The sequence below is a fragment of the Paraburkholderia caffeinilytica genome (assembly GCF_046030355.1).
Lineage (GTDB): Bacteria > Pseudomonadota > Gammaproteobacteria > Burkholderiales > Burkholderiaceae > Paraburkholderia > Paraburkholderia caffeinilytica_B.
Window position 1 is genome coordinate 57672 of record NZ_JAQQCQ010000006.1, and the last position, 229415, is coordinate 287086.

208 protein-coding genes, 2 tRNA genes, 1 other RNA gene, 2 pseudogenes and 1 riboswitch (2 of these 214 cut by a window edge) are annotated in these 229415 nt (G+C 62.5%); of the genes and pseudogenes, 121 read left to right on the forward strand and 92 right to left on the reverse strand.

Annotated features, from left to right (window positions below):
- The 8 genes from tssF to PQQ95_RS11525 all read right to left on the reverse strand — a co-directional run.
- Positions 1–1285, reverse strand: the 5' portion of a protein-coding gene (gene tssF / locus PQQ95_RS11490) for a type VI secretion system baseplate subunit TssF (RefSeq protein WP_408437516.1). It extends 587 nt beyond the left edge of the window; only the first 1285 of its 1872 coding nucleotides appear in the window; the start codon lies at positions 1283–1285; the stop codon falls past the left edge of the window.
- Positions 1285–1842, reverse strand: a complete 558-nt coding sequence (tssE, locus tag PQQ95_RS11495) for a type VI secretion system baseplate subunit TssE (protein WP_408437517.1) — start codon at positions 1840–1842, stop codon at positions 1285–1287. Before tssE ends, tssF begins: the two co-directional genes overlap by 1 nt.
- Positions 1843–1919: 77 nt before the next feature.
- A complete protein-coding gene (locus PQQ95_RS11500) occupies positions 1920–2402 on the reverse strand; it encodes an Hcp family type VI secretion system effector (RefSeq protein WP_408437518.1) in 483 nt (160 codons plus the stop codon).
- 35 nt (positions 2403–2437) lie between these two features.
- Positions 2438–3952: a type VI secretion system contractile sheath large subunit gene (tssC, locus tag PQQ95_RS11505; RefSeq protein WP_408437519.1), complete on the reverse strand. Its 1515-nt coding sequence runs from the start codon at positions 3950–3952 to the stop codon at positions 2438–2440.
- A gap of 48 nt (positions 3953–4000) precedes the next feature.
- A complete protein-coding gene (gene tssB, locus PQQ95_RS11510) occupies positions 4001–4564 on the reverse strand; it encodes a type VI secretion system contractile sheath small subunit (RefSeq protein WP_408437520.1) in 564 nt (187 codons plus the stop codon).
- Between the two features lie 50 nt (positions 4565–4614).
- The gene (gene tssA / locus PQQ95_RS11515; RefSeq protein ID WP_408437521.1) at positions 4615–5682 is read right to left on the reverse strand and encodes a type VI secretion system protein TssA; all 1068 of its coding nucleotides are present in this window, start codon (positions 5680–5682) and stop codon (positions 4615–4617) included.
- Positions 5683–6319: 637 nt separating this feature from the next.
- A tRNA-Pro gene (locus PQQ95_RS11520) sits at positions 6320–6396 on the reverse strand.
- 38 nt (positions 6397–6434) lie between these two features.
- A complete protein-coding gene (locus tag PQQ95_RS11525) occupies positions 6435–7427 on the reverse strand; it encodes a polyprenyl synthetase family protein (protein ID WP_408437522.1) in 993 nt (330 codons plus the stop codon).
- Positions 7428–7665: 238 nt separating this feature from the next.
- Between PQQ95_RS11525 and rplU the strand changes: the two genes are divergently transcribed.
- From rplU to proB, 4 genes are all read left to right on the forward strand, one after another.
- Positions 7666–7977 (forward strand): 50S ribosomal protein L21, encoded by a 312-nt coding sequence (gene rplU, locus PQQ95_RS11530; RefSeq protein ID WP_007180329.1) that lies wholly within the window; start codon positions 7666–7668, stop codon positions 7975–7977.
- 25 nt (positions 7978–8002) lie between these two features.
- Complete coding sequence (gene rpmA, locus PQQ95_RS11535; RefSeq protein WP_007180330.1) at positions 8003–8266, forward strand: 50S ribosomal protein L27; 264 nt, start codon at positions 8003–8005, stop codon at positions 8264–8266.
- Positions 8267–8494: 228 nt separating this feature from the next.
- The gene (cgtA, locus tag PQQ95_RS11540) at positions 8495–9628 is read left to right on the forward strand and encodes an Obg family GTPase CgtA (RefSeq protein WP_408437523.1); all 1134 of its coding nucleotides are present in this window, start codon (positions 8495–8497) and stop codon (positions 9626–9628) included.
- A 73-nt stretch (positions 9629–9701) separates the two neighbouring features.
- A complete protein-coding gene (gene proB, locus PQQ95_RS11545) occupies positions 9702–10820 on the forward strand; it encodes a glutamate 5-kinase (RefSeq protein ID WP_408437524.1) in 1119 nt (372 codons plus the stop codon).
- A gap of 149 nt (positions 10821–10969) precedes the next feature.
- On the opposite strand, the gene PQQ95_RS11550 is transcribed toward proB, so the two are convergent.
- Positions 10970–11521 (reverse strand): CNP1-like family protein, encoded by a 552-nt coding sequence (locus PQQ95_RS11550; RefSeq protein ID WP_408437525.1) that lies wholly within the window; start codon positions 11519–11521, stop codon positions 10970–10972.
- Positions 11522–11597: 76 nt separating this feature from the next.
- Positions 11598–12341 carry an RNA pyrophosphohydrolase gene (locus PQQ95_RS11555; protein ID WP_408437758.1) on the reverse strand — a complete coding sequence of 248 codons (744 nt, stop codon included), beginning with the start codon at positions 12339–12341 and terminating at the stop codon, positions 11598–11600.
- Between the two features lie 372 nt (positions 12342–12713).
- Between PQQ95_RS11555 and PQQ95_RS11560 the strand changes: the two genes are divergently transcribed.
- Together PQQ95_RS11560 and PQQ95_RS11565 are read left to right on the forward strand one after the other, a co-directional pair.
- Complete coding sequence (locus PQQ95_RS11560) at positions 12714–14450, forward strand: proline--tRNA ligase (protein ID WP_408437526.1); 1737 nt, start codon at positions 12714–12716, stop codon at positions 14448–14450.
- Between the two features lie 12 nt (positions 14451–14462).
- Positions 14463–15062, forward strand: a complete 600-nt coding sequence (locus PQQ95_RS11565) for a MarC family protein (RefSeq protein ID WP_408437527.1) — start codon at positions 14463–14465, stop codon at positions 15060–15062.
- Between the two features lie 139 nt (positions 15063–15201).
- Here PQQ95_RS11565 and PQQ95_RS11570 read toward each other — a convergent pair whose 3' ends face one another.
- Positions 15202–15753 (reverse strand): hypoxanthine-guanine phosphoribosyltransferase, encoded by a 552-nt coding sequence (locus PQQ95_RS11570; RefSeq protein WP_408437528.1) that lies wholly within the window; start codon positions 15751–15753, stop codon positions 15202–15204.
- 143 nt (positions 15754–15896) lie between these two features.
- The gene (gene ffh, locus PQQ95_RS11575; RefSeq protein WP_408437529.1) at positions 15897–17264 is read right to left on the reverse strand and encodes a signal recognition particle protein; all 1368 of its coding nucleotides are present in this window, start codon (positions 17262–17264) and stop codon (positions 15897–15899) included.
- 81 nt (positions 17265–17345) lie between these two features.
- On the opposite strand from ffh, the gene PQQ95_RS11580 reads away from it, so the two are divergent.
- The 8 genes from PQQ95_RS11580 (at position 17346) to PQQ95_RS11615 (ending at position 25723) form a co-directional block, all read left to right on the forward strand.
- Complete coding sequence (locus PQQ95_RS11580; RefSeq protein WP_408437530.1) at positions 17346–18272, forward strand: cytochrome C assembly family protein; 927 nt, start codon at positions 17346–17348, stop codon at positions 18270–18272.
- A gap of 10 nt (positions 18273–18282) precedes the next feature.
- Positions 18283–18633, forward strand: coding sequence for a PP0621 family protein (locus tag PQQ95_RS11585; RefSeq protein ID WP_408437531.1), 351 nt, complete (start codon positions 18283–18285; stop codon positions 18631–18633).
- Positions 18630–19226, forward strand: a complete 597-nt coding sequence (gene ampD, locus PQQ95_RS11590) for a 1,6-anhydro-N-acetylmuramyl-L-alanine amidase AmpD (protein ID WP_408437532.1) — start codon at positions 18630–18632, stop codon at positions 19224–19226. The genes PQQ95_RS11585 and ampD overlap by 4 nt, the downstream gene beginning before the upstream one ends.
- Before the next feature lie 526 nt (positions 19227–19752).
- The gene (locus tag PQQ95_RS11595) at positions 19753–22749 is read left to right on the forward strand and encodes a ribonucleoside-diphosphate reductase subunit alpha (RefSeq protein WP_408437533.1); all 2997 of its coding nucleotides are present in this window, start codon (positions 19753–19755) and stop codon (positions 22747–22749) included.
- 226 nt (positions 22750–22975) lie between these two features.
- A complete protein-coding gene (locus PQQ95_RS11600; RefSeq protein WP_408437534.1) occupies positions 22976–23293 on the forward strand; it encodes a hypothetical protein in 318 nt (105 codons plus the stop codon).
- Between the two features lie 137 nt (positions 23294–23430).
- Complete coding sequence (locus PQQ95_RS11605) at positions 23431–24666, forward strand: ribonucleotide-diphosphate reductase subunit beta (protein WP_408437535.1); 1236 nt, start codon at positions 23431–23433, stop codon at positions 24664–24666.
- Positions 24667–24751: 85 nt separating this feature from the next.
- Positions 24752–25066, forward strand: a complete 315-nt coding sequence (locus PQQ95_RS11610) for a hypothetical protein (RefSeq protein ID WP_408437536.1) — start codon at positions 24752–24754, stop codon at positions 25064–25066.
- Between the two features lie 42 nt (positions 25067–25108).
- Entirely contained in the window at positions 25109–25723 is a 615-nt protein-coding gene (locus tag PQQ95_RS11615; RefSeq protein ID WP_408437759.1) for a histone H1-like DNA-binding protein, read from the forward strand.
- A gap of 270 nt (positions 25724–25993) precedes the next feature.
- Here the strand turns inward: PQQ95_RS11615 and PQQ95_RS11620 are convergent, their stop codons facing one another.
- From PQQ95_RS11620 to PQQ95_RS11665, 10 genes are all read right to left on the reverse strand, one after another.
- Positions 25994–26470, reverse strand: coding sequence for an outer membrane lipoprotein (locus tag PQQ95_RS11620; protein WP_408437537.1), 477 nt, complete (start codon positions 26468–26470; stop codon positions 25994–25996).
- 25 nt (positions 26471–26495) lie between these two features.
- Positions 26496–27434 (reverse strand): carbohydrate kinase family protein, encoded by a 939-nt coding sequence (locus tag PQQ95_RS11625; RefSeq protein ID WP_408437538.1) that lies wholly within the window; start codon positions 27432–27434, stop codon positions 26496–26498.
- 96 nt (positions 27435–27530) lie between these two features.
- The gene (gene tpx, locus PQQ95_RS11630) at positions 27531–28031 is read right to left on the reverse strand and encodes a thiol peroxidase (RefSeq protein WP_408437539.1); all 501 of its coding nucleotides are present in this window, start codon (positions 28029–28031) and stop codon (positions 27531–27533) included.
- Positions 28032–28104: 73 nt separating this feature from the next.
- The gene (locus PQQ95_RS11635; RefSeq protein WP_408437540.1) at positions 28105–29427 is read right to left on the reverse strand and encodes a zinc-ribbon and DUF3426 domain-containing protein; all 1323 of its coding nucleotides are present in this window, start codon (positions 29425–29427) and stop codon (positions 28105–28107) included.
- A gap of 48 nt (positions 29428–29475) precedes the next feature.
- Positions 29476–30378 carry a 50S ribosomal protein L11 methyltransferase gene (gene prmA, locus PQQ95_RS11640; RefSeq protein ID WP_408437541.1) on the reverse strand — a complete coding sequence of 301 codons (903 nt, stop codon included), beginning with the start codon at positions 30376–30378 and terminating at the stop codon, positions 29476–29478.
- A 3-nt stretch (positions 30379–30381) separates the two neighbouring features.
- Complete coding sequence (gene accC / locus PQQ95_RS11645; RefSeq protein WP_408437542.1) at positions 30382–31749, reverse strand: acetyl-CoA carboxylase biotin carboxylase subunit; 1368 nt, start codon at positions 31747–31749, stop codon at positions 30382–30384.
- Between the two features lie 129 nt (positions 31750–31878).
- A complete protein-coding gene (gene accB, locus PQQ95_RS11650; protein ID WP_408437543.1) occupies positions 31879–32349 on the reverse strand; it encodes an acetyl-CoA carboxylase biotin carboxyl carrier protein in 471 nt (156 codons plus the stop codon).
- 69 nt (positions 32350–32418) lie between these two features.
- Positions 32419–32874: a type II 3-dehydroquinate dehydratase gene (gene aroQ, locus PQQ95_RS11655; RefSeq protein ID WP_408437544.1), complete on the reverse strand. Its 456-nt coding sequence runs from the start codon at positions 32872–32874 to the stop codon at positions 32419–32421.
- A gap of 194 nt (positions 32875–33068) precedes the next feature.
- Entirely contained in the window at positions 33069–33620 is a 552-nt protein-coding gene (locus PQQ95_RS11660) for a TlpA family protein disulfide reductase (RefSeq protein ID WP_408437545.1), read from the reverse strand.
- An 11-nt stretch (positions 33621–33631) separates the two neighbouring features.
- A complete protein-coding gene (locus PQQ95_RS11665) occupies positions 33632–34285 on the reverse strand; it encodes a UDP-N-acetylmuramate--alanine ligase (RefSeq protein ID WP_408437546.1) in 654 nt (217 codons plus the stop codon).
- Positions 34286–34494: 209 nt separating this feature from the next.
- Here PQQ95_RS11665 and mpl point away from each other — a divergent pair, with 209 nt between their 5' ends.
- From mpl to pyrF, 16 genes are all read left to right on the forward strand, one after another.
- On the forward strand, positions 34495–35901 hold the full coding sequence (gene mpl / locus PQQ95_RS11670; RefSeq protein ID WP_408437547.1) for a UDP-N-acetylmuramate:L-alanyl-gamma-D-glutamyl-meso-diaminopimelate ligase: 1407 nt from the start codon (positions 34495–34497) through the stop codon (positions 35899–35901).
- The gene (locus PQQ95_RS11675; protein ID WP_408437548.1) at positions 35898–36500 is read left to right on the forward strand and encodes a YqiA/YcfP family alpha/beta fold hydrolase; all 603 of its coding nucleotides are present in this window, start codon (positions 35898–35900) and stop codon (positions 36498–36500) included. The genes mpl and PQQ95_RS11675 overlap by 4 nt, the downstream gene beginning before the upstream one ends.
- Before the next feature lie 177 nt (positions 36501–36677).
- The gene (locus tag PQQ95_RS11680) at positions 36678–38792 is read left to right on the forward strand and encodes a ribonuclease catalytic domain-containing protein (RefSeq protein ID WP_408437549.1); all 2115 of its coding nucleotides are present in this window, start codon (positions 36678–36680) and stop codon (positions 38790–38792) included.
- Positions 38789–39652, forward strand: a complete 864-nt coding sequence (gene aroE / locus PQQ95_RS11685; RefSeq protein WP_408437550.1) for a shikimate dehydrogenase — start codon at positions 38789–38791, stop codon at positions 39650–39652. The genes PQQ95_RS11680 and aroE overlap by 4 nt, the downstream gene beginning before the upstream one ends.
- Positions 39653–39706: 54 nt before the next feature.
- Complete coding sequence (gene mtgA / locus PQQ95_RS11690) at positions 39707–40429, forward strand: monofunctional biosynthetic peptidoglycan transglycosylase (protein ID WP_408437551.1); 723 nt, start codon at positions 39707–39709, stop codon at positions 40427–40429.
- A 1645-nt stretch (positions 40430–42074) separates the two neighbouring features.
- Positions 42075–43055: an IclR family transcriptional regulator gene (locus PQQ95_RS11695; protein ID WP_408437552.1), complete on the forward strand. Its 981-nt coding sequence runs from the start codon at positions 42075–42077 to the stop codon at positions 43053–43055.
- Positions 43052–44113, forward strand: coding sequence for a 2-dehydro-3-deoxygalactonokinase (locus PQQ95_RS11700; protein WP_408437553.1), 1062 nt, complete (start codon positions 43052–43054; stop codon positions 44111–44113). Before PQQ95_RS11695 ends, PQQ95_RS11700 begins: the two co-directional genes overlap by 4 nt.
- 36 nt (positions 44114–44149) lie before the next feature.
- Positions 44150–44830: a 2-dehydro-3-deoxy-6-phosphogalactonate aldolase gene (locus PQQ95_RS11705; protein WP_408437554.1), complete on the forward strand. Its 681-nt coding sequence runs from the start codon at positions 44150–44152 to the stop codon at positions 44828–44830.
- Positions 44827–45603 carry an SDR family oxidoreductase gene (locus tag PQQ95_RS11710; protein WP_408437555.1) on the forward strand — a complete coding sequence of 259 codons (777 nt, stop codon included), beginning with the start codon at positions 44827–44829 and terminating at the stop codon, positions 45601–45603. The genes PQQ95_RS11705 and PQQ95_RS11710 overlap by 4 nt, the downstream gene beginning before the upstream one ends.
- Before the next feature lie 229 nt (positions 45604–45832).
- A complete protein-coding gene (locus tag PQQ95_RS11715) occupies positions 45833–46831 on the forward strand; it encodes an arabinose ABC transporter substrate-binding protein (RefSeq protein ID WP_408437556.1) in 999 nt (332 codons plus the stop codon).
- A gap of 267 nt (positions 46832–47098) precedes the next feature.
- Positions 47099–48640, forward strand: coding sequence for an L-arabinose ABC transporter ATP-binding protein AraG (araG, locus tag PQQ95_RS11720; RefSeq protein ID WP_408437557.1), 1542 nt, complete (start codon positions 47099–47101; stop codon positions 48638–48640).
- 54 nt (positions 48641–48694) lie between these two features.
- Positions 48695–49711: an L-arabinose ABC transporter permease AraH gene (gene araH, locus PQQ95_RS11725; protein WP_408437558.1), complete on the forward strand. Its 1017-nt coding sequence runs from the start codon at positions 48695–48697 to the stop codon at positions 49709–49711.
- A gap of 52 nt (positions 49712–49763) precedes the next feature.
- Positions 49764–50564, forward strand: coding sequence for an SDR family NAD(P)-dependent oxidoreductase (locus tag PQQ95_RS11730; RefSeq protein WP_408437559.1), 801 nt, complete (start codon positions 49764–49766; stop codon positions 50562–50564).
- Positions 50561–51490 carry an SMP-30/gluconolactonase/LRE family protein gene (locus PQQ95_RS11735; protein ID WP_408437560.1) on the forward strand — a complete coding sequence of 310 codons (930 nt, stop codon included), beginning with the start codon at positions 50561–50563 and terminating at the stop codon, positions 51488–51490. The genes PQQ95_RS11730 and PQQ95_RS11735 overlap by 4 nt, the downstream gene beginning before the upstream one ends.
- Before the next feature lie 209 nt (positions 51491–51699).
- A complete protein-coding gene (locus tag PQQ95_RS11740; RefSeq protein WP_408437561.1) occupies positions 51700–52752 on the forward strand; it encodes an aldose 1-epimerase in 1053 nt (350 codons plus the stop codon).
- Between the two features lie 137 nt (positions 52753–52889).
- Complete coding sequence (pyrF, locus tag PQQ95_RS11745) at positions 52890–53705, forward strand: orotidine-5'-phosphate decarboxylase (RefSeq protein WP_408437562.1); 816 nt, start codon at positions 52890–52892, stop codon at positions 53703–53705.
- A 218-nt stretch (positions 53706–53923) separates the two neighbouring features.
- Here pyrF and PQQ95_RS11750 read toward each other — a convergent pair whose 3' ends face one another.
- From PQQ95_RS11750 to thiL, 4 genes are all read right to left on the reverse strand, one after another.
- Positions 53924–54445 carry a cupin domain-containing protein gene (locus PQQ95_RS11750; RefSeq protein ID WP_408437563.1) on the reverse strand — a complete coding sequence of 174 codons (522 nt, stop codon included), beginning with the start codon at positions 54443–54445 and terminating at the stop codon, positions 53924–53926.
- 35 nt (positions 54446–54480) lie between these two features.
- Positions 54481–54981, reverse strand: coding sequence for a CinA family protein (locus PQQ95_RS11755; protein ID WP_408437564.1), 501 nt, complete (start codon positions 54979–54981; stop codon positions 54481–54483).
- Between the two features lie 103 nt (positions 54982–55084).
- On the reverse strand, positions 55085–55657 hold the full coding sequence (locus PQQ95_RS11760) for a phosphatidylglycerophosphatase A family protein (protein ID WP_408437565.1): 573 nt from the start codon (positions 55655–55657) through the stop codon (positions 55085–55087).
- On the reverse strand, positions 55647–56645 hold the full coding sequence (thiL, locus tag PQQ95_RS11765; protein ID WP_408437566.1) for a thiamine-phosphate kinase: 999 nt from the start codon (positions 56643–56645) through the stop codon (positions 55647–55649). Before thiL ends, PQQ95_RS11760 begins: the two co-directional genes overlap by 11 nt.
- Positions 56646–56852: 207 nt before the next feature.
- Between thiL and PQQ95_RS11770 the strand changes: the two genes are divergently transcribed.
- The 3 genes from PQQ95_RS11770 to PQQ95_RS11780 all read left to right on the forward strand — a co-directional run bounded on the left by PQQ95_RS11770 (position 56853) and on the right by PQQ95_RS11780 (position 60602).
- Positions 56853–59192: an NADP-dependent malic enzyme gene (locus tag PQQ95_RS11770; protein WP_408437567.1), complete on the forward strand. Its 2340-nt coding sequence runs from the start codon at positions 56853–56855 to the stop codon at positions 59190–59192.
- Positions 59193–59608: 416 nt separating this feature from the next.
- A complete protein-coding gene (locus PQQ95_RS11775; RefSeq protein ID WP_408437568.1) occupies positions 59609–60025 on the forward strand; it encodes a ribonuclease in 417 nt (138 codons plus the stop codon).
- Between the two features lie 16 nt (positions 60026–60041).
- Positions 60042–60602: a barstar family protein gene (locus tag PQQ95_RS11780; protein ID WP_408437569.1), complete on the forward strand. Its 561-nt coding sequence runs from the start codon at positions 60042–60044 to the stop codon at positions 60600–60602.
- A 101-nt stretch (positions 60603–60703) separates the two neighbouring features.
- On the opposite strand, the gene PQQ95_RS11785 is transcribed toward PQQ95_RS11780, so the two are convergent.
- The 3 genes from PQQ95_RS11785 to speE form a co-directional block, all read right to left on the reverse strand.
- Positions 60704–61444: a 16S rRNA (uracil(1498)-N(3))-methyltransferase gene (locus tag PQQ95_RS11785; RefSeq protein WP_408437570.1), complete on the reverse strand. Its 741-nt coding sequence runs from the start codon at positions 61442–61444 to the stop codon at positions 60704–60706.
- 19 nt (positions 61445–61463) lie between these two features.
- Positions 61464–61877, reverse strand: a complete 414-nt coding sequence (locus PQQ95_RS11790) for a VOC family protein (RefSeq protein WP_054034519.1) — start codon at positions 61875–61877, stop codon at positions 61464–61466.
- Positions 61878–61991: 114 nt separating this feature from the next.
- On the reverse strand, positions 61992–63002 hold the full coding sequence (gene speE, locus PQQ95_RS11795; protein ID WP_408437571.1) for a spermidine synthase: 1011 nt from the start codon (positions 63000–63002) through the stop codon (positions 61992–61994).
- 380 nt (positions 63003–63382) lie between these two features.
- On the opposite strand from speE, the gene tkt reads away from it, so the two are divergent.
- Positions 63383–65404: a transketolase gene (gene tkt / locus PQQ95_RS11800; RefSeq protein ID WP_408437572.1), complete on the forward strand. Its 2022-nt coding sequence runs from the start codon at positions 63383–63385 to the stop codon at positions 65402–65404.
- Positions 65405–65499: 95 nt separating this feature from the next.
- On the forward strand, positions 65500–66510 hold the full coding sequence (gene gap / locus PQQ95_RS11805; protein ID WP_169485299.1) for a type I glyceraldehyde-3-phosphate dehydrogenase: 1011 nt from the start codon (positions 65500–65502) through the stop codon (positions 66508–66510).
- A gap of 89 nt (positions 66511–66599) precedes the next feature.
- Here gap and PQQ95_RS11810 read toward each other — a convergent pair whose 3' ends face one another.
- On the reverse strand, positions 66600–67292 hold the full coding sequence (locus tag PQQ95_RS11810) for a FadR/GntR family transcriptional regulator (RefSeq protein ID WP_408437573.1): 693 nt from the start codon (positions 67290–67292) through the stop codon (positions 66600–66602).
- A 227-nt stretch (positions 67293–67519) separates the two neighbouring features.
- Here PQQ95_RS11810 and PQQ95_RS11815 point away from each other — a divergent pair, with 227 nt between their 5' ends.
- The 3 genes from PQQ95_RS11815 (at position 67520) to PQQ95_RS11825 (ending at position 70528) form a co-directional block, all read left to right on the forward strand.
- Entirely contained in the window at positions 67520–68848 is a 1329-nt protein-coding gene (locus PQQ95_RS11815; protein ID WP_408437574.1) for a C4-dicarboxylate transporter DctA, read from the forward strand.
- A 143-nt stretch (positions 68849–68991) separates the two neighbouring features.
- Positions 68992–70002, forward strand: a complete 1011-nt coding sequence (gene alc / locus PQQ95_RS11820; protein WP_408437575.1) for an allantoicase — start codon at positions 68992–68994, stop codon at positions 70000–70002.
- Between the two features lie 13 nt (positions 70003–70015).
- Positions 70016–70528 carry an ureidoglycolate lyase gene (locus tag PQQ95_RS11825; RefSeq protein WP_408437576.1) on the forward strand — a complete coding sequence of 171 codons (513 nt, stop codon included), beginning with the start codon at positions 70016–70018 and terminating at the stop codon, positions 70526–70528.
- A gap of 203 nt (positions 70529–70731) precedes the next feature.
- Here the strand turns inward: PQQ95_RS11825 and fur are convergent, their stop codons facing one another.
- Positions 70732–71160, reverse strand: coding sequence for a ferric iron uptake transcriptional regulator (gene fur / locus PQQ95_RS11830; RefSeq protein WP_408437577.1), 429 nt, complete (start codon positions 71158–71160; stop codon positions 70732–70734).
- A gap of 158 nt (positions 71161–71318) precedes the next feature.
- Between fur and PQQ95_RS11835 the strand changes: the two genes are divergently transcribed.
- The 10 genes from PQQ95_RS11835 to PQQ95_RS11880 all read left to right on the forward strand — a co-directional run bounded on the left by PQQ95_RS11835 (position 71319) and on the right by PQQ95_RS11880 (position 81933).
- Positions 71319–72143, forward strand: a complete 825-nt coding sequence (locus PQQ95_RS11835; RefSeq protein WP_408437760.1) for an outer membrane protein assembly factor BamE domain-containing protein — start codon at positions 71319–71321, stop codon at positions 72141–72143.
- A gap of 201 nt (positions 72144–72344) precedes the next feature.
- Positions 72345–73142: a 4-hydroxy-tetrahydrodipicolinate reductase gene (gene dapB, locus PQQ95_RS11840; protein WP_408437578.1), complete on the forward strand. Its 798-nt coding sequence runs from the start codon at positions 72345–72347 to the stop codon at positions 73140–73142.
- 66 nt (positions 73143–73208) lie between these two features.
- On the forward strand, positions 73209–73931 hold the full coding sequence (locus PQQ95_RS11845; RefSeq protein WP_408437579.1) for a MotA/TolQ/ExbB proton channel family protein: 723 nt from the start codon (positions 73209–73211) through the stop codon (positions 73929–73931).
- Positions 73932–73961: 30 nt separating this feature from the next.
- The gene (locus tag PQQ95_RS11850; protein WP_408437580.1) at positions 73962–74399 is read left to right on the forward strand and encodes an ExbD/TolR family protein; all 438 of its coding nucleotides are present in this window, start codon (positions 73962–73964) and stop codon (positions 74397–74399) included.
- A 277-nt stretch (positions 74400–74676) separates the two neighbouring features.
- Positions 74677–77268, forward strand: a complete 2592-nt coding sequence (gene leuS / locus PQQ95_RS11855; RefSeq protein ID WP_408437581.1) for a leucine--tRNA ligase — start codon at positions 74677–74679, stop codon at positions 77266–77268.
- A gap of 115 nt (positions 77269–77383) precedes the next feature.
- Positions 77384–77935: an LPS-assembly lipoprotein LptE gene (locus tag PQQ95_RS11860; RefSeq protein ID WP_408437582.1), complete on the forward strand. Its 552-nt coding sequence runs from the start codon at positions 77384–77386 to the stop codon at positions 77933–77935.
- Between the two features lie 84 nt (positions 77936–78019).
- Positions 78020–79141: a DNA polymerase III subunit delta gene (holA, locus tag PQQ95_RS11865; RefSeq protein ID WP_408437583.1), complete on the forward strand. Its 1122-nt coding sequence runs from the start codon at positions 78020–78022 to the stop codon at positions 79139–79141.
- A 144-nt stretch (positions 79142–79285) separates the two neighbouring features.
- Entirely contained in the window at positions 79286–80557 is a 1272-nt protein-coding gene (locus PQQ95_RS11870) for a glutamate-5-semialdehyde dehydrogenase (protein ID WP_408437584.1), read from the forward strand.
- Positions 80558–80671: 114 nt separating this feature from the next.
- A complete protein-coding gene (locus PQQ95_RS11875; protein WP_408437585.1) occupies positions 80672–81094 on the forward strand; it encodes a CopD family protein in 423 nt (140 codons plus the stop codon).
- A gap of 434 nt (positions 81095–81528) precedes the next feature.
- Positions 81529–81933, forward strand: coding sequence for a hypothetical protein (locus PQQ95_RS11880; RefSeq protein ID WP_408437586.1), 405 nt, complete (start codon positions 81529–81531; stop codon positions 81931–81933).
- A 145-nt stretch (positions 81934–82078) separates the two neighbouring features.
- Here the strand turns inward: PQQ95_RS11880 and PQQ95_RS11885 are convergent, their stop codons facing one another.
- Positions 82079–82510 carry a nuclear transport factor 2 family protein gene (locus PQQ95_RS11885; protein ID WP_408437587.1) on the reverse strand — a complete coding sequence of 144 codons (432 nt, stop codon included), beginning with the start codon at positions 82508–82510 and terminating at the stop codon, positions 82079–82081.
- A gap of 681 nt (positions 82511–83191) precedes the next feature.
- Between PQQ95_RS11885 and PQQ95_RS36605 the strand changes: the two are divergent.
- From PQQ95_RS36605 to PQQ95_RS11900, 3 genes and pseudogenes are all read left to right on the forward strand, one after another.
- A pseudogene (locus PQQ95_RS36605) lies at positions 83192–83326 on the forward strand (ESPR domain-containing protein); the annotation flags it as partial.
- Positions 83327–83443: 117 nt separating this feature from the next.
- Positions 83444–88534, forward strand: a pseudogene (locus PQQ95_RS11895) (YadA-like family protein); the annotation flags it as partial.
- 124 nt (positions 88535–88658) lie between these two features.
- Positions 88659–89399: an OmpA family protein gene (locus PQQ95_RS11900; RefSeq protein ID WP_494471477.1), complete on the forward strand. Its 741-nt coding sequence runs from the start codon at positions 88659–88661 to the stop codon at positions 89397–89399.
- Between the two features lie 61 nt (positions 89400–89460).
- Here the strand turns inward: PQQ95_RS11900 and PQQ95_RS11905 are convergent, their stop codons facing one another.
- Positions 89461–90306: a MurR/RpiR family transcriptional regulator gene (locus PQQ95_RS11905; protein WP_408437589.1), complete on the reverse strand. Its 846-nt coding sequence runs from the start codon at positions 90304–90306 to the stop codon at positions 89461–89463.
- A gap of 305 nt (positions 90307–90611) precedes the next feature.
- Here PQQ95_RS11905 and edd point away from each other — a divergent pair, with 305 nt between their 5' ends.
- The 5 genes from edd to PQQ95_RS11930 all read left to right on the forward strand — a co-directional run bounded on the left by edd (position 90612) and on the right by PQQ95_RS11930 (position 96279).
- Positions 90612–92516, forward strand: a complete 1905-nt coding sequence (gene edd, locus PQQ95_RS11910; RefSeq protein WP_408437590.1) for a phosphogluconate dehydratase — start codon at positions 90612–90614, stop codon at positions 92514–92516.
- A 26-nt stretch (positions 92517–92542) separates the two neighbouring features.
- Positions 92543–93184, forward strand: coding sequence for a bifunctional 4-hydroxy-2-oxoglutarate aldolase/2-dehydro-3-deoxy-phosphogluconate aldolase (gene eda / locus PQQ95_RS11915; RefSeq protein WP_408437591.1), 642 nt, complete (start codon positions 92543–92545; stop codon positions 93182–93184).
- A 253-nt stretch (positions 93185–93437) separates the two neighbouring features.
- On the forward strand, positions 93438–94802 hold the full coding sequence (locus PQQ95_RS11920; RefSeq protein WP_408437592.1) for a GntP family permease: 1365 nt from the start codon (positions 93438–93440) through the stop codon (positions 94800–94802).
- A gap of 10 nt (positions 94803–94812) precedes the next feature.
- Positions 94813–95322: a gluconokinase gene (locus PQQ95_RS11925; protein ID WP_408437593.1), complete on the forward strand. Its 510-nt coding sequence runs from the start codon at positions 94813–94815 to the stop codon at positions 95320–95322.
- 198 nt (positions 95323–95520) lie between these two features.
- Positions 95521–96279 (forward strand): class I SAM-dependent methyltransferase, encoded by a 759-nt coding sequence (locus PQQ95_RS11930; protein ID WP_408437594.1) that lies wholly within the window; start codon positions 95521–95523, stop codon positions 96277–96279.
- 91 nt (positions 96280–96370) lie between these two features.
- Here PQQ95_RS11930 and purB read toward each other — a convergent pair whose 3' ends face one another.
- Positions 96371–97759 (reverse strand): adenylosuccinate lyase, encoded by a 1389-nt coding sequence (gene purB, locus PQQ95_RS11935; protein WP_408437595.1) that lies wholly within the window; start codon positions 97757–97759, stop codon positions 96371–96373.
- Positions 97760–98072: 313 nt separating this feature from the next.
- Here purB and PQQ95_RS11940 point away from each other — a divergent pair, with 313 nt between their 5' ends.
- The 6 genes from PQQ95_RS11940 to PQQ95_RS11965 all read left to right on the forward strand — a co-directional run bounded on the left by PQQ95_RS11940 (position 98073) and on the right by PQQ95_RS11965 (position 103868).
- Positions 98073–99035, forward strand: coding sequence for a LysR family transcriptional regulator (locus tag PQQ95_RS11940; RefSeq protein ID WP_408437596.1), 963 nt, complete (start codon positions 98073–98075; stop codon positions 99033–99035).
- 139 nt (positions 99036–99174) lie between these two features.
- Complete coding sequence (locus tag PQQ95_RS11945) at positions 99175–100488, forward strand: Glu/Leu/Phe/Val family dehydrogenase (protein ID WP_408437597.1); 1314 nt, start codon at positions 99175–99177, stop codon at positions 100486–100488.
- A 264-nt stretch (positions 100489–100752) separates the two neighbouring features.
- Complete coding sequence (locus PQQ95_RS11950) at positions 100753–101646, forward strand: glutamate/aspartate ABC transporter substrate-binding protein (protein ID WP_408437598.1); 894 nt, start codon at positions 100753–100755, stop codon at positions 101644–101646.
- A gap of 82 nt (positions 101647–101728) precedes the next feature.
- Complete coding sequence (locus PQQ95_RS11955; RefSeq protein ID WP_408437599.1) at positions 101729–102469, forward strand: amino acid ABC transporter permease; 741 nt, start codon at positions 101729–101731, stop codon at positions 102467–102469.
- Entirely contained in the window at positions 102469–103146 is a 678-nt protein-coding gene (gene gltK, locus PQQ95_RS11960) for a glutamate/aspartate ABC transporter permease GltK (RefSeq protein WP_408437600.1), read from the forward strand. The genes PQQ95_RS11955 and gltK overlap by 1 nt, the downstream gene beginning before the upstream one ends.
- Positions 103143–103868 carry an amino acid ABC transporter ATP-binding protein gene (locus tag PQQ95_RS11965; RefSeq protein WP_408437601.1) on the forward strand — a complete coding sequence of 242 codons (726 nt, stop codon included), beginning with the start codon at positions 103143–103145 and terminating at the stop codon, positions 103866–103868. The genes gltK and PQQ95_RS11965 overlap by 4 nt, the downstream gene beginning before the upstream one ends.
- Before the next feature lie 221 nt (positions 103869–104089).
- Here the strand turns inward: PQQ95_RS11965 and PQQ95_RS11970 are convergent, their stop codons facing one another.
- Positions 104090–105019, reverse strand: coding sequence for a class II glutamine amidotransferase (locus tag PQQ95_RS11970; protein WP_408437602.1), 930 nt, complete (start codon positions 105017–105019; stop codon positions 104090–104092).
- Positions 105020–105051: 32 nt separating this feature from the next.
- On the reverse strand, positions 105052–105210 hold the full coding sequence (locus PQQ95_RS11975) for a hypothetical protein (protein WP_408437603.1): 159 nt from the start codon (positions 105208–105210) through the stop codon (positions 105052–105054).
- Between PQQ95_RS11975 and pyrC the strand changes: the two genes are divergently transcribed.
- From pyrC to rnpB, 3 genes are all read left to right on the forward strand, one after another.
- On the forward strand, positions 105209–106279 hold the full coding sequence (gene pyrC / locus PQQ95_RS11980) for a dihydroorotase (protein WP_408437604.1): 1071 nt from the start codon (positions 105209–105211) through the stop codon (positions 106277–106279). The two genes, PQQ95_RS11975 and pyrC, sit on opposite strands and share 2 nt — an antisense overlap.
- Positions 106280–106290: 11 nt before the next feature.
- Positions 106291–107124: a DUF3025 domain-containing protein gene (locus tag PQQ95_RS11985; RefSeq protein WP_408437605.1), complete on the forward strand. Its 834-nt coding sequence runs from the start codon at positions 106291–106293 to the stop codon at positions 107122–107124.
- Between the two features lie 251 nt (positions 107125–107375).
- Positions 107376–107789, forward strand: an RNA gene (gene rnpB / locus PQQ95_RS11990) — RNase P RNA component class A.
- Between the two features lie 107 nt (positions 107790–107896).
- On the opposite strand, the gene PQQ95_RS11995 is transcribed toward rnpB, so the two are convergent.
- The gene (locus tag PQQ95_RS11995) at positions 107897–108319 is read right to left on the reverse strand and encodes an OsmC family protein (protein WP_105509556.1); all 423 of its coding nucleotides are present in this window, start codon (positions 108317–108319) and stop codon (positions 107897–107899) included.
- Positions 108320–109001: 682 nt separating this feature from the next.
- Between PQQ95_RS11995 and rplM the strand changes: the two genes are divergently transcribed.
- From rplM to erpA, 3 genes are all read left to right on the forward strand, one after another.
- On the forward strand, positions 109002–109430 hold the full coding sequence (gene rplM / locus PQQ95_RS12000) for a 50S ribosomal protein L13 (protein ID WP_090686673.1): 429 nt from the start codon (positions 109002–109004) through the stop codon (positions 109428–109430).
- 11 nt (positions 109431–109441) lie between these two features.
- The gene (gene rpsI, locus PQQ95_RS12005; RefSeq protein ID WP_007180423.1) at positions 109442–109834 is read left to right on the forward strand and encodes a 30S ribosomal protein S9; all 393 of its coding nucleotides are present in this window, start codon (positions 109442–109444) and stop codon (positions 109832–109834) included.
- A 278-nt stretch (positions 109835–110112) separates the two neighbouring features.
- Entirely contained in the window at positions 110113–110478 is a 366-nt protein-coding gene (erpA, locus tag PQQ95_RS12010) for an iron-sulfur cluster insertion protein ErpA (RefSeq protein WP_007180424.1), read from the forward strand.
- An 86-nt stretch (positions 110479–110564) separates the two neighbouring features.
- Here erpA and PQQ95_RS12015 read toward each other — a convergent pair whose 3' ends face one another.
- Positions 110565–111695 carry an anhydro-N-acetylmuramic acid kinase gene (locus PQQ95_RS12015; protein ID WP_408437606.1) on the reverse strand — a complete coding sequence of 377 codons (1131 nt, stop codon included), beginning with the start codon at positions 111693–111695 and terminating at the stop codon, positions 110565–110567.
- Positions 111696–111922: 227 nt separating this feature from the next.
- Between PQQ95_RS12015 and tyrS the strand changes: the two genes are divergently transcribed.
- From tyrS to PQQ95_RS12030, 3 genes are all read left to right on the forward strand, one after another.
- Positions 111923–113167, forward strand: coding sequence for a tyrosine--tRNA ligase (gene tyrS / locus PQQ95_RS12020; protein ID WP_408437607.1), 1245 nt, complete (start codon positions 111923–111925; stop codon positions 113165–113167).
- A gap of 53 nt (positions 113168–113220) precedes the next feature.
- The gene (gene dtd / locus PQQ95_RS12025; protein WP_172160035.1) at positions 113221–113679 is read left to right on the forward strand and encodes a D-aminoacyl-tRNA deacylase; all 459 of its coding nucleotides are present in this window, start codon (positions 113221–113223) and stop codon (positions 113677–113679) included.
- 122 nt (positions 113680–113801) lie between these two features.
- Positions 113802–114482: a histidine phosphatase family protein gene (locus tag PQQ95_RS12030; protein WP_408437608.1), complete on the forward strand. Its 681-nt coding sequence runs from the start codon at positions 113802–113804 to the stop codon at positions 114480–114482.
- 61 nt (positions 114483–114543) lie between these two features.
- Here PQQ95_RS12030 and ruvB read toward each other — a convergent pair whose 3' ends face one another.
- The 3 genes from ruvB to ruvC all read right to left on the reverse strand — a co-directional run bounded on the left by ruvB (position 114544) and on the right by ruvC (position 117008).
- The gene (gene ruvB, locus PQQ95_RS12035; protein WP_408437609.1) at positions 114544–115608 is read right to left on the reverse strand and encodes a Holliday junction branch migration DNA helicase RuvB; all 1065 of its coding nucleotides are present in this window, start codon (positions 115606–115608) and stop codon (positions 114544–114546) included.
- A 121-nt stretch (positions 115609–115729) separates the two neighbouring features.
- The gene (ruvA, locus tag PQQ95_RS12040) at positions 115730–116311 is read right to left on the reverse strand and encodes a Holliday junction branch migration protein RuvA (RefSeq protein ID WP_408437610.1); all 582 of its coding nucleotides are present in this window, start codon (positions 116309–116311) and stop codon (positions 115730–115732) included.
- Between the two features lie 154 nt (positions 116312–116465).
- Positions 116466–117008, reverse strand: coding sequence for a crossover junction endodeoxyribonuclease RuvC (gene ruvC, locus PQQ95_RS12045; protein ID WP_408437611.1), 543 nt, complete (start codon positions 117006–117008; stop codon positions 116466–116468).
- Positions 117009–117157: 149 nt separating this feature from the next.
- Between ruvC and PQQ95_RS12050 the strand changes: the two genes are divergently transcribed.
- Entirely contained in the window at positions 117158–117397 is a 240-nt protein-coding gene (locus tag PQQ95_RS12050) for a hypothetical protein (RefSeq protein ID WP_408437612.1), read from the forward strand.
- A 280-nt stretch (positions 117398–117677) separates the two neighbouring features.
- Here PQQ95_RS12050 and purH read toward each other — a convergent pair whose 3' ends face one another.
- From purH to PQQ95_RS12075, 5 genes are all read right to left on the reverse strand, one after another.
- Complete coding sequence (gene purH, locus PQQ95_RS12055; RefSeq protein ID WP_408437613.1) at positions 117678–119243, reverse strand: bifunctional phosphoribosylaminoimidazolecarboxamide formyltransferase/IMP cyclohydrolase; 1566 nt, start codon at positions 119241–119243, stop codon at positions 117678–117680.
- A gap of 55 nt (positions 119244–119298) precedes the next feature.
- Entirely contained in the window at positions 119299–119532 is a 234-nt protein-coding gene (locus PQQ95_RS12060; RefSeq protein ID WP_007180440.1) for a Fis family transcriptional regulator, read from the reverse strand.
- Positions 119529–120596, reverse strand: coding sequence for a tRNA dihydrouridine synthase DusB (gene dusB, locus PQQ95_RS12065; protein ID WP_408437614.1), 1068 nt, complete (start codon positions 120594–120596; stop codon positions 119529–119531). The genes PQQ95_RS12060 and dusB overlap by 4 nt, the downstream gene beginning before the upstream one ends.
- Positions 120597–120845: 249 nt before the next feature.
- A complete protein-coding gene (locus PQQ95_RS12070; RefSeq protein WP_408437615.1) occupies positions 120846–122117 on the reverse strand; it encodes a UbiH/UbiF/VisC/COQ6 family ubiquinone biosynthesis hydroxylase in 1272 nt (423 codons plus the stop codon).
- 79 nt (positions 122118–122196) lie between these two features.
- Positions 122197–123603, reverse strand: coding sequence for an aminopeptidase P N-terminal domain-containing protein (locus PQQ95_RS12075; protein WP_408437616.1), 1407 nt, complete (start codon positions 123601–123603; stop codon positions 122197–122199).
- A 243-nt stretch (positions 123604–123846) separates the two neighbouring features.
- Between PQQ95_RS12075 and PQQ95_RS12080 the strand changes: the two genes are divergently transcribed.
- Positions 123847–124461, forward strand: a complete 615-nt coding sequence (locus PQQ95_RS12080) for a glutathione S-transferase C-terminal domain-containing protein (protein WP_408437617.1) — start codon at positions 123847–123849, stop codon at positions 124459–124461.
- 150 nt (positions 124462–124611) lie between these two features.
- Here PQQ95_RS12080 and lnt read toward each other — a convergent pair whose 3' ends face one another.
- From lnt to PQQ95_RS12115, 7 genes are all read right to left on the reverse strand, one after another.
- Positions 124612–126330, reverse strand: a complete 1719-nt coding sequence (gene lnt, locus PQQ95_RS12085; RefSeq protein WP_408437618.1) for an apolipoprotein N-acyltransferase — start codon at positions 126328–126330, stop codon at positions 124612–124614.
- A gap of 49 nt (positions 126331–126379) precedes the next feature.
- Positions 126380–127273 (reverse strand): CorC family transporter, encoded by an 894-nt coding sequence (locus PQQ95_RS12090; RefSeq protein ID WP_408437619.1) that lies wholly within the window; start codon positions 127271–127273, stop codon positions 126380–126382.
- A gap of 216 nt (positions 127274–127489) precedes the next feature.
- Positions 127490–128137: a gamma-glutamylcyclotransferase gene (locus tag PQQ95_RS12095; protein ID WP_408437762.1), complete on the reverse strand. Its 648-nt coding sequence runs from the start codon at positions 128135–128137 to the stop codon at positions 127490–127492.
- Between the two features lie 66 nt (positions 128138–128203).
- Positions 128204–128665 (reverse strand): rRNA maturation RNase YbeY, encoded by a 462-nt coding sequence (gene ybeY / locus PQQ95_RS12100; RefSeq protein ID WP_106354199.1) that lies wholly within the window; start codon positions 128663–128665, stop codon positions 128204–128206.
- A 97-nt stretch (positions 128666–128762) separates the two neighbouring features.
- Positions 128763–129836: a PhoH family protein gene (locus tag PQQ95_RS12105; RefSeq protein ID WP_408437620.1), complete on the reverse strand. Its 1074-nt coding sequence runs from the start codon at positions 129834–129836 to the stop codon at positions 128763–128765.
- A 46-nt stretch (positions 129837–129882) separates the two neighbouring features.
- Complete coding sequence (miaB, locus tag PQQ95_RS12110) at positions 129883–131256, reverse strand: tRNA (N6-isopentenyl adenosine(37)-C2)-methylthiotransferase MiaB (protein ID WP_408437621.1); 1374 nt, start codon at positions 131254–131256, stop codon at positions 129883–129885.
- A gap of 161 nt (positions 131257–131417) precedes the next feature.
- Positions 131418–132401 carry a LysR family transcriptional regulator gene (locus PQQ95_RS12115; RefSeq protein WP_408437622.1) on the reverse strand — a complete coding sequence of 328 codons (984 nt, stop codon included), beginning with the start codon at positions 132399–132401 and terminating at the stop codon, positions 131418–131420.
- A 114-nt stretch (positions 132402–132515) separates the two neighbouring features.
- Here PQQ95_RS12115 and PQQ95_RS12120 point away from each other — a divergent pair, with 114 nt between their 5' ends.
- The 4 genes from PQQ95_RS12120 (at position 132516) to ribB (ending at position 136262) form a co-directional block, all read left to right on the forward strand.
- Positions 132516–132917 (forward strand): VOC family protein, encoded by a 402-nt coding sequence (locus tag PQQ95_RS12120; protein WP_408437623.1) that lies wholly within the window; start codon positions 132516–132518, stop codon positions 132915–132917.
- 31 nt (positions 132918–132948) lie between these two features.
- Positions 132949–134115 (forward strand): MFS transporter, encoded by a 1167-nt coding sequence (locus PQQ95_RS12125; protein ID WP_408437624.1) that lies wholly within the window; start codon positions 132949–132951, stop codon positions 134113–134115.
- Between the two features lie 233 nt (positions 134116–134348).
- Positions 134349–135038, forward strand: coding sequence for a helix-turn-helix domain-containing protein (locus PQQ95_RS12130; protein WP_408437625.1), 690 nt, complete (start codon positions 134349–134351; stop codon positions 135036–135038).
- 134 nt (positions 135039–135172) lie between these two features.
- Positions 135173–135342, forward strand: a riboswitch (FMN riboswitch).
- Positions 135343–135488: 146 nt separating this feature from the next.
- Positions 135489–136262: a 3,4-dihydroxy-2-butanone-4-phosphate synthase gene (gene ribB, locus PQQ95_RS12135; protein WP_408437626.1), complete on the forward strand. Its 774-nt coding sequence runs from the start codon at positions 135489–135491 to the stop codon at positions 136260–136262.
- Between the two features lie 203 nt (positions 136263–136465).
- Here ribB and PQQ95_RS12140 read toward each other — a convergent pair whose 3' ends face one another.
- The 4 genes from PQQ95_RS12140 to glpD all read right to left on the reverse strand — a co-directional run bounded on the left by PQQ95_RS12140 (position 136466) and on the right by glpD (position 141477).
- On the reverse strand, positions 136466–137152 hold the full coding sequence (locus PQQ95_RS12140; RefSeq protein ID WP_408437627.1) for an HAD family hydrolase: 687 nt from the start codon (positions 137150–137152) through the stop codon (positions 136466–136468).
- A gap of 195 nt (positions 137153–137347) precedes the next feature.
- Entirely contained in the window at positions 137348–138061 is a 714-nt protein-coding gene (locus PQQ95_RS12145) for an MIP/aquaporin family protein (RefSeq protein WP_408437628.1), read from the reverse strand.
- A gap of 92 nt (positions 138062–138153) precedes the next feature.
- Positions 138154–139653 carry a glycerol kinase GlpK gene (gene glpK / locus PQQ95_RS12150; RefSeq protein ID WP_408437629.1) on the reverse strand — a complete coding sequence of 500 codons (1500 nt, stop codon included), beginning with the start codon at positions 139651–139653 and terminating at the stop codon, positions 138154–138156.
- Between the two features lie 294 nt (positions 139654–139947).
- The gene (glpD, locus tag PQQ95_RS12155) at positions 139948–141477 is read right to left on the reverse strand and encodes a glycerol-3-phosphate dehydrogenase (RefSeq protein WP_408437630.1); all 1530 of its coding nucleotides are present in this window, start codon (positions 141475–141477) and stop codon (positions 139948–139950) included.
- Between the two features lie 202 nt (positions 141478–141679).
- Here glpD and PQQ95_RS12160 point away from each other — a divergent pair, with 202 nt between their 5' ends.
- Entirely contained in the window at positions 141680–142054 is a 375-nt protein-coding gene (locus tag PQQ95_RS12160; protein ID WP_408437631.1) for a hypothetical protein, read from the forward strand.
- Between the two features lie 39 nt (positions 142055–142093).
- Here the strand turns inward: PQQ95_RS12160 and PQQ95_RS12165 are convergent, their stop codons facing one another.
- The 3 genes from PQQ95_RS12165 to PQQ95_RS12175 all read right to left on the reverse strand — a co-directional run bounded on the left by PQQ95_RS12165 (position 142094) and on the right by PQQ95_RS12175 (position 144152).
- The gene (locus PQQ95_RS12165; RefSeq protein WP_408437632.1) at positions 142094–142765 is read right to left on the reverse strand and encodes a TetR/AcrR family transcriptional regulator; all 672 of its coding nucleotides are present in this window, start codon (positions 142763–142765) and stop codon (positions 142094–142096) included.
- A gap of 101 nt (positions 142766–142866) precedes the next feature.
- Positions 142867–143064, reverse strand: coding sequence for a hypothetical protein (locus PQQ95_RS12170; RefSeq protein WP_054034465.1), 198 nt, complete (start codon positions 143062–143064; stop codon positions 142867–142869).
- Between the two features lie 308 nt (positions 143065–143372).
- Positions 143373–144152: a DeoR/GlpR family DNA-binding transcription regulator gene (locus tag PQQ95_RS12175; RefSeq protein ID WP_408437633.1), complete on the reverse strand. Its 780-nt coding sequence runs from the start codon at positions 144150–144152 to the stop codon at positions 143373–143375.
- 335 nt (positions 144153–144487) lie between these two features.
- Here PQQ95_RS12175 and PQQ95_RS12180 point away from each other — a divergent pair, with 335 nt between their 5' ends.
- The 4 genes from PQQ95_RS12180 (at position 144488) to PQQ95_RS12195 (ending at position 149316) form a co-directional block, all read left to right on the forward strand.
- Positions 144488–146125: a gamma-glutamyltransferase family protein gene (locus PQQ95_RS12180; RefSeq protein WP_408437634.1), complete on the forward strand. Its 1638-nt coding sequence runs from the start codon at positions 144488–144490 to the stop codon at positions 146123–146125.
- The gene (locus PQQ95_RS12185; RefSeq protein WP_408437635.1) at positions 146126–147490 is read left to right on the forward strand and encodes an MFS transporter; all 1365 of its coding nucleotides are present in this window, start codon (positions 146126–146128) and stop codon (positions 147488–147490) included.
- A 339-nt stretch (positions 147491–147829) separates the two neighbouring features.
- The gene (locus tag PQQ95_RS12190; protein WP_093635532.1) at positions 147830–148657 is read left to right on the forward strand and encodes a ferritin-like domain-containing protein; all 828 of its coding nucleotides are present in this window, start codon (positions 147830–147832) and stop codon (positions 148655–148657) included.
- Between the two features lie 134 nt (positions 148658–148791).
- Positions 148792–149316, forward strand: coding sequence for a hypothetical protein (locus tag PQQ95_RS12195; RefSeq protein ID WP_408437636.1), 525 nt, complete (start codon positions 148792–148794; stop codon positions 149314–149316).
- Between the two features lie 44 nt (positions 149317–149360).
- Here the strand turns inward: PQQ95_RS12195 and PQQ95_RS12200 are convergent, their stop codons facing one another.
- The 4 genes from PQQ95_RS12200 to PQQ95_RS12215 form a co-directional block, all read right to left on the reverse strand.
- Positions 149361–150935 carry a DEAD/DEAH box helicase gene (locus tag PQQ95_RS12200; protein WP_408437637.1) on the reverse strand — a complete coding sequence of 525 codons (1575 nt, stop codon included), beginning with the start codon at positions 150933–150935 and terminating at the stop codon, positions 149361–149363.
- Positions 150936–151168: 233 nt separating this feature from the next.
- The gene (trhA, locus tag PQQ95_RS12205) at positions 151169–151789 is read right to left on the reverse strand and encodes a PAQR family membrane homeostasis protein TrhA (protein ID WP_074282261.1); all 621 of its coding nucleotides are present in this window, start codon (positions 151787–151789) and stop codon (positions 151169–151171) included.
- 121 nt (positions 151790–151910) lie between these two features.
- Positions 151911–153209, reverse strand: coding sequence for a c-type cytochrome (locus tag PQQ95_RS12210; protein ID WP_201076519.1), 1299 nt, complete (start codon positions 153207–153209; stop codon positions 151911–151913).
- A 21-nt stretch (positions 153210–153230) separates the two neighbouring features.
- The gene (locus PQQ95_RS12215; RefSeq protein ID WP_408192714.1) at positions 153231–153962 is read right to left on the reverse strand and encodes a c-type cytochrome; all 732 of its coding nucleotides are present in this window, start codon (positions 153960–153962) and stop codon (positions 153231–153233) included.
- A 368-nt stretch (positions 153963–154330) separates the two neighbouring features.
- Here PQQ95_RS12215 and copC point away from each other — a divergent pair, with 368 nt between their 5' ends.
- Positions 154331–154708: a copper homeostasis periplasmic binding protein CopC gene (gene copC / locus PQQ95_RS12220; RefSeq protein WP_408437638.1), complete on the forward strand. Its 378-nt coding sequence runs from the start codon at positions 154331–154333 to the stop codon at positions 154706–154708.
- Positions 154705–155634, forward strand: coding sequence for a CopD family protein (locus PQQ95_RS12225; RefSeq protein ID WP_408437639.1), 930 nt, complete (start codon positions 154705–154707; stop codon positions 155632–155634). The genes copC and PQQ95_RS12225 overlap by 4 nt, the downstream gene beginning before the upstream one ends.
- Positions 155635–155719: 85 nt before the next feature.
- Here the strand turns inward: PQQ95_RS12225 and PQQ95_RS12230 are convergent, their stop codons facing one another.
- The 3 genes from PQQ95_RS12230 to dgoD form a co-directional block, all read right to left on the reverse strand.
- Complete coding sequence (locus tag PQQ95_RS12230) at positions 155720–155968, reverse strand: YodC family protein (RefSeq protein ID WP_408437640.1); 249 nt, start codon at positions 155966–155968, stop codon at positions 155720–155722.
- 17 nt (positions 155969–155985) lie between these two features.
- Complete coding sequence (locus tag PQQ95_RS12235) at positions 155986–156288, reverse strand: hypothetical protein (protein ID WP_408306042.1); 303 nt, start codon at positions 156286–156288, stop codon at positions 155986–155988.
- Positions 156289–156705: 417 nt separating this feature from the next.
- Positions 156706–157854 (reverse strand): galactonate dehydratase, encoded by a 1149-nt coding sequence (gene dgoD / locus PQQ95_RS12240; RefSeq protein ID WP_028196341.1) that lies wholly within the window; start codon positions 157852–157854, stop codon positions 156706–156708.
- Positions 157855–158182: 328 nt separating this feature from the next.
- On the opposite strand from dgoD, the gene PQQ95_RS12245 reads away from it, so the two are divergent.
- Positions 158183–158848, forward strand: a complete 666-nt coding sequence (locus tag PQQ95_RS12245) for a FadR/GntR family transcriptional regulator (protein WP_408437641.1) — start codon at positions 158183–158185, stop codon at positions 158846–158848.
- Between the two features lie 28 nt (positions 158849–158876).
- Here PQQ95_RS12245 and PQQ95_RS12250 read toward each other — a convergent pair whose 3' ends face one another.
- A complete protein-coding gene (locus PQQ95_RS12250; RefSeq protein ID WP_408437642.1) occupies positions 158877–160127 on the reverse strand; it encodes an NADH:flavin oxidoreductase in 1251 nt (416 codons plus the stop codon).
- A 99-nt stretch (positions 160128–160226) separates the two neighbouring features.
- Positions 160227–161765, reverse strand: coding sequence for a DHA2 family efflux MFS transporter permease subunit (locus PQQ95_RS12255; RefSeq protein WP_408437643.1), 1539 nt, complete (start codon positions 161763–161765; stop codon positions 160227–160229).
- A gap of 147 nt (positions 161766–161912) precedes the next feature.
- Here PQQ95_RS12255 and PQQ95_RS12260 point away from each other — a divergent pair, with 147 nt between their 5' ends.
- From PQQ95_RS12260 to PQQ95_RS12280, 5 genes are all read left to right on the forward strand, one after another.
- Positions 161913–162356 (forward strand): MarR family winged helix-turn-helix transcriptional regulator, encoded by a 444-nt coding sequence (locus PQQ95_RS12260; RefSeq protein WP_054034675.1) that lies wholly within the window; start codon positions 161913–161915, stop codon positions 162354–162356.
- 152 nt (positions 162357–162508) lie between these two features.
- Positions 162509–163372 (forward strand): LysR substrate-binding domain-containing protein, encoded by an 864-nt coding sequence (locus PQQ95_RS12265; RefSeq protein WP_408437644.1) that lies wholly within the window; start codon positions 162509–162511, stop codon positions 163370–163372.
- 134 nt (positions 163373–163506) lie between these two features.
- Positions 163507–165615, forward strand: a complete 2109-nt coding sequence (locus tag PQQ95_RS12270; RefSeq protein ID WP_408437645.1) for a LamG-like jellyroll fold domain-containing protein — start codon at positions 163507–163509, stop codon at positions 165613–165615.
- Between the two features lie 13 nt (positions 165616–165628).
- Positions 165629–165985: a hypothetical protein gene (locus tag PQQ95_RS12275; protein ID WP_408437646.1), complete on the forward strand. Its 357-nt coding sequence runs from the start codon at positions 165629–165631 to the stop codon at positions 165983–165985.
- Between the two features lie 98 nt (positions 165986–166083).
- Positions 166084–168222 (forward strand): phosphocholine-specific phospholipase C, encoded by a 2139-nt coding sequence (locus tag PQQ95_RS12280; RefSeq protein WP_408437647.1) that lies wholly within the window; start codon positions 166084–166086, stop codon positions 168220–168222.
- Positions 168223–168486: 264 nt separating this feature from the next.
- Here the strand turns inward: PQQ95_RS12280 and PQQ95_RS12285 are convergent, their stop codons facing one another.
- From PQQ95_RS12285 to PQQ95_RS12305, 5 genes are all read right to left on the reverse strand, one after another.
- Positions 168487–168837, reverse strand: a complete 351-nt coding sequence (locus tag PQQ95_RS12285) for a hypothetical protein (protein ID WP_408437648.1) — start codon at positions 168835–168837, stop codon at positions 168487–168489.
- An 84-nt stretch (positions 168838–168921) separates the two neighbouring features.
- Positions 168922–168998, reverse strand: a tRNA-Met gene (locus tag PQQ95_RS12290).
- Between the two features lie 86 nt (positions 168999–169084).
- Positions 169085–170743 (reverse strand): MFS transporter, encoded by a 1659-nt coding sequence (locus PQQ95_RS12295; protein WP_408437649.1) that lies wholly within the window; start codon positions 170741–170743, stop codon positions 169085–169087.
- A 230-nt stretch (positions 170744–170973) separates the two neighbouring features.
- On the reverse strand, positions 170974–172512 hold the full coding sequence (locus tag PQQ95_RS12300) for a sensor histidine kinase (protein ID WP_408437650.1): 1539 nt from the start codon (positions 172510–172512) through the stop codon (positions 170974–170976).
- Positions 172513–172521: 9 nt separating this feature from the next.
- Positions 172522–173295 carry a response regulator gene (locus tag PQQ95_RS12305; protein WP_408437651.1) on the reverse strand — a complete coding sequence of 258 codons (774 nt, stop codon included), beginning with the start codon at positions 173293–173295 and terminating at the stop codon, positions 172522–172524.
- A 244-nt stretch (positions 173296–173539) separates the two neighbouring features.
- Here PQQ95_RS12305 and recA point away from each other — a divergent pair, with 244 nt between their 5' ends.
- The 8 genes from recA (at position 173540) to PQQ95_RS12345 (ending at position 182125) form a co-directional block, all read left to right on the forward strand.
- Positions 173540–174616, forward strand: a complete 1077-nt coding sequence (recA, locus tag PQQ95_RS12310; protein ID WP_054034441.1) for a recombinase RecA — start codon at positions 173540–173542, stop codon at positions 174614–174616.
- A complete protein-coding gene (gene recX, locus PQQ95_RS12315; protein ID WP_408437652.1) occupies positions 174558–175322 on the forward strand; it encodes a recombination regulator RecX in 765 nt (254 codons plus the stop codon). The genes recA and recX overlap by 59 nt, the downstream gene beginning before the upstream one ends.
- Before the next feature lie 185 nt (positions 175323–175507).
- On the forward strand, positions 175508–176257 hold the full coding sequence (locus tag PQQ95_RS12320; RefSeq protein WP_408437653.1) for a DUF2889 domain-containing protein: 750 nt from the start codon (positions 175508–175510) through the stop codon (positions 176255–176257).
- Positions 176254–177423 carry an ADP-forming succinate--CoA ligase subunit beta gene (gene sucC / locus PQQ95_RS12325; protein ID WP_097390343.1) on the forward strand — a complete coding sequence of 390 codons (1170 nt, stop codon included), beginning with the start codon at positions 176254–176256 and terminating at the stop codon, positions 177421–177423. Before PQQ95_RS12320 ends, sucC begins: the two co-directional genes overlap by 4 nt.
- Positions 177424–177590: 167 nt before the next feature.
- Positions 177591–178472 carry a succinate--CoA ligase subunit alpha gene (gene sucD / locus PQQ95_RS12330; RefSeq protein WP_111929475.1) on the forward strand — a complete coding sequence of 294 codons (882 nt, stop codon included), beginning with the start codon at positions 177591–177593 and terminating at the stop codon, positions 178470–178472.
- 145 nt (positions 178473–178617) lie between these two features.
- Positions 178618–179322 (forward strand): TerC family protein, encoded by a 705-nt coding sequence (locus PQQ95_RS12335; RefSeq protein ID WP_408437654.1) that lies wholly within the window; start codon positions 178618–178620, stop codon positions 179320–179322.
- Between the two features lie 252 nt (positions 179323–179574).
- Positions 179575–180204 carry a pilin gene (locus PQQ95_RS12340; protein WP_408437655.1) on the forward strand — a complete coding sequence of 210 codons (630 nt, stop codon included), beginning with the start codon at positions 179575–179577 and terminating at the stop codon, positions 180202–180204.
- A 136-nt stretch (positions 180205–180340) separates the two neighbouring features.
- Positions 180341–182125: a PglL family O-oligosaccharyltransferase gene (locus PQQ95_RS12345; RefSeq protein WP_408437656.1), complete on the forward strand. Its 1785-nt coding sequence runs from the start codon at positions 180341–180343 to the stop codon at positions 182123–182125.
- Between the two features lie 21 nt (positions 182126–182146).
- Here the strand turns inward: PQQ95_RS12345 and PQQ95_RS12350 are convergent, their stop codons facing one another.
- From PQQ95_RS12350 to moaC, 3 genes are all read right to left on the reverse strand, one after another.
- Entirely contained in the window at positions 182147–182287 is a 141-nt protein-coding gene (locus tag PQQ95_RS12350; protein WP_408437657.1) for a hypothetical protein, read from the reverse strand.
- Between the two features lie 203 nt (positions 182288–182490).
- Positions 182491–183360, reverse strand: a complete 870-nt coding sequence (locus tag PQQ95_RS12355; protein ID WP_408437658.1) for a hypothetical protein — start codon at positions 183358–183360, stop codon at positions 182491–182493.
- Between the two features lie 305 nt (positions 183361–183665).
- The gene (gene moaC, locus PQQ95_RS12360; RefSeq protein WP_408437659.1) at positions 183666–184145 is read right to left on the reverse strand and encodes a cyclic pyranopterin monophosphate synthase MoaC; all 480 of its coding nucleotides are present in this window, start codon (positions 184143–184145) and stop codon (positions 183666–183668) included.
- A 134-nt stretch (positions 184146–184279) separates the two neighbouring features.
- Between moaC and PQQ95_RS12365 the strand changes: the two genes are divergently transcribed.
- Positions 184280–186019, forward strand: a complete 1740-nt coding sequence (locus PQQ95_RS12365) for a M48 family metalloprotease (protein WP_408437660.1) — start codon at positions 184280–184282, stop codon at positions 186017–186019.
- Between the two features lie 75 nt (positions 186020–186094).
- On the opposite strand, the gene PQQ95_RS12370 is transcribed toward PQQ95_RS12365, so the two are convergent.
- The 6 genes from PQQ95_RS12370 to PQQ95_RS12395 form a co-directional block, all read right to left on the reverse strand.
- Entirely contained in the window at positions 186095–186667 is a 573-nt protein-coding gene (locus PQQ95_RS12370; RefSeq protein ID WP_408437661.1) for a DUF2946 family protein, read from the reverse strand.
- Positions 186660–187826, reverse strand: a complete 1167-nt coding sequence (locus tag PQQ95_RS12375; RefSeq protein ID WP_408437662.1) for a YheT family hydrolase — start codon at positions 187824–187826, stop codon at positions 186660–186662. Before PQQ95_RS12375 ends, PQQ95_RS12370 begins: the two co-directional genes overlap by 8 nt.
- A gap of 75 nt (positions 187827–187901) precedes the next feature.
- A complete protein-coding gene (locus tag PQQ95_RS12380; protein WP_408437663.1) occupies positions 187902–188348 on the reverse strand; it encodes a nuclear transport factor 2 family protein in 447 nt (148 codons plus the stop codon).
- A 177-nt stretch (positions 188349–188525) separates the two neighbouring features.
- Positions 188526–189551 carry a lipopolysaccharide heptosyltransferase II gene (gene waaF / locus PQQ95_RS12385; RefSeq protein WP_408437664.1) on the reverse strand — a complete coding sequence of 342 codons (1026 nt, stop codon included), beginning with the start codon at positions 189549–189551 and terminating at the stop codon, positions 188526–188528.
- 259 nt (positions 189552–189810) lie between these two features.
- Positions 189811–190005, reverse strand: a complete 195-nt coding sequence (locus tag PQQ95_RS12390) for a zinc-finger domain-containing protein (RefSeq protein ID WP_007180502.1) — start codon at positions 190003–190005, stop codon at positions 189811–189813.
- A 78-nt stretch (positions 190006–190083) separates the two neighbouring features.
- Positions 190084–191007, reverse strand: coding sequence for a branched-chain amino acid transaminase (locus PQQ95_RS12395; protein WP_408332320.1), 924 nt, complete (start codon positions 191005–191007; stop codon positions 190084–190086).
- A 192-nt stretch (positions 191008–191199) separates the two neighbouring features.
- Here PQQ95_RS12395 and PQQ95_RS12400 point away from each other — a divergent pair, with 192 nt between their 5' ends.
- The 9 genes from PQQ95_RS12400 (at position 191200) to PQQ95_RS12440 (ending at position 201066) form a co-directional block, all read left to right on the forward strand.
- Positions 191200–191946 carry an AzlC family ABC transporter permease gene (locus PQQ95_RS12400; protein WP_408437763.1) on the forward strand — a complete coding sequence of 249 codons (747 nt, stop codon included), beginning with the start codon at positions 191200–191202 and terminating at the stop codon, positions 191944–191946.
- Positions 191943–192266, forward strand: coding sequence for an AzlD domain-containing protein (locus tag PQQ95_RS12405; protein ID WP_408437665.1), 324 nt, complete (start codon positions 191943–191945; stop codon positions 192264–192266). Before PQQ95_RS12400 ends, PQQ95_RS12405 begins: the two co-directional genes overlap by 4 nt.
- Before the next feature lie 274 nt (positions 192267–192540).
- Entirely contained in the window at positions 192541–193734 is a 1194-nt protein-coding gene (locus PQQ95_RS12410; RefSeq protein ID WP_408437666.1) for a phosphoglycerate kinase, read from the forward strand.
- A 439-nt stretch (positions 193735–194173) separates the two neighbouring features.
- Complete coding sequence (gene pyk / locus PQQ95_RS12415; protein ID WP_408437667.1) at positions 194174–195610, forward strand: pyruvate kinase; 1437 nt, start codon at positions 194174–194176, stop codon at positions 195608–195610.
- 242 nt (positions 195611–195852) lie between these two features.
- Entirely contained in the window at positions 195853–196917 is a 1065-nt protein-coding gene (fba, locus tag PQQ95_RS12420; RefSeq protein ID WP_408437668.1) for a class II fructose-bisphosphate aldolase, read from the forward strand.
- 132 nt (positions 196918–197049) lie between these two features.
- The gene (locus PQQ95_RS12425) at positions 197050–197940 is read left to right on the forward strand and encodes a phosphoribosylaminoimidazolesuccinocarboxamide synthase (RefSeq protein ID WP_028196245.1); all 891 of its coding nucleotides are present in this window, start codon (positions 197050–197052) and stop codon (positions 197938–197940) included.
- Positions 197941–198186: 246 nt separating this feature from the next.
- Complete coding sequence (gene purE / locus PQQ95_RS12430; RefSeq protein ID WP_408437669.1) at positions 198187–198705, forward strand: 5-(carboxyamino)imidazole ribonucleotide mutase; 519 nt, start codon at positions 198187–198189, stop codon at positions 198703–198705.
- Between the two features lie 104 nt (positions 198706–198809).
- On the forward strand, positions 198810–200006 hold the full coding sequence (locus tag PQQ95_RS12435; protein WP_408437670.1) for a 5-(carboxyamino)imidazole ribonucleotide synthase: 1197 nt from the start codon (positions 198810–198812) through the stop codon (positions 200004–200006).
- A gap of 10 nt (positions 200007–200016) precedes the next feature.
- Positions 200017–201066, forward strand: coding sequence for an L-threonylcarbamoyladenylate synthase (locus PQQ95_RS12440; protein ID WP_408437671.1), 1050 nt, complete (start codon positions 200017–200019; stop codon positions 201064–201066).
- Between the two features lie 210 nt (positions 201067–201276).
- Here the strand turns inward: PQQ95_RS12440 and PQQ95_RS12445 are convergent, their stop codons facing one another.
- The 3 genes from PQQ95_RS12445 to dacB all read right to left on the reverse strand — a co-directional run bounded on the left by PQQ95_RS12445 (position 201277) and on the right by dacB (position 205431).
- Entirely contained in the window at positions 201277–202530 is a 1254-nt protein-coding gene (locus PQQ95_RS12445) for an SGNH/GDSL hydrolase family protein (protein ID WP_408437672.1), read from the reverse strand.
- A 93-nt stretch (positions 202531–202623) separates the two neighbouring features.
- Positions 202624–203580 carry a sterol desaturase family protein gene (locus tag PQQ95_RS12450; protein ID WP_408437673.1) on the reverse strand — a complete coding sequence of 319 codons (957 nt, stop codon included), beginning with the start codon at positions 203578–203580 and terminating at the stop codon, positions 202624–202626.
- 195 nt (positions 203581–203775) lie between these two features.
- A complete protein-coding gene (gene dacB, locus PQQ95_RS12455) occupies positions 203776–205431 on the reverse strand; it encodes a D-alanyl-D-alanine carboxypeptidase/D-alanyl-D-alanine endopeptidase (protein WP_408437674.1) in 1656 nt (551 codons plus the stop codon).
- Positions 205432–205646: 215 nt separating this feature from the next.
- On the opposite strand from dacB, the gene PQQ95_RS12460 reads away from it, so the two are divergent.
- From PQQ95_RS12460 to PQQ95_RS12485, 6 genes are all read left to right on the forward strand, one after another.
- A complete protein-coding gene (locus PQQ95_RS12460) occupies positions 205647–206309 on the forward strand; it encodes a response regulator (protein WP_408437675.1) in 663 nt (220 codons plus the stop codon).
- A gap of 4 nt (positions 206310–206313) precedes the next feature.
- On the forward strand, positions 206314–207615 hold the full coding sequence (locus PQQ95_RS12465) for an ATP-binding protein (protein WP_408437676.1): 1302 nt from the start codon (positions 206314–206316) through the stop codon (positions 207613–207615).
- 168 nt (positions 207616–207783) lie between these two features.
- The gene (locus PQQ95_RS12470) at positions 207784–209301 is read left to right on the forward strand and encodes a DegQ family serine endoprotease (RefSeq protein WP_408437677.1); all 1518 of its coding nucleotides are present in this window, start codon (positions 207784–207786) and stop codon (positions 209299–209301) included.
- Between the two features lie 311 nt (positions 209302–209612).
- On the forward strand, positions 209613–210107 hold the full coding sequence (locus PQQ95_RS12475) for a carboxypeptidase regulatory-like domain-containing protein (protein ID WP_408437678.1): 495 nt from the start codon (positions 209613–209615) through the stop codon (positions 210105–210107).
- Between the two features lie 199 nt (positions 210108–210306).
- The gene (locus PQQ95_RS12480; protein WP_408437679.1) at positions 210307–210693 is read left to right on the forward strand and encodes a DUF427 domain-containing protein; all 387 of its coding nucleotides are present in this window, start codon (positions 210307–210309) and stop codon (positions 210691–210693) included.
- A 32-nt stretch (positions 210694–210725) separates the two neighbouring features.
- Complete coding sequence (locus PQQ95_RS12485; protein WP_408437680.1) at positions 210726–211487, forward strand: SRPBCC family protein; 762 nt, start codon at positions 210726–210728, stop codon at positions 211485–211487.
- A 152-nt stretch (positions 211488–211639) separates the two neighbouring features.
- On the opposite strand, the gene PQQ95_RS12490 is transcribed toward PQQ95_RS12485, so the two are convergent.
- Entirely contained in the window at positions 211640–212635 is a 996-nt protein-coding gene (locus tag PQQ95_RS12490; RefSeq protein ID WP_408437681.1) for a helix-turn-helix domain-containing protein, read from the reverse strand.
- Positions 212636–212815: 180 nt separating this feature from the next.
- On the opposite strand from PQQ95_RS12490, the gene PQQ95_RS12495 reads away from it, so the two are divergent.
- Positions 212816–213448 (forward strand): cysteine hydrolase family protein, encoded by a 633-nt coding sequence (locus PQQ95_RS12495; RefSeq protein WP_408437682.1) that lies wholly within the window; start codon positions 212816–212818, stop codon positions 213446–213448.
- Positions 213449–213466: 18 nt separating this feature from the next.
- Here PQQ95_RS12495 and PQQ95_RS12500 read toward each other — a convergent pair whose 3' ends face one another.
- Positions 213467–214144 (reverse strand): TetR family transcriptional regulator, encoded by a 678-nt coding sequence (locus PQQ95_RS12500; protein ID WP_408437683.1) that lies wholly within the window; start codon positions 214142–214144, stop codon positions 213467–213469.
- A 430-nt stretch (positions 214145–214574) separates the two neighbouring features.
- Here PQQ95_RS12500 and PQQ95_RS12505 point away from each other — a divergent pair, with 430 nt between their 5' ends.
- Genes PQQ95_RS12505 through PQQ95_RS12515 form a run of 3 tightly spaced genes read left to right on the forward strand, consistent with a single transcriptional unit; the run spans position 214575 to position 220584 of the window.
- On the forward strand, positions 214575–215807 hold the full coding sequence (locus PQQ95_RS12505) for an efflux RND transporter periplasmic adaptor subunit (RefSeq protein WP_408437684.1): 1233 nt from the start codon (positions 214575–214577) through the stop codon (positions 215805–215807).
- 18 nt (positions 215808–215825) lie between these two features.
- Positions 215826–219035 carry an efflux RND transporter permease subunit gene (locus tag PQQ95_RS12510; RefSeq protein WP_408437685.1) on the forward strand — a complete coding sequence of 1070 codons (3210 nt, stop codon included), beginning with the start codon at positions 215826–215828 and terminating at the stop codon, positions 219033–219035.
- A gap of 1 nt (position 219036) precedes the next feature.
- Positions 219037–220584 (forward strand): efflux transporter outer membrane subunit, encoded by a 1548-nt coding sequence (locus PQQ95_RS12515; RefSeq protein ID WP_408437686.1) that lies wholly within the window; start codon positions 219037–219039, stop codon positions 220582–220584.
- Between the two features lie 216 nt (positions 220585–220800).
- On the opposite strand, the gene PQQ95_RS12520 is transcribed toward PQQ95_RS12515, so the two are convergent.
- Positions 220801–222213: a nucleobase:cation symporter-2 family protein gene (locus tag PQQ95_RS12520; protein ID WP_408437687.1), complete on the reverse strand. Its 1413-nt coding sequence runs from the start codon at positions 222211–222213 to the stop codon at positions 220801–220803.
- Between the two features lie 425 nt (positions 222214–222638).
- Here PQQ95_RS12520 and PQQ95_RS12525 point away from each other — a divergent pair, with 425 nt between their 5' ends.
- The 3 genes from PQQ95_RS12525 (at position 222639) to fghA (ending at position 226550) form a co-directional block, all read left to right on the forward strand.
- On the forward strand, positions 222639–224192 hold the full coding sequence (locus PQQ95_RS12525) for a xylulokinase (protein ID WP_408437688.1): 1554 nt from the start codon (positions 222639–222641) through the stop codon (positions 224190–224192).
- 319 nt (positions 224193–224511) lie between these two features.
- On the forward strand, positions 224512–225618 hold the full coding sequence (locus tag PQQ95_RS12530; protein WP_408192492.1) for an S-(hydroxymethyl)glutathione dehydrogenase/class III alcohol dehydrogenase: 1107 nt from the start codon (positions 224512–224514) through the stop codon (positions 225616–225618).
- Between the two features lie 80 nt (positions 225619–225698).
- Positions 225699–226550 (forward strand): S-formylglutathione hydrolase, encoded by an 852-nt coding sequence (gene fghA / locus PQQ95_RS12535; protein WP_408437689.1) that lies wholly within the window; start codon positions 225699–225701, stop codon positions 226548–226550.
- 164 nt (positions 226551–226714) lie between these two features.
- On the opposite strand, the gene PQQ95_RS12540 is transcribed toward fghA, so the two are convergent.
- The 3 genes in view from PQQ95_RS12540 to PQQ95_RS12550 are tightly spaced (each overlapping or abutting the next) and all read right to left on the reverse strand, a layout consistent with a single transcriptional unit that may run on beyond the window.
- Entirely contained in the window at positions 226715–227497 is a 783-nt protein-coding gene (locus PQQ95_RS12540; RefSeq protein WP_408437690.1) for a metal ABC transporter permease, read from the reverse strand.
- The gene (locus tag PQQ95_RS12545; protein WP_408437691.1) at positions 227490–228455 is read right to left on the reverse strand and encodes an ABC transporter ATP-binding protein; all 966 of its coding nucleotides are present in this window, start codon (positions 228453–228455) and stop codon (positions 227490–227492) included. Before PQQ95_RS12545 ends, PQQ95_RS12540 begins: the two co-directional genes overlap by 8 nt.
- On the reverse strand, positions 228452–229415 hold the 3' portion of the coding sequence (locus tag PQQ95_RS12550; RefSeq protein ID WP_408437692.1) for a metal ABC transporter solute-binding protein. The gene runs 11 nt beyond the window's last position; only the last 964 of its 975 coding nucleotides appear in the window; the start codon falls outside the window, past its right edge; the stop codon is at positions 228452–228454. The genes PQQ95_RS12545 and PQQ95_RS12550 overlap by 4 nt, the downstream gene beginning before the upstream one ends.

Sequence of the window (229415 nt, forward strand, 5' to 3'; positions counted from 1 at the left end):
ACGGGGCTTCGTGCTGGTCGACCAGCGACAGGAACACTTCGCCCCCGCTATAGCCCTTCGGCAGATCTTTGCGCTCGCGCGCGGTGCTGACGAGGCGCGGTTCCCGACGGAGTGAGAAGTAGCGGCCGTAGCGATCGGGGTCATCGGCGGTCATGCCGTAGAACGGTTGAAACTCGCAAGACCTGCCGTCGGCTTGCAAATGACCGGTGACCTTTTCAATGCTATGGATCTCGTAGTCGCGCGGCCGCGTGCGGTCCACTACGACGTGATGCTCATAGTGTCGCGTGGACACCGCGACGCGGTCCGTATGTTTCGGAAACAGATTGATAGCCGGCGTGCAGAAGAGTGCGAGGCTGCGGGCGTCGACCGAACGTTCGAGGTCGGGCACCGTCTGGTCGAGCAGGATGGTTAGTGAGAAGGCATGACCCTCCATCGTGCGCAGGGCCTGTTGCAAATGGCCGATACTGAAAAACAGAAAGCGCGCCGGGAAGGCGAAATACTCGTGCAGCAGCCGGTGGCCATGGAATGAGCGCATGCTGTGCGGCAACAGGGCTTGTGCCGCATCGAATCCTTCGTGGCGGATTGCCTTGGCGTCGAGGAAAAAGCAGTCGCGCTCGGGATTCGACACGGAGTGGCATACCACGCCGATGCTATGTGCCAGCACCAGTTCCAGTAGTTGCAGCGCCTGGCTTTCAGGGCCGCTCAGGAAAAACGTCAGCGCGTCGAGCGGCAGATTCTTCAAGCTCGCGGCGCCGCAGACTTCCAGTTGCAAGCGCAATGCGCCGCGTACCGTCATACCAGGTCTCAGCCGTGACAGCGGCAGATCGCCGGGCTCTCCGCTCATCTTTACGTCAGCGAGCCGCAGCGGCCAAAGCGTCACGGCATGTGCAGTGCGGAATTCGCACGCTGTCTGTTCGCCGGGCGCAAGATGGGCGCGCAATGGTGTGCCGGCTGCCAGCGTGTAGCCCTCGTGCAAGCTTCCCTCGCGCAGATTCGGCTGCACGGCTGCGATCGTCATGGACGGCAGCGGAGCCAGATAATTCGGGTAGACGACATCTAGCAACCGCTGTGCGAAGCGTGGAAACTCGGCGTCCATCTTTAGCTGGATGCGAGCGGTCAGAAAGCTGAAGCCCTCGAGGAGCCGCTCCACATAGGGGTCCTTCACCTCCGTGCCGTGCATGCCAAGGTGACCGGCTGTCTTCGGAAAAGCCGCGGCAAACTCGGCGCCAAGCTCACGCAGATAGGCGAGTTCACGGTTGTAGTAGTCGAGCAGGCGCGGATCCATCACGCTTTCCCGTGCGAGCGCAGCGCGATATGGCCGGTTTCGAGGTCGATCTCGGCATGGAGCAGGAAAACCTGCTGCGCCTGATTCGCGCATAGTTGCCCGCGGATCTCGAGCGACAGCATGCTGCGTTGGCCCTGCGCAGAAGAATTGGCAATGCAGCGCACTTCGACACTTTCCGCGAGAATGCGCGGCTCGAACTGGACAATCGCCTCGCGAATCGTATCTTCGATGCTGATCCAGTCCAGCGCCGACGCTCGCGCACCCGCCAACGCGCCCACGCCGAAATTGACGACCGAGCGCCGCACGTGCGGATAGGCGGCAAGGTCTTCGGTAGCTTCCAGGTTGGTACTGTTCAGGAGCCAGTTCAGATCCCGCAACAGCGATTCGCGCCACAGTACTCGCGACGGCGCGAACATGCCGTCGGCCCCGGCTCCGGCCTCTGCTTGCGGACGTTCGTGGGTCAGGCGGTCAAGCAAGAACGGCTGGACGTCCGGACGGGCGTCGCGCCGCAGCGGCGCATGAGTTCGTTGCGGGCGCAGGGAAGGGAGCTTGGTCACAGTATTCCTTTGGCTTCAGGCAATGCGGACGATGCCGGCTGCGTGCCCGCGCAGCTCACGCCGGGCTGAAACAGCGCTTAAACTTCGCGGTTTTCCTTGATGTCCCAGGCGAGTACGCTTTCGCCTCCGCGGGTACCCTGGTCGGTCTGCTCCCAGTATTGTTTTCTCACCTTGGCAGCCTGGAACGCGTAGGTCACCTTGACCGCCTCCGAACCTTTCGCGGCGCCCTGCTGGACCGAGGTAACAAGGACCTCGGACAGCGTGATGCGCAGATACTCGATTTGCGAGCCGCCTGCCTTGCAAACGGAAATTTCCACCTTCGGCAAGTGCTTGCCATTGGCGCAAAATTTGAGGACTGCGGGCGCTGCCTTATCGATGTAGGTTTCGACCAGCAGATCGTTGAAACTGACTTTGCCGATGCCGCCGCCACTGCCCGTGGCCATACTGCCAGGCTGCGCCGCGCCCCACGCGTAGGATTGAATGTCGGTCCAGCCTTTGTGATTGGCATCTTTGGATTCGCCCGTCACACCGTCTACTCGCATATACATATCAACTGACATTTTCCGGCCTCCTATTGATGAATTGAACACGATGGTTAAGACTGGTGTGCAGGGACGTCACCGTCTTTCAGCGCAGGCAGTCTTGAAACCAGCCTCAGCGATACGGTTAGCCCTTCTAATTGATAATGTGGGCGCAAAAAGAATTTCGCGCTGTAATACCCGGGATTGTCTTCAATGTCTTCCACGACAACGTGAGCGGCCGCCAGCGGTTTCCTCGCCTTGGTATCTTGCGAGGAGTTGACCGGATCGCCGTCGACGTAAGTCATGATCCAGTTGTTCAGCCACGCTTCCATGTCGCCGCGCTCCTTGAACGAACCGACTTTGTCACGCACGATGCACTTGAGGTAATGCGCGAAGCGGCAGCATGCAAACAGATACGGTAGACGGGCGGCGAGTTTTGCGTTGTCGGTAGCCGTTGAGTCGTGGTATTCAGCGGGTTTTTGCAGCGATTGCGCGCCGATGAAGGCAGCGAAGTCCGAGTTTTTTCGATGCACGAACGGCATGAAGCCATTTTTTGCCAGCTCGGCTTCGCGCCGGTCGCTGATGGCGATTTCGGTCGGGCACTTCATGTCGACGCCGCCGTCATCGGTCGGAAAAGCATGGGTAGGCAAATCCTGCACGGCGCCGCCGGATTCGACGCCGCGAATCGAGGTACACCAGCCGTAGTGCCTGAACGAACGATTGATGTTGGTGGCCATTGCGTACGCCGAGTTGATCCATGCGTAACGCCGGTGGTTGGCGCCATCCGTGTCTTCCTCAAAATTGAATGCATCCACCGGATTGGCGCGTGCGCTGTAGGGCAGACGCGCAAGAAAGCGCGGCATGGTGAGGCCGAGGTAGCGGGAATCGTCTGACTCGCGAAGATGGCGCCACGCGGCATACTCGCTGTTCTGAAAGATCCTGGTGAGATCGCGCGGGTTCGACAGTTCCTGCCACGATTCCATTTGCATGACCGCTGGCGACGCACCGGTGATAAACGGGCAGTGCGCGGCGGCGGCGATCTTTGCTATTTCGCCGAGCGTTTCGACGTCGGGTGGACTATGGTCGAAATAGTAGTCACCGACCAGACAACCGAGTGGCTCACCGCCGAACTGGCCGTATTCTTCCTCATATACTTTCTTGAAGATCGGACTTTGATCCCACGCGACGCCTTTATAGCGCTTGAGCACGCGGCTCAGTTCCGTCTTCGTGACCGGCATGAAGCGAATCTTCAGCAGTTCATCCGTCTCGGTGTTGTTCACCAGATAGTGGAGCCCGCGCCACGACGATTCGAGTTGCTGGAAATCCTCGTTGTGAATGATGGTGTTGATCTGATCAGACAGCTTGCGGTCGATCTCGGCAATGATGGTCTGAATAGTCTGGTAGGCGTCGTTCGAGATGACTACTGCGCTTTCCAGTGCCTGCAGCGCGAGCGTTCTGACTGCACCGTCGATGGCTTCCTGAGTTTGCTCGGTGCGTGGGTTGAATTGCTTCATCAGTAATACTGAAAAAGCGTCAGCCGACGAAGCCGTAACGGGTGATGGGTGCTCGATGGACTCTGCGTAGTTCATGGGGATCCTCGGAACATTCATGGATGAATGGCGTTCGCACCAGCCGGACTACTGCGTGTCAGCCGTTTTATCGATGGCTTTCGGCCCGACGGGCTCGGACGGACCCGCGAGCGCTTTGAGCAGCGTCGGATTCTTAAGCGCCTGGGTGATCAGCTCTTCTGCGCCGCTCTTACCATCCATATAAGAAAGCAGGTTCGACAATTGCGACCGCGCTTGCAGCAGTTGATCGAGTGCCGGAACCTGCTTTGCAATGCTGGCAGGGGAGAAGTCATCCATGCTCTGGAAGGTGAGGTCGACGGCTAGCATGCCTTCTCCAGAGATGTCGTTCGCCACGCGAAGCGCCACGCGTGGCTGGATCGACTTCAGCCGGTCATCGAAGTTATCGATATCGATCTCCATGAATTTGCGCGCTTCCAGGTCCGGTAAAAGCCTGCTGGATTGACCGGCGAGATCGGCGACGACACCCATCACAAACGGGATTTCGACTTTGCGCTCGCTGCCATAGATTTCGACGTCGTACTCGATCTGCACGCGGGGCGCGCGGTTGCGGGCAATGAACTTCTGCCCCGTTGCGTTTGTTACGGTTGCTTTCGATCCGTTCGAGTTGGCCATTCTGAAGCTCCACGGTTTTCACTGGCTGTTGTACGCCGCACGGGCGCGGCTCAATGGGTCGCAATAGCGGATGGTTGTTCCGGCTGACCTGCCAGAACATCAAGTTGTGACAACGCGGCCGGCGCCATGTCGCGTACGATTTCGTAGAAGTTCATATGCATCAAGCGTTGAGCCCGGCGCAGCAGAAGCGGTGCAGGATGGCCGGGTTCCGCGCGCTCCAGATACACGCATGCGTTTTCCAGCGCAAGCAGGACGTCATTACGCGTTCGTATCGACATCGTTCCTGCAGATGCTTCGTGAGCGCCGGCAATATGTTCGGGCGCTGTTGACGTGGCGATCGCTGACGCCGGCGGCGGCGATTCACCTCCGCAAGCGGACGGCGTGATGAGCGGGTGTTCGCGGATCTCCTGATAGACCACGCGCAGCGGACCTTCCACTGCGATTGGGTCGGGTACCCATGAAGAACTGAGGTTGACCGCGATTCGCTGGTGAATGCGATCGATCGCGTCGAGCAGTTGTTGAACCACCGTACACGCCTCGTGCGCGCTTTTGAGCGTAGTCTGCAACTCCGCGTGCAGGCTGGCGCCGCCGGCGGGAAATCCGTTCACGATCGCCGACTGCTTTCGGTCGAGAATTGCGGCGGCGTCGCGCAGGGAGAGTGGGCCGAACCGCCAGTGCAGCAGCGTAGCGCTGCGGGCATTGCGTCCGAGAGCCTGCTGGTCAGTCAGCGCAGCAATCGCATTGAGCCGCGGCAAAGGATCAAACTCGCCCCCCGACTCGAGCTGCGGGTGGACGTGCTCCCAGTATTGGTCAAGGACGCAGGCAACCAGCGAGAGGCCTTTTGCATATCCGGCGAGACCGCTCATTTCCGTCCAGGCAAGTGTCAGTAGTGCGATGACACGTAAATCAACGGTGCGGTTGAGCAATTCGACGGCCAATGCTTCGACGTGCTGCCAGTCCGGCGCAACTGCGGGAATCAGGTTGTCGCCAAATTGCTGTTCGCGGCGGCCGGTTGCAGCCTGCTGAAGCGCGGTAAACGCGGTGTCATATTCCAGGTCGGCGCCACATGGCTGTTCAGGACTAATAGGCCAGATTTGATCGGTCAGTACTATATTCATAGTGTCGTCTCGAATCCGAATCATGATTAATCAGGATTCGATTTTTATATTGAAATTCAACCTGAATTCTTAATTTGATAGTCGTGTACTCAGCGAGATTCTTAATCTTTCTTAGTTAAACAGATTCATCTTAAGAAGAAGGAGGAATTCTCAAAGTCTGGCTGGCAGCCCTGAATACGGCCAGCAACGTGGCGTTGCGCTGTACGTGCAACATGTAGATCGCAACGGGAAGTTGCATGTTCATCAGGATGCCGAAATTTATCGTTCGATTGATTACCGTCAGGAAGATGTTATTTCGGGTTCGCTAATATGGCAAGCGGATTCTAATTATTTGATAAGACGATTTTTGTAACTTTATTAAGATGGATAAAAGATAGCTTGGTAAGGTTTAAACGTCTCTGGATTAAATTGGACGAAATGCGGCTTTCGGCTGAAGATTTTTGGGAGGAGGATGTCGTGCGCCAACGAATTCTTTGCGCTGTATCGAGCCAGTGCTGACCCGTGCGAAGAGAGGGCGGCTCCAGTTGTTGGAGGACCTGCGGACCAAAGTGGAATGAACTCGAAAATCGCGACCCAAAACAAAAAACCGCCCAGCTTGCTGGGCGGTTTTTCAGGCCTTGAGCGAACAAGGCAAATCTGGTCGGGGTGAGAGGATTCGAACCTCCGGCCTCTACGTCCCGAACGTAGCGCTCTACCAGGCTAAGCTACACCCCGATTCGTACTGCTGGACTCCTACGGTGTTTCAGTCCCGTTCAAGACTGTCTTGCCGTCGAGTAAGAACATAATTCTAGCAGGCTATCTTTGAAAATGGAATCGGGAAATGAAGAAATTGCTGAAGCTGCGGCGAGCGCTTCCTGCTTTGCGCACTCGAGCGTGTGATCCAGCGCGCCGGAACGCGTGATCGCTTCGAAAATCGTGTCGAAACGGTCCGTGCCGCCTTGCTCGATGGCTTCCCGGGCGAGCGCCGACTGTTCTGGCGTGCCGCGTTCGATCAGGTAGATCAGAGGAAGCGTGGGTTTGCCCTCACGCAGATCGTCGCCGGCATTCTTGCCCATCGATTCAGCGGTGCCCGTGTAGTCGAGCCAGTCGTCCATGATCTGGAACGCAGTGCCGATGCGGCGGCCGAATTCCGCCGCGGCGGCTTCGGTTTTCGCGTCCGAACCGGCCAGCACGGCGCCGAGTTGGGCCGCGGCTTCGAACAATTTGGCGGTTTTGTAGCGGATCACCTGCATGTAGCGCGCTTCGTCCACGTCGGCGTCGTGCATATTCAGCAGCTGCAGCACTTCGCCCTCGGAGATGATGTTGGTCGCCTCCGACAGGATTTCCATCACGCGCATCTTGCCCACGCCGACCATCATCTGGAACGAGCGTGAGTACAGGAAGTCGCCGACCAGCACGCTCGCGGCGTTGCCGAACAGCGCGTTGGCCGTCTGGCGGCCGCGCCGCAGATCGGATTCGTCGACCACGTCGTCGTGCAGCAGCGTGGCCGTGTGGATGAATTCCACCACCGCGGCCAGTTCGTGCCGATGCCCGGTGGTTTCGCCCAGTGCGCCCGCCACCAGCAGCAGCAGGGCGGGCCGCAGCCGTTTGCCCCCGGCGCTGATGATGTACTCGGAGATCTGATTGATCAGCATCACGTCGGACGCCAGACGGTGCCGTATGACGCGATTGACCTGCTGCATGTCTTCGGCGATCGGAGCGAGCAGGCTGGCGGCGTTGGAGGAGGGGGTGGCAGTCGACGACATGATGGCTGAATTGGGTAGTGCCGCGAATTATAAGGCGAATCGCGACAGTTCCGGGTCGCAGGCTGCGGCACGGTGCGATGGAGGCCGCGGCTGGGCCGTTGCCGGGGCTGGACGGCAACGCGCCGGGCGGTGCGCGCGGCGACTCTCAATGAGTTTTGACCGCGCAGCTAACTCTATGTATAATCACGGGTTTCCGCGCGCGGTGCGTGGGAAAAATGAACACAGAGTGAGGTTCTCAATGTACGCGGTCATAAAAACCGGTGGCAAGCAGTATAAAGTTGCCGTCGGCGAAAAACTTAAAGTAGAACAGATACCGGCAGACATTGACGCTGAAATCACGCTCGACCAGGTTCTCGCAGTGGGCGAAGGCGAATCGATTAAGTTCGGTACGCCGCTGGTCAGTGGGGCTTCCGTCAAGGCTACCGTCGTGTCGCAAGGTCGTCACGCAAAAGTGACCATCTTCAAGATGCGTCGCCGGAAGCACTACCAGAAGCATGGCGGCCACCGCCAGAACTATACCGAACTGCGCATCGACGCGATCAACGCGTAAGCGCAACGGTTAAGGAGCAAATCAAATGGCACACAAAAAGGCAGGCGGATCATCCCGCAACGGCCGCGACTCTGAATCGAAGCGTCTCGGCGTCAAGGTCTACGGCGGTCAAGCCATCAACGCTGGCGGCATTATCGTTCGCCAACGTGGCACGCGTATGCACCCGGGCGAAAACGTCGGTATCGGCAAGGATCACACCTTGTTCGCGCTGACGGACGGCCACGTCAATTTTTCGACGAAGGGCGCAGCGAAGAAGCACATGGTCAACGTCGTCCCGGCAGCAGTCTGAGTTTAATCAGGCACGGGCTTCAGGACCGGAAAAAGGCCCCGCGAAGTTCGCGGGGCTTTTTTTATTGCAGCGCTTTTGTCCGAAGAATGGGCGGATTGCACGGCCAAATCGGCGTGGTTAGCCGATCGGCTGATTGCCCACCGTACGGCGAGCGCGGCAAAATAGCACCATCTGAAAGCATCAACCCAGCAGCACCATCTAGCAGTACACCACGGGACGGAGTTACGCATGAAGTTCATTGACGAAGCGAGGATTGAAGTCATCGCCGGCGACGGAGGGGATGGCAGCGCGTCGATGCGCCGCGAGAAGTTCGTTCCGTTCGGCGGCCCGGATGGCGGCGACGGCGGCCGGGGCGGCAGCGTGATTGCGGTGGCAGACCGCAACATCAACACGCTGATCGACTACCGCTACGCGAAAAAACACCTGGCGCGCAACGGCGAAAACGGTCGCGGCGCGGACTGTTACGGCAAGGGCGGCGACGACATCACGCTGCGCATGCCGGTCGGCACGACCATCACCGATATGGAAACCGGCGAGCTGATCGCCGATCTGACCGAGCACAACCAGAGCGTGCAAATCGCGCAAGGCGGTGCGGGCGGTCTCGGTAACCTGCATTTCAAATCCAGTACGAACCGCGCGCCGCGTCAGAAAACCGACGGCAAGCCCGGCGAGCGCCGCATGGTGCGCCTCGAATTGAAGGTGCTGGCCGACGTCGGTCTGCTCGGCATGCCGAACGCCGGCAAGTCGACCTTTATTTCGTCGGTGTCGAACGCGCGGCCGAAGATCGCCGATTACCCGTTCACCACGCTTGCGCCGAATCTCGGCGTGGTGCGAGTCGGGCCGAGCCGCAGCTTCGTGATCGCCGACATTCCTGGTTTGATCGAAGGTGCGGCGGAAGGCGCGGGTCTCGGCCATCAGTTCCTGCGCCACCTGCAACGCACCGGGTTGCTGCTGCATATCGTCGACCTTGCGCCGTTCGATGAATCTGTTGATCCGGTCGCGGAAGCCAAGGCGATCGTCAACGAACTGCGCAAGTACGACGAGCTGCTCTATGAGAAGCCGCGTTGGCTGGTGCTCAACAAGCTCGACATGGTGCCCGAAGACGAGCGTGAAGCACGCGTGTCGGCCTTCCTCGAAGGCTATGGTTGGGACGGCCCGGTGTTCGAAATCTCGGCGCTGACCGGCCAGGGCTGCGAGAGTCTTTGCTACGCGGTGTATGACCACATCGCCGCGCATTCGGACGCGCAGCGCGCGGCTGAAGCCGAAGATCTCGCCGCGGACGTGCGTTTCCGCGAGAAGCCGGAAGAGAAGCCGGAAGCACCGACCGCAGCTTCGGACGATTCCAGCGTCGACCCGCAGTAATAACAAGCCTGAGCGCCGGCGCCTGCACGGGCCGCCGGCATGCATCACGCGTCATCTTGGGAGACCGCGCACAATGCGTTCCGTCATCGCAGATTCACGGCGATTGGTAGTGAAAGTGGGCTCGAGCCTCGTTACGAATGACGGGCGCGGCCTCGATCATGCTGCGATCGGCCGCTGGGCCGCGCAGATTGCCGCACTGCGCGCGCAGGGCAAGGAAGTGGTGCTGGTCAGTTCGGGTGCGATTGCCGAAGGCATGCAGCGGCTCGGCTGGACGAAACGGCCACGTGAAATCGACGAATTGCAGGCGGCTGCGGCTGTCGGTCAAATGGGTCTCGCGCAAGTCTACGAAAGCCGCTTTGCCGAGCATTCGATCCAGACCGCGCAGATTCTGCTGACCCACGCCGATCTGGCCGACCGCGAACGCTATCTGAACGCGCGTTCCACGTTGCTGACGCTGCTGCGGCTGGGCGTCGTGCCGATCATCAACGAAAACGACACGGTCGTCACCGACGAAATCAAGTTCGGCGACAACGACACGCTGGGCGCCCTGGTCGCGAATCTGATCGAAGGCGATGCACTCGTGATCCTCACCGATCAGCAAGGGCTTTTCACTGCCGACCCGCGTAAAGATCCGAACGCAACGCTCGTCCGGCAGGCCGATGCCGGTGCGCCGGAGCTCGAAGCGATGGCGGGCGGCGCGGGTTCGAGCCTGGGTCGCGGCGGCATGCTCACCAAGATTCTTGCCGCCAAACGTGCGGCACACAGCGGCGCGAATACGGTGATCGCGAGTGGGCGCGAGGCGGACGTGTTGTCGCGGCTGGCCTCGGGCGAGGCGATCGGTACGCAGTTGATCGCGCGCACTGCGCGCATGGCGGCGCGCAAGCAATGGATGGCCGATCACCTGCAGGTGCGAGGTCACGTGGTGATCGATGATGGCGCCGTCGAAAAGCTGACCGAAGGCGGCAAAAGCTTGCTGCCGATCGGCATCGTCGGTGTGCAGGGCGCATTTGCGCGCGGCGAGGTGATCGCATGCCTGAGCGCGGCAGGGCGTGAAGTTGCGCGCGGCCTGACGAACTACAGCAGCGCGGAAACCAAGCTGATCCAGCGGCGTCCGAGCGGTGAAATTGAATCGGTGCTCGGCTACATGCTGGAGCCTGAACTGATTCACCGCGACAATCTAGTGCTGGTCTGATTTCTCGGTAACGTACGCGCCGCAGCACCGCAGCGGTAACGTTCACACGGCAGCACTGCAGATAAAAAAGCCGTTCCAGCGTGAGCTGGAACGGCTTTTTCACGTCCGCAGCGGCACTCCCGATTCAAAGTGCCTTCGCGAAAACCACCTTAGTGAACGAGCGAACTCTGTGTGCGCTTATAGCGGATGTTCTCGACAATCTGCTTCGCGTTGCCGATGGGCATCTTGTTCGCGCACATATAGTCCTGATACAGCGTTGCCTGATAAGCGTTCAGCGCGCCGTTCTCAATGCGCCGGAAGTCGTTGGCGACGGTCTGGTCCCAGCCGTCGTGATCAGCGTTCAGGCCTGCGTACTGGCGCCATTCGTACGTATCGCAGCGAATCCCTTCGTAGTTCACGTTGCGCGCGCCGCTCGGGCTGGTGACGACGACGGTGTAGCGCACCACTCCGTCGGTGCCGACGGTAAGCGAATTTCTATCGATCGCGAACTGCAGCGGCGTGTTGCCGGAAACCTCGAAAGGCAGAAGATTCGAGTCTTGCGGCAGCGGCGGCAAGGTATCCACCTTGTTTTCAACCCAGTTGCTCGGCCGGTCCAGCAGGTAGGCAAACGCACTGTCGTCTTTATTTGATGGTTTGCTGGCGCAACCAGCCAGCATGGCGCCAGTGGCGACGCACGCCACGACGAGAGCAAGTGCTTTCAATATGGTTTCCTCGAAACACTGGCGCGGCTCATTGAGCCGCGCCAGCAGAGGCGGCGTGGACAGCCGCACAGAGTTGTTAATTGCGCACGCCAGGGCGGAACAGCGAGCCGGCGGTTTCGCGCTCCGATTCGTCTTCGTGTTCCGAGGCGGAGCCGACCTCGGCTACCGACCCGGAACCCGGACCGCAATCAGACACGATCGTCGTGTGAATCGACGTTTCGATGCTGAGTGTGGTCACCGAGGCGGTGACCGTCATCATCGTCGAATCCGGCGGACTTTCCATTGACGACGCTATCCGGGGATAACGCGGCCCATGGTGCCCGCCAGGTTTTTCCGCACGCGGCGCAGCCCGGCGCATGAAACGGGATAGCTCCGTCAGCGCCAACTGATACACATCCCGCTTGAACTCGATCACACAGTCGAGCGGCACCCAGTACTCGTTCCAGCGCCACGCATCGAACTCAGGGTGGTCGGTGGCGCGCAAGCAAATGTCGCAATCGCGTCCAACCATCCGGAGCAAAAACCAGATTTGTTTCTGGCCGCGGTAATGACCGCGTACTTCGCGCTTGATGAACTTGTCAGGCACCTCGTAACGCAACCAGTCGCGCGTGCGACCAATCACCTTGACGTGCTCAGGAAGCAGCCCGGTTTCTTCGTGTAACTCCCGATACATCGCTTGCACGGGGGTCTCTCCGTACTTGATGCCCCCTTGCGGAAACTGCCAGGAATGTTCACGGAGCCGTTTGCCCCAAAACACCTCGTTGTGCGCGTTCAAGAGGATGATGCCGACGTTCGGGCGAAAGCCTTCACGATCCAGCATACAACCACCTTCGAATCCTTTAAAATTGCTTTGATTATAAACAGATAACGGACCCGACGCACCGATTCGCACCAGATTGGAACGATTCGCCGCAAAAGGCCCACGTTTGCGGTAGCCTGTCAGTCTTTCCGTGCCTTATCCCTTGCTGCAAAGGCTTTGCGCGGCAGCTTCAGCGCCGCGATTGGGCCGTTTTTGCCGGGGTTTTGCCTGGTATGCGCAGGGCGTCTGCCGGGTCTGAGCCGGGCTTCTGGCCCGACTTTGACCGGGTATGCGGCGAGTCCGTGCCGGCGCGAGGCCGGGTCTGGGTCGGTTTCCCCACCGTTTTCACCTTTCGGGCGGTCCCTCCGGAGCCGCCGCTTTTGGAAAATCTGAATGAAAGCTTCCCGTTTCTTTATCGGCACGCTGAAAGAAGCGCCCGCCGACGCCGAGATCGTCAGCCACAAGCTTATGGTGCGCGCCGGCATGATCCGCCGCGTTGCCGGCGGCATCTATAACTACCTGCCGATCGGCCTGCGTTCGATCCGCAAGGTGGAAGCCATCGTGCGCGAAGAGATGAACCGGGCAGGCGCAATTGAACTGTTGATGCCGGCAGTGCAGCCGGCCGAACTGTGGCAGGAATCGGGCCGTTGGGAAAAATACGGCCCCGAACTGCTGCGCTTCAAGGATCGCAAGCAATCCGATTTTGTGCTCGGACCGACCCATGAAGAAGTGGTCACGGATATCGCGCGCGGCCAGATCAAGAGCTACCGCCAGTTGCCGGTGAATTTCTACCAGGTCCAGACGAAGTTCCGCGACGAAATCCGTCCGCGTTTCGGCGTGATGCGCGGCCGCGAATTCATCATGAAAGACGCGTACTCGTTCGACAAGGACGCGGAAGGCCTGCGCGAGTCGTATCGCAAGATGTACGAGGCGTACGTGCGTATCTTCACGCGCCTCGGTCTGGATTTCCGTGCCGTGGCCGCAGATAACGGTTCGATCGGCGGCAGCGGTTCGCATGAATTCCACGTGATCGCCGAGACCGGCGAAGACGCGATCGCCTATTGCCCGACCTCGGATTTCGCGGCGAACGTCGAAGCGGCTGAAGCGTTGCCGCTTTACACGGAACGCGCCGCGCCGACCGAAGAGATGAAGAAGACCGCAACGCCGGGCAAAGCGAAGTGCGAAGCCGTGGCCGAGCTGCTCAACATTCCGCTCGAGCGCACGATCAAGTCGATCATCCTCGCCACGGAAAACGAAGGCGCCGAACCGACCATCTGGTTGCTGATGCTGCGCGGCGATCACGAGCTGAACGAGATCAAGGCAAGCAAGCTGCCGGGTCTGGCGGACTTCCGCATGGCGACCGAAGCCGAAATCATCGAGACCTTCGGCACGCCGCCGGGCTACCTCGGCCCGATCAACACGAAGAAGCCGGTCAAGGTCGTTGCGGATCGCACGGTCGCGAACATGAGCGACTTCGTGGTGGGCACGAACGAAGTGGATTACCACACCACCGGCGTGAACTGGGGGCGCGATTTGCCGGAGCCGGTCGTTGCCGACATCCGCAATGTGAAGAAGGGCGATCCGTCGCCGGACGGCAAGGGCGTGATCGACATCTGCCGCGGCATTGAAGTCGGCCACGTGTTCCAGCTCGGCACGAAATACTCGGAAGCGATGAACGCGACCTGTCTCGACGAGACCGGCAAGCCGCAGCCGATGGAAATGGGCTGCTACGGCATTGGCGTCACGCGTATCCTGGGTGCGGCGATCGAACAGAATTTCGACGAGAAGGGCATCATCTGGCCGGAATCGATCGCGCCGTTCGAGGTCGTGCTGTGTCCGATGGGTTACGACCGCAGCGAGGCCGTGCGCGAGCAGGCCGACAAGCTGTACGCGGAGTTGGTCGAAGCCGGTGTCGACGTGATCCTCGACGATCGCGGCGAACGCCCGGGCGTGATGTTCGCCGACTGGGAACTGATCGGTGTGCCGCATCGTCTGGTGATCGGCGATCGTGGTCTCAAGGACGGCAAGCTCGAGTACCAGGGCCGCCGCGACGCTGAAGCGACGCTGCTGCCGGTCGAAGACGCCGCCCAGACGGTGATCGGCAAGGTTCGCGCCGCGTTGGCGCGCTAAGCGGAGCGGACGGTGGAGTACACCTTCGTCTCTGCGACCGTCCTGCTGATTCTGATCACCGATCCGCTCGGCAACATTCCGCTCTTTGTCAGTTGCCTGCGGAGCGTATCGCCGAAGCGGCGCACGATCGTCATTCTCCGTGAGGTGGCGATCGCCTTTGCGATCCTGCTGGTTTTCATGGTGGTCGGCGACCGCTTCCTGCGCATGATGAGTCTGACCGACCAGTCATTGCGTATCGGCGGCGGGATCGTGCTGTTTCTGATCGCGCTCAGGATGGTGTTTCCGCACCCGGACGGTCCGTTCGGCGGCGACACGCGCGGTGGCGAGCCGCTCATCGTGCCACTGGCCATTCCTGCGCTAGCGGGTCCGTCGGCGCTGGCCACGGTGATGCTGTTGACGTCGCAGGCGCCCGGCAAAATGTTTGAGTGGATAGGTGCGCTGACCGTCACGATGGTGGTCTGCGCGATCGTGCTGATGCTGGCGGAGCGCATTCAGGCGTGGCTCGGCGAGCGCGCGATGATGGCCTTCGAACGGTTGATGGGCTTGGTGCTGGTGGCGATCTCGGTCGAAATGATGCTCGGCGGGATCCGCTCTTTTGTGCATCAACTTTGAATGAGATCGGGTGCGGGACTCGGCACGCCTACGCAGTAATGCGAGCAATAACCTGATAAACAAAAAGCGGCCCGCGGGCCGCTTTTTGTTTATGCCGATGCGCGCTGCAAACGGCGCCGCCAGAACATCCTGGCCTCAATCAAGCCCCCTCGGTCAGCGCCCGAATGGTCGGCAGGTTGCGCCAGTAACCCTTGGCGTCCATTCCGCAGCCGAACACGTAGCGGTCCGGCACTTCGAAGCCACAGTAATCCGGGCGCAGCGGCTTGGCCTTCGGAATGATCTTCTCGCACAGCACCGCGCTCAGGAAGCGCTTCGCGCCCATCGCGAGGATACGATCGCGGATCGCGGCCATCGTTTCGCCTTCGTCGAGGATGTCGTCGAGCACCAGCACGACGCGATCCTTCACCGACTCAGCGGGCGCCACGCGCCACTGCATCTCATTGCCGCCCTTGGTGGTGTTGCGATAGCGGGTCAGGTGGATGTAGTCGAACTCGAGCGGGAAATCGAGGTGCGGCAGCAGCATGCCGGTGAACACCGCGGCGCCGCCCATCACCGACAGCACGAGCGGGAAGTCCTCGCTTATCTCGTTGCGGATGGCGGTCGCCATGCCGCTGATCGACGCGTTGACGTCGTCTGCCGAAACGATTTCTTCGGAGTGGCTAAAAATGTGGAGAGCTTCTTCGCGGTTCATGACGTCTGACGGGCGGTAACTGTATACATAGTGTGGGTGAGAACGGCGGCGTGCGGTACAGAATAAACCCGCACAAATCCGGAGTCAGCCGCGCGTGCCATTGTTCGTGCACGCGGGCACGCGCGCCGCCGTCTTGCTAAAGCTTAGCGCATGCCGGGCATCATGCCCTTCATGCCGCGCATCATCTTTTGCAGATTGCCGCCCTTCAGCTTTTTCATCATCGTGCGCATCTGGTCGTACTGATTCAGCATGCGGTTGACTTCCTGGACCTGCACGCCCGCGCCGGCGGCAATGCGGCGCTTGCGGGTGGCCTTGATCAGCTCGGGCTTGGCGCGTTCCAAAGGTGTCATCGAATTGATGATGCCTTCCATGCGGCGCATCTGCGACTCGGCCATGCCCATGTTGGCGCCGGCAGCGGCCTGCTGGAACTGCGCAGGCAGCTTGTCCATCAGCGACGACAGGCCGCCCATGCTCTTCATTTGCGTAAGCTGCGCGCGGAAATCGTTGAGGTCGAAGTCGCCGCCTTTCTTGACCTTGTCAGCGAGCTTCTGCGCGGCCTGAACGTCCACGCCGCGTTGCGCTTCTTCGACGAGGGCGAGAATGTCGCCCATGCCGAGAATCCGGTTCGCCATGCGATCCGGGTAGAAAATTTCGAGGCCGTCGAGCTTTTCGGCGACGCCGACGAACTTGATCGGCTTGCCGGTTACGTGACGCACGGAGAGTGCCGCGCCACCGCGCGAATCGCCGTCGAGCTTGGTGAGGACCACGCCGGTAAGCGGCAATGCGTCGCTAAAGGCCTTCGCGGTGTTGACCGCGTCCTGACCCAGCATCGCGTCGACAACGAACAGCGTTTCCGCCGGTTTCAGTTCGCTGTGCAGCGCGGCGATTTCGGCCATCATCGCTTCGTCGATACCCAGGCGGCCGGCCGTGTCGACCAGCAGCACGTCGTGGTAGTGGCGCTTGGCCCAATCCACCGCGGCGCGCGCGATATCCACCGGCTTCTGATCCGGCTCCGACGGGAAGAAATCCGCGCCGACCTGCTCGGTCACCGTCTTCAACTGCGCAATAGCAGCCGGGCGGTAGACGTCGCACGAAACGGTCAGGACCTTCTTCTTGTACTTTTCGCGCAGGAGCTTGGCGAGCTTGCCGACCGTGGTCGTCTTACCGGCGCCCTGCAGACCCGCCATCAGGATGATGGCCGGCGGCGTGACAGCGAGATTCAGTTCGACCGCCTTGCCCTCATAGTCGCCGCCGATGATCGCGGTCAGCTCGCGCTGCACCACGCCAACCAGCGCCTGACCCGGCGACAGGCTGCTGATGACCTCCTCGCCGAGCGCTTTTTCCTTCACCTTGGCGATGAACTCGCGCACGACGGGCAGCGCCACGTCCGCCTCGAGCAGCGCGAGGCGCACTTCGCGCAGCATTTCCTGGGTGTTCGCCTCGGTGAGCCGGGCTTCGCCGCGCAGCGTCTTGACGACGCGCGCCATCCGTTGAGTCAGATTGTCGAGCATGGGGAGCGATGAACTGTGCGGCCGGAGCAGGGCGCGAAGTGGAAGACGTCGCGGAGCAGGGGCCTAGTGTAAACTTCGAATATGGATATTGTACTGTATGCCCTCACTGCGCTCCTCTACGGCGGTCTTGCCGTGGCCGGCTGGCGCTCACACCGGCACGCCGCCTTGCGCCCGGTACTCGAGAGCGTGCCGCCGGTGCCGGTTGCCCAAGGCATGTCGACCTCGTCGGCCGCTTCGGGCATGAGCACCTCGGGCCGCGCGCTGCTATTTGTCGCGCTGCTCGCTCATGGCGTACTGTTGCATACCACCATCTTTCCCCAAAACGCGATGGTGTTCGGGTTTGCGTTCGCGCTGTCGGCGATGTTCTGGCTCGGCGCCGGCATCTACTGGATCGAGAGTTTTTTCTTTCCGCTCGACGGCCTGCGCCTGCTGGTATTGCCGCTCGCCTGCGTCGCTTCCTTATTGCCGCTGGCGTTCAACGGCGTGCGCGTGCTGCCGTATTCGGCCGCGCCGATGTTCAAGCTGCACTTCCTGATCGCCAACATCGCGTACGGTTTGTTCGCGATCGCGGCACTGCATGCGGTTCTGATGCTGCTGGTCGAGCGGCGTCTGCACGCCATGCGCGGCGGCATGTCGCAACGCAATGCCGCTGCGGCGGGCAACGGCTGGCTGTCGAGCTGGCTCGATACCTTGCCGCCGCTGCTGACACTTGAAAAGCTGCTGTTCCGTCTGATCGGCGCCGGCTTCGTGCTGCTCACGCTGACGCTGGTGTCGGGCATCCTGTTCAGCGAACAACTGGTCGACCGTGCCTTGCGGCTCGATCACAAGACCGTCTTTGCGATTCTTTCCTGGGTGATGTTCGGCGCGCTGCTGACCGCGCGCAAGGTTTCCGGCTGGCGCGGCCGTGCGGCATTGCGCTGGGTGCTGGCGTCGTTCGTCGCGCTGCTGCTGGCGTACGTCGGCAGCCGTTTTGTATTCGAGGTGCTGTTGCACCGTGCCGTAGTGTGAGTGTCCTGCTATGCGACAAATTTTTCTGCTGATCCTGTTGTTCATCGTCGGCCAGTGGCTGGTCAAGGCGCTGCGCCGTCATGACGCGCAAGCGTCGCAACGCACTGGCGCGGGTGCAAATGGCGCCGCGGGCGCCGGTGGGGCGAGAGGCCAGAGCGGCCCGAATGGCGGTGCGCGTGGACCTAACGGACAAAACGGCCCACAAGCGCAGCCGCAGCTCGCCGAGCCGATGATCCGTTGCGCCGAGTGCGGCGTGCATGCACCGAAGAGCGACTCCGTGGTGGTGGCGGGGCAGCCGTTCTGCAGCGCCGCGCATGCGCAACGCCACGGCGCGCGTCCCACGGGCCGTGACGCTCGATGAGCGTCGCATTCACCGTCGATGCCGACGGTTGGGTCGCCGCCGCACGCAAACTGCCATCGCCGAATTTTGAAGCGCGGCCCGAAGGGGCCGTGCCGACGCTGATCGTCGTCCACAACATCAGCTTGCCGCCCAATGAGTTCGGCGGCACGGCGATCGCCGAACTGTTCCAGAACACGCTCGACTGCGACGCTCACCCGTACTACGACACGCATCTGCGCGGCGTACGGGTGTCGGCGCATTTCGTGATTCATCGCGACGGGGCGCTCGAGCAATTCGTGTCCTGCAACGAGCGGGCATGGCACGCCGGCCCGTCGAATTTTTTCGGCCGTGAGCGCTGCAACGATTTCTCGATCGGCATCGAGCTGGAGGGCAGTGACACGACTGCTTTCGAAGCGGCGCAATACCGCACGCTCGGTGCACTTGTGGCGGCGCTCAAGGCCCGCTATCCGGTCGAAGCCCTGGCCGGTCACTCGGACATTGCCCCCGGCCGCAAGACCGATCCGGGGCCCCATTTCGAGTGGCAGCGTCTGCAACGCGACACGGCGTTGACGGATCAGTACTTCCCCTATCTCAAGTTTTCCAAAACGCTGTAACGACCCTTTGCGCAACTTCGCGTGATGCGAGGAGAACAAGGCACAGCCTTGTTCTCCGGGGAGTCGGCTTCGCGCCGCGCTATGCAAAAGTCAAGACATCGAAAGCAAATAAAACGATTTGATCTGTCTTGAAACTCCACTATACTTGGTGCCAGAAATTCAGTTTCGCACTATATCTTGTGTCTGGTGTGTATAACTCTGTGCATAACTGAGTGCATAAGTATGCGGCGCCCCGCTCTCCGAGCATGGCGCCGCAAGCATTCCAGACAGCGAAAAAAATTCCTGCGGTGCGCCGGTTGCGAGAACCGGCAGCGTCCAGAAGCATTCGGGAAAAGGGCCAACAATGATTGCGACACGCACGATGAAGACCGTTACCAATTCGAATCAGACTTCATCGCTGTCGCATCCCGCCACCCGGCTTAGCCGGTCTTTTTCCTGCACCCCATCGCTTGCGCACGCGGCGGCGCAGCGTTCGTTTTAATCCGCGGCTTTCTCCGCAACATTTCCAAGACCAGGAGCTTTGCACATGCAAACCACCGACAACGCGACGACCCGGTACGAGGGTTCACCGGCTGGCCAGACCTTCGGCCAGGCACAAGGCGCCCAGGCGCTCGCGCCGCAAACGACTTACGCCGACTACAAGGTGATCCGTCGTAACGGCAGCGTGGTGTCGTTCGAACCGTCGAAAATCGCCATCGCCGTGACGAAGGCATTTCTGGCCGTCAACGGTGGTCAAGGCGCGGCGTCGGCTCGCGTGCGCGAACTGGTCGAGCAACTCACGCAGAACGTGGTGCGCGCACTCTTGCGCAGCCGTCCGAACGGCGGCACGTTCCATATTGAAGACATCCAGGATCAGGTCGAACTCGCGCTGATGCGCGGCGGCGAGCACAACGTCGCGCGTGCTTACGTGCTGTATCGCGAGAAGCGCACCCAGGCGCGCGGTCACGACGATCAGATCGTCGCCAGCACCCCGGGTCTGAATGTCACGGACAACGGCGTGACGCGTCCGCTCGACATGGCTGCGCTGCGCGGCATCATCGAACTGGCTTGCTCGAACCTGGGCGACGCCGTGAATGCCGATCCGATCATCGCGGAAACGGTCAAGAATCTGTACGACGGCGTGCCGATGAGCCAGGTCTACGACTCGGCAATCCTGGCTGCCCGCACGATGATCGAAAAGGACCCGGCATATAGCCAGGTCACCGCCCGCATCCTGCTGCACACGATCCGCCGCGAGATCCTCGAAGAGGAAGTCACGCAAACGGAAATGGCCGACCGCTATGCCGAGTACTTCCCGCAGTTCATCAAGCGCGGCATCGGCGCCGGCCTGCTGGACGACAAGCTCCAGCAGTTCGACCTGAAGCGCCTGGGCGCCGCGCTCGACAACAGCCGCGACCTGCAGTTCGGCTACCTCGGTCTGCAAACGCTGTATGACCGCTACTTCCTGCATCACGACGGCGTGCGCATCGAAATGCCGCAGGCATTCTTTATGCGTGTCGCAATGGGCCTGTCGCTGAACGAGATCGACCGCGAAGCGCGCGCCATCGAGTTCTACAACATCCTGTCGAGCTTCGACTTCATGTCGTCCACGCCGACGCTGTTCAACTCGGGCACGCATCGCTCGCAACTGTCGTCGTGCTACCTGACGACGGTGGACGACGACCTCGACGGCATCTACGAAGCGCTGAAGGAAAACGCGCTGCTGTCGAAGTTCGCCGGCGGTCTGGGCAACGACTGGACGCGCGTGCGTGCTCTGGGTTCGCACATCAAGGGCACCAATGGCAAGTCGCAAGGCGTCGTGCCGTTCCTGAAGGTCGTCAACGACACGGCTGTCGCCGTGAACCAGGGCGGCAAGCGCAAGGGCGCGGTCTGCGCGTACCTGGAAACGTGGCACCTGGACATCGAAGAATTCCTCGAGCTGCGTAAGAACACCGGCGACGACCGTCGCCGCACCCACGACATGAACACGGCGAACTGGATTCCCGACCTGTTCATGAAGCGCGTGATGGAAGGCGGCGACTGGACGCTGTTCTCGCCGTCCACCTGCCCGGATCTGCACGACCTGTTCGGCGCGGAATTCGAAACGGCTTACACGGCTTACGAAGACAAGGTCGCGCGCGGCGAGATCAAGCTGTTCAAGAAGATCCCGGCGGCGCAACTGTGGCGCAAGATGCTGGGCATGCTGTTCGAAACCGGCCACCCGTGGATCACGTTCAAGGATCCGTGCAATGTGCGTTCGCCGCAACAGCACGTCGGTGTCGTCCACTCGTCGAACCTGTGCACGGAAATCACCCTGAACACCAGCGACGCCGAAATCGCCGTCTGTAACCTGGGCTCCGTGAACCTCGTCGCTCACCTGAAGGAACAGGCCGACGGCACCCTGGTGCTGGACCACGACAAGCTGAAGCGCACCATCAGCGTCGCGATGCGCATGCTCGACAACGTGATCGACATCAACTACTACGCGGTGGCCAAGGCGCGTAACTCGAACCTGAAGCACCGTCCGGTCGGCCTCGGCATCATGGGCTTCCAGGACTGCCTGCACCTGCTGCGCACGCCGTACGCGTCGCAAGAGGCGGTCGCGTTCGCCGATACGTCGATGGAAGCGGTTTGCTACTACGCTTACTACGCGTCGACCGAACTGGCGCAGGAGCGCGGCCGTTACTCCAGCTACCGCGGCTCGCTGTGGGATCGCGGCATCCTCCCGCAAGACTCGGTGAAGCTGCTGGCCGACGCGCGCGGCGGTTACGTCGAAGTCGATTCGAGCGAATCGATGGACTGGACCGAACTGCGTTCGCGCATCGCCACCTACGGCATGCGCAACTCGAACTGCGTGGCGATCGCGCCGACGGCGACGATCTCGAACATCATCGGCGTGTCGGCCTGTATCGAACCGACGTTCCAGAATCTGTATGTGAAGTCGAATCTGTCGGGCGAATTCACGGTGGTCAACGACTACCTGGTGCGCGACCTGAAGGAACGCGGTCTGTGGGACGAAGTGATGGTCGCCGACCTGAAGTACTTCGACGGCACGCTGTCGCGCATCGACCGCATTCCGGCCGACCTGCGCGCGATCTACGCGACCGCGTTCGAACTCGATCCGGTGTGGCTGGTCGAGGCGGCCTCGCGTCGTCAGAAGTGGATCGACCAGGCGCAGTCGCTGAACATCTACATGGGCGGCGCATCGGGTAAGAAGCTCGACGAGATCTACAAGCTCGCATGGGTGCGCGGTCTGAAGACGACCTACTACCTCCGCACGATGGCGGCGACGCACGTCGAGAAGTCGACGGTGGCGCACGGCGCGCTGAACGCGGTGAGCTCGGGTGGCGGCGAAGGATCGGGCGGTGCCGCAGGTGGCGCGGCAGGTGGCTTCGGCGCGAGCGGTGGTGCAGCATCGGGCGGCTTCCAGGCAGCGGCGGCAGCCCCTGCGGTTGCAGTCGAAGCAGCGCCGGAAGCGGATGGTCCGGTGTGCATGATGCGTCCGGGCGATCCGGGTTTCGACGAGTGCGAGGCTTGCCAGTAAGCGCTTGGAAATTAAGAGACAAGCATGAAGCAGGCGGCAGGACCGCCGCTTGCTGAACAGGGTGTAGGTAAAGACCCGCATGCAGCGATCAGCAAGCTTGATAGAAGTGATGCATAAGCGAAGTAGACGAGCGGCGCGGCGAAACGAAATCGACGTTGCGCCGCTCATCGAAAAGCAGCGAAGCACGGCAAGCAACTGAAGCCGTGAAGCGGCAGGCAAGTAGTAGATGAAGCAGTCAGCAGTCGGCAGCACAGACGAAGCGCTCGACATGAAGCGCTCAGCAAACGCTCCGGTCAATGGTCGATCGACACAGCCGGCCAGATGCATCGCTCGACATTGCATTGAACTTCACCTCGCCAGCACTGACGAACAGGCAAGCATGGGACAGCCGGGACGTCAGCACGAGGCAGCAGGAAGCAATCGCAAAACGCTGCAAGCACACTCCGCAATACAGATAGATAGAGCAGCGAAACGACGCTTTAACACGTTGCTCTTCGAGCTCGCGAAGCATCTCGACGACACGCGTTCAACACGCTTCACATGAGGCGACACACACAGTCTGTTGAACAAAGTGTTGTATGAACGTAGCAACGCGAATCGAAAACAGGATTTTTCATCAGCGAACTCTTTTATCGCTCGTGAAAAGATGGTACAAACCGTTCTAAATTGATGGTGACATTTATGCTCAACTGGGATGACGAGATCACTGCCGTAACTCCCTCGAGCGCTACGCAACAGAATGTGTTGCGCAACGCTGCGGGATCGGCTGTCGGTTCGCAAGTCGGAACGCGTTCCGCTCCTCACGCTCCCTCGGCTCAAGACATCTTCGCGAACGACATCGCTGTCGCTCCCGTTGCTCACGTGACCAACGCGGCGGCTGGAACGGCTGCCGTTTCGGAAGCGCGAGTCAATGTCGCCGACAAGCGCATCATCAACGGCCAGACCGACGTCAATCAGTTGGTGCCGTTCAAATACAAGTGGGCCTGGGAAAAGTATCTGGCGGGTTGCGCCAACCACTGGATGCCGCAAGAAGTGAACATGTCGCGCGACATCGCCCTCTGGAAAGACCCGAACGGTCTGACCGAAGACGAGCGCCGCATCGTCAAGCGCAACCTGGGCTTCTTCGTGACGGCTGACTCGCTGGCCGCCAACAACATCGTGCTGGGCACCTACCGCCACATCACGGCGCCCGAATGCCGCCAGTTCCTGCTGCGCCAGGCGTTCGAAGAGGCGATCCACACGCACGCTTACCAGTACATCGTGGAATCCCTGGGCCTCGACGAAGGCGAAATCTTCAACGCGTATCACGAGGTTTCCTCGATCCGCGCGAAAGACGAATTCCTGATTCCGTACATCCACGTGCTGACCGACCCGGCCTTCAAGACCGGTACGCTCGAGGCAGACCAGACGCTCCTGCGCTCGCTGATCGTGTTCGCCTGTGTGATGGAAGGGCTGTTCTTCTACGTCGGCTTTACGCAAATCCTGGCGCTGGGTCGCCAGAACAAGATGACCGGCGCGGCGGAACAGTACCAATACATCCTGCGCGACGAGTCGATGCACTGCAATTTCGGCATCGACCTGATCAACCAGATCAAACTCGAAAACCCGCAACTCTGGACGGCTGAGTTCCGCGCGGAAATCCGCGAGATCTTCCAGCAAGCGGTCGAACTTGAATATCGTTACGCAGAAGACACGATGCCGCGCGGGGTGCTCGGCCTCAATGCGTCGATGTTCAAGAGCTATCTGCGCTTCATCTGCAACCGCCGTTGCCAGCAGATCGGTCTCGATCCGCTGTACCCGAACGAGGAAAACCCGTTCCCGTGGATGAGCGAGATGATCGACCTGAAGAAGGAACGCAACTTCTTCGAGACGCGAGTGATCGAATATCAGACTGGCGGCGCGCTGACCTGGGAGTGATCCGGGTTCGTGTCGCAGATGCATTCATTTTGGGGATGCCGGCAGGCTTCGGCCGCGGCAATTGAGTTAGGAGCAGAACCGCCTGATGCAAATTGTGCCCAGTGCGCCGCGTGCCTTCGCGGCCCACAAACATGACTGGCACTTTGCGAACCCTTCAGTGGGATGGGCAAACTTCCCCCCGGAAAAAGCCGCTGGCGTGAGCGCCGGCGGCCCGATCAAGCAATTGCCGGCGTTGAGATCCAGCGCCGACCAGATCTGGCGCGCGGTGCCCAAGGGCACGGCGCGCCTTACCGCATTCATTAGCGTAAGCGCGCAGCACCTGCGTACGCCGATGAATAGCCCGCTTCGTAGCGCGCGCCCTGAGAAGCGTCCGCGGGAAGCGGGTTTTGACGAAGGGTGATGTTTGAACTGACTCTCATCTGAAAACCTGAAGGAGAAAATGATGGCAACTATCAAGAAAGCCGCAGCTAAGAAACCCGCAGCCAAGAAGGCAGCACCGGCAAAGAAGGCTGCTCCGGCGAAAAAAGTCGCTGCAAAGAAAGTCGCAGTGAAGAAGGTTGCAGCGAAGAAGGCAGCACCGGCTAAGAAGGTTGCAGCGAAGAAAGCTGCGCCGGCCAAGAAGGTTGCAGCCAAGAAAGTCGCCGTGAAGAAGGTTGCTGCGAAGAAGGCAGCGCCGGCCAAGAAGGCGGCCGTCAAGAAGGTTGCAGCCAAGAAGGTTGTAGCGAAGAAGGCAGCACCGGCGAAGAAGGCCGCAGCAAAGAAGGCGCCGGCTAAGAAGGCTGCTGCCAAGAAGGCTGCGCCTGCGAAAAAGGCTGCTGCCAAGAAAGCTGCGCCTGCGAAAAAGGCTGCCGCTAAAAAGGCTGCGCCTGCCAAGAAGGCTGCCGCGAAGAAGGCCGCTGCTCCTGCCAAGAAGGCTGCCCCTGCGAAGAAGGCTGTTGCCAAGAAGGCGGCTCCTGCACCCGCTGCGACTTCTGTCTCGAGCGCACCGGCGGCGACGGTGAAGACCGCGCTGAACCCGGCAGCGGCATGGCCGTTCCCGACGGGCAGCCGTCCGTAACGGGCAGATGAGCAGCAGAAGTACTTCGACACGTCGTACGCTGTGTCGATGATCGAGTAGCGCTTGAAGTAGCATGGCCGAGCGCTACTCGGTCAGGGTCCCGTTGCCGGGTTTCTGGCGACGGGATTTTTTTATCCGCGACGGCGCTCGCAACACGCAACACTTCTAAACCTGCAGGCGAAAAAAAACGCATGCACCATCGACAGGCGAGGGCATGCGTTTGAGGTCGTCGCGGCGGCGCGTGAAGCGCGACCGCGCGAGAGGGGAAACTTAGTGCGTGACGCGCGTGACGCCACCGCTGGAGAGCAGGCGGACGCGCTCGCCGGCGCGGAAGATCTCGCCGGTAGCGCTTTGCGTGATTGCACGCATGTCGCCGTTATCGAGTCGCACGGTGATCTCGAGGCCGTCGTGAACCGCGACGCCGTTCTCGACCGCATTGCCTGCCACCGCGCCAGCCAGGCCGCCGATGATGCCCGTTACGATCGAGCCGCGACCGCCGCCGATCGCGCTGCCGGCTACTGCGCCCAACGCCCCGCCGCCAATCGCACCCAGCCCGCTCGGCTGGCCATTGTTCGAACTGATCTTCACAGCGCGCACGCTGTCGACCGTGCCCATGCGGACCGTCTCTTCACGCTGTGCCTGCGACGCCGTGTAAACATCGGCAGAGCTGCTGTTGTACGCACACCCCGACATGGCTAGCGAACCGGCAATCAAAGTGGCGACTACCAGGCGACTCGTTATTCTCATTCCCTAACTCCAATAGCTTGCGGCATTACTGCAGGTCGTATCCGAACGCCTGCTTGAACCGTTCGTTGATCTCCGCCCGGTCGGGCGCATAGTTTTGCGGGCCCTGGTGTTCGATCTTCAGCGCGCCCATCAGGCTCGCCAGACGGCCGGTGGTCGCCCAGCCCAGCTTGTTCTCGATGCCGTACAACAAGCCGCCGCGGAACGCATCGCCACAGCCGGTAGGATCGAGTACTTGCCGTGCCTTGACCGCCGGAATCTCTTCGATGCCACCCGCGTGATGAATCTGCGCGCCGTGTTCGCCGAGCGTGATAATCAGCGCTTCGACCTTGCCGGCGATCTCTTCGATCGACCAACCCGTTTTGTTGCTCACCAGTTTGGCTTCGTAATCGTTGACAGCTACATAAGTAGCAAGTTCAATCATCCGACGTAGCGAGTCGCCGTCGAACAGCGGCAAACCCTGACCCGGATCAAAGATAAACGGCACGCCGGCCGCGGCCAGATGCTCGGAATGCTGGATCATGCCGTCGTAGCCATCAGGGGCAACGATGCCGAGCGTGATGCCTTTTGCCTCGTCGGCGCGATTCAGATGCGACTGCATCATCGCGCCCGGGTGGAAGGCGGTGATCTGGTTGTTTTCCAGGTCGGTGGTGATCATGGCCTGCGCCGAGTAGGTGTCCGGCACCACGAGCACGTTTTCCGTCGACAGGCCGAGCTGCTCGAAGCGGTCCATGTAGAGTTGCGCGTCGATCGCGCCGAGCGATCCCATGATGCGCGCGTTGCCGCCCAGCAGATGCAGCGAGTAGGCGATATTGCCCGCGCAGCCGCCGAACTCGCGGCGCATCGTCGGCACGAGGAAACTCACGTTCAGGATGTGAACCTGCTCCGGCAGGATGTGATCCCGAAAGCGGCCTTCGAAGGTCATGATGTTGTCGTAGGCGAGCGAACCGCAAATCAGCGTAGCCAAGGCGAGCGTTCCTGTAAAAATCGATGGAGATAAGGGGCGCGACGATGTGACAGCGCCGCGCATGAAGCGCGGCGCCGGGGTTCGTGCGCGAAGGTTTTACTTCAGCGCGGCGAGTGCTGCGTCGTAGTTCGGTTCGTTCTTGATTTCGCTGACCAGCTCGGCGTGCACGACTTTGTCGTTCTCGTCGACAACCACCACGGCGCGTGCCGTCAGACCCGTCAGCGGGCCGCTCGTGACGTCCACGCCGTAGGCTTGCGCGAACTCATGGCCGCGGAACGTGGATGCCGTCACCACGTTCTCGATGCCTTCGGTCGTGCAGAAGCGCGATGCGGCGAACGGCAGGTCGCCCGACACGACGATCACAGCGGTATTGCTCAGCTTGGCTGCGGCCTCGTTGAACTTGCGGGTCGACGTGGCGCAGGTCGGCGTGTCGAGGCTCGGGACGATGTTCAGCACCTTGCGCTTGCCGGCGAAGTCGGCCAGCGACACCGGCTTCAGATCTTTGCCCACCAGCGAGAAGGCGGGGGCGTTCTGGCCCACGGTCGGGAATGCACCGGCTACGTCGATCGGGTTGCCACCCAGCGTGACTTGACTCATGTTGTTGTGCTCCGAAAATTCGTCAGTAATGACGGTGAATACGCCCGGTCGTTGCCGGGCGCGCGAGGATGCGTTACGGATAAAAAATCTGTACGCGGAAATTGGACGCGACCGCATTGCCCGTGTCGAGATGCACGATCATGGTCTGGGTCGTGTGCGCCGGCAGGCCGGCTGCGATCGGCGTGCCGGGTGCGACATAGTCTTGCGGCCAGAGTACGCGGCGCACGGCGACATTGTTCTGATCGTCCAGCAACGTGAGTTCGATGGCCGGGTAGGCCAGCGCAACGTTGAAACGGTTGCGCAGCGGCATCTTCAGTTCGAGCTTGTGCGGGCCGTCGATCTGCCGCAGATCGGACGGTTCGACCTGCAAACCGTCGATGTCGTGCGGCGGCGTGATCTGGCAGCCGAGCTGCGCGCAGGCTTTCTCGTAGAGCGGTTGCGAACGTGGGAAGTAGACTTGGACGGTTTCGCGCTGCCACCAGGCGAGTTGCGCCAGCAGGGCGATAACCAGCAGCGCGGCGACCACCGAGCCGACGATGATCCAGCCGATGCGGCGCGGTTCGGCCGGGCGCGTTTCGCGTACCACCGGGAAGGGATCGACGCCGTCATGCACCGGCTGGACCGCGAAAGGTTCGCCGCTCGATCCAAATGTGGCTGGGCCTGAGCTGCCACCCGTGCCGGTTGCGCCCGAGGCGGCCGCACTCAACCCAGCCGCACCTAAGTCGGCCGCACCTAAGCCGCCCGCGCCGAAATGCGGTTCATTGTCAGGAATACCATGCAAGCTCGCCGGCTCGTTCAGAACCGGCTCGTCACCGTCAGCAAGATGTTCAGACGGACGCTCGGTCTTGTGCCAGACCCGCGGCGCGACCTCCACCTCCGGATTTCCCGCGTGAGCGAACGGTTCACGCGGGAGATCCGGAGGCGCATCCGTCTCGTAGGCGAACGGTTCGAGTGGCGCGTCCGCGAGAATCGGTTCGTGGTCGGGAGGAAGTGGCGTAGTGAAGGCGCTCGCCGGCAGTTCCGGCTCGGTCGCCTGGCGCGGCGTGAGCGCGACGCCCAAGCCGGTGGAAACCGGCGTGAACGGCAAACTGCTGGCGTTGTGGAGCAGGCGGTTGTCGATCACGGCGTCCGCCGCCGGGGCCCACGGATTCCAGGCTTCGGCGCTGAAATCGGGGTCTTTGGGACGTACACCGGACAAAGCCTCGATCGCCGCAGCCGCGGCGACCGGTTTGGCGGAGGCAAAATCCCCGCCCTCATTCAGTTCGAACAGGCTGCTCGACGCGTCGAATACTTCATGGCAATGCCCGCAACGCACGAGGCCGCGGCGCAGCGCGAGCTGCGCCGTTTGCAGGCGGAAGACGGTTTCGCAGAAGGGGCAACGCGTCGCCAGGAGCATATTGAGCCGGTAAGCCGAAAGGCTGTTGGTTGGACAATACGCCCTATTCTAATGGCTTTCGCGGCGCGTTCCCGTGAGACATACCCAACCTTCGTGTTCGCGCCATATGCCGATGTCGATCCAGCGCGAATAGACCTGCGCCACTTCGTCCGCTTGCCTCGCCAGAATGCCTGACAGCGCGATCCGGCCACCCGGCTTGACCTTCGACGACAGCATCGAGGCCATCAGCTTGAGCGGATTGGACAGGATGTTGGCGACCACGATATCGAACTCGCCGGTGGGGCATTCGTCAGGCAAGCCATAGGTGACTTCTGCCCGGTTGCGCTCGCTGTTGTGACGCGCCGATTCGACCGCTTGCGGGTCGATGTCGATGCCATACACCGGGTTGGCGCCGCACTTCTTCGCGAGGATCGCGAGGATGCCCGAGCCGCAGCCGTAGTCCAGTACCGATTGCTCCGCCTTCACCGATTGCTCCAGCCATTCCATGCACAGACGCGTGGTGGGATGGCTGCCGGTGCCGAAGGCAAGGCCCGGGTCGAGTTCCAGCACGAGGGCGTTGGGGTCCGGCGCATCGTGCCACGAGGGCACGACCCAGATGCGCTCGCCGATTGGAATCGGATCGAATTGCGATTGCGTGAGACGGACCCAATCCTGCTCTTCGACTTCACGCACGGTAAACGATGGCGCGGTTTCCAGCCCGATTTCATTGGCCGCGGCAGTGAGCAGCACCGCCGGCTCGTGTTCCGGCGCGAGCAGCGCGATCACCCGCGAATGCTGCCACGCCGAGCGATCCGGCGTGAGACCGGGCTCGCCGAACAGCGGCTGCTCGTCGGGCGTGTCGGCGTCCGCATCTTCAACCGATACGGACAACGCACCCAACTCGAGCAGCGCGTCGGAGAATTCCTCCGCGTGCTCGCGTGCCAGTTCGACGATCAGTTCCCGGTAACTCATGACTTACGCTTCTTCCGGTGCGGCCTGCTGCTTCGCGGCCAACCGGTTTTCGAGGTAGTGAATGCTGGTGCCGCCTTCGACGAACTTCGCGTCCAGCATCAGCTCGCGGTGCAGCGGGATGTTGGTCGAAATGCCTTCCACCACCATTTCCGACAAGGCAATGCGCATCCGCTTGATTGCCTGCTCGCGCGTCGCGCCGTAAGCGATCAGCTTGCCGATCATCGAATCATAGTTCGGCGGCACGAAATAGCCATTGTAGGCGTGCGAATCGACGCGGATGCCGGGGCCGCCCGGCATGTGCCACGAGGTCAAACGACCCGGCGACGGCGTGAACTTGAACGGATCTTCCGCGTTGATCCGGCATTCGATCGCATGACCCTTGAAGACGATGTCGCGCTGACGGAACGCGAGCTTCTCGCCCGCCGCGATGCGGATCTGTTCCTGCACGATGTCGACGCCCGTGATCAACTCGGTCACCGGATGCTCGACCTGCACGCGCGTGTTCATTTCGATGAAGTAGAACTCGCCGTTTTCGTACAGGAATTCGAACGTGCCCGCGCCGAGGTAGCCCATTTTCTTGCAGGCGTCCGCACAGCGGTCGCCGATGCGCTCGATCAGGCGGCGCGCGATGCCCGGCGCCGGCGCTTCTTCGATCACTTTCTGGTGACGGCGTTGCATCGAGCAATCGCGCTCGCCCAGCCAGACCGCGTTCTTGAAGGAATCGGCCAGGATCTGGATTTCGATGTGCCGCGGGTTCTCCAGGAATTTCTCCATGTAGACCTGCGGATTACCGAACGCACGGCCGGCTTCTTCGCGCGTCATATTGACCGCGTTGACTAGCGCCGCTTCGGTGTGGACCACGCGCATGCCGCGACCGCCGCCGCCGCCGGCAGCCTTGATGATCACCGGATAGCCGACCTGGCGGGCAATCTTCACGATCTCCTTCGGATCGTCCGGCAACGCGCCTTCAGAACCCGGCACGCACGGCACGCCGGTTTTGATCATGGTTTGTTTGGCGGTCACCTTGTCGCCCATCATCCGGATGGTTTCCGGGCGCGGGCCGATGAAGGTGAAGCCGGACTGCTCGACGCGTTCGGCGAAGTCGGCGTTTTCCGACAGGAAGCCGTAGCCGGGGTGGATCGCTTCGGCGTCCGTCACTTCTGCCGCGCTGATCAGCGCCGGCATGTTCAGGTAGCTCAGATTCGAAGGCGCCGGGCCGATACAGACCGCCTCGTCGGCGAGCTTCACGTACTTGGCTTCCTTGTCGGCTTCCGAATAGACGACGACCGTCTTGACGCCGAGTTCGCGGCAGGCGCGCTGGATACGAAGCGCGATCTCGCCACGATTGGCAATGAGGATTTTTTCAAACATAGCGGATTTTCGACTCATCAATAGGCGCCCGGTTGATCACAACACAGGCTGCCTCAGAGGATCGGTCGCGCGCCACGGTAAGGCAGGCGCGCGGGCGGGGCAAGCGCAAAAAGCGCAAAGCGTGCCGCGTCAGCCGACCACGAACAACGGTTGGCCGTACTCGACCGCCTGGCCGTTCTCGACGAGGATTTCCTTCACCACGCCGGACTTGTCCGACTCGATTTCGTTGAGCAGCTTCATGGCTTCGATGATGCAGATCGTCTGGCCTTCCTTGACCGTGTCGCCCACCTGGACGAACGGATCGGCGCCCGGCGACGGCGCGCGGTAGAAGGTGCCGACCATCGGCGAGGTCACCACGTGGCCTTGCGGCGCGGCGGCAGCCGGCGTAGCCGGGGCGCCCGCTGCTGCAGCCGGTGCTTCGCCGGTCGGCGCCGGCGCCGGTTGCGCATACTGCGGCGCATACGAAGCGGACGGTTGCACGTAAACCGGCGGCGCATTCTTGACGATGCGGACCTTGCCTTCGCCTTCGGTCACTTCGAGTTCGGAAATACCGGACTCCGAGACGAGGTCGATCAGAGTTTTCAGTTTACGTAGATCCATCAGGAAGCCCCTTTCAATGCGTAAAGTGCCGGCGCGTGCGCAGCCGGCGCAAATTAGACGTGTTTGGAATCAGCCGCGCGACGAACCGGCGGACAGCCGGTCGAGCGCGAATTCGAGCGCGTACATGTACCCCTTCCAGCCGAGGCCGCAAATCACGCCCTCTGCCTGGTCGGAGAAATACGAGTGATGCCGGAACGGTTCGCGGCGATGTACGTTCGACAGATGAATCTCGACGAACGGGATGCCGACCCCCGCCAGTGCGTCCCGAATGGCCACGCTGGTGTGCGTGTACGCGGCGGGATTGATCAATATGAAATCGGTTTTTTCAGTCCGGGCGGATTGGATGCGATCGACCAGCGCGCCTTCATGATTGCTCTGGAACGACGCGAGTTCGACGCCGGCGTCCGCTGCGCGGTCCGCCAGCGCCTGATCGATCTGCGGCAATGTCACGTGGCCGTATACCTCGGGTTCCCGGGTGCCGAGAAGGTTGAGGTTGGGGCCGTGCAGTACCAGCAGTCGCGTCATGGTCGCTTCTTTTTCCGTGGAATTGGGCGCACTTTAGCGCTGATTAGAGAAACTTGTCTAGTTTCCTGCGCGTTGGAAACGATCCCGGCGACCTTTCGCCGCTTCTCTGGGTGCCCATCTTCTCTCAAATCTGAACGATTTGCGCGCAATTTCGCGCCTTTTGCCTCGATTTGAACGTCAAAAGATTGTGAAATTTAGAGCGCGTCGAGCGTCTGTTTCAGCACCTGAGGGTCGATTTGGCCTAATTTTGTCGAGCGAATGTTGCCGTTTGCGTCGATTACGACGGTAAAGGGCAGCCCGCCCGCCGTATTGCCGAACGCGCGCGCGAGGTCGGCGCCGCCGAATCCTGTCACGTAGACGGGGTAGGCCACATTCACCTTCTGGAGGAACGCCTGGACATTTTTATCGGAATCCACGCCAAGTCCGACGAACTGGATCCCTTTCTTGGCATATTCGCGCTGAAGTTGCGAAAGAGCGGGCATCTCTTCAACGCACGGCCCGCACCAGGAGGCCCAGAAGTTGACGACGATTGGATGGCCTTTAAGCAAACTTAGCGATTGCGGCTTGCCTTCGACATTCGTGACGGGCGCGCTCCAAAGCTGCGCGACCGCGCTTTGCGTGGAGCCGGGTTGCTGCGCCGCGTGCGCGACATCCGGATCGCCGTTCAGCCAATGATTGGCCAGCACCCCACCGCCCGCAGCGGCGACCGCGACCAGCGCGCCTGCCAGAATCCGTCTCGTATTCATTCCAGATCTGTCTAATTAGTTGAAGAGGTGACGTTGCTGCTGTCGAGCAGCGCCTGAACTGCCTGCTGATTCGCCCGCGCCGTGCGGCCGCGGGCGTCGGCCCGAACCGCGCCGCGCAAATCGTCCGTTTCGTACAGGGCGACGTGGATGCCGGCCGGCTCCGCATCGCGCCCTTCGTCCGTGGGGCGCCACAGGAAGCTCAGGGTCTCGACGTAGCCGCGGCCGGCAAAATGCCGCGTCTCCGAAACGTCGTACTGAATGTTCGCGTTCAGAAAGTAGATCGCAACTTCTTTCGGGTTATCGCAGAACACCTGAAGGTGAATATCCGAGTGTTCGCCCGCCGTGCCGCCGAGCACCGCGCCCGTCAGATACGGATTGAACGGCGCAAGCCGCTCCATCCAGTCGATCGCGATACGGCGCAGCCGCCGTAACAGCACCGGCTGGCTGTCGCCCTGGAAGAGCGACTGGTATTCACGGATTTCTTCTTCGATCTGATCGTTATCCGGTAGCCATTCGCCGGCAACACGGCTCTCGCCGACTACCTGCCGCGCCGCTTTACGCTTGGCCGTTGCGTAGTCCAGACCGTCTTCAGCGATCATCCGGGCAGCTGCAATGGCGATTTCCTCGCGCACGCGCTGCGGATCGAAATGTGATTTGGGAACCATCTCCCAATCATACTAGAGATTGGTGACAGCCCTTTCTGGCGGGTTCGCGCCAGGTGTTTGCGTCAGCGCGGTGGGGGCTACCCGGGCGGCCCGTTCATAGGGCGATTCAGAGGCGTCGGTTACAATAGCGTCCTTTGCAGACGGTCGTTTCGGCCGCTCTTCTGCGCTCCCATCCCTCGCAAAATACGCCCGCGCGGCACGACAGGCTTATGCACATCCACATCCTCGGTATCTGCGGCACGTTCATGGGCGGACTCGCGGTCCTCGCGCGCGGCGCGGGCCACACCGTGACGGGCTGCGACGCCGGCGTCTATCCGCCAATGAGCACGCAGCTCGAGGCGCAAGGCATTCGTCTGATAGAAGGTTATGGCGCTGAGCAGTTGAACGGCCTCAACGCCGACCTGTTCGTGATCGGCAATGTGGTTTCGCGCGGCAACCCGCTGATGGAAGCGATCCTCGATCGCGGCCTGCCTTATGTGTCCGGTCCGCAGTGGCTCGGCGAGCACGTGCTGAACGGCAAGTGGGTGCTGGCGGTGGCCGGCACGCACGGCAAGACCACCACCAGTTCGATGCTGACGTGGCTGCTCGAAGACGCGGGTCTCAATCCGGGCTTCCTGATCGGCGGCGTGCCGCTGAACTTCGGCGTGTCGGCGCGGCTGACCGATTCGAGCTTCTTCGTGATCGAAGCCGACGAATACGACACGGCCTTCTTCGACAAGCGTTCCAAGTTCGTCCACTACCGGCCGAAAACCGCGATCCTGAACAATCTCGAGTTCGATCATGCCGACATTTTCCCGGATCTGGCGGCGATCGAAACGCAGTTCCATCACCTGATCCGCACGGTGCCGGGCATCGGCCGGATTGTCACGAACGGTCGTGAAGACGCGCTGGAGCGCGTGCTGACGCGTGGTTGCTGGAGCGAGGTCGAACGGTTCGGCGTGCAAGGCGGCTGGGAAACCTTGCCGGCGGAAGACGGCGTGCCGGTCGACGAACGTTTCGCGGTGTATCACAACAGTGAGCGCGTCGGCGTGGTCGATTGGCAGGTGCAGGGCGAGCACAACCGCATGAACGCGCTTGCCGCGATCGCCGCCGCGCGCCACGTCGGCGTGCCGCCGGCGCAAGCCGCGAAGTCGCTGGCGAGCTTCCGGAATGTGAAGCGTCGCATGGAGGTGCGCGGCAGCGTCGACGGCGTGACCGTCTACGACGATTTCGCCCATCACCCCACCGCGATCGAGACCACGGTGGCCGGCCTGCGCGCACGCGTCGGCCGCGACAACACGCGAATCCTGGCCGTGCTGGAGCCGCGCTCGAACACCATGAAGCTCGGCGTGATGAAAGCGCAACTGCCGGCAAGTCTGGCCGACGCCGACCTGGTGTTCGGCTACGGTGCGCCGGCCGGCCGCGACGCACTCGGCTGGAATCTCGGCGAAGCGCTCGCGCCGCTCGGCGGCAAAGCGCAGGCTTTCGACAATCTCGACGCGCTGGTCAAAGCGGTAGTCCACGCAGCGCGCCCCGGCGACCAGATTCTGGTGATGAGCAACGGCGGCTTCGGCGGCGTTCATCAGAAGCTGCTTGATGCATTGTCCGCAGCACTTTCCGCGCGAGGCGCTTCGTGATCCTTTATCTGCACGGTTTTCGCTCGTCACCTAATTCGTTCAAGGCGCGTGTGCTGGCGGCGCGTCTGGCCGAACTCGGCCGCAGCGACGAATGGTGCTGCCCGATGCTGCCGGTCTCGCCGTTCGAGACCGTGGCGCTGGCCGAATCGCTCGTGGCGGCCGCGAAGCCGAACGAGGTGACGGTGATCGGCAGTTCGCTCGGCGGCTATTTCGCCACGCATCTCGCCGAGAAGCATGGCTGGCCGGCGGTGCTGCTGAATCCCGCGGTCGTTCCGCAGCGCGACCTGAGCGCCTATCTCGGCGAGCAGCCGTTGTGGCACGGCGGCGGCAGCATTACGGTCGAACCGCATCATCTGGACGAACTGCGCGCGCTCGGCGTCGCGTCGATCACGCGGCCCGAACGCTATTATTTGATAGCCGCCACCGGCGACGAGGTGCTCGATTACCGCGAAATGCTTGCGCACTATCCGGGCGCGCGCACTACGCTGATCGAAGGGAGTGACCACGCGATCAGCGAATTCGCGCAATACGTCGACGAGGTGCTGGCCTTTTGCGACGCCGAAAACGTCGAGCCGCCCGCGCCGCGCGAAGCGGCCTGACGGTCCAGACGATCCTGCAGCGAGGCCGCTGCGGAACAACAGAATCATGCCGCCGGCGCGCGCGTATCGCGCCGCGGATCCACTACCACGAACACGTTGCCGTGCCGCGCACGCAGTGACCGATAGCTGAACCGAATCGGGCGCGCCGGCAGATGCAAGACAGAACGAGAGTATTGAGTGAACGTTTTCTTCGAGGAATCGGGCAGTTTCAAGGCGGGCAGCGTGCTGTCGCGCCAGGGCGATGCTTTTCAGGTCGAGTTGCCGGGCGGCCGGCGCGCCAAGGTGCGCGCGAAAGACGTGCTGATCGAATTCGAAAAGCCGACCGCCGGCGAGCTGATGCAACAGGCCGACGCCGCCGCGCAGGACATCGATCTGGACTTCCTGTGGGAATGCGCGCCGGATGATGAATTCCCGTTTGCCACGCTGGGCGCCGAGTATTTCGGCGAAGGGTTCGGCGCCATCGAGCGCGCGGCACTCGTGCTGCGCATGCACGGCGCGCCGGTGTACTTCCGCCGCAAGGGCCGCGGCATGTACCAGCGCGCACCGCAGGAACAGTTGAAGATGGCGCTCGCCGGGCTGGAGCGCAAGCGTCAGCAGGCGCTGGTTCAGGCCGGCTACGAAGACGAACTGAAGGCCGGCCGTCTGCCGGAAGGCTTCAGCGGCAGCAAGGCGCTGGCTTTGCTCACCCGGCCGGACAAGAACACGATCGAATACAAGGCGCTCGAAGGCGCGGCAGCGGCGCGCGGTATCTCGCAAGCGCGGCTGATGCTCGAATGCGGCGGCATTCCGTCGGCGCGCGCGCTGCATGAGGCGAAATTCCTCTCCGAGTTTTTCCCGCACGGTATCGGTTTTCCGCCGGTCACGGTCGGCGCGTTGCCGGAAGATCTGCCGGAAGCCGATGTCCAGGCATTCTCGATCGACGACATCACCACAACTGAAATCGACGATGCCTTCTCCGTCGAACATCTGGCCGACGGCCGCGTGCGGATCGGCGTGCACATCGCCGCGCCGGCGCTAGGCATTGCGCGGGGCGACGAAATCGATGCGATCGCGCGCACGCGTTTGTCCACCGTCTATATGCCGGGCGACAAGATCACGATGCTGCCCGATAGCGTCGTCGAAGCGTTCACGCTGGCTGAAGGCGGCTTGCGGCCGGCTCTGTCGCTGTATGTGATCATCAATCGCGAGACGCAGGAAATCGTGGCGAGCGAAACGCGCGCCGAGCGCGTGTTCGTGAAAAACAATCTGCGCCACAACACGCTCGACGAACTGGTCACCGAAGAGGCGCTCGCCGCCGGTACGGGCGATTATCCGCACAAGGAAGACATCGCCGTGCTGTGGCCGTTTGCGCAGGCGCTGTTCGAAAAACGTCAGACCGCGCGCGCCGGTTACGGCCTGCGCCGCGAAGTGCAGCGCAACACCGATTTCAACTTCTACGTGGAAGGCGAGCACATCACGATCACGCCGCGCCGGCGTGGTTCGCCGCTCGACACGATCGTCGCGGAACTCGCGATTCTCGCCAACTCGTCGTGGGGCGCGTTCCTGCACGACCACGGCGTGCCGGGCATCTACCGCACGCAACGCGCGTTCGGCGCGCCGACTGGCCCGAAGCGCACCCGCATGCAGACCAACGCCGCGCCGCACGAAGGCCTGGGCGTCACGCAATACGCGTGGAGCACGTCGCCGCTGCGCCGCTACGTCGACCTCGTGAACCAGTGGCAGTTGCTCGCCTGTGTGCAGCATGGCGTCACCGCGAAACTGGCCGCGCCGTTCAAGCCGAAGGACGCCGATCTGTTCGCCGTCGTGCAAGGTTTCGACGACACCTACACCGCGTACGCCGATCACCAGCGGCGCATGGAGTATTTCTGGTGCTTGCGGTGGCTGAAGCAGGAGAACCGGAAGCAGGTTGTGGCATCGGTAGTGAAGGGCGATCTCGTGCGTCTGGAAGAGATTCCGCTGCTGCTGCACGTACCGGGTCTTGGCGTGCACGCACGCGGTACGCGCTTGCAGATGGAAGTGATGTCGATCGACGAACTGACCGTCGAAGCGTCCGTGCGCCTGCTGCATGTGCTCGACGCGCCCACCGTGACGAGCGGCGCCGAAGCCGAAGAAGCCGACGAGGGTGAAGAGGAAATCATCGACGTGGCAGAGGAAAGCGCCGAAGGCGAAGCCGAGGCGCAAGCGGAAGCCGACCTCGATGGCGGTGCGGCTGAACAGGGTGATGCCGAAAACGGCACCAGCGCCAGTGATGCGGCAGTCGATCAGCAGCATGTCGCGGAGCCGGGACGATGAGCGTGAATGACTCACGTGACCGTTACGCGGTCATCGGCAACCCGGTCGGCCATAGCAAATCGCCGTTCATTCATGGCCGCTTTGCCGCGCAGACCGGCGAGCCGATCGAGTACGGTCACTTGCTCGCGCCGGTGGACGCTTTTGTCCCGCACGTGCGCGCTTTTATCGAAGCGGGCGGCCGAGGGATGAACGTCACCGTGCCGTTCAAGCTCGAGGCGCACGCGTTCGCTAACACCCTGTCGCCGCGTGCGGCGGCAGCGGGCGCAGTGAATACGCTGCGATTCGATGCGAGCGGTGTCTACGGCGACAACACGGACGGCTTCGGCCTCGTGCGCGACATCGAAGTGAATCTCGGTGTGGCCTTGAAGGGCGCGCGGATTTTGCTGCTCGGGGCGGGCGGTGCGGCACGCGGTGTCGTGCTGCCGATGCTGGACCGCGCGCCGCATACGCTCACGATCGTCAACCGCACGGCGGCGAAGGCCGAAGCGCTGGTCGACCAGTTCGCACAAGCCGCGCACGACGCCGCTTGCCGTTTGACCGGCGGCAGCGCGCGAGCGATCGAAGCGGGCGCGTACGACGTGATCGTCAACGCGACGGCGGGCAGTCTGGACGCTTCGTTGCCGGAGTGCGACGACCGCGCGTTCGGCAGCGGCACGCTGGCCTACGACATGATGTACGGCGCGCATCCGACGGTGTTCATGGAACACGCGCGGAAGCTGGGCGCACGCGGCGCCGACGGTCTCGGCATGCTGGTCGAGCAGGCGGCCGAGTCGTTTTACGTGTGGCGTGGCGTGCGGCCCGACGGCGCGCCGGTACTGGCCGAATTGCGCGCATTGTTGACGGCGCCGTCGCACGCCTAGGCCGCTGTTTTACTTTCCGGAACACGTCTTACCGATTCGAGGACTCGAGGCACGATGACAGCAACGCGGCGCGCGAGCCGGCCAGGCCCGGTGCGATGGATGTTTTATCTGGGCGCCGTGGTGGCGATTGCGTGGCTTGCGACGCAGGCGTTTTACTTCGCGCAGATCGCGGTGTGGAATTACGTGAATCCCACGTCCACGGCTTTCATGCGGTCGGACGCGTGGCGCCTGTCTGAGGATCGGCCTGATCTTTCGGTGCAACACACGTGGGTGCCGTACGAACAGATTTCGCACAATCTGAAGCGCGCGATTATTGCTTCAGAAGACGCGAACTTCGTGAATAACAACGGCTACGAGACCGACGCCATTTTGCAGGCGTGGGAGAGGAACAAAGCCAAGGGCAAGATCGTTCGCGGTGGCTCGACGATTACGCAGCAGCTGGCGCGGAATCTTTTTCTATCCCGTGAGAAGAGCTATATCCGCAAAGGGCAGGAGCTGATCATTACCTGGATGCTCGAAACCTTGATGGATAAGCAGCGGATCTTTGAGATTTATCTCAACTCCGTTGAGTGGGGCAATGGCGTTTATGGCGTCGAGGCGGCTGCGCATTATTACTACAAGACTTCCGCTGCCAAATTGACTGTGGGACAGTCGGCCCGCCTGGCTGTGATGCTGCCGCAGCCTAAGTATTTTGATGAGCACAGGGGCTCAGGGTATCTGGCGCAGCGGTCGCGCGTGATTGCGCGGAGGATGGGGGCGGCGGAATTGCCGGATTAAGGGTTGGTTTTTGCCTGTTCGGCGTTTGTTTGTCTGGTTGCCTAAGGCGTTGGGGTTTGGCTGGTTTGGTTGTCTGCTCGACGCTTTTTTGTCTGGTTGCCTATGGCGTTTGGGCTTTGCCTGGTCTGGGTTCTTTGGGCGTTGGCCTTTCCTTGTTTTCTTAGTGGTCTATTAGCGTTCGCCCCTGTGCGGGGCAGGCACCTACTTTCTTTGCCGCCGCAAAGAAAGTAGGCAAAGAAAGCGGCTCACACCGCTAATTCTTAAGCGGGTCCCCCGCACAGCGATGGTAGTGGTGCATCTGGAATCTGTGTTTTCGCACATTCCGCGCTGGTGACAAGGGCGTCATACTTCCAGCGGCGCTGCGCGCGCCGACACGCAACGCCTGGAACCATCTGTTTGTTTTCGCACGTGGGCTTTACCCGACGCCGCAGTTCATCGTTGTATTCCCACCGTTTATCCAATGCGCTAGTGCCTCATTCGAAGTGCGAATTAACGCCTGCGTGTGCTCCTGCGACTTGTCGGTTACACGGCGCGCCGGGCAGTACTTCCGGACAGATATTTTTTGAGCGCCTCGCCGACCTGAAACCGGCATTTCTCACGGGACTCCGCTGAAGCCCCCGGATTCCCAAGTAGCCCGTCCTCGTCAGGATGCCGCCGATGGCTCTCACAGCCCTCAAACGAAGCATGCCGTTTCCGAGACGGACCCGTCCGTAGCGGGGCAACACCGATGGTCCCCACCGCACTCAAACGAAACCGCTGATCTTCCCCGTAGCCAAACGAAACCGCTGATCTTCCCCGTAGCCAAACGAAACCGCTGTTCCTCACCGTAGCCAAACAAAACCGCTGGTTTCCCATGCAGACCCATCCGCGACGCACGCAGTGCGGAGTGGGAGCGGATGAGCCCTTTGTCACTGGTGCCGAGTGCGCGAGGGCACGGATTCCAGATGCACCACTACCATCGCTGTGCGGGGGACCCGCTTAAGAATTAGCGGTGTGAGCCGCTTTCTTTGCCTACTTTCTTTGCGGCGGCAAAGAAAGTAGGTGCCTGCCCCGCACAGGGGCGAACGCTAATAGACCACTAAGAAAACAAGGAAAGGCCAACGCCCAAAGAACCCAGACCAGGCAAAGCCCAAACGCCATAGGCAACCAGACAAGAACGCGCCACCTAGGCAAACAGATCGTGGAAAGGCCACCACCGTAGGCGACCAAATAAACAAGCGCCGACCAGGCAAACAAATCAAGGAAAGGCCACCGCCATAGGCAAACAACCTACGCAGACGCACCCCACCAGAGAAAAAGACCCAGCCAGAAACCACCCCTTACGGCAATCAGAAGCAGCAGCCACAGCCGTACCCCAAGCCCACGGCAACAAAAAAATCCCAACATATGAGTGCAACACTCACATATTGGAGCTTTCTCAAAAACCATCCTACAATCCAACCCAACACGCACCGTGAGCCGAAAAAACCGGCCGCGGCCAGCGACAGCAAGAAAAAAACCGGAGACAAGCCAAACCATGCCCAAGACCCAAAGGCAGCAACCGCATGCCCGCGCCAGTGACAACAAGCACTGTGCCGCAGGCAAAACAGGCCTCCTCTCCGGCCCCGCGCTGTAAGCGCAAAAAACTACCCGAAAGCGAATCGCCATGAACAAAGCGATGCCCACTCACGTCGTAAGCGAGTCTGATGCCGATCTGGCTGCGCAGGCCGATCACGCTTCCAGCGCCGCGCCGCGACCGGCCGCCAACGCTGCGAAAGTTTCACGCGCCGGCGCCCAGCATCCGCCGGTGGTCGATGAAATCGCATTGCCGAGCACCTTGCTCGACATCACGCCGCAGCAAGCCGGCACGCAAACGCTGCTGCGCGGCCTGGCGATTCTGGAAGCCGCCGCCGCCGGTGTGCGCGATCTGCGTACCTTCGGCGCCGCGCTCGGCACGACCCGAAGCACCACGCACCGGCTGGTGAGCAGCCTTGTGCAGGCGCGCTATCTGCGGCAGGTGCAAGGTGGCTATCTGCTCGGCCCGAAGCTGATCGAACTCGGCACGATCGCGCTCGAACAGATGCCGCTCACGGCCGTAGCCCGTCAGCATCTCGAATCGCTCGCCGAACAAACGCTCGATACGATTCACCTCGGCGTGCGCGATGGCGACGACGTGCTGTACATCGACAAGATCCCCGGAACCCGTGGCCTCGAAATGCGCTCGCGCGTCGGTCACCGGATGCCGCTGGCGTCGACGGGAATCGGCAAAGCCATGATGCTCGACCTCACGCCGGACGTCTGGCAGTCGCTCTTCGAAGCATCGCGGCGCGCGCTTGCCGGCGTCAGTTTCAAGCCGGATAACCGTCCCGATGCGCAGACTTTCATGCAGCGCATGACCAATTACGCCGCAGGTGGCTACACCTTCGACCTCGAAGAAAACGAAGCGTCGATCCGTTGCGTCGCGGCGCCGGTGCGCGATGCGTCGGGTGCGGTGGTGGCGGCGCTGTCGGTGGCGAGCACGATTCCGTATATGTCGCTCGAACGCATGGACGAGCTGATTCCCGTCGTGCAGCGCGAAGCGCGCGCGATCTCGGAAGAACTCGGCTGGCGCGCCCCGCAACCGGCAACCCGCAGGATCAAGCGATGAAGCAAGCGGGTTCCCACACGCAGGCGGTCAATCCGGTGCAAGACCTCGCCGCAGCCGCCGATGCCAACCTCCAGCACGCCGCGCTCATCGCGCTCGACTGGGGCACGACGTCGCTGCGCGCCTATCTGTACGACGCGGCCGGCGAAGTGCTGGCGACGCGGGCATCGACGGCCGGCATCATGAATTTGCCGCATAGCGCCGAGCAAGGCGGCTTCGACGCCGCCTTCGACGACGCGTGCGGCGCCTGGCTCGAACAGGCGCCCGATGTGGCGGTGATCGCAGCCGGTATGGTCGGCAGCGCGCAAGGCTGGGTCGAAGCGCCGTATGTCGACGCGCCGGCGAATGCCGATGCGCTGGTGGCCGGCATCATTCGCGTGAAAACGGCGTGCGGTGTGACGCTGCACATCGTGCCGGGCGTCCTGCAACGTGGCGAGTTGCCTAATGTGATGCGCGGCGAAGAAACTCAAATCTTCGGCGCACTCGGTCAGGACACGGGCAGCGCGGACAGCGACAGGCGCGCACTGATCGGCTTGCCCGGCACGCACGCGAAGTGGGCCGTCGTGCACGCGGGTCGCATCGAACGTTTTCATACCTTCATGACCGGTGAGGTGTTCGCCGCATTGCGCGAGCACACCATCCTCGGCCGCACGATGGTGACGCCGGATCGTCCGGATAACGATGCATTCCGGCATGGCGTGAAAATCGCCCGCGACAAGGGGCAGGCGGGAATGCTGGCCACGGTATTCAGCGCCCGCACGCTCGGTCTCACGGGACAACTTTCCCGCGAACAGCAGCCGGACTACTTGTCGGGCCTGCTGATCGGGCACGAACTGGCTGGCCTCGAGGCCGTGCTGATGCAACAGCAAAACTCGCTCGCCGGGCAGCACTTGCGCCTGATCGGCAATGAAGCGCTGTGCGAACGCTATCGCGTGGCGCTCGCGCAATTCGGCTGCACGCACGCGGAACTGGTCAAGCACGCCACCGAGCGCGGTTTGTGGCGCGTCGCCACCCAGGCAGGGCTCGTCAATCCGACGGCTCAGGCAGCACACGCCGGCTAGGCGGCAGCGCCGCCGCTCACGAAACAAGGAATCGAGATGCAACCTCACATCAATCTGCCCGCCCCGTACTTGCCGCACGCGGGTCTGATCGCGGCGTTCGAGGTCTGTCCGCTGATCGCGATCATGCGCGGCGTGACGCCCGCCGATGCCGCCGAACACGGTCAGGCGCTGTACGAAGCGGGCTTTCGCATCGTCGAAGTGCCGTTGAATTCGCCGCAGCCGTTCGACAGCATTGCGGCGATCCGCAAGGTGTTGCCGGCCGATGCGATCGTCGGTGCCGGCACGGTGCTGCATCCGGGTTTCGTCAATGACGTGAAGTCGGCGGGTGGCGAGTTGATCGTGATGCCGCACAGCGATCCGGAGGTCGTCGGCGCCGCGAAAGCGCAAGGCATGGCCTGCGCGCCGGGCGTGGCGACGCCGAACGAAGCCTTTATCGCGCTGAAAAATGGCGCGGATGTGCTGAAGATGTTCCCGGCCGAACAACTCGGCTGCCAGGTCGTGAAGGCATGGCGCGCGGTCATCGCGGTGGAAGTGCCGCTGGTGCCGGTCGGCGGAATCACGCCGGACAACATGGGGCCGTTTCTGAGTGCCGGCGCGAACGGTTTCGGTCTCGGCTCGGCGCTCTACAAACCGGGGCAGAGCGTGGCGACGACGGCTTTGCATGCGAAGGCGTTCATCAACGGTTTGCGCATCGCGCGGGCGGGCGCGAAGAAATGAAGCGGCTTGCCGACAAAGTCACCTTGATCACCGGCGCCGGGCGCGGCATCGGCGCGGCGATCGCGCTCGCGTTTGCGCGTGAGGGCGCGGCGGTCGTGCTGGCTGAACTCGATATTGACACGGCGCGCCAGACGGCGGAGCAGATCAGCGCGCAAACCGGCGCACGCGTGCTGGCGGTGCAGACGGATGTGACGCAATCGGCCTCGGTGCAGCACGCCGTGAGCGAGGCCGAACAGGCGTTCGGCGCACTCGACGTGCTGGTCAACAACGCCGGCATCAACGTGTTCTGCGACCCGCTGACGATGACCGACGACGACTGGCGCCGTTGCTTCGCGGTCGATCTCGACGGGGTCTGGAACGGGTGTCGCGCGGTGTTGCCGGGCATGGTCGAACGCGGCGCGGGCAGCATTGTGAATATCGCATCGACGCATGCGTTCAAGATCATTCCGGGATGTTTTCCGTATCCGGTCGCGAAGCATGGCGTGCTCGGTCTGACGCGTGCACTCGGCATCGAGTACGCGCCGCGCAACGTGCGGGTCAATGCGATCGCGCCGGGATACGTCGAAACGCAATTGACGCACGACTGGTGGAACGAACAAGCCGATCCGGCCGCCGCGAAGCAGGCGACGCTCGATCTGCAGCCGATGAAACGCATCGGCCGCCCGGAAGAAGTTGCGATGACGGCGGTATTTCTTGCTTCGGACGAAGCGCCGTTTATCAACGCCACTTGCATCACCGTGGATGGCGGTCGCTCGGCGCTGTATCACGACTGAGGCTGGTAGACCGATACGCAAGAAGACGCAGGACGAGCAGCAAGGACCAGCAGCAAGGGCCAGCAGCAAAGATCATCAGCAGGAACGGGCATCAGGAACAAGCATCAGGAACAGGCAATAACCGGCACCAAAGTTTCACCGGACGACGCGCTGGCCGCGTGTGTCACACCCGGTACAAGAAGACGCGGCCGATACCTTCCCGTTATCAATTAGTCAGGAGACACGCATCATGAAACGAAGAATTTTCCTCACGCTGGCAGCAGCGGCGACGGGTGTGCTCTTCAACGCACCGGTCGCACACGCCGCCGATCCGGTCAAGATTGGCTTCCTCGTGAAGCAGCCGGAAGAACCGTGGTTCCAGGACGAATGGAAGTTCGCCGAGATCGCCGCCAAGGAGAAGGGCTTCACGCTGGTGAAGATCGGCGCGCCGTCGGGCGAGAAGGTGATGAGCGCAATCGACAATCTGTCGGCGCAAAAAGCGCAAGGCTTTGTGATCTGCACGCCTGACGTCAAGCTCGGACCGGGCATCGTCGCCAAGGCGAAGGCCGATGGCCTGAAGATGATGACGGTCGACGACCGTCTGGTTGACGGCGCGGGCAAACCGATCGCTTCGGTGCCGCATATGGGCATCTCGGCATACAACATCGGCAAGCAGGTCGGCGACGGGCTGGCTGCGGAAATCAAGAAGCGCGGCTGGGACATGAAGGACGTCGGCGCAATCGACGTGACCTACAACCAGTTGCCCACCGCGGTTGACCGCACCAGCGGTGCAACCGACGCGCTGGTAGCCGCCGGCTTCCCGAAGGCCAACGTGATCGCCGCGCCGCAAGCGAAGACGGACACGGAAAACGCCTTCAACGCCGCCAACATCGCGCTGACGAAAAACCCGCAGTTCAAGCACTGGGTGGCGTACGCGCTGAACGACGAAGGCGTGCTCGGCGCGGTACGCGCAGCGGAAGGCCGCGGCTTCAAGGCGGACAACATGATCGGTATCGGTATCGGCGGTTCGGACTCGGCATTGAACGAGTTCAAGAAGCCGTCGCCGACCGGCTTCTACGGCACGGTCATCATCAGCCCGAAGCGTCACGGCGAAGAAACCTCGACGCTGATGTACGACTGGATCACGCAAGGCAAGGAACCGCCGATGCTCACGCTGACGACCGGCATGCTGGCCACGCGTGACAACGTCGCCGACGTGCGCCAGAAGATGGGCCTCGCGGCAAATTGAGCGGCTGTAGCGTAGTCAGATGAAGTGAATTGCCGGTGCGTCGTTTCTCCAAGGATTGGGCGCGCCGGCATCAGCAATACAAGATGAGTAGTTGAGACAGACCACGCTTGGTGTCCATGAGGCACTGAAAGAAGCACGGTTCACACGAAGCAGCAACTAAATTGTATGGGGCCGGAGTAAGCGCTGAAGCACTCGCTCTGGTCGACAACTTTGTATGGGACGGGAGTACGCGCTAAAGCGCTAACTCCCGCCGACATAGGAGGCGAAGTGTCAGCGACGCTACGTTTTGACAATATCGGCAAGGTCTTTCCAGGCGTGCGCGCGCTCGACGGTGTGTCCTTCGACGTCAACGTCGGCCAGGTGCACGGCCTGATGGGCGAAAACGGCGCCGGGAAATCGACCCTGCTGAAGATTCTCGGCGGTGAATACCAGCCCGATTCGGGCCGGGTGATGATCGACGGCAATGAGGTGCGCTTCACGAGCGCGGCGTCGTCGATCGCAGCGGGGATCGCGGTGATCCACCAGGAACTGCAATACGTGCCCGATCTGACGGTCGCGGAAAACCTGCTGCTCGGCCAGCTGCCAAACTCGCTCGGCTGGGTCAACAAGCGCGAAGCCAAGCGTTTCGTGCGTGAACGCCTCGAAGCGATGGGCGTGGCGCTCGATCCGAATGCGAAGCTGAGGAAACTTTCGATCGCGCAACGGCAGATGGTCGAAATCTGCAAGGCGCTCCTGCGTAACGCACGCGTGATCGCACTGGATGAGCCGACCAGCTCGCTGTCGCATCGCGAAACCGAAGTGCTGTTCAAGCTGGTGCGCGATCTGCGTGCGGACAACCGCGCGATGATCTATATCTCGCACCGCATGGACGAAATCTACGAGCTGTGCGACGCCTGCACGATCTTCCGCGACGGCCGCAAGATCGCCTCGCATCCGACGCTCGAAGGCGTGTCGCGCGACACCATCGTGAGCGAAATGGTCGGGCGTGAAATCGCCGACATTTACAACTACTCGGCACGGCCGCTCGGCGAAGTGCGCTTCGCGGCGAAAGCGATCGAAGGGCATGCGCTCGCGCAGCCGGCCAGCTTCGAAGTGCGGCGCGGCGAGATTGTCGGCTTCTTCGGTCTGGTGGGCGCGGGGCGCAGCGAACTGATGCATCTGGTGTACGGCGCCGATCACAAGAAGGGCGGCGAAATCGTGCTCGATGGCAAGCCGATCAAGGTGCGCAGCGCAGGCGAGGCGATCAGGCACGGCATCGTGCTGTGTCCGGAAGACCGCAAGGAAGAGGGCATCGTCGCAATGGCGACCGTGTCGGAGAACATCAATATCAGCTGCCGCCGGCACTATCTGCGCGCCGGGATGTTTCTCGACCGCAAGAAGGAAGCGGACACCGCCGACCGTTTTATCAAGCTGCTGAAGATCAAAACGCCGAGCCGCCGTCAGAAGATCCGTTTCCTGTCGGGCGGCAACCAGCAGAAGGCGATTCTGTCGCGCTGGCTGGCCGAGCCCGATCTGAAGGTCGTGATTCTCGACGAACCGACGCGCGGGATCGACGTCGGCGCGAAGCATGAGATCTATAACGTGATTTATCAGCTGGCCGAACGCGGTTGCGCGATCGTGATGATTTCGTCGGAATTGCCGGAGGTGCTCGGCGTGTCCGACCGGATCGTCGTCATGCGCCAGGGACGGATTTCCGGCGAGCTGGCGCGTAAGGACGCAACGGAACAATCCGTGCTGGGCCTCGCGTTGCCGCAAAGCTCGACCGCGCTGCCCGAAAGCGGAACCGCAGCCAACCGGCAGGCGGCCTGAACATTATCTGGACGAAAGTCCGGCAACCCGTGGGGAACGGGAGGAGTCTTCAACATGCAAGCCAGAGAAAACCTCGCGCAACAGGCCGCCAAAGGCGCGGCCGATGCGCTGATTCCGCAAGGCAACGACAAGGCGAAATGGTGGCAGCAAATCACCGAGTACAGCCTGATTCTGATCTTCGTGGTGATGTTCGTCACCATGTCGCTGACGGTCGACCATTTCTTCTCGATCGAGAACATGCTCGGTCTCGCGCTGTCGATTTCGCAGATCGGCATGGTCGCGTGCACGATGATGTTCTGTCTGGCCTCGCGCGATTTCGACTTGTCGGTGGGTTCGACGGTCGCGTTCGCCGGTGTGCTGTGCGCGATGGTGCTCAACGCCACGGGTAATACGTTCATCGCGATCATTGCCGCGGTGGCGGCGGGTGCGGTGATCGGCTTCGTCAATGGCGCGGTGATTGCCTATCTGCGCATCAATGCGCTGATCACGACGCTCGCGACGATGGAAATTGTCCGCGGTCTCGGCTTTATCGTCTCGCACGGGCAGGCGGTCGGTGTGTCGTCGGATACGTTTATCGCGCTGGGCGGTTTGAGCTTCTTCGGCGTGTCGTTGCCGATCTGGGTCACGCTGCTGTGCTTCATCGTGTTCGGCGTGATGCTCAATCAGACCGTGTACGGCCGGAATACGCTGGCGATCGGCGGCAATCCGGAAGCCTCGCGGCTTGCCGGTATCAATGTCGAACGCACACGCGTCTATATTTTCCTGATTCAGGGCGCCGTCACTGCGCTGGCCGGTGTGATTCTGGCTTCGCGCATTACCTCGGGTCAGCCGAACGCGGCGGAAGGCTTCGAGCTGAACGTGATTTCGGCGTGCGTGCTGGGCGGCGTGTCGCTGCTCGGCGGTCGCGCAACGATCTCCGGTGTCGTGATCGGCGTGCTGATCATGGGAACGGTCGAGAACGTGATGAATCTGATGAACATCGACGCGTTCTATCAGTACCTCGTGCGTGGCGCGATTCTGCTCGCCGCTGTGCTGCTCGACCAGTTGAAGAACCGCGGTTCGCGCGACTAAATCCGCGGCTGATCTCGCGGCTCACTTACCTAGTTCCAGAAGGAATCGAACGATGTCGTCTCCGGCCAATGCAAACGACCGCCTCGCGGATAGCGCGTTTGCCCGCTATCCGAGTCTCGTCGACCGAACGGTGTTGATCACGGGCGGCGCGACCGGTATCGGCGCATCGTTCGTCGAGCATTTTGCGGCGCAGGGCGCGCGCGTCGCGTTCTTCGATATCGACGCGACCGCGGGTGACGCGCTCGCCGACGAACTCGGCGATTCGAAACACAAGCCGCTGTTCCTGCCGTGCGATCTGACCGACGTCGACGCGCTGCAAAAAGCGATCGCTGACTTGAAGGCTGCGATCGGTCCGATCCAGGTGCTGGTGAACAATGCGGCAAACGATAAGCGTCACCAGATCGGCGAAGTCACGCGCGAGTTTTTCGACGCGGGCATTGCGGTGAATATCCGTCACCAGTTCTTCGCCGCGCAAGCGGTGATGGAGGACATGAAAGCTGCCAAAGCGGGTTCGATCATCAATCTCGGGTCGATCAGCTGGATGCTGAAGAACGGCGGCTACCCGGTGTACGTGATGTCGAAATCGGCGGTGCAGGGTTTGACGCGCGGCCTCGCGCGCGACCTCGGCCACTTCAACATCCGCGTCAATACGCTGGTGCCGGGCTGGGTGATGACGGAAAAGCAGAAGCGCCTGTGGCTCGACGACGCGGGCCGTCGCTCGATCAAGGAAGGGCAGTGTATCGACGCGGAACTGCAACCGGCCGATCTTGCGCGCATGGCGCTTTTCCTCGCCGCGGATGACAGCAGGATGATCACCGCGCAGGACCTCATCGTCGACGGAGGCTGGGCGTGAGTGCGGGTCAGCCGGCACCTGCCGCGACGCTGCTGCTCGATACGCAATGCACGCTCGGCGAAGGCGCGACCTGGTGCGCGAAGACAGGCCGCTTCTACTGGACCGATATCGAAGGCGCGCAACTGTGGCGCTATGACCCGAGCGACGGCCAAAGCATGTTCTGGCGCATGCCCGAGCGTCTCGCCACGTTCGCGTTGTGCGCCGACCCGCGCTATCTGCTGCTCGGACTGGCGACGCATCTGGCGTTCTTCGATCTGGCAACGGGTGTGACGCAGCGTATCGTCGACGTCGAACCGGGCTTGAATACGCGCGTGAACGACGGCCGCTGCGACCGCCAGGGCCGTTTCGTGTTCGGCACGAAAGACGAAGGTTCGCCGCTGCAGGCGGTGGGCGGGTTTTACCGGCTGAATCACGATTTGTCGCTGGAGCGTTTGCCTTTACCCGCACCGGCCGTCTCGAACGGCATCGCGTTCAGTCCTGACGGCGCGACGATGTACTACTGCGATTCGCCGACGCGCGAAATCCGCGTCTGTGACTATCGCGTGGACGGCAGCATTGCCAACGATCGGGTGTTCACCAGATTGACCGACGCAACCGGCGAGCCCGACGGCTCGACGGTCGACCGCGACGGCGGTGTGTGGAGCGCGCAATGGGGCGGCAAACGCGTGGTGCGATATGGCCCCGATGGCGTGGAAACCGAACGCGTCGACGTACCGACGGCGCAGCCGAGCTGTGTCGCGTTCGGCGATGCCCCAAGCGGGCTTCCTGCGGGGGCCGCGCAACTGGACACGCTTTACATCACGAGTGCGCGTATCGGTCTCGACGCGGCGGCGCTCGCGAATGATGCGCACGCGGGCGGCGTGTTTATCGCAACGCCCGCACGGCAGGGTTTGCCGGAACCGGTGTTCCAAGGCTCGCCCGCCTAGCGCAAAATGACGCAGCCTCGGCGTCGAGGCTGCAGCGAAGGGCAGTTGGGCAGTGATTGAGAAAGTGCATCAGGAGTCGATGTCGCAAAACCAGTGGCAGCAAATCGGCAGCATGCCGTTCGGACCCAGAGGCGACCGGTTCAAAAAATCGCCCAACAGCATCCGTCAGCAATGACGGCAATGTCCCACGCCTCTCGATGGAGCCAGATATGACTGTTGCGAATCCTGTTTCCGCTTCTTCCCAGAGCCGGCGCGCGCGACTCAACGCGGCGGCCAACCCGGTGCATCCGGGGCCCAGCACGTCGGCGGTTGCGGTCGGGGAGACGAGCGGCGGCGAGCTCGCGTGCATCACGCTTGCCAACGCGCATTTGCGCCTCGACGTCGCGCCGACGCTCGGCGGCGGCGTCACCCGTTTCGACTGGCGTAACGACGGCGCGCTCACGCCGATTTTCCGGCGCTGCCGCCGGGTCGCGGCCGATACCCAGCCGAACGAGCTGGCCTGCTATCCGCTCTTGCCGTATTCGAACCGGATCGGCGGCGGTCATTTCAATGTGGCGGGACGGCGCGTCGACGTACCGCAAAATCGCGCCGACGAACCGTTGCCGATTCATGGCGACGGTTGGCTCTCCGCCTGGCAGGTCGCGGAATCGGACCGTGAAAATGTCCGTCTGACGCTCGATCGCCACGACGGCAAGCCGTACGCGTTCCGGGCGACGCAAACTTATACGCTGGACGGCCCCACGCTCGTCATCACGCTGGAAATCGAGAACACCGGCCGCGAGGCGTTGCCTTTCGGGCTCGGCGTGCATCCGTTTTTCGTGCGCGACGCGGACACCGAACTCTCGGCGGCGGCCGGCGGCCTGTGGCTCTCCGGCGACGACTGGCTGCCGGTGCGTCACGTGCCGGCGCCGCCCGCGTGGCAATTCGGCGTGGCGTATCCGTTGCCGGAAGCCATCGTCAATCACGCGTTCACGGGCTGGAGCGGGCAGGCAGCGGTGGTGTGGCCGAAGCGCCGCCTGTCGCTGAATATCGCCGCTGACACCGACTACTACGTGCTGTATACGCCGCCGCGTGAAGACTTCTTCTGCTTCGAGCCGGTCGATCATCCGATCAACGCGATGAATCTGGCGGGCGGCGCGTGCGAGAACGGCATGACGATGTTGAGGCGCGGCGAGTGCCTGACGCGCACGTTCCGCTTCAGCGTGGAACGCACGGGTTTGCGCTCGATGCCGGGCGTGCGCGGCTCGCGGCGGCGGCAGTAGCCGGTGAGCGAGCAGGGCAGAGCGCCCTGACGCACCGGCTATGCCCCGGGTCCGCGTGTGACGACCGGCCGCGGTCTGCCGCGCAGGACAGGTAAAATACGCGCCTCTTCCGTTATCGGCTCGCCGCGAGACTCACCATGTCCAATTTCATCCAGACACTCAACGACGCCTGGCAGCGCACGAACTCGCTGCTGTGCGTCGGCCTCGACCCCGAGCCCAGCAAATTTCCGGGCGCGCTCGCGGGGCGGCCTGAAGCGATTTTCGACTTCTGCCGCACCATCGTCGATGCGACCGCGCCTTATGCGTCGTCGTTCAAGCCGCAGATCGCCTACTTCGCCGCGCATCGCGCGGAAGACCAACTCGAGCAGCTGATCGCGCACATTCATGCGAACCACCCGGGTCTGCCGGTGATTCTGGACGCGAAGCGCGGCGATATCGGCAGCACCGCCGAGCAGTACGCGCGCGAAGCCTTCGAGCGCTATCAGGCGGAAGCGGTGACGGTGAATCCGTATATGGGTTTCGATTCGATCGAGCCGTATCTGGAGCACAAGGGTAAGGGCGTGATCGTGTTGTGCCGGACCTCGAACGCGGGCGGTTCGGACCTGCAGTTCCTGGAGACAGGCGGACGTCCGCTGTACCAGGCCGTCGCGCAACTGGCGGCGGACAAGTGGAACGCGAGCGGGCAGTTGGGTCTCGTGGTCGGCGCGACTTTCCCGAAGGAAATCGAAGTGGTGCGTGGCATCGTCGGCGATATGCCGCTGCTCATTCCGGGCATCGGCGCGCAAGGCGGCGATGTTCAGGCGACGGTCAACGCTGGCCGGACGGCGAACGGCACGGGCATGCTGATCAACTCGTCGCGGGCAATTATCTACGCGGGTAAGGACGACGATTTCGCCGAGGCGGCAGCGAAAGCCGCGATGGAAACGCGTGACCGGATCAATGCGTTCCGGTAATGGAGAATGGTCGTCGTGACGACGGCCTTAGAATGGATTTCGGCTTTGCCCGGGTGGGGCAGGCGGCCGCCTTGAATCTTTGCCTCTGTCGAGGCCATTAGGCAAAGGGTGGCAGCCGTTGAGTTCTGTTGACGCTCGTGCTGCTCGTTGTAATTCTTCTGTGCCTGTTCAAGCTGATCAAATGACCGGCTCAAGCCTCTGCCTTCGGTGGATGCCGGTCAGGTAATCGGCCCCAGCCGCTCGATAAACGCCGCATGCTGCGGATGCCTCGCCTTCAGCGCCTCGACCTCCGCCAGCTCGAACTCGCTGAATTCAAACCCCGGCGCGACCGTGCAACCCACTAGCGCGAACGTCGCCGGGTCCGCGCATTCCGCGGCAAACCACAGACCTGCGGGCACCACCGCCTGAAACACGGCATCCGAATGCGTCAGCGCATTGCCTAGCTTGTGCGTAATCAGCGAGCCTGCTTCGTCGAGCACGTGGACATTCAACGGTTCGCCGGCATAAAAATGCCAGACCTCGTCGGATTTGATCCGATGCCACGCCGAATGCGCGCCGTCACAGAGCAAGTAATAAATCGCGGTGGACGCCGAGCGCGTCTGCGTTGAACCGTCATCGCGGCGGACGGATTCCGCGGACCGATACGTTTCGCTGAAAAATCCGCCTTCCGGATGCGGCTTCAGATCGAAGCGGCGGATCAACTCGTCTTTGGCTGCGTGCGACGTAGGCGTGTTGGGCATTGTGGGTGGCGCCTCGGTTTTGAACCAGACGTTAGTTAGTGTTCGCGCTCGTCGAGCAGGGCCAGCACGCCGCGCAGCGCATGCGCGGCGGCCTGCACGCGGATCTTTTCCCGGTCGCCCTTGAAGATCCTGGTTTCCACCGATGTATGCAGCCGATTGCTCCAGCCGAACGACACCATGCCAACCGGCTTGGTTTCAGTACCGCCGCCCGGGCCGGCAACGCCTGTAATCGATAGCGACACCTGCGCGCGACTGTTGCGCAGCGCGCCCTCGGCCATCGCGCGCGCCACCTGTTCGCTGACCGCGCCGTGCTTTTCGATCAGGTCGGCTGGCACGCCGATCATTTCGGACTTCGCCTGATTGGAATACGTGACGAAGCCGCGCTCGAACCAGCCGCTGCTGCCGGAAATATCGGTGATCGCGGTGGCTACCATGCCGCCCGTGCAGGATTCGGCGGTGACGAGCATCAGGCGTTCGTCGCGCAGGCGGTTGCTTACGCGAATCGCAAGCTGGTGAACCACGGAATCGGTAGGCATGGCGTCAATCCGGAAAACGGGAAACTGCTGCGGTAGGCAATCGGCGACTGGCGGCCGGCGGCCAGTGGACCAAGGCCGACCGGCACCGCCCGCGAGGCAACGGTTAAACCGACATGCGCCAGAGCGCAATCACGAGCAACGTGAAAAACGCGGCGACCAGGTCATCGAACATGATGCCAAAACCACCTTTCAGTCGACGGTCGAAATAGCCGATTGGTGGCGGTTTCACCATGTCGAAGAAGCGGAACACGATGAACGCCCAGAGTTGCCCGGTCAGCGTGACCGGCGTGACCATCAGCAGCACCAGCCAGAACGCGATGATTTCGTCCCAGACGACCGGCGACGGATCGTCGGTGCCCAATTTCTTCGCGGTAAAGCCGCAAATCGCAATGCCGCCGAAGAAGCCGGCGACAATCAGCACGGCCCACTCGACCACGGTCAGATAACGGCTCAAGACCGCGAACGACGCCCAAGCGAACAGCGTGCCGACGGTGCCGGGCGCAACCGGCGACAAGCCGCTGCCAAAACCCAGCGACAGAATGTGCAGCGGATGCGACAGCATGAAGCGCGCAGTGGCGCGGCGCGGCTGAGGGCGCGGCGCGCGCGGGCCGGAGGCGTTGGGCTGCGGATTGCCGATCAGATCGTCGGCGGGGACCAGCGGGGGATCAGTCTGCATGGAAATGGTCGAAGCCTTGCAACGTCAGAGTGAGCGGCGCGCCGGCGGCATCGCGCCAGCCGATCGCCGGGCGGTCAGCCGCCGTTTGAAGAGCGTTTATTGTACCGATGCGGGTGACCGGTAAGGCTACCTCGCGGCCGGCTGCTTCGACCTTGGCGCGCGCGGCGACCGGCGCGGTGAAGCACAACTCGTAGTCGTCGCCGCCGGCTAGCGAGCAGCGTTGCTGGATCTCGGGTGCGAGGCGGCGCAGCGCGGCCGAACGCGGTACGGCGTCGATGTCGACGGTGGCGCCCACGTTTGACCGCTCGAGAATGTGCAGCAGGTCGCCGGCGAGTCCGTCCGAGAGATCGAGCGCCGCATGCGCGATGCCTCGCAGCGCGAGACCGAGGGCGATGCGCGGCTCCGGGCGTTCGAGGGCGCGACGAAACGTCGCAGCGTCGCTGGCATCCGCCGACCACTCGCCGCGCTGCAGGCCGAGGCCCGCGCGAGCGTCGCCGAGCGTGCCGGAGATCCAGATGTCGTCGCCCGGTTGCGCGGCGTCGCGGCGGAGTGCAGCTTGCGACGGTACGCTACCGAACACGGTGATGCACAGGTTCAATGGGCCGCCGGTCGTGTCGCCGCCGATCAGATCGCAGCCGTAGCGTTCAGCCAGCGCGAAGAGGCCATTGCTGAAGGCGGCGAGCCACGCTTCGTCGGCCTTGGGCAGCGAAAACGCCAGCGTGAACGCCTGCGGTTTTGCGCCCATCGCGGCCAGGTCCGACAGGTTCACCGCGAGCGCTTTGTGGCCGAGCGCCTCGGGATCGACGTCAGGAAAAAAGTGGCGGCCTTCAACCAGCATATCCGTCGATATCGCCAGCATTTCTCCGGCGCGCGGCGCGAGCAGCGCGCAGTCGTCGCCAATGCCGAGCGCGCCCTTGGCCGCACCGGACGAGATAGCGGCTGCGCGGCGGCCGAAGAAGCGATCGATCAGCGAAAACTCGGAGAGCATGGTGGCAATGGATGAACAGGTAAGTGCAACAAAAAACCGCTAACGGCGTGCATTGTACGAAGATGCGTGCGGGTAAACACCTTATCCGCATGCAACTCCGCTTCAAAAGACAGTTGGCCGAAAGCGCGCCAAATCTGCCTTTCGTTATGTTTCAGTCGCGGCAGTTGTACCCGTATTGAAGGAATTGAGCCGGCAATTGGGGCTACAATGCCGTCGAACATCTATTCTAATCCGCCCTTAGAAGCCCGCCTTATGTCGACTCCCGTCAATACCAAACTCCGCGAAGCCGCCCTCGATTATCACGAGTTCCCGACCCCCGGGAAGATCGCGATCGCCCCAACCAAGCAGATGATCAACCAGCGCGACCTCGCGCTGGCGTACTCGCCGGGCGTCGCGTTCGCGTGTGAGGAAATCGTCGAAAACCCGCTGAACGCCGCACGCTTCACCGCGCGCAGCAACCTGGTCGGCGTCGTCACGAACGGCACCGCGGTGCTGGGTCTCGGCAACATCGGGCCGCTCGCCTCGAAGCCGGTCATGGAAGGCAAGGCCGTCCTGTTCAAGAAGTTCGCCGGCATCGACGTGTTCGATATCGAGCTGAACGAGTCCGATCCGCACAAGCTGGTCGAGGTGATCGCGGCGCTCGAGCCGACCTTCGGCGGCATCAATCTGGAAGACATCAAGGCGCCGGACTGCTTCATCGTCGAACGCGAATGCCGCAAGCGCATGAAGATTCCGGTTTTCCACGACGACCAGCACGGTACGGCCATCGTTGTCGCGGCGGCCATCACCAACGGCTTGAAGGTGGTCGGCAAGGACATCAAGAAGGTCAAGCTGGTGTCGTCCGGCGCGGGTGCGGCGGCGCTGGCGTGTCTGGATCTGCTCGTCGACATCGGTCTGCCGCTTGAAAACATCACCGTCACCGACCTGGCCGGCGTGGTCTACAAGGGCCGCGTCGAACTGATGGACCCGGACAAGGAGCGCTTCGCGCGCGAAACCGAGGCGCGCACGCTCGCTGAGGCGATCGGCGGCGCGGACATTTTCCTGGGTCTCTCGGCCGGCGGCGTGCTGAAGCAGGACATGGTCAAGCAGATGGCTGACAAGCCGCTGATCCTGGCGCTCGCGAACCCGACGCCGGAAATCCTGCCGGAACTGGCGCTCGAAGTGCGTCCGGACGCCGTGCTCTGCACGGGCCGTACGGATTACCCGAACCAGGTGAACAACGTGCTGGTGTTCCCGTTCCTGTTCCGCGGCGCGCTGGATGCGGGCGCGACGACAGTGACGCGTGAAATGGAAATTGCAGCGGTCAATGCGATCGCCGAACTGGCCCGCCAGGAGCAAAGCGATATCGTCGCGACCGCGTATGGCATCCAGGATCTCTCGTTTGGTCCGGAATATCTGATTCCGAAGCCGTTCGACCCGCGCCTGATCGTCAAGGTCGCGCCGGCGGTGGCGAAGGCCGCGATGGATTCCGGCGTCGCCGAGCGTCCGATCGAGGACATGGAAGCGTACGAACAGCATCTGCAGCAGTTCGTGTATCACAGCGGCACGACTATGAAGCCGATTTTCCAGCTGGCGCGCAGCGTCGAGCCGGAGAAGAAGCGCATCGTGTTCGCGGAAGGCGAAGAAGAGCGCGTGCTGCGTGCGATGCAGATCATCGTCGACGAAAAGCTCGCGAAGCCGATCCTGATCGGCCGTCCGGCAGTGATCGAGCAGCGTATCGCGCGTTATGGCCTGCGCCTCGTCGCGGGTCAGGACTACACGGTTGTCAACACCGACCACGACGAGCGTTACCGCGATTTCTGGCAGCAGTATCACAAGATGATGTCCCGCAAGGGCATCACCGAGCAGATGGCGAAGCTCGAAATGCGCCGCCGCACCACGCTGATCGGCGCGATGCTGGTGGAAAGGGGCGAGGCGGACGGCATGATCTGCGGCACCGTGTCCACCACCCATCGCCACCTGCACTTCATCGATCAGGTGATCGGCAAGAAGCAAGGCGCGAAGGTCTATGCCGCGATGAACGCGCTGGTGTTGCCTAACCGCCAGATTTTCCTGGTCGATACGCACGTGAACGTCGATCCGACGCCGGAGCAGCTTGCTGAGATCACGATCATGGCCGCCGAGGAAGTGCGCCGTTTCGGTATCGAACCGAAGGTTGCCCTGCTGTCGCATTCGAACTTCGGCTCGAGCAATGCGCCGAGCGCGCAGAAAATGCGCGACACGCTGGCAATCCTGCGCGAGCGCGCGCCGGACCTGCAAGTGGACGGCGAAATGCACGGCGACCTCGCGCTCGACGCGAATCTGCGCCGCGAAGTGCTGCCCGACTCGACGCTCGAAGGCGACGCGAACCTGCTGGTGCTGCCGAACATCGACGCGGCCAACATCTCGTACAACCTGCTGAAGACGGCCGCGGGCAACAACATCGCGATTGGCCCGATGCTGCTGGGTGCGGCCAAGCCGGTGCACGTGCTGACGGCGTCGGCTACGGTTCGCCGCATCGTCAACATGACGGCGCTGCTGGTTGCAGACGTGATCGCGTCACGCTGATCGTTGGTTCGGGAATGAAGCGTGGCGTCGCCTGAATGGGCGCCATGCAAAAAAAGGCGTGCCCGCAATGGGCACGCCTGTGGGTGAACAGGGGATTGCCACCCTAAAAAGGCCAACAGAGACTAGCTACCCTTCGAAAGACTGCAGAAATTGCCAGACTTTCACCACAGGGAATGGGCTGCGCAATGGGCGCCCCATGGGTCTGAACCCACCCCAATTCGCGTCGCCAGGTTAATTTTAGCTTGCACAGGCTAAATTTTCTGTCAAAAGTCGTCAAAGCCCGTTCCGTGGCTCTTTCCCGCGCGATAGGATGTGTTTGCCGGTCCGGTGAACGTTGATTCTGTGGGGTTTTAGCGATACCCTTACGACTTTCATGGTCGTCAAACTCGTGATCTAACAGCGGGGAACCTTGATTCATGGCACGCAAGTGGCTGCGCATTAAAGGCGTGCTGATCGGTGCTTTGACGCTCTGCGCTTTATCCGGCTCCGTGCCTGGCGCGTTTGCGCGCGACTACACGGCATCTGCCGAACCACAAGCTCAGGTGCAGGGCACTATCGCAGCGGCGCAGTTGCCGCGCGAAGCGGTCAATACATTGAACTTGATTGCCGCGGGCGGGCCTTACCCGTATGAGAAGGACGGCATCGTATTCGGCAACCGCGAACGGTTGCTGCCGCCGCATCGGCGCGGCTATTACCACGAATACACCGTTCCTACGCCTCGTTCTCGAAACCGCGGGGCGCGTCGCATCGTCTGCGGAGGTCCGCTACAGCGGATCGACAACTGCTTCTATTCGGACGACCATTACACCAGTTTTAATCGTATTGTTGAATGACATCGGGATGAACGGCATGAGCGACAACGTCTACGCGCACGACTCCGGAGTCGCGACGGATCTTTTCGCGGCCGGCGACGGCAATTTGTTCCAGCGCGTCATGCGGATGCGCGCCGGCGACCAGGGCCGGGATAACCAGAGCGAAGCCAGCACTGTGCTTTCATCGAACGAGGAGCCCATGAGTCTTTTCCAGACCGTACGACCGAACATCGTACAGTCGATCCGCGCGTTTCGCGTGCAGGATCTCGCTGACGAGGCCAATCAACTCGGCCAGCATTTTCTGTACGCGTATTGCGCAAACGCTCAGTCCAAACAGGAAGTGCTGGAGACCATTGCTACGTCGTTCCTGTTTCCGAAGCATTTCGGCAAGAATTACGACGCGCTCTACGATTGCCTGACCGATCTGGTTCAGAAAGCCGGCACGCAGCCTGGCTTCGTAATCGTGCTCGAGCAACTGCCGGTCGCACAAAAGTTCGACAAGGAAGGGCGCGAGACGCTACTGGACGTGTTCCGCGAAGCGGCTGAGTTCTGGGCCGAGCGCAAGGTCGCGTTCCGGGTGTTTTATTCGTTTGCCTGAGGTAGGCGCGAATAGAGTGCCGCAGCACTCGCTGCTGCCGAAAAAGAAAGAGTAAGGCCCGCCAATTGGCGGGCCTTTGTTTTAGGTGCTTGAAAATTGACTTACCAGCCGCCCCAGCGGGCGGCCAGCGCCGACAGCACGGCGATACCGGCGGTTTCCGTGCGCAACACGCGCGGACCGAGACCGACTGCGGTAAAGCCGTGATCGGTCGCGGCGGCTTCTTCCGCCGCCGAAAAACCGCCTTCCGGTCCGACTAGCACAGTCACGCGCCCGAACGGCGGATTAGCGGGCAGCGCCGAAAAGCTGATGCTGGCGCGCGGCGACAGCAGAATGCGCATTTCGCCTTCTTCTGGTGTGCGAGGCAGCGCGCCGAGCCAGGTGGCGATCTCGCGCACCGGCATCACCTCGGGCAGGCGATTGCGCCCGCACTGCTCGCACGACGCGCGCACGATGCCCTGCCAATGCACATGCCGCCGCTGCGCGCGTTCACCGGAAAGACGCACGACGCTGCGCGTGGTGGTCAGCGGCACAAAACACGATGCCCCGAGTTCGACCGCCTTCTCGATGAGCCAGTCCATCTTGTCGCCGCCTGCAATGCCCTGTGCGAGCGTGAGGTGATACGGCGCTTCCACTTCGATCTTGCGGAGTTCGTGAATTCTGACCTTGGCCGAGCGGCGTTCGACCTCGACGAGTTCGGCGCTGTATTCGCCGCCTTCGCCATTGAAAAGCACGATCGAATCGCCGGGCTGCAAACGCAGCACGAGGATGTGGCGCGTGACGTCATCGGGCAACTGCATGATGTCGTCGGGCTTGAGAGGCGTACCGACGAAGAAGCGAGGCATCAGAAAAATACTCATTGGTTCAGGAAAGGTGGCGAGCGAGCGCCCAACGGTAGCCGTCCAGATCTTCGACCTGGGCAAACCGGTCGCCCCAGAATTGATCCTGTGGCTCGCTCAGCGATTTTGCGCCGGCAGCCAGCGCCCGCGTGTAAACCGCGTCGACATCGTCGACATAGACATAGAACGATTGCGGCGCAATTGCGCCCGCGCTTTTGGGTGTTTTCGCCGCCGAGCCGAACGCGCCTTCCGGCGCGAACATCACGATCAGCTGGCCCTGATAGGTCATCTCGACATGCATGACGACACCGTCGTCCTGGACGCTATCGCGCACCTCGAAGCCGAACGCTGCTTCAAAGAATGCGGTTGCGGCACGTGCGTCGCGCACCGTCAGATAGGGGGTCAACCAGGGCACACCGGCTGGGCGGGATGCGGTCATGGGGTTCTCCGGATCTAGTGGGGTTGCGGGATGCATGCTGCAAGGCCAGGCGGGCGGACGCGTATCGATACACCGATAGCGCGCGCCGACCGAACCGTGCATTTTGCCCACGCATTAGCTGGATGGCTTTAAGAATTGACTTAGTTTATCGCGCACGGACCGGGATGCCGAGAATAGTCCGGCATGCAGCAACGGGTCATAGTGCCTCAATGAGTCGATTCGACGCGCGGCAACGCGCTCGGCGAGTGCTTCGACGGTGAGGGTGGTGGGGTCGAGCGTGTCGCTGGCAGTCGCCATCATCCAGAGCGAGCCGTAAAGCGGGATGAAGGCGCTCAACGTGCGGACAATGGCGAAAGTGTCGCGTAGCTCGTCGAGCAGGCCGGCGATGCGTTCCGCGTGGAAGTAGGGAGAACCGAGATGCAGCGAGAGTGCGGCGGTCGGGCTCATGACGCGCTTGAGCTGCCTGTAGAAGTCCGGCGTGTATAGGCCTGCGGCTGGCGAGTCCGGCGGCGTCAGGTCGAACACGACCAGATCGAACTGGGGAGTGGCGCCGAGGGCATCCACAGCGGGTCTTGATGCGGGGACCGTAGCAACTGTTTGTGCTGCAGCCGTGGCCGGCGTGGTGGCGGGAGCCGGTGCACGTGACCCTTTAGGCGCAGTGTCGGGCGCTTGCGTCACCGCCTGGGCCGCCTCTGCGACGTAACGCGCAGCGTCGCCGATCACCAGTTCGACGCGCGGATCGTCGAAAGCGCCGCCGTGCACTTCGGGCAGATACTCGCGGGTCATGCGCACGACGTCGGCATCGAGTTCCGCCACCACGATCCGCTCAATGCCCGGATGCTTCAGCAACTGCCGCGCGGCGCCGCCATCGCCGCCGCCCAGCACCAGCGCTGCTTTCGGCGAGGGATGCGCCAGCGCGGCCGGATGCACCATGCATTCGTGGTAGATGAATTCGTCGCCCGTGGAGGTCATCGGACGGCCGTCGAGCGTAAACAGCCGGCCGAGCTGCGGCGTGTCCCATACCTCGATCCGCTGATAGGTCGAATCGACGCGAGCAAGCCGACGCGCGTCCGGAAATCCGTAGACGGCGTCGGTGGTGGGGTGGAACAGCAGGGGAGTGCTCACGGATGGCGGACTCTGCGTGGAGCGCGGCGGGTTGATGTTACTCAATTGTAAAGGCGCGAGCGTGGTGCGGGCCCGCCACGCGCGCGGCCACAGCTGGAAACCGCCGCATTGCCCGCCAGTAATAGTCGCCGCAGCCAGCCAAAAACTGGCGCACCACCCAGCCAGGAATCAGCACGCAGCCAGCCCGGAACCAGGCCGCCAGGCGGGTTTGCGCGCGGGGCGCCGGCAACGTTCTGTTAGAATGTCACGCTTTCAGCCTTGTCCGTTTGCTCTGCCCGTTTCGCGTCTCCTGGCGCCGCATCGTGCGCCGAAGTGGACTGGCATTCGAGCATCCGGGCCTCAAGCGCGCACCGCTTTCTGACTCTGTCTCCGGACTCGACATGACGACCCCGTCTCCCGCACCCACCTCCCTGATGGCTAACGCAATCCGCGCGTTGTCCATGGACGCCGTTCAAAAAGCGAACTCCGGCCACCCCGGCATGCCGATGGGCATGGCCGAAATCGGCGTGGCTTTGTGGTCGCGTCATCTGCGTCACAACCCGAAGAACCCGCAGTGGGCCGACCGCGACCGTTTCATTCTGTCGAACGGCCACGGCTCGATGCTGCTGTACTCGCTCTTGCACCTGACCGGCTACGACCTGCCGATCGAAGAGCTGAAGAATTTCCGCCAGATGCATTCGAAGACGCCGGGCCACCCGGAATACGGCATCACGCCGGGCGTCGAAACCACCACTGGCCCGCTCGGCCAGGGTCTGGCAAACGCAGTCGGCATGGCGCTCGCCGAATCGCTGCTCGCCACCGAATTCAACAAGCCTGACGCGAAGATCGTCGACCACCACACGTACGTGTTCGTCGGCGACGGCTGCCTGATGGAAGGCATCTCGCACGAAGCCTGCTCGCTCGCGGGCGTGCTGAAGCTGAACAAGCTGATCGCGTTCTACGACGACAACGGCATCTCGATCGACGGCGAAGTGGTGCACTGGTTCCACGACGACACGCCGAAGCGCTTCGAAGCGTACGGCTGGAACGTGATCCCGAACGTGGTCGGCCATGACGTCGACGCGGTCGACGCCGCGATCAAGCAAGCCAAGCTGTCGGACAAGCCCACGCTGATCTGCTGCAAGACCGTGATCGGCGAAGGCGCGCCGACCAAGGCCGGCAGCCACGACTCGCACGGCGCGCCGCTCGGCGACAAGGAAATCGCGGCCACGCGTGAAGCGATCGGCTGGAAGTGGGAGCCGTTCGTGATCCCGCAAGAAGTCTATGCCGCATGGGACGCAACGGAAGCCGGCGCACAGAACGAATCCGAGTGGGACAAGGCGTTTGCGGCGTACGCAGCCAAGTACCCGCAGGAAGCCGCTGAATTCAAGCGCCGTGACGCGAAGCAATTGCCTGCCGACTGGAAGGAAAAGGCGCAGGCCATCATCGCCGGCGCGAACGAGCGCAAGGAAACCGTCGCGACGCGTAAGGCATCGCAACAGGCTATCGAAGGTCTGTCGGCGGTATTGCCGGAACTGCTCGGCGGTTCCGCCGACCTGACCGGTTCGAACCTGACCAACTGGAAGGCTGCCAAGCCGGTGCGCGTGAACGCCGAAGGCAAGGCCGCCGGCAACTACGTGAACTACGGCGTGCGCGAATTCGGCATGAGCGCCGCGATCAACGGCATCGCGCTGCATGGCGGCTTCAAGGCGTTCGGCGGCACGTTCCTGACGTTCTCGGACTACAGCCGCAATGCATTGCGCGTCGCCGCGCTGATGAAGTCGCCGTCGATCTTCGTGTTCACGCACGACTCGATCGGTCTGGGCGAAGACGGTCCGACCCACCAGTCGATCGAACACGTCGCGAGCCTGCGCCTGATCCCGAATCTGCAAGTGTGGCGCCCGGCCGATACGGTCGAAACGGCGGTGGCCTGGACCCACGCGGTCGAGCATCATGGCCCGTCGTGCCTGATCTTCAGCCGTCAGAACCTGCCGTTCTCGGAACGCACGGACGCGCAGATCGCCAACATCGAGAAGGGCGGTTACGTGCTGCGCGACTGGAATGACGAGATCGTCGCGCGCAAGGTCATCCTGATCGCCACCGGTTCGGAAATCGAACTGGCGTTGAACGCGGTCGAGCCGCTGGCGCGCGAAGGCATCGCGGCACGTGTCGTGTCGATGCCGTCGACCACCGTGTTCGACAAGCAGGACGCCGAGTACCGCGAACGCGTGCTGCCGCAAGGCGTGCGCCGCGTCGCGATCGAAGCGGGCGTGTCGGATTTCTGGCGCAAGTACGTGGGTCTGGAAGGCGGCGTGGTCGGTATCGACACGTTCGGCGAATCGGCCCCGGCTGGCGTGCTGTTCAAGCATTTCGGCTTCACCGTCGAGCACGTGGTAGAGACGGCTAAAGCCGCACTCGGCTGACCTTCGGCAGGCGCGGCCGCGTGCACCCCACGCGCGGTTGCGCCGAAGGACAGACGAACATGGACGATTTTTTTTCAGCCATCAGGAGATAGACCATGACGATTCGCGTCGCAATCAACGGCTACGGCCGGATCGGCCGCAACACGCTGCGCGCCTTCTATGAAAACGGCAAGAAGCACGATATCGAAATCGTCGCCATCAACGATCTTGGCGATGCCAAGACCAACGCTCACCTGACGCAATACGACACGGCGCACGGCAAGTTCCCGGGCGAAGTGTCGGTGGACGGCGACTACCTGGTCGTCAACGGCGACAAGATCCGCGTGCTGGCTAACCGCAACCCGGCAGAACTGCCGTGGGGCGAGCTGAACGTCGACGTCGTGCTGGAATGCACGGGCTTTTTCACGACCAAGGAAAAGGCCAGCGCGCACATCAAGGGCGGCGCAAAGAAGGTGATCATCTCGGCGCCGGGTGGTAAGGACGTCGACGCAACGATCGTCTACGGCGTGAACCACCACGTGCTGAAGGCATCGGACACGGTGATCTCGAACGCATCGTGCACGACCAACTGCCTGGCACCGCTCGTCAAGCCGCTGAACGACAAGATCGGCCTCGTGAACGGTCTGATGACCACGATCCACGCGTACACGAACGACCAGGTTCTGACGGACGTGTACCACGAAGACCTGCGCCGCGCGCGTTCGGCCACGCACAGCCAGATCCCGACCAAGACCGGTGCTGCATCGGCGGTCGGCCTGGTGCTGCCGGAACTGAACGGCAAGCTGGACGGCTACGCGATTCGCGTCCCGACGATCAACGTGTCGGTCGTCGACCTGTCGTTCATCGCCGCGCGCGACACGACGGTCGAAGAAGTCAACGCGATCATGAAGGAAGCCTCGGAAGGCGCGCTGAAGGGCATCCTCGGCTACAACGAGGCGCCGCTGGTCTCGATCGACTTCAACCACAATCCGGCATCGTCGACGTTCGACGCCACGCTGACCAAGGTGTCGGGCCGTCTGGTGAAGGTGTCGAGCTGGTACGACAACGAGTGGGGCTTCTCGAACCGCATGCTGGACACGGCTGTGGCGCTGGCTAACGCGAAGTAAGCGTGTTCTAGCTTCGTGAGTCTCTGCTGCTGTTGGCCTTGGGCCGGTGGCAGGGCAACGGTAAAAAACCGCTCTTCGGAGCGGTTTTTTTACGCCTGCGGCGTCGGGAAATAGACGCCGGCGCGCTGCGCGGCGTTCGAGATATGCGTTTCGATCGCCTTGCCTGCGGCGGCGGAATCGCGCGCCTTGAGCGCGTCGAGAATCGCCCGATGCTCGGTGTAAGTGGATAGCACCAGCTCGCGCCGGTAAAACGGCATCCGCTGGCTTTCCTTCATGATTTCCGCGGCGCTGCCCAGAATCGACTCGATCGCCGCGTTGCCGGCAATACTCACGATGCGCATGTGGAAGTCGTAGTCGAGGCGCGCGGCTTCGTCGAGTTCGTCGCAGGCGAGCGCCGTTTGCATGGCCGCGATGTTGTCCTCGAACCAGGCGAGGTCGGAATCACTGACGGCCAGCGCCGCCATGCGCGCGATAAAGCCTTCCAGCGCAAAGCGCATCTGGTAGGTATCCGGCAGCGACGACTGCTCCGCGAAGCGCCACGATTGTGCCGCCGCGGCTTGTGCACTTTCCACATACACGCCCTTACCGGGGCGGATCATCAGCAAACCGAGCGCTTCGAGCGTCGAGAGCGCCTCGCGCAAAGAGGCGCGGCTGATCGCCAGTTCCTCGGAGAGCTGACGCTGCGCCGGCAACAAACTGCCCACCGGATAGACGCCCGCTTCGATCCGTTCGCGGATGGTCGCGATGGCGGCATCGGTGACGGTGTGCGGAACGTTTTTCATTGTGGCTCACTTGGGTGCGCGGTCTGACCAGCATTGTAGTACGCGTTCTGAACGCTCGTGCGAGCAGCCGTTCAGAACGTGCAATCAGATCAGGAAATAGGCGGAAGACAGCGGGTAAACGCTATTTAATGAATCCTTGACGCCAGTATATCGGCTTCCTACTATTCGCCATAACAGTACTGGTCGGACCAGTCTGAACAGATGTGAATCCTAACCAGGAGGAAGCCGTGTTGAAGTTCTTCAATTCGCTGTTTGGCCGGGTCGTCATAGCGTTGGTGGCGGGCATTGTGATCGGCGCCGTGTTCCCGCATTTCGCCCAATCGCTGCGCCCGCTCGGCGACGGCTTTCTCAAGCTGATCAAGATGGTGATCGGCCCGATCGTGTTCTGCGTGGTGGTGAGCGGCATGGCGCATGCCGGCGATCTGCGCAAAGTGGGCCGCGTCGGTCTGAAGGCGGTGATCTACTTCGAGGTCATGACGACGATTGCGCTCGTGATCGGCGCAGTGCTGGCTTACGCCACGCGGCCTGGCGTCGGCATGAATATCAACCTGCATTCGCTTGATCCCGCCTCGCTCGCGACCTACACCGAGCACGCGAAGAGTCTCAAGGACACGGCCGGCTTCCTACTGAAGATCATCCCCGACACAGCGATCAACGCATTCGCGACCGGCGACATTCTGCAAATCCTCGTGTTTTCGGTGCTGTTCGGCTCGGCACTGTCGCTGCTGGGCAATAAGGCGCAGCGCGTGAGCAGCCTGATCGACGAGCTTTCGCAGGTGTTTTTCCGCGTGATGGGTTTCATCATCAAGCTCGCGCCGCTCGGCGTGCTCGGCGCGATCGCATTCACGACCGGCACGTATGGTGTCGAATCGCTCAAGCAACTCGGCATGCTGGTGCTGGTGTTCTATGCGAGCTGCATTGTGTTCGTGGTGGTCGTGCTGGGTGTGGTGATGCGGCTGGCCGGTTTCAGCATTTTCAAGCTGATCCGCTATCTGCGCGAAGAATTGTCCATCGTGCTTGGCACCGCTTCGTCCGACGCCGTTCTGCCGCAGATCATGCGCAAGCTCGAATGGATGGGCGTCAAGGATTCGACCGTCGGGCTGGTGATTCCGACCGGTTACTCCTTCAATCTGGACGGCTTCTCCATCTATCTGACGCTTGCTGTGATTTTCATTGCGCAAGCCACCAATACGCCGCTGTCCATCCATGACCTGATCGTGGTGGTGCTGGTGTCGCTGGTGACGTCGAAGGGCGCGCATGGCATTCCTGGCTCGGCAATCGTGATTCTGGCAGCGACGCTGTCTGCGATTCCGGCGATCCCCGTGCTCGGTCTCGTGCTGATTCTGCCGGTCGACTGGTTCGTCGGTATTGCCCGCGCGCTGACCAATCTGATCGGCAACTGCGTCGCAACGGTGGTGGTCGCCGTGTGGGAAAACGATATCGACCGGGCGCGCGCGCATCGCGTGCTGAACCGCGACGCAGCGTTGCGCTACGTGCCGGCAGGCGAAGACGTAGGCGCTGAGCCGACCGCAGGAGAACACGCTCCGGCCGTCTGAACAGGCGCGATCTCAACGCAGCTCGCCGCCCTTCGGCCAGATCTATCGCTATTCAACCGCGCGCCAACGCAGCGCGCGTTCTGCCCCGGCGGATGCGTTGACTCCGCCGCTTCTTCCTTACTTTTCGTTGCCCGACTGAGACTATGGCTAATCCGATCCTCGACCCCAACGCTCCCGCTTTCACCCGTCGCTACATGAACCTTGCCGACCCGCGTCTGGGCGCGCAGGCGCTCCACGCGAGCGACGAATTCTTCGCGCCGAAAGAACGCATGCTCGAGCCGCAGCCGGCGGTGTTCATTCCCGGCAAGTACGACGACCACGGCAAATGGATGGACGGCTGGGAAACGCGCCGCAAGCGCACCACCGGTCACGACTACTGCGTGATCCGGCTCGCGCGGCCGGGCGTCGTGCACGGTGTCGATCTGGACACGAGCCACTTCACCGGCAATTTCCCGCCGGCGGCGTCGATCGATGCGTGCTACGTGGACGGCGACGTTCCCCCGGACAACGCCGACTGGCAAACGCTCGTGCCGGCCACCACGCTGCAGGGCAACCACCATCATTACGTCGAAGTCAACGACGCACGCGCGTTCACCCATCTGCGCGTGAATCTGTATCCGGACGGCGGTCTCGCGCGTCTACGCGTGTACGGCCAGCCGAAGCGCGACTGGGAGCGCGTCGAGCGCGGCACGCTGCTGGATCTGGCCGCGATCGAAAACGGCGCCTACCTCGTCGCCGCGAACAACCAGCATTTCGGGCCGGCCTCGCAGATGCTGATGCCGGGCCGCGGCGTCAATATGGGCGACGGCTGGGAAACGCGACGCCGCCGCGAGCCGGGCAACGACTGGGCAATCGTCGCGCTCGCGCGGCCGGGCGTGATTCGCAAGATCGAAGTAGATACGGCGCACTTCAAGGGCAATTACCCCGATCGCTGTTCGGTGCAGGCGGCCTCGGTAACGGGCGGCACGGACGATTCGCTCATCACGCAGGCGATGTTCTGGCCGGTGCTGCTCGGTGAACAGAAGCTGCAGATGGACCACGTGCACACGTTCGCGGACGACATCGCGTCCCTCGGACCGGTGACGCATGTGCGTTTCAATATCTTCCCGGACGGGGGCGTGTCGCGCCTGCGTTTGTGGGGCGAGATCGTCTAACGGAGCGGCGTCGATGAAGACCTTGCATGTGGAACGTCTGACGCGCGCGGCCTTCGTGCCGTTCGGCGACGTCATCGAACTGGACGGCGCGCACCATTTTCCGATCAACGGCGGCACGACCGAGCGCTATCACGACCTCGCCAAGGTCGACGTGACGGAGCATGGCGGCCGGCCGCTGATCAATCTGTTTCGGGCGCAGCCGCGCACGCTGCCGATCGAAATCGCGATGATGGAGCGGCATCCGCTGGGCAGCCAGGCTTTCATTCCCTTAACGGCGCGCCGCTATCTGGTTGTCGTGGCGCCCGCGGGCGAGTTCGATCAGGCACGGATGCGGGCGTTCTGGAGCGACGGCTGGCAGGGCGTGAACTATGCGAAAGGCGTTTGGCACCATCCGCTGCTCGCGCTCGATCAGGTGAGCGATTTTGTAGTCGTGGACCGGGGCGGCGAGCAGCCCAACTGCGACGAATTGCCGTTGACCGAGCCGTGGCGGCTGCTGTTCGAGGCGAGCGTCGAGTTGGCGGAGTAGCCTGAATCTGGCGAGTACCAAATTGCTGGAGCAGATCTGACTCGCAACACGGCGACAATGCCGTGCATGCAAAGCGGCACGGGCGTTCCAGCGCAGCCATGGTCGCCGCATACGTAAAAAAACCCGGCCGATTGCCATCGGCCGGGTTTTTCTTTGCCCACTGCCGCGCACCCCGACGCGGCCGGCATCTCACTCACTCAACTTCAGTGCTTGCGATGCGGGCAATCCTCCTTGGTACACGCACCGTACAGCGCCAGCGCATGTTCCTGCAGCTTGAAGCCGCGTTCCTTCGCGATGGATTGCTGCCGGCTTTCGATCTCGGAGTCGAAAAATTCTTCGACGAGCCCGCAATCGAGGCAGACGAGGTGGTCGTGATGCGACCCTTCGTTCAATTCGAACACCGCTTTGCCCGATTCGAAGTTGCTGCGCGAGAGCAGGCCAGCCTGCTCGAACTGCGTCAGCACGCGATACACGGTTGCCAGGCCGATATCGAGTTCTTCGTGCAACAGGTTGCGATAGACGTCTTCAGCGGTCAGGTGGCGTACCGGGCTGTGCTGAAAAATCTCAAGGATTTTGAGGCGCGGAAGGGTCGCCTTGAGCCCGATATTCTTGAGATCGGTTGGATTGGTCATGACAAGGGATCCCTAGAGTACAATGCTGGGCTCTCATAGTAATGTGTTTTTGCCGTTCTGGTCATCTTCGATGGAATGAAACTCGCGCGGCTCGTCAACGGGCCCGCACGGTGAGTGAAATGATTTCAAAATCTCAATTGATCTACCGGGGGAGCCGCATGCGGGGTACCTTGATCGCTGTTGCGACTGTCGCGGTTCTTGCCGGATGTTCCACTTACGACAGCCTGACACAGCGCATTGCCCAAAGCATTACGCCGTACCGTATTACGGTCGTGCAAGGCAATTTCGTTTCGCAGGAAGCAGCCGCTCAGATGCAGGTCGGCATGTCGCGCGCGCAGGTGAAGCAGTTGCTCGGCACGCCGCTTTTGACCGACATGTTCCACGCGGACCGCTGGGACTACGTGTTCTATTTCAAGCGCGGCTCGACTAACGTCGTGCAGCAGCGCGACTTCGTGATCCTGTTCGCGGGCGACCGCGTCGCCAGCTGGTCGGGTGGCGACGATCTGCCGTCCAACCTCGAGTTGCTGGCGGAAATCGACGGCGACAAGTCCGGCAAGAAGAAGGCTGCGGTGCCGAACGTGGCAAGCGCCACAACCGGCGCCAGCGCGCCGGTGGCTACTGTGGACACCACGCGCTCGCCGTCCGTCGACGGCGCCGCCACAGTGGGCGCACCGTCCACGGATGCCAACGCCGAAGCCGCGCAAGCCGCCAATCGGCTGACCAACGCGGTGCAATCGCCGTCGGGCAAAACGCAGTCGTCCGTACGTTCCACCGCGCCGACCGCCAATGGCGGCGGTATTCCGCCGCAGGGCCCAACGAGCGCGGGGCAGCCGCAGTTCCAGTTCACGCGTCCGCCGCCGCCGCAGATTCCGGGCACGCAAGACAATCCGGTGGGCCCGACAGGCCCCCAAAGCAGCAATGGCGGCCCAACGCACAACGCGCCGTTGACGTCTTCTGCGTCTACTGCGGGAACGGGCGGCTAAACACGCTGTCCTTCTCTGTGGACGGTTAAGACGGGCGCTGCGTCGGAATGCCGTACGCCGCGCCCGTCGGTTTTTCTGCTGTACCTGTATAGGTCGTTTGTCGTTCCTGTATGTGCGGCGTCCGGGTGTACTGGCCGCCGCTGCGTTTGCCCGCATTTGTCGGCTTTTGCCGCGTTTTACCCCTTTCGAACCCTCGTAGCCATGAAAATTGCCATTGCTGGCGCATCGGGCCGTATGGGCCGGATGCTCATCGAAACCGTCCTCAATGATTCCGACGCCACGTTGTCCGGCGCGCTCGACCGTGCGGGTTCCCCGCAACTCGGCCAGGACGCCGGCGCGTTTCTCGGCAAACAGACGGGTGTGCTGCTGACGGACGACGTCGAGCGCGTGTTCGCCGAATCCGACTACCTGATCGACTTCACGCGCCCTGAAGGCACGCTGATGCATCTGGAAGCCGCGCAGCGCCACAACGTCAAAATGGTGATCGGCACGACCGGCTTCGACAACGAACAGAAAGCGCAACTGCGCGCCGCGGCGGAGAAGATCGCCATCATGTTTTCGTCGAACATGAGCGTGGGCGTCAATGTCACGCTGAAGCTGCTCGAATACGCCGCGAAGCATTTCGCAACGGGCTACGACATCGAAATCATCGAGGCACATCACCGCCACAAGGTCGATGCACCGTCGGGCACCGCGCTGACCATGGGTGAAGTGATCGCCCACGCGCTCGGCCGCAATCTCGACGACTGCGCGGTCTACAGCCGCGAAGGCGTGACCGGAGAGCGCGATCCGTCCACGATCGGTTTCTCGGCAATTCGTGGCGGCGATATCGTCGGCGATCATACGGTGCTGTTTGCCGGCATCGGCGAGCGCATCGAGATCACGCACAAATCGGCGAGCCGCCTGTCGTATGCGCAGGGCGCGCTGCGTGCTGTACGTTTCCTCGAAGGGCACCAGAACGGCTTCTTCGACATGCAGGACGTGCTCGGCCTGCGGTGAGTCTTCAACGGGGTCAGTGCAGGGCTCCGTGAGGCCCCTGTAATCACTTTCCGATAGCGAGGTCAGATGGCAGGCAGCAGCGGCATCATCCATTACCTGGAAACCAGCGACGCGATCACGCATGGCGTCGCGTACGTGTTGCTGGCTATGTCGATTGCGAGCTGGTGTTTTCTGATCGTCAAAAGCTGGATTCTCACGCGCGCCAAACGTCAGGCTGCGCCGGCGATTGCCCAGTTCTGGCAGGCGTCGACGCTGGCGGACGGTGTCGCGGCATTGAAGCGCATGGATCGCGAGCGCGTTTTCGCGCCGCTCGCCGAGGCCGCGCTGCATGCGGCCGAAGTCGATATTCCCGGCGCGCTGCTTGCGCGCGTGGAGCGCAGCGAGCGGGTGCTGAGATCGCTGCGCCAGGCGCTCAACGCGTCGCAGCGGCGGCTCGAATTTGGCCAGGTGTTGCTGGCCTCGGTGGGGAGCACCGCGCCGTTCGTCGGTTTGCTCGGCACCGTTTGGGGCATCTATCACGCGCTCGGCAGCATCGCCGCGAGCGGTCAGGCGCAGATCGAAAACGTGGCAGGACCGGTCGGCGAGGCGCTGATCATGACGGCTTTTGGCCTCGTGGTCGCGATTCCGGCGGTGCTCGCCTATAACGTGCTCGGGCGGATGGTGCGGCAGTTGTCGGAAGAACTCGACGGCTTTGCGCACGATCTGCATGCCTACGTGTGCGCGCCGGCGGATCAGTCCCGGCCCCAGCCGCAGCATCAGCAAGCTCAGGCCCGAACCCACCAGGCATAACGCCGAAGCGGGAAGAGAGACGGAGGCGATATGGCATTCGGTGGACTCGAGAAAAAGCAGGTGGCTGCGCCGATGGCCGAGATCAACATGACGCCGTTGATCGACGTGATGCTCGTGCTGCTGGTGATTTTCATCATTACGGCGCCTTTATTCACGCACGCGATCCGGCTCGATTTACCCAAAGTCGCGGCGGCGCCCGCGCGGCAAACGCCGCAAACCATTGCTCTTTCAATCGATGCCGGCGGCAAGCTGTATTGGAACGGCACCGTCATTACGCTGCAGCAGATGCGCGCGCGATTCGTGGAGGCGGGCAAACAGGAGCAGGCCGACCAGCCGGAGATTCAGTTGCGCGCCGAACGCTCTACGCGTTATGAGGTGATCGCGCAGGTGATGGGCGCGGCGCAGCAGGCCGGGCTCGAGCGGATCGGCTTCGTAACCGATCCGCCGCCGCCGGGAGCTGGCCAGTAGCATCGTTGGCGTTGCTGCCGGTGTGAGCCAGTACGCTCGTTAGTTACGCCGCCGTGGGGAATGGGCGGGCGGTAGCGTAGCTAGAGCCACGCAAGACCGCATCAGTCCCAATCCGGCCGGACCCCATCGCGCCCACGCACCGCGCCGCGCGGCGCGCCCGTCCGCGGACGGTATAATCAGCCCTTTCCCCCGCAGAAGGGGAAACGACGCCATTTCATCCAGCAGAGCACCAAAGCGGCCGGTGCGAAAGCACCGAACCCAGCGATCTCATCACACCATGCACGAAAAATACGTTCCCTCCGACGTCGAAGCCGCCGCGCAAGGGCAATGGCGCGCCATCGACGCGTACAAGACGACGGAAACCTCCGACAAGCCCAAGTTCTATTGCGTCTCGATGCTGCCGTACCCGTCGGGCAAGCTGCACATGGGTCACGTACGCAACTACACGATCAACGACGTGATGTACCGCTATCTGCGGATGAACGGCTACAACGTGCTGATGCCGATGGGTTGGGACGCGTTCGGCATGCCGGCGGAAAACGCCGCGATGGCCAACAACGTGCCGCCCGCGCAGTGGACCTACGACAACATCGCTTACATGAAGAAGCAGATGCAGTCGATGGGCCTCGCGATCGACTGGTCGCGCGAAGTCGCCACCTGCAGCCCCGATTACTACAAGTGGAACCAGTGGCTGTTCCTGAAAATGCTCGAAAAGGGCATTGCGTACAAGAAAACCGGCACCGTCAACTGGGACCCGGTCGACCAGACCGTGCTCGCCAATGAACAGGTGATCGACGGCCGCGGCTGGCGCTCGGGCGCGCTGATCGAAAAGCGCGAAATCCCGATGTACTACATGCGCATCACGCAGTACGCGGACGAACTGCTGAACGACCTCGAAGGCCTCGGCTGGCCTGAGCGCGTCAAGATCATGCAGCAGAACTGGATCGGCAAGAGCTTCGGCGTGAACTTCGGTTTCCCGTATGAAATCGACGGCGAGCAGAAGCTGTTGCGCGTGTTCACCACGCGTGCCGACACGATCATGGGCGTGACCTTCTGCGCCGTCGCCGCCGAGCATCCGCTCGCCACGCGTCTTGCCAAAGACAAGCCGGAACTGCAGGCCTTCATCGAAGAATGCAAGCGCGGCGGCGTGGCCGAAGCCGACGTTGCGACGATGGAAAAGAAGGGCATGGCCACCGGTTTCACCGTCACGCATCCGCTGACGCAGGAACAGGTCGAAGTGTGGATCGGCAATTACGTGCTGATGAGCTACGGCGAAGGCGCCGTGATGGGCGTGCCCGCGCATGACGAGCGCGACTTCGCGTTCGTGAAGAAATACGGTCTGCCGATCAAGCAGGTGGTCGCCGTTGAAGGCAAGGAATACTCGACCGACGCCTGGCAGGAATGGTACGGCGACAAGGACGGCACACTGATCAACAGCGGCAAGTACGACGGCCTCAACTACACGGATGCGGTCGACCGGATCGCCGCTGACCTGAAAGAACTCGGCCTCGGCGACAAGCAGATCACGTGGCGCTTGCGTGACTGGGGCGTGTCGCGCCAGCGTTATTGGGGCACGCCGATTCCGATCATCCACTGCCCGACCTGCGGCGACGTGCCGGTGCCGGAAAAAGATCTGCCGGTGGTGCTGCCGGAAGACCTCGTGCCGGACGGCACGGGCAATCCGCTCGCCAAGTCCGAAGCCTTCGTGAATTGCACGTGTCCGACCTGCGGCGGCGCGGCCAAACGCGAAACCGACACAATGGACACCTTCGTCGATTCGTCCTGGTACTTCTACCGCTATGCGGCGCCGGACGCAAAGACCATGGTCGACAAGCGCACCGATTACTGGGCGCCGATGGACCAGTACATTGGCGGTATCGAGCACGCGATTCTTCACCTGTTGTACTCGCGCTTCTGGGCGAAGGTGATGCGCGACATGGGCCTGATCGAGTTCGGCGAGCCGGCGAAGAACCTGCTCACGCAGGGCATGGTGCTCAACGAAACGTATTACCGCGAAAGCGAAGCGGGTAAGAAGACCTGGTACAACCCGGCCGATGTCACCGTCTCGTTCGACGACAAAGGCCGCCCGGTCGGCGCCGTGTTGAACGCGGATGGTCAGCCGGTGGTGCTCGGCGGCGTCGAGAAGATGTCGAAGTCGAAGAACAACGGCGTCGATCCGCAATTGCTGATCGATCAGCATGGCGCGGATACCGCGCGTCTGTTCGTGATGTTTGCCGCGCCGCCCGAGCAGCAGCTCGAATGGTCCGGTTCGGGCGTGGAAGGCGCGAGCCGCTTCCTGCGCCGCGTGTGGGGTTTCGGTCACGCGAACGAAGCCGCGCTGCGCGCGGGCGGCAAGATCGATGCCGCGCAACTCGGCGAAGTCGACAAGGTGCTGCGCCGCGAAATCTACAGCGTGCTGAAGCAGGCCGACTTCGACTACCAGCGTTTGCAGTACAACACGGTGGTGTCGGCGGCGATGAAGATGCTCAATGCGCTCGACAGCGCGAAGGGCGCACAACCGGCGGTGCTGCGCGAGACGTACAGCGTGATGCTGCGCGTGCTGTATCCGGTCGTGCCGCATCAGACGTTCCAGTTGTGGCAGGAACTCGGTTATGCCGACGAATTCGGTTCGCTGCTCGACGCAGCGTGGCCGAAGGTCGACGAACAGGCGCTGGAACAGGCTGAAATCGAACTCGTGCTGCAGGTGAACGGCAAGGTGCGTGGCGCGTTGACGGTCGCCAAAGACGCGTCCCGCGAAGCGATCGAACAGCTCGCCGCCGCGCATGAGGCGGTCGGGAAGTTCAGCGAAGGCAAGCCGCCGAAGAAGATCGTCGTGGTGCCGGGGCGTCTTGTGAACGTGGTCGTTTGAAGCCCCGTTTGAAACCCCGTTTGACAGCCCACCCGAACATGACTGCAGACAGGACGCCGCCGCGCGCGGCGGCGTTTGTCCGCGCTGCGGAATCTACTGCGAACCAGGAGCCAATGTGACTCGCAGATCGTTATTGACGCTGGTGTGCAGCGTGTTGATGTTGTCCGCCTGCGGCTTCCAGTTGCGCGGCCAGCAGGACTACGCATTCAAACGACTCTTTATCTCCGGTGGTTCGGCAGCGGCCGGTGCGCGGCTGACCCGCATCGTGCAGGGCGGCAGCGACACGGTGGTGGTCAGTTCCGTCGCGAATGCCGACGCAACCTTGCAGATCACCGAAGGCCGCAGTGTCAATACGCTCACGCTGAACACGCTCGGTGTGGTCGAAGAGTATGGAATGAATCTCTCGATGACCTACACGCTGGTCGGCAAGGACGGCACGGTGCTGATTCCGCCGAGTGTGATCGCGCTGAACCGCGCGATGACTTACAGCGACCAATACTCGCAGGCCAAGGCTGCTGAAGCCGACATTCTGTTCTCGGACATGGAAAACGACGCAATCGACCAGCTTACGCGCCGTCTGTCGCTGGTGCGCTCGCTGCATCCGGCGCCGGGTCAGCAGGTGCCGTCGGTCGCGCCGCGCGCGCCGTTGCCGCCGCCGCCGCTGTGAACGCCATGCTGTGTTTTCGCCTGGCTTGCTGCACGTGCTCGTGCACTCGCTCATGCACTCGTTTAATTTCGCCGATCGGTAGCCATGCAACTGCGACTTGACGCGCTAGAAGCCCATCTCGCGAAGGGACTCGCCGGACTGTACGTTGTGTACGGCGACGAGCACCTGCTTGCGCAGGAAGCCAGCGACCGGATTCGTGCGACCGCGCGAGCCGCTGGTTTTACCGATCGCTCGGTGTTCACCGTCGAGCGTGGTTTCGACTGGAGTTCGCTGCTTGGGGCGAGTCAATCGATGTCGCTGTTCGGCGACCGGCAACTGGTTGAATTGCGCATTCCGTCGGGCAAACCCGGCAAGGAAGGCGCGGATGCGCTGAAGGCGCTCGCTTCCGCCGTGAATGACGACGTGCTGACGATGATCACGTTGCCGCGGCTCGACGCAGCGACGCAAAAGTCGGCGTGGTTCACTGCGCTGTCCGAGGCAGGCATCGCATTGAAAATCGATCCAGTGGAGCGCGCGCAGTTGCCGAACTGGGTGGGTCAACGGCTCGCGGCTCAGGGCCAGCGGGTTGCGGCCGGCGAAGAAGGGCGGCGCGCGTTGGCGTTCATCGCCGAGCGCGTCGAAGGTAATCTGCTTGCCGCGCATCAGGAAATCCAGAAGCTCGGGTTGCTCTATCCGGCTGGTTCGCTGAGCTTCGAACAGGTTCAGGATGCCGTGCTCAATGTCGCCCGTTACGATGTTTTCAAACTGAACGAGGCGATGCTGGCGGGTGACGTCGGCCGCCTCGCGCGCATGCTCGACGGGCTGCGCGGCGAAGGCGAGGCCGCGGTGCTGGTGCTGTGGGCGGTCGTCGAAGAAGTGCGGACGTTGTTGCGCATCAAGCGCGGCGTCGCGGCGGGCAAGCCGCTTGCCATGCTGGTGCGCGAGAACCGCGTGTGGAGCCCGCGCGAACGGCTGATCGGACCGGCGCTGTCGCGCGTCACCGAGGGCGCGCTGGAGAAGGCACTCGCGTTGGCGGCGCGGCTGGATCGGCAGGTGAAGGGGTTGTCCGGCGGCACGCCGGGCAATCATCGCAACGATCCGCCGCCCGATCCGTGGGACGGATTGTTCGAACTGGCCATGACGGTGGCTTCGCCGGCCAAAACGGCGCCTGTGCCGCCACCACGACCTCGGGTGGGATCAGGTGCGCCGATTCGAAGGCCGGGCTGAGACGCATAGCGGAGCCGGAAAACCTTAGGCTCGCCGGGGCGTCGCGCCAAGCAAAGCCTCGCCACCCGTTTTACAATCGTTTGATCTTTCGCTAATTCTGCCTGTCCGTTGCACGTGAACGTGAGCGGCATCACGAGAATCAACATGGATATCGACCAGTACATGACCGACCTCGGTCGCCGCGCCCGCCACGCTTCGCGTGCGATGGCGCGTGCGTCGACGGCGGCGAAGAACGCCGCGCTTGCCGCCGTTGCCCACGCGATCGAACGCGATGCCGCGCTGCTGAAGGAAGCCAACGCGCGCGACGTAGCCCGTGCGCGCGACAAAGGTCTCGACGCCGCTTTCATCGATCGCTTGACGCTGTCGGACAAGGCGCTGAAGACGATGGTCGAAGGCTTGCGCCAAGTCGCCGCGCTGGCCGATCCGATTGGCGAGATCAGCAATCTCAAGTATCGCCCGAGCGGCATTCAGGTGGGGCAGATGCGCGTACCGCTCGGCGTGATCGGCATCATTTACGAATCGCGTCCGAATGTGACGATCGACGCCGCGGCGCTGTGCCTGAAGTCCGGCAACGCGACGATTCTGCGTGGCGGCTCCGAAGCGCTCGAATGCAACACGGCACTGGCGAAGCTGATCGGAGAAGGGTTGGAAGCAGCCGGTTTGCCGCAGGACGCGGTGCAAGTGGTGGCCACGTCGGATCGCGCCGCGGTCGGCAAGCTGATCACCATGACCGAGTATGTCGACGTAATCGTGCCGCGCGGCGGCAAAAGTCTGATCGAACGTTTGATGAACGAAGCGCGTGTGCCGATGATCAAGCACCTCGACGGCATCTGCCACGTGTATGTCGACGATCGCGCGGATCTGGCCAAGGCGCTGACCGTTTGCGATAACGCGAAGACGCACCGCTACGGCACGTGCAACACGATGGAAACGCTGCTGGTTGCGCGCGGCATTGCGGCTGACGTGCTGCCGCCATTGGGCAGGCTGTATCGCGACAAGGAAGTCGAATTGCGGGTGGATGCTGCGGCGCGCGCGGTGCTGGCGGATGCGGGCGTCGGCCCGCTCGTCGATGCGACCGAAGAAGACTGGCGCACCGAGTATCTTGCGCCGGTGCTGGCGATCAAGGTGGTCGACGGTCTCGACGCGGCGATCGAGCACATCAACGAATACAGCTCGCAGCACACTGACGCGATCGTGACGGAAGACCACGATCGGGCGATGCGTTTTTTGCGCGAAGTGGATTCGGCGAGCGTGATGGTGAACGCATCGACGCGTTTTGCTGATGGCTTTGAATTTGGTCTCGGCGCGGAAATCGGCATTTCGAACGACAAGCTGCACGCGCGCGGTCCGGTGGGTCTGGAAGGGCTGACGTCGCTCAAATATATCGTGCTCGGGCATGGTGAAGGGCGGCAGTAAAGCGGTGCGCTTTGATGAGAGGCAATCGCTGCACAGGAAAGCGCTGACGCGCTTTCCTTCTCAGGCGCCGGCAAGGGGCGCGCCGATCTCCACGCTATAAAGCCGTATAGGGACATGCTGATGCTTTGGGTCAAGACGTTTCACATCGTACTGATTGCCTCCTGGTTTGCCGGCCTGTTCTACCTGCCGCGCATCTTCGTCAATCTGGCGATGGAAACGGAACCCGCCGCGACGGCGCGTCTTTTGATCATGGCGCGCAAGCTGTTCCGATTCATGACGTTTATTGCGGTGCCGGCGTTGGCGTGTGGGCTGTGGCTGTGGCTGGCGGTGGGCATTGGACGCGGGCAGGGCTGGATTCACGCGAAGGTGGGTGTGGTGGTGTTGCTGATTGTTTATCACGCTTATTGTGGCGTGCTGTTGCGGACTTTCGAGCGTGGTGAGAATCGTCGCACGGATAAGTGGTATCGGATGTTTAATGAGCTGCCGGTGCTGGGGATGTTGGCGGCGGTGGCGTTGGTGGTGATTAAGCCGTTTTAGGGTTGTGAGGTTCTGGTTGCGTTGATCTGGTCAGGTTGCAGGGTGTGAATTGGAAAGGGCGGTTTGCTGGAATCGGCGAACCGCCCTTTTTTGTTGCCTACGTTGGTGTTGAACGCATTGTCTTAGGCCGAATGGCTAGGTGGGTTGTCGGGCTATATTGGGACGGCCAATGCGTGTGCGGCCTGATTTATAATTCTTGGGTCACCGGCATCAACCGGTGACTAGGTTTGACAGCCTAAGTCAGAAACCGCGCACCCGCTCAGGCGGGCGTGCGTCTGCCTCTGCACGTCTATATTTCAATGGGCGGGCCGTGGCGGGGAGCCGCAAGGCTCGCCGGTTTGTTTCTGACCCGGTCTGTCAACCCGCTACGTGCCCGCTCACCCTCCTTGCAAGCGAGTGTCGGGCGATCCAGGTAAGTCTTAGGAGATCGCACCATGAGCAAGTCCATCAAAAAGCAACCCGCCTCGCGCCCACCCATCGACGCTCTGCAATACGAAAAACTCGCGCTGTCAGCATTCCGCTCGTGCGAGCGGCAGATAACTCAACTAAACCGACTGGCCACACTTGCGACCTCGATATATAGGAATCCTGCATTGGCGAGCCACGAACGACGCAGCCAGCAAGTACTGCTCGAGTTGCTGGTCGAGACGTGCGAAGAGTATGAACGGGAAGTGGAATGTGACCGCGAACTGTATCAGGTGATCGCGCTCGACGCGCGCGGTATCGCTCAGCGCCGGATTACGGCTAGTGCGGCGGCGAAGTTGTTGGCGGAGGCGGAACAGGAAGCGGCAAAGATGGGCGCGGATTCCGAGCTGCCTGTGGGTGCGGCTGCTCACTGAGTCGAAGTTACGGTGGCAGAAAAGCAAAGAGGCGCGATTTGATCGCGCCTCTTTGCTTTGGATCGCGGATAACCGCGAAGAGTTTGTGTATCCAGGTTGTCGGCTCACGCGCGACTCGGGGCGACGCCGGCGCTAAGCACCTTTCCTACATCGGCCTGCGCGCCATGTGCGATGAAATGGCGCGCCAGCCGTCAGGCCGTTTTGCGTAGATGTCGGTGAAGACAAATTTCACTGCTAAGGCGCCCGGGCCGCTGGAGTAGTAATTGATGCCAGTGACGACGGCGACATCGCCGTTGACGTTCGCCTGAACCTCGCTGAGGGACTGGGATGCGCCGGGTGCCAGACCGGGCGCAGCAAGCGCGTCGGCTTTGCTACGGTGGGTGCCGTTGGCTGTGACCTCCACATACGAATCGTCGAGCACTTTGTCGAGCACGGCGACGTCATGGATGGAGGCGGCTTTTGCCCAGGATTGTTCGAGTGAGATCAGCGTGGCTTCGTCCGGCGTGACGGCGTAGGAATACGTTGCGACCGAGGCCAGCATCAGGCCCGCAATGGTCAGAATGGTGATGCGTTTCATGATGTTTCCTTTTGAAAATTATTGTTGCGTGGCACGGGGCCGGTGGATTGGCTGGGCGCCCGTGCGCGTGAATAAATGACGTGATCAGGACCTGGTGGAGAGCCGTGCGGAATGGTACCCACCGATTTGCTTGAACGCTTTCATTGCTCCGACGATGCGACTCGTTTGTTCAAACGATGTATTTGATTTTGTAGATGGCCGGCGCGGTGTTCAACCGGAATATGCCTAAAAATCTGGTTATACGTTCAGAAAAATCAGAATTAAGAATAGGGTAATTAAAAGGCAATTTTTCCGAGCGATGTAGGGAATCGGTTTGTCTTGCAATCAGATAAATCCTAATTGCCGATCCAGCGTTAGCGCTGGCGCGAATATTTCGATAGCTGTGTCTGTTTTGTTGCGCACTCCTATTGACGGCGCAGATCTTTTGAGCATCGGTGAGAAACCTCTTATCGACACTGGTAATGATTTTCGGATGTTTGCGGTCGTTTAAGACTTGTCTCATTCAAGCGAGCCTCGCAGAAATCTATATTTGGATCACTCGCCGAAGGGTTAATGAGACGGTCCAGAAGTTCTTGTTCGTGCAACCGCTTTTCCCATCGGTAATGGCTTGATCTGCGTGCAGCTCTCAAACAGTTTTCCCGCAAATCAGAACAGTTATCACAAAGTTCGACAGGATTAACCATGAACAAGACTTACAAAAGCGTCTGGAATGAAACAACCGGTACTTATGTAGCCGCATCGGAAGTGGCGAAGGGCCGGGGGAAGAAGAGTAGGAGCAAGAAATTGCTGGTGGCAGCGGTTCTGGCTGTGGGTGCAGGGGGTGGCGCGTCAGTTGATGCGTGGGCGGGCGTTCTCGACGGCGGAACAATTGGCACTGATGGTGCTGGCACTGGATCGGTATCCTATGGTCAAAATTCATATGCGTCGGGATACGTAACCATTTATGGTGGAGCGACAGCCGTTGGCTCGTCTTCAACTGCAAGCGGCTATTTTTCAACCGCATTGGGGTCCCTCTCTAGGGCGTCTGGGGATGCCGGTACAGCATTAGGCGTGAACGCCACAGCGAGCGGCGACAGATCAGTTGCTATCGGTGCGAGCAGCACCGGAACCGGAAGCTATAGCACCGCAGTCGGGACTCTGGCGATTGCTTCCGGATCGAATTCAGCCGCATTTGGCACTCAATCGTCGGCGTCGGCCGCAAACTCGGTAGCACTGGGCGCAAAATCGACGACGACGGCGAATCTGTCGGCCGCGGGCTACAACCCGGGTACGGCAGCGCTGTCGGGTACGGCATCGACGGCTAACGGTGAAGTGTCGGTGGGTTCGACCGGCAAGGAGCGTCGCGTGACGAACGTTGCAGCCGGTTCGGCAGCCACAGACGCGGTGAACGTGAGCCAGCTGCAGTCGGAAGACGCGAAGGTGAACACGATCAACAACAACGTGAACAACCTGAGCAACAACGTCAGCAACATCGCAGGCAACGTCACGAACATCAGCAACACGGTGAACAACATCACCAACGGTGGTGGCATCAAGTATTTCCACGCGAACTCGACGCTGGCGGATTCGTCGGCGAGCGGTGTGGACTCAGTGGCGATTGGTGGCGCGGCAACGGCTTCTGCCGCAAACTCGATCGCATTGGGTTCGAGCACAAAGACGGCGATGGCGAATGATATCGCCATCGGAAATGGCGCCACGACGACCGCTGGCGCCACTAATACCGACAATCTGGGTGCGATCGCCATGGGAGGCAACGCGAAAGCATACGGCGCGGGTACCGTTGCTGGCGGCGCAAACATTGCAATTGGCAAAAATGCTGTCGCTGGCAAGAGTGACGCTTCTGTTTCGCAGGCCTTAGCGCTCGGTACGAACACCCAGGCAACCAACTGGAACACGACCGCACTCGGGACGCTGGCTACTGCGTCGGGCAGCGGCTCGACAGCGGTCGGAAACCAGTCAACGGCAGCGGGCGATCAAGCCACCGCGCTCGGCCTGTATTCCTCCGCCAGCGGAAACTCATCTACTGCGCTGGGCCAGGCCGCCAAAGCGACGGCACTGAATTCGGTCGCACTGGGTGCGAACTCGACGACGACGGCAAACCTGTCGGCAGCGGGTTACAACCCGGGTACGGCAGCGCTGTCGGGTACGGCATCGACGGCTAACGGTGAAGTGTCGGTCGGTTCGACCGGTAAGGAGCGTCGAGTGACGAACGTTGCAGCCGGTTCGGCAGCCACAGACGCGGTGAACGTGAGCCAATTGCAGTCGGAAGACGCGAAGGTGAACACGATCAACAACAACGTGAACAACCTGAGCAACAATGTCAGCAACATCGCGGGCAACGTCACGAACATCAGCAATACGGTGAACAACATCACCAACGGTGGCGGCATCAAGTATTTCCACGCGAACTCGACGCTGGCGGATTCGTCGGCGAGCGGTGTGGACGCAGTGGCGATCGGTGGTGCGGCAACAGCCTCGGCGAAGAACTCGGTGGCACTGGGTTCGGGCTCGACGACGACGGCGAACCTGTCGGCAGCGGGCTACAACCCGGGTACGGCAGCGCTGTCGGGTACGGCATCGGTCGCTAACGGCGAAGTGTCGGTGGGTGCGACAGGCAAGGAGCGTCGCGTGACGAACGTTGCAGCCGGCTCGGCCGCGACGGACGCGGTGAACGTGAGCCAGTTGATGTCGGAAGACGCAAAGGTGAAGCAGAACACCAGCGACATTACCAATCTGAACACGCAGATCACGAACATCAATGGCCAGATGGCCGATGCGGTGGTGTACGACTCGTCGGCCCATGACCTGGTGACGCTGGGTGGTGAGAAGGGCACGAAGATCACCAACCTGACGGCAGGTGATGTGAGCGCGACGAGCACGGACGCGGTAAACGGTTCACAGCTGTACGCAACGAACCAGAACATGTCGAACATCGCAGGCGATGTGACCAACATCAGCAACACGGTGAACAACATTACCAACGGTGGCACGGGCATCAAGTATTTCCACGCGAACTCGACGCTGGCGGATTCGTCGGCGAGCGGTGTTGACGCGGTGGCGATCGGTGGTGCGGCAACAGCCTCGGCGAAGAACTCGGTGGCACTGGGTTCGGGCTCGACGACGACGGCGAACCTGTCGGCAGCGGGCTACAACCCGGGTACGGCAGCGCTGTCGGGTACGGCATCGACGGCTAACGGCGAAGTGTCGATGGGCGCGTCAGGCAAGGAACGTCGCGTGACGAACGTGGCAGCGGGTTCGGCAGCAACGGATGCGGTGAACGTGAGCCAGTTGCAGTCGGAAGACGCGAAGGTGAACACGATCAACAACAACGTGAACAATCTGAGCAACAACGTCAGCAACATTGCGGGCAACGTCACGAACATCAGCAACACGGTGAACAACATCACCAACGGTGGTGGCATCAAGTATTTCCACGCGAACTCGACGCTGGCGGATTCGTCGGCGAGCGGTGTGGACTCAGTGGCGATTGGTGGTGCGGCCTTGGCTTCGGCCAAGAACTCGGTGGCGCTGGGTTCGGGTTCGACGACGACGGCAAACCTGTCGGCAGCGGGCTACAACCCGGGTACGGCAGCGCTGTCGGGCACGGCTTCGGCCGCCAACGGTGAAGTGTCGGTGGGCGCGTCGGGCAAGGAACGTCGCGTGACGAACGTGGCAGCCGGCTCGGCCGCCACGGACGCGGTGAACGTGAGCCAGCTGATGTCGGAAGATGCAAAGGTCAACGCGGCAGGCGCGGACACGGCTGCAGCACTGGGCGGTGGTTCGAGCTACGACTCGACGACAGGCGTGATCACGAACCCGACGTATGTGGTTGATGGCGGTAAGACGTTCAGCAACGTGGGCGACGTGATCACGAACATCGATGGTCGCACGACGCAGAACACGACGGACATCAGCACGCTCAACTCGCAGATCACGAACATCAATGGCCAGATGGCCGATGCGGTGATGTACGACTCGTCGGCTCATGACGTAGTGACGTTGGGTGGCAAGTCGGGCACGAAGATCACCAACCTGACGGCGGCTGATCTGAGCGCATCGAGCACGGACGCGGTGAACGGTTCGCAACTGTACGAAACGAACCAGAACGTGACGAACGTTGCAGGTAACGTCAGCAACATCAGCAACACGGTGAACAACATCACCAACGGTGGCACGGGAATCAAGTACTTCCACGCGAACTCGACGCTGGCGGATTCGTCGGCAACGGGTGTGGACAGCCTCGCGGCTGGCCCGGCAGCAGTGGCGAGCGCCACCAACGCCGTCGCGCTGGGTAACGGCGCCAAAGCAGCTAATGCTGGCGCGGTTGCACTGGGTGCTGGCTCGACCACGACGACTGCGGTGGCAACCACGGGCACGACGATCGGCGGCATCACCTACAAGTTTGCGGGCGCGGCTCCGTTGAGCACGGTAAGCGTGGGCGCGGCAGGTAGCGAACGCACGATCACGAACGTGGCAGCTGGCCGCTTGAGCGCGACGAGTACCGACGCGGTCAATGGCAGCGAGCTGTATGCAACCAACCAGCAGGTGACGCAGAACTCCACTGACATCACGAACCTGACGAACAACATCAACAACGGTTCGGTCGGTCTGGTTCAGCAGGACGCAACGTCGCGCAACATCACGGTGGCGAAAGACACCGACGGCACGGTGGTGGACTTCACCGGTACGGCGGGTGCGCGCAAGCTGACGGGTGTGTCGGCCGGTGACGTGAACGCAACGAGCTTGGACGCAGTGAACGGTTCGCAACTGTACGCAATGGCCAGTTCGACGGCTGATGCACTGGGTGGCGGATCGACGGTGAACAACGATGGCACGATCACGAAGCCGACATACGTGGTGGACGGTACGACCGTGAACAACGTGGGTGACGCGATCACGAACATTGATGGTCGTGTGACGGAGAACACCACGGATATCACCAACATCAACAACACGCTGAACAACATCAGCAACGGTGGCATGGGCGTCAAGTACTTCCACGCCAACTCGATGCTGGCGGATTCGCAAGCAACGGGTGCGGAGTCGGTGGCGATCGGCGGTAACGCGCAGTCGCTGGCAGCGAACTCGGTTGCATTGGGTTCGAACTCGGTGGCTGACCGTGCAAATACGGTGTCGGTGGGCGCGGCCGGAGCGGAGCGCCAGATCACCAACGTGGCGGCCGGTACGGCGGACACGGATGCGGTCAACGTCGCGCAGCTGAAGGCGTCGGGCATCATCAATCCGAACGGAACGACCAACGCGGCAGTCACGTACGACCATAACGCCGATGGTTCGACCAACTACAGCAGCGTCACGATGGGTGATGGTGTTGCAGGCGGCACGACGATCCACAATGTGGCAGCCGGCACGGCCGGTGACGATGCAGTCAACGTCAACCAGATGAACGCGGCGATCTCTACCGTCACGAACATTGCCAAGTCGGGTGGCAACCCGATGTTTGCAGCAGACGGCAGCCGTGACACGGAAGGCGCAGTCGCCAGCGGCACGCATTCCACGGCAATGGGTGCGAACGCCAGCGCGAGCGCAGCCAACTCGGTGGCACTGGGTGCCAACTCGGTGGCGGACCGTGCGAACACGGTGTCGGTAGGCTCGGCGGGCAACGAACGCCAGGTCACCAACGTCGCGGCCGGTACGGCAACGACCGACGCAGTCAACGTCGGCCAGTTGAACGACTCGATCGGGGCGGCGGTCGGCAATCTGCCGGCTGGCATGACGGCGAAGAACTACACCGATCAGCAGATCAACTCGGTGCAGAACAGCGTCAACGCAGTTGCCAAGAACGCGTACTCCGGTATCGCAGCCGCTACGGCGCTGACGATGATCCCGGACGTCGATCAAGGCAAGACGATCGCGGTCGGTATCGGTGGCGGCTCGTACAAGGGTTCGCAGGCCGTGGCGCTCGGCGTCTCGGCACGCATCACCGAGAACCTGAAGATGAAGGCCGGCGCGGGTACCAGCCAGGGTGGCACGACGGTGGGCGTGGGTGCTTCGTACCAGTGGTAAGTGCCGTGACGGACGGGGCGTCAGCCCTGTCCGTCTGCCGGATTCCTTGACTTAACTGCAAGCGCGCTCTCGTTCGTGGAACACGTAGCAAGAGCGTCGCTTCAATCGACTGAATTCTTAAAAAATGAACGCAACTCTTTTTAAATATCTCCGCGCGCCGCTGCTCGGCGCCTTTGTGACGATCCTTGCGGCGTGTACCACGCAGTCGGGACCCACTTATACGCTTCACGCGGTTAGCATGCCGAACCAGCAGGCCCCGGTTTATCGGGTTAGCTGTCTGGGACTTTTCGAAAGCTCGCAAAGTTGTGTGCGTGTGGCCGAGGAAACCTGTAGGGCTCAGCCTGTGACGTGGCTTGAAGCGATTGACGGCGTCAACGACACCGCGCCGGTGAAGGATCCGCGTGAAATGACCTTCATGTGCGGTAAGCGGGTGGTACAACAGCCGGTGGTCCAGCCGGCTCCGCAACAGCCGGCTCCGCAACCGGCTCCGCAGCCGCAAGCTAAACAGGTGCCGCCGCAGGTTCGGTTACTGCTGCAAGGTAACGCGAACTTCGCCACGGATAGCGCAGTGCTTAACCCGGTGGCAAAGGAAAGCCTCAACCACTTCATGAGCGTGAACCAAGGTGTCAACCTGCATCGCGTGACCGTGATGGGTTATACCGACAACACCGGTTCGGAAGCCCATAACCTGAAACTGTCCCAGGCACGTGCTGCGGCCGTCGTGAAATATCTGCACGATGGCGGCCTCCATGCTGACCAGTTTGTTGCGCAAGGTTTGGGTAGCGCCGATCCGGTCGCTTCGAATGCGACGGCCGAAGGCCGCTTGCAGAACCGCCGCGTCGATGTCCGCGTGTTCGCGGAGTAAGCCGCGACACGCATTGCTTGACCACAAAGGCCTGCCATTGCGCAGGCCTTTTTTTGACACTTCAGGCCTGGCCGTCGATCCTCAACCGGCCGATCACCCCTTTCGCCTGCCCCAACCGTTCCACCAACTCGGGCCCGCGCTTCAGCGCGACGCCGACCGCCAGAATGTCGCCGATCGCCAGATGCGACATGCGTGAGGTCATCGGCGAGAATACGTCGTTTTCCTCGACCACGTTCGAGAAAAGACAGATGGACGCGACCCGCGCAAGCGGCGAACTACCGTGCGTAATGGCGATCACCTTCGCACCGCGAGCGAGCGCAGAACGCGCGGCCTCGATGATGTCGCGGGTTCGACCGGTATTGGATATCGCCACCACCACATCGCCGGGTCCGAGCAGCGCCGCCGACATCGAATACGTATGCGGATCCGAGTACGCGACGCTCGGCATGCCAAGCCGAAAAAACTTGTGCTGGATATCCTGAGCGGCAATGCCCGACCCGCCTGCTCCATAGAACTCGATGCGCGCCGCGTTCGCCAGCAGGGCTACGGCAGCGTCGACGCTATCCGGCGAGAGGCTGTTGCGCACCTCGATCAACGTGCCGATAGTTCGGTCGAATACCTTCGCGATGAGTCCTGGCGCGTCTTCGTCGGGCCGCACGTCGCGATAGACGGTGGGCACGCCCGACGCGATCCCCTGTGCCAACCGGATCTTGAACTCGCGAAAACCCGAAAAGCCGAGCGCATGACAAAACCGCGCGATGGTCGGCTGACTGACGCCGGCGCGCGCGGCCACTTCGGTCATCGACAGATCGAGCACCTCGCGCGGCGCCTCGATCACGTAATCGGCCAGCTTGCGCTCTGACGGGCGCAACTGCTCGCGCATCTCTTCCACCTGAGACAGCATCATCGGAAAACTCGCACTATGCTGAAGAATGCGTGGACTATATCTGATTGCCGAAGAAGGTACAAAAACTACATATCAGACTCTAGGTGTAATCCCTACGTTTTGCTGTGTAAGTCGCTAAGACAAAGCCAGTAAGGCGATGCGGGCGTTTCGACGATGTCGCAGTGCAACAGGAATCACCATTGCGATCATGTAGTTTTTCTACTAATATTGCGTCGTCGACTGATCCGACATCCCCGCGATACCTACCTGGCATAGTGCGCGCACGCCCAACTCAAACGCACGCGGCCAGCGACGAAGGAGCTCCGATGGTTTCCCCGCATTCGCAATTGTTGAAGGTCACGCAACGCGTGGTCGAGCGCAGCAAACCCACGCGCGAGGCGTATCTGGCCCGCATCCATCACGCCCAAGGCAAATTTCCGGCGCGCGGCGCGCTCTCCTGCGCCAATCTGGCTCACGGTTTTGCCGGCCTCGAGGGCAGCGACAAGTTCGCCATCAAGCAGATTCGTCAGCCGAATATCGGCATCGTGTCCTCGTACAACGAAATGCTGTCCGCGCACGCGCCGTACAAAAACTACCCTGACATCATCAAAGAAGCCGCGCGTGAAAACGGCGGCGTCGCGCAATTCGCGGGCGGCGTGCCGGCCATGTGTGACGGCGTCACGCAAGGCAACGCGGGCATGGAACTGTCGCTGTTCTCGCGCGAAGTGATCGCGATGAGCACGGCGGTCGCGCTGACGCACAACATGTTCGACGCCGCGCTGTGCCTTGGCATTTGCGACAAGATCGTGCCGGGCCTGTTGATCGGCGCGCTGCAATTCGGCCATCTGCCGACGATTTTCGTCCCGGCCGGCCCGATGGGCAGCGGTCTCTCGAACGACGACAAAGCCAAGACACGCCAGCTCTTCGCTACCGGCCAGTGCGGCCGCGACGCGCTGCTCGAAGCAGAGGCCGCCGCGTATCACAGCCAGGGCACCTGCACGTTCTACGGCACCGCGAACAGCAACCAGATGCTGATGGAAGTCATGGGCCTGCATCTGCCGAGTTCCGCGTTTGTGCATCCGCATACGCCGCTGCGCGACGCGCTGACTGCGCAGGCCGCGCGCCGCGTGCTCGATCTGACGGTGGAGCGTGGCAATTACACGCCGATCGGCCATGTGGTCGACGAGAAGGCGATCGTCAACGGTATCGTCGCGTTGCTGGCAACGGGCGGCTCGACCAATCACACGCTGCACCTGGTCGCGATCGCGCGCGCGGCCGGCATCGTGATCGACTGGAACGACTTCGACGCGCTGTCGCAAGCCGTGCCGCTGCTCGCGAAAATCTATCCGAACGGCAAAGCCGACGTGAACCACTTCCATGCTGCAGGCGGTGTCGCGTTCCTGGTCCGCAACCTGCTGGAAGGCGGCTTGCTTCACGAAGACGTGAACACCGTCGCCGGGAAGGGCCTCAAGCACTACACGGAAGAGCCGAAGCTGATCGACGGCAAGCTGCAATGGGTGCCGGGCGCGGAAAAGAGTGAAGACATGGCGGTGCTGCGCGGCATCAAGGAACCGTTCCAGCCGGATGGCGGCTTGCGTCTGATGCAAGGCAAGCTCGGCCGCGGCGTGATCAAGATTTCCGCGGTGGCGGCGCAGCATCGCATGGTGAAGGCGCCGGCCATCGTGTTCGATTCGCAGGAAGCGGTGCAGGCCGCGTTCGACAACGGCGAGCTGAAGCGTGATTTCATTGCGGTCGTGCGCTTCCAGGGCGCGCGCGCAAACGGCATGCCTGAACTGCATCGTTTGACGCCGTTGCTTGGTGTGTTGCAGGATCAAGGTTTCCACGTCGCGCTGGTGACCGACGGCCGCATGTCGGGCGCGTCGGGCAAGGTGCCGGCCGTAATTCACCTGTCGCCGGAAGCCTTGCTGCAAGGCCCGATCGGCAAGGTCCGCACCGGCGACATGCTGGTGATCGATGCGGACGCGGGCGTGCTTGACATCGAAATCGATGCAGCCGAATGGGCGGCCCGGCCGGAAGCGTTGCCGCAGCATCAGGCGGAAAACGAAGTCGGTTTCGGCCGCGAACTGTTCGGCGTGTTCCGTGCGGCGGCAGCGCCGGCGGAACAGGGCGCCTCGGTGTTCGGTCCGATGGTGGGCGAGCACGCGGCGCAACACGGTAAGCGCGTCAAAGCACACGCAGAAGAACACTCAAGCACCACTCAAGCCAGCTAAACGCTGCAGAAACAAGGAGTCTGACTATGACAGCGAAAACAGTAAGCGATATCGTGCGCCTCGGCCCGGTGATTCCGGTGCTCGCGTTCGACTCGGTCGAACAGGGTGAACACGTGTCGCGCGCATTGCACGCGGGTGGGGTGAAGGTGCTGGAAATCACGCTGCGCACGGCGGCCGGTCTGGAAGCGATCGAACGCGCGAGCCAACTGGCCGAAGATATCGTGGTGGGTGTCGGCACGATCACGAAGCCCGAGCATTGCGCTCAGGCGAAGAAGGCGGGCGCTCAGTTCGGCGTGTCGCCTGGCCTTACCCGAGACATGCACAAGGCCGCGCAAGATGCGGGTTTGCCGCTGCTGCCGGGTGTGATGACGCCTTCGGACATCATCGCGGCGCTCGAACTTGGCTACGAGATCGTGAAGTTTTTCCCGGCGCAACAGGCCGGTGGTGTGCCGATGCTGCAAGCTTTTCACGGTCCGTTCCCGAATCTGAAGTTCTGCCCGACGGGTGGCATCACCGCGGAAACGGCAACGCATTTCCTGTCGTTGCCGAATGTGGTGTGCGTGGGCGGTTCGTGGTTGACGCCGAAAGCCGCGCTCGCCGCGCAAAACTGGGACGAAGTCACGCGTCTGGCGCGTGCCGCCAGCCAGTTGGCAGCGCCGGCCCATTGAGTTGAAACGGCCCGCGTCTTAGTCCGTTAGCCAGGTCCAACGCCAAGGAGCCTCGTCGATGCAGCCTGTCAGGCTGCCGCGGCGAGGCTTCTTGGCGCTATGCGTGCCGGATTCGCACGCTGTTAGCGACAACAAACAGTAAAATTCAGCGTCCGCGCGGCTTGCCGGGTTTTCTGGCACCGCTTCAGGTCGCCGTGAGACAAGGTGCCAGCCGTGTTTGCACCGACATCAATAACGCAAAAGGAGGAGCTTCATGGAAGCTGTCCACGGCAGCACACTGCTGGTCTTCGCGGTGATCGCCATCGCACTTCTGATCCTGCTGATCACTCGCTACAAGGTTTATCCGTTTCTCGTCCTGATCATCGTGTCGCTGCTGCTGGGTCTCGTATCCGGCATGCCGATCGGCACAATCGTCAAATCGTTCGAAACCGGCAACGGCAATACGCTCGGCCACATTGCGATCGTGGTCGGTCTCGGCACCATGCTCGGCAAAATGATGGCCGAGTCGGGCGGGGCGGAGCGCATTGCCACCACGCTGATCGACAAGTTCGGCGAGAAGCATATTCACTGGGCGATGATGGTCGTGGCGATTATCGTCGGCTTGCCGGTGTTTTTTGAAGTCGGCTTCGTGCTGCTGATTCCGATTGCGTTCAACGTTGCCAAACGCACCAACAAGTCGCTGCTGCTGATCGGCTTGCCGATGATCGCGGGTCTGTCCGTCGTGCACGGTTTGATTCCGCCGCATCCGGCCGCGATGCTCGCGGTGCAGGCGTATCACGCCGACATCGGCAAGACGATTGCTTACGGGCTGATCGTGGGCGTGCCGACGGCGATCGTTGCCGGTCCGCTGTTCGCGTTGTTGATCAGCCGCTACATCAAGTTGCCGCAAAACAATCCGCTCGCGGCGCAGTTCCTCGGCGCCGCTGAGGAGAAAAAGGAAAAGCGTGATCTGCCGAGCTTCGGCGTTACGCTGTTCACGATTCTGCTGCCGGTGATTCTGATGCTGATCGGCAGTTGGGCCGACCTCGTCTTTACACCGAAGACGCTGGCGAACGATTTGCTGCGTTTTGTCGGTAACTCGGACGTCGCGCTGTTGATCGCCGTGCTGGTCAGTTTCTGGACTTTCGGCGCGAGCCGCGGCTTCAATCGTGAGCAGATCCAGAAGTTCTGTGGCGACTGTCTGGCGCCGATCGCGGGCATCACGCTGATCGTGGGCGCAGGCGGCGGGTTCGGGCGCGTGCTGATGGATAGCGGCATCTCGAAGGAAATCGTCAGCGTGGCAACGGCCATGCATCTGTCGCCGCTGCTGTTCGGTTGGCTGGTGGCCGCGTTGATCCGTCTCGCCACGGGTTCGGCGACCGTTGCGATGACCACCGCCTGCGGTATCGTCGCGCCGATTGCCTCGGCGAGCGGCGTGCAGGTCACGCCGGAATTGCTGGTGCTGGCCACCGGTTCGGGGTCACTGATTTTTTCGCATGTGAACGACGGCGGTTTCTGGCTGGTCAAGGAATACTTCGGTATGACGGTGGGGCAGACCTTCAAGACATGGTCGCTCCTCGAAACCATCATCTCGCTGATGGGCTTGGGTTTGACTTTCGCGCTCGCGACGGTCGTGTAAGGAGTTTTTGATGATTTTGATCGCAATGGGCGTGTCGGGCGCCGGCAAAACGAGGATTGGCGAAATGCTGGCGGAACGCCTGCACTGCGCATTTACCGACGGCGACGCGTTTCACAGCGCAGCCAACAAAGAGAAAATGCACCACGGCATTCCGCTGACCGACGAAGACCGCTGGCCATGGTTGCAAACCATCCGTGCCGCGATCGAAGAGAAGCAGCGGGCGGGTGAAAAAGCGGTGTTCACGTGTTCGTCGTTGAAGCGTTCGTACCGCGATGTTCTGCGCGGCGGCGGCAACGGCAACGGCGATAAAGACGTGTGCTTCGTCTATCTGAAGGGTTCGTTCGAGGTGCTGCGCGAACGGTTGACCACGCGTACGGGTCACTTCTTCGATCCGTCGCTGTTGCAAAGCCAGCTCGATACGCTCGAAGAACCGGGCCCGGACGAAGCGATCACAGTGAGCATCGAATTGTCGCCGGAAGAAATCGTCGACGAGGTGTTGAAGCAGATGGCGGTGCGCTGAGGTTTTATCGCTGACGCCGTGTCTCGACGCCCCGGCCACGCAAGTGGCCGGGGCGTTTCAATTTGGGCGCCGTTTGCGCATGTGCGACGCCGAAGTTCTAGTCAAAAAAGTGCTGTGCTTTGGGATGCGTCCGATTCGCTTGTTTTCCGTGCTTTGGTCCAATGGCAGTCTCTCTGGCAAAACTCAAAGGCGGTGAACATGGTGCACATCGAGGGCGACAGGCTCGACCCAGTCGCAAGCGTTTCAACGTGCAAGATTTGCCAGGGCAGGGCGCCACTTTGCGGTGTGCTCGATTTCAACAAGAGCTGCGAGGAGCGCCGCGGCTATTTCTTGCCGCTTGCCGCCATTCCCATTTACTACCACCGTTGCGATGACTGCGGATTGGTGTTCACGCATGCGTTCGATCGGTGGAGCAGAAGCGCCTTCACAAAGCACATTTACAACGCGGCTTATGCAGAGATCGACCCCGACTATATCGAGGCGCGTCCGGACGCCAATGTAGGGATGGTTGCGAAATTAATCGCGAGAGGCGACGGGCTCAGATGTCTCGACTACGGAGGTGGCAATGGCCGGCTGGCGGCGAGGCTGCGTGAACGTGGCGTGGATGCCCACAGTTGGGATCCGATGGAACAAGGCGATGCCGAACCTGAGCCGAACGCGTTCGATCTGGTGACGGCATTCGAAGTGCTGGAGCATACGCCCGAGCCGCGCGTGACGGTCGCAAGCGCGCTCGGCATACTCAAGCCGCACGGCGTGATGATGTTTTCGACCTTGGCGATCGACACGCTGCCGCCGCGTGCGATGGACCATTGGTACATCGCGCCGCGCAACGGACACATCACGATCCACACATGCCGCTCGTTGGACGCGCTCTTCGAGCCGTTTGGCTATCGAGTGCATCACTTCGACTCGCATATCCATCTGGCCTTTCGCGAAGTGCCGGACTGGTTGTCGTAGCATCCTTGCGGCGTTCAAATGAAAAACGCCGCTCAGTGTTCAACTGAACGGCGTCCATTGCGTGGGCGTTGCCACGCGCCAGCGTGCTGCTTTAAGCGATGCGCTTGGCCAGTTCCACAGCCTTGCCGATATACGAACCCGGCGTCATGGCGAGCAAACGATCCTTCGCATCTTGCGGAATCGCCAGACCGCTCACGAACGTTTGCAGCGCTTCGCGCGTAATGCCCTTGCCGCGCGTCAGTTCCTTCAACTGCTCGTACGGATTCTCGATGCCGTAACGGCGCATCACCGTTTGCACCGGCTCGGCCAGCACTTCCCAGCAGTTGTCGAGGTCTTCGTTCAGACGCTGCGCATTCACTTCGAGTTTGTCGAGGCCGCGGATCAGCGAGTCGTAGGCGAGCAGCGAGTAGCCGAACGCGACGCCGATATTGCGCAGCACCGTCGAGTCGGTCAGGTCGCGCTGCCAGCGCGAAATCGGCAGCTTGTCGGCCAGGTGGCGCAGCGTGGCATTCGCCAGGCCGAGATTGCCTTCCGAGTTTTCGAAGTCGATCGGATTGACCTTGTGCGGCATCGTCGACGAACCGATTTCGCCGGCCTTCGTGCGTTGCTTGAAGTAACCGACCGAGATGTAGCCCCACACGTCGCGGTCCAGATCCAGCAGGATCGTGTTGGCGCGCGACACGGCGTCGAACAGTTCAGCCATGTAGTCGTGCGGTTCGATCTGGATCGTGTACGGGTTGAACGTGAGCTTCAGACGTTGCTCGACCACTTCGCGCGAAAACGCTTCCCAGTCGAATTCCGGATATGCGGACAGATGTGCATTGAAGTTGCCGACCGCGCCGTTCATCTTGCCCAGCAACTCGACCTTCGCGATGCGGTCGATCGCGCGTTCCAGACGCGCAGCGACGTTGGCGATTTCCTTGCCGAGCGTGGTGGGGCTGGCCGGTTGGCCGTGCGTGCGCGACAGCATCGGCTGTTCGGCTTGCGCGTGAGCCAGTGCAACCAGACGCTGATGCACCGAGCGCAGTGCCGGCAGGATCACGTGTTCACGTGCACCGGCGAGCATCAGGCCGTGCGACGTGTTGTTGATGTCTTCCGACGTGCAGGCGAAATGGATGAATTCGCTCGCGCGTTCCAGTTCCTCCTGACCCTTGACCGATTCCTTCAGCCAGTACTCGACCGCTTTCACGTCGTGATTCGTCACGCGTTCGATTTCCTTGATGCGCGCGGCGTCGTGTGCGGTGAAACGCTCGGCCAGCTGCAGCAGGAATTGTTCGGACGCTTCGGAAAAGCGCGGCACCTCCGCGAAACCGGCTTGCGACAGGGCGATCAGCCAGTGGATTTCAACCGTTACGCGATTGCGCATGAAAGCGGCTTCCGAGAGCCAGTCGCGCAGGGCTTCGGTTTTCGAGGCGTAGCGGCCGTCGAGCGGGGAGAGCGCGTTCAGCGCGAACAGGGTGTCGGGGCGGGTGTCGGACATGATGGGGGCGCGAGTTGTGGCGGATTGGGGCGTTGAACGCTCGGAGGGCGCTCAATGACCAGTTCTGGAACGGAGGGAAGCGCGAATTTTACCACTGTGCGGCGGCCGGCCCGAAGTTGGCGGCGATCTTGGTGGGAATCGGATTGTGACCGGGACAGATGCGGGGTGTGCACGCCTCGCTTGCCGTTCCGGTCCGCAGATTCTGCGCTCTGTTTCTACGCGAGTTCCGTGCAAGTTTGGCGCTGGACCCCACGTCACAGCCGCGCCGCTAGAATGCTGACTTCCTCCCTCCCGCTGGCAGCACAGGCTTCGCATGGAACTGAAATGGCTCGAAGACTTCGTTTCGCTCGCGGAAACGCGTAGTTTCAGCCGCTCGGCCGAATCGCGCCACGTCACGCAGCCGGCGTTTTCGCGGCGGATTCAGGCGCTGGAAGCGTGGCTGGGCACGGAATTGATCGATCGTTCGGTTTACCCGACGCGGCTGACGGCGGCAGGCCAGGTTTTCTACGAGCAGGCGCTCGCCATGCTGTCGCAGTTCCACGAGGCGCGTGCTTTGCTGCGCGGGCACACGGCGACGCCGCAGGCGACCATCGAATTCGCGGTGCCGCACACGCTGTCGCTCACGTATTTCCCGCGCTGGCTGCAGCGCATTGAAGCGCAAATGGGTCCGATCCATACCCGGCTGCGGGCGTTGAACGTGCACGACGCGGCTTTGGCGCTGGTGGAAGGCGGCTGCGATCTGATGATGGGTTATCACCATCCGAGTCATCCGGTCGCGCTCGATCCGGCGCGCTACGACATGCTCACGCTCGGCAACGAACCGATCAGCCCGTTCTCGGCGCCGGGCCGCGCCGGGCGGCCGCGGCACACGCTGCCGGGCACGGCCGGGGCACCCACGCCCTATCTGACCTACACGCCGAACGCCTACCTGGGCCGCATGACCGAAGTGATCCTCGCCAATGCGCCGGAACGCCTGTACCTCGACCGTCTCTACGAGACCGACATGGCCGAGGGACTCAAGGCGATGGCGCTGGCCGGCCACGGGATCGCCTTCCTGCCGCACAGCGCGGTGGAAGACGCGACCGCCGACGGCAAGCTGATCCGCCTCGATCGCGCGACCCGAGGCACACCCGAAGGGCAGCTCACGCTGACCATGGAGATCCGCCTCTATCGCGACAAGCTCGCGGCAAAGAGCGACGATGCGCGGCAGATACTGGTGCGGCAGCTGTGGGACGTGGTGTCGGAGGAACTGGCGCAAGGCGCGGGCGCTGCCTGAAAAACCTGCTCGTTGACGACGCGAATTTGCAGCTTCTTAACGGTTATGCAAAAAAAACATAATCGGATAAGGAAACGGCATTGGATTTCAAATCGGTGTTTTTCGACAATGCTGCTATTCGATCAACGCCGGAGCGTTCATGTCATCCCAGCAACAAGTCGCACAATCCGCAGCAACGTTGCAGTCTGTTCCTTCCTACCTGAATAAAGACGACCTCGGCCCGTGGGGCAACTACCTGCGCCAGGTCGACCGCGTCGCGCCGTACCTCGGCTCGCTGTCCCGCTGGCTTGAAACCCTCAAGCGCCCGAAGCGCATTCTGATCGTCGACGTGCCTATCGAACTCGATAACGGCACGGTTGCGCACTTCGAAGGCTATCGCGTGCAGCACAACGTGTCGCGTGGTCCGGGCAAGGGCGGTGTGCGTTATCACCAGGACGTGACGCTGTCGGAAGTGATGGCGCTGTCGGCGTGGATGTCGGTGAAAAATGCGGCTGTGAACGTGCCGTACGGCGGAGCAAAGGGTGGTATCCGCGTTGATCCGCGTACGTTGTCGCGTGGTGAACTGGAGCGCGTGACGCGCCGCTACACGAGCGAAATCGGCATCATCATCGGACCGAATACCGACATTCCCGCGCCGGACGTGAACACGAACGAGCAGATCATGGCGTGGATGATGGACACGTACTCCATGAACCAGGGTCAAACGGCGACGGGCGTCGTGACCGGCAAGCCGATCGCGCTGGGTGGTTCGCTGGGCCGCCGTGAAGCGACGGGCCGTGGCGTGTTCGTGGTGGCGTCCGAAGCGGCGCGCCGCATTGGTGTCGACATCGAAGGCGCACGGATTGCCGTTCAAGGTTTCGGTAACGTGGGCGGCATTGCGGCACGTCTGTTCCAGGAAGCTGGCTCGAAGCTGGTCGCGGTGCAGGATCACACCGGCTCGCTGTACAAGGCAACGGGTATCGACGCTGTCGCGCTGGCGGATTACGTGGCGAAGAACGGCGGCGTGGGCGGTTTCCCGGAAGCCGACGCGGTCACGAACGAAGAATTCTGGACGGTCGAATCGGACATCCTGATTCCGGCGGCGCTGGAAAATCAGATCACCGAAAAGAACGCCGGCAAGATCAAGACGAAGATCGTCGTGGAAGGCGCCAACGGCCCGACCACCACGGCAGCGGACGACATTCTGCACGACCGCGGCATCCTCGTGATTCCGGACGTCGTGGCCAACGCCGGTGGCGTGACGGTGTCGTACTTCGAGTGGGTGCAGGACTTCTCGAGCTTCTTCTGGACCGAAGACGAGATCAACCAGCGTCTCGAACGCGTGATGCGCGAAGCATTTGCCGCTGTGTGGCAAGTGTCGAGCGAACAGAAGGTGTCCGTGCGGACTGCGGCATTTATCGTCGCATGTAAGCGGATCCTCGAAGCGCGTGAATTGCGCGGCCTGTATCCCTGATCGATTGGCATAAAACGGCGGTCCGCCAGCGCGCGGACCGCTGCGAATTCGAGCTATGACGTGGTCCACGAGACCGCGTGTTTCACCCGGCGGGCGGCATCCTATCGATGCCGCCCGCCTTTGCGTCTCCGCCGCGTTTGAATTGCCGGGTTAAGCCGCGGTCATTCCGTAGCGGCGTGGGCGCGCAACAACATGGTTTATAGCAATACTTTCAGAATAATTACTTTGCTAAACTGGCGCCGGTTCTTGCCAAGGAGATCACACATGAAGGTTAAAAAAGCTGCGCTGCTGCTCGCGACTCTCGGACTGTTTACGGTTGGCGCGCATGCGCAAGACGCTGGTACGCTGAAAAAGATCAAGGACACGGGTGTCATTTCGCTGGGGCACCGCGAATCGTCGATCCCGTTTTCGTATTACGACGACAAGCAGAATGTCATCGGCTACTCGCAGGAATTCGCGCTGAAGGTGGTGGAGGCGGTCAAGGCGAAGCTGAACATGCCTAACCTGAAGGTCAAACTCACGCCTGTCACGTCGCAAAACCGTATTCCGCTGGTGCAGAACGGCACGGTCGATATGGAATGCGGCTCGACCACCAATAACGCTGAGCGCCAGCAACAGGCTGCCTTCTCGAACACGATCTTCGTGATCGGCACGCGTTTGATGACCAAGAAAGACTCCGGCATCAAGGACTTCGCGGACCTGAAGGGTAAGACGGTCGTCACGACCGCCGGCACGACCTCCGAGCGCCTGCTTCGCAAGATGAATCAGGACAAGAGCATGGGCATGAACATCATCAGCGCGAAGGATCATGGCGAGTCGTTCCTGACGCTCTCCACCGGCCGTGCTGCCGCGTTCATGATGGACGACGCGCTGCTGGCGGGCGAACGCGCCAAGTCGAACAACCCGGGCGACTTCGTGATCGTCGGCACGCCGCAATCGCATGAAGCGTATGGCTGCATGATTCGCAAGAACGATCCGGAATTCAAGAAGGTTGTCGACGACGCGATCGCGAAGGTCGAAACCTCGGGCGAAGCCGATCAGATCTACAAGAAGTGGTTCGAATCGCCGATTCCGCCGAAGGGCCTGAACCTGAACTTCCCGGAAAGCGACGACATCAAGGCGCTCTACAAGAGCCCGAATGACAAGGCTATCGATTAAACCTTAGCTGTTTTTTTGAAACGCTGAACGAAACGGAAGGGGCCGCGCGCTTCTTCCGTTTCTTTTTGCTGGAGTCTTGGTCATGTCATATCACTGGAACTGGGGCATTCTGCTGAGTCCGGTCTCCACCGGCGAGCCGACTACGTATCTCGGCTGGCTGATGTCCGGCTTCTGGGTGACGATTACCGTGTCGCTGTCGGCATGGGTGATCGCGCTGATCGTCGGTTCGTTGTTCGGTGTGCTGCGCACGGTGCCGAACAAATGGGCGTCGGGCATCGGCACGCTCTACGTCGCGATTTTCCGCAACATTCCGCTGATCGTGCAGTTCTTCATCTGGTATCTGGTGATACCGGAGTTGCTGCCGCCGTCGATCGGCAACTGGTTCAAGCAATTGCCGCCGGGCGCGCAGTTCTTCTCGTCGTCGATTATCTGTCTCGGGCTCTTCACCGCTGCGCGCGTGTGCGAGCAGGTTCGCTCGGGCATCAATGCGTTGCCGAAGGGCCAGCGCGCCGCGGGTCTGGCAATGGGCTTCACGCAATGGCAGACGTATCGCTACGTGCTGCTGCCGGTTGCGTACCGGATCATCGTGCCGCCGCTCACGTCCGAGTTTCTGAATATCTTCAAGAACTCGGCGGTCGCGTCGACCATCGGCCTGCTGGATCTGTCCGCCCAGGCGCGCCAACTGGTCGACTACACGTCGCAGACGTATGAGTCGTTCATCGCGGTCACGCTGGCGTATGTGCTGATCAATCTGGTCGTGATGCAACTCATGCGCTGGGTCGAACACAAGACCCGGTTGCCCGGCTATATCGGAGGTAAGTGATGCATCATTTCGACTGGAGCGGTATTCCGGGCGCACTGCCTACGTTGTGGACCGGCGCCATCGTCACCATCAAGATCACGCTGATCGCCATCGTGATCGGCATTATCTGGGGCACCATTCTCGCGATCATGCGGCTTTCGCCGTTCAAGCCGTTCGAATGGTTCGCGAAGGCGTATGTCACGGTGTTCCGTTCGATCCCGCTGGTGATGGTGCTGCTGTGGTTCTTCCTGATCGTGCCGCAGGTGCTGCAAAACGTGCTGGGTTTGTCGCCGGACATCGACATTCGGCTGGCTTCGGCGATGGTCGCTTTCTCGCTGTTTGAGGCCGCGTACTATTCGGAGATCATCCGTGCCGGCATTCAGGCCGTGCCGCGCGGGCAGGTCAACGCCGCGTTCGCGCTCGGCATGAGCTACCCGCAGGCCATGCGCCTCATCGTGCTGCCGCAGGCGTTCCGCGCAATGGTGCCGCTGCTGCTTACGCAAGGTATCGTGCTGTTTCAGGATACGTCGCTCGTCTACGTGATCAGCCTTGCCGACTTCTTCCGCACCGCCACGAATATTGGCGACCGTGACGGTACGAATGTCGAAATGGTACTGTTCGCGGGCGCGTGTTATTTCGTGGTCTGCGTGATCGCGTCGAGCCTCGTCAAAGGTCTTCAGAAAAAGGTCGCAAGATGATCTCTATCAAGAATGTTTCGAAGTGGTACGGTCAGTTTCAAGTGCTGACCGACTGCACGACGGAAGTCAAAAAAGGTGAAGTGGTGGTGGTGTGCGGGCCGTCGGGTTCGGGCAAGTCCACGCTGATCAAAACCGTCAACGGCCTCGAGCCGTTCCAGAAGGGGGAGATCGTCATCAACGGCCAGTCGCTGACCGACAAGAAAACTAATCTGTCGAAGCTGCGTGCGAAGGTCGGCATGGTGTTCCAGCATTTCGAGCTGTTCCCGCATCTGTCGATCGTGCAGAACCTGACGCTTGCACAGATCAAGGTGCTCGGCCGCTCGAAAGACGAAGCCACGGCGAAGGGCTTGAAGCTGCTCGATCGCGTTGGTTTGCGCGCGCATGCGGACAAGTTTCCGGGGCAGTTGTCGGGTGGTCAGCAGCAGCGTGTGGCGATTGCGCGCGCGCTGTCGATGGACCCGATCGCGATGCTGTTCGACGAACCGACCTCGGCGCTTGATCCGGAAATGATCAATGAAGTGCTGGACGTGATGGTCGAACTCGCGCAGGAAGGCATGACGATGATGTGCGTTACGCACGAAATGGGCTTTGCCAGGAAGGTCGCGCACCGCGTGATCTTTATGGACAAGGGCTTGATCGTGGAAGACGACAGGAAGGAAGACTTCTTCGCGAATCCGAAGTCGGATCGCGCAAAGGATTTCCTGGCGAAGATTCTGCACTGAGCTTATTGCAAGCTGGGCCGCGCGGGCTGGTTGGCGTGGCCCATGCAAAAAAACCGCTTCTTTGAACTGTCCAATTTTGGGTTCAGTTCATTTCGAAGCGGCTTTTTTGTTTCTGACGTTCTGACGTTCTGCAAGAGTGCCCGCAGTTCAGGCGGTTTTTATTTCGCGAATGCAGGCGCCGACTCCAGCCGTTCGAGCATTAGCGCTAACGCGCGCGCAAGTCAGGATTCGAAAGCGGCGGCGTCATCCGCCGCTTCAAGGTCGACGTCGGCCGTGGCCATCGTCTCCTCAACCGAAGCCGCGATCGTAGTTGCCGAAGCCGACGCGTCCAGCGCCGGATTGAGCAGCTTTTCCAGCACCGAAGCCGGCACCGGCACATTGACCCGGCCGATCACTTCGCCATGTTGGAACATCATCAGATCGCCCGGTTTGAAGGCGGTCCACACTTCGTTATCGGTGAGTGGCTTGGTCGCGATCACGGCGACGCGGTCTTCCGGCGTCGTGTATTTGGCGAAATCGATCGACACGTCCGCATCGACCAGATGCGCGGTCGAGAACGGCCAGCGCCGCACAATGTAGTGCAGATGCGTCGAGCAATGCGCGAACAGCGCCTGGCCGTTTGACATCAGGAAATTGAACACGCCGAATTGCGTGATTTCACGGGTGAGCGTTTCGAGTGCCGCGAACAGTTCTTCCAGCGGCGGCTGGCAGCCTGGGAACGCTTTGCGCAAACCTTGCAGCAATGCACAGAAGGCGAGTTCGCTATCGGTCGTGCCGACGGGTTGATAGACACCATTGAGCGCCGGCGAATAATCTTTCAGGTCGCCGTTGTGCGCGAAAATCCAATGGCGTCCCCACAGTTCGCGCATGAACGGGTGGCAGTTCTCAAGCAGGATGTGTCCCTGCGTTGCCTTGCGAATATGCGCGATCGTATTCTTCGATTTGATCGGGTAGCGCTTGACCATCTCGGCGATCGGCGAGGTGGCCGACGATTGATGGTCGATGAACAGGCGGCAGGCTTTATCTTCGAAGAAGGCGATGCCCCAGCCGTCGGCATGGTGATCGGTGGCGCCGCCGCGCGCCGCAAAGCCGGTGAACGAGAACGTGACGTCCGTCGGCGCGGCGCAGTTCATTCCGAGAAGTTGGCACATGTTGCGGGTAAGCCTGTGAACGGGGCGAGCCGTTACAATGATGATTTTCCAAGCATATCACCGAGCCAGAAGCGCCAAATAGCAAAATTGACGTATGTTTCGGCCTTAGCGTTGCGATTTGTTGTGATTTGTACCGCTTTGTGCATGCCGATTTGCTTTTTTGCCGCCGAATCTCGTTCCCCTCTTTCCATGACCGCTTCCAACGCCCCTCTCGATTCCATCGATACCGTTACGCTCGCCCGCCCGGACGACTGGCACCTGCACGTTCGCGACGGCGAGATGCTCGCGGCTGTCCTGCCGGATACCGCGCGTCAGTTCGGCCGCGCGATCATCATGCCTAACCTGAAGCCGCCGGTCACCACCACCGCGATGGCAGCGGCGTACCGCGAACGCATCGTCGCCGCGATCCCGGCCGGCGCGAAATTCGAACCGCTGATGACGCTGTACCTGACCGACAACACGCCGCCCGACGAAATCCGCCGCGCGCGCGAAAGCGGCTTCGTGCATGGCGTGAAGCTGTACCCGGCGGGGGCGACGACCAACTCGGACGCAGGCGTCACCGACATCATGAAGTGCGCCAAAACGCTCGAAGTGATGCAGGAAACGGGTATGCCGCTGCTGGTGCACGGTGAAGTCACGGATTCGTCGATCGACCTGTTCGACCGCGAGAAAGTGTTCATCGACCGCGTGATGACGCCGCTGCGCCGCGAATTTCCGGCGCTGAAGGTGGTGTTCGAGCACATCACCACGAAAGACGCCGTCGACTACATCCGCGAAGCCGGCGTGGCGCCGGGGCTGCTGGGCGCGACGATTACCGCGCACCATCTGCTGTACAACCGCAACGCGATCTTCCAGGGCGGCATCCGCCCGCATTACTACTGCCTGCCGGTATTGAAGCGCGAGACGCATCGCGTGGCGCTGGTCGAGGCGGCGACTTCGGGCAATCCGCGCTTCTTCCTCGGCACGGATAGCGCGCCGCATCCGAAGGGTTTGAAGGAGCACGCGTGCGGCTGCGCGGGTTGCTACACGGCGTTGCATGCGCTCGAGCTCTACACGGAAGCGTTCGACAAGGCCGGTGCACTGGACAAGCTCGAAGGCTTCGCCAGCTTCTTCGGCGCGGATTTCTACGGTCTGCCGCGCAGCGAGGAGAAGGTCACGTTACGTCGCGAAGAATGGACGCTGCCGGCCGAGTTGCCGGTCGGCGACACGCCTGTTGTGCCGCTGCGTGGCGGTGAGTCGATTGGCTGGCGCCTCGTCTGAGCTTGCTTTAGATGCAGGTGCAAGAGACAGCGCGCGTGGGCTTTGGTTTCGCCGATATCGACTGGTCCAGGCCGTGGTTCGCGCAGTTCGTGGCGCGTGGCGAGCGCTGGCAGCAAGGTGCGCTGACGAGCTACGCCGCCTTGCTCGCGGAAATGAATGCCGATGCCGGCGAGATGCGGCAGATCACGGGGCGCGGTCAGCGCCTTGCGTTCATTGCGCAAGACGATCTGCCACCGGGCGCGGCTTACGAGGCGCATATCGCGTCGACGGGTTGCGTGCCGACGCGTCACAACCTGCATGATTTCTTCAACGGGTCGATGTGGTTTGCGTTTCCGCGTATCAAGGCGGCGCTGAACGCGCGGCAGTCGGCGGCGATCGACTTGTTAGGCGTCGGCCCGACCCGCGGCGGCGTGCGCGACACGTTGACCTTGTTCGACGAAAACGCTTTGCTGTTCGCCTGTGCCGACCCGGCGCTGAGCGCAGCATTGTGCGGGTTCGACTGGCAGACGCTGATGGTTGCTCGCCGCGACGCCTGGGGCGTGCGCTGTGAAGTGCGCTGCTTCGGTCATGCGCTGCTGGAAAAGCTGGTCGCGCCGTTCAAGGCTTGCACGGGGCACGCGTGGATCGTCGACGTGCCGTCCGAGTACTTCGAATGGGGCGCTGCGGCGCGCGACGCATGGCTGGATGAAGCTGTCAGTACGGCATTGCTGAGCACCGACGCATTGACGAGTCGCATGTTCGCGCCGCTGCCCGTACTGGGCATTCCGGGGTGGTGGCCCGAAAACGAAGCGCCGGCGTTCTACGAGGATGCCTCCGTATTTCGAACAGGACGCCGCACGCGGTAGGGCTTGTCGGTCCGCGTGAAATTGCTTGAAAGTGGGCTCATTGGGGCTACGCGCGCGACAAGCTTTCGCAGTCCACTTGTGAAGTTATTCGAGCGACGTCGGTGGATGGCCGCGCGCTCGCTGGCTGCACGGGCATGGTGTCCCAGCATCGCGGCGCGATCCGAATTGCTCACGCCTGGCCATCCGCCGTCCGGCTATTTCTCCCGCCGACGCGGCTCTCCATCCCTGCAGATGTTAAAATGCGCCCCAGCAAAGCAGGCTAGGCAGTCGCGGCCTCTGCGGCTTCGGTCAAAGAGGGCGAGGAAAGTCCGGACTCCATAGGGCAGGGTGATGGCTAACGGCCATCCGTGGCGACACGCGGAACAGGGCAACAGAAAGCAAACCGCCGATGGCCCGGCGCAAGCCGGGATCAGGTAAGGGTGAAACGGTGCGGTAAGAGCGCACCGCGGCTGCTGCAAGGCAGACCGGCACGGTAACCTCCACCCGGAGCAATTCCAAGTAGGCAGGCTAGCATCTTCGAGATGCAGGACGGGGCCCCCGTCACGTCTGCGGGTAGGAAGCTTGAGCGCGTCAGTAATGGCGCGCCTAGAGGAATGACTGCTACGCGCGTCGCGTTTTCGGACGGGGCGCGTGCACAGAATCCGGCTTATCGGCTTGCTTTGCCACCCAACAAAAAAATGCCGGCGTCCATCAGGACCGCCGGCATTTTTATTTTGACGCGCTGGTTTGGCTGGATGCGCGGCGACTTGCGCGAAGCCACTGCGCGCTGCGCTCAACCCGCGACGATATCGAACGAGTGCGTGAGTTCGGCGGTCTTGGCGATCATGATCGAGGCCGAGCAGTATTTGTCGTGCGACAGATTGATCGCGCGTTCTACCGTCGCCGGGTTCAGATTCTTGCCCGTCACGGTGAAGTGGAAGTGGATCTTCGTGAACACTTTCGGATCTTCGCTGGCGCGTTCGGCCTTCAGCGTGACCGAGCAGCCGGCGATTTCCTGGCGGCTTTTCTTCAGGATCATCACGACGTCGTACGCCGTGCAGCCGCCCGTGCCGAGCAGAACCATTTCCATCGGACGCGGCGCGAGATTGCGGCCGCCGCCTTCCGGCGCGCCGTCCATCGCGACCAGATGACCGCTGCCCGTCTCGGCCGCAAATGCCATCCCGTCTTGCCCCATCCAGCTCACTTTGCATTCCATGCTGTGCTCCACCGCGCTGCGCTTATATCGAAAACGCATTGTAGCCCGGTGTTTGCGTGTCCGCCCGAAGGGACTTTCGCCGGAACTTATGCGCGATGACGGCTTGCGTGTTGCGGTGCGGCATGTTTCGCCGATTCGGGAATGCCCTGACGGGTTTAGGGGTTTTACTCTAGAGAACGTCTGCTTAGGCAATCTCTTAAAAGAGCTTTGTCTATTGATTTTAAAAGGAATTCAGCGGGTTTTCGGCCTACAGTCTTGTCTGTCACATTGTGAAATATGATTTCACAATGCAAATGTTCTTGCGTCGCACAAGGTCGCCTCATATAATCGATCCCATCGGTTGCAGCAGTTTGCAACCTCCGCTGTCTCCTCCACCTCCTCCTTTGGTGGATTAAACCCGAACCGCTCGTTCGGGTTTTTTTTCGCTTGTACCTTCCTGCAGCCGATGCCTTTTGGAGGCTCGCGAAGAAGAGCAAATTGCGCTATCCGGCCATCGCCGCGCCCAACTTCTCGCCCAAAACCCCGCAAGTTTTGACTCGGCGTGACAAATTCCTTTATAATTCAGAGCTTTTCCGCATCCGCGCCCGCGGAGGAAGAACCAGGGAGAGCCTGCACGCGCCTCGATGCGCACACTACAAGCAGGAAAAAATACATTGGGCGCAGCAATTTTTTTGGATCGATCATGAAGACGTTTTCCGCAAAAGCCCATGAGGTTACGCGTGAATGGTACGTGATTGACGCGACGGATAAGGTTCTCGGGCGTGTCGCCAGCGAAGTGGCACACCGTCTTCGCGGCAAGCACAAGCCTGAATTCACTCCGCACGTCGACACCGGTGATTTCATCATCGTTATCAACGCCGGCAAGCTCCGTGTCACGGGCAACAAGACTACGGACAAGAAGTACTACCGTCACTCGGGTTACCCGGGCGGTATTTATGAAACGACGTTCGGCAAGATGCAAGAACGCTTCCCGGGCCGTGCGCTCGAGAAAGCGGTCAAGGGCATGCTGCCGAAGGGCCCGCTCGGCTACGCGATGATCAAGAAGCTGAAGGTCTACGCTGAAGCAACGCATCCGCATTCGGCACAACAGCCGAAAGCGCTCGAGATCTAAGGGGAGCCCACATGATCGGTAACTGGAATTACGGCACGGGCCGCCGCAAGAGCGCCGTCGCACGCGTCTTCATCAAGGCTGGCAAGGGCGAGATCATTGTGAACGGCAAGCCTATCGCCGATTACTTCTCGCGCGAAACTTCGCTGATGATCGTGCGTCAACCGCTGGAACTCACGAACCACGGCGTCACGTTTGACATCAAAGTCAACGTGAACGGTGGCGGTGAAACGGGTCAAGCCGGTGCGGTTCGCCACGGCATCACCCGCGCGCTGATGGACTACGACGCAACGCTGAAGCCGGAACTGTCGAAGGCTGGCTTCGTTACGCGTGACGCTCGTGAAGTCGAACGTAAGAAGGTCGGCTTCCACAAGGCACGTCGCAGGAAGCAATTCTCGAAGCGTTAATCGCTTCGGATGCAATCCGGCTTTCGGGCTGGAATGCTGCAAAAGCCGCCAACGCTTTCGCGAAGGCGGCTTTTTTCATGGGTTCGCGGCTCAGTGCGTTCGGTGCTGCCGCAACGAACTCGTCGCCCAAGCGGCGATATATCCCGCTTAGCCGGGCTGGTGGCGGTAGAACGCGCCGGCCATTGAATTTGCTGGAAGAACCCATTGATTTTGTGGGCTTCAGCACGATATCGAGATCAGCCCTACAATAGCGGTTAGAAGCTTTTTGGAGAGTTCGAATGAACGCAGTCACCGATACACCCGTGACCGAGATGCCCGCCCCCTTCGTTTTTACCGACGCAGCGGCTGACAAGGTCAAGCAACTGATCGAAGAAGAAGGCAATGCGGACCTCAAACTGCGCGTTTTCGTGCAGGGCGGCGGCTGCTCGGGCTTTCAGTACGGTTTTACGTTCGACGAAGCCGTCAACGAAGACGACACCGTCATGAACAAGAGCGGCGTCCAGCTGCTGATCGATTCGATGAGCTACCAGTATCTGGTCGGCGCTGAGATCGACTACAAGGACGACATCAACGGCGCGCAATTCGTCATCAAGAACCCGAATGCTACGACCACCTGCGGTTGCGGCTCGTCGTTCTCGGTTTGATGGCCGGCTGGTTAAGCGACACGTTGTAAAAGGAACGGGGCTTCGGCCCCGTTTTTTATTGCCTGAGCTCAATCCAGGCTTTTTGATCACCGCGGGTAGATCGCCCCCAGCACGCGCTCGTCGGCCGCGCCAGTGACTGCCGGCAAATTACCCGACAGCCGGGCCACGCAGCGCATCGCCAGCCATGCAAACGCCAGCGGCTCGACCTGGCTCGGCGGGACGCCGAGCGCGTCGGTTGTCATCACCGGCACGCCGCTTACGCCGCTGTCCTCCAGCGCCTGTTTCAGCGCTTTCAGAATCTCCGGATTGCGCGCACCGCCACCGCATACGTAGACCGCCTTGGCGTCCGACGCATGTCGCTCGATTTCGCGAGCAACGGTGACCGCGGTCAGCGCGACCAGTGTGGCTTGCACGTCGGCGGGGGCGAGGGCGGCGAACGGTTGGAGCTTTGCATCCAGCCATTGCGGGTTGAACAGGTCGCGGCCGGTGCTTTTCGGCGGCTGTTGCGAGAAAAAGGGTTCGTCGAGCAGCGCATTCAGCAAGGTGCGATCGACCTGTCCGCCTGCGGCGAAATGGCCGTTTTCGTCGAAAGGCTTGCCGAGATGGCGCTGCGCCCATTCGTCGAGCAGCGCGTTTGCCGGCCCGCAGTCGAAACCGCGCACGCCGCCAGTCGCGTTCAGGATCGTGATATTGCTGATGCCGCCAAGATTACAGACCACCCGCGTTTCGTTTTTTGCACCGAATATCGTGGCGTGGAATGCCGGCACGAGCGGCGCGCCCTGGCCGCCGGCCGCGACGTCGCGGCTGCGGAAGTCGGCGACCACGTCGATGTGCATCATTTCCGCGAGCAGCGCCGGATTGTTGATCTGCCGCGTGTAGCCCTTTTCCGGCCGATGCCGCACCGTCTGGCCATGCACGCCGATTGCACGGACTTCTGCGGCCGGCACACGGCTCGCGCCCAGCAGTTCATGGCAGCACACCGTGTAGCGTGTGGCGAGCGCATTGGCGGCCAGCGCTTCACGCTCGATCTCGTTGTCCCCTGGCTGTTGAAGCGCGAACAGCGCGTCGCGCAGGCCCGCCGCAAAGCCGACAAACGCCTCGGCCAACACCACCGGCGGCTTTCCTTTGGCGAATCTGACGGCGACACCGTCCACGCCGTCCATGCTCGTGCCGGACATCAATCCAAAGTAGACGCCGTCTGCGGGGTCTTGCGCCACGTTGCTGCTCCTCTCGATGATTTGTTGCGATCTGTTTTAGCAGATTATCGGCGCAAGCGCGGCCGAATATAAAGCGTCGCGATGCCAATCGCGCGTCCCATCCTGCCAATCGCGCGTCCCATCCGGCCGAAATCATGCGTCGGGTGCGCGCTTGCGGCCGAGTCAGTGGGCGCGGCGGCGCGCATCTATGGGACAATCTCCTTTTTTCGCGACTTCACGTTTCCAGCATGACCACCGAGTCCACCAAGCCCAGCCCCGCCTTCCCGATCACCGACGAAGTCCGTCACGCACTCGCCGTCACCAAACGCGGCGTCGACGAACTGTTGATCGAAGACGAATTCGCGCAAAAACTCGCGAAGAGCGCGGCGACAGGCAAGCCGCTGCGTATCAAGCTCGGCCTCGATCCGACCGCGCCTGACATCCACATTGGCCACACGGTCGTGCTGAACAAGATGCGTCAGTTGCAGGACCTCGGTCACACGGTGATTTTCCTGATCGGCGACTTCACCTCGCTGATTGGCGACCCGTCGGGCCGCAACGCCACGCGCCCGCCGCTCACGCGCGAGCAGATCGAATCGAACGCGAAGACCTACTTCGAACAAGCCGCACTCGTGCTCGACCGCGACAAGACCGAAATTCGCTACAACAGCGAGTGGTCGATGCCGCTCGGCGCCGACGGCATGATCAAGCTCGCCTCGCGCTACACGGTGGCGCGGATTCTCGAGCGCGAAGATTTCACCAAGCGCTTCCAGGGTGGCGTGCCGATCTCGATCCACGAATTCCTGTACCCGCTGATGCAAGGCTACGACTCGGTCGCGCTGAATGCCGACCTGGAGCTCGGCGGCACGGATCAGAAATTCAACCTGCTGGTGGGCCGTGAACTGCAGAAGCAGTATGGTCAGGAGCAGCAGTGCATCTTGACGATGCCCTTGCTCGAAGGCCTGGACGGTGTCGAGAAGATGTCGAAGTCGAAGAACAACTACATCGGCATCAGCGAAAAGCCGACCGATATGTTCGGCAAGCTGATGAGCATCTCCGACGTGCTGATGTGGCGTTACTTCGAACTGCTGTCGTTCCGTCCGATGGACGAGATCGCCGGCTTCAAGAAGGAAATCGAGGCGGGCCGTAATCCACGCGATTTCAAGGTGATGCTCGGTCAGGAAATCGTCGCGCGTTTTCACTCGCAAGCCGATGCCGAACGTGCGCTCGAAGATTTCAATCATCGCGCGAAGGGCGGCGTGCCGGACGATATTCCGTCAGTCACGCTTGCGGGCGCACCGCTCGCAATCGGCCAGTTGCTCAAGCAGGCGAATCTCGTGCCGTCCACCAGCGAGGCGCTGCGCAACATCGAACAGGGCGGCGTGAAGATCGATGGCACGACCGTGTCCGACAAGGGCCTGAAAGTCGAAGCCGGCGAGTACGTCGTGCAGGTCGGCAAGCGCCGGTTTGCACGTGTCACGCTGACGGCTTGATAGCTCGGCAATAGCACGATGGTGACTCGAGCATTGCATTCGGAGTCGAGCCGATGATCGCGCTGATCCAGCGCGTGCGGCGCGCGGAAGTGCGCGTGGGCGACCGCGTGACCGGTGCAATCGAGGCGGGCCTGCTCGCGCTCGTATGCGCCGAACGCGGCGACACGGAGGCCGCAGCCGACCGGCTGCTCGCCAAAGTGCTCGGCTACCGCGTCTTTAGCGATGCGGCCGGCAAGATGAATCTCTCCGTGCAGAATCTCGACGGCGCCGGGCGCGCAGGCGGCTTGCTGCTCGTTTCGCAGTTCACGTTGGCTGCCGACACCAACAGCGGCCTGCGCCCCAGCTTCACGCCCGCCGCACCGCCCGACGAGGGCAAGCGCTTATTCGATTACTTCGTCTCGGCCGCCCGGGCAAAGCACCCAATCGTCGAGACAGGCGAGTTCGGCGCCGATATGCAGGTCTCGCTCGTCAATGATGGACCGGTCACGTTCTGGCTGCAGACGAACGCTTGAAGTTCACTTGAGGTTCAACTGCCGCCGCAAGGTGCAAGCGGCGGCGCGCATCCACTCCTCCAGCCGCTTTTTGCGACAATAGCGGCTCGGCATAACCGGCTACTGGTGCCCACACTCATCCCATGACCACGCAGATTCTGTTCATCCGCCACGGCGAGACCGACTGGAACCGCATCAAGCGCATTCAAGGTCACATCGACATTCCACTCGCAACGACTGGCTTGGCGCAGGCACAACGCCTTGCACGCCGCATCGCGAATGAGGTGAAAGAGGGCGCACGGCTCGACGCGATCTACTCGAGCGATCTGCAACGTGCCCAGCAAACCGCGCAGCCGATCGCCGACGCGCTCGGTCTGCCGCTGCAACTGCGTGAAGGGTTGCGTGAGCGCTCGTACGGCGCATTCCAGGGACATGACAGTGACGAGATCGCCGTTCGTTTTCCCGATGAATACGCGCACTGGCAAACCCGTGATCCGGGTTTCGCGCCACCTGAAGGCGAATCGCAGCGCACGCTTTATCACCGCGTGCTGCATGCAATCGAGCCGCTGGTGGCCGCGCATCCGGGTGGACGGATCGCTGTCGTCGCGCATGGCGGTGTGCTCGATTGCGTGCGCCGCTTTGCGTGCGGTTTATCACTCGAAGCGCCGCGCGACTACGCGTTGCTGAACACGAGCGTCAACGTGGTGGATTATGCCGACGACGCCAGCAACGCGACGATCGTATCGTGGGCGGACGTGTCGCATCTCGACGCGCCGAGCGATGACGATAGCTTCAAGAGAAGAGTGCCGGAACCGGGCCGTTAAACAACGCAGTTCTAGCGTGTAGTGCCGCGTGCCAGCTGCCGGTTGTCAGATGCGTGACGGCTCAGGTCGCGGCCGCATCCCACAGGCCGGAGATGGGGCTCGAAGCGTCCGGTGCGGCGAGACCGAAATGCCGGTACGTGAGTAGCGTGGCGACGCGGCCGCGCGGTGTGCGCTGCAGGTAACCTTGCTGGATCAGGTACGGCTCGAGCACGTCTTCGATCGTGTCGCGTTCTTCGCCGATCGCCGCTGCCAGATTGTCGACGCCGACCGGGCCGCCGTCGAACTTGTGCAGAATCGCTTCGAGCAGTTTGCGGTCCATCAGGTCGAAACCGACCGCGTCCACGTCGAGCATTTTGAGTGCCGCGTCCGCCACTTGCGCAGTGATGTTGCCGTCCGCTTTCACCTCGGCGAAGTCGCGCACGCGGCGCAGCAGCCGGTTCGCGATTCGCGGCGTGCCGCGTGCGCGCCTGGCGATTTCGAATGCGCCGTCCGGGTGGATCTGCGCATGCAGCAACGACGCCGAACGCGTGACGATGCGCGCCAGTTCTTCAGCGTTATAAAACTCGAGTCGCGCGACGATGCCGAAGCGATCACGCAGCGGATTGGTCAGCATGCCGGCGCGGGTCGTCGCGCCGACCAGCGTGAAGGGCTGCAGATCCAGCTTCACGCTGCGCGCGGCCGGACCTTCGCCGATCATGATGTCGATCTGATAATCCTCCAACGCCGGATACAGAATTTCTTCGACGACCGGCGAGAGCCGGTGGATTTCGTCGATGAACAGGACGTCGTTGGCTTCGAGGTTGGTGAGCAATGCGGCGAGGTCGCCGGCGCGTTCGAGCACCGGGCCGGAGGTTTGCCGCAGATTGACGCCCATTTCCCGCGCGATGATGTGCGCGAGCGTGGTTTTGCCGAGACCCGGCGGCCCGAACAGCAACACGTGGTCAAGGGATTCCGACCGGCGCTTGGCGGCCTCGATGAAGATTTCCAGCTGACCGCGCACTTTCTCCTGCCCGACATATTCTTCGAGCTGGCGCGGACGCAACGCGCGCTCGAACGCTTCTTCGTTCGGCGAGACGGGCGTGGCCGCGATGATGCGCTCGGCGGCGAGTTTGTCGGTTTCGATCATGCGTTTATTGTACCGCGCCCCGCCCGTTGTGAAACTCGGCCGAACGGCCAGGGTGTGCGCCGCGCTGTCGTGTGCGAAGCTTTACGTATCGCACGCGGCGCCACGGCTATGGCGTGAGTTTTCACCCCTTGGACAACGCCTTCAGCGCGAGCTTGATGCCCTCTGACACGCCGGTGCCCGCCGGCACGTTCTTGACGGCCGCCAACGCTTCCTTTTCGGAGTAACCCAATGCGAGCAGTGCATTCAGAATATCGGAGGCGTGGGTGGATGCCGATGCCGCGCCCGCCATCGCCCCCAGGTCGGCGCCGATCTTGCCCTTCAGTTCGAGGAGCAGCCGCTCCGCGGTCTTCTTGCCAATGCCAGGCACGCGCGTCAGGCGCGCTGCGTCCTGCATCGTCACGGTCTGCGCCAGTTCAGGCACGCTCATGCCGGAGAGCACCGCGAGCGCCATGCGCGCGCCGATGCCCGTGATCTTCAGCAATTCGCGGAACGTCGCGCGTTCTTCGGCGGTGCCGAAGCCGTAGAGCAGATGCGCGTCTTCGCGCACGATCATGTGCGTGAGCAGCACGACGCGTTCACCGGTCGAGGGCAGGTTGTAGAACGTGCTCATCGACACATCGACTTCGTAACCGACGCCGTTGCAGTCGACGAGGAGATGCGGCGGGTTTTTTTCCAGCAGAACGCCGGCAATGCGACCGATCATGGCGGATTCAATCTTGAGAGAAAGGGCGAGTGTAGCGCAGTGGATGCGCTGCATGATGCGTAGTCGCGATTCGCGCTGTTTCCACAATTTATGCGGCGGGAAGCCGGTTTGATGGTGTGGTGGATCATGGCGCTGGCAGGCTGGAACTGAGGGCCTATCCCACCAACCGTCCGCGCCGCACCCGCAGGCCTTTCTTGGCCAGCGACGGCGCAATTCCACCAAGCGTGCTCAGGGTCGAGCCGCCGTGCGCGTGGCAGATCGCCATGCCGAGGGCATCGGCGGCGTCGGTGCCGGGCACGCCGGAGAGGTTGAGCAAGCGCACCACCATCTGCTGCATCTGCTCCTTGGTCGCGCGGCCGTAGCCGACCACGGCCTGCTTCAACTGCAAGGCCGTATATTCGGCAACCGGCACACCGCCCGCCACCAGTCCGCAGATTGCCGCGCCGCGCGCCTGGCCGAGCAGCAGGGTGGATTGCGGGTTGACGTTGACGAACACTTTTTCGATCGCCGACTGATCCGGCGAATGCTGGCGGATCAGCGTCGAAATGCCTTCGAAGATGGTGCCGAGACGTGAGGGCAGATCGGCGTCGGCGGTTTTAATCGTGCCGCTTGAGACATAGCTAAGCTTGTGGCCGTGTTGATCGATCACGCCAAAACCGGTCACGCGCAAGCCGGGGTCGATGCCGAGAATTCTCATGAGGTGCCGCACAGGCGGTAAAAACTTGGTGCTTGCGATACTACAACGAACGCGCCATGTGGCGGGCGGCGCGGCGCGATGCCGGCGGAATAAAAACTGCTGCGGTATGAACGGTACAGGCGCAACCGGGCCAACAGGAGGCATCGCGGATGGAGCGTTATCGGAATCTCAGCGGCGACTCAGGCGTCGTAGCCTATGAAATCGGTGACGACTTCATCGCGATCCGCTTCCGGCCGGGCGTCACTTACTGGTACACATCGGCAAGTGTCGGCGCGAAACATGTCGCCACGCTCAAGCGCCTTGCGCGGCGAGGGCAGGGACTCAGCACCTATATCAGCCAGCACGCGGACGTGAGCGGTGGTTACGCGAGAAAGGACCCGGACGACTGACTCGCGACGCAAACGGAAAGCGGCCAAAGCACGCGGCCCAGCGGAGACGCCTGAAGAGTGCCGCCAACGCGAGTGGCCAAAGGGCGACCTATAACCGCACGAAGCATCCAGAGAACGTGGGGAAACAGCGGGGCACAGCAAGGAGGGCACTCAAGGCTTGCCACCAGGCGCCGCCAAAAAAAACGGCCCGGTGGTATTTTCCACCGGGCCGTTTCATTCAATCTAGCTCAGCGACCGCCGCTTCAAAAAGAAGCAACCGCCAACCGCTCAGTCTGAAAAATCAATGCCGGAAGTGACGCACACCAGTCAACACCATCGCGATGTTGTGCTCGTCAGCCGCACTGACCACTTCGTCGTCGCGCATCGAGCCGCCCGGTTGAATCACGCAGGTCGCGCCTGCCGCGACCACCACATCCAGACCGTCACGGAACGGGAAGAACGCGTCCGATGCCACAGCCGAACCGGTCAGCGTCAAGCCGGCGTTCTGCGCCTTGATGCTCGCAATACGCGCCGAGTCCACGCGGCTCATCTGGCCCGCGCCGACGCCGAGCGTCATGCCGTTGCCGCAGAACACGATCGCGTTCGACTTCACGTACTTCGCGACGCGCCATGCGAACAGCAGGTCGTCCATTTCCTTCGGCGTCGGATGACGCTTCGTGACCACGCGCAATTCGCGCGGCTGCACGTTCTTCGAATCGAGCGATTGCACCAGCAGGCCGCCGCCGACGCGTTTCAGATCGAATGCGTTATGGCCGTCACCCAAAGCGATTTCCAGCAGACGCACGTTTTGTTTGGCCGCGAACACCTGGCGAGCCGCCGCGCTGAACGACGGCGCGATCAGCACTTCGACAAACTGCTTGGCCACCGCAAGCGCTGCCGTTTCGTCGACTTCACGGTTGAACGCGATGATGCCGCCGAACGCCGAGGTCGGATCGGTCTGGAACGCCTTCGCATAGGCTTCGTTCGCGTCCGCGCCCACCGCCACGCCGCACGGATTCGCGTGCTTGACGATCACGCACGCAGGCACGTCGAACGTCTTCACGCATTCCCACGCTGCATCGGAATCGGCGATGTTGTTGTACGACAGTTCCTTGCCCTGCAACTGGTTGTAGTTCGCCAGTGCGCCCGCCGGCACGGAGAGGTCGCGGTAAAACGCCGCGCTCTGATGCGGGTTTTCGCCGTAGCGCAGGTCCTGCACCTTGTCGAAAGCCAGGTTGAAAGTTGCCGGATAAGTATTGCGCGACGAATGTTGCAGCTCGTCAGTCAGGCTCGTCAGGTAATTCGTGATCGCGCCGTCGTACTGCGCCGTGTGCGCGAACACCTTGGTGGCGAGGCGGAAGTTCGTCTTGTACGAAACCGCGTTGCTATTCGCGCGCATTTCGTCGAGCACGACCGCGTAGTCGGCCGGATCGACCACGACCGTCACGTCGCGATGATTCTTCGCAGCCGAGCGCAGCATGGTCGGGCCGCCGATGTCGATGTTCTCGATCGCGTCTTCCAGCGAGCATTCTTCTTTCGACACGGTCTGCACGAACGGATACAGATTCACGACCAGCAGGTCGATGGTCGGGATGTCGTGCTTTTCAAGCGCTGCCATGTGTTCCGGCAGGTCGCGGCGCGCCAGGATGCCGCCGTGCACCTTCGGATGCAGCGTTTTCACGCGCCCGTCCAGCATTTCCGGGAAGCCCGTGTAGTCGGCGACTTCGGTGACGGAGAGGCCCGCGTCCGCGAGCAGTTTCGCGGTGCCGCCGGTCGACAGGATCTTGACGCCGAGGTCCGACAGCGACTTGGCGAAGTCGACGATGCCGGACTTGTCGGAAACGGAGATGAGCGCTTGCTTGATCATGATGAAGACGAAAAGCCGAAGGGAAACGTGGCAGGGCGCCTGAAACTACAACGAACTACAACAGACCGTGCTGTTGCAGTTTCTTGCGCAGCGTATTGCGGTTGATGCCGAGATACTCGGCGGCCAGCGACTGGTTGCCGCCGGCCTGCTCGAGCACCACTTCGAGCAGGGGTTTTTCCACGCATGAAATAACCATGTCGTAGACGTCATGCGGATTGGAGCCGTCGAGATCCTGGAAATACATGCCCAGGCTGTCGCGGACAGATTGTTCGATATTGTTCTTGCTCATGCTGCTAGTCGGTCGGTATGGTCCGGCTCGCCGTCGTTCTTACTGAGCGTCTCGTCGACGTAGACGAGGCGGTCTGAGATCGCCTTTTGGGCGTCGAAGAACTCGTTGACGGCGAGGAGTTGTTCGCGCGTGGTGTCCAGCGTATTCATGCGGTGCCGGAACACGTTGGCGCTAGAAAGGCCGCGAGTGTACCAGCCGATATGCTTACGCGCAGTGCGCACGCCCGTAAATTCGCCGTAGAACGCGTAGTGATCTTCGAGATGCTCGTTCATCACCTGCTGGATTTCGTCGATGCGCGGCGGCGGCAGCAACTCGCCCGTTTGCAGGAAATGCTCGATCTCACGGAACAGCCACGGACGCCCCTGCGCCGCGCGGCCGATCATGATGGCGTCGGCGCCGGTGGCGGCGAGCACCTCACGGGCTTTTTGCGGCGACGTGATGTCGCCATTGGCGACCACCGGAATGCGCACCGCCGCTTTGACGGCGGCGATGGTCTCGTATTCGGCGTCGCCGTGATACAGGTCGGCGCGCGTGCGGCCGTGCACGGTCAACATGGAAATGCCGGCGGCTTCGGCCAAACGCGCGATTGTCAAAGCGTTTTTGTTGTCGCGGTTCCAGCCGGTGCGGATCTTGAGCGTGACGGGCACGGCATCCGGCCCGACGCCCACCGCGCCCACCACGGCCTCGACAATGCGCTGCACCAGCGGTTCGTTCTGCAGCAAGGCGGAACCCGCGGCCACGTTGCATACCTTCTTGGCGGGGCAGCCCATGTTGATGTCGATGATCTGCGCGCCGTTCGCCACGTTGTAGCGCGCGGCTTCGGCCATCATGACGGGATCGGCGCCGGCGATCTGTACGGCGATCGGCTCGACCTCGCCCGTGTGGTTGGCGCGGCGCATGGTCTTTTCGCTTTTCCACAATTGCGCATTCGACGCCACCATTTCCGACACTGCATAGCCCGCGCCCAGCCGTTTGCACAATTGCCGGAACGGACGGTCGGTCACGCCGGCCATGGGGGCGACGAACAGGTTATTGCGCAGATTGTGGGAGCCGAGAGTGGGCATGACTTGGACGCGCCAGCAGCCGATTGTTCAGATTCTGTCAATCGGCGCGTTCGCGAAATGCGAGGGAAAACCGCTATTTTAGCGTTAACGGATAGCTGACACCCGACTTGAATCCTTCGTAACTTGTTAAATCTTCTATGAAAGTGGTCTGAATCATAGAATCGGCACCCCGCGCGCGGCGCCGTGTGCGCCGCCTAAAAAGATTGCAGCGAAGCGCGCAACGGCGGCGGGCGCGAGTGGGCGGCGCGCTCAGCGGCGCTGACCGAACATCATCTGCCGCGCCAGCGCGGTCTTCACCGGTGGCACGAATTCGAGCGCGGTGAGGGCGAGGCCGCGCAAGGCGGCGAGCGGCGGGAAATCGACGGTGAACAGGCGTGCGAGCGTGTCGGTCGCGCCGATCGTCAGGCGCCGGTCGAGCGCGCGGCGTTGCGCGAACGTCGCGAGAGCCAACGGGGTGGGGCCTTCCGCCGACAACGCGTCGGCGAGTGCATGCGCGTCGCGCAAGCCCAGATTCAGGCCCTGGCCCGCCACCGGATGCAGCGTCTGCGCCGCATTGCCGATGGCGACGATATGACCGTTCACGAGCGTGTCGACCGCGTTGAGTCCCAGCGGGAAAGACGCGCGCCCCTTGATTTGCGTAAAGCTGCCCATGCGGCTGCCGAATGCGGCGCCGAGTTCGCGCAGGAATTCGTCATCCGGGAGCTGGGCGCGCCGCGCGGCTTCTTCGGGTGAGCAGCACCAGACCAGCGCGTAATTTGCACCCCGCACGCCGCCCATTGGCAGCAGCGCAATGGGTCCTTGCGACGTGAAGCGCTCCCAGGCCACATGTGGCTGCGGCGAAGACACCGTGACCGTGCCGACCAGCGCGGTTTGCCCGTAATCGCGCGTGTCGACCTCGCCAGTCCGGCTGCCGGCTTTGCCGCTCGCGCCCTTATCCTTGTCATCGCCGAGCTTGCCGGTTTTCTGATCGCCGAACAGGCCGCCTTCGGCATTCACCAGAATTCGCGTGCGCAGATTGCGTGTGACACCGGCGGTTTCGATGGGGAGCGTGACGCCGTCGAGTTCCTGAGTCGGCGCCGCCGCGGAGGTGGAGCGGAACCAGTGCACGGAGGTCGCATGAACCGCTTCAGCGAGACCATGCACGATCGAGCCATAACGCAGCACGTAGCCGAGCGCCGGCAAGCCGTGCTCGCTGTGGTCGATCAGCGTGCGGCCGAAATGGCCGCGCTGCGACACATGGATGCGCTGGATCGCGGTGGCGTCGGCAGGCCAGCGCAGCGGTTCGAGGATCATCCGGCTGCCCTGCGACACGGCGATCGCGCGCGGATCGGCAATCGAATCTTCCGGTTCGCGCGCGTCGATCAGCGCGATCTTCAGCGCCTGCGTCGCGCTGCGTCGCGCCAGCCAGCCGGCGAGCGCCAGCCCGACCGGCCCGGCGCCGACGATCGTCACGTCGAAATCGAAAGCATGGTCGGACGCGGCGGGTTTCAGAATCACCGTCGACTGGGAAACGTCGTTCATTGCGGGTTGCTTCCTCGGGTTACTGCCTGGGTTGCTGCCTGGTTGACTGCTTGCGTTGCTTCTGGCGCGGCCGTCCCAGTCACTTTCCAGCTTGCTGGGCCGCGCGGGCTTCCTGCATCAATGCCTCGATCTCGTCGGCCGCCACGGGGACCTCGCGTGTGATCAGCTCGCAACCGGCCGGCGTGACAATCGCGTCGTCTTCGATGCGGATGCCGATGTTCCAGTAGCGCTCAGGCACGCCTTCAGTCGGACGGATATACAGACCGGGCTCGATGGTCAGCGTCATTCCCGCTTGCAGCGTGCGCCACGGCAGCGTGCCCGCTTCGTCGCGCGGCGCGCCGCGTTCGCGGTAGTCGCCGACATCGTGCACGTCCATGCCGAGCCAGTGGCCGGTACGGTGCATATAGAACGGCGCATAGGCGCGCTCCGCGATCACTGCGTCGACCGAGGCGAACTTCGTGCGGTCGATGATGCCGGTGTCGAGCAGCCCTTGCGACAGCACGCGCACGGCGGCCTGGTGCGGATCGTCGAAGGTGGCGCCGACGCGCGTGGCGTCGACGGCGGCCTGCTGCGCGGCCAGCACGATGTCGTACAGCTCGCGCTGCGCCGGCGTGAAGCGGCCGCTCGCCGGGAAGGTGCGGGTGATGTCGGAGGCGTAGCCGTCGAGTTCGCAGGCGGCGTCGATCAGGATCAGGTCGCCGTCCTGGGCGATCGCATTGCCGGCCGGGTAGTGCAGCACGCACGCATTGGCGCCCGCGGCAACGATCGACGTGTAGGCCGGCGCCTGCGCGCCGAACTTGCGGAAGGTGTAGAGCAGCTCGGCTTCGAGTTCGTACTCGCGCACGCCGGGGTGGCAGGCGGCCATCGCGCGGCGATGCGCCTGCGCGGAAATCTGCCCGGCGCGGCGCATGATGGCGAGTTCGTGATGGTCCTTGATGAGCCGCATGTCGTCGAGCAACGGCATCAGATCATGCGCGGCCGTGGGCGCGGCGACGCCGCTGCGGCCCAGCGCGCGCACGGCGTCGAGCCAGCCGCGCACCTGTTCGTCCAGTTCCGCCGAGGTGCCGAGCGCGTAATACAGCGCTGGCTTGTCGGCGAGAATGCGCGGCAGTTGCGTATCGATTTCGCTCCCGGCGAAGGCGGCGTCGAAGCCGAACGCCTCGCGTGCGCCTTCGGGTCCGAAACGGAAACCTTCCCACGTTTCGCGCTCGACATTCTTCTCGCGGCAGAACAGCACCGAGGCCGGTTCGCCCGCCGCGGCGCTTGCGTCGAGCACCAGCCACGCCTCGGGTTCCGTGAAGCCCGTGAGATAGTAGAAGTAGCTATCGTGCCGGTAAGGGTAGTCGGCGTCCCGGTTGCGCAGCTTTTCCGGCGCGGTGGGGACGATGGCGACGCCCCCGCCCGCTGCGCGCAGCGCGGCGAGTACGCGCTCGCGGCGCGTGCGGTAGACGTCGATGGCGATGGTGGGTTCGGTCGGCTGGTTCATCGTGCGATTGTAGCGCCCAATGCGGAGACTTATTTTGCACGGATACTGACGGGGAGAGGCGGCCGTTCTGAGCGCGTTAGCCATTTGGCCGGGTAGACGGCGCGCGGGCGGCGCGGCAATGTTGCAATCTATCCACAGCGAGCATCCATGCGGCTTGCGAAGCGGCTTCGCCAAGCCCGGGAATGCCGCCGGGCGCATATAACCACTTATACTTTCGCCGAATTCAAGAAAAGGCAGATGGTCATGATGAAACTCATCGGTTCGCTCGCCAGCCCGTTCGTGCGCAAAGCGCGGATCGTGCTGGCCGACAAGAAGATCGACTACGAACTCGTGCCCGAGAACGTCTGGGCGCCTGACACCACGATTCACACCTTCAATCCACTCGGCAAGGTGCCCTGCCTCGTGATGGAAGACGGCGAAGCGGTGTTCGACTCGCGGGTGATCTGCGAATACGTGGATACGCTGTCGCCGGTCGGCAAGCTGATTCCGCCGTCGGGCCGTGAGCGCGTCGAAGTACGGTGCTGGGAAGCGCTTGCCGACGGCATTCTGGACGCCGCAGTGCTGATTCGCCTCGAAAGCACCCAACGTACGCCCGAGCAGCGTGTGGACGCGTGGGTCGCGCGGCAGCAACGCAAGATCGAGGAAGGTCTGATCGCGATGTCGCAGGGTTTGGGCAGCAAGCCGTGGTGCACGGGCAATCACTACACGCTCGCGGACATCGCGGTGGGCTGCGCGCTGGGCTACCTCGATTTCCGTACGCCTGAGTTGAACTGGCGCGAATCGTATCCGAATCTGGATAAACACTTCCAGAAACTGTCGCTGCGCCAGTCGTTCATTGATACGGTGCCGGCGGATTGAGCACGGATCGGTAAAGCGGTACTTTTTGCAAAACGCGCGCTCGGGGTATGCCGGGGCGCGCGTTTTTACGTGGGGTTGGAGAGCGCCGCGGCGATTCAACCGGCGTGTAGATAGCCGGTCAGACCGCCGCGTCGGCAGTCTGACGGCGGCTTACTGCTTGCCGTTGCGCCGCCGCGTAATCCCCGGCCCGAACGCGAACCCGAATGCCAGCAGCAGCAACGAAACCGCCAGCACCGTGTTGTTGCCGCTCGTCACATAGGGCGTGCTGCCCGACGTCCCTTGCACCGACACATCGAGCGAGCCGATCGTGTACGGCGCCAGGCGCCCGATCACCTTGCCGTTGGCGTCGATCGCCGCCGTCGTGCCGGTGTTGGTGGCGCGCAGCATCGGCCGCCCGGTTTCCAATGAACGCATGCGCGCGATCTGCAGGTGCTGATCCAGGGCGATCGTGTCGCCGAACCAGGCGAGATTCGTTGAGTTGACCAGCACGCCCGCCGGCGTATCGCTCTCGCGGATGTTCCGCGCGATCTCCTCGCCAAAAATATCCTCGTAGCAGATGTCGACCGAGACCGGCTGGTTATGCACGATGAACGGCTTCTGCACCGGCGCGCCGCGCGCGAAATCGCCGAGCGGAATGCTCATCAGATTCACGAACCAGCGGAAGCCCCACGGCACGAATTCGCCGAACGGCACGAGATGGTGCTTATCGTAGCGATACACGTCGCGCGTGCCCGGCGTGACGCCGAACAGGCTGTTCGTGTAGTCGACCACCTGGCCTTCCGGCGTGACGGTGCCGCCGATCGCGCCGAACACGATCGCGGTGCCGGTCGTATCCGAGAAGTTGCGCACCGCCGCCGCGAACTGCGGCGGCAATTGCTGCGCGAGCACCGGAATGGCGGTTTCCGGCGTGACGATCAGGTCGGCCGGCTTCGACGTGATCATCTGCTGATACTGGTCGATCGCGGCGCGCATGCCGGATTCTTCGAACTTCATTTCCTGTTTGACGTTGCCTTGCAGGAGACGCACCGTCAGTGGCGCGTTGGCAGGCAGCGTCCATTGCACGAGCGGCAGCAGCAGGCCGACTGCGATCAGCGCAACCGCGATTCCACCCGGCACGGCAACGCGTGCGATACCGCGTTTAGCGCCATTGCCGGTATTTCCAGCATGGCCGCCGTCGGCGGCATCGAACTGCCCGCGCGAAGGCCGCAGCGCCACCAGCGCCTGCACGATCAACGCTGCCACCAACGCGAGCATCCAGCCCACCCCGTACACTCCCGCCACCGGTGCAAAGCCGGCGAACGGGCCGTCCACCTGCGGATAACCGCTCGCGAGCCACGGAAAACCCGTGAACACCGTGCCGCGCAACCATTCACCGATCGCCCACGCGCTCGCAAACGCGAGCGCGCCGTGCCATGTCGGTGAGAACGGTTTGTCGGTGTCCGACGCGCCGTTGCGCGCGTGCCCGGCGCAGAACGACCAGATGCCGGCAGCCAGCGCCGGATACACCGCCAGATATAAGGAGAACAGCACGACCGCCGCGCCTGCAAGCGGTGCGGCCATGCCCCCGTAGTCGTGCATGCTGACGTACAGCCACCACACACCGGTGACGAAGTTGCCGAAGCCGAATGCGCCACCCGTCAGCGCGGCGCTTTTCCAGCCGGTCGTTCGCGTGAGCCATGCGAAAAAGAACACGAAGATCACGAGTTCGAGCCAGCCGCCATGCGGCGTCGGCGCGAACGACAGCGTATTGGCCGCGCCGGCGGCCAACGCGACGAGGTAATGCCAGCGAGGCAGTGCCCTGCCGCGCGTTTCTCGCGCGGCAGGGGCACTCACGCCGCGGCGCGAACGGGATGTAATCGGGTCGGCCATTGTTGCGCGGTCGGCGTGAGGAGTTGAGGAAGCGAAGAAAAGAAGCGGATCAGGTCTGCACGTGCTGTGCTTCGCGTTCGCGCTGGCCGGCGAGCGGGTCGCGGCGCACCAGCAGCATGTGAATCTGCCGGGCGTCGCCGCGCAGAATTTCGAAGATCAGATCGTCGAGGCGGACTTTCTCGCCGCGATGCGGCACCCGTCCGAAATGATGCGTAACGAGGCCGCCGATCGTATCGACTTCGTCGTCCGGGAAATGCGTGCCGAAAGCCTCGTTGAACTGCTCGATCTCCGTGAGCGCGCGCACGCGGAAGCGGCCGTCCGGCGAGGCGATGATGTTGCCGCTTTCCTCGTCGAAATCGTATTCGTCTTCGATATCGCCGACGATCTGTTCCAGCACGTCTTCGATCGTGATCAGGCCGGCCACGCCGCCGTATTCGTCGACCACCACCGCGAGGTGATTGCGATTCACGCGGAAGTCGTGCAGCAGCACGTTCAGGCGCTTCGACTCCGGGATGAAAACCGCGGGGCGCAGCATGCCGCGCACGTCGAATTCTTCTTCAGCGTAATAGCGCAGCAGGTCTTTCGCGAGCAGCACACCGATGATGTTGTCGCGATTGCCTTCGAACACCGGATAGCGCGAGTGCGCTTTTTCCAGCACGTAGGGGATGAATTCGGCGGGGTTCTCCGCGATGTTGATCGCGTCCATTTGCGCGCGCGGCACCATGATGTCGCGCGCGCTGAGTTCGGACACCTGGAACACGCCTTCGATCATCGATAGCGAGTCGGCGTCGATCAGATTGCGCTCGTGCGCGTCCTGCAGGATTTCCAGGAGTTCTGCGCGCGAGTCGGGCTCGGGCGAGATGAAGTCGGTCAGACGCTCGAGTAGTGAGCGTTTCTCTTGCGGTTTGTCGGTTTGACGTCGACTGGGATACGTGTCGTTCATGGTAGTGCGCCCGGCGAGACTGGGCGCGCTGTTGCAGAGCATTAAGGATACACCAGGCACATGGCAGGACCGTGTCCTGCCGGGCTGGGCGATGAGTGACGCCGTGATGAATCTGCCCGGCCGCGTGCGGCGAGCATGGGTCAATCCTAACTGATTACGCGAGGAAAAGCGTTTTCGAGCAAAAAAGTACGGATTGGGGTGGTGTGTCCGGGCCCGTTAGCCTGCCGCGCGGTTTCCCTCACGGCAGCGTTCGAGTAGCGCTTCCAGTGCACGGTCGGGCATGCCGCTTTCGCGCAGCGCATGCACGGTGCGGCTAACGTAATCGAGCGTGGTGCCGTAGCGGCCGCACGCGCAACCGAGCACGGTTTTGACGACTTCGTCGCGCAGCTTGCCGGTGTAGGTCGGCACGTCGCGCCGCATCACGAACGCGAGCGCGTCGACGCGCCGGCCGTCGGCGAGCATGCAGGGCAGCCACATCGGGCGATACGAACCCATGGGCATTTCGCGGCGCCACAGCGCTTCCAGATGCGGCATCGCACCTTCGGCGGCAAGGCGGAAGGCGATGCCGGCGCACGAGCCGCCGCGATCGAGCGCGAGCACGAGGCCCGGCTGTTCGGGCGTGCCGCGATTCACGCGCGACCACAAATACAGTCCGCGGTGGTAACCGTGCACTTTGGACCGGGCCGCTTCGACGGTAGGCAGACCGGGATTCCAGATCAGCGAACCATAACCGAACAGCCACAGATCGCTCTTGCGGTCCCAGTCGCGCAACGTGCATTCGAGCGACGCGCGCAACTCCTCTTCCGTCAGCAGCCGCGGTTCGCCGAGCGCGGGCGGGTAGTCCGGACAGGGTGTGCGCCGCATATCGGCTTCAGGAGAGGACGTGCTCACGGTGGTGTCTGACGGAGAGGGTAACGACGTTGGGAAAGACTATTGATAAGGATCCGGGAAACCGAGCTTGCCGAGGATTTCGGTTTCGATAGCCTCCATCTCCTCGGCTTCTTCCTCGACCTCGTGGTCGTAGCCTTGCGCGTGCAAGGTGCCGTGCACCAGCAGATGCGCGTAGTGTGCGAGCAGCGGCTTACCCTGTTCGGCGGCTTCTTTTTCGACCACCGGACAGCACAGGATCAGGTCACCCGTCACCGGATCGTCTTCCGATTCGGCGTACGCAAACGTCAGCACGTTGGTCGAATAATCCTTGCCGCGATAGGTGCGGTTCAGCGTGCGGCCTTCTTCGGCGTCGACGAAGCGTACCGTCAGTTCGCCGTCCGCGAAGAGCGCCGCCTTGATCCAGCCGGCCACGGTGGCGCGCGGTAGCAGCGCCTTGTGTTCCGGCCAGGCCTTGGCGGCGGGGAATTGCAGATTCAACGTCAGTTTCGGTGCGCGGCTCATGCTTGTTCGGTGTGTTGCCTGGGTTGCTGCGGCCTGGCCGGTGGAGTTCGGCGCAAAATTAACGACGCAAATTAATGACGCAAATTAGCGACGCAATCTAGCGCGAATCTGCCGGACTAGCGGATTTCTGCGAATGCGCATCGTACGCCTCCACAATTCGCGCGACCAGCGGATGCCGCACCACGTCCGCGCTCGTAAAGCGCGTGAGCGCAATGCCGCGCACGTCCGACAGCACCTGCTGCGCTTCGATCAACCCGCTCTTGTGACCACGCGGCAAGTCGACCTGGGTCGTGTCGCCGGTGACCACGGCCTTCGAGCCGAAACCGATGCGCGTGAGGAACATCTTCATCTGTTCGGGCGTGGTGTTCTGCGCCTCGTCGAGAATGATGAACGCGTGATTCAGCGTGCGGCCGCGCATGTAGGCGAGCGGCGCGATTTCGATCATCTGCCGCTCGAACATCTTGGCGGTCTTGTCGAAACCGAGCAGGTCGTACAGCGCGTCATACAAAGGACGCAGATACGGGTCCACCTTCTGCGCCAGATCGCCCGGCAGGAAGCCGAGGCGTTCGCCCGCTTCGACGGCCGGACGCGTCAGCACGATGCGTTTGACCTGATCGCGCTCCAGCGCGTCCACCGCGCAAGCCACCGCGAGATACGTCTTACCCGTCCCGGCCGGGCCGACGCCGAAAGTCACGTCGTGCGAAATGATCTGCTTCAGATACTCGCGTTGCATCGGCGTACGGCCGCGCAGATCAGCGCGGCGTGTGTACAGCTTCGGGCCGAGTTCTTCGACGTCGTCGTCGCCGCTGTCGGCGGGCTGGTCGAACGGGTGATCCGGATTGCCCGGAAAGCGCGGGTCCAGCGCTTCCGCGCCATGACCGTTGCCGTTCGCGCGATGGCGTGCCGGCTGACGCACTTCAACGAGTGCGAGCTGGATGTCGTCGACCGACAAGGGCTTCTGCGAGTTGTCGTAGAACTTTTCGAGCGCGGTAAGCGCGAGTTTCGCGCCGCGCCCGCGAATCGTGATGCGGTGGCCACGGCGTTGCAGCGTCACGTCGAGCGCCTGCTCGATCTGCCGCAGATTCTCGTCGAGCGGTCCGCAGAGGTTGGCGAGCCGCGCGTTGTCGTCGCGCGGTGCGGTGAATTCCAGATGCTGCTGAGTGGTCTTCAAGGCGGAGGATCGATCCTGTCGGGTTCGTGACGCTGGCTGGCGTCGCTCAGTGGGTGGTGGCGGGCGAGTTGTCGTGCACCAGCACGAGCTCGCCACGTAACGAATGTGGGTACGCATGGACGATTTTCACGTCCACCATCTGGCCGATCAGCCGTGCATGCGACGCGATCGGCGCCGGGAAATTCACCACGCGGTTGTTCTCGGTGCGGCCCGCGAGTTCGTTCGGGTCCTTGCGCGCCGGGCGCTCGACCAGAATCCGCTCGACCTTGCCGACCATCGAGTCGCTAATGCGCTGCACGTTTTCTTCGATCGTGGCCTGCAGATGGTACAGACGCTTGAGTTTCACTTCATGCGGCGTGTCGTCGTGCAGATTCGCGGCCGGCGTGCCGGGACGCGGGCTGTAGACGAACGAGAAGCTGGTGTCGTACTTCATCTCGTGGACCAGCGCCATCATCTTGTCGAAGTCTTCTTCCGTCTCGCCGGGGAAGCCGACGATCATGTCGGTCGACAACGACAGGTCGGGGCGGATCGCGCGCAGCTTGCGGATCACCGACTTGTATTCGAGCACGGTGTAGCCGCGCTTCATGGCCATCAGGATGCGGTCGGAGCCGTGTTGCACCGGCAGGTGCAGGTGGCTGACGAGCTTCGGCACCTTGGCGTAGGTATCGATCAGGCGCTGCGTGAATTCCTTCGGATGCGACGTGGTGTAGCGAATCCGTTCGATGCCAGGAATGTCCGCGACATATTCGATCAGCTGAGCGAAGTCGGCGATTTCCGACGAGCCCAGCGTGATGCCGGCACGGTATGCATTCACGTTCTGGCCGAGCAGCGTGACTTCACGCACGCCCTGGTCGGCGAGGCCGGCGATTTCGGTCAGCACGTCGTCGAGCGGACGCGACACTTCCTCACCGCGCGTGTACGGCACGACGCAGTAGCTGCAGTACTTGCTGCAGCCTTCCATGATCGACACGAACGCGCTCGCGCCATCCACGCGCGCCGGCGGCAGGTGATCGAATTTTTCGATTTCTGGGAACGAGATGTCAACCTGAGCGCGGCCGCTTTCGCGGCGCTTGTCGATCATTTGCGGCAGACGGTGCAGCGTTTGCGGACCGAACACCAGATCGACATACGGTGCGCGCGCCACGATCGACGCGCCTTCCTGGCTCGCCACGCAACCGCCCACGCCGATGATCAGGTTCGGGTTCGCTTCTTTCAACTCGCGCACGCGGCCGAGTTCGGAGAAGACTTTCTCCTGCGCTTTTTCGCGCACCGAGCAGGTGTTGAAGAGAATGACGTCCGCGTCTTCCGGGGTGTCGGTCTTGACGAGGCCTTCAGCCGCGCCGAGTACGTCGACCATCTTGTCGGAGTCGTACTCGTTCATCTGGCAGCCGTAGGTCTTTACATAAACTTTCTTGGTCATCGATTTTCGCCGGTCGCAGTGGTTAACCTGGGGGCGTCGTTTAAAAGGTGAAGAGGGGCCAAACGTGCGGGTAGTGTGCGGACGGGCCGCGGCGCGGCGCCTGGGCTTGCTTGAGCCCATTCTGGTCCACTTTCAAGGCACGTTTGCAGCGTAGCTCAATATTATAGCCCTTCACCGGATGCGGTTTCCGCGGCGGCCTTGGCTCGCGGCTGCTCCGGCGGCAAGCCCAGCAGGGCTTCCAGTTCGTCCGACACCTGGGCGAAGCGCTCGCTCAGAAAATCGAGCAGCACGCGCACGCGCGGCGCCATGAAGCGGTTGCGGTGGTAGAGCGCGTGCAACGGCGCGTCCGGATAGCGCCATTCGGGCAGCAGGATTTTCAGGCAGTCGCTCCGCAAGTCCGCTTCCACGTCCCACATCGACTTGATGACGATCCCGTAGCCGCGCCGCGCCCATTCCCGGGCGACGGCGCCGTCGTTGGTTTCCCGGGACGTTTCGAACGGCACCGTGTAGTGCTGCACTTCGTCACCGCGCGTGAAACGCCACTCGTTGACCGGGCCGGATGCGGTGCCGAGCACGATGCAGTCGAAATTCGCCAGATCGTTCGGGTCCTTCGGCTCACCCTTGCGAGCGATGTACTCCGGCGAGGCGCACAGCACGCGCCGGTTCGGCGCCAGTTTGCGGGCCACCAGCGAGCTGTCCTGCGGCACGCCGAAGCGGATCGCGAGATCGATGTCTTCCTGCACCAGATTCGACAGCGAGTCCGACAGCGTCAGCGCGAACGTGACTTCCGGGTAAAGCGCGTTGAACTCATCGAGCCAGTGCATCAGCAGGTTGCGGCCGAAGTCCGAGGTCGCGGATATCCGCACTTTGCCGCGTACCACGCCCTGGCCGGCTTGCAGCGCGGCTTCGGCGTCGTCGAGCGATTGCAGCGCCTGGCGGCAGCAGTTCAGGTAGAGACGGCCTTCGTCCGTGAGTCTCAACTGACGGGTGGTGCGCTCGAACAGGCGCGCTTTCAGGCCGGCTTCGAGTTTGGCCAGCCGCGCGCTGGCGGCGGCCGGCGTCAGGCCCATCTTGCGGCCCGCCGCCGACAGGCTGCCCTGCTGCGCCGCTTCGACGAACAGGCGGATGTCACCGAGGTTATCCATCGGGGTCTTTCAAAATAATTTGAAAATGCTTCAAATGCTACGCCAATTATCAAATCGATGTGCTCCGCTCACAATGCACTACTCGTAAACCCTGTGTTCCGTGCCGCCTACGCCATGCAACTCGATCACGCAACGATCGTCACCGCCGACCTCGAGACCGCGCGACGCTTTTTTGTCGACATCGCCGGGCTCGCGGAGGGCGCGCGTCCGCCGTTTTCGGTCGACGGCTACTGGCTGTATGCAAACGGCCGTCCGCTGATTCATCTGATCGATGCAACGGTGCCTGCCGTGGCAGGCAGGGCGGCGCCGCGCATCGACCATGTCGCTTTCCGGCTGGAGAGCACAGCCGAATGGCAGGCGCTTTTGCAGCGCCTGCACGCGGCGGACATGCCTTATCAGCTTGCCGAAGTGCCGCAGATGGGCCCACAGCAAGCCGAACGGCAACTGTTCGTCGCGCTCGCGCCGGGTGTGGTCATCGAATTCGTGACGGCATTGCGCCACGCTCACCGCAGTTAACACGTTCAACTTTAGGACCTGGAGTAGAAAAATGCCCATTCCATTACTTGCGCTCGCGATCAGCGCTTTCGCGATCGGCACGACCGAGTTCGTGATCATGGGCTTGCTGCCCGACGTCGCGCGCGATCTGGCCGTGTCGATTCCGTCGGCTGGTTTGCTGGTGAGCGGCTATGCGCTCGGCGTGGCGGTCGGCGCACCGCTGCTCGCGGTGGTCACCAGCAAGATGCCGCGCAAGCTCGCGTTGCAGTTGCTGATGGGGGTGTTCATTGTCGGCAATACGCTGTGCGCGATTGCGTCCAGCTATTCGGTGCTGATGATCGCACGCGTGGTGACGTCGTTTGCCCATGGGTCGTTCTTTGGGATCGGCGCGGTGGTGGCGGCGTCGCTCGTGCCGGCTGAAAAGCGGGCAAGCGCGATTGCGCTGATGTTCACCGGTTTGACGCTGGCGAATGTGCTTGGCGTGCCCTTCGGTACCTTTGTCGGCCAGGAGTTCGGCTGGCGTGCGGCGTTCTGGATTGTCAGCGCGTTCGGCGTGCTGTCGCTGGCGGGCGTGTCGCTGCTGGTGCCGAATCGTCACGATTCCGGTCCGGTCGGCCTGGGCCATGAAGTACGCGTGCTGAAGGACCCGCAAGTCTGGACCGCGCTCGCGATGACGGTACTCGGCTTCGGCGGCGTGTTCGTCGTGTTCACCTATATCGCGCCGATTCTCGAGCAGGTCAGCGGCTTCTCGCCGCGTGGCGTGACGCTGATTCTGGTGCTGTTCGGCGTCGGTCTCACGATTGGCAATACCGTGGGCGGCAAGCTCGCCGACCGCGCGCTGATGCCTTCGCTGATGGGCATTCTGGTGGCGCTCGCGGTGGTGATGGCGATCTTCGCGCGCACCAGTCACTCGCAGGTGGCCGCGGCGATTACCATTTTCGTGTGGGGCATTGCGGCGTTCGCCACGGTGCCGCCGTTGCAGATGCGGGTGGTCGAGAAGGCCGCGGCCGCGCCGAATCTGGCTTCGACGCTGAACATCGGCGCCTTCAACGTGGGCAATGCGGGCGGCGCGTGGCTCGGCGGTCTGGTGATCAATCACGGTCATTCGCTCGATACGCTGCCGTGGGTCGCGGCGGCAGTGAGCGTGGTGGCGTTGCTGCTCACGTGGTTCGCGGCGCGGATGGATGCGCCGGCCAGGACCGTGGCGCAAAGCGCCTGACTCTGCGTGGGCGCACCCGACGTCCCAAGTTGTGGTTGAGTGCGTGTGAGCGTGCTCAAACGCATCTGCCCCGAACGCGCCCATATGAAAAATTCTCACAAGCTTTGCGAGAATCGTCCTCCGCAATGCTGATAACAGTGTGAAGATAACTTCGTTGGGCGCGGCGGGGCGCGGTGCTATCTTGCTTCCACTAACCGCTTGCCCGCCGTCCGGCGGCGCTCCTGGAGGCAATCATGCATTCCCCGCTTGCGCTGGTTCGCGATCCCACGGCTGACACCGATGCGTCGCCGCGTGCCGCTGAACCCTTCGATGCTCTTGAACATCTGGTCGGCGTGAATCTCGCCCGTTTGCGCGCCGAGCGCCAACTTTCACTCGACGCTCTGGCCCGCGCCTCGGGCGTCTCGCGAGCAATGCTCGCGCAGATCGAGTCGGCGCGCAGCGTGCCGTCGATCAAGGTGCTGTGTAAGGTGGCCGCCGCCCTGAAGGTGTCGGTGGCGGCGTTTTTGCGGCGCCATGCGACTAACGGCTTCGAGCATTTGCCGGCGGAGCGTTCGTCGCGGCTCGTCAGTTCCAATGGACGCTACTCGGCCCGGCCGCTTTATCCCGATGCGGAGCCGACCGCCGCCGAGTTTCACGAGCTGCGCATCGCGCCGTTGCATACGGAAGCCGGCACGCGCCGCGCGCCCGGTACGACCGTGAATCTGGTCGTGAGCGAAGGCACGCTGGAAGTCAGCGTGCACGACCAGCGTCAATTGCTGGCCACGGGCGACGCGATCGTGTTCGACGCCGACCAGCCGCACAGCCTGCGCAATCCGGGCGACACCGAAGCGCGCGCGTTCCGCGTCACGCTGAAGGCGGAAACGCCGCCGCGCTGGGATGTGCCCGCGCCACACGATTTGACGCGCCAGGCCGCGCCGGTCTGACGGATAAGGTTTTTCAGGCGGATGGGCTGTGGAATGGGTTGTGAAGCCCGAGATGTCCGTCTAATCAGTAGGGGTTGCGCTGCAGGTTGCGCGCGACTGTTGTATCCTTTGCCAGCCGGTTGATCCGGCAATCAGTGCGTCTTCAGGGCGGGGCGAAATTCCCCACCGGCGGTATGCCGGCAGCGCGAAAGCGTGAGCCGGTGAGCCCGCGAGCGCTCGTGTCGTCAATGTGTTCGATGCGGGGTCAGCAGATCTGGTGAGAAGCCAGAGCCGACGGTTAGAGTCCGGATGGAAGAAGATGTGCAGATAGTCATGTTCGTTCCCGTGACGCCGCCAGAGGTTTGGGCGGTGCGCGAGCGCCGCTTTGCGCGGCGTTCAACGGCGCGTCTTTGTCTGTTTGCAATGCCCTGAAACGTTTTTCGCCCAACTTTTGCGATGAGCGTTTCAACTATGTCCTTTGCTACTTTTCCTGCTCCGTCGGTGATTGCGGACGCCCCGAGGGAAGTCCCCTTGTGGGACGTACCTATGGAAGCCCCCTTGGGGGGCAGCGCAATTCTCGACCTTCCGCTGCTCGCCACCGAGCCCGTTCCGCCGCGTATCGCCGCCGCCTTGCAAGCCATGCGCGATGGCCGCGCTGTCGTCCTGCAAGACGATCACGACCGCGAGAACGAAGCCGATCTGATCGTTTCCGCCGAGCGTCTTTCCGTCGAAACCATGGCCTTGCTGATTCGCGAATGCAGCGGCATCGTCTGCCTGTGCCTGCCCGACGACAAAATCCGCGCACTCGAACTGCCGCCGATGGCCGTCAACAACGAAAGCCGTCACGGCACCGCGTTCACGGTCTCGATCGAAGCACGCGATGGCGTGACCACTGGCGTGTCCGCCCTCGATCGCGTGACGACAATCCGCGCGGCCATCAGCGATACGGCGAAGCCTGCCGATATCGTGCGTCCGGGCCACGTGTTCCCGCTGCGTGCGCAGCCGGGCGGCGTGCTCGCGCGTCGCGGCCATACCGAAGGCACGGTCGATCTCGCGATTCTTGCGGGTCTGAAGCCGGCCGGTGTGCTGTGCGAGCTGATGAACGCGGACGGCACGATGACGCGCGGTGCGGACGTGGAGCGTTTCGCTCAACAACACAATCTGCCGATGCTGACGATCGCCGAACTGGTGGAATTCCGCCAGGCACTGGCGACAGCGCGCGAATGCGTGGCCGACGAGGTTTGATGCGCTAAGGGTGTGTCGCGTGCCGTGATCCGGTTGATGGTTGAATGCGAACGCTTGGCCGTTCGGTGCGGCTGCGCCGGCCAGCACGGACTCGACGCACTCGTGCGCCGCTGAAAGAAAAAACCCCGCGCTTGAAAAAGCGCGGGGTTTCTCAGGAATGTGAAGCTGGCTATCGCAGCCGGCTTTTTCTATTGCCGCATCCGTTAAGACTGCACGTCGCCAAATTCGCCGCGGACACCGGCTTCGACCAGGGCGGGCAGTTCATCCATATGCTTCATGATGCGTGTCATGCCCATCTTGCGCAGCGCATCTGCATAACCGTCGGGAATATGGCTCGCACCGACGAAAGCAATCGTCTTCATGCCCGCCGCGCGTGCCGCATTCAAACCGGCCACGCTATCTTCCACGACGACGCAGCGCGAGGGTTCCACACCCAGCGTTTTCGCCGCGAACAGATACACGTCCGGATAGGGCTTCGGTCGCGCCACCTGTTCGGCGCTGAAAATCCGTTCGCCGAAAATCTGTTGCAAACCCGCGCGCCGTACCGACGCATTCACGCGCGCCATCCGGCTGTTCGACACGACCGCTGCCGGCAGCGTGACGCGTTGCAAGGCGTCGCGCACGCCGTTGATCGGACTGAGCGATGCCGCGAGTTCGAGCTCGACATTGTGTTCAATCGTATTGAAGAAATCGGCGGGCAGCGTGATCTCGAACGACTTCTCGATACCTTCGAGAAAGCGTGAGGTCTGCTGGCCGAACGCCGTCTTGACGACAGGTTCGAAGTCGAGGCCGGGGAAGGTGGCGGACAGTGTTTCGAGCATCACGCGGTCAGCGATGATTTCGCTGTCGACGAGCACGCCGTCGCAGTCACAGATGAGGTGGTCGATCATGCTTTAAGACGGAAAGCGAGAGGTACGCGAGCAGGACAGTTGCAAGCTCATGCGCGGAGATTGAAAGCATCATGATACGTGCTTTGGCGCCGCGTGCGCGGCGCCGTCGCTTTCCGTCGGCGTTTACTTACGCCGTGAGCGCGTGTTTAGTGCGCCTTGCGTGCGCCCGATATACGCCCCACGTGTGCCGCAGTATCAGTGCGCGTGCAGATACAAATACAACCCTGTTGCCGCCGCGCCGCCCAGCAGCGGACCGCACACCGGAATCCACGAATAATGCCAGTCGCTGTCGCGCTTGCCCGGAATCGGCAGCAACGCGTGCATCAGGCGCGGCGACAGGTCGCGCGCCGGGCTCATCGCGTAACCGGTCGGGCCGCCGAGCGAAATGCCGATGCCGAGCACCAGCAGGCCGACCGGCAGCGCGTCGAGCGCACCGAGGCCAACTTGCGGCGAAGCCAGATATAGCACGCCGAGAATCAGCACGAAAGTCGCGATCATTTCGGTGAGCAGGTTATGCGGCACGCTGCGAATCGCGGGCGACGTGCAGAACACGCCGAGCTTCACGTCGGCATCGCCTTCCTTGTTGAAGTGCTGACGATACGCGAGCCACACGAGCAGGGCTCCCGCCATCCCGCCGAGCATCTGCGCCACGACGTAGCCCGGTACTTTCGCCCACGCGAATTTGCCGGCCAGCGCGAGGCTGATCGTGACCACCGGATTCAGATGCGCGCCGCTATACGATGCCGTGACGTACACGGCGATGAACACGGCCATCGCCCAGCCCATCACGATGACGATCAGGTCCGCGCCTTTGCCCTTGGTGCGTGCGAGCAGCACGTTGGCGACCGCGCCGTTGCCGAGCAGCACCAGGAGTGCGGTGCCGATGAATTCCGCAATGTAAGGAGACATTATTGGTTATCCGAAATATAGTTATTAGGGAAGCCGCGGGATAGGCGGCTTCGTTATGTCGAAAGGTGTCTTGTGGAACCTGTGGACAGCAATCAGGGCGTGTCGGCCCAAGCCTTCGCGGCGCGGATCGCGCGCTTCCAGCCATCGAGGCATTCCTTGACCTCGGCGTGCGGCAAGGCCGGTGTGAAACGACGATCGAGTGCCCACTGGCTTTTCAGTTCGTTCACATCCTTCCAGTAGCCGACCGCGAGGCCGGCCAGATAGGCCGCGCCCAACGCGGTCGTCTCCGATACCTTCGGCCGTACGGCGTCGACGCCGAGAATGTCCGCCTGGAATTGCATCAGCAGATTATTCGCGCAAGCGCCGCCGTCCACGCGCAATTCGCCGATGCGAATCCCGGAGTCGGCTTCCATCGCTTTCAGCACGTCGAGCGATTGATAGGCGATCGAATCGAGCGCGGCGCGGGCGATGTGCGCCGAACTCGTGCCGCGCGTCACGCCGAACAGCGTGCCGCGGGCCCGTGCGTTCCAGTGCGGCGCGCCGAGACCTGCAAACGCCGGCACCAGATACACGCCGTCACTATGCGGCACGCTGCGCGCCATCGTTTCGATTTCAGCGGCGTTCTTGATGATGCCGAGGCCGTCGCGCAACCATTGCACCACGGCGCCGCCGATAAAGATGCTGCCTTCGAGCGCATAGTTGATCTGGTCGCCGATCTGCCACGCGATGGTGGTGACGAGATTGTTCTTCGATTCGATCGGCTTGTCGCCGGTGTTCATGACGAGGAAGCAGCCCGTGCCGTAGGTGTTCTTCACCATGCCGGACTCCGTGCACATCTGGCCGAACAGGGCCGCGTGCTGGTCGCCGGCGATGCCTGCGAGCGGAATCTTGGAGGCGAATACCGTGGTCTTGGTCGGCCCGTATTCTTCCGACGACGCACGCACTTCCGGCAGCATGTTGCGCGGAATGTCGAGCGCTTCGAGCAGTTCGTCGTCCCACTTCAGCGTGTGGATATTGAACAGCATGGTGCGCGACGCATTGGTTACGTCGGTGACGTGCAGACCGCCCTTGGTGAAATTCCACACCAGCCAGCTATCCACCGTGCCGAAGGCGAGGCGGCCTTGCTTCGCTTTTTCGCGGGCGCCTTCGACGTTGTCGAGAATCCAGCGAATCTTGGTCGCCGAGAAATACGAGTCGATCGGCAGACCAGTTTTCGCGCGGACTTTTTCTTCCAGACCTTGCTCTTTGAGCTGATCGCAGAAGTCGGCGGTGCGGCGGTCTTGCCAGACAATCGCGTTATAGATCGGGTGGCCGGTTTCGCGATCCCACACGATGGTGGTCTCACGCTGATTGGTAATGCCGATCGCAGCGATCGAGGTGCCGTTCATGCCGGCACGCGTGACGGCTTCGGCGGCGACGCCGGCCTGCGTCGACCAGATTTCCTGCGGGTCGTGCTCGACCCAGCCTGGACGCGGATAGATTTGCTGGAATTCTTTCTGAGCGGTCGACACGATATTGCCGAGCCGGTCGAACAGCATCGCGCGTGAGCTGGTGGTGCCTTGGTCAAGCGCGAGGATGTACTGATCCTGCATTGTCTCTTCTCCATGCGTTTTATGAATCGCCGGCCTGTTGACCGGCGACGGGAACGGCTTATTGTTTTAAGCGGGCTGCAACAGCTTGTGGTTGTGCGTCCCGGCTTTGTCAGTAGCCGAGGGGTGAAAATCGATTCGGTTAATACGGGTTCATGCAAATAGCGAGGCCGTGTCGCAGTAGCCTGACTATGCGGCTCAGCTAAATGGCTTAACTCAGTGACCTGACTAAATGACCAGACTTAGTGGTTTAACCCAGCGGTCCAACTCAATAAACAATCCAACTAACCGGTTTGGCTAAGCGCTCTGCCGGACGGGCTCGCGGGCGAACCACGCGTCAATGTCGCGTGTGATCGAATCGAGCGTGCCCGGTTCGACGTGCAGGCCGAGTTTCGAGCGGCGCCACAGTACATCCTGCGCGCTGCGCGCCCATTCGGTGTCGCGCAAATAGGTGAGTTCGGCTTCGTAGAGACCCGGCGCGAAAGCGCGGCCGAGGTCCGCCACCGAGCGGGCGTTACCTATGACATTTTTTACGCGGGTGCCATACGCACGCGCGAGGCGATGAGCCAGGTCGGCGGGCAGCCACGCATTCTGCTGCTTGAAACCGGTGAGAAAGCGCTCGAAATTGGCTTGCGGAATATCTCCGCCGGGCAGGGGTGCGCCGGCCGTCCACGAAGACGCGCTGTTGTGCAACGCGTGCGCGAGTTTGTCGACGGCTTCTTCCGCCAGCTTGCGGAAGGTCGTGATCTTGCCGCCGAACACCGACAGCAGCGGTGCTTCGCCCGCGGGCGCATCGAGTTCCAGCGAGTAATCGCGCGTGACCGCCGATGGGTTGTCCGCGCCTTCTTCCTCGAGTAGCGGACGCACGCCCGAGTAGGTCCAGCGCACGTCTTGCGGCGAGATCTTTTCTTTGAAGTAGCGGTTGATCGAGTCGCACAGGTACTGTGTTTCGTCGGCATTGATCGCTACTTGCGACGGGTCGCCACGATATTCGAGGTCGGTCGTGCCGATCAGCGTGTAATCGTGTTCGTACGGAATCGCGAAGATGATCCGCTTGTCCGGATTCTGGAAGATGTACGCGTGATCGTGTTCGAACAGACGGCGCGTGACGATATGGCTGCCCTTCACGAGGCGCACGCTGTGCGTCGCTTCGCGGCCGAGCGCGCCATGCAGCAATTCGCCGACCCACGGTCCGGCCGCATTCGCAATCGAGGCGGCGCGCACGTCGAGGATCGTGCCGTCCGCGCGCTTGAGTTGCGCGCGCCACTCGCCGCCGGCGCGCACCGCGCTCAGCAGCTTGGTGCGCGTGAGAATCTTTGCGCCGCGCTCCTGTGCATCCAGCGCGTTCAGCACGACCAGACGCGCGTCGTTCACCCAGCCGTCCGAATAGACGAAACCGCGCTTGATCGAATCGACCAGCGGCGCGCCGGCGGGATGGTTGCGCATCACGATGCCGCGCGAACCGGGCAGCAGTTCGCGTTTGGCGAGGTGATCGTAAAGGAACAGACCGGCGCGGATCAGCCAGGCCGGACGCAGATCGGGCATGTGCGGCATCACGAAGCGCAGCGGCCACATGATGTGCGGCGCCGCGCGCAGCAGCGTTTCGCGCTCCTGCAGCGCCTTGCGCACCAGTCCGAACTCGCGGTATTCGAGGTAGCGCAGGCCGCCGTGAATCAACTTGGTGCTGGCCGACGACGTATGGGCCGCCAGATCGTCCTGTTCGCAGAGCAGCACCGACAGGCCGCGGCCCGCCGCATCGCGTGCGATGCCTGCGCCGTTGATCCCGCCGCCCACGACGAGCAAATCGTATCTCGAGCCTTGCGTCACCTGCTGTGTCCCCTGCGTCGTATTCGGAAAATGGTTTGGAAAATCTATCGAACCGATAGTGTTCGTTTGCGAACTTTAATGAACATATTCGAAAAAGTAAAGTTCGGTTTTATCAGGTGATCCTCTAACGATTGGCCAAGGTGGTGGCGCAACGCGCAGCGAGGGACGATACTCTCGGCAGCAGCCATTTCGAGGTGAATTCATGCGTGGACTTTGGATGATCGGCGCCGCTGCGCTCCTGACGGGATGCGTGAGCTCGCCGAGCTTGAACGGGACGATGGGCGCACCCTCATTCACATCGTTGCAGCAGATGTGCAGCGCCCAGACGGTCGACTACGGCAACGACGCGCAAGGTGTCTACGCGACCCTGTTCGATGCCTACGTGGCGAACCGGCGCGGTAAGTTGTCGAAGGATGATTTCTGCGCGTTCCAGGCGTCGCTGGCGCAGCATTACACGAGCCTCGGCGCGAGTGCCGACCCGCAAGTGCGTAATCAGTGGGTGACGTTCTTCACTGACCAGCGAGCCAGAGCGTTGAGCTGGCGCGCGGCGGCTGATCCGACTTTGCGCGCCGGCTGAGCTTCGCGCCCGGGCTTTTCTTCCCGATGCTTCCCGCGGTTATTCGCGTTGAGTGAGTTGATGGACTAAGCCGGGCTCGCCGCGCTGCGGCTGCGCCCCGCGCCATAACATCCGGCGAATCTGCGCGAAGACGGCCTCGCGCGTGGGCGCGTTGCTTCCCGCTGCCTGTTGCGCCTGTTGTGCCTGCGGCAAAGGCAACTGATTGGCGAGCGCCAGCATGGTGAAGCCGTGCAGGCTTGCCCAGTAGGCGTAGCCGATCAATTGCGGATCGCCCTCCAGAATGCCCGCGGCAACGAGCTGCTCGAAGTGCGCCCCGAGCATGCGCCAGGCGCGGTGCGATGCGGCTCGGAGTTCCGGATAGGCATCTTCCTGCTGGGTCAGATCGAACATCAGGCGGTAGGCATGAGGCTCGTCGAGCGCGAACGCCACGTAAGCCTCGCTGACGGCGGAGCGGTCGGTCACGGAAGCGTCCTTCGCCACGGCTTCGAGCCGCGCCGCAAAGCGGTTGAACGCCGCCGCGCGGACCATCGCAAGGATTTCGTCTTTGTCGCGGAAGTAGCGATAGGGTGTCATCGCGCTGCAACCCAATTCTTTCGCCAGTTCGCGCATCGTCACGCCTTGCGCGCCGCGCGTGGCGAACGCATTTTCGGCCACGCGCCGCATGGTTTCGCGGAAATGCTGGATGTCGTCGGCGGAGAGCGTTTTTGGCATGCGCGAGGGCAGAAGGTCCGTCGCGTCAATTTACTGTGTAAATGATTTGGGCACAACAAAGCGGCCGTTGATGCGGCCGCTTTGCTTTGTGATCCAACTTACTAGGAAAAACGCTTGATCGCGCGGAGTGCACTGTCGCCGGTTTCGGTCACGCGCCATTGTTCGTTGCCCGACGCGAGCCGTTCAAGTTGCACGAGCTGGCGTTCCAGCAGGGCGTCGAGTTCTTCTCGCTCCATGTCGACTTGATTGGGAGCGTCCTTGACGAGCAACAACGTGGCGAATTCATGCGGACTCAGCATCGTTCTCTCCATGTCAAGCAAACGCGGACGGCCTTGCCGGCGACTGGCACGATGCCAGTGGAGTCCGCTAGAGGATCAGGCGGGAGGTATGGCTAACACGACAGGTTCACGCTGCCGGCACTCCGCGTAACGCGGAACGGACGCCGGGGAACTGGAGTGTAGTCAACCGCCGGACAAACACCAAAGGGGCCCCAGTAAATTTTCCGTTTGACAATTGGGACGCGCAGGGGCGGTTTGGGATAGCGGCCAGATCCTTGATTTCACTCGAAGTTTTGCGTGCGCTGCAGCATGGCCGAAGACACCTGGGATCACTCGGCGACATACACCTGGCAATTGGCGGCCGTAAGCGTTTCGTTCATTTCGGCGGGCGGTGCGGCGTCGGTGAAAAGCGCGTCGATCTGGTCGAGATGCCCCTGGCGGACGAGCGCCGGGCGGCCGAACTTGGAGTTGTCGGCGGCGAGAAACACGGTGCGCGCATGCTGGATGATCGCCTCGGCCACGCGCACTTCGCGGGTGTCGAAATCACGCAGCGTGCCGTCCGTTTCAATGCTCGACGTACCGATGATCGCGAAGTCCACCTTGAATTGCCGGATGAAGTCGATCGCCAGTTCGCCGACGATGCCCTTGTCCCACGGCCGCACGATGCCGCCCGTCACCAGCACTTCGCAATCCGGATAGCCGCTCATCATGCTGGCGACATTCAGATTGTTGGTGATCACGCGCAGGCCGCGGTGCCGGTTGAGCGCTCGCGCGACTTCTTCGGTGGTCGTGCCGAGGTTGATAAAAAGCGACGCCTGATCGGGAATGTGAGTGGCCACTAGCGTCGCAATGCGCCGCTTCTCTTCGTGGAACATCCGCTGACGCGCCGTGTACGAGACGTTCTCGGAGCTGGTCGGCAGACTGGCGCCGCCGTGATAACGGCGCAGCAGGTTCATGTCGGCGAGCCAGTTGACGTCGCGGCGGATCGTCTGCGGCGTCACGTCGAAGTGGGCCGCGAGGTCGTCCACGGTCACGAAGCCGTCGCGTTGCACCCACTCCAGCAGTTCCTGTTGCCGGGCATTGAGAGTCAGGCGGGGGTCTCGGGTCATGTGTCTCGGGTCGTGGGTTTTTATCGGTGCTGCCCGCCGCCGGCCCAATAAGCCGAGCCGGAAAGCGGGTCATGCGTGAACGAGGGTGAGCTATTGTAAGACCATCGCACGTCTTGTCTGCCAACTCATGCGTCACGGTTCGGCTCGAGGACGACTGCACGGATCCATTCAGGCAATTTGCGCATTTATTCATTTGATAAATGAATTTGTTTTTTGTGCCGGATCGCGCTGCAATCCAAGGTTCCGCGCTTTACCCGCTTTACCCGCGTTTCACCCGTTTCCATGGTGTCCGGCGTTCGAGAACGCGCCGGACCACGCTTTCGAGAGTGTTCGACATGACTGGCTTCAACTGGCAAAACCCTTACCCGACACCGCGTCTGCCTGTATTCGCGCGCAACATCGTTTCGACTTCGCATCCGCTCGCCGCGCAAGCGGGTCTGCGGATGCTGTGGAAGGGCGGCAATGCCGTCGACGCGGCGATCGCGGCGGCGGCGGCCATCACGGTGGTCGAACCCGTGTCGTGCGGGCTGGGCGGCGACGCCTTCGCGCTGGTGTGGGACGGCAAGAAGCTGCATGGCCTGAACGCGTCCGGCGTGTCGCCCGCGGCCTGGAACGTCGATTACTTCAAGCGCAAGTACGGTGAGGAAAACGGTCTCGCGAAGCAACCCAAGCGCGGCTGGGATGCCGTGACGGTGCCGGGCGTGATCGCCGGCTGGGAAGCGCTGCATCAGAAATTCGGCTCGCTGCCGTTCGCCGACCTGATGGAGCCGGCGATCGAAATCGCCGAGCGCGGACATGCGGTGGCAAGCATCGTCGCTTACAAATGGGCGGCCGCCGTGCCGGAATTGAAGGACCTGCCGGGCTTCGCGCAAACCTTTATGCCGTGCGGCCGTGCGCCGGAAGTCAGCGAGCTGGTGCGCTTTCCGGGTCACGCCAGGACGCTGCGCAAGCTCGCCGAACAAGGCCCGCGCGCGTACTACGAAGGCGAGATCGCCGAACAGATCGCGGCGTTTGCGCGTGAAGGCGGCGGCGCGCTGACCCTCGACGATCTGCGCAACTACAAAGCGGATTGGGTCGAGCCGATCGGCAAGGATTATCGCGGCTACACCGTGCATGAAATTCCGCCGAACGGCCAGGGCATCGCGGCGCTGATCGCGCTGGGCATCCTCGAAAAGTTCGACGTGAAGGAACTGGCTGTCGACAACGTCGAGTCGCAGCATTTGCAGATCGAAGCGATGAAGCTGGCATTCGCCGACGTCTACCGCTACGTCGCCGATCCGCGTTCGATGGACGTGACGCCCGAGCAGATGCTCGACGACGCGTACCTCACGTCGCGCGCGAAGCTGATCGACCACAAACGCGCCACGCAATTCGACTTCGGCATGCCGAAGGCCGGTGGCACGATCTACATGTCGGTGGCGGACGAGCGCGGCATGATGGTCAGCTTCATCCAGTCGAACTACATGGGCTTCGGCTCGGGCATCGTGGTGCCCGATAGCGGCATCGCGATGCAGAACCGCGGCTGCGGCTTCTCGATGGACCCGAAGTCGCCGAACGTGGTGGAAGGCGGCAAGCGGCCGTTCCACACCATCATCCCGTCGTTCCTGACGCAACAGGTGGATGGCAAACAGGAAGCGGTGATGAGCTTCGGCGTGATGGGCGGCGATATGCAGCCGCAAGGCCACCTGCAGTCGGTCGTGCGGATGCTCGACTACGGTCAGCAACCGCAGGCCGCCTGCGATGCGCCGCGCTGGAAGGTCAACCGCGACTTCACGATCGACATCGAATCGACGCTCGATCCGGCGACCGCCGCGGCGCTGCAGAAGCTGGGCCACACGATCAAGTCGGTCGACGATCCGTATATGGACTTCGGCTCCGGCCAGTACATCTGGAAGCTCGATCGCAACGATCCGGACCGTGGCTATGTGGCGGCGAGCGACAGCCGTCGCGACGGGCTGGCAGCGGGGTTCTGAATGAACATCCGTGCGTCGCAACTCGCGACAGCTTCCCCGCCTTCCACGTCCGCACCGCTTTCCAAAGCCATGGTGCGGCGGATCGTGTTTTCGTCGTCGGTCGGCAATGCGCTCGAGTGGTTCGACTTTCTGGTCTATGGTTACTTCGCGACCATCATCGCCAAACAGTTCTTCCCGATGCAGGACGAGTGGCTCTCAACGCTGCTCGCCATCGCCACCTTCGGCATCTCGTTCCTGATGCGGCCGTTGGGCGCCGTCGTGTTGGGCGTCTACAGCGACCGTAAGGGCCGCAAGGCGGCGCTCACGGTCGCCATCGCGCTGATGATGGTCGGTACCTTCACAATGGCGGTGATGCCGCCGTATGCGTCGATCGGTCTTGCTGCGCCCGTGTTGATCCTGCTTGCGCGGCTTGTGCAAGGTTTCGCGGTGGGCGGTGAGTTCGGCAGCGCGACGGCGTTCATGGTCGAACACAGCGCGTCACGGCGTGGTTACTACGCGAGCTGGCAGTTCGCGAGCCAGGGCCTGGCCGCGATCACCGCGGCAGCCTTTGGTTCGCTGCTGACCGCGTGGATGCCGCCCGAGCAACTCACTAGCTGGGGCTGGCGCCTTCCGTTCATCTTTGGTCTGCTGATCGGGCCGGTGGGCTATTACATCCGGTCGCATCTCGACGAGACGCCGGAGTTTCTCGCCTTGCGCGAAGCGCGTGAGTCCGCGAGCAAGCTTCAGGTGGCGTCCGACGAGAAGAAGGCGTCGTTCAGCAACCAGTGGGTGAATCTGCTGCTGGCCGTGGGCATCGTCGCGCAATCCACGGTGGGCGTCTACGTATTGCAGCTCTACATGCCGATGTACGCGGTCAAGCAGTTGCACATGCCGGCTGCGGCGTCGTTCGGGGTCGTGGTGCTGAACGGCGGCTTGCAATTCCTGCTGTCGCCTGTGATGGGCGCATTGTCCGATCGCATCGGCCGGATTCGCATCATGCTGACCACGTCGATTCTGATGGGCGCGCTGATCTATCCGATGTTCGCGTTGCTGCAGTCGCATCCGACGATCGGCTGGCTGCTGCTGTTGCAAGGCACCGCCGGAATTTTCAAGGCGGCTTATTCCGGACCGATGCCCGCGCTGATGTCCGAGATCTTTCCGACGCAGGTGCGCTCGACCGGTCTTTCAATTGGTTACAGCATCGGCGTAACGATTTTCGGTGGCTTTGCACCGACGATCGTGGAGACCTTCATTCATTTGACCGGCGACAAGCTTGCGCCAAGTTACTACGTTCTGGTTGCGGCCGTGCTCTCGGGTTTGTCGCTCGTGGTGGTCGCGTGGCGTATGCGGCGCGTTCGGCATCTCGAAGGTGTTCAGCCCGCATGACGGTGTTGCCGATGGCCGTTGTGCATCGTAGCGAGCCTTGTCGCGCTTGATATGCAATCATCGTTTCAAATCAAAGCCAGTTCTCCGAGCTGGCTTTTTTTGTGCCTTGCGTGCGCCCTTGTAATCAACCGAAGGATTCGACTACCGTGAATCTGGAACTGCGGCGGTTCGGCACGGTCTGTGCTGGGTTATCTGCAGAGTTGTGAAACACCGGCTAAGATGCAAGATACAAGGGGTTAACTCTAATCAAGATGCTGTATCTGACACGGCGGGCCGCCCTTGCGATAGTGGGCGGTTTCGAGCGCTCCACGAGTCGATACAGCTTTCGGAGCAAGAACAATGCACACTGAGCTGAACCATGTGATGCCCTGGCGGATCGAGGATATCGACCTCACCCGCATAGATCGTCAGAAGGCCGTCGCTAACGAAGACCTGCTGCTTCTGTTGTGCGCCGCCTCCTTCATCGAAAGCGGTACCGATCTTTACACCAGTAACCTGAGCACTTTCTTCGACGGCGATCCCGAAGTCTCGGCCTGGCTCAATCAGGAATGGGAGCCGGAAGAGATGCAGCACGGCCGGGCTCTCAAGACGTATATCGCCTACGTCTGGCCTGAGTTCGACTGGGACACCGCCTTCCGCAATTTCATGGAAGAGTATTCGCTGACCTGTTCGGTCGAAGACTTCGAAAAGACCCGCGCGCTCGAGATGGTCGCGCGCTGTGTGGTGGAAACGGGTACCGCAACGCTGTACCGCGCGATTGGCGAATGTTCGGATGAGCCGGTGCTCAAGCAGATCACTGACAACATTCGCACTGACGAAGTCCGTCACTACAAGCACTTCTTCAAGTTCTTCAAGAAGTACAACAAGATCGAAGGCAATGGCCGTCTTGCGGTTCTCGGCGCGTTGATGCGGCGTGTGATGGAGATCAAGAACGAGGACTCGGAGATTGCGTTGCGGCATGTTTTCGCGATCCGCTATCCGGAGCGCGTGCATGATTCGGCCTATAACCGCGAACGCGCGGCGCGCATCAATGCGCTGGTGCGGCGCAATCTGTCGGCTGACATGTGCGTGAAGATGCTGCTCAAACCGCTCGATCTGCCGGCCAAGATTCAACCGGGCGTGCATTATCCGCTCGCCAAGATCACACAGCACGTGTTCTTTCGCTGATGTTTGTCGGCTGAGTTCGCGAGATACGGATGAAGATGAATGGCCCGCTTATGCGGGCCATTCATCTTTCGAGGCATGATTGATCCTTGCAAGCTTGGCAACCTCGGCAACCCGCCACTGACCGGATCGATACGATGAGCGATTCCCCTTCACCCGAACGTCCGCTCGAACAGCACGTGTTTGACGAATGGCCCGACGTTGTCCGCACGTTGTTCGACGGCTCGTCGCTGGCGAGCAAGACGGGGTTCACTGCGTCGCTGCTGACTGTCGATGCGAACGGCCATGTGCGCACCTCGCTGCTGGGCGTCGGCGAGTTGTACGCATCTGATTCGCGCTCGCTGTGCATCGCATTGTGGCCGCAAGCGCGGGCGGCGCGTGTGATCGCGCAAAGCGGCCGGGCCGCACTGACGTTTGTCTGCGACGAGGCGTTCTATCAGGTGCAGTTGCGTCTGACGCCGCTAAAGGGCGTGACAGGCGATGACAGCGGCCTCATGTATCTCATCGGCTCGATCGACACAGGGGAGGCGCAGAGCGTGCGTTATGCGCGCCTGACAAGCGGCATTACGTTTGAACTGGCAGGGGAAGAGAAGGCGGTGCTCGACCGATGGGAACAGCAGATCGAGCACCTGAAGCAGGCTGCCGCTGCGGCTAGCCGGTAGTCTGGGACTACGGCCAGCGAGCGGCAGTGCTTGAAACTTAAAACTTAACGGCCGCGCTGACCGCTGCGCGTCGGCTGGCCGCCACGCGGCGCGTCGTTGCGCGGCTTTGCGCCACCCAGCAAAGCACCCGGATTGCCGCCTTGCGGTTTTGCAGCCTGTGGTTTGCGCGGTGCATGTTGCGCGGCGCTGCCTTCGTGCGCCGCTGCACGCGGCTGACCGTCATGACGCTGACCGTCGCGGCGCGGCTGGCCGCCGTTGCCGGCCGGCTTCGCCCCTTGCGGCTTCGGCTGCTGCTGACCATTCGCTGGGCGCTGACCCGAACGTTGTGCGGGCTTTGCTGACGACGCACCATCGCGACGGCCGCCGTCACGCTGACCACCTTCACGCTTCGGCGCACCCTGGCTCTGGCGCGGCTGACGATTGCCACCGCCGCTACCCTGACCACGGCGCAGAATCGGCTCCGGCTTTGCAGTCGGATCCGGCTCAAAACCGGCGATCACTTCCTGCGGCACCTGGCGCTTGATCAGCTTCTCGATGTCCTTCAGCAACTGCAGTTCGTCGACGCACACCAGCGAGATCGCTTCGCCCGACGCGCCCGCACGACCCGTGCGGCCGATGCGGTGCACGTAATCTTCCGGCACGTTCGGCAAATCGTAGTTGACCACGTGCGGCAGTTGATCGATATCGATGCCGCGTGCGGCGATGTCGGTCGCGACCAGCACTTGCAGCGTGGCGTCCTTGAACTCGGTGAGCGCGCGCGTGCGGGCCGATTGGCTCTTGTTGCCGTGAATCGCCAGGGCGCTGATGCCGTCCTTCGTCAGCTGTTCGGCAAGGCGGTTCGCGCCGTGCTTGGTGCGCGTGAACACCAGCACCTGGAACCAGTTGTGTTGCTTGATGAGATGCGTGAGCAGCTCGCGCTTCTTATCGCGGTCGACCGGGTGAATCTTTTGCGCGACCAGTTCGGCTGTGGTGTTGCGGCGCGCGACTTCGATCAGCGCCGGCGAGTCGAGCAGGTTGTCGGCGAGCGTCTTGATCTCGTCGGAGAAGGTGGCCGAGAACAGCAGGTTCTGACGCTTCGGCGGCAACTTCGCGAGCACGCGCTTGATGTCGTGGATGAAGCCCATGTCCAGCATGCGGTCCGCTTCGTCGAGCACGAGAATCTCGAGATGCGACAGGTCGATGGTCTTCTGCTGCATGTGGTCGAGCAAACGGCCAGGCGTGGCGACGACGATGTCCACACCGCTGCGCAGTGCGCCGATCTGCGGATTGATGCCGACGCCGCCGAACATCACGGTCGACTTCAGCTTCAGGTACTTGCCGTACGCGCGCACGCTTTCTTCGACCTGGGCGGCCAGCTCGCGCGTCGGCGTGAGGATCAGCGCGCGCACGACGCGCTTGCCCGAGGCCGAGGTGACGGCGGGCATGGTGTTCAGACGCTGCAGGATCGGCAGCGTGAAGCCGGCGGTCTTGCCGGTGCCGGTCTGCGCGCCGGCCAGCAGGTCGCCGCCGTTGAGCACGGCGGGGATCGCTTGTGTCTGGATCGGAGTCGGGGTGGTGTAGCCGAGTTCGTGTACAGCGCGGACCAGCGGTTCGGACAAGCCGAGGGAATCAAAAGACATAAATGCTCTTTGCAATGCAGTTTCGCGAACGGCACCAGACGGCACCCCATGGACCCAGGCGGGTACCAGCGAGTACAGGCACGGCATGAACACGCCTCTATGGCGCGTTCGAGGCCAAAGCCCAGTTCCGGTCGCAGAGAAATCGGCGGCACGCTCAGATGCGTGCCGAATGCTTCAACGCGCTATGCAGACACGTTGACTGGCCTTAAGTTGCATTTCGCCGCCGTGGGATGTCACGCGACGTAGCGCGCAACACTGACGAATTGACACAGACTGCCCGCCAGTACGAACAGGTGCCAGATACCATGTCCGTGCCGGATGCGCTCGTCGTTGATGAAGAAGTAGATACCGGCGCTGTAGATGATTCCGCCGGCCACGAGCCAGGCGGTACCCGCTGCCGGTAAGGCTTGAACCAGCGGGCGGACGGCAACGAGCGCGAGCCATCCCATCAAGACATACAGCACCATCGAAACGCTGCGGGTGCGTCGCCCGAGCGTCAGTTCCTGCACGATGCCGAGAGCGGCAAGCCCCCAGCTTACGCCGAATAGCGACCAGCCCCACGGTCCGCGCAAAGTGACCAGCGTGAACGGGGTGTAGCTGCCGGCGATCAACAGATAGATCGCCGAATGGTCGCATTTCTGCAGAACCGCTTTGACACGCGGGTTGCGCACGCTGTGGTAAAGCGTCGAGATAGCATACAGCACGAACAACATCGCACCGTAGACACTGAAACTCACCACCTTGTACGCGTCGCCGTCGAGCGCGCCCATTGTCACGAGCGTAGCCAGCCCCGCCACCGACAGCACGGCGCCGACGAGATGGGTAATGCTGTTGAAACGCTCACCGACATGCACGGCTCTTTCCTCCTGCGCGATTTCATAAGGGTATGTACTACCCACATGATACCGGTCCTGAAAAAACGAAGGGCGCGGCCGCGTTTTTCGCAGGCCGCGCCCCAGGTGCATCAAACGCTGCTTAGTCGAGCGGCGCCGAGCGCAGATCGGACACTTGCTGCGGCGACACAGCCGTACCGTGGTTGCCCCACGACATACGAATGTACGTCACGACGGCTGCCACTTCCGTGTTCGACAGTGCCTGTGCGAACGGCGGCATGCCATACGGATGCGGATTGGCTTCCGTGCTCGGCGGGTAACCGCCGTTCAGCACCATACGGATCGGATTGACCGCCGACGGCATCTGGATCGACTGGTTGTTCGCCAGCGGCGGGAAGGACGGCGGCATACCAAGACCGTTTTCCGCGTGGCACTTCGCGCAGTTGTCAGCGTAGATCTTCTGACCTTGCTTCAACAGTTCGCCACCGAACTTTTCCGAGGTCTCGAGCTGCAGCGGTTCCGGTGCTTCGCTCTTCTGCGGAATCGTCTTCAGGTACGTGGCCATCGCGTTGATGTCTTCGTCCGACATGTACTGCAGGCTGTTGTGAACCACTTCAGCCATCGGACCGAACACCGCGCCGCGATTCGACACACCGGTCTTCAGCAGGTCGGCGATGTCTTTGGTTTCCCAGTCGCCGAGGCCGGCTTCCTTGTTCGACGTCAACGACGGTGCGTACCAGTTCTGCAGCGGGATCAGGCCGCCAGCGAACGCAGCCGAACTGACCGGGCCGCCCATGGCGTTGATCGACGTGTGGCACATGCCGCAGTGGCCGAGGCCTTCGATCAGGTAAGCGCCACGGTTCCATTCGACCGACTTGGTCGGATCAGCCTTGTACTCGCCTTCGCGGAAGAACAGCGTGCGCCAGCCGATCAGCATGTTGCGCTGGTTGAACGGGAATTTCAGTTCGTGCGGACGGCTCGGCACGTTGACCGGCGTGACCGAGCGCAGGTACGCGTAGATCGCGTCAGAGTCGGCGCGCGTGACCTTCGTGTAGCTCGTGAACGGGAAGCCCGGGTACAGCAGGCTGCCGTCTTTCGAACGACCCGTGTGCATGGCGCGGTAGAAGTCGTCCTGCGTCCACTTGCCGATACCGTACTGGTCGTCAGGCGTGATGTTCGGCGTGAACATCGTGCCGAACGGCGTCGCCATCGGCAGGCCGCCGGCGAACTGCTTGCCGCCGCGCACCGTGTGGCAGGCGATACAGTCGCCGGCGCGGGCGAGGTACTCGCCCTTCTTGATCAGCGCGGCCTGGTCGGCGGGCGTTGCTGCCATTGCCGTGCCGTTATGCAGGTTGTCGCCGCCCGACCACAGGACGGGAACGAGTGCGGCAGCCGCAACGACGACGACTGCCGAGAGGGCGAACAAAGACTTGCGTTTCATTTGAGTGTCTCTCCCGGTGCCTTATTGCGGTTCGCTGCCGCAGGCAAGCGGAGTCTTCATCGAGCGGGCCGGAGCCGGCACGGGGTTTTGTGGGGCCTTTTGCGTGGAAAGCCAGGCAGCAACGGCGTTCACGTCTTCGTCGGTCAGACGGGTGGCGATGGTGTGCATGCAATCAGGTGCGATGGCATGGCGCGAGCCCGAACGCCATGCGCCCAATTGCGCGCTGATGTAGTCAGCATGCAGGCCGACCAGACCCGGGATAGCGGGTTCCATGCCGGTCAGCGCCTTGCCGTGGCAAGCCGCGCACGCCGGAATCTGTTTGGATGCGTCGCCGTTCAGAACGATCTGCTGGCCGCGCGCAACGATGGCCGCCGACACGGTCGGCTTGGCCGGCGTGGGGTACGGCGGGCGTTGCTGCGAGAAGTACGTGGCGATCTGATGAAGGTAGTCGTCAGAAAGATACGTGACGAGGTAGTTCATGGGCGGGTACTTGCGGCGCCCTTCGCGGAAGTTCTGCAACTGGTTGTACAGATAGTCGGCCGGCTTGCCCGCCAGACGCGGGAAGTAGTCGTTGTCGGTACCTTGGCCGTGCGAGCCGTGGCAGGCCGTGCAGCCTTGCACGCGCGCTTCCATCGTATCGGGGGCCTTCGGTTGAGTCTGCGCTTTCGCAGCGCTATAGACACCCGCGGAGCCGATCAGCAGAAGGGCAAGCAACGGGCGGAAAATGCGTCTTGAAGACACGCGTAACTCCATCAAAATCGGGGACCTGACCGAACTTCGAGCGGCTCGGTGTGAAGGGCAGCCGGCGCTGCGGCGACGCAGCATTCTATCATCGAAGGGTGATGGTGACTATTTGCCACATTAGAGAAGGTTCCGGGTGTCACGGCGATGCGACAGTTTGACGCGTACCGCCCGCGGCACGCGGGTTGGCCATCTCGATTTTGTCGGCGGGATTGCCGGCACACAGGGCGTTTCCGCGGTTTTGCGTGACAACGCAGGTTGAACCGACGCGCGCGCCGGCCATCGAAGCGTACACTTCCGGGCGCGCCGGCGTCCGCCCGACGCGGGCGTCCTTCGGCTCACCGCCTACCGTTTTACTTTCCACAAGCTATCGGCCTTACATGAAGCTATTCAAATTTTCCCGTCCGGCGCTCCATGCGTTGACGTTCGGCGCCGCGGCGCTGGTCATGACGTCCACCGCTTTTGCGCATGCGCATCTGGTGTCGAGCGAGCCTGCGGCGAACGCCGAAGTGGCCGCCGCCACCGAAGTGACGATCCATTTCACCGAGCCGCTCGAGCCGGCTTTCAGCCGGATCGAACTGAGCGACGCGAGCGGCAAGCCGGCCGCGCCGGCGGCGTCGCAAGTCGACCAAAGTGATGCAAAGGTGATGCACGTGGCGCTGCCGCAACTGACGGCCGGCCGCTATGCGGTGCACTGGATCGCGGTTGCCACGGACGGCCACCGTACGCAAGGCGACTTCGCGTTCATCGTCAAATGAGCATGGACGGACTGTGGATCGGGCAGGTCGCCATGGCCGCGCTCATGAACATCGCGTTTGCGTTTGCCGTCGGTTCGGCGTTGCTCGGCGCGTGGCTCGCCAAAGACGCGCAGGCCAAGATCAACCCTGCACGACCCGCCTGGTTGCGTGCGCAACGCTCCATGCTGACGGCCACCGTCGTGCTGGTACTCGCGGATCTTGGCTGGCTGCTGTATCAGGCGGCATCGATGAGTGGCGTCGCGTTGCCGTCGGCGATTGGCGTGGTGCCGACCGTGCTGACCGAGACCCATGTCGGCTACGGCTGGAGTGTGGCGTTTGCCGGCGCGCTGGTGTTGCTGGGCACGGCCATGGCAAGTCACACGGGCATGCTGCGCAATGCGCTGCTGTGGCTCGCGGTGATCGCGATTGCGGCGGGCAAGGCGTCGCTCGGGCATGCGGCCGATGCCGGCCCGGTCTCGGCGGCGATCGGCATGCAGACCTTGCATGTGCTGGTGACGAGCGTCTGGGGCGGGCTGGCGATGGCGGCGGGGCTCGCGGTCTTGCCTGCTCTCGGCACCTCGACCGCACGTGGAATGCTGATCCGCACGGCGATGCAGGTGTCGAACGTATCGATCGTGGCGGTTGGGCTGGTGCTGGTGACCGGCATCTTCAACGCCGTGCGCGGATCGGGCGGCTCGTTTGAAGCGATTCAGATGAGCACGTGGGGCCATGTGCTGACCCTGAAGCTTGCGCTGGTCGCGCTCGCGCTGGTGCTCGGCGGGCTCAATCGCTTCTCGGCGCTGCCGCGCCTGCGTCGCACGGCGTCCACGATGGACGCGCATACCTTCGTCAATGTGCTCTATCTGGAAGCGCTGGCGATGATCGGTGTGTTCGTCGCCGCGGCCGTGTTGTCGCACAGCGTGCCGGCATTCGCCGCGTTGGGCTGAGACTAAAAAAAGCGCCGCACAGCAAGGGCGTGCGGCGCAATACACACGGCCGCCCGGCGGTGGCCGGCTGAGCCGTTACTACCCTCTAGGCGGCGAGCGCGTTGTGCACCCGTTCCAGCGTCTCTTCCGGAAACATCTCCTGCTGCAATTCGCCGTCGTTGCCGAACCACTGGCAAATCAACCAGTTACCCGGCGCGAACAGGACGGGCCCGCTCCAGGTGGCGGTCATCGGGCGTCCACCGGATTTTAGCGTCAGGACGTCGCCGGCGCGGTAAGCGGGTTTTGCAGGTTTCGCGCGCCTTGCTGGGCGTTTTCCCAATCGCATGGTGAGCATCCGTTCGTGGAAACCGGTTATTCGAGGCCGAGCCGATGGCCGAGAATCGGTGCGCAGAAGAGCGCGATTGCGCAGCCTGCTGCCTTGCCTTCCAGTTCCGCGCCTGCGGCACGCGAGCCGTACATATGCGTCAGCAGATCGAAGAGCTGCGGCAGGCAGTACAGCACGGCGGCAGCGATAAAGCATTTTTCGACTACCGAGATGCGCCAGCCGCGTTCATAGGCGAGCATTGCGCCGATGATGCGAAGCACGCCGAACACCACCAGCGCGCCGACGGCGGCCTGTTCGCGGATCAGATAGTCTGGAAGGAATTCGCCCATGATGCTCCCCAATGCATGTGTCGTTTGCATGCATTTGAGCAAGGAGTGGGCCATGCGTATGTCTGGTGTCGAACAAACGGGCTGAAAGCCTTTCTGGGTAAGGCTTTGCGGGTGGTGTGGCGGCGCCCGGAAAGGCCCGCGAAGGGCGTATTCCAGCCGCGTCGGTCCGCAGTGTTACGTAACTGAGACGGCGCGCGCTACGTCTGCCGTAACGTGCGCGCAGGTGAGGCTGAGCTCCGCCGTCTTCATCACCGACCGCGCCTGCACCCAGGACGTCGGCTTTCAGGCAAAAGTTTTTCTGACGACGGCCGCGCGTGGTTCAAAACAAAACGCCGCCCGCAGGCGACGCTCCATCAAGCCATCAAGCCATCAAGCCATCAAGCCATCAAGCCATCAAGCCATCAAGCCATCAAGCCATCACCATTCCGCGACGCTGCCATCCTCATGGCGCCACACCGGATTGCGCCAGCGGTGGCCGACCTTCGCCATCTCGCGCACCTTCTCTTCGTTGACTTCGATGCCGAGCCCCGGGCCTTGCGGAATCGACACGAAGCCGTCTTCGTATTTGAAGACTTCGGGGTTCCTGATGTAATCGAGCAGGTCGTTGCCCTGGTTGTAGTGAATGCCCAGGCTCTGTTCCTGGATGAACGCGTTGTAGCTCACGGCGTCGATCTGCAGACAGGTGGCCAAGGCGATCGGACCGAGCGGGCAGTGCAATGCGAGCGCGACGTCGTACGCCTCGGCCATCGAGGCGATCTTGCGGCACTCGGTGATCCCGCCCGCGTGCGACGCGTCCGGCTGGATGATGTCGACGTAGCCGCCCGACAGGATGTGCTTGAAGTCCCAGCGCGAATACAGACGTTCGCCCAAGGCGATCGGTGTGTTGGTCTGGTTGACGATGTCGCGCAAGGCTTCCGCGTTTTCCGACAGCACCGGCTCTTCGATGAACAGCAGCTTGTACGGGTCGAGTTCTTTGGCCAGCACCTTCGCCATCGGCTTATGCACGCGGCCGTGGAAGTCCACGCCGATGCCGATGTTCGGTCCAACCGCTTCGCGCACGGCGGCGACGTTATTGATGACGCCTTGCACCTTGTCGAAGGTGTCGATGATCTGCAGCTCTTCCGAGCCGTTCATCTTCACCGCCTTGAAGCCGCGCTCGACCACGGCGCGCGCGTTGTTCGCGACGTCGCTCGGACGGTCGCCGCCGATCCACGAATACACCTTGATCTTGTCGCGCACCTGGCCGCCGAGCAGCGCGTGAATCGGCACGCCATGATGCTTGCCCTTGATGTCCCACAATGCCTGGTCGACACCGGCGATCGCGCTCATCGTGATCGGGCCGCCGCGGTAAAAGCCCGCGCGATACATCACCTGCCAGTGGTCTTCGATCAGCAACGGGTCCTTGCCGATCAGATAGTCGGACAGTTCCTCGACGGCGGCCGCCACGGTATGCGCCCGGCCTTCGACCACCGGTTCGCCCCAGCCGACGATACCCTCGTCGGTTTCGATCTTCAGGAAGCACCAGCGCGGCGGAACGATGAAGGTTTCGAGCTTGGTGATTTTCATGGCGTGCGTCTCCTTGGGGCCGGGGTGCCTGCGTGTGCGGACAATTTCGAGGATTCACATGCTACAACAAAAGCGCGCTTAAGTACTATTAATAGTACTATTGGCCAAATAGTGGCCAGGTGTTGACGAAGATGCTGGCTTGGACGACTGCATATTCGCCGGGCGGCCATGAGGTCGCAGCCGAACGCCAGCCAGCATGCCAACGCCGGAATGGCGCCGAAACCCGGGGCCGGCCGGTCGAGATGCCGGATAATCGCGATCCATCCCGGGCTCAGGTCCGATATCAACAGCGCCGAGAGGCAGCGGGGAGAAAGCTATTCAGCACGATTTGCATGGGCGCGTCGCCCATCTGCTGGCGACCGCGATACTGCGTGGCGACTATGCGCCGGATTCGATCTTGCCGCGCGAAGCGGAGTTGATGGACACCTTCGGCGTGAGCCGGACGGTGTTGCGCGAGGCGCTGCGCACGCTGACTTCGAAAGGGTTGATCGAATCGCGGCCACGGGTGGGCACGCGGGTGCGGCCGAAACACGCGTGGAATCTGCTGGATGTCGATGTGCTCGATTGGTACTCGCGCGTTGCCGAGCCGATGGCCTTCGCGCTCAAGTTGCAGGAAATGCGTGAGATGATCGAGCCGTACGCGGCGGCTCTGGCGGCAGCCTCGCACACCGCCGACACCTTCAACGCGCTGGCGGCCGCGCATGCGTCGATGGCCGGCGCGCGCAATGTCGATGAATGGGTGCGCGCCGATCTGCAGTTTCATCTGAGCGTGCTGACGGCCTGCAGCAACGAATTGCTGATTCCGCTCGGCACGCTGATCGAGCGCACGCTTGAAGCGCAGCTACGCCTGAATGCGAAACGCGCGGATGTGTTTAACGCGTCGTTGGCGGAACACACGGCGGTGTTCGAAGCGATCCGCGATCGTGATGCGACGGCGGCGCGCGCGGCGATGGCCGGATTGCTCGGCGTAACGCGCGGACGTATCGAAGGGTGAGAGCCGCCGCGCCGGCTCCCTTAGTCAGTCAGCCTGCGGGAATCAGGTTCAGCGCGGCATCGTTCGGCGGTTGCAGCGCGCACGACGTACCGCCCGGCGTGTACATCATTACCACACAGCGGTTGCACGACGTGCAGCCCGAGGGCTTCGCCGGCGCCGAGCGCAGCCTCTCGACAAAGGCAGGATCGAAAACCAGCGCGCGGGCCATCGCCACCGCCTCGAATCCCTCCTGCATGGCCAGTTCGATGTTCACGAGCGAACGCACGCCGCCGAGATAAGCGAGCGGCAACCGAACCGCTTCGCGCACCTTGCGGGAATGCTCCAGAAAGTACATTTCCTTGAAGCCATCGAATTTGGGCTCGGTGAGCTTCTGCAAGGACATGGCATATCGCACGATGGGATTCGACACATTGGCGCGTGCTTCAGCCGGCATTGGACTGCCGAACAACTGCCACACCGATTCGACATTCATCCCGCCGCTCAGCACCAGCATATGCGCGCCTTCGGCTTCGAGCACGCGGGCAATTCTGGCGGCGTCTTCAGCGGTGCCGCCGCCTTTGACTCCTTCGGTCACGCCGATCTTGCAGAGCACCGCCATATCGCGGCCTACTTCGTCGAGCACGGCGCGCAGCACCCTGGCGGGAAAGCGGGCGCGCTTTTCAGGTGAGCCGCCGTATACATCTCGACGATGGTTGTAGAGCGGCGACAGGAACTGGCTGAGGAGATAGCCGTGGCCCATGTGGATTTCAACGGCATCGAACCCGGCTTCGCGGGCGGCGCACGCGGTTTGCACGAATTGGCGCACAGTCGCGTTCATCTCCGGCTCGGTCATCGCCTGTTTGAAAAAGCGGCCACTCATCAGGCCGACCTTGTTGAAGCCGCCCGACGCGCTGAGGGGACGTCGCGTCGATAGCTCGGGCAGGAAGGTGAAGCAGCCGCCGTGCGTGATCTGTGCGCAGGCAGCGGCGCCCTGCCTGTGGACCGCATCGGTCAAGGCGCGAAACGGTGCGAGCGTGGTGGCGCCGAGTTGGGCCTGATCGACGAAAGTGCGGCCATCGGCACTCACCGCGCAGTAAGCGACCGTCGTCATCGCTGCGCCGCCCGCCGCGATGCTTTCGTGCAGCTTCACAAGCAATTGTGAAGGCACACCGCCTGGCGTCATGCCTTCGTTGGTCGCTGATTTGATCAGGCGGTTGCGCAGCGTGAGCGGGCCGATGCGCAGGGGGCTGAAAGGACCAGGCGTGCTGGCAGGGCCGGGCGGACACGGGATGGCGTTCATGGAGAGGGGGTTCAAGGCGCGGCAAGAACCTCATTCTGAAGTTGCCGCCAGCATGCACATCGTCCGTACAGACTAAAGAGGATTGCCTTGCTGCTATGCTCAATCCATCGCGGCATGCGCCACCGACGCATCCGGTGCTTCGCGCGCCGGGCGAATCAGCAGCAACAGCGGAATGACCAGCAGCGTGGCCACGAACATCAGCTTGAAATCGTTCAGATAGGCGATCATCGACGCCTGCTGCGTAATCGAAGCGTTCAGCGCCGCCATGTCGTAATTCGAGCCGCTGTTCAACATCGGCTGGATTGCCGGATTGAACTGCGTGATATTCGCCGCGAGGTCCGCGTGCGAGACCTGCGTGTTGCGCGTCATCAGCGTCTGCACGATCGAAATACCGATACTGCTGCCGATATTGCGCATCAGGCTATACGTCGCGGTGCCGTCCGCGCGCAATTCGGGCGTAAGCGTGGAGAAGGTCAGCGCGCTCAACGGCACGAACACGAGGCCGAGACCAAAGCCCTGAATCACGCCGGGCCAGACAATGTCCGACTCTGACAGCACGATCGTGTAATGCATCATCTGCCACAGCGCGAATGCTGAGATCAGGAAGCCGGCGAGCAGCAACAGCCGGGCATCGATCCGCTTCAATAGCCGTCCGGCAAACAGCATCGCGACCATGGTTCCCGCGCCGCTCGGCGCCGTGACGAGACCCGTGGTCGCGACGGGATAGTTCATCAGGTTTTGCAGCATCGGCGGCAGCAATGCGCGCGTCGCATACATCACCGCGCCGATCACGAAGATGAAGAAGGTGCCGGTGGCGAAGTTCGGGTCCTTCAGCAACTCATATTTGAAGAACGATTTCTTGCCGACCGTCGCCGTATGCACGAGGAAGAACGCAAAGCTGATCGCCGCGACCAGCGCCTCTATGACGATCTCATGCGAGCCGAACCAGTCGAGCTGCTCGCCGCGGTCGAGCATCGCCTGCAACCCACCGATGGCGAGACCCAGGGTGGCAAAGCCGAACGCGTCGAACTTCGCGTCGTGCTTCGGTTCACGCGCAGGCAAGAAGGTCGCCACGCCGAACAGGGCGAACGCACCGATCGGCACGTTGATGAAAAACACCCAGCGCCAGTTGTAGCTATCCGTGAGCCAGCCGCCGAGCGTGGGCCCGAGAATCGGCCCGACCATCACGCCCATGCCCCACACCGCCATCGCCTGACCCTGCTTTTCGCGTGGATTGATGTCGAGCAGGATCGACTGCGACAGCGGCACCAGCGAGGCCCCGAAGATTCCCTGCAGCAATCGCGACGCGACGATCTGCGTCAGCGTTTCCGACAACCCGCATAGCGCCGAGGCCACCGTGAAGCCACCGATCGCGAAGATCAGCAGCCGCTTGACGCTCAGCCGGTCGGACAGCCAGCCGGTCAGCGGCGTAGCGATCGCGGCCGCGACGATATACGAGGTCAGCACCCACGTGATCTCGTCCTGTGAAGCCGACAGCGTGCCCTGCATGTGCGGCAGCGCGACGTTGGCGATCGTGCTGTCGAGCGTCTGGATCAATGTCGCGAGCATGATCGAGACGGTGATCATCGGCCGGTTGAGCGGAGCGGCGGCGCTCGTCGGCGGGGAGGCGGAGGGCATGGGGCAGCGGGATTGTCGATATAGTAAGCATGCTTAGTATATCGGCTGCGAGCGCGCACGCCCACCAGGAATTATGCGTAGCCTGAATTCGCCCGTTTTGCACCCATTCCGACGATGACAAACGAAACCCTTTCGTATAATCCGCGCATGACTACCCAACTCGAAGAGCGCTTCGGCTTTTTGATTTCCGACGTCGGCCGCCTGACGGGCAAGCGTTTCGACGATCTCGCGAAGTCATCGGTCGATCTGACGCGTGCGCAGTGCCGCGTGCTGGCCAATCTCGCCCACTATGGCGACGTCAATCAGGCGCGCCTCGCCGACCTGCTCGAGGTCGCGCCGATTTCGGCGGGACGCCTGCTGGATCGCATGGAAGAGGGCGGCTGGATCGAGCGCACGGCGAATCCGGAGGATCGCCGCGAGCGCCAGGTGCGCATGACGCCGAAGGCCGAGCGCACGCTCGGCAAGGCCCGCAAAGTGGGCGATGAAGTCGCGCTCGAAGCGCTGAACGGTTTTACCGACGAAGAAGCGAAGCAACTCATCGCGCTGCTGCAACGGGTGCGCGGGAATCTCAGCCGCCTCGTGGATCGCTGAACACTGAGCACTGGTCTGCAATCACTGAAGCCACGCGTATTGCATCGCAGGCGCGCAGCCGTCTCATGGCTTAGCTTACAAAATCAAAAGCAATTTTTAACGAAATTGCCATGTAGTGGTAATAAATTGGAAGTTTTGCTTTCTAGCCTTCCATGCTCGCACCGCTTCTGGTCGCCTTTTATGAAACCGTCCGGCAGGGCAGTGTCACCGCCGCCGCGAAGCGTCTTGAAGTCAGTCAGCCGACCATCACCGCGCGTATTCAGCAACTGGAAAAGCAGTATGGCGTCGAGTTGTTCCATCGGCGCGGCAGCCGTTTTGACCTGACGGATGCCGGCGCCGCGCTGATGCCGCTGATCGACCGCATGCAGCAAACCGAAAGCGATATCGATTTCACGCTACGCAACGAACGCGAGTTGGCGGCCGGCAACCTGCGCGTCGGCGCGACGGGGCCTTATTACATTCTGCCCGCCATCGCGGCGTTTCATCGGCAGTATCCGGCCGTCAAGATCTGTGTGGAGATCGGCAATTCGCAGCAGATCCTCGATGCGCTGCTCGACTTCCGCGTCGATCTCGCGGTGTCGTCGCAGCGAGTCGACGATCCGCGTTTGGCACGCCGTACGATTGCCGACGATCCCCTCGTCGTCGTCGCGCATTGCAGGCATCCGCTGGCCGCGCAGAAAGTGGTCAGGCTGACCGACATCGCCGCGCACACGCTGCTGCTGCGCGAGCCTGGCTCCCGCACCCGCGAGGCCACCGAGACCGCCCTCAAACGCATTGGCGTCGCACCGAAAATGCTGATCGAAATCGGCAGCCGCGAGGCGATTTACGAAGCGATTCGTCACAACATGGGGTGCACGCTAATGCCGGTCGGCGAGGCGCCGGCGCATCCCGATCTGCGACAACTGCCTTTGGACAGCGATGCGCCGATCCTTCAGGAGTATCTGTATCACCTCGAGGCACGCACCGCTTCGCGCCTCATCACCGCCTTCATGGCTAATGTCGACGCCCCCGCCTAGCGGTCCCTAAAAAATGCTGATGCCGTTATCGGCCAGCTTGCGCAGAACGACATAGCGGCGTCGCCCGCGTTCCCTATCGTTGCAAACAACTCGCCGGATGGTCCGGCGCATATCGGCATCGGGAGAGGACAAACATGAGACGGCACACCGTCGTGCAATTCGCATGCGGCCTGGCGCTGCTCGGCGCGCTGGGAGCCACGGCCGCGCTGAGTGGTTGCGGCGGCGCATCGCAATCCAGCGGCAACACTGCCGGCAATGGCGCAGGCAACACGCAAGCCAGCGCGGGTACGCCGGCCAGCACACCGGGCACGCCCAGCACGCCGGCAGCCAAAAAAATGCTGCTTGTCGAACTCGACGGCGTGACGTATAGCGCGTTGAGCGCGGGCATCGCCGGCGGCAAACTGCCCAATCTTGCGAAGCTGACCGTGGCGCCCGCGTACAGCGGCGGTGTCAACGGTACGCTCTCGCAGCAACCGAACCTGGATACGCCGGGTTGGGCGACCGTTCTGACCGGCACATGGGCCGATCGTCACCAGATCAACTCCGACGCGCCCAATCAGGCGTCGCACAGCAGCACCGTGTTTCAGATGCTCAAGAGCGCGGGAGCCGGCACGCTGGGTGCGGCTGTCGATTCGAGCGGCCTCGCGGCTTTGCTGACGCCGGACCAGAATGCCGGCAATCTCGACACGCTGGTGAACTGCGCATCGGTCGACGCCTGCGTCACGCAGAACAGCGTGAACCTGATCGACAACGGCTACTCGCTGGTGGTCGCGCAATATCATTCGGCGCAGGACGCCGCGCTGAACGACGGTTTGTCGTCGGCGAACTATGCGAGCACGTTGGCGCAACTGGACATTGCGCTCGGCACGCTGGTCGCCGAAACGGCCAAGCGCAGCAACGAGAACTGGCTGGTCGTGGTGACCAGCAGCCACGGTCTGAACGCGGCCGGCGGCACCGACGGCTTGCCGCTGCCCGCTGAATCGACCAGCTTCATCGCGTTGAACCAGGCGCCGAATGCGCGCCTCGGCAACACCACCGCACCGACCACGATGGCCGCGCTCTACACGCGCGCCAGCATCGCCGACATCACGCCGACGCTGCTTGCGTATAAAGGCGCCGTGCCGGATCCCACGACCTACGCGCTCGACGGCGGCGAGTTCATTGGTGCCACGCCCGTTTCGCAACTGCTCGGCGCCACCGGCAGCGATAACGCCAGCCTCGTCCTCACGTGGACGGCGCCCGCCACCGGCGCGATCAGCGTGCTGCGCAACGGCACCTTGATCGCGAGCCTGCCCGCGGGCACCGCGACTTATACCGACAGCCAGCTCGGCCTGACGACCACCGGCGTCTATTCGTTCAACTACACGGTAGTGGCCGGCACCGCACCGCTCGCGACGATCACCCAGGTCGTGTACGTGCAGCCTCCGCCGCCGCCGCCCCCGCCGCCGCCGCTCGCGACGACGCTGACCACCGGCCTCTCCAGCTACTACCCGTTCGGCGCACTGCCGCCGGTCGACCGCCTCGCTGCCAGCACGATGGCGCCGTGGGCCGCGGACGCGAACGGCGGCTCGCTGGTCGCCGACCCGTTCGGTGGCAAGGGTCTGCAGATCGACACCCATACGGTCGACAGCAACGGCTTCGATGGTTACAAGCTGACGCAGACCAACGACGTGACGACCCACGCGCAATTCACGATCGGCTTCTGGTTCTACACCTCGTGCGCGAATGTCACGGGCAACGGCACGCCGGTGTTCTCGAACAAGAACTACTACTCGGGCGGCAATGCCGGTATCGCGATCGGCCTGTTCCCGGGGTCGGGCGCGAGCTGCAACATCCGCTTCAATCTCGGCGACGGCAGCACGCGCAACGACATCAACAGCCTGAACGTCAGCGCCAACAAGTGGACCTATCTCGCGCTGACCATCGACACCGCCGCGAAGAAGATCAACGCGTACATCTTCGATCCGGTGCTCGGCGAGCAGAAGGTGCTGGGCCAGGCGCTGAGCGTCAACATCGCCAAGCTGCCGGGCCTCGGCGTGTTCGGCCTGAACGAAGACGGCACCGGCCAGTACTACATGAACGCCTGTAAGGACACGCCGCCGTACACCGTCGGCCAGTGCGCGGCGACGCCGCCGGACGTGCAGGCGTTCAGCGATCTCGCGCTGTGGACCCGTATCGTTACCGAAGCCGAGTTGCAGTCGATCTTCGGCTCGGGCCAGCCGCTGTCCACGCTCACCCACTGACCGGAGTCCCGCGATGAACCCGACGACTTCCTTTTCGAAAGCGCCTGAGACAAATGAGGTGTGCGCGGCGCGTGACGCGCATCACACGCCCACACGGCGCGGGCCTCGGCGTGTGCGCGGCCTGCTGACGGCCGCGGCCTTGTTCGCGCTGTGCGTATCGATGGCCGGCTGCGACGGCGGTTCGAGCAGCAACAGTGCCGGCAATAGCGCAAGTGGCTCCAGCACCGCCGCGAACGACGCGGCGGCCGGTGCGGGCGGCGCAAGCGCGCCGGTGCCGATCGTCGCGGCGCCTGCCTCCGGGGCATGCGCCTCGCTGGGTGCGAGTGCCGCGCAGCCGTTGCAGAACACGCAGCTCGTTTGCGCGCCCTGACGCGCTGATTGCCAGGTGCGCCTTGCCGCCTGCCTGCCCAGCCATTGGCTGCAGCGGCCGGCAAGCGCACAGATTCTGACGACCCCAACACGCCAAACATGACCTCATTGGACCGCCGTACCTTCCTGCGCAGCGCCGCGGGCGCCGCCGCGCTCGGCCTGTTTCCGCCCGCGATCCGCCGCGCGCTTGCGATTCCCGCGAACAACACGACCGGCACCATCAACGACGTCCAGCACGTCGTCATCTTCATGCAGGAGAACCGCTCGTTCGATCATTACTTCGGCACCCTGCCGGGCGTGCGCGGCTTTAGCGACCGCTTCACGATTCCGCAGCCCGGCGGCACGACCGTGTTCCAGCAGAACGACGGCACGCGCACCGTGCTGCCGTTTTATCTCGACAGCACCAAGGGCAACGCGCTGCTGGCCGGCGGCCCGCATTCGTGGAGCGACGCGCATCAGGCATGGGACAGCGGGCGCATGACGCAGTGGCCGAAAGCCAAGGGCGACGTCTCGATGGGTTACCTGAAGCAGGCCGACCTGCCGTTCCACGTCGCGCTGGCGAATGCTTTCACGATCTGCGATGCCTATCACTGCTCGCTGCATGGCGGCACCAACTCGAACCGGATCTTCCTGTGGACCGGCACCAATGGCGCGAGCGCCGGCGCCAACCCGGTCGTCAACAACGATGGCTGGGACGGCCTCGGCGCCTCGGCCACCGGCCTCACGTGGACGACTTATCCGGAGCGCCTGCAGGCGGCCGGCGTGAGCTGGAAGGTCTACCAGAACATGCCGGACAACTACACGGACAACTCGCTCGCCGGCTTCGCGACGTACCGCAAGGTCAACGAGACGCTGCCGGGTTCGCCGTTGTTGCCGTACACGCAGTCGCTGGAAGCGGTGGCGCCTTTGTATAAGGGCATCGGCAATACGATGCCCGACGGCGGTTTTTTGCAGGCGCTGAAAGACGACATCGCTGCCGGGCAGATGCCGCAAGTGAGCTGGATCGTGTCGCCGCAGGCCTACTGCGAGCATCCCGGCGCGTCGACGCCGGGGCAGGGCGGCTACTACCTGCAACTGCTGCTCGACACGCTGACGGCCGACCCCGACGTGTGGAGCAAGACCGTGCTGTTCGTCAATTACGACGAGAACGATTGCTTCTTCGATCACATGCCGCCGCCCGATGCGCCGAGCAAAAATACCGACGGCACGTTCGCGGGCAAATCGACCGTCAACACGCAGTACGAATACTTCACGAAGGCCAATCCGCCCGGCGACTCGTCGCCGATCGTGCCGGACGGACAATGCTTCGGGCCGGGCCCGCGTGTGCCGATGTTCGTCGTGTCGCCATGGAGCACGGGCGGCTGGGTGAATTCGCAAGTGTTCGACCATACGTCCGTGCTGCGGTTTCTGGAGCAGCGTTTCGGCGTGATCGAAACCAACATCAGCCCGTGGCGGCGCGCGGTGTGCGGCGATCTCACGTCGGCATTCAACTTTCGCAATCCAAACGATGCGCCGGTGGCGGCGCTGCCCGCGCCAACCAAAGCGCAGGCCGATGCGCAGAACACGCAGCAGAGCGCCTTGGGCGCGGTGCCCGTGCCGTCGGCAGCGAGTCAGCAGATGCCGCAACAGACGCTGATGTCGCGGCCGTCGCGCGCGTTGCCGTACCTGCTGCACGTGAGCGCCAATGCCGATGTGCAGGACGGCCTGATCTGGCTGATTTTCAGCAATACGGGTACGGCCGGCGCCGTATTCCACGTGTACGACCAGTTGCATCTCGATCGGCTGCCGCGGCGCTATACCGTCGAAGCGGGCAAGGAACTATCGGATTCGTGGGCCGCGCTCGCCGACGATGCCGGTAACTACAGCCTGTGGGTGCTGGGGCCGAACGGCTTTCATCGATCGTTCCAGGGAAATGTCGCGACGGTCGCGACCGGGCCGAATCCGGAAGTGCGGGTCTGCTACGACATCACGAACAATGCCGTCTATCTGACGATCATGAACACCGGCAATGCGACAGCTAACGTGACGGTCACCTCGAACGCGTATCGCAGCGATGGCCCGTGGACGTATGCGGTGCCGGCGGGGATGCAGGTTGAACCGTACTGGTCGGTGAGCGCGGTGGGCGGCTGGTATGACTTCACGCTGGCTGCGCCGGGCGGGTTGACGCGGCGCTTTGCGGGCCGTGTCGAAACCGGCAAGGACAGCGTCAGCGATCCGGCGATGGGCGTGGCGAGTTAGGGCAATAGCAGTGTCGCGTTGTATACGCGAGGAGTGGCACTTGATGGAGTCAGCTTCGGCTGACTCCTTTTTTTATGGTTGCTTGCCAGGGTGGTCATGTTGCCGGATTGTGGCTGAGTCTGTTGGGGGTTGCCACGCATGAATGAGGCCGGCTGCGCCCGAGCGTGAACTGGGCGAGCTTTATCGCTGCGTTGTGCGGCAAGTGTGGAGCTGGCTACGCCCTAAAGCGGGCGGAGCGCAGCGGGTGGTCACGAACGTGCGCGACTACTTGGCCTCAGAGGCCGCAGCCGCGCCCGACGGCTGACCCAGTTCGAAGCAGGCAGCCGACGCGGTTTGCGTTTTCGATTTCGTATCAGGCTGCTGCGGGTCGATGCATTTGAATGCGCTTTGATCGCGCTGAACGAAAATTGTATCGGCCAGCCCGGCATTGCCGTGTGCGCCGCTCACTACGGCGACGATTTTATAGCCGTCCTGGAGCAACGTCGAAAGCGTGAGAGGACTGGCGCGCCACTGACTGTCGGGCGGCGTTTGGGCGAGGGCGGAGAGCGGCGATGCAGCGGCGAGAAGCGTGATCGAGGCGGTGGCCACGGCAAGCGCGGCGGTGCGGAATGTCATCAAGAAACCTCCTTGAAGTTGCAGTTTGGAAAGCCAAAACAAAAAAGCCGCTGACCTTGTGGATCAGCGGCTTTTTCTTGCAACTGGTGGCGAATCAGGGACTCGAACCCCGGACCTGCGGATTATGATTCCGTCGCTCTAACCAACTGAGCTAATTCGCCGAAAGAAGCGAGATTATGAGGATAGGGCCGGGGGCTGTCAACCCCCGGCGCGCAACTTTTTTAAATTGCCCTGTCCGTCAGGTGTTTCAGTCCTGTGCGTAGATGTCCGAGTCCTTGGTTTCTCTCACGAACAGCAAGCCGATCACGAGGGTGACGAGCGCGATCACAATCGGATACCACAGCCCCGAGTAAATGTCGCCCTTGGCCGCCACGATCGCGAAGGCGGTCGCCGGCAGGAAGCCGCCGAACCAGCCATTGCCGATGTGATACGGCAGCGACATCGAGGTATAGCGGATGCGCGTCGGGAACATCTCCACCAGCATCGCCGCAATCGGCCCGTAGACCATCGTCACGTAGATCATCATGATCGTCAGGATCACCACGCTCATCGGCCAGTTGATCTGCGACGGATCGGCCTTCGGCGGATAGCCGGCGGTCTTCAGCGTGGTAGCCAGGGTCTTGTCGAACACCTTGCCCTGTTCCTTGGCGTCGGCGGCCTTGCCGTCATACGCGTTGATCACCGTATCGCCGACCTTGATCTCCGCCAGCGAGCCTGCCGGCGCCGCGACATTCTCGTAGTTCAAACCGGCTTTCGAGAGCGCGCTCTTGGCGATGTCGCAGGAACTGATGAACTTCGCCGTGCCGACCGGGTTGAACTGGAACGAGCACTCGTCCGGGTTCGCGATCACGACAATCGGTGATTTCGCCGTAGCCGCTTCCAGCGCCGGGTTCGTGTAATGAGTCAGCGCCTTGAACAGCGGGAAGTACGTGCAGGCGGCAATCAGCAGGCCGGCCATGATGATCGGCTTGCGGCCGATGCGATCCGACAGCGAGCCGAAGAACAGGAAGAACGGCGTGCCGATCAGGAGCGCGATCGCGATCAGGATATTGGCCGTCCCGCCATCGACCTTCAGCGTCTGCGTCAGGAAAAACAGCGTGTAGAACTGACCCGTGTACCACACCACAGCCTGGCCGGCGGTCAAGCCGATCAGCGCGAGGATCACGATCTTCAGGTTTTTCCATTGGCCGAATGCTTCCGACAGCGGCGCCTTTGAGGTTTTGCCTTCGGCCTTGATGCGCTCAAACACCGGCGATTCATGCAGTTGCAGGCGAATCCACACCGACACGCCGAGCAGGATGATCGACGCGATGAACGGGATGCGCCAGCCCCAGGCGCCGAACGCGTCTTCACCCATGACCGTGCGCACGCCCAGAATCACGAGCAGCGACAGGAACAGGCCGAGCGTGGCGGTCGTCTGGATCCATGCGGTGTAGAAGCCGCGGCGTCCCGGCGGCGCATGTTCGGCGACGTAGGTGGCGGCACCGCCGTACTCGCCGCCGAGCGCGAGGCCCTGCAGCATCCGCATCGCGATGAAGATCACCGGCGATACGATGCCGATCGATGCATAGCCGGGCAGGAAGCCGACCAGGAAGGTCGACAGACCCATGATCACGATCGTGATGAGGAACGTGTATTTGCGGCCGACCATATCGCCGAGTCGTCCGAATACGATCGCGCCGAACGGCCGCACCGCGAAGCCCGCGGCGAAGCTGAGTAGCGTAAAGATGAAAGCGGCAGTCGGATTGACGCCGGAGAAAAAGCTCTTGCTGATGAAGATCGCAAGTGAGCCGGCCAGATAGAAGTCGTACCACTCGAAAACCGTACCTAGCGACGATGCGAAGATTACCCGCTTCTCATCGTGCGTCATCGGCACGTGCGAGATTTGCCCGCCAACGGTAGCCATATGTCGTCTCCAATATTGATATGTGCACGCGGTCCGCCGGCAAAGGCGTTCCCGTGAAACCGATTATTGGAGTGGAAACTTACGGCGTACTGACGTGGAAGGGTGGAATGGCAGTTTCGAGCGTGCAGAGGAAAGTCCAATAAAAATACGTCAACAACCCTCTAAGTTCTCGTAAAAATTGACAAAATCATCTCAATAAGGATGTGGTCGACGCGTGAGTCATTGTGCCCTTAGGGTAAGTCCCGTCCCCGTGCGAGCACGTGCAAGCTGACACGCACGAGCGTGCCGGCAAGCCGCGGGGCGGTTTGATAGACGTTATCGTCGATAGTCATTTCCCCGCCGTGCATCGTCGTGATTTCACGGACGATCGCGAGCCCAAGGCCGCTGCCGTCGCCTTCGCGGCCGAGAATCCGGTAAAAACGCTCGACTACCCGTGAACGCTCGGCCACCGGAATGCCGAGTCCGGTGTCTTCTACTTCCAGATGCACGAGTCGCGCGGTCACGTCGTGCCGCACCCGCACGGTGATCCGCCCGCCAGCCGGCGTGTAGCGGATCGCGTTGTCGATCAGATTCGACAGCATTTCCCGCAGCATGACCGGATTGCCGTCGACTTCGACTGGCTCGTCGGGGGCTTCATAGCCGAGGTCCATCTGCTTGACGAGCGCGGCTTGAACCCAATCGCGCACCGCGCTGCGCGCCACTTCGGTCACCTCGACCGGCGTGAAAATCTGGCCCGACATGCGGTTTTCCGCGCGCGCCAGCGCCAGCAACTGCGTGACGAGTCGCGCTGCATGCTCCGAACTGGTGGCGATCTGTTCGAGCGAGCGATGGACTTCCGCGGAGGCGTCCTGGCGCAACGCGAGCTCCGCCTGGGTGCGCAGGCCGGCAAGCGGCGTTTTCATCTGATGCGCGGCGTCGGCGATAAAGCGTTTCTGCAACTCCATGTTCTGTTCGAGGCGCGTCAGCAGGTCGTTGAATGACGTTACCAGCGGCTCGATTTCCGGCGGCGCGCGGCGGGCCTCGAGCGGCGACAGGTCGTCCGGGCGGCGCGCGCGAATGTGCGCCTGCAGGGCATGCAGCGGCGCGAGTCCGCGCGACAGGCCGAACCACACCAGCAGGATCGCCAGCGGCAGGATGACGAACTGCGGCAGGATCACGCCTTTGATGATGTCGTTGGCAAGCTGGCTGCGCTTGTCGAGCGTCTCGGCGACCTGCACGAGCACCGGCTGGGCGCCGGGCGTCTGCGGAAACTCGACGGTTGTATAAGCGACGCGGATATCGTTGCCGCGCAGTACGTCGTCGCGGAACTCGACGAGACCCGGCTGCGGCCTGTCTTCCTCGTGCGGCAGCGGCATGTCGCGCTCCCCGCTCACCAGTTCGCCGCGCGTGCCGAGCACTTGATAGAACACGCTGTCGACATTGTCGGCGCGCAGAAAGTCGCGGGTGGAATCGGGTAGCGACAACTCGGCCACGCCGTTGATCGGATGGATCTGGCGGGCGAGCACGTAGGCGTCGGTTTCCAGCGCGCGGTCGAACGGGCCGTTGGCGATCGACTTGGCGACCAGGTAGGTGACCGCGAGGCTCATCGGCCAAAGCAGCAGGAGCGGCGCCAGCATCCAGTCGAGAATTTCGCCGAACAGCGAGCGCGGACGCGCTTCGGCGGCGGCTTCGGTCTCGTCGGGCGGGGCGAACGGATTGGCGTAGCGCTCGTCGCGCACCTCGTCGAGGTCCGCCGCGTGCGCCGTAGCGCGGTCTGCGCGTGCGGACATGAGCGTCCTCTATTTGTAGTGATGGCTCGCCGGCATCGCGGCCGACGGCGGCGAGGAGGGCGGCTCGGGCTCAGCGGGCGCGTTGGCGCTGAGGTTCGCGTTCGCGGCTGACGGCAGGGCGGCTTTCTCGAGGCAGTACCCGAGACCCCGCACCGTAATGATGCGCACGCCGCTCGGCTCGATCTTCTTGCGCAGCCGGTGGACGTAGACTTCGATCGCATTGTTGCTGACTTCTTCGCCCCATTCGCACAGATGGTCGACGAGCTGTTCCTTCGATACCAGCCGCCCGATCCGTTGCAGCAGCACTTCGAGCAAACCGAGTTCGCGCGCCGACAGATCGATCACCTGCTCGTTGACAGAGGCGATCCGGCCGACCTGGTCGAAAGACAGCGAACCGTGCCGCACCACCGTCGGGCCGCCGCCGGCGCCGCGCCGGGTCAGGGCGCGCACGCGCGCCTCGAGTTCGTTCAGCGCGAAGGGTTTGGCCATGTAATCGTCGGCGCCGAGATCGAGGCCCTTGACGCGCTCATCGACGCTGTCCGCCGCCGTGAGAATCAGCACCGGCACGGTCGAGTTGCGGGCACGCAGGCGGCGCAGCACCTCGAGTCCGGACATGCGCGGCAGGCCCAGATCGAGGATCAGCAGGTCGAAAGTTTGCATCGACAGGGCGGTGTCGGCCTCGACGCCGTTCTTCACATGATCGACGGCATAGGCCGATTGGCGGAGTGATCGAACCAGACCGTCCGCGAGTATGCTGTCGTCTTCGGCAATCAGAATTCGCATGGTGCGCCAACCTGGCGTTGCCGGCACCGTGGGGTGTCTCCCTGGCGCACAGCGGTCTCCGAAAATTATTGTGGGTAGTTGGGCAGCGCGACGGTAAAAATGCGCGTTCGCATGAGAATCGCGCTTGCCAAAACTACTGTTTTTTTATACAGTGTCTGAGTTTCGTGTGCTGTCCTTCAAGAATCTTGAAAAGGCGGGCCGCACATCTGCCTCAGACGCCGTTCATCATAGCAAAGGACGATTCATGGAAGAAAGCAAGAAAGGCTCGGCTGGACTGACTGCTGAAAAGAGCAAGGCACTCGCTGCCGCGCTTGCGCAGATCGAAAAGCAGTTCGGCAAAGGGTCGGTCATGCGGCTCGGCGCAGGTGAGGCGGTCGAAGATATCCAGGTGGTCTCAACGGGATCACTCGGCCTCGATATCGCGCTGGGCGTCGGCGGTTTGCCGCGTGGCCGGGTGGTCGAAATTTACGGTCCGGAGTCGTCCGGTAAAACCACGCTGACACTGCAAGTCGTCGCCGAAATGCAGAAGCTCGGCGGCACGGCAGCGTTTATCGACGCGGAGCATGCGCTGGACATCCAGTACGCGGGCAAGCTCGGCGTGAACGTCAACGACCTGCTGGTTTCGCAGCCGGATACCGGCGAACAGGCGCTCGAAATTGCCGACGCACTGGTGCGCTCGGGCTCGATCGACATGATCGTGATCGACTCGGTCGCGGCACTCGTGCCGAAGGCTGAAATCGAGGGCGAAATGGGCGATTCGCTGCCGGGTCTGCAAGCGCGTCTGATGTCGCAAGCGCTGCGCAAGCTCACCGGTACGATCAAGCGCACGAACTGCCTCGTGATCTTCATCAACCAGATCCGTATGAAGATCGGTGTGATGTTCGGCAACCCGGAAACCACCACGGGTGGTAACGCGCTGAAGTTCTACGCGTCGGTGCGTCTGGATATTCGCCGGATCGGTTCGATCAAGAAGAACGACGAAGTGATCGGTAACGAAACGCGCGTGAAGGTGGTGAAGAACAAGGTTGCGCCGCCGTTCCGCGAAGCGATTTTCGACATTCTGTATGGCGAGGGCATTTCCCGTCAGGGCGAAGTCATCGACCTCGGTGTGCAGGCCAAGATCGTCGACAAGGCCGGCGCCTGGTATAGCTACAACGGCGAACGTATTGGTCAGGGTAAGGACAACGCGCGCGAATTTCTGCGCGAAAATCCGGACATCGCCCGTGAGATCGAAAACCGTATCCGCGAGTCGCTGGGCGTGAATGCCATGGCGGAAGTGGCGACCGGCGCGGCCGCTGAAGTCGCAGGCGAAGAAGAGTAACCCGCACGTGATACGCAAGGGCCGGCCGCTGTCCAGAGCTGCAAATGCTGGGCGCAACGCGGACGGCCCGCGTGTCGATGACGCAGATCCCTTCGACGACCCTTTCGAGTCATTCGACGCGCACGATCGCGCCGAAGGTCGCCAGCCGCAACCTGATCCATCCGCGCAGGCTGCAATAGATCCGTCCGAAACTACTTACTCCCGCTCGCGCCGCACGCCTGGCGAGGCGAAGCCAGAGCAGGACGACGCAAAAAAATCCCAACGCCCGGCCCGTTCGCTAAAAGGGCGTGCGCTCGGCTATTTGTCCCGGCGTGAATACAGCCGCTCCGAACTGGCGCGCAAGTTGAAGCCATTCGTCGAAGAAACCGATTCGCTGGACACCGTGCTCGATTCGCTGGAAGCTGAAAACTGGCTGTCTGACTCGCGTTTTGCCGAAAGCCTGATCCATCGGCGCGCGTCGCGATTGGGCGCGAGCCGGATCGTCGGCGAATTGAAGCAGCATGCGGTGGACCAAACGCTGGTTGAAGAAGCCAGTGCCCAGCTGCGCGAAACCGAACTGGCGCGCGCTCAAGCCGTCTGGCGTAAGAAATTCGACCGGCTTCCCGACACTGCCGCCGAGCGGGCCAAACAGGCGCGTTTTCTGGCATCGCGCGGTTTCTCGGGCGCCACGATCGGCAAAATTCTCAAAGGGTTCGACGAGGAGTGACGCGGCGGCTAGCTGCGCTATCCCGTTTGGCGCACCGCGCGTGCCGGATACCTGCGCGGGTCCCACTTTGAGATAGCGTCTATCGCGCTCTCCGGCCTGCTGGGCGGCCCTGCGTATTCCGGCCTGTCTCAAATACCCAGTATGCTAAAATTCATGGGTTTTCCAATCCGGCCTTTCCTTCCCGCATGCCGCTCTCCCCGCCAGTATCCCGTCAGTTGCGCCACCGTCGCGCAATCAGAGCGGAAGCCTATGAGCGAGCCGATGGCCTGTGGGATGTGGAAGCGTGCTTGACCGACGAAAAACCGCGCGATGTGGTGCTTGCGTCGGGCGTCCGGCCCAATGGTCAGCCGATCCATGAACTCTGGCTTCGCATCACCATCGATCGCAAGCTCAACGTCGTCGACGCCGAAGCGTCGTCCGACTGGGTGCCCTATCCAGGGTTGTGCCAGGCCAGCAATCCCGCCTACCGTGCCCTCATCGGGCTCAATCTGTTCAACAACTTCCGTCGCGATGCTGCCCGTTTGCTGGCCGGCACGGCAGGGTGCACGCATCTCACCGAGTTGTGCGCGATCCTGCCGACCGCAGCGATCCAGGCGTTCGCCGGCGACGTGTGGAACACCAATGAAGGCACGCCGGGTGCAGCGGCGAGTTCCGGGACCGAGCAGGCCAGAAGCAAAGACAGTACAGACGAGCATTCCAACAATAAACCGCCATTCCAGCTGGGACGCTGCCACGCGCTGCGTTTCGACGGCGAGGCGGTGCAACAGTTTTATCCGCGCTGGTATGGCCGCGCTCCGTATACAGCGGATCGCGCGGCATCGTCAGGCCACGGGGCAGCCCGCCAGACAGGTGAGGGCGGCAACGCGTCCGGCATGAATGACGGCAGCGGAAACGAAGTTCAATCCAACTCTCAGACTGAAGGGAATCACGCATGAAGATTCACGAGTACCAGGGTAAGGAAATCCTGCGGAAATTCGGCGTCGCGGTACCGCGCGGCAAGCCGGTCTTCTCGGTGGATGATGCGGTCAAGGCCGCGGAAGAGCTCGGCGGCCCGGTATGGGTCGTGAAGGCTCAGATCCATGCGGGTGGCCGTGGCAAGGGCGGCGGCGTGAAGGTCGCCAAGTCGCTGGAACAGGTTCGTGAATTCTCGAACCAGATCCTCGGCATGCAGCTCGTCACGCACCAGACCGGTCCGGAAGGCCAGAAGGTGAATCGTCTGCTGATCGAAGAAGGCGCTGACATCAAGAAGGAACTGTATGTCGGCCTGGTGATCGATCGCGTTTCGCAGAAGATCGTCGTGATGGCATCGAGCGAAGGCGGCATGGACGTCGAAGAAGTCGCGGAAAAGACGCCTGAGCTGATCCACAAGATCGCTGTCGACCCGTCGACCGGTCTGAAAGACGCCGAAGCCGACGAGCTCGCCACGAAGATCGGCGTGCCCGCCGCTTCGCTGCCGCAAGCACGCGCGATCCTGCAAGGCCTGTACAAGGCATTCTGGGAAACCGACGCGTCGCTGGCCGAAATCAACCCGCTGATCCTGACCGGCGACGGCAAGGTCATCGCGTTGGACGCCAAGTTCAACTTCGATTCGAACGCACTGTTCCGTCATCCGGAAATCGTCGCGTATCGCGATCTGGACGAAGAAGATCCGGCTGAAGTCGAAGCGTCGAAGTTCGACCTCGCCTACATTTCGCTCGACGGCAACATCGGCTGCCTCGTGAACGGCGCTGGCCTCGCAATGGCAACGATGGACACCATCAAGCTGTTCGGCGGCGAACCGGCGAACTTCCTGGACGTGGGCGGTGGCGCCACGACCGAGAAGGTCACGGAAGCGTTCAAGATCATGCTGAAGAACCCGAACCTGACCGCGATTCTGGTCAACATTTTCGGCGGCATCATGCGCTGCGACGTGATCGCGGAAGGCGTGATCGCGGCGTCGAAGGCCGTGTCGCTGAAGGTGCCGCTCGTGGTTCGCATGAAGGGCACGAACGAAGACCTGGGCAAGAAGATGCTCGCTGAATCCGGCCTGCCGATCATTGCGGCAGACAGCATGGAAGAAGCGGCTCAGAAGGTCGTCGCGGCCGCTTCGGGCAAGGCGTAAGCCTTAGCTGAGCCAAGCGATTTCCAGGCGGCTGTTGCGGGGCGCTGTAGTCAGGCGCTCCTGCCAGGATAACCAGGATTACGAATGGCGGCGCGTGAGCGGCGCGGGCGGAGAACATCCTGCCTCGTGGCGCCACCGCGCGGCGCCAAACGAACAGAGGTCAATACATGTCGATTCTGATTAACAAAGACACCAAGGTCATCACGCAGGGCATCACCGGCAAGACCGGTCAGTTCCATACGCGTGCTTGCCGTGAATATGCAAACGGCCGCGAAGCGTACGTTGCAGGCGTGAACCCGAAGAAGGCCGGCGAAGATTTCGAAGGCATTCCTATCTACGCTAGCGTCGCTGAAGCCAAGGCTGAAACGGGCGCGACCGTGTCGGTGATTTACGTGCCGCCGGCAGGCGCTGCGGCTGCCATCTGGGAAGCCGTCGAAGCCGACCTGGATCTCGCCATCTGTATCACGGAAGGCATTCCTGTCCGTGACATGATCGAGCTCAAGGCACGCATGCGCGCAAAGAACAGCAAGACGCTGCTGCTCGGACCGAACTGCCCGGGCACGATCACGCCGGACGAACTGAAGATCGGCATCATGCCGGGTCACATCCACCGCAAGGGCCGCATCGGCGTCGTGTCGCGTTCGGGCACGCTGACGTATGAAGCAGTCGGCCAATTGACGGCGATCGGCCTTGGCCAATCGTCGGCAGTCGGTATCGGCGGCGACCCGATCAACGGTCTGAAGCACATCGACGTGATGAAGATGTTCAACGACGATCCGGAAACGGACGCCGTCATCATGATCGGCGAGATCGGCGGTCCGGACGAAGCGAATGCCGCTGAGTGGATCAAGGACAACATGAAGAAGCCGGTGGTCGGCTTTATCGCAGGTGTCACGGCGCCTCCGGGCAAGCGCATGGGCCACGCCGGCGCGCTGATCTCGGGCGGTGCGGATACGGCTGAAGCCAAGCTGGAAATCATGGAAGCCTGCGGCATCAAGGTCACGAAGAACCCGTCGGAAATGGCGCGTCTTCTGAAGGCGATGCTGTAAAAACGAAATTCGCGCGCAGTCACGGCGCGTTTTTGATACGCTTACGAAACCCTTTCGTGAGCGGGCAGTCCTAAAAAGCGGGGGAGTGTAGACTCCTCCGCTTTTTTATTGCTCGCGCGGCCGATTCCTTCTTATTCTTTTACTCATGCTCGAGTTTTTCGCCACGCTCCATTGGGGCGCAGTCATTCAGATCATCGTTATCGACATCCTGCTGGGTGGCGACAATGCCGTCGTGATCGCGCTTGCCTGCCGCAATCTGCCGCCTGCGCAGCGTACGAAAGGCGTGCTGTGGGGCACGGCCGGCGCCATCGTGCTGCGCGTTGCGCTGATTGCGTTTGCCGTGGCGCTGCTCGACGTGCCCTTGCTGAAATTCGCCGGCGGCCTGTTGCTGTTGTGGATTGGCGTGCGGCTGATGGCGCCCGCGCATGACGTCCATGAGAACGTCAAGCCGGCGGATAAGCTGATATCGGCGATCAAGACCATCATCGTTGCGGACGCGGTGATGAGTCTCGACAACGTGATCGCGATTGCCGGCGCCGCCGAGGCGGCTGATCCGGAGCATCGGCTGGCGCTGGTGATTTTCGGGCTGCTGGTGAGCATTCCGTTGATCGTGTGGGGCAGCCAGTTGGTGCTGAAGCTGCTCGACCGCTTTCCGATCGTCATCACGCTTGGCGCTGCTTTGCTGGGCTGGATCGCGGGCGGCCTGATCATCAACGACCCGGCCGGCGACCGTTGGCCGATTCTGGATTCGCCGGTGGCCGAATACGGTATGAGCATCGCCGGCGCGCTGTTCGTCGTGATCGTCGGTTATCTGCTTAAGCGCCGTAATGCGAATCGTGCGGCGGCTTGACGCAGAATCTGAGTTTTGGTTTTAGTCGACGAGCGTTGCGGCACATGCTGCACGATGGGTTGAACCTGAACTTAAGGCACGAGCGAACCAGCGCAACGCGAGCCGCACGCCGACCTGGACTAACCTGAACACCGCCGCGTCGGCGCAACGTTAGCCATTCGGCTGACTGTGTGGAACGCTCACTGCTGGCTACGATTGAAACGCCTGTCCCCGATTCGAGGGGCAGGCGTTTTTCGTTTCAGGAGCCTGCCGATGACCGTTACTTTGCCGTATTCCCCTTTTTCACAGTCCACGCGTTCACCACGGAGCGTGCTCGAACGAGCGCGCTGGACCGTGTCCCTCGCACAAGCCTGTCGCCGCTTTGGCTTCGGTTTCGGCTTTACGCTGATCGAGCTGATGATCGTGCTGGCGATTGTCGGTGTCATCGCGGCCTATGCGATTCCGGCGTATCAGGACTATCTGGCCCGTAGCCGCGTCGGCGAGGGTCTCTCGCTGGCGGCATCTGCGCGGCTCGCGGTGTCCGAAAACGCCGCGAGTGGCAATGCGTTCGGCGGCGGTTATGCGTCGCCGCCGGCCACCCGCAACGTCGAGTCCGTTCACGTCGACGACGACACTGGCCAGATCACCGTCGCTTTTACAACGCGCGTCGCGCCGGCGGGATCGAATACGCTGACGCTGGTGCCCTCGGTACCGGACAATGCCGACGCCCCGACTGCGCGGATTGCCCTGAGCAAGGGCGTCGTGCAGGCGGGCGCTGTCGCCTGGGAATGCTTCGCCGGCGGCAAAACGGCCTCCTCGTTGCCCGCACCGGGCGCCGGGCCTGCACCTGCCAACGCGCCGTCGCTACCATCGAATCTTGCACCGCCTGAGTGCCGCGCCTGAGCGATGGCGAGAGTGATCGGATGAGTAGCCGTCTGAACGTAAAAGGCTGATTTTCGGGATATTTCAGCCCGGCCGGCGCACAGCAGGAGAATTTTTTTGTATAGTGCGCCGGTTGCTGACGCCCACCGGTTACTCGATGCCCACCCCATTTGCGCGCTACCTGTCTCTCATTCTGTTGGCTCTCGCGTTGGTGCTGCCTTATGCCGTCGCCAACCACACGTATCCGATTCCGACCTTCTACGCTGAATTCACGGCGCTCGCGCTGTATTTGCTGACGGGCGCGGGCGTCGTGCTGCTGGTGTGGACGGCCAGTCCGCGCGTGACGTTTGCTTCGCCGGTTGTTGCGCTGGTGCCGTTGCTGTTCGGGCTCGTGCTGGTGGCGCAATCGGTGCTGCTACCGGTCTCGCAGCCGTCGATGAACTGGCTCGGCGGCGGTTACCTGCTCGCCGCACTCATGGCGACGCACGCCGGATACGGCTTCACACGCGCCAGGCTGAATGAAACGGCATTGCGCTGGGCAGCCGGGGCGTTGATCGCCGGCGGCCTGTTTGCGGTGTTCTGCCAGGTGATCCAGTTGTTTCACCTCGAGGTGCGCGTGTCGCCGCTGGTTGTCGCCTATAACGTGACCGTCGAGCGTCGGCCGTTCGGCAATATGGCGCAGGCGAATCACCTCGCCACTTATATCGCCTTCGCGATGGCAGGTGCGCTGTTCCTCGTGCAGACGCGCCGTCTTGCACTCAGCATCTGGCTGCTCGTGTCGACGATTTTCGCCGTTGGGCTCGCGCTGACCGTGTCTCGCGGCCCCTGGCTGCAGATGGGTGTGATCGTAGTGGCGGGTTTCTGGATGGCCTTCGCGCAGACGCGTAGTCAGCCGCTGCTCCGCCGCAGCAATCGCGAATGGCTGATCCCGATCGCGCTGGCGGTGCTGTTTTTCGTCATCAATGCGTTGATCCGCTGGGCCAATGTGCACTATCACCTGGAGCTTGGGCAGTCGGCGGCCGAGCGCTTCAAGGACGCCGGCCAGATCGCGCCGCGCCTTGCACTGTGGAAGTACGGCTGGACGATGTTCAAAACGCATCCGCTGCTGGGTGTCGGTTGGGGCGAGTTTCCGAGCTACCAGTTTGAATACGTGAAGTCGCTGGGCGGCGTCGAGATCGCCAACAACTCGCACGATATTTTCATCGACCTGCTCGCGAAGACCGGTTTGATCGGCCTCGCGATCGTGCTGTTCGGCCTGATCACATGGCTGGTGCGCGTGGTCCGCGCGCCGCAGAGCGCCGCCCGCGTGTTCGGTATCGCGCTGATCGGTGTGCTGGTCATGCACGCGCTGGTCGAGTATCCGCAGCAGTACATGTTTTTCCTGCTGCCGGCGATGTTCGTGTTCGGGTTGCTCGAGACACGGCCGCTGCGCCTCGTGCCTGGCCGCCTTTCATTCGGCGCGTTCGTGGTGGTCGTTTTCGGCGGGCTAGCCGCGCTGTATCCGGTCTACAAGGATTACGCGCGCGCCGAGGTGCTGTATTACGGCTCGCGTCCGGCAGAGCAGTATCGGGCGGATCCGTCGTTCCTGTTCCAGGCGTGGGGCGAGTATGGTCTTGCTACGCTGGAACCCATGAATGCGATGAACCTGCAGCACAAACTCGCCATGCACAAGCAGGCGATTGCGCTGCTGCCGGGCGAAACCGTGCTACGCCGGTATGCGGTGCTGCAGGCGCTGAGCGGCGATACGGCAGGGGCGTTCGACACTGTCGAGCGTCTGAAGATCTTTGCTCAGGAGTTGAAGGACTGGCCGTCGCAGCTGGCCTATGTGTATGAGCTGTGCGATGAGCAGAAGACGCTGGCCGGTTTCAAGGCGGAACTGGTCAAGCGTTACGGCATGCCGCCGGGCGATGTCAATCAGGACGACGACAGCGACGACGATTGAGCGGCGCTGTTGTTTGTAGTCTCATTCTTCGCTGTAGCTGTAGCTGTAGCTGTAGCTGTAGCTGTAGAGGTGTAGCGGGTCGTCATCAACCCGCTCCACCCAATCTCCTGACTTCTCGCCGTGCTTCTCCAGCACCTTCACATCGTGGCAATCGTCAAGCAACAATCCGTCCTTGCACGCACCATCCTCGACAGTGTGACAGCAGGCAGCATCCGACTCTGGCGCGATGTAAGGATCAATTGTGACCACAATCTTAGTGAAAGCGCCGTGCGGATGGTCGCAATAGCCGAATTATGGCGAGGCCTCTAAGCAGTCTCCAATGTCATATTTCTTGCAGATGCTTAAGCTGAATAAATTTGCGGTTTTTATTGACCTTGGATCAACGCGATAAATTCGCTGTCTATGCCGTAATGTTTAACTTTTGGATGGTTAATGATGAACTCCCAGGCCTCCGAATTCGTTTTGAATGGCGTTAGGCCATAGATCTCGTCAAGCTTTCTGGTGACCGCCATAAAATAGGGCGCCGTCCCATACTTTCTAACCTGCTCATTACTCGCGTAGCGCTGTTCCTGGCCCATCGCGATCATCCAGAACAGCGGGCGCCACCATGAGTACGAGAAGTCGCACCTGGCAATGATTTCCTTGGAGTTACTTTTCCCAGTCAATAGCGTAAAGAAATTGATTAACTCATCAAGCTTGTAGCGGTACCGTTGTTCGCTTTTCAAAAAATCGTCGAAGTCCTTGCAGTAGGTCGCCTTCGAAACTTTTTCCCAACAATCCGCAGGGAACTCCATTTGCTCCGCAACGAAGAAGCGAGTGACCACGAAGTCGTAATATTTCTTGCTAGCCACACATGGAATCAAGACGCTCATGGATGAGTCCTTCACCGTCTGGAAATACTCGCTGCAGTATATTTTGAACAGGTCGAGTATCGCCTGCTCATCAGAGTGCGCGACCATTTTCAGATTTGCTGCCGCGGTCTCGGCCGCGGCTCTCGCCGTGGTTGCGCTTGAATCGGCCGTCCGCTTCAACTCTTCACGGGTGTCTTTTAGTTCGTAAATTTGATAGTAGACAGTGATGATTACGCCGGCGAATGCCAGACCAGCAAAAAGAGCATTGATACTGCTGAACATATCTGCAAGCGGCTGAGAAGTCATTGACTTGAAGATCGGCTCTGTAGCCATAATCCAGGCACCAATCCAGACGCCAAAAATAACGGCCAAAACAATGGCCATGAACCTCAGAGTGGCAGATCTATTCATGCTTGAGCCCCGGACGTTGTGATTTAGAAAGCACGTCTATGTTTTTACAACGAGTTCTTCATGTATTTCAAACGAAGGTATCGTTTGCGAATAATCTGGGCTTGCCGCCGCCCGTTCCATTGCCTGATCGATGCCCTACGCATACCTTTTTGGGGGGCACGCGTCGGACAAGACCTCATTTTGACGGATATGTGCGTCGGGCGCGATATGACTCAACTTTGCGTCGATATCGGGATGAAGAAGATGTGGGTGGGTGAAAAACCAAAAAAATGAATGCCCTAACCCGCCGCCACCCAATCCCCCGACTTCCCCCCGTGCTTCTCCAGCACTTTCACATCAGTAATCGTCATCCCCCGATCCACCGCCTTGCACATGTCGTACACGGTCAGCAGTCCGACTTGCACGGCGGTTAGCGCTTCCATCTCCACGCCCGTGCGTCCCAGCGTCTCCACTTGCACCGTGCAATGCACGCCGGGCAACGTCTCATCGAGATCGAAATCCACTTTTACGCGGGTCAGCGCGAGCGGGTGACATAGCGGGATCAGATCGGCGGTGCGCTTCGAGCCTTGAATCGCCGCGATGCGCGCGATTCCGATCACGTCGCCTTTCTTGGCGTTGCCGTCGCGGATCAGCGCGAACGTTTCCGGCAGCATGCGAATCGAGCCACGCGCGACCGCGATGCGCCTGGTTTCCTGCTTACCGCCGACGTCCACCATATGCGCCTGGCCGGCAGCGTCGAAATGAGTGAGTTCAGGCATGGTTGGGCTCCTTCAGAGGGCGCCTATCATAGCAGCGTGATTGGGCGGGTCGAGATGATTACAATCACCCTATGCCCGCTATCTTAGTCCGAGCGGCGGGCGTCGCTTTTCGACTTCGTCATATCGACCTCGCAATGCGTTCGAAACGGTTTCTCGCTGCGTTATTGTCAGTCGCGCTCGCGGCGCCGCCGGGCGCGTACGCGCAATCGCGCGGCGTATCGAATACCAACGCGAATACGAGCGCGAGCACGAGCCTCGCGCTCAACATGCAGTCCGCGGAACCGCCATTGGAAAGCGGACCGGTCGAAACTTTCGCCGACCCCATCGTGCCGCCCGACATCGCCCGAGGCGTATTCGGTGTCTATGGCGGCGCGCAGAGCCGGCTCTCCGGCAACGCTGGGGCGACCGCCAGTTGGCGCGCCCCAATCGTCACCCAGCAATTGCCCGATCTCGGCAACGGCGGCTCCGGCTCGCTGACGCCGCAAGCCGAGCGCAAGCTCGGCGAGCGCGTGATGCGCGAGTTGCGACGCGACCCCGACTATCTCGACGACTGGCTCGTGCGCGACTATCTGAACTCGGTCGCCGCGAAACTCTCGGCGGCGGCGAACGCGTTGTACATCGGCGGCTATCGCCCGGACTTCGAGCTGTTCGCGGTCCGCGACACGCAGATCAACGCTTTCTCGCTGCCGGGTGGTTTTATCGGCGTGAACACCGGTTTGATCGTGACGACGCAGACCGAGTCCGAACTCGCCTCCGTGCTCGGCCACGAGATGGGCCACGTCTTGCAGCGGCACATTTCGCGGATGATCACCACTGGCGAGCGCAGTTCCTACGCCGCGCTTGCCGGGCTGTTGTTCGGCATTCTGGCGGGCGTGCTCGCGCATAGCGGGGACCTTGGCAGCGCGATTGCGATTGGCGGCCAGGCTTATGCGATCGACAACCAGTTGCGTTTCTCACGGTCCGCCGAGCACGAAGCGGATCGCGTCGGCTTTCTGCTGCTGGCCGGCGCAGGCTACGATCCCTACGCGATGACGACGTTTTTCGGCCGTCTCGATCGCGCGGCGATGAGCGACACGGGCATACCGGCTTACGCGCGCACTCATCCGCTGACTGGCGAGCGGATTGCCGACATGGAAGACCGCGCGCGCCGCGCGCCTTACCGGCAACCGCACCAGACGTCCGAATACGGATTCGTGCGGGCGCGGGCGCGCTTGCTGCAGGACCGCTCGCGTAGTGAATATGCGGATGAGATTTCGCGTCTGCGCTCCGAAATCGAGGACCGTACCGCGGTGAACGTCGCCGCGAACTGGTACGGGATTGCATACGGACAGATGCTGCTCGAGCGCTATGACGATGCGATCGCGTCGCTGGCTTCGTCGCGCGCTGCATTTGCCGCGGGCGAGCGCGGCGAAGGCGAGCCCATGCGTAGTTCGCCGAGCCTCGACGTGCTGGCGGCCGATATCGCACGCCGCGCCGGGCGGGACGACGAGGCGGCTCGTCTGGCCGAGTTTGCGCAGAAGCGCTGGCCGCAATCGAACGCCGCGATCGATATGCATATCCAGACCTTGCTGACCTTGAAGCGATATGCCGACGCGCAAGCTTTGGCCCGGAAGGAGACGCGTGCGCAACCCGATCAGCCTGCCTGGTGGATGTATCTCGCGCAGGCAAGCGCCGGCAGTGGCGATGCACTGACGCAGCATCGGGCGCTCGCCGAAAAATTCGCACTCGAGGGGGCGTGGCCGTCGGCGATCCGGCAGTTGGAGGAAGCGCGGGATCTGAAGGCGATCGGCTACTACGATCTCGCGACCGTCGACGCCCGGCTCCATGAAATGGAGAGCCGCTATAAAGAGGAGCGGCTTGACGAGAAGAGTTAGGGATTGCTTCTGGCCTTCGCTATCTGACCGGAACAGGGGCGTGGACAGGACCCAGACGCCAGGCGGGCAAAAGACTTAAGCGCTCGCAGCCGGACTATCGACAAACCCGAACCGCGCGGCAACCTCATTTCGCCGCACACCCTGCAAGGGCAGCACAACCCCATTGTTCCAGCGAAACGCCCCGCTCATCGAATCGTCGGCCAACGTTGCGTGATCAGAAAAAACCTCGAGGTCGTGATCGTGCAAAACAGCGACCCTCGGCGGCGTCGAACCGTCGGCAAAGAGAATCCCGCCTTCATCGTCGACAAACACAGCTGAAGGCTCGAAAGCCCCACCGGCCTGATCCGTCAAGGTCAGCCCCCCAGCGGTATCGGCCGACAATCTCACCACCCACGGCGTATAGCCCAACTCGACATACACCCGCTGCGGCCCATTCTGGAAAAACCACTGCCCATGCTCGTCGGCGCCGTAATTCCGATTGATAAACCCGAGCAACGCCTCATGCCGAATCGCAGTTCCTGGCTCACCGCTAGCCTGGGCGGCTTCGTCCCGCATGCGCCAGTTGCCGCGCCGGTCCAGCATTAACCATCCCGTGCAACTCGGCACGTTCGGCCATTTGACCAATGCCTGCTTGACGATGTCATCCATGATCGACGTACTGTTCCAGATAGCCGAGCACGCGCCGCGACAACCAGTCGATGCGGCCCGGAAACGGCCCGGTCATAAAGCCCGCGTGGCCGCCGTGTTGGGGTTGATCGAGTTCTACCGCCGCCGATACCTCGTGCTGTGCCGGTAACGCTTCAGCCGGCAAGAACGGGTCGTTGCGCGCGTTCAGCACCAGGGTCGGCACGACGATTCCCGGCAGCAATGGCCGGGTGGTCGCGCGGCTCCAGTAGTCGTTCGTATCGCGAAAGCCGTGCAGCGGCGCTGTCACCACGTTGTCGAAGTCATACATGGTGCGGCTCGCCAGCATGGCATCGCGGTCGAACAGCCCCGGAAACTGAGTCAGCTTCCGCTCGGCCTTCTGCTTCAGCGTCTTCAGAAAACTGCGCGTGTAGATCATGCCGAAGCCCTGCGACAACGCGCGGCCGCCCGCGTGCACGTCGATCGGCGTTGAAATCGCCGCGGCGGCCGAGAGCACCGGCGACGCATCTTCGCGCCGCTCGCCGAGCCAGCGCAGCAGCACATTGCCGCCGAGCGATACGCCCGCCGCCACAATCGGCCCACGATGCGCGGCGCGCAAGCGCCGCAGGATCCAGTCGACCTCGTTGCTGTCGGCGAGATGGTAGAAACGCGGCAACCGATTCAGCGGCCCGCTGCAACTGCGAAAGTGCGGCACCACGCCGTGCCAGCCGTACTCGCGCGCAGCCGCCATCAACGTGGCGGCATAGTGCGACGTTGAACCCCCTTCGAGGCCGTGAAACAGAACGAACAGCGGCGCGGTGTCGGCGGGAAGGCGAGGCAGGGAGGCTGGGATGTGCGCTGCGGCGGTCGTTCCGTCATGCACCACCCAATCCAGATCGATGAAATCGCCATCCGGCGTATCCCAGCGCTCGCGCCGGAACGTGACGGCCGGGCGGCGCGCAAACAGCGCCGGGACAATGGTCTGCACATGCCGGTTCGGCAGCCAGAGCGGCGAGCGGTAGAGCAGCTCGACGGTGGCCTCGACGGCGGCCGCAGCGCGCGCTACGCCGGTGGAAGCGGATTGATTGTGCGTCGTTCCCCAATCCTCCGTTTTCCCAAGGGAATTGCCGTCGGGGCGGGGGACATCGTTCGGGGCGGGCGACTTCCTGCGGGGCGTGCTCATGCCGGCGTCGAAGCAAAAAAGTAAAACGGTGAATCAGGCAAACCCAGGCAAACCAGACGAAACGCCCGACAGACGTCAGTGCAGCGACCCCTGACCATGCCGCATCTTGGTCGCGAACTGACTGGCTGCCTCATTCGGCATCGGACTCGCATGAATATGCGCGATCCGCCATTCGCCGCGTTCGTGGACCATCACGTAAGTGGTGAACACCATCGCGGGTGCCGCCTTCGGATCGGCCGGGCGGTGCGCTTCGGCAATGGCGTAGACGACGGTGCCGAGGCTGTCGTAGACGCGAATATCGAGCGGTTCAATCGAAACGGGCGCGGTTTCAAGCTGGATTTGCAAGCCGGCGCGAATGCTCTCGAGGCCGTGCAGGTGGGAGCCGTCGGCGCAGATGCAACTGACGAATTCCTCATCGATCCACAGGCCCATCAAGCTGTCGATATTCACTTCGGCGATGGCCTGGTAATAGGCGTTCAGCGTATCGGCGGCGGCTTCGAAGATATGGGCAAAACGTGGCATGGCTCGTCAGTCTCTTGTGCGCGGCGCGCGGTTGCGGGGCAGCGGTCAGCGGGACAGTCCGGAGCACCGGACAATCGCACCCAAGCGCGAGGATGCCCGCGCCGCAAGGCGCGAACATGACGCGACGCGCTCAGGGCGTGCGGTGTTGCGTGCAAGTATCAGCCGAATCAGCCGGGTTCAACGTTGCGCAAGCAACATGCCGCGCAAATCGCCGAATACCTGCTCGGCACTCAACTGCCTCAGGCAGTTCAGATGCCCAAGCGGACACTCGCGCTGAAAACAGGGGCTGCATTCGAGATGAAGCCATTGTACCTTCGCGAGCTCGGACAAGGGCGGCGTGTGGCGCGGATCGGTCGAACCATACACGGCCACCAGCGGCCGGCGCAGCGCGGCGGCCACGTGCATCAGGCCGGAATCGTTGGTGACGACCGCGTTGGCCCGCGAGATCAACGCGCAAGCCTCGCTCAGCGCGGTCTGGCCGCACAGGTTGCGCACGTTCGGCGCTTTTTCGGCGATGGCCTGAGCAAGCGGCGCGTCTTTCGGCGAGCCGAGCGCGACGATCTGCGTGTAGGGGAACGACTGACCGACGATCTGCGCGAGCGCTGCGAAATGCTCGGGCGGCCAGCGCTTGGCCGGACCGTACTCGGCACCCGGACAGAACACCAGCAACGGCACACGCGTGTCCAGATTGAAGCGCGCCGATACCCGCGATGCTTCGTTCAGGTCCGCGTCGAGCCGCGGCATGGGCAGGTCGTCGGGGACCTTGGCGCCGGGCGCGTAGGCGAGGGCGGCGTAGTGGCCGACCATCGGCGGGCGCTCGTCTTTGCGTGGATTCGCGTGACGCACGTTGAGCAGGCCGTAGCGGCTCTCACCGGTGTAGCCGATGCGCAGCGGAACGCCCGCCATCCACGGAATCAGCGCTGATTTGAGCGAGTTCGGCAGGACATAGGCCGCGTCGTAGCCGACATCGCGCAAGTCGCTCGCCAACTGCCAGCGGCGCAGCATCTGCAGCTTGCCGTGCGCGAGGTCGGTTGCGTAGACGTCGCGAATCTCGGGCATGCGTTCGAGCACGGGTGCGACCCACGAGGGCGCGACCGCGTCGATCACGATGCGCGGATGCAATTTCACGAGGCGCGCAAACAGCGGCTGCGCCATCAATGCGTCACCGATCCAGTTCGGTGCGATAACCAACGCGCGACGCATCAGAGTGAGTGTCCGGTATCGAAACGAAGCGCCGCGCGCGCTATGCGCGTGGCGTTCGATTGTATAAAAAGGGAAAAGCCGCGAGCCTTGCGGCGCGGATCCGGCATGGCCGGCCCCGCCGCGGCTGCGGCGTTGCTGCGAAGCGCTTGCGTTGCCGTCACCGGTTGCCAAAGCACCGCCGGCCCGTCGCATGACGACCCAGACAGCAGGCGCGCCGGCAAAGAGCGCAGCAAGCGATCAGCGCTCAGTGTTCACAAGATTAGTGACCCTTGACCACTTCGCCGTCGCGCAGCTTGTAACGCGTGCTGCAATACGGGCATTTCGCTTCGCCGTGCGTGACGTCGATAAAGACACGCGGATGCGCGCTCCAGCGCGGCATGGCCGGATTCGGGCAATACGCCGGCAGATCCTTTGCCGACAGTTCGACCAGCGGCATTTCCTTGATTTCGCTCATGGGGGCTTTCTCGTTGTATGCAGGGTGCGTGCGTTGCGCCGGCAAAAAGGCCAAGGGCCAAAGCCGGCGCAGCGCGCGTTAGATCTTGGTGAGCCAGTGCGCGTACTTCTCGCTCTTGCCGTTGACGATATCGAAGAAGCCCGATTGCAGCTTCTCGGTGATCGGGCCGCGTGCGCCCGAGCCGATCGTGCGGTTGTCGAGTTCGCGGATCGGCGTGACTTCCGCGGCGGTGCCGGTGAAGAACGCTTCGTCGCAGGTATAGACCTCGTCACGCGTGATGCGCTTTTCGATCACCTGGATGCCCGCGTCGCGCGCCAGCGTGATGACCGTGTCGCGCGTAATGCCGTCGAGGCACGACGACAGGTCCGGCGTGTACAGCTTGCCGTTGTTCACGAGGAAGAAGTTTTCGCCCGATCCTTCCGACACGTAGCCGTCTACGTCGAGCAGCAGCGCTTCGTCGTACCCGTCGGCAATGGCTTCCTGGTTGGCGAGGATCGAGTTCACGTACCAGCCCGACGCCTTGGCGCGGACCATCGACACGTTCACGTGATGGCGCGTGAACGACGAGGTCTTCACGCGGATGCCCTTGGCGATACCGTCTTCGCCGAGGTAAGCGCCCCACGGCCAGGCGGCGATCGCCACGTGGATCGTGTTGCCCTTGGCCGACACGCCGAGCTTTTCCGAGCCGACCCAGATGATCGGGCGCAGGTAGCAGGATTCCAGCTTGTTTTCGCGGACCACTTCGCACTGCGCGGCAGCCAGCGTTTCGTGGTCGAACGGCACGTCCATCTGGAAGATCTTGGCCGAATTCAGGAGGCGCTTGGTGTGTTCCTGGAGGCGGAAAATCGCCGTGCCGCCGTCCGCCGTCTTGTAGGCGCGTACGCCTTCGAAAACGCCCATGCCGTAATGCAGCGTGTGGGTGAGCACGTGGATCTTGGCGTCGCGCCAATCGATGAGCTTGCCATCCATCCAGATCTTGCCGTCGCGGTCGGCCATTGACATACGATTCTCCAGCGGTGCGGTGAAAGAGCGTTATTTTAGCGTCTTTTGCACAAGGAACGGGCATTTGGCCGCATACCGGACGCTATAATTCGGCGCACGCATAATTCAAATCCGGATGCGCCAGCGGGTGCTTGACGACCTGGCGCCGACCTCCCTTCGTTGCGGCGCCCCGTGGCGCCCGCGTTTCGCCTGATGCTCGCTCGCCTGTCAGATACCGATCGCCGTGCCTTTCGTGAGGGCGCGCGCGACTATTCGCCCACGCTGATGGCGATCTTCTCCTGGGGCCTCGTCACCGGCATCGCCATGAGCAAGTCCGTGCTCACGCTGCCGCAGGCGCTCACCATGTCGCTGTTGTGCTACGCCGGCTCATCGCAACTGGCCGTGCTGCCGTTGCTGGCCGCCAAACTGCCGATCTGGACCGTGCTGCTCACCGCCGCAATGGTCAATACGCGTTTCGTGATCTTCAGCGCCGGTCTCGCGCCACATTTTTCCTATCTGCCGATGTGGCGGCGCATCGTGCTCGGTTATTTCAACGGCGACGTGATCTATTTGCTGTTCCAGAAGAAGAGTTTCCAGACCGGTTACGTGCCGGGCAAGGAGGCGTACTTCTGGGGCATGGCGACGTGCAGCTGGCTGTCGTGGCAGGTGTCGTCGATCGTCGGCATTTTGCTGGCGAGCCTGATTCCGGACAACTGGGGCCTCGCGCTGGCCGGCACGCTGGCGCTGCTGCCCATCATGGTGTCGGCCATTGCCACGCGTTCCACGCTGGTCGCCGTCAGCATTGCCGGGCTGGTGTCGCTGCTCGCGTTCGACCTGCCGTACCGGCTCGCGCTGCCGCTCGCGGTAATCGCGGCGATTATCGCCGGCAGCGCGGCCGATCTGATGGTCGAGCGCGCCGACTTGCGCCGCATCCGTAACAGCGCCGGAGATTCCCGATGACATCCACGCAGATCTGGCTGGCCATTATCGGCATGACCTTCGTCACCGCGGTGACACGCGCGATGTTTCTAATCGGCGGCGAGCGCACGGTTTTGCCGGCGCGCGTCCAGCGAATGCTGCGCTATGCGCCGGCCGCGGCGTTGGCCGCCGTCGTGCTGCCCGATGTGCTGGCGACGCCGGAGGGGCTTTCGTTCGCGCCGTCGAATCACGAGTTTTACGCGACGCTGTCCGGTCTCGCATGGTTTATGTGGCGGCGCACCATGCTTGGCACGATTGTGGTGGGAATGGTCGTGTTCACGCTCCTGCGTCTCTTCATGTAGTTGATTGAACTGAAAATGCTGCGCCGCGACATGCGCGGTGCATCCTCCAAATACGGGACATTCGCCTGGCCGCGAGTCAGAAGGCAGTGTGGATCAGTTAAAATGGTCGTTTCCGGGATAAGCGCGCCGCTGCATGGCGCGACCGCCGCGGCCCTGCCGCCGGCGCCCGACTCAGTGGAGCCGCTGCCGTGCCGAAGCGCTGGAGTTCGCCGCGCTTGGGGTCCCCAGCGCGTCGTCTGCCACCGCCTTCCCATCAACTCGCACCTACACGCCCATGAACAAGGTATTGCGTCTCTCCGATCTGATCGCCGAAGGCAAGCTGTCCGGCAAACGCGTGTTCATCCGCGCCGATCTGAACGTGCCGCAGGACGATCAAGGCAACATCACCGAAGACACCCGTATCCGTGCCTCCGTGCCGGCGATCAAGGCCGCGCTGGACGCGGGCGCTGCCGTGATGGTCACGTCGCACCTGGGCCGCCCGACCGAAGGCGAATTCAAGCCGGAAGATTCGCTCGCGCCGGTCGCGAAGCGTCTGGCGGAGTTGCTCGGCCGTGACGTGCCGCTGGTCGCCAACTGGGTCGAAAACGGCGTGAACGTTGCGCCGGGCCAGCTCGTGCTGCTGGAAAACTGCCGCGTCAACAAGGGCGAAAAGAAAGATTCCGACGAGCTCGCGCAGAAAATGGCGAAGCTCTGCGACATCTACGTGAATGACGCATTCGGCACCGCGCACCGCGCCGAAGCCACCACGCACGGCATTGCCAAATACGCGCCGGTCGCGTGCGCCGGCCCGCTGCTGGCTGCTGAGCTCGAAGCGCTCGGCAAGGCGCTGGGCGCGCCGAAGCGTCCGCTGGTGGCGATCGTCGCCGGGTCGAAGGTGTCCACCAAGCTGACTATTCTGAAGTCGCTGGCCGACAAGGTCGATCAGCTGATCGTCGGCGGCGGCATCGCCAATACGTTCATGCTGGCGGCCGGCCTGAAGATCGGCAAGTCGCTCGCCGAAGCCGATCTGGTCGCCGAAGCCAAAGCGATCATCGACGCAGCGAAAGCCCGCGGCGCCTCGGTGCCGATCCCGACCGACGTGGTCACAGCGAAAGAGTTTTCGCCGACTGCCAAGGCAGAAGTGAAGGCCGTCGCGGACGTTCAAGACGACGACCTGATCCTCGACATCGGACCGGAAACCGCCAAGGTACTCGCCGCGCAACTTGAAAAGGCCGGCACGATCGTGTGGAACGGCCCGGTCGGCGTGTTCGAATTCGACCAGTTCGGCAACGGTACGAAGACGCTGGCTGACGCGATCGCCAAGTCGTCGGCGTTCTCGATCGCAGGCGGTGGCGACACGCTCGCCGCGATTGCCAAATACGGCATCCACGACAAGGTCAGCTACATCTCGACGGGCGGCGGCGCTTTCCTCGAGTTCCTCGAGGGCAAGACACTACCCGCTGTCGCAGTTCTGGAATCGCGGGCTTAACGTGGCGACGCGCTCCCCCTCAGCGAAGTCTGCAAAAGCGCGCGGCAGCCGGCCTACCGGCAAGCCGCGCAACACCGCAGCAGCAACGGCAGGGGAGCGCGAAGCGCGCTCCGCCGCCACAACGGCCGTGGCTGAAGCGACGGCCCCGCAGCAGCAGGAATCCGAGTCGCCCCTCGCGCTCGCGGAGTTGACCACTGCCAGTGAGGCAGCGGAGTTGTCCATCGGACAAGCCGCCCACTCGCCGGCAGAACTCCCGGACGCTGAGGTCGCGCTCGCACCCCCGCCGGCACGCTCCGTGCTGGTGTCGAACACCGCTTCACCCCATAAAGCGACGCTGGTTTCAACCGGCGCGCAGCCCCCCGTAGCACCCTTCGGTGCGCAGCCTCCGCATCCGACTCGCAGCGCTCATTCCAGCGATCCCATCCAGACGAGGAGACTCATGCATCGCGCTACCAAGATTGTCGCTACCATCGGACCGGCTTCCAGTACGCCGGAAATCCTGCTGCAAATGATTCGGGCAGGGTTGGACGTAGTGCGGCTCAATTTCTCACACGGCACCGCCGACGACCACCGCCAGCGCGCCGAATTCGTGCGCGAGGCGGCCCGCCAGGCCGGCCGCGAAGTCGCCATCATGGCCGACCTGCAAGGCCCGAAGATCCGGGTCGGCAAGTTTGAAAACGGCAAGATCATGCTGGTCGCTGGCGAGCCGTTCATCCTCGACGCCGAATGCGAACTCGGCAACGAGCAACGCGCCGGTCTCGACTACAAGGACCTGCCGCGCGACCTGAAACCGGGCGACGTGCTGTTGCTCAACGACGGCCTGATCGTGCTGGACGTCGTCCGCGTGATCGGCAGCGAGATCCACACAACGGTGAAGATCGGCGGTGAGCTGTCGAACAACAAGGGCATCAACCGCCAGGGCGGCGGCCTGTCGGCGCCTGCGCTGACCGCGAAAGACATGGAAGACATTCGCACGGCGATGTCGCTCGGCGTGGATTTCGTCGCGGTATCGTTCCCCAAGAACGCCACCGACATGGAAATGGCCCGCCAGCTCGCGAACATCGCGGGCGCGCCCTACGGCATCAAGCCGAAGATGATCGCGAAGATCGAGCGCGCGGAAGCGATTCCGGCGCTGCAAGGCATTCTCGACGCATCGGACGGCATCATGGTCGCGCGTGGCGACCTGGCCGTGGAAGTGGGGAATGCCGCAGTGCCGGCGCTGCAAAAGCGCATGATTCGGATGGCGCGTGAATCGAACAAGTTTGTGATCACCGCGACCCAGATGATGGAGTCGATGATCTACGCTCCGGTGCCGACCCGCGCCGAAGTGTCGGACGTCGCCAACGCGGTGCTCGACGGCACGGACGCGGTGATGCTGTCGGCCGAATCCGCCGCGGGCAAGTACCCGGTGCAGACCATCGAGACGATGGCGGCGATCTGCGTGGAAGCCGAGAAGTCGGAGCAGTCGGAGCTGGACAAGGATTTCCTCGACCGCACGTTCACGCGCATCGACCAGTCCATCGCCATGGGAGCGCTGTTCACGGCGTTCCACCTGGGCGCAAAGGCAATCGTCGCGTTGACCGAATCGGGTTCGACCGCGCTGTGGATGTCGCGTCACTGGACGCACGTGCCGATTTTCGCGCTCACGCCGCGTGTCGGCAGCGAGCGGGCCATGGCGATCTACCGCAATGTCACGTCGCTGCATCTGGATACCAGCACCGACCGCGACACGGCGTTGCAGCAGGCGTTGGAAACCGTCGTCAGCAAGGGCTATGCGTCGCGCGGCGACATGGTGGTGCTGACTGTCGGCGAGCCGATGGGTCAGGCAGGCGGCACGAATACGCTGAAGATCGTGCGTGTTGGTGAGCCGTATTGATTCGGCTTAAGCCGAAAACTGTTTAAGTTGGAAACTGCTTGATCGGCGCAGGCTTGATTGAGCGAAGCAGGCTGTCATGCCCCGCGAGAGGCGGCGCACAGACTCCAATCGCGCGTGCGGTAAAAGGTCCGCAGGTGACGCGCTTTAGGGAATGTGTGAACGGGTATCCAGCTTGCTTCGCGATAAAATCGCCAAAAAAGATGCCGGCGGCACAGAATTCGTTTCAATCTAAGGAGTTAAGCATGCCTCTCGTATCAATGCGTCAACTGCTGGACCATGCCGCCGAAAACGGTTATGGCATTCCGGCATTCAACGTGAACAACCTGGAGCAGGTGCAGGCGATCATGTTCGCAGCGGATAAGGTCAACGCCCCGGTCATCATGCAGGCGTCGGCCGGCGCGCGTAAGTACGCGGGCGAGCCGTTCCTGCGCCACCTGATCGAAGCCGCGGTCGAGTCGTACCCGCATATTCCGGTCGTGATGCACCAGGATCACGGCCAGTCGCCGGCGGTCTGTATGGCGGCGATCCGCAGCGGTTTCACCAGCGTGATGATGGACGGTTCGCTCGAAGCCGACGGCAAGACGGTCGCATCGTACGAATACAATGTCGACGTCTCGCGCAAGGTGGTTGAAGCGGCGCATTCGATCGGCATCACGGTGGAAGCGGAACTGGGCGTGCTCGGTTCGCTGGAAACCATGAAGGGCGACAAGGAAGACGGCCATGGTGCGGAAGGCACGATGACCCGCGAGCAACTGCTGACCGACCCGGAGCAGGCCGCCGATTTCGTCAAGCTGACGCAATGCGACGCGCTGGCGATCGCGATCGGTACGTCGCACGGCGCGTACAAGTTCAGCAAGAAGCCCACGGGCGACATTCTGTCGATCCAGCGCATCAAGGAAATTCACCAGCGCATTCCGAATACGCACCTGGTCATGCACGGTTCGTCGTCGGTGCCGCAGGAACTGCTCGCGGAAATCCGCGAATTCGGCGGCGACATGAAGGAAACCTACGGCGTGCCGGTCGAGGAAATCCAGGAAGGCATCAAGAACGGCGTGCGCAAGGTCAATATCGACACCGACCTGCGTCTGGCGATCACCGGCGCGATCCGCCGCTACATGGCGACCAACCCGGGCAAGTTCGATCCGCGCGATTATCTGAAGCCGGCGCGTGAAGCCGCGATGAAGATCTGTCTCGAGCGCTTCACCCAATTCGGCTGCGAAGGCCAGGCCGGCAAGATCAAGCCGGTTTCGCTTGATAAAATCGCGGAGAAGTACAAATCGGGCGAACTCGCGCAAGTCGTCCGCTAAGCTATAACCAGGCGCTACACCTGGCCGAAAGGCCAGGTTGTCGTTCGATCGCCGTTCCCGCATCATCCGGGGAACGGCGTTTCCCTTTTGTTCCGGCCACACTTTTTGCCCCACTTTTAGCGAACCACGACGATGTCTACCCTTTACGAATCCACGCTCCACTCGCTGCCGCTGCTCGGCCGCGGTAAAGTCCGCGACAACTATGCGGTGGGCAACGACCAGTTGCTGATCGTCACGACCGACCGTCTGTCGGCGTTCGACGTCATCATGGGCGAGCCGATTCCGAATAAGGGCCGCGTGCTCAACGAAATGGCGAACTTCTGGTTCGAGAAACTGAAGCATGTGGTGCCGAATCACCTCACGGGCGTGGCGCCCGAATCCGTGGTGGCGGCTGACGAAGTCGAGCAGGTGAAGGGCCGCGCGGTGGTGGTGAAGCGCCTCGAGCCGATCCTCGTCGAGGCGGTGGTGCGTGGTTATCTGGCCGGCAGCGGCTGGAAAGACTACCAGGCAACCGGTTCGGTATGCGGCGTGGAACTGCCGCCGGGCCTGCAAAACGCGCAGAAGCTGCCTGAGCCGATTTTCACGCCGGCAGCCAAGGCCGAAATGGGCCACCACGACGAAAACATCACGTACAACGAGATGGAACGCCGCATCGGCACCGAGCTGTCGGCCACGATCCGCGACATCTCGATCAAGCTGTACAAGGAAGCCGCTGACTATGCTGCAACGCGCGGCATCATCATCGCGGATACGAAGTTCGAATTCGGTCTGGACAACCACGGCCAGCTGTATCTGATGGACGAGGCGCTGACCGCCGACTCGTCGCGCTTCTGGCCGGCTGACCAGTACCAGGTCGGCACCAACCCGCCGTCGTTCGACAAGCAGTTCGTGCGCGACTGGCTCGAAACCCAACCGTGGAAGAAAGAGCCGCCCGCACCGAAGCTGCCGGACGACGTGGTCACGAAAACGGGCGAGAAGTACCAGGAAGCGCTTGAACGCCTGACCGGACACAAGCTCGCTTAAGTCCGCGCTTCGGGTTAGATCCGCACAGCGTGAGAAGACGTCGGGCCTCCCCAGGTTTTACGCCCCGGAGGAAGTCCCCTTTGGGGATCACTCCTCCACGGGGCTGGCGCGAAGCGACAGGTACCGGGGGCGCTTTAACCAAACGCCGGACCGCCGCAAGTTGTCCGCCCCGCAGGACGTTCCCCCGGGGGCCTGGCGCGAAGCCGCAGGTTGCGGGGCGCTCTCAAGAAACAAGGAAGCCGTAAGATGAGTGAAGTCCAGACCGCCCATACGCCCGCCGCGCCGGTTGTCGGCGTGCTGATGGGGTCCAGTTCCGACTGGGAAGTGATGAAGAACGCCGTTGCGATTCTGCAAGAGTTCGGCGTGCCGTACGAAGCCAAGGTGGTGTCCGCGCACCGGATGCCCGACGAGATGTTCGCGTATGCCGAGAGCGCACGCGAGCGCGGCATTCGCGCGATCATCGCGGGCGCGGGCGGCGCGGCGCATCTGCCGGGCATGCTGGCTGCCAAAACCACGGTGCCGGTACTCGGCGTGCCGGTGGCGAGCAAATATCTGAAGGGTGTCGATTCGTTGCATTCGATCGTGCAGATGCCCAAGGGCGTGCCGGTCGCCACGTTTGCAATCGGTGAAGCGGGCGCGGCGAATGCAGCGTTGTTCGCGGTGTCGATTCTGAGCGGCACGAGTGCTGAATATGCGGAAAAGCTGGCGGCGTTCCGCGTGCGCCAGAACGAAGCGGCCCACGCAATGGTGTTGCCGGCGCTGTAAGCGCCAAGGCTGATTGTTTTTTAGACGTCCCCCATGTCTGACCCACGGCCGGATGCCGCTATTGCACGTTTTGCAGACGCATCCGGTCGCGACCGACCACTAAGATGAACCCAGACAACACACCGGTTTCACCGATTCTGCCCGGCGCATGGCTTGGCATGGTCGGTGGCGGCCAGCTCGGCCGCATGTTCTGCTTTGCCGCTCAGGCGATGGGCTATCGCGTCGCCGTGCTCGACCCGGACGAAAACAGTCCCGCGGGCACGGTTGCCGACCGTCACATCCGTGCGGCTTACGACGACGAAGCGTCGCTCACCGAACTCGCGCGGCTATGCGCGGCGGTGTCGACCGAATTCGAGAACGTGCCGGCCGCGAGCCTCGATTTTCTTGCGAAGACCACCTTCGTGAGCCCGGCCGGCCGTTGCGTCGCCGTGGCGCAGGACCGGATCGCCGAGAAGCGTTTTATCGCGTCGTCAGGCGTGACGGTGGCGCCGCACGTGGTGATCGAGTCGTCGAACGCGCTCGCCGCGCTCGCCGATGCGAAGCTCGAAGCCGTGCTGCCCGGCATTCTCAAGACGGCGCGCATGGGCTACGACGGCAAAGGTCAGATCCGCGTGCGTAACGCCGAGGAAGTGCGTGAGGCGCATGCGTCGCTCGCAGGCGTTCCATGCGTGCTGGAAAAGCGCTTGCCGCTGAAGTTCGAAGTGTCCGCGCTGATCGCGCGCGCGGCGAGCGGCGCGTCAGTGGTGTATCCGCTGGCGCAGAACACGCATCGCAACGGCGTGCTGTCGCACACCATCGTCCCCGCACCGGATGCAAGCCCGACGCTGGTCGAGCAGGCGCAACAGGCCGCGCTGCAAATCGCGGACAAGCTCGGCTATGTGGGCGTGCTGTGCGTCGAGTTCTTCATTCTCGAAGACGGATCGCTGGTTGCCAACGAAATGGCACCGCGTCCGCACAACTCCGGCCACTACACCGTCGACGCCTGCGCGACCAGCCAGTTCGAACAGCAGGTCCGCGCCATGACCGGCATGCCGCTCGGCGACACGCGCCAGCACTCGCCGGCGGTGATGCTGAACATCCTCGGCGACGTCTGGTTCCCAGGCGGCCCGAAGGGCGCGGCGGTCACGCCGCCGTGGCATGAAGTCGCCGCGATGCCGGCAGCGCGTTTGCATCTGTACGGCAAGGAAGAAGCACGGTGCGGCCGCAAGATGGGGCACGTGAACTTCACGGCGGCGACGCTTGAAGAAGCTCGCACGTCGGCGCGCGATTGCGCGCGGCTCCTGCATATCATCACGAGCTGACACGAGCACCATGCCGGATCAACAGAAACCCGCCGGGGGCGCCACGAGCGCCTTGCCTGTGAGCGCTGAGCAGATCGAACACGCTGCCGCGCTGCTCGATGCGGGCGGCCTCGTTGCGTTCCCCACGGAGACGGTGTACGGACTCGGCGGCGACGCCGAAAGTCCGGACGCGGTCGCGCGTATTTACGCGGCGAAGGGGCGGCCGGCGAATCACCCGGTGATCGTGCATCTGGCGCCGCAGGGCGATCCGAACTACTGGGTCGAGCATTTGCCCACGGAAGCTCAGCGTTTGATCGATGCGTTCTGGCCGGGTCCGCTCACGTTGATCCTCAAGCGTGCTGAGCGGATTAATGCCGCAGTGAGCGGTGGCCAGGATTCAGTGGGTTTGCGGTGTCCTTCCCACCCGGTTGCGCAAGCTTTGCTGGAGGCGTTCAGCGCATTGCGCGGCGGGCATGGCGGCGTGGCTGCGCCATCGGCGAATCGCTTTGGCCACGTTAGTCCGACCACCGCGCAGCACGTGCGCGATGAATTTGGCAGCGCGATTCATGTGCTGGACGGCGGCGCATCGGATGTGGGGATCGAATCCACGATTCTGGATCTGTCGCGCGGGTTTCCGGCGTTGTTGAGGCCGGGGCGGGTTACGCCGCAGGAAATTGCCGACGTGCTCGGCGAAGCACCGCGACTGCCGGACGGCTCGGATGCAACGGCACCGCGCGCTTCGGGGACGTTGAAGGCACACTACGCACCACGCACGCCATTGGCCTTGCTGCCTTTTGATGCATTGCAGGCTTTGCTCCTGGCGCGCCAGGGCGATGAACGCGTGGCCTTGGTGGCGCGTGCGTCCCGCGCAGGGGAGTGGGCTCATGCCGAGGGCGTGCATTTCATTGCCGCGCCTGAAGATCCGCACGTTTATGCGCGCGAGTTGTATGGGCTGCTAAGGGCACTCGACCGCGCGGACGTGAGCCGGATTCTCATTGAGAAGTTGCCGGACACGATCGAGTGGATCGCTGTGAACGATCGGCTCGGCCGGGCCGCGGCGGCTTTTGAGGCGCAAGCTTGAGGTTGGATCTTTTTTCCTGCGTGGCGCCTAGGTTGCACGCAGCAGGCGAATAGATAACCAGCGCCGCGTAAGCCAACAAAACACATCGCGCTGACACTGCTGGCACCTGATCCGAAACACCGCGCAGAGAATAAAAAACGCCCGGCTTGACCAGCAAGCCGGGCGTTTGCAGAACGCGCATTCTGCTGCCGCTATGCGGCAGCCCTCAACTTATTTCCCCAATCCCGAGGCGGCGATCTGCTGCTGAACGTACTGCGCGAACAATGCGTGCGTATGCGTGCTCGGATGCACCAGGTCCGCGAACATATACGTCTGGTCCGCGCCGGCCACCGTGTAGGTCTGCGGGGAGCAGAACAGCGACGACCCGAACTGAGCGCCGTATTGCGCCGGCGTCAAGCCGTTCGTGGCGGCCGGATTGGCAGTCGCGTACGCCGTTGCGTTAGCGACCATCGACGTCAGATTACATGCCGTGCCGGTGTTGGACACCGTGAAGCCCAGCGCCTGGTAGTTCGGCAACTGCTGATCCAGCCACGTGAACGCATCCGCCACGATGACCTTGCCCGTACCCAGCAGGCCGAGGCCCGTCAGGCTCTGGACCAGGATGCCGTTATACGCGGCGGTAATCCCCGACAGGAGTGCGGCCGCGCCCGGCGAGGCTGCGTCGGCTTGAACACCTTGCGGCGTATTGCCGATGTCAGGCACCGTCGACACCACCACGTGGGTCGCACCCGAGTTGACGATGGTCTGGACTTGCGCGGCGAGCTGCGCGGCGGCCGTCGCGATCTGCGGGTCGGCCAGCTGTTGCAGGTAGCCGGCGATAAACTGTACCTGGCCTGCCTGCGAGTTCGGCAGTTTGCCGGCCTGCACGAGCAGCGGGTATTGCGTCTGCAGCGCGGTGGCGAGCGCCGTCAGATTGGCGGTGGTCCCTGCGAACTGGAAGATGTCGTTCGCGCCGCCGTTCACCAGCACGAGCTGGTTCGAGTTGAAGCTCGTATGCGCGCCCAGGTAGTTTGCCACCTGGGTCACCACCGGCACGGTCGTCGCCGCCATGTTGTTCGGTGCCCAACCTTCGCCCTGGGCGTTCACGACGTCCGAGCCGCCTTGCGCATAGCCAAACCCGCCCGTTGCGACCAGCGGTTGACCGAAGCCGCCCACATATGCGGCGGTCAACGTGCCGCCGTAGTATTCCGCGACCTTCTGGGTCCACACTTCGCCCGGGTTGGTCGTGAAGCGGCCGCCGCCGAAGCTCGACTGAATCACCGGCGCGTACGTGCCGACATCCGACAGGCTGTCGCCGAACGACACGACCTGCAATTTCACGCCGCCCGCCGGCGTATTGCTGCTCGAACTGTTGTTATCGCTGCCGCCGCCCCCGCAAGCCGCGAGCCATGCAAATGCCGCACTGGCGATGGCGATTTGCGTGACGCGGACGAAATTGCGTTTCTTCGATGCTGTTTGTTTCATGTTGACTACATCTCCTCGTATGTGTGGCTCTATGCCATGTATTGCAGGCATCGCCCACCGCGTCGGCGGCATGACGACAGCTTACAGAATCTTCTACGGCCTGCGCGGTGTTTGAAACGCGGTCGTATGGTTTTCTTCAATGCGCGTATCCCCGCTGGATGGCACGGCATGGGCACTCGCGCCGTGGCCGGCGGCGCGGCGCGCGTGATAATCCGCGGCCCATGCGGGCGGTGCGAACAACGCGCGCAACTTGTTGCGCCAGCCTCGCACGCTCACGAAATCGGCGGCCATCGACGCCCATTCGTGAAACGTCGCTTTCAGCGGGTTATAGGTGTGCAGCGGTTCGACGATGCCATACACCGGCGCATCGTGCGGATCTTCCTCGACGTAGCTGCCGAACAGGCGATCCCAGATCACCAGGACGCCGGCATAGTTGCGGTCGATATAGCGGTCGTTGCGCGCGTGATGCACGCGGTGGATCGACGGCGTATTGAACACGTATTCGAGCCAGCCAAGTTTGCCGATTGCCTGGGTGTGCACGAAAAACTGGAAGCCCAGGTTGATCAGCACGATCGCGACGATCTGCTTCGGCGGAAAGCCGAGCACGGCGAGCGGAATCCAGAACAGCCACATGCCGGCGATCGGATACATCAGGCTCTGCCGGAATGCGGTCGAAAAATTCATTCGTTCCGACGAGTGATGCACGACATGCGCGGCCCATAGCCAGCGCACACGGTGGCTGCACCGGTGAAACCAGTAATAGAGCAGATCCTGAGCAACGAACAGCACGACGAACGACACCCAGCTCGCCTGCCAGGTATAGACGCGATAGTGATCGTAGAAAAAAGCATAGACGGGGATGATCGCGAGCCACGCGAGTTTGTCGGCGGCTTGCTGCATCAGTGCGAGCGCGGCGTTGCAGAACGTATCGCGCCAGCTATAGATCTGCGCAGCGGGGCGCGTGCGCCGCAGGTGCCACGCCTCCCAGCCAATGCATGCGAGAAAGACTGGCGCCATGGCGAGCAGCAGCAATTCGGCATCGAATTGCATTGTGTCTTCCTCCGTGGTCCCTGGCCGCTGCGCTTGCCGCAGCGGACGTTGTCGTTATCGTTTGATTGGGCCACGCGGCCGTAACGGTTGCGCGGCTCGTGCGCTATGCGTTACGTTTTACGCGCGCCTCAAACACTGCCCGACAGCGTACACGCTTGGGCGCGTTGCGGCGCGTGGGTTCTATAGAAGGAATCCTCAATGGGCGCCGCGCTTGTGCGGGTTTTTCCTGGGCTTGCTGCCGCGCGGTTCGGCGACGGGGTCGGAGACCTTCGTGAATCCCTGGGACGGTCCCTGGTAGACCCATTCGAGCAAGGCGTCGTGCGCGGCGCGCGCGGCCTCCGAATGCGGGTCGTTGATCAGGCTCACCACCACATAGCTGTTGCCATCCGCCGAAGCCACGTAACCGGCGATTGCCCGCACGTCGCGCAGGGTGCCGGTCTTGATGTGCGCGTTGCCGCCCGCGCCCTGGTTGGTCAAGCGGTTGCGCATCGTGCCGTCGACACCCGCAATCGGCAGCGATTCCACGAACACCTGGGCGACCGGGCTCGCATTGGCCCGCTGCAGCAGATCGGCGAGCGAGAGCGCGGTAACGTGCTCGTCGCGGGACAGGCCCGAGCCGTTGTCGAGCGTCAGGTATTGCATGTCGATGCTGTCGCGGCGCAGAAACGCCTCGATGGCGCGCGCCGATTTCGCGGGCGTGGCGGGCGGTTTTTCTTCCGTTGCGCCGATCGTCAGGAACAGGTTGCGCGCCATCGTGTTGTTACTGAACTTGTTGATGTCGCGCACGATGTCGGCGAGCATCGGCCCCTGGTGTGTGGCGACGAGGCGCGCGCCGACCGGCACCGGACCTTCACGGGTCGCGCCGCTGAACGTGCCGCCGGTTTGCTGCCACAGGGCGAGGAAGCCGCCCGCGAAGAACGCGGAATGATCGAGTACCGCGACGTTGATCGTGCGTGGGCCGCAGCGCACCGGGTAGTCGCCGTCAAACGACGCCACCACGGTGCCGTTCGGCTGCGGCGTCACGGTGGGCGTGACGGCCTCGCCGCGGCATGGGCCGTTGATCGCGTGCATCTGATTGTCGATCTGCAACTGCGAGAGCGCGGGCAGCACGTCGATGGCGACGTTGCCGTCCGGGGAAGGCGTCAGCGTGAACGACAGCGATTTGAAGGCGTACAGCAGCGGATCGGGGCCGACGTTGTACGGCGCGGTGGTGTCGTCGTCGAACGGCGGCAGATCGCGCGTGGACGTGTCGAAGTAGCGCTTGTCGAGCACCAGCGCGCCGTCGATGCCGTTGATGCCCGCCTTGTGCAGCTTCTGCACGAGGTCGATCAGTTCTTCGGGCACGAGTTTCGGATCGCCCGTGCCCTGAATGTACAGATTGCCGTGCAGCACGCCGTTGGCGTCGAGCGTGCCGTCCGCGTAGGCGCTCGTGCGCCAGCGGTATTCCGGACCGAGGATCGACAGGCCGGCGTAGGTGGTGACGAGTTTCATCGTCGAGGCGGGCATCATCGGCTTGCCGGCGTTCAGCGCGACGATCGGCGTGCGATCGCCCACTTTCTCGACCACCACGCTGATCGACGATAAGGGCACGTGTGCGCGCTGCAGGCCGATCATCACCGGCTGTGGCAACACCGTGGTGACGTTGACGCTCGGATGCGTGGCCTTGACGCGCGCCTGCGCGGCGCTCGGCAACGCCGCGCCGCAGCCGAGCGCCGCGCAGGCGAGCAGCAGCGCCGTCGTACGCGCGGCGAACCGGCGAGGCAAGGCATCTGCGGGGGAAGAAGACAGCGGACGCAGCGCCACACGGCGCGCGAGAGAAGGCAAAAAGGCAGGCAAAAAAACGTGCGTCATGGACAGGCGAAGAAGCAAGATTTCGGGGCGCGGTGGCGCGCGGCATCCAGAGTGTGTCGAAGCATCGCGTGACGCGCAGAACACCGCGGCGCGACGCAAAGCGCCCATTGTAGAGACATGCCGCAACGCTGCGGTGAAAAAGCGTCCGCGGCGTGCATGCCGGGAGCGGGGCGCTAGAATGCGGCATCATCAAATGTTTCGGGACCGTGCCAACCATGCGCATATTGCTAGTCGAAGACGACCGGATGATTGCCGAAGGCGTGCGTAAGGCGCTACGCGGTGAAGGCTTCGCGGTCGACTGGGTGGAAGACGGCGAAGCGGCGCTCAGCGCTGCGGCCAGCCAACCTTACGATCTGGTGCTGCTCGATCTCGGCCTGCCCAAACGCGACGGTCTCGACGTGCTGCGCACGCTGCGCGCCAAAGGCCACGCCATTCCGGTGCTGATCGTCACGGCGCGTGATGCGGTCGCTGATCGCGTCAAAGGTCTCGACGCCGGCGCGGACGACTACCTCGTCAAACCTTTCGATCTCGACGAACTCGGTGCCCGTATGCGCGCGCTGATTCGCCGGCAGTCGGGCCGCAGCGATTCGACGATTCGCCATGGCAATCTGACGCTCGATCCGGCCTCGCATCAGGTCACGCTCGACGGCGCGCCGGTCGCGTTGTCGGCGCGTGAATTCGCCCTGCTCGAAGCCTTGATCGCGCGGCCCGGCGCGGTGCTTTCGAAGAGCCAGCTCGAAGAAAAAATGTATGGCTGGGGCGAGGAAATCGGCAGCAACACCGTCGAGGTCTACATTCACGCCCTGCGCAAGAAGCTCGGCGCGGACCTGATTCGCAACGTGCGCGGTCTGGGCTACATGATCGCCAAGGACGCCTGAGCCGATGCGTTCGATTCGCCGTCAATTGCTGTTCTGGCTGCTGGCGCTGGTGTTGCTCGGCGTCGGCATTGCGGGTTGGCTGATCTACCGGCAAGCACTTGCCGAAGCCAACGAATTATTCGATTACCAGTTGGAGCAGATCGCCGCGGCACTGCCGTCAGAGCCGTTCTCGCAAGTGCTCGGTTCGCGCGACACCGGCGACGAAGGCATCGTGCTGCAAATCTGGAACCGCAATGGCGTGCTGATGTACTACTCGCGCCCGCGTGCGCCGCTTGCGCCGCGCGCCGAACTCGGCTTTTCGACCGAGCACACGGAACGCGGCGATTGGCGGGTGTATGGCGCGATCGTCGGCGATAACGTCGTGCAGCTGGCGCAGCCGGTTTCGGTGCGCAACCGGCTGGCGGCAAATGTGGCGTTGCGGACGTTGTGGCCGTTGATCGTGCTGTTGCCTTTGTTGGGCGTGGCGGTGTGGGTGGTGGTCGGGCGCGGGCTGCGGCCATTGCGGCGCGTGACCAGCGCGCTCGACGCACGTCACCCCGAGGCGCTCGATCCCTTGCCCGATCAGCGTCTGCCGCTCGAAGTACAACCGCTCGTGCGGGCATTGAACGGCCTGCTCGAACGGCTCGCCACCGCGCTCGATATTCAGAAAGCATTCGTCGCCGATGCCGCGCACGAATTGCGCACGCCGCTTGCCGCCGTGCAGATCCAGTCGCAACTGGTGGCTCGCGCGAAAGACGACACCACGCGCAGCGAAGCGCTGGCTGATCTGCAAGCGGGTGTTACGCGCGCCACGCGTCTCGCCGAGCAATTGCTGGCGCTCGCGCGTTCGGAGCCGGATGGCGTCGCCGCGACGAACGCGATCGATCTGCACGCGCTGCTGCAGGACTGTGTGGTGGCATATGCGCCGCTTGCGCAGAATCGCGGCGTCGATCTCGGGATCGAGGCGAGCGAACCGGCCACGGTGACGGGCGACGCCGACGCGCTGCGCGTCATGTTCAACAACCTCGTTGATAACGCGACCAAATACACGCCGCGCGGCGGCCGGGTCGACGTCAGTCTGCATGTCGAAGCAGGGCGTCCGGTGGTGCGGATTGCGGACAGCGGGCCGGGCATCGAGCCGGCCGAACGCGATCGCGTATTTGATCGCTTCTACCGGGCCGGCGCCGGTGTGAACCGCGCGCGCACCGATGTGGCGGGCAGCGGTCTCGGTCTTGCGATCGTGCGCCGCATCGCTACCCAGCACCATGCGACGGTGAAGCTCGACGAATCGCAAGCGGGTGGTTTGCAGGTCGAAGTGCGTTTCTGACTATGAGGCTTTCGGTTCGTAAAGTGGCTCAAACATGGCTTAAGCGGGGCTTAAACAAGCTTAAAACGTAGGCTTGATGCGATCTGGCGCTGCTTAAGACTCTTTTAAGCGATGCCACGTACGCTTCATCTCATTCCAAAGCCTCTTTCTCCCAGTCAGGAGTACACGATGAACGCGAAAACCTTGTCCCGCAGCGCTGTTGCAGTGGCTGTCGCCGTGGCGCTGTCCGCCGGCTATGTGGCGGGGCATCGCGACGTGCCCGCGCCGCAGGTGATCACACCGGCGCAGGCCGCGATGATGCCTGCCGAAGCCGCCGCGAAAACCGGCGTGCCCGATTTCTCAGGTCTCGTCGAAACCTACGGCCCGGCTGTGGTCAACATCAGCGCGAAGCACGTGGTCAAGCAGGCGGCATTGCGCGGCAACGGCGGTAATGGCGTCGGCGGCGGCAACCAGTTGCCGATCGACCCGAGCGATCCGTTCTACCAGTTCTATAAGCACTTCTTCGGCGGCATGCCGGGCATGCAAGGCGGCGACGGCGGCGATGCGCCCGATCAGCCGAGCGCGAGCCTCGGTTCGGGATTCATCGTCAGCAGCGACGGCTACATCCTGACCAACGCCCACGTGGTGGACGGCGCGAACGTCGTCACCGTGAAGCTCACCGACAAGCGTGAATTCAAGGCGAAAGTGGTCGGCGCCGACAAGCAGTCCGACGTCGCCGTGCTGAAGATCGACGCCAGCAGCCTGCCGACCGTGAAGATCGGCGATCCGCGTCAGAGCAAGGTCGGCCAGTGGGTGGTCGCGATCGGCTCGCCGTACGGTTTCGACAACACGGTGACCTCGGGCATCATCAGCGCGAAGTCGCGCTCGCTGCCGAACGAAAACTACACGCCGTTCATCCAGACGGACGTGCCGGTGAATCCGGGCAACTCGGGTGGACCGCTGTTCAATCTGCAAGGCGAAGTGATCGGCATCAACTCGATGATCTATTCGCAGACGGGCGGCTTCCAGGGCCTTTCGTTCGCGATCCCGATCAATGAAGCGATCAAGGTCAAGGACGACCTCGTCAAGACCGGCCATGTGAGCCGCGGACGTCTCGGCGTCGCGGTGCAGGGTATGAACCAGACGCTGGCCGATTCGTTCGGCATGCAAAAGCCGCAAGGCGCGCTCGTCAGCTCGGTCGATCCGGGCGGCCCGGCCGCCAAGGGCGGGCTGCAACCGGGCGACGTGATCCTGTCGGTGAATGGCGAGCCGGTCGGCGATTCGTCGGATCTGCCGTCGCAGGTCGCGGGTCTGGCGCCGGGCAGCTCGGCCACCGTGCAAGTGTGGCGCGACAAGACCACCAAAGACCTGAAGGTGACGATCGGGTCGTTGTCGGATGCCAAGGTGGCCTCGGATAAAGCCGATCAGCCGACCCAGTTGCAAGGCCGTCTCGGTGTGGCGGTGCGGCCGCTGACGCCGGAAGAGAAGAGCGGTGCGTCGGTGTCGCACGGTCTGCTGGTGCAGCAATCGGGTGGCGCGGCTGAAAATGCCGGCATCCAGCCGGGCGACGTGATCCTGGCGGTCAACGGCCGACCAGTCACGAGCGTCGATCAGTTGAAGCAGATGATCGCCGGCGCGGGTAATAGCATCGCATTGCTGATCCAGCGGGATAACGCGCAGATTTTCGTGCCGGTCGATCTCGGCTGAGTGTGGGCGGACTAGTCAGACGGAAAGCACAGGCGACGTGCCGGGTTGACCGGTCCACACATTCATTGAAGCAATGCTTGCCGGTCCTTGCACTTTCTGCCGACGGACCGGCATTTTTGTCTGTCTCAAAGCCGTACTTAAAGCCTTGAGTCAACGCTGTGAAGCAGGGCGCTCTACGCCGCGTGGCATGGCGCAGCAGCGGTTTCCATACGATACCGACTGACGGCTGGCACGCAGGTTGCGTCTGCGTTGTCGATCTGGATCCTCCGAGGGACTCCCGGACGACAAGGACCTTAAGAAGGAGAGAACTGATGAAAACCCAACGCAAGCAGCGAAGGATCGTAGCCGCCGCGGTATGCGCGGCGCTGACGCTCGGTCTGGCGGGCGGCGCGTATGCGCAGGCGAGTGACGTAACCGGTGGCACGACCACCGACCAAAGCAGCGCGGGCAACGCCAACGGCGGCGGCCTGCCGCAAATCCAGCAGCAGGGCGACGTCTCCTTCGTGTCGGGCGGCGTCGGTCTCGACGAATCGAAAGCATTGCAGCACGCGCAAAGCCAGTGGCCGCTGTCGATGCGCTTCACCGGCCCCGGCTCCGATTTCCTCGCCGACATCCACGTGCGAATCGTCGATGCCCACGACGGCAATGTGCTGACCGCCACCTCGCGTGGACCGTACATGCTGGTCAAGCTGCGCCCTGGCCGCTATACCGTGCACGCGCAATACAAGGACAACGATCAAACCAAGGCGGTGACGATTCCGGCCAAGGGCACCGCCAAGGCCGCGTTCTACTGGAATACGCAATGAGCGCGCAATAAGCGGCTCGCTTCTCTGAGCGGCGCCGGGCACGACACGCCGGCACTATTAGGAAGGCCGCGCAATCGGATGAAGTTTGGTCGATAATGAAGCCACGGGCGTACCCCGTGGCTTTTTGTTTGTACGACCGTACGCCGAGTTGCACACCCGGGTTGAACACCCGGGTTGTACACCATCACGGAGCCGGGACATGAGCGATGCCTTGACACCTCACGGAGGCCCCGGCACGGGCGGGCACACCATCGCCATCAGCGGTAACAACCATCGGGTGCGTGTGATTCACGGCGGCGTGACAATGGCCGACACTCAGGCCGGCTTGACGCTCACCGAAACCGGCTTGCCGGACGTATTCTATTTTCCGCGCGGCGACGTCAACATGGCGCGCCTCGAACGGTCCACCCATACTTCGCACTGCCCGTTCAAGGGCGATGCCTCGTACTACCATCTGCGCACCGAAGACGGTCTGATCGAAAATGCTGTCTGGAGCTATGAGACGCCGCTCGAGCCGGCGGTACGGATAAAAGGGTATCTCGCGTTTTACGCATCGCGCGTCGACCGCATCGATCAGACATCCTGACCGGCTGTCGCGCGTTCATCGGGGAGGCTGTCATGGAACTGAACGACGCGTTACGGATTCCGCTTGCGCCGTCCGACGTTTGGGACGCATTGCAGGACCTCGCCTTGTTGCGTGCCAGCCTCGATAACTGCGAGTCGTTCACGCGGCTTGGCCATGGCGAATATGCGCTCATCATGACCGTGCCGCTTGGGCCGTTGCGCGCCCGTTACGAGGCGCGCGCCCACATAGCCGGCCAGGATTCCGGACCGGCGGACGCGCAGCGCCGTACCATCAACTTCAAGGCGCGCGCCGAGGGCATCGGTTCGTTGCGCGGACAGATCGAAGTGAGGTTGCGCGCTGAGGACGGCTCGCATGGCGTGGGTCGGGAGCGGGGCACGCGGATCGACTACACGATCTGGGCGACCGCGTCCGGGCCGCTCGCCGAACTGCCTACGCGCCAGTTGGAAAACGCGTTGCATCAACTGGCCGACGATTTTTTCGACGAGTTCGGCGCGGTCGTTCGCGCGAAGCATGGGCAAGGGCCGAACCGCGCTCGCAGTTCGGCTGGGCGTCGGCAGCATGTGTTTCTGCGGCCGATCACGCTCGGCGGCATCGCCCGGCGTACGCGCGTGGAGCACGGCAATGCGCTGACCGGGCGGGCGGCGAGCGCGTCGCATGGGGGGGGCCACGGTATGTCGCATGGGGTTTCGCATCGCGAGCCCAGTCCGCATGTAGTGCCGAACTGGGCGTGGGCGGTGATGATTTTTCTGGTGGCGCTGCTGTTATATGTGGCGCGCTGGATTAGCGAACAGTAACGGACTGGCTTGGCCTCTCTTGGCCCACCGCTGTCGTGTCGGCGCGACTACGAAATTCCGGTGGTTACTACGAAACGCCGTTGGCCATGCGGCATTTGCGGTCCCTGAGCGCTTGATCCGTGACTGATCCGTTCTGATCGCTTCATCCGCGTTCACACGCCGCGAAACTCCCGCCTCCACGCGGATGGCGAGGTGCGGAACGCTTCCGCGAAATGCTGCCGTAGCGAGGCAGTCGAACCGAATCCCGCAATTCCCGCGATCGCTTCCACGGACTCATCCGTGCTTTCCAGCAGTTGCTGCGCGCGGGCGAGCCGCTGCGCCAGCAGCCATGCGCTAACGGTCGTGCCGGTGGCGAGCCGGAAGCGCCGCGTAAAGGTACGGCGGCTCATCAGCGCGCGCTCGGCGAGCGTGTCGAGCGTATGCGGCGCATCCAGATTCCCGCTCACCCATTCGAGCAGACAGGACAGGCGGTCGCCGCGGACGTTCGGCGCGACCGGCTGCTGAATGTATTGCGCCTGATTGCCCTGCCGATGCGGCGGCACTACCAGCCGGCGCGCGACATAGTTCGCCGCTTGCGCGCCGCACATCTTGCGCAGGACATGCAGGCAGCAGTCGAGGCCGGCAGCGGTGCCGGCCGAGGTCAGCACGTTGCCGTCGTCGACATAGAGCACGTCCGGATCGAGCCGCACGCGCGGATAGCGGCGCGCGAAGTCGTCCGCCCAAGCCCAGTGAGTCGACGCCGGCCGGTCGTCGAGAATGCCGGCGGCGGCCAGCACGAATGCGCCGAGGCACAGCCCGACCAGTTGGGCGCCGCGAGCATGGGCGGCGCGCACGGCGTCGAGCAGGGCGTCGGGCGGCGTCTCGTTCGGATCTCGCCAGCTCGGCACGATGATCGTGTGCGCGTCGGCGAGCGCGTCCAGCCCATGCGTAACGGCAATCGAGAAACCGGCCGTGGTGGTCAAGGCGCCGCGCTCGGCGGCGCAGACGCGAAAGTCGAATTCGGGCAAGCCGGCGCCGCTGCGCTCCTCGCCGAACACCACGCACGGCACCGAAAGATGGAATGGGCTGATGCCGTCGAACGCGACCACCGCGACGATGTGGCGGGGCGCGTCGCCGCGCTCCGCAGTGGAGGAAGTGGGAGTCGCCATCCGATGCCGTCGTCCTATGAAATTCAACGATGATCCAACATGGCCCGATTCTAGCGAATATTGTCATTCGGGTCGCTGTCGGCGAAAAGGCGGCTGACGAACAATGCAGTCATCGCCGCTGTCCATACAGCGCCCGCCCCGGGCCACGCAGCGCGAGCCTTATCTCACAGGAGTCTTGCCATGACTACACCGCGCCGTGCGCTGATCGTGATCGACGTGCAGAACGAATATGTGACGGGCGATCTGCCGATCGAATACCCGGATGTGCGAACCTCGCTGGCCAACATCGGCCGCGCGATGGACGCGGCGCGCGCTGCCGGCGTGCCGGTGGTGGTCGTGCAACATTTCTCGTCGGCCGGCTCGCCGGTGTTTGCGCGCGGCAGCGAAGGCGCCGCGCTGCATCCGGTGGTGGGCGAGCGGGAACACGATCACTATATTGAGAAGTCGCTGGCGAGCGCCTTTGCCGGTACTGATCTCGCCGACTGGCTGGCCGCGCAGCAGGTCGACACGCTGACGGTCGTCGGTTACATGACGCATAACTGCGACGCGTCGACGATCAACCACGCGTGGCATGCCGGGCTTGCCGTCGAATTTCTGCACGACGCAACCGGCTCGCTGCCCTACGAGAACAGCGCGGGCTTTGCGAGCGCAGAGGAGATTCACCGGGTTTTCAGCGTGGTCTTGCAGTCGAACTTCGCGGCGGTGGCGAGTACGGAACAGTGGATTGCGGCGGTGCAGGGCGGCCCGGCGCTCGAGCGCGGCAATATCTACACGTCGAGTCAGAAGGCGCGTGCGCGCGGGGTCGCCGCGTAATTATCGCCGCTTAAGTATCTAGCCAGTCTGGTCGGGTGAGCGGGCGGCCGGCGCCGTCCGATTCCCGGTGCGCAACGCCGGACTCAGCAGCAAGGCATCGAACATCCCGGCGACCATCTGCTCCGCGTGCTTGCCAAAGTCTGTCGCATCCGGCAGGAACAGCATGTCGCGCAGCGAGCCGCTGACGAACGCGTGGACCATCGCCGCGGCCATCTTCGTGTCGAGATCGGGCGGCAACTGCGCTTTGGAGATCGCATTGCGCAGACCGCCTTCGATCTTCCCCAGCCCTTCGCGCATGTTGGTCTGATAGCGGATCATCACCGGTCCCATCTCCTGGACCAGCTCACACTTCAGAAACAGAATGTCGAACACCCGCCGGCGGCGCGGGTCGTTGGCGGTGTCGCGCAGGCAGACCGTGCAGATTTCCATCAGGCGCCCAAGCGGGTCGGGCTCATTGGGGTCTTGCGAGGCGGCCTTGAGTTCGTCGAGCGGGAGCAGCACGCGGTCGAACATTTCGGTAAACAGATCGCTTTTGTGCGCGAAATGCCAATAGATGGCGCCGCGCGTGACGCCGGCGGCCTGCGCAATGTCGGCGAGCGACGTGCGCGACACGCCTTTCTCGAAGAAAACCCGTTCGGCCGCGTCGAGAATGCTGTTGCGCGTCTCCTGCGCCTCTTCTTTGGTTCTTCTGACCATATTGCCGTGACCTGCCCTGATTGTGGGGGTTTTCCCGGGCGCTTTTAAGTACGCTCGATGACAATCTGTCTGCTGTTAAGCAATTTACGAAGCGATCTTGCAGACCCCCTGCCCGCAAAGATGTAAACGCACTTTTACATGCATTCATGAATGTATATATAATAGCATCCCACGATCGGATAGCCCAAGCCGTGACGACCGGTTAATATCCGTCACTGTTGCCTTTCAAAACGCTCTTGCGCCGTGCCCCGACGGGCGGCGCCGTGCGGCATTTTCCCGGTATGGCGCATTTCGCTCAGGATGCCCCTGCAGGTGCGGTTTGCATCCACGGGCTTCCGGTCACGCGTCGCAAGACGCATGTGTGCGCTGTCGTCCCCGGGGTAGGGATGCGCGCACTTTTTCATTCTCAGTCTTTGACAGAGGTCGCTCCATGCGCGTCGAACGGGTTCCATTCCGCTTAATCAGTGCCGCGACGGCTGCCGTATTGCTGGCAGCGTGCGGACCAAAACAATCTGCCCCGCCGCAACAAACGCCCGAAGTTGGCGTCGTCACCGTTCAGCCGACGGCTGTGCCCGTCGTTACCGAATTGCCGGGCCGCACCAGTGCCTTCCTCGTCGCGCAAGTGCGTGCACGGGTCGACGGCATCGTGCTGCGCCGCGAATTCACGGAAGGCGGTGAGGTCAAGGCCGGTCAGCGTCTGTACAAGATCGATCCGGCGCCTTACATCGCGACCTTGAACAACGCGAAGGCAACGCTGGCGAAAGCCCAGGCCAACCTCGCGTCGACCACGGCGCAAGCCAACCGCTACAAGGTGCTGGTTGCCGCCAACGCGGTCAGCAAGCAGGACTACGACAACGCGGTGGCCGCAGAAGGCCAGGCCGCGGCTGACGTCGCCGCCGGCAAGGCCGCGGTGGACACGGCGCAGATCAATCTCGGCTACACCGACGTGACCTCGCCGGTGACCGGCCAGATCGGCGTATCGCAAGTCACGCCGGGCGCGTACGTGCAGGCGAGCGCCGCGACGCTGCTGGCAACGGTCCAGCAACTCGATCCGGTCTACGTGGATCTGACGCAATCCAGCCTCGACGGTCTGAAGCTGCGCCGCGACGTGCAGGAAGGGCGCCTGAAGACGAGCGGCCCGGACGCCGCCAAGGTCTCGCTGATTCTCGAAGACGGCCGCACCTATTCCGAAAAGGGCAAGCTGCAGTTCACCGACGTAACGGTCGACCAGAGCACGGGCTCGGTGACGGTTCGCGCAATCTTCAAGAACACGGACAAGGTGCTGCTGCCGGGCATGTTTGTGCGCGCGAGGATCGAGGAAGGCGTGAACGACAACGCGCTCGTCGTGCCGCAAGTCGGCGTGACGCACGACCAGAAGGGTCAGCCGACCGCACTGGTGGTCGGCGACGACAACAAGGTCGCGTTGCGTCAGCTCGTCACCTCGGGCACGTACGGTTCGAACTGGGTGGTGGAAAGCGGCCTGAAGGCCGGCGACCGCGTGATTGTCCAGGGCACCGACAAGGCGCATCCGGGGCAAGAGGTCAAGGCCGTTGCCGCGCAACTTCCCGCCACACCCGCTTCCGACGCATCTGCTCAGGGTGCGCCGGCCGCCAGCGGTGCGACGCAGACGGCTCAACCCGCTTCTGCTGCATCGGGCGCGTAATAACAGGGAGCCCGCCTCATGGCAAAGTTCTTTATTGATCGCCCAATTTTTGCATGGGTGATCGCCATTATTCTGATGCTCGCGGGTATCGCGTCGGTCTTTACGTTGCCGATCGCGCAATACCCGACCATCGCGCCGCCGGCCGTGCAGATCAGTGCAACGTACCCGGGCGCATCGGCGAAAACGGTGGAAAACACCGTCACGCAGGTGATCGAGCAGCAGATGAGTGGTCTCGACCACTTGCTGTATCTGTCGTCCACTTCGGACGACTCGGGTACGGCAACCATCACGCTGACGTTCGCAGCCGGCACCAATCCTGACATCGCGCAGGTGCAGGTGCAGAACAAGCTGCAGCTCGCCACGCCGCTGTTGCCGCAAGCCGTGCAGCAGTTGGGCACCAAGGTCACGAAGTCGAGCAGCAGCTTCTTGCTGGTGATGGCGTTCGTGTCCGAAGACGGCAGCATGAACAAGTACGACCTCGCCAACTACGTCGCGTCGAACATTCAGGATCCGGTCAGCCGGATCGACGGTGTGGGTACGGTGACGCTGTTCGGCTCGCAGTACGCCATGCGGATCTGGCTGGACGCGAACAAGCTGACCAACTTCGGCCTCACGCCGGTGGACGTGCAGACCGCGCTGACCAACCAGAACGTGCAGGTCGCGGGCGGTTCGCTCGGCGGCACGCCGTCGGTGCCGGGGCAGGTGCTGCAGGCGACCATCACGGAAGCCACGCTGCTGAATACGCCTGAACAGTTCGGCAACGTGCTGCTCAAGGTGAATCCGGATGGCTCGCAGGTCCGCATCAAGGACGTGGCGCGCATCGAGCTCGGTGGCGAAAACTACAACTTCGACACCAAGTACAACGGTCAGCCGACGGCAGGTTTCGGTATTCAGCTCGCCACGGGTGCTAACGCACTGGCTACGGCCAAGGCGGTGCGCACGAAGGTCGCGGAACTGTCGAAGTACTTCCCGCATGGCCTCGTCGTGCAGTATCCGTACGACACCACGCCGTTCGTGCGCCTGTCGATCGAAGAAGTGGTCAAGACGCTGCTCGAAGGTATCGTGCTGGTGTTCCTGGTCATGTACCTGTTCCTGCAGAACCTGCGCGCCACGCTGATCCCGACGATCGCGGTGCCGGTGGTGCTGCTGGGCACGTTCGCGGTCATGGGTCTGGTGGGCTTCTCGATCAACACGCTGTCCATGTTCGGGCTCGTGCTGGCGATCGGCCTGCTGGTGGACGATGCGATCGTGGTGGTGGAAAACGTCGAGCGGGTGATGCAGGAGGAGGGCTTATCGCCTCGAGATGCGACCCGCAAGGCGATGGACCAGATTACCGGCGCGCTGATCGGCGTGGCGCTCGTGCTCTCGGCGGTGTTTGTGCCGGTGGCGTTCTCGGGTGGTTCGGTCGGCGCGATTTACCGGCAGTTCTCGCTGACGATCGTGGCGGCAATGGTGCTGTCCGTGCTGGTCGCGTTGATTCTGACGCCGGCGCTGTGCGCGACGATTCTCAAGCCGATCGAAAAGGGCCATCAGGAAAGAACCACCGGTTTCTTCGGCTGGTTCAACCGCACGTTCAACAAGAGCCGCGACAAGTATCACTCGGGTGTTCACCACGTGATCAAGCGCTCGGGCCGTTGGCTGATCATCTACATGGTGGTGATCTTCGCGGTGGGCCTGCTGTTCGTGAAGTTGCCGAAGTCGTTCCTGCCTGACGAAGACCAGGGCACGATGTTCGTGCTGGTGCAGACGCCGTCCGGCTCGACGCAGGAAACCACGGCGCGCGCGCTGAAGGACGTCTCCGACTACCTGCTCAACGGCGAGAAGAGCATTGTCGAATCGACCTTCACCGTGAACGGCTTCAGTTTCGCCGGCCGCGGTCAGAACGCTGGTCTCGTGTTCGTGCGGATGAAGGATTACGCGGAGCGTCAGCATTCGGATCAGAAGGTGCAGGCGCTGGTTGGCCGTCTCTTCATGCATTTCTCGGGCTACAAGAACGCGCTGGTGTATCCGGTGAATCCGCCGTCGATTCCTGAACTCGGCACGGCCGCCGGCTTCGACTTCGAGTTGCAGGATCGCGCCGGGATTGGCCACGAGAAGCTGATGCAGGCTCGCAACATGCTGCTGGGCATGGCCGCGAAAGATCCGACGCTGGCTCAGGTGCGTCCGAACGGCCTGAACGATACGCCGCAGTTCACGGTGAACATCGATCACGAGAAGGCTTCCGCGCTCGGCGTGTCGCTGTCGGTGATCGACCAGACGTTCTCGATCGCATGGGCGTCGCAGTACGTGAACAACTTCCTCGATACGGACGGCCGGATCAAGAAGGTGTATCTGCAAGGTGACGCACCGTTCCGGATGAAACCGGAAGACCTGAACGCCTGGTACGTGCGTAATACGGCGGGTGGCATGGTGCCGTTCTCATCGTTCGCGAGCGGTACGTGGTCCTACGGATCGCCGAAGCTCGAGCGCTACAACGGTATCTCGGCAGTGGAAATCCAGGGCGCGGCGGCACCGGGCAAGTCGACCGGTCAGGCGATGACCGCCATGGAAGCACTCGTGGCGAAGCTGCCGGCGGGTATCGGCTACGAATGGACGGGCTTGTCGTTGCAGGAACGCCAGTCCGGTTCGCAGGCGCCGATTCTGTACGGCATCTCGATCCTCGTCGTGTTCCTCTGTCTCGCGGCGCTGTATGAAAGCTGGTCGATCCCGTTCTCGGTGATCATGGTGGTGCCGCTCGGCGTGATCGGCGCACTGCTGGCCGCTACGCTGCGCGGGCTCGAGAACGACGTGTTCTTCCAGGTGGGTCTGCTGACCACGGTGGGGCTGTCGGCGAAGAACGCGATTCTGATCGTGGAATTCGCCCGCGAGTTGCAGCAGGGTGAAGGGATGGGGCCGATCGAGGCCGCGCTCGAAGCCGCGCGTCTGCGGTTGCGTCCGATTCTGATGACGTCGCTCGCGTTCATTCTCGGCGTGATGCCGCTCGCGATCAGTAACGGTGCGGGTTCGGCCAGCCAGCACGCCATTGGTACGGGCGTGATCGGCGGGATGTTGACGGCGACCTTCCTCGCGATTTTCATGATCCCGATGTTCTTCGTCGTGATCCGCGCGAAATTCGGCGGTGAGAAGGAAGACCCGGATGAGGCGCTCGCACACTACAACCAGCACCATCCGCATGATCCGCAAGGTGGCGGCTCCGCTGGTAATGGTTCGGGCAAGGACGGACATTGAGATGCAAAAACACTCTTTGATTGCAGTGGCGGTTGCGCTGTTCGCCGCGGGTTGCACAATGGCGCCGAAGTACCATCGCCCGGATGAACCCGTGTCGGCGACCTTCCCGACCGGCGGCGTGTATGAAACCCAGCCGGGCGCGACCCAACCGGGTGCGGGGCCCACGGGCACGTCGACCGCGGCGCGCAGCGCCAACGGTCAGGCGGCGGCCGATATCGGCTGGCGCGATTTCTTCGTCGATCCGCGCATGCAGCGGTTGATCGAGATCGCGCTGAAGAACAACCGTGATCTGCGCGTGTCGGTGCTGAATATGCAGGCGTCGGCGGCGCAGTACCGCATCGTTCGTGCGGGTCTGTTCCCGACGCTCGACGCAGCGGCTTCGCAAAGCAAGCAGCGCACGCCACGGGACCTGTCGTCCACGCCCATGACGATCACGAACACGTACTCGGTCGGTCTGAACGCGTCGTGGGAAATCGACTTCTTCGGGCGCATTCAAAGCCTGAAGGATCAGGCGTTGGCGCAGTACCTGGCCACCGCTCAGGCTCGTAAAGCGGCGGAAATCCTGCTGGTGTCGCAAGTTGCCGATCAGTACCTGACGGTGCTCGAACTCGACGATCTGCTGACGGTGACGCAGAACACGCTGAAGACCTCGCAGGAGTCGTATCGGATCGCCAAGCTTCAATTCGATAACGGTACAGGTTCGGAACTCGATTTGCGGCAGTCGCAAACCGTGGTCGAACAGGCCAACGCGAACCTGCAGGCGCAGGCACGTCTGCGCGCCCAGGGTGAGAACGCGCTGGTGCTGTTGCTCGGCGAGCCTTTGCCTGCCGACTTGCCGCCGGGCCTGACGCTGAACGACCAGAATCTCCTCACGGATATTCCGGCGGGTCTGCCGTCCGATCTGCTGACGCGTCGTCCGGACATCATGGAGGCCGAACAGAATCTGCTGGCGGCCAACGCGAACATTGGCGCGGCACGAGCGGCGTTCTTCCCGAAGGTCTCGTTGACCGGCAGCTTCGGCACGCTGAGCCCTTCGCTCGGCGGCTTGTTCAAGCCGGGTTCGGCGGCGTGGAGCTTTGCGCCGTCGATTACGCTGCCGATCTTCGAGGGCGGTGAGAATCTCGCCAACCTCGACCTTGCCAACATCCAGAAGAAAGTGCAGATCGCAACGTATGAAAAGGCGATCCAGACGGCCTTCCGCGAAGTGGCGGACGGATTGGCGGCACGCGGCACGTACGATCAGCAGATCCAGGCGCTGGAGCGCAATACCTTTGCCGAACAGCGTCGACTGGATTTGTCGAATCTGCGTTATACGAACGGTGTCGACAGCTATCTGTCGGTGCTGACCGCACAGACTGATTTGTATTCGTCGCAGCAGTCTTTGATCACCGCGCGGATGCAACGTCTCCAGAACCTGGTCGATTTGTACCAGGCCTTGGGCGGAGGCTGGATCGAGCGGGCCGGCGAGCAGCCGCGTCCGGCAGATGCGCCGGTCGACTACGGTGCGGCGAGTGCGCCGGTGGCGGCTTCGGCAGCTGCTGCGGGCTAGGCCGAGGGACTGAGCCGGCGGCGGGTTACAGTTACGCCGGCTTCAGTCCAGTAATAGCTGGCGCGCACGGATGGTTTCAGTTTCAAGGAAGCGGTCCTGCTCAGTCGGTAATAAAAAAACGCCACGGCATGCCGTGGCGTTTTTATTGATACGTACCTCACTTCACCTCAGCGCCCTGGCGATCTCTGTCGCGCGGCGCTGGCTGCAGCCAGATGCTCAGTGCGCATCCGCGGCACGCAGCATCTCATCGCCGCCCGCAGGCTCATTACCACCGCGTCCGTCGAAATCATGGCCGGTCTTGCGGATTTCGCACTGCGCCTTCTTCTCGCTCTTCACACCGTTGAAGATCAGGTTCAGCACGACCGCCGACACCGACGCCAGCAAAATCCCGCTATGCAACAGCGGCGACAGCGCCGGCGGCAGCTTCGAGAAAAATTGCGGCGAGACCACCGGTACCAGACCCATGCCGATACTGACCGCGACGATGAACAGGTTGTGGTGGTTCCTCACGAAGTCAACCTTGGCGAGCACCTTGATGCCGTTCGCGGCGACCATGCCGAACATCACGATGCCGGCGCCGCCGAGCACGAAAGCGGGCACGGAAGCCACCACTTGCGCCATCTTCGGGAACAGGCCAAGCAACACCAGGATCACGCCGCCCATTGCGCAGACAAAGCGGCTCTTCACGCCCGTCACGCCGATCAGGCCAACGTTCTGTGAGAACGAGGTATGCGGAAACGAGTTGAAGATACCGCCGATCAGCGTGCCCAGACCGTCGACACGCAGACCACGCACCAGCGTCTTCTGATCCACCGGACGATCCACCATGTCGCCGACCGCGAGGAACATGCCGGTCGATTCGATGAAGGTGACGAACATCACGGTGACCATCGTCGCGATCGCGAGCGGATCGAAATGCGGCAGCCCGAAGTGGAACGGCATCACAATGCCGACCCACGGTGCGTGCGTGACGCCGTCCATGTTCACGCGGCCGAGCGCCAGCGCGATGATGAAACCCGCAACGATGCCGAGCAGCACCGAAATATTGGCGAGGAAGCCCTTGGCGAACTTGTTGATCAACAGAATCAGCATCAGCACCATCAGCGACAGACCGAGGTAGACCGGGTTGCCGTAATCAGGATTGCCCACACCGCCGGCTGCCCAGTTGATGCCCACTTCCATCAGCGAGAGGCCGATCACTGAGATCACCACGCCGATCACCACCGGTGGGAAAAAGCGCAGCAGCTTGCCGACCATCGGCGCGAGAAGGATGCCGATGACGCCGGCCGCGATCGTCGAGCCGAAGATGTCGAGAATGCCGAGCGAAGGATTGGTGCCGATTGCGACCATCGGACCGACGGCTGCGAACGTGCAACCCATGATGACCGGCAGACGGATGCCGAAGATCCACAGACCGAGCGTCTGAATCAGCGTGGCGATGCCGCAGGAAAACAGATCGGCGCTGATCAGGAACGCGATCTGGTCTTTCGGCAATTTCAGCGCCGCACCGATGATCAGCGGCACCGCAACTGCGCCTGCGTACATCACCAAAACGTGCTGAATGCCGAGCGTCAGCAACTGGCCCGCGGGCAGTCGCTCGTCGCACGGGTGAACCGTGTTCGATTGCATTTTGTCTCTCTCCACCATCTCGTTTTGGGATGGCTCCAAGGTATGCGGAACGAAAAGCCGCAACAAGACCACTGGGGCCTATTCCGGCATTCCCGGTGACGATATGGGTGAGGCTCATTTGAAAGCAAAAAGAAATGCGTGCGCCGCACAAATCGGCCGTCAGCCCCTTGCAGCGGCCATGGATGCTCGCTCGCCGCGCGTGCCCGTCGTAATAGGATATGTGTGAGAATCAATGAGGTGTATCTCGCTCGTCGCATAGTGCTGTTTTTGTGCTGCTCGCGGCGTGGCGGGGTTAACCCGCGATTCCGGGTTTTTAGCGTGCATTCGGGTGGACTTCCGAAGCCGTGCAGCGGTGATGGAAAATACGCCGTTCCAGGCACTTTTCGCGTGCTTATCCCCAAGCTCAAATTGACGTCCTATCGCCCATGAGTTTTCTTGGCATCGACCTAGGCACCGGCTCCCTCAAAGTCGCAATCATCGACGAAAGCGGGCGCGAGCAGGCAGCGGCGAGTGTTGCGTATGCACTCGACACTCCGCATCCCGGATGGGCCGAAATCGCGGTGCAAACCTGGTGGCGTGCGCTTCGCGAAGCGGCGGGGCGTTTGCCCGACGGTTTGCGCCGCGAAGTGCAGGCAATCGGTTTTTCCGGGCAGATGCATGGTGTCGTGTTGATCGACGCCGATGGCGAAGCCGTGCGCCCCGCGATGCTCTGGCCCGACACGCGTGCGTTGGCTTTGCTCGACCAGTGGCCCGAGCCGCAGCCGAATCCGGTTGCGCCAGGCATGGCGGGTCCTTTGCTGCGCTGGATCGTGCAGAACGAACCGCAGTCCGCGCACAAGACGCGCTGGGCGTTGCAACCGAAGGATTGGCTGCGTGTCGCGCTGGGCGGCGTGGTCGCAACCGATCCTTCCGATGCCTGCGCGACCGCGCTCGCTGATCCCGCAGGCGTGTGGGACCAGGCGCTGCTTGAGCGGTTTGAATTGCCGCGTGAATGGTTTGCGCCGCTTGCGCCCGCTTATGCGGCGGGCGGGGTTTTGTCGTCCGAGGCTGCGCGGGAGTTGGGTTTGCGCGCCGGCATCGTGCTGGCAATCGGCGCCGCCGATACGCCGTGTGCTGCACTCGGCAGCGGGCTTGCACGGGACGGCGACGCGTTGCTCACCACCGGCACAGGAGGGCAAATCGTCGTGCTCGCCGAGCACGCACCGCAAGCGGTAAGGGGACTGCATCGCTATCGAGCCGCGAGCGACCACTGGTATCGAATGGCGGCGATGCAAAACGTCGGTGTCGCGCTCGAACGCGTGCGCGGCTGGCTGTCGTATGAATGGGTTGATGCTTATCGTGATGCCTTTGGCGGTGCATCCGGCGGTGCATCCGGTGATACATCCGGCGATGTGCCGAGCGCGCTGATCGGCAATGCATCCGGCCGTCTCTCCGGCAACGTATCGCATGGTGCTCGCGACGAGACGACAGTCGCGATCTCCAGCGCAGCAGCAGGCCTCACCTTTCTGCCTTACCTCACCGGCGAGCGCACGCCATGGCTCAACCCGGCCGCACGAGGCGGCTGGCTTGGCCTCGCGTTCGACCACACGCGCGGCACGATGATGCGCGCTGCATTCGAAGGCGTCGCGTTCTCGCTGCGTGCAGGCCTCGACGCGATCCGCGCGAGCGGCGCGACGGTGACGAGCTTGAAACTCGCGGGCGGCGGTTCTGTCGATGCACGCTGGCGGCAGTTACTCGCCGACGCGTTAAACGTCGAGCTTTATGCCGTGGATTGTCCAAACGCGGCGCCGCGTGGCGCGGCTATCCTCGGTGGCCTGGCGAGCGGGCATTGGCACACCGGCGACCTCGCCGCGCTTGCGCCGGGTGCGACACGCGTTGCCGGGCCGCAGGGCGATGCAGCGCTTGCTGAACGTTATGCGCGCTTTCTCGATCTGTATGGCCGCGTCGAATCATGGTTCGGCGAAACCCCGCTTCGCTGAGCAATGCGATGTCAGCTACAGACAATGCCGCGACGTACTTTGCAATACCATGACGGCTTTCGCGCGTTAAGGTATAGGCCGGCGAACGATGCCGGACGGCAACGGCACTGCCCGTTCCCAGTCCAGCACACGAACTAAACTGCGGAACCGCGAACCGCGAACCGCGAACCGCGAACCGCGAACCGCGAACCGCGAACCGCGAACCGCGAACCGCGAACCGCGAACCGCGAACCGCGAACCGCGAACCGCGACACCGGCACGCCGCGCGACATCTCACCGCGACGCGCCAGGCATTCACAGACTCACAGGAGCATTCACGATGAAAACCAAAGCAGCAATCGCATGGAAAGCCGGCGCGCCGTTGACGATCGAAGAAGTGGATCTGGAAGGCCCGCGCGCGGGTGAAGTGCTGATCGAAGTGAAAGCGACGGGTATCTGCCACACCGATTACTACACGCTCTCAGGTGCCGATCCCGAAGGCATCTTCCCGGCAATTCTCGGCCACGAAGGCGCGGGCGTGATCGTCGATGTCGGTCCCGGCGTGGGCACGTTGAAGAAAGGCGATCACGTGATTCCGCTCTACACGCCGGAATGCCGCCAGTGCAAATTCTGTCTGTCGCGCAAGACCAATCTTTGTCAGGCGATCCGGTCGACACAAGGCAGGGGATTGATGCCTGACGCGACGTCGCGGTTCTCGCTGGACGGCAAGCCGCTGTTTCACTACATGGGCACGTCCACGTTTTCGAATTACATCGTCGTGCCGGAAATCGCGGTGGCGAAGGTGCGTGAAGATGCGCCGTTCGACAAGATCTGCTACATCGGTTGCGGCGTGACGACGGGCGTTGGCGCTGTCGTGTATTCGGCGAAAGTTGAAGCGGGCGCGAACGTGGTGGTGTTCGGTCTCGGCGGCATCGGCCTGAATGTGATCCAGGGCGCGAAGATGGTCGGCGCGGACAAGATCATTGGCGTCGATCTGAACCCGGGGCGCGTTGAACTGGCGAAGAAATTCGGCATGACCCACTTCATCAACCCGAACGAAGTCGAGAATGTGGTCGACCACATCGTGCAACTCACCGACGGCGGCGCGGACTATTCGTTCGAATGTATCGGCAACACGAAGGTGATGCGTCAGGCGCTGGAGTGTACGCACAAAGGCTGGGGCCAGTCGTTCATCATCGGCGTGGCGGCAGCGGGCGAGGAGATCAGCACACGTCCGTTCCAACTGGTGACAGGCCGCGAGTGGAAGGGCTCGGCATTTGGCGGCGCACGCGGGCGCACGGACGTACCGAAGATCGTCGACTGGTACATGGAAGGCAAGATCAATATCGACGATCTGATCACGCACCGTCTGCCGCTCGAACGCATCAACGAGGGCTTCGATCTGATGAAGAAGGGCGAGTCGATCCGCTCGGTCGTCCTGTACTGATGCAGCATTAATACGCCACTAATGCACCACTAATGCAGCACTCATGCACCACTGACCCGGCACAGAAAGGAGCATCGCGAATGCCTGAACTCTTGTCCTCGCATGCCTGCCATGGCGGCGAGCAGCGGATCTACCGGCACGACTCGCAGACCATCGGTCTGCCAATGCGCTTCTCGGTGTATCTGCCGCCGCAGGCCTTGCAGGCCAATGCGAACGTGCCCGCGCTGTTCTATCTCGCGGGCCTGACCTGCACGGAAGAAACCTTTCCGGTCAAGGCGGGGGCGCAGCGCTTCGCAGCGCAATATGGCATTGCGCTCATCGCACCGGACACGAGCCCGCGCGGCGCGGGCGTGCCGGGCGAAAGCGCCGCATGGGACTTCGGTGTGGGCGCGGGCTTTTACGTCGACGCGACGCAGCAGCCATGGGCGACGCACTACCGGATGTACTCGTACGTGCGCGACGAACTGCGCGAAACGGTGCTCGCGAATCTGCCGGTGGACGGCGCGCGCCTGGGCATCTTCGGGCATTCGATGGGCGGTCATGGCGCGTTGATGCTGGCGCTGCGTAACCCGGAGATCTACCGGTCGGTGTCGGCGTTCGCGCCGATCGCCGCGCCTTCACAGTGTCCGTGGGGCGTGAAGGCGTTCAGCGGCTATCTGGGCGAAGACCGTGAAGCGTGGAAGCAGTACGACGCGAGCGAGCTGGTCGCCCACACACCACGCAAGTTCAAGGAAGGGATTCTGGTCGATCAGGGGCTGGCGGATCAGTTCCTCGCCGAGCAGCTGAACCCGGATGTATTCGAAGCCGCCTGCAAGGCTGCGGGACAACCGCTGACGTTGCGTCGTCATGCGGGCTACGACCACGGCTACTACTTCATCTCGACGTTCATCGAGGATCATCTCGCGCATCACGCGAAGGTGCTGCTCGGCTGACATTCGTTCGGGCGATGGCGGCGGCACGCAGTGTGTCGCCGCTATTCCTGATCTTCGCCGATGCGAAATGCGCCGCCGCAGCGAATGTAGCCTGGACTACGCAATGGCACGCGCAGTCAGCCACTCAGGACACCAACGCCGCTTCCACGTGCGTTAAGCGCGGCTCAGCGTCGCCCCAACAAACTTCCGCCATACACGACAGCCGACAGCACGGTGATCCAGAAGCTCGTCGGCCAGTCGGTATAAAACGCCAGCGTGAGACCGAGCCAGGCCTGCACCAGCGCGAACACAGCGGCAAGCACGAGACCGGTCGAGAGCCGCGTCGTCATGTTTTGCGCGGCGGCGGCCGGCCCGACCATCAGCGTGAACACCAGCAGCACGCCGACAATCTGCGTGCATGCCGCCACGGCGAGCGCGGCAATCGAGAGAAACAGCACCGACACCCTGCGCAACGACACGCCCTTGGCTTCGGCCAGTTCCGGCTGCAACGAAGCAAACAGCAACGGCCGCATGATCGCGGCGAGCGCCAGCAAGCTGATGACGCCCAACGCCGCCAGCACGCCGAGCGTCGACGCATTCACGCCGAGCACGTTGCCGAATAGCAGCGCGGTGACCTGCGTTGCGTACGCGGTGAAGAAATGCAGGAACAGCAAGCCGAAGCCGAGCGACAGCGACAGGATCACGCCGATCGCTACATCGCGTCCGGCCAGCTTCTCGCCGAGCGCGCCCATCCCGACGCCCGCCGCGAGCGTAAAGCCGATCATCCCCCAGATCGGCGAGATGCCGATCAGCACGGCGCCGGTCGCGCCGGTGAAGCCGACGTGCGAGAGCGCGTGGCCCGCGAAGGTCTGCCCGCGCATCACCAGAAAATAGCCCACCACGCCTGCCAGCACCGCGACGATCCCCGACGCGGCGAACGCGTTCACCATGAAATCGTATTCAAACATCGTGCTTGTGTCCGTGGCGTGAGTCGTGCTGATGTGAGTGGCTGTCCGCGCCACCGTGGTCGTGCGAATGGGCGTGTCCGTGCGAGTGGCTATGGCCACCGTTCTCGTCGTGTTCGTGCTCGTGATCGTGTTTTTCGACTTCGACGTCGCCCGACATCACGAAGATGCGGCCGTTCACGCGCATCACGTCGATTGGCGAGCCATAGAGACGCGACAGCACCGGCCGCGTAATGACTTCATCGACGGTGCCGAGCGCGGCGACGCCGCTGCCGAGATACAGCACGCGATCGAGCGCGTGCAGCAGCGGATTCAGTTCATGCGCCGAGAACAGCACGGCAATGCCGAGTTCCTGCTGCACGCGCCGCACCAGTTCCACCACGCTCTTCTGATGATGCGGATCGAGGCTGATCAACGGCTCGTCGAGTAGCAGCAGCTTGGGATTGCCGAGCAGGCATTGCGCGAGCAGCAGCCGCTGACGCTCGCCGCCCGACAGTTCCGATAAGGGCCGCTCGGCCAGCTGACGGCCGCCCACCAGATCGAGCACCCGCTCGACATCCGCGCGGGTTTTGCTGTCCGCGTGGGGCAGGCCCCAGCGGTGTCCGTCGGCGGCCATGGCGACGAAGTCGCGGCCGCGCACGCGGCGCCCGGCCAGCGCACTGCGCGTCTGCGGCATATAACCGATCGAGGCGTTACCACGCTCGACCGGCTGCCCCAGCACGCGGATCGCGCCGCTCGCCGCCGGCACGAGACCGAGCACGGCGCGCATCAGCGTGGTCTTGCCCGCGCCGTTCGGCCCGAGCACGCCGATGAATTCGCCCTGGTTCACCACGAAGCTGGCGTCGCGCAGAATCGTGCGGCCGCCGAGTTCGAGCGTCACGCGCTCGAGTTCAAGCACGGGCGCGGTGCTGGATGCGCTCGTCGATACATTGGCTGGCGTGCTGCGGCCAGTTTCGGTCATTGGGTTTTTCCTTTGGCGGGGGTTGCCGCCGCATTCGCTCCGCCCGCATCGCCCGCGGCCAGCGCCGTGCCCAGCGCGTCGAGCTGCGTCAGCATCCACGTCTGATAGGTCTTGCCGGCCGGTTCGGTTTCGGTGACGCTCATGGTCGGCACCTTCGATTGCTGCGCGAGCTTCAACATGCGTTTGGTCAGGGCCTCGGTTGCCTGGCTGTTATAGATCAGAACGCGTACGCGCTTTTCGCGCAGATCGCGTTCGAACGCGGCAATATCGGCCGCGCTTGCTTCAGTGTCGTTCATCGTCGCCAGCTGGAAGCGCAGATTGCGCATCGAGAGGCCCACCGCGTCCGACATATAGCCGAACACCGGCTCGGTCGCCGTCACCGGCACGCCGGCGTAGCGGCCATGCAGATCGGCGACCTTGGCGTCGATAGGCTTCAGCGAATCGAGAAACTTCGCGAGGTTCGCATCGTACGCCGACTTGTGCGCCGGGTCAGCCGCGACGAGCGCCGCGCTCACCGCGCGCGCCACCTTCGGCATGGTTGCCGGGTCGTACCAGAGGTGGGGATTATCGCCGCTCTTCTTGCCCGTCAGCTCGGCGGCAATGATCGTCGTGCGATTCGAACCCTTGGAAGCGGCCAGCAGCTTCGCCATCCACGGATCGTAATCGGCGCCGTTGTAGACCACAAGACTCGCATGCTGCAAGGCGCGCGCCGTTTTCGGGCTGGCTTCGAACAGGTGCGGGTCCTGATCCGGATTGCTGAGGATACTCGTTACGTCGACGCGATCGCCGCCCAGTTGCTGCACGACGTCACCGTAAAAGTTCTCCGCTGCCACCACCGGGATTTTCGCATCCGCGGCCAGCGCGCCGTGGCTGAGCGTGACAGCAGCAGCGATCGTCGCGCCCATGGCCATAGCCTTCGACAGCTTCAGCGCATGGCGCGCCCCGTTCAACATCGAGCCG

Coding starts and splice junctions, on each gene's coding strand:
- PQQ95_RS12345 (WP_408437656.1), top strand. CDS start 180,341: ATGCCCACCCCATTTGCGCGCTACCTGTCTCTCATTCTGTTGGCTCTC.
- PQQ95_RS12520 (WP_408437687.1), bottom strand. CDS start 222,213: ATGCAATCGAACACGGTTCACCCGTGCGACGAGCGACTGCCCGCGGGC.
- PQQ95_RS11930 (WP_408437594.1), top strand. CDS start 95,521: ATGGTGCACATCGAGGGCGACAGGCTCGACCCAGTCGCAAGCGTTTCA.
- PQQ95_RS11825 (WP_408437576.1), top strand. CDS start 70,016: ATGAAGACCTTGCATGTGGAACGTCTGACGCGCGCGGCCTTCGTGCCG.
- PQQ95_RS11775 (WP_408437568.1), top strand. CDS start 59,609: ATGGCACGCAAGTGGCTGCGCATTAAAGGCGTGCTGATCGGTGCTTTG.
- dtd (WP_172160035.1), top strand. CDS start 113,221: ATGATCGCGCTGATCCAGCGCGTGCGGCGCGCGGAAGTGCGCGTGGGC.
- PQQ95_RS11810 (WP_408437573.1), bottom strand. CDS start 67,292: ATGAAAAACGTTCCGCACACCGTCACCGATGCCGCCATCGCGACCATC.
- PQQ95_RS12235 (WP_408306042.1), bottom strand. CDS start 156,288: ATGGGCGAATTCCTTCCAGACTATCTGATCCGCGAACAGGCCGCCGTC.
- rplU (WP_007180329.1), top strand. CDS start 7,666: ATGTACGCGGTCATAAAAACCGGTGGCAAGCAGTATAAAGTTGCCGTC.
- PQQ95_RS11500 (WP_408437518.1), bottom strand. CDS start 2,402: ATGTCAGTTGATATGTATATGCGAGTAGACGGTGTGACGGGCGAATCC.
- PQQ95_RS11585 (WP_408437531.1), top strand. CDS start 18,283: ATGCGACAAATTTTTCTGCTGATCCTGTTGTTCATCGTCGGCCAGTGG.
- gltK (WP_408437600.1), top strand. CDS start 102,469: ATGCATCATTTCGACTGGAGCGGTATTCCGGGCGCACTGCCTACGTTG.
- PQQ95_RS11970 (WP_408437602.1), bottom strand. CDS start 105,019: ATGTGCCAACTTCTCGGAATGAACTGCGCCGCGCCGACGGACGTCACG.
- recA (WP_054034441.1), top strand. CDS start 173,540: ATGGAAGAAAGCAAGAAAGGCTCGGCTGGACTGACTGCTGAAAAGAGC.
- lnt (WP_408437618.1), bottom strand. CDS start 126,330: ATGGCCGACCCGATTACATCCCGTTCGCGCCGCGGCGTGAGTGCCCCT.
- copC (WP_408437638.1), top strand. CDS start 154,331: ATGAAGCTATTCAAATTTTCCCGTCCGGCGCTCCATGCGTTGACGTTC.
- dapB (WP_408437578.1), top strand. CDS start 72,345: ATGAAAATTGCCATTGCTGGCGCATCGGGCCGTATGGGCCGGATGCTC.
- pyk (WP_408437667.1), top strand. CDS start 194,174: ATGCATCGCGCTACCAAGATTGTCGCTACCATCGGACCGGCTTCCAGT.
- PQQ95_RS11560 (WP_408437526.1), top strand. CDS start 12,714: ATGAAAGCTTCCCGTTTCTTTATCGGCACGCTGAAAGAAGCGCCCGCC.
- PQQ95_RS11905 (WP_408437589.1), bottom strand. CDS start 90,306: ATGATGCTGTCTCAGGTGGAAGAGATGCGCGAGCAGTTGCGCCCGTCA.
- PQQ95_RS12225 (WP_408437639.1), top strand. CDS start 154,705: ATGAGCATGGACGGACTGTGGATCGGGCAGGTCGCCATGGCCGCGCTC.
- PQQ95_RS11875 (WP_408437585.1), top strand. CDS start 80,672: ATGCTGATGCTTTGGGTCAAGACGTTTCACATCGTACTGATTGCCTCC.
- aroE (WP_408437550.1), top strand. CDS start 38,789: ATGAGCGTGAATGACTCACGTGACCGTTACGCGGTCATCGGCAACCCG.
- leuS (WP_408437581.1), top strand. CDS start 74,677: ATGCACGAAAAATACGTTCCCTCCGACGTCGAAGCCGCCGCGCAAGGG.
- dusB (WP_408437614.1), bottom strand. CDS start 120,596: ATGCCCACTCTCGGCTCCCACAATCTGCGCAATAACCTGTTCGTCGCC.
- ruvA (WP_408437610.1), bottom strand. CDS start 116,311: ATGATCGGTCGCATTGCCGGCGTTCTGCTGGAAAAAAACCCGCCGCAT.
- PQQ95_RS12320 (WP_408437653.1), top strand. CDS start 175,508: ATGCCGCTCTCCCCGCCAGTATCCCGTCAGTTGCGCCACCGTCGCGCA.
- PQQ95_RS11570 (WP_408437528.1), bottom strand. CDS start 15,753: ATGAACCGCGAAGAAGCTCTCCACATTTTTAGCCACTCCGAAGAAATC.
- PQQ95_RS12435 (WP_408437670.1), top strand. CDS start 198,810: ATGAACCCAGACAACACACCGGTTTCACCGATTCTGCCCGGCGCATGG.
- PQQ95_RS12090 (WP_408437619.1), bottom strand. CDS start 127,273: ATGAACGACACGTATCCCAGTCGACGTCAAACCGACAAACCGCAAGAG.
- PQQ95_RS11845 (WP_408437579.1), top strand. CDS start 73,209: ATGGCAGGCAGCAGCGGCATCATCCATTACCTGGAAACCAGCGACGCG.
- PQQ95_RS12165 (WP_408437632.1), bottom strand. CDS start 142,765: ATGCCAAAAACGCTCTCCGCCGACGACATCCAGCATTTCCGCGAAACC.
- holA (WP_408437583.1), top strand. CDS start 78,020: ATGCAACTGCGACTTGACGCGCTAGAAGCCCATCTCGCGAAGGGACTC.
- PQQ95_RS12525 (WP_408437688.1), top strand. CDS start 222,639: ATGAGTTTTCTTGGCATCGACCTAGGCACCGGCTCCCTCAAAGTCGCA.
- thiL (WP_408437566.1), bottom strand. CDS start 56,645: ATGCTCTCCGAGTTTTCGCTGATCGATCGCTTCTTCGGCCGCCGCGCA.
- PQQ95_RS11740 (WP_408437561.1), top strand. CDS start 51,700: ATGACTGTTGCGAATCCTGTTTCCGCTTCTTCCCAGAGCCGGCGCGCG.
- PQQ95_RS11605 (WP_408437535.1), top strand. CDS start 23,431: ATGCTCAACTGGGATGACGAGATCACTGCCGTAACTCCCTCGAGCGCT.
- accC (WP_408437542.1), bottom strand. CDS start 31,749: ATGTTTGAAAAAATCCTCATTGCCAATCGTGGCGAGATCGCGCTTCGT.
- PQQ95_RS12380 (WP_408437663.1), bottom strand. CDS start 188,348: ATGCCACGTTTTGCCCATATCTTCGAAGCCGCCGCCGATACGCTGAAC.
- rplM (WP_090686673.1), top strand. CDS start 109,002: ATGAAGACGTTTTCCGCAAAAGCCCATGAGGTTACGCGTGAATGGTAC.
- PQQ95_RS12445 (WP_408437672.1), bottom strand. CDS start 202,530: ATGAAACAAACAGCATCGAAGAAACGCAATTTCGTCCGCGTCACGCAA.
- PQQ95_RS12390 (WP_007180502.1), bottom strand. CDS start 190,005: ATGAGCGAAATCAAGGAAATGCCGCTGGTCGAACTGTCGGCAAAGGAT.
- purH (WP_408437613.1), bottom strand. CDS start 119,243: ATGATCAAGCAAGCGCTCATCTCCGTTTCCGACAAGTCCGGCATCGTC.
- PQQ95_RS12175 (WP_408437633.1), bottom strand. CDS start 144,152: ATGACCCGAGACCCCCGCCTGACTCTCAATGCCCGGCAACAGGAACTG.
- PQQ95_RS12470 (WP_408437677.1), top strand. CDS start 207,784: ATGAACGCGAAAACCTTGTCCCGCAGCGCTGTTGCAGTGGCTGTCGCC.
- ruvB (WP_408437609.1), bottom strand. CDS start 115,608: ATGATCGAAACCGACAAACTCGCCGCCGAGCGCATCATCGCGGCCACG.
- PQQ95_RS11880 (WP_408437586.1), top strand. CDS start 81,529: ATGAGCAAGTCCATCAAAAAGCAACCCGCCTCGCGCCCACCCATCGAC.
- PQQ95_RS12080 (WP_408437617.1), top strand. CDS start 123,847: ATGATGAAACTCATCGGTTCGCTCGCCAGCCCGTTCGTGCGCAAAGCG.
- PQQ95_RS12070 (WP_408437615.1), bottom strand. CDS start 122,117: ATGAACGACGTTTCCCAGTCGACGGTGATTCTGAAACCCGCCGCGTCC.
- PQQ95_RS11700 (WP_408437553.1), top strand. CDS start 43,052: ATGAAGCAAGCGGGTTCCCACACGCAGGCGGTCAATCCGGTGCAAGAC.
- PQQ95_RS12120 (WP_408437623.1), top strand. CDS start 132,516: ATGCAACTCGATCACGCAACGATCGTCACCGCCGACCTCGAGACCGCG.
- mpl (WP_408437547.1), top strand. CDS start 34,495: ATGCACATCCACATCCTCGGTATCTGCGGCACGTTCATGGGCGGACTC.
- miaB (WP_408437621.1), bottom strand. CDS start 131,256: ATGACCAAGAAAGTTTATGTAAAGACCTACGGCTGCCAGATGAACGAG.
- PQQ95_RS12125 (WP_408437624.1), top strand. CDS start 132,949: ATGCCCATTCCATTACTTGCGCTCGCGATCAGCGCTTTCGCGATCGGC.
- fghA (WP_408437689.1), top strand. CDS start 225,699: ATGCCTGAACTCTTGTCCTCGCATGCCTGCCATGGCGGCGAGCAGCGG.
- PQQ95_RS12095 (WP_408437762.1), bottom strand. CDS start 128,137: ATGCGGCGCACACCCTGTCCGGACTACCCGCCCGCGCTCGGCGAACCG.
- edd (WP_408437590.1), top strand. CDS start 90,612: ATGGTTTCCCCGCATTCGCAATTGTTGAAGGTCACGCAACGCGTGGTC.
- PQQ95_RS12460 (WP_408437675.1), top strand. CDS start 205,647: ATGCGCATATTGCTAGTCGAAGACGACCGGATGATTGCCGAAGGCGTG.
- fba (WP_408437668.1), top strand. CDS start 195,853: ATGCCTCTCGTATCAATGCGTCAACTGCTGGACCATGCCGCCGAAAAC.
- PQQ95_RS12295 (WP_408437649.1), bottom strand. CDS start 170,743: ATGGCTACCGTTGGCGGGCAAATCTCGCACGTGCCGATGACGCACGAT.
- accB (WP_408437543.1), bottom strand. CDS start 32,349: ATGGATCTACGTAAACTGAAAACTCTGATCGACCTCGTCTCGGAGTCC.
- PQQ95_RS12540 (WP_408437690.1), bottom strand. CDS start 227,497: ATGTTTGAATACGATTTCATGGTGAACGCGTTCGCCGCGTCGGGGATC.
- PQQ95_RS12030 (WP_408437608.1), top strand. CDS start 113,802: ATGACCACGCAGATTCTGTTCATCCGCCACGGCGAGACCGACTGGAAC.
- PQQ95_RS12510 (WP_408437685.1), top strand. CDS start 215,826: ATGGCAAAGTTCTTTATTGATCGCCCAATTTTTGCATGGGTGATCGCC.
- PQQ95_RS11610 (WP_408437536.1), top strand. CDS start 24,752: ATGCAAATTGTGCCCAGTGCGCCGCGTGCCTTCGCGGCCCACAAACAT.
- glpK (WP_408437629.1), bottom strand. CDS start 139,653: ATGCAGGATCAGTACATCCTCGCGCTTGACCAAGGCACCACCAGCTCA.
- PQQ95_RS12505 (WP_408437684.1), top strand. CDS start 214,575: ATGCGCGTCGAACGGGTTCCATTCCGCTTAATCAGTGCCGCGACGGCT.
- ffh (WP_408437529.1), bottom strand. CDS start 17,264: ATGCTCGACAATCTGACTCAACGGATGGCGCGCGTCGTCAAGACGCTG.
- PQQ95_RS12260 (WP_054034675.1), top strand. CDS start 161,913: ATGACTACCCAACTCGAAGAGCGCTTCGGCTTTTTGATTTCCGACGTC.
- PQQ95_RS11730 (WP_408437559.1), top strand. CDS start 49,764: ATGTCGTCTCCGGCCAATGCAAACGACCGCCTCGCGGATAGCGCGTTT.
- PQQ95_RS12195 (WP_408437636.1), top strand. CDS start 148,792: ATGAGCGATTCCCCTTCACCCGAACGTCCGCTCGAACAGCACGTGTTT.
- tkt (WP_408437572.1), top strand. CDS start 63,383: ATGACGACCCCGTCTCCCGCACCCACCTCCCTGATGGCTAACGCAATC.
- PQQ95_RS12355 (WP_408437658.1), bottom strand. CDS start 183,360: ATGGCCATTGTTTTGGCCGTTATTTTTGGCGTCTGGATTGGTGCCTGG.
- PQQ95_RS12365 (WP_408437660.1), top strand. CDS start 184,280: ATGCGTTCGAAACGGTTTCTCGCTGCGTTATTGTCAGTCGCGCTCGCG.
- PQQ95_RS12115 (WP_408437622.1), bottom strand. CDS start 132,401: ATGGATAACCTCGGTGACATCCGCCTGTTCGTCGAAGCGGCGCAGCAG.
- PQQ95_RS12425 (WP_028196245.1), top strand. CDS start 197,050: ATGTCTACCCTTTACGAATCCACGCTCCACTCGCTGCCGCTGCTCGGC.
- PQQ95_RS12495 (WP_408437682.1), top strand. CDS start 212,816: ATGACTACACCGCGCCGTGCGCTGATCGTGATCGACGTGCAGAACGAA.
- PQQ95_RS11705 (WP_408437554.1), top strand. CDS start 44,150: ATGCAACCTCACATCAATCTGCCCGCCCCGTACTTGCCGCACGCGGGT.
- PQQ95_RS12490 (WP_408437681.1), bottom strand. CDS start 212,635: ATGGCGACTCCCACTTCCTCCACTGCGGAGCGCGGCGACGCGCCCCGC.
- PQQ95_RS12545 (WP_408437691.1), bottom strand. CDS start 228,455: ATGACCGAAACTGGCCGCAGCACGCCAGCCAATGTATCGACGAGCGCA.
- PQQ95_RS11755 (WP_408437564.1), bottom strand. CDS start 54,981: ATGCCTACCGATTCCGTGGTTCACCAGCTTGCGATTCGCGTAAGCAAC.
- ampD (WP_408437532.1), top strand. CDS start 18,630: ATGAGCGTCGCATTCACCGTCGATGCCGACGGTTGGGTCGCCGCCGCA.
- PQQ95_RS12395 (WP_408332320.1), bottom strand. CDS start 191,007: ATGTCAATGGCCGACCGCGACGGCAAGATCTGGATGGATGGCAAGCTC.
- PQQ95_RS11665 (WP_408437546.1), bottom strand. CDS start 34,285: ATGGTTCCCAAATCACATTTCGATCCGCAGCGCGTGCGCGAGGAAATC.
- PQQ95_RS11780 (WP_408437569.1), top strand. CDS start 60,042: ATGAGCGACAACGTCTACGCGCACGACTCCGGAGTCGCGACGGATCTT.
- PQQ95_RS12405 (WP_408437665.1), top strand. CDS start 191,943: ATGACATCCACGCAGATCTGGCTGGCCATTATCGGCATGACCTTCGTC.
- PQQ95_RS11955 (WP_408437599.1), top strand. CDS start 101,729: ATGTCATATCACTGGAACTGGGGCATTCTGCTGAGTCCGGTCTCCACC.
- ribB (WP_408437626.1), top strand. CDS start 135,489: ATGTCCTTTGCTACTTTTCCTGCTCCGTCGGTGATTGCGGACGCCCCG.
- PQQ95_RS12285 (WP_408437648.1), bottom strand. CDS start 168,837: ATGACATTCCGCACCGCCGCGCTTGCCGTGGCCACCGCCTCGATCACG.
- PQQ95_RS12280 (WP_408437647.1), top strand. CDS start 166,084: ATGACCTCATTGGACCGCCGTACCTTCCTGCGCAGCGCCGCGGGCGCC.
- PQQ95_RS11850 (WP_408437580.1), top strand. CDS start 73,962: ATGGCATTCGGTGGACTCGAGAAAAAGCAGGTGGCTGCGCCGATGGCC.
- PQQ95_RS12180 (WP_408437634.1), top strand. CDS start 144,488: ATGACTGGCTTCAACTGGCAAAACCCTTACCCGACACCGCGTCTGCCT.
- tpx (WP_408437539.1), bottom strand. CDS start 28,031: ATGAGTCAAGTCACGCTGGGTGGCAACCCGATCGACGTAGCCGGTGCA.
- PQQ95_RS12340 (WP_408437655.1), top strand. CDS start 179,575: ATGACCGTTACTTTGCCGTATTCCCCTTTTTCACAGTCCACGCGTTCA.
- PQQ95_RS11965 (WP_408437601.1), top strand. CDS start 103,143: ATGATCTCTATCAAGAATGTTTCGAAGTGGTACGGTCAGTTTCAAGTG.
- PQQ95_RS11695 (WP_408437552.1), top strand. CDS start 42,075: ATGAACAAAGCGATGCCCACTCACGTCGTAAGCGAGTCTGATGCCGAT.
- PQQ95_RS12185 (WP_408437635.1), top strand. CDS start 146,126: ATGAACATCCGTGCGTCGCAACTCGCGACAGCTTCCCCGCCTTCCACG.
- dgoD (WP_028196341.1), bottom strand. CDS start 157,854: ATGAAAATCACCAAGCTCGAAACCTTCATCGTTCCGCCGCGCTGGTGC.
- PQQ95_RS12515 (WP_408437686.1), top strand. CDS start 219,037: ATGCAAAAACACTCTTTGATTGCAGTGGCGGTTGCGCTGTTCGCCGCG.
- PQQ95_RS12060 (WP_007180440.1), bottom strand. CDS start 119,532: ATGAGCAAGAACAATATCGAACAATCTGTCCGCGACAGCCTGGGCATG.
- cgtA (WP_408437523.1), top strand. CDS start 8,495: ATGAAGTTCATTGACGAAGCGAGGATTGAAGTCATCGCCGGCGACGGA.
- PQQ95_RS11995 (WP_105509556.1), bottom strand. CDS start 108,319: ATGGAATGCAAAGTGAGCTGGATGGGGCAAGACGGGATGGCATTTGCG.
- ruvC (WP_408437611.1), bottom strand. CDS start 117,008: ATGAGAATTCTCGGCATCGACCCCGGCTTGCGCGTGACCGGTTTTGGC.
- tssB (WP_408437520.1), bottom strand. CDS start 4,564: ATGGCCAACTCGAACGGATCGAAAGCAACCGTAACAAACGCAACGGGG.
- PQQ95_RS12200 (WP_408437637.1), bottom strand. CDS start 150,935: ATGTCTTTTGATTCCCTCGGCTTGTCCGAACCGCTGGTCCGCGCTGTA.
- PQQ95_RS12075 (WP_408437616.1), bottom strand. CDS start 123,603: ATGAACCAGCCGACCGAACCCACCATCGCCATCGACGTCTACCGCACG.
- purE (WP_408437669.1), top strand. CDS start 198,187: ATGAGTGAAGTCCAGACCGCCCATACGCCCGCCGCGCCGGTTGTCGGC.
- PQQ95_RS12440 (WP_408437671.1), top strand. CDS start 200,017: ATGCCGGATCAACAGAAACCCGCCGGGGGCGCCACGAGCGCCTTGCCT.
- pyrC (WP_408437604.1), top strand. CDS start 105,209: ATGACCGCTTCCAACGCCCCTCTCGATTCCATCGATACCGTTACGCTC.
- erpA (WP_007180424.1), top strand. CDS start 110,113: ATGAACGCAGTCACCGATACACCCGTGACCGAGATGCCCGCCCCCTTC.
- PQQ95_RS12160 (WP_408437631.1), top strand. CDS start 141,680: ATGCGTGGACTTTGGATGATCGGCGCCGCTGCGCTCCTGACGGGATGC.
- PQQ95_RS11620 (WP_408437537.1), bottom strand. CDS start 26,470: ATGAGAATAACGAGTCGCCTGGTAGTCGCCACTTTGATTGCCGGTTCG.
- PQQ95_RS11870 (WP_408437584.1), top strand. CDS start 79,286: ATGGATATCGACCAGTACATGACCGACCTCGGTCGCCGCGCCCGCCAC.
- PQQ95_RS12375 (WP_408437662.1), bottom strand. CDS start 187,826: ATGAGCACGCCCCGCAGGAAGTCGCCCGCCCCGAACGATGTCCCCCGC.
- dacB (WP_408437674.1), bottom strand. CDS start 205,431: ATGACGCACGTTTTTTTGCCTGCCTTTTTGCCTTCTCTCGCGCGCCGT.
- PQQ95_RS12140 (WP_408437627.1), bottom strand. CDS start 137,152: ATGATCGACCACCTCATCTGTGACTGCGACGGCGTGCTCGTCGACAGC.
- PQQ95_RS12130 (WP_408437625.1), top strand. CDS start 134,349: ATGCATTCCCCGCTTGCGCTGGTTCGCGATCCCACGGCTGACACCGAT.
- PQQ95_RS12250 (WP_408437642.1), bottom strand. CDS start 160,127: ATGAACGCCATCCCGTGTCCGCCCGGCCCTGCCAGCACGCCTGGTCCT.
- PQQ95_RS11615 (WP_408437759.1), top strand. CDS start 25,109: ATGGCAACTATCAAGAAAGCCGCAGCTAAGAAACCCGCAGCCAAGAAG.
- tssC (WP_408437519.1), bottom strand. CDS start 3,952: ATGAACTACGCAGAGTCCATCGAGCACCCATCACCCGTTACGGCTTCG.
- PQQ95_RS12480 (WP_408437679.1), top strand. CDS start 210,307: ATGAGCGATGCCTTGACACCTCACGGAGGCCCCGGCACGGGCGGGCAC.
- PQQ95_RS12500 (WP_408437683.1), bottom strand. CDS start 214,144: ATGGTCAGAAGAACCAAAGAAGAGGCGCAGGAGACGCGCAACAGCATT.
- PQQ95_RS12215 (WP_408192714.1), bottom strand. CDS start 153,962: ATGGAGTTACGCGTGTCTTCAAGACGCATTTTCCGCCCGTTGCTTGCC.
- PQQ95_RS11635 (WP_408437540.1), bottom strand. CDS start 29,427: ATGCTCCTGGCGACGCGTTGCCCCTTCTGCGAAACCGTCTTCCGCCTG.
- PQQ95_RS11885 (WP_408437587.1), bottom strand. CDS start 82,510: ATGAAACGCATCACCATTCTGACCATTGCGGGCCTGATGCTGGCCTCG.
- ybeY (WP_106354199.1), bottom strand. CDS start 128,665: ATGAGCCGCGCACCGAAACTGACGTTGAATCTGCAATTCCCCGCCGCC.
- PQQ95_RS11660 (WP_408437545.1), bottom strand. CDS start 33,620: ATGAATACGAGACGGATTCTGGCAGGCGCGCTGGTCGCGGTCGCCGCT.
- waaF (WP_408437664.1), bottom strand. CDS start 189,551: ATGCGTCGCGCGTTGGTTATCGCACCGAACTGGATCGGTGACGCATTG.
- fur (WP_408437577.1), bottom strand. CDS start 71,160: ATGACCAATCCAACCGATCTCAAGAATATCGGGCTCAAGGCGACCCTT.
- PQQ95_RS12230 (WP_408437640.1), bottom strand. CDS start 155,968: ATGCTCACCATGCGATTGGGAAAACGCCCAGCAAGGCGCGCGAAACCT.
- alc (WP_408437575.1), top strand. CDS start 68,992: ATGGCTAATCCGATCCTCGACCCCAACGCTCCCGCTTTCACCCGTCGC.
- tyrS (WP_408437607.1), top strand. CDS start 111,923: ATGACCACCGAGTCCACCAAGCCCAGCCCCGCCTTCCCGATCACCGAC.
- PQQ95_RS11580 (WP_408437530.1), top strand. CDS start 17,346: ATGGATATTGTACTGTATGCCCTCACTGCGCTCCTCTACGGCGGTCTT.
- PQQ95_RS12270 (WP_408437645.1), top strand. CDS start 163,507: ATGAGACGGCACACCGTCGTGCAATTCGCATGCGGCCTGGCGCTGCTC.
- PQQ95_RS12255 (WP_408437643.1), bottom strand. CDS start 161,765: ATGCCCTCCGCCTCCCCGCCGACGAGCGCCGCCGCTCCGCTCAACCGG.
- PQQ95_RS11750 (WP_408437563.1), bottom strand. CDS start 54,445: ATGCCCAACACGCCTACGTCGCACGCAGCCAAAGACGAGTTGATCCGC.
- PQQ95_RS12450 (WP_408437673.1), bottom strand. CDS start 203,580: ATGCAATTCGATGCCGAATTGCTGCTGCTCGCCATGGCGCCAGTCTTT.
- PQQ95_RS12475 (WP_408437678.1), top strand. CDS start 209,613: ATGAAAACCCAACGCAAGCAGCGAAGGATCGTAGCCGCCGCGGTATGC.
- PQQ95_RS11785 (WP_408437570.1), bottom strand. CDS start 61,444: ATGCCTCGCTTCTTCGTCGGTACGCCTCTCAAGCCCGACGACATCATG.
- purB (WP_408437595.1), bottom strand. CDS start 97,759: ATGTCCGACACCCGCCCCGACACCCTGTTCGCGCTGAACGCGCTCTCC.
- PQQ95_RS12050 (WP_408437612.1), top strand. CDS start 117,158: ATGGAGCGTTATCGGAATCTCAGCGGCGACTCAGGCGTCGTAGCCTAT.
- gap (WP_169485299.1), top strand. CDS start 65,500: ATGACGATTCGCGTCGCAATCAACGGCTACGGCCGGATCGGCCGCAAC.
- PQQ95_RS11790 (WP_054034519.1), bottom strand. CDS start 61,877: ATGACCGCATCCCGCCCAGCCGGTGTGCCCTGGTTGACCCCCTATCTG.
- aroQ (WP_408437544.1), bottom strand. CDS start 32,874: ATGACGCGACTGCTGGTACTGCACGGCCCCAACCTCAACCTTCTCGGC.
- rpsI (WP_007180423.1), top strand. CDS start 109,442: ATGATCGGTAACTGGAATTACGGCACGGGCCGCCGCAAGAGCGCCGTC.
- PQQ95_RS12400 (WP_408437763.1), top strand. CDS start 191,200: ATGCTCGCTCGCCTGTCAGATACCGATCGCCGTGCCTTTCGTGAGGGC.
- PQQ95_RS12210 (WP_201076519.1), bottom strand. CDS start 153,209: ATGAAACGCAAGTCTTTGTTCGCCCTCTCGGCAGTCGTCGTCGTTGCG.
- mtgA (WP_408437551.1), top strand. CDS start 39,707: ATGACAGCAACGCGGCGCGCGAGCCGGCCAGGCCCGGTGCGATGGATG.
- PQQ95_RS11770 (WP_408437567.1), top strand. CDS start 56,853: ATGCCGTCGAACATCTATTCTAATCCGCCCTTAGAAGCCCGCCTTATG.
- PQQ95_RS11555 (WP_408437758.1), bottom strand. CDS start 12,341: ATGCTGGATCGTGAAGGCTTTCGCCCGAACGTCGGCATCATCCTCTTG.
- PQQ95_RS12305 (WP_408437651.1), bottom strand. CDS start 173,295: ATGCGAATTCTGATTGCCGAAGACGACAGCATACTCGCGGACGGTCTG.
- PQQ95_RS11940 (WP_408437596.1), top strand. CDS start 98,073: ATGGAACTGAAATGGCTCGAAGACTTCGTTTCGCTCGCGGAAACGCGT.
- PQQ95_RS11525 (WP_408437522.1), bottom strand. CDS start 7,427: ATGTCGTCGACTGCCACCCCCTCCTCCAACGCCGCCAGCCTGCTCGCT.
- PQQ95_RS11600 (WP_408437534.1), top strand. CDS start 22,976: ATGAAGCAGTCAGCAGTCGGCAGCACAGACGAAGCGCTCGACATGAAG.
- PQQ95_RS11710 (WP_408437555.1), top strand. CDS start 44,827: ATGAAGCGGCTTGCCGACAAAGTCACCTTGATCACCGGCGCCGGGCGC.
- PQQ95_RS12530 (WP_408192492.1), top strand. CDS start 224,512: ATGAAAACCAAAGCAGCAATCGCATGGAAAGCCGGCGCGCCGTTGACG.
- PQQ95_RS11835 (WP_408437760.1), top strand. CDS start 71,319: ATGCGGGGTACCTTGATCGCTGTTGCGACTGTCGCGGTTCTTGCCGGA.
- sucC (WP_097390343.1), top strand. CDS start 176,254: ATGAAGATTCACGAGTACCAGGGTAAGGAAATCCTGCGGAAATTCGGC.
- PQQ95_RS12275 (WP_408437646.1), top strand. CDS start 165,629: ATGAACCCGACGACTTCCTTTTCGAAAGCGCCTGAGACAAATGAGGTG.
- PQQ95_RS12335 (WP_408437654.1), top strand. CDS start 178,618: ATGCTCGAGTTTTTCGCCACGCTCCATTGGGGCGCAGTCATTCAGATC.
- tssA (WP_408437521.1), bottom strand. CDS start 5,682: ATGAATATAGTACTGACCGATCAAATCTGGCCTATTAGTCCTGAACAG.
- PQQ95_RS12170 (WP_054034465.1), bottom strand. CDS start 143,064: ATGCTGAGTCCGCATGAATTCGCCACGTTGTTGCTCGTCAAGGACGCT.
- PQQ95_RS11595 (WP_408437533.1), top strand. CDS start 19,753: ATGCAAACCACCGACAACGCGACGACCCGGTACGAGGGTTCACCGGCT.
- PQQ95_RS12370 (WP_408437661.1), bottom strand. CDS start 186,667: ATGGATGACATCGTCAAGCAGGCATTGGTCAAATGGCCGAACGTGCCG.
- PQQ95_RS12300 (WP_408437650.1), bottom strand. CDS start 172,512: ATGTCCGCACGCGCAGACCGCGCTACGGCGCACGCGGCGGACCTCGAC.
- araH (WP_408437558.1), top strand. CDS start 48,695: ATGCAAGCCAGAGAAAACCTCGCGCAACAGGCCGCCAAAGGCGCGGCC.
- PQQ95_RS11760 (WP_408437565.1), bottom strand. CDS start 55,657: ATGCAGACTGATCCCCCGCTGGTCCCCGCCGACGATCTGATCGGCAAT.
- PQQ95_RS12265 (WP_408437644.1), top strand. CDS start 162,509: ATGCTCGCACCGCTTCTGGTCGCCTTTTATGAAACCGTCCGGCAGGGC.
- PQQ95_RS12190 (WP_093635532.1), top strand. CDS start 147,830: ATGCACACTGAGCTGAACCATGTGATGCCCTGGCGGATCGAGGATATC.
- PQQ95_RS11950 (WP_408437598.1), top strand. CDS start 100,753: ATGAAGGTTAAAAAAGCTGCGCTGCTGCTCGCGACTCTCGGACTGTTT.
- moaC (WP_408437659.1), bottom strand. CDS start 184,145: ATGCCTGAACTCACTCATTTCGACGCTGCCGGCCAGGCGCATATGGTG.
- PQQ95_RS11975 (WP_408437603.1), bottom strand. CDS start 105,210: ATGGAAAGAGGGGAACGAGATTCGGCGGCAAAAAAGCAAATCGGCATG.
- PQQ95_RS11715 (WP_408437556.1), top strand. CDS start 45,833: ATGAAACGAAGAATTTTCCTCACGCTGGCAGCAGCGGCGACGGGTGTG.
- rpmA (WP_007180330.1), top strand. CDS start 8,003: ATGGCACACAAAAAGGCAGGCGGATCATCCCGCAACGGCCGCGACTCT.
- PQQ95_RS11920 (WP_408437592.1), top strand. CDS start 93,438: ATGGAAGCTGTCCACGGCAGCACACTGCTGGTCTTCGCGGTGATCGCC.
- PQQ95_RS11945 (WP_408437597.1), top strand. CDS start 99,175: ATGTCATCCCAGCAACAAGTCGCACAATCCGCAGCAACGTTGCAGTCT.
- sucD (WP_111929475.1), top strand. CDS start 177,591: ATGTCGATTCTGATTAACAAAGACACCAAGGTCATCACGCAGGGCATC.
- PQQ95_RS11985 (WP_408437605.1), top strand. CDS start 106,291: ATGCAGGTGCAAGAGACAGCGCGCGTGGGCTTTGGTTTCGCCGATATC.
- PQQ95_RS12465 (WP_408437676.1), top strand. CDS start 206,314: ATGCGTTCGATTCGCCGTCAATTGCTGTTCTGGCTGCTGGCGCTGGTG.
- pyrF (WP_408437562.1), top strand. CDS start 52,890: ATGTCCAATTTCATCCAGACACTCAACGACGCCTGGCAGCGCACGAAC.
- recX (WP_408437652.1), top strand. CDS start 174,558: ATGCCATGGCGGAAGTGGCGACCGGCGCGGCCGCTGAAGTCGCAGGCG.
- proB (WP_408437524.1), top strand. CDS start 9,702: ATGCGTTCCGTCATCGCAGATTCACGGCGATTGGTAGTGAAAGTGGGC.
- PQQ95_RS12410 (WP_408437666.1), top strand. CDS start 192,541: ATGAACAAGGTATTGCGTCTCTCCGATCTGATCGCCGAAGGCAAGCTG.
- PQQ95_RS11900 (WP_494471477.1), top strand. CDS start 88,659: ATGAACGCAACTCTTTTTAAATATCTCCGCGCGCCGCTGCTCGGCGCC.
- eda (WP_408437591.1), top strand. CDS start 92,543: ATGACAGCGAAAACAGTAAGCGATATCGTGCGCCTCGGCCCGGTGATT.
- prmA (WP_408437541.1), bottom strand. CDS start 30,378: ATGAGTTACCGGGAACTGATCGTCGAACTGGCACGCGAGCACGCGGAG.
- PQQ95_RS12485 (WP_408437680.1), top strand. CDS start 210,726: ATGGAACTGAACGACGCGTTACGGATTCCGCTTGCGCCGTCCGACGTT.
- PQQ95_RS12145 (WP_408437628.1), bottom strand. CDS start 138,061: ATGTCTCCTTACATTGCGGAATTCATCGGCACCGCACTCCTGGTGCTG.
- PQQ95_RS11925 (WP_408437593.1), top strand. CDS start 94,813: ATGATTTTGATCGCAATGGGCGTGTCGGGCGCCGGCAAAACGAGGATT.